General features: G+C 47.5%; 206 protein-coding genes, 6 tRNA genes and 4 pseudogenes (1 of these 216 cut by a window edge). 101 read left to right on the forward strand and 115 right to left on the reverse strand.

The features are described 5' to 3' along the window. Window positions 1-256 precede the first annotated feature (256 nt). The 7 genes from IXB50_RS01800 to IXB50_RS01830 all read right to left on the reverse strand — a co-directional run bounded on the left by IXB50_RS01800 (window position 257) and on the right by IXB50_RS01830 (window position 5,852). The gene (locus tag IXB50_RS01800) at window positions 257-520 is read right to left on the reverse strand and encodes a Uma2 family endonuclease (protein ID WP_326520702.1); all 264 of its coding nucleotides are present in this window, start codon (window positions 518-520) and stop codon (window positions 257-259) included. A gap of 471 nt (window positions 521-991) precedes the next feature. Then, on the reverse strand, window positions 992-2,053 hold the full coding sequence (locus IXB50_RS01805) for an IS110 family RNA-guided transposase (protein WP_215607228.1): 1,062 nt from the start codon (window positions 2,051-2,053) through the stop codon (window positions 992-994). 108 nt (window positions 2,054-2,161) lie between these two features. Further along, window positions 2,162-2,398 carry a hypothetical protein gene (locus tag IXB50_RS01810; protein ID WP_215607229.1) on the reverse strand — a complete coding sequence of 79 codons (237 nt, stop codon included), beginning with the start codon at window positions 2,396-2,398 and terminating at the stop codon, window positions 2,162-2,164. Continuing rightward, window positions 2,385-2,633 carry a hypothetical protein gene (locus IXB50_RS01815; protein WP_215607230.1) on the reverse strand — a complete coding sequence of 83 codons (249 nt, stop codon included), beginning with the start codon at window positions 2,631-2,633 and terminating at the stop codon, window positions 2,385-2,387. Before IXB50_RS01815 ends, IXB50_RS01810 begins: the two co-directional genes overlap by 14 nt. 51 nt (window positions 2,634-2,684) lie before the next feature. Next, window positions 2,685-4,148 (reverse strand): RecQ family ATP-dependent DNA helicase, encoded by a 1,464-nt coding sequence (locus IXB50_RS01820; protein ID WP_215607231.1) that lies wholly within the window; start codon window positions 4,146-4,148, stop codon window positions 2,685-2,687. 51 nt (window positions 4,149-4,199) lie between these two features. Beyond that, window positions 4,200-5,147: a serine hydrolase gene (locus tag IXB50_RS01825; protein WP_215607232.1), complete on the reverse strand. Its 948-nt coding sequence runs from the start codon at window positions 5,145-5,147 to the stop codon at window positions 4,200-4,202. A 159-nt stretch (window positions 5,148-5,306) separates the two neighbouring features. Continuing rightward, window positions 5,307-5,852 carry a gamma carbonic anhydrase family protein gene (locus IXB50_RS01830; protein ID WP_215607233.1) on the reverse strand — a complete coding sequence of 182 codons (546 nt, stop codon included), beginning with the start codon at window positions 5,850-5,852 and terminating at the stop codon, window positions 5,307-5,309. Window positions 5,853-6,220: 368 nt separating this feature from the next. Here IXB50_RS01830 and IXB50_RS01835 point away from each other — a divergent pair, with 368 nt between their 5' ends. Genes IXB50_RS01835 through IXB50_RS01845 form a run of 3 tightly spaced genes read left to right on the forward strand, consistent with a single transcriptional unit; the run spans window position 6,221 to window position 8,514 of the window. Then, a complete protein-coding gene (locus tag IXB50_RS01835) occupies window positions 6,221-6,730 on the forward strand; it encodes a TIGR02652 family protein (protein WP_215607234.1) in 510 nt (169 codons plus the stop codon). A 26-nt stretch (window positions 6,731-6,756) separates the two neighbouring features. Further along, a complete protein-coding gene (locus IXB50_RS01840) occupies window positions 6,757-7,170 on the forward strand; it encodes a VOC family protein (RefSeq protein ID WP_215607235.1) in 414 nt (137 codons plus the stop codon). A 3-nt stretch (window positions 7,171-7,173) separates the two neighbouring features. Further along, window positions 7,174-8,514: a hypothetical protein gene (locus tag IXB50_RS01845; protein ID WP_407658780.1), complete on the forward strand. Its 1,341-nt coding sequence runs from the start codon at window positions 7,174-7,176 to the stop codon at window positions 8,512-8,514. A gap of 18 nt (window positions 8,515-8,532) precedes the next feature. Here the strand turns inward: IXB50_RS01845 and IXB50_RS01850 are convergent, their stop codons facing one another. From IXB50_RS01850 to IXB50_RS01895, 10 genes are all read right to left on the reverse strand, one after another. Continuing rightward, window positions 8,533-9,885: a serine/threonine protein kinase gene (locus IXB50_RS01850; protein WP_215607237.1), complete on the reverse strand. Its 1,353-nt coding sequence runs from the start codon at window positions 9,883-9,885 to the stop codon at window positions 8,533-8,535. A 6-nt stretch (window positions 9,886-9,891) separates the two neighbouring features. Next, window positions 9,892-10,965 (reverse strand): GTPase ObgE, encoded by a 1,074-nt coding sequence (gene obgE, locus IXB50_RS01855; RefSeq protein WP_215607238.1) that lies wholly within the window; start codon window positions 10,963-10,965, stop codon window positions 9,892-9,894. A 44-nt stretch (window positions 10,966-11,009) separates the two neighbouring features. Further along, window positions 11,010-11,486 carry a DUF4168 domain-containing protein gene (locus IXB50_RS01860; protein ID WP_215607239.1) on the reverse strand — a complete coding sequence of 159 codons (477 nt, stop codon included), beginning with the start codon at window positions 11,484-11,486 and terminating at the stop codon, window positions 11,010-11,012. A gap of 63 nt (window positions 11,487-11,549) precedes the next feature. Further along, complete coding sequence (gene holA / locus IXB50_RS01865; protein WP_215607240.1) at window positions 11,550-12,536, reverse strand: DNA polymerase III subunit delta; 987 nt, start codon at window positions 12,534-12,536, stop codon at window positions 11,550-11,552. A 79-nt stretch (window positions 12,537-12,615) separates the two neighbouring features. Beyond that, complete coding sequence (ftsY, locus tag IXB50_RS01870; RefSeq protein WP_215607241.1) at window positions 12,616-14,205, reverse strand: signal recognition particle-docking protein FtsY; 1,590 nt, start codon at window positions 14,203-14,205, stop codon at window positions 12,616-12,618. A gap of 197 nt (window positions 14,206-14,402) precedes the next feature. Then, window positions 14,403-15,116 (reverse strand): transcription antitermination factor NusB, encoded by a 714-nt coding sequence (gene nusB, locus IXB50_RS01875; protein WP_215607242.1) that lies wholly within the window; start codon window positions 15,114-15,116, stop codon window positions 14,403-14,405. Between the two features lie 80 nt (window positions 15,117-15,196). Continuing rightward, entirely contained in the window at window positions 15,197-16,000 is an 804-nt protein-coding gene (locus IXB50_RS01880; protein WP_215607243.1) for a DUF502 domain-containing protein, read from the reverse strand. Between the two features lie 206 nt (window positions 16,001-16,206). Further along, window positions 16,207-17,604, reverse strand: coding sequence for a magnesium transporter (gene mgtE / locus IXB50_RS01885; protein WP_215607244.1), 1,398 nt, complete (start codon window positions 17,602-17,604; stop codon window positions 16,207-16,209). A 145-nt stretch (window positions 17,605-17,749) separates the two neighbouring features. Continuing rightward, complete coding sequence (locus IXB50_RS01890; RefSeq protein WP_215607245.1) at window positions 17,750-19,846, reverse strand: M3 family metallopeptidase; 2,097 nt, start codon at window positions 19,844-19,846, stop codon at window positions 17,750-17,752. A 144-nt stretch (window positions 19,847-19,990) separates the two neighbouring features. Next, window positions 19,991-20,485: a hypothetical protein gene (locus tag IXB50_RS01895; protein WP_215607246.1), complete on the reverse strand. Its 495-nt coding sequence runs from the start codon at window positions 20,483-20,485 to the stop codon at window positions 19,991-19,993. 323 nt (window positions 20,486-20,808) lie between these two features. Between IXB50_RS01895 and IXB50_RS01900 the strand changes: the two genes are divergently transcribed. Beyond that, window positions 20,809-21,072, forward strand: a complete 264-nt coding sequence (locus IXB50_RS01900) for a hypothetical protein (protein WP_215607247.1) — start codon at window positions 20,809-20,811, stop codon at window positions 21,070-21,072. Window positions 21,073-21,080: 8 nt separating this feature from the next. Here IXB50_RS01900 and dacB read toward each other — a convergent pair whose 3' ends face one another. From dacB to IXB50_RS01915, 3 genes are all read right to left on the reverse strand, one after another. Then, entirely contained in the window at window positions 21,081-22,604 is a 1,524-nt protein-coding gene (dacB, locus tag IXB50_RS01905) for a D-alanyl-D-alanine carboxypeptidase/D-alanyl-D-alanine endopeptidase (protein ID WP_215607248.1), read from the reverse strand. 521 nt (window positions 22,605-23,125) lie between these two features. Next, window positions 23,126-24,325, reverse strand: coding sequence for an A/G-specific adenine glycosylase (gene mutY, locus IXB50_RS01910; protein WP_326520703.1), 1,200 nt, complete (start codon window positions 24,323-24,325; stop codon window positions 23,126-23,128). Between the two features lie 81 nt (window positions 24,326-24,406). After that, window positions 24,407-24,760 carry a DUF760 domain-containing protein gene (locus tag IXB50_RS01915; protein ID WP_215607249.1) on the reverse strand — a complete coding sequence of 118 codons (354 nt, stop codon included), beginning with the start codon at window positions 24,758-24,760 and terminating at the stop codon, window positions 24,407-24,409. A gap of 889 nt (window positions 24,761-25,649) precedes the next feature. Between IXB50_RS01915 and typA the strand changes: the two genes are divergently transcribed. Continuing rightward, a complete protein-coding gene (gene typA, locus IXB50_RS01920) occupies window positions 25,650-27,446 on the forward strand; it encodes a translational GTPase TypA (RefSeq protein ID WP_215607250.1) in 1,797 nt (598 codons plus the stop codon). Between the two features lie 548 nt (window positions 27,447-27,994). Further along, window positions 27,995-28,897 carry an alpha/beta fold hydrolase gene (locus tag IXB50_RS01925; protein ID WP_215607251.1) on the forward strand — a complete coding sequence of 301 codons (903 nt, stop codon included), beginning with the start codon at window positions 27,995-27,997 and terminating at the stop codon, window positions 28,895-28,897. Between the two features lie 937 nt (window positions 28,898-29,834). On the opposite strand, the gene IXB50_RS01930 is transcribed toward IXB50_RS01925, so the two are convergent. Together IXB50_RS01930 and IXB50_RS01935 are read right to left on the reverse strand one after the other, a co-directional pair. Then, complete coding sequence (locus IXB50_RS01930; protein WP_215607252.1) at window positions 29,835-30,314, reverse strand: hypothetical protein; 480 nt, start codon at window positions 30,312-30,314, stop codon at window positions 29,835-29,837. A gap of 11 nt (window positions 30,315-30,325) precedes the next feature. Next, window positions 30,326-30,730, reverse strand: a complete 405-nt coding sequence (locus tag IXB50_RS01935) for an NIL domain-containing protein (RefSeq protein WP_215607253.1) — start codon at window positions 30,728-30,730, stop codon at window positions 30,326-30,328. 53 nt (window positions 30,731-30,783) lie between these two features. On the opposite strand from IXB50_RS01935, the gene IXB50_RS01940 reads away from it, so the two are divergent. Beyond that, window positions 30,784-31,356, forward strand: a complete 573-nt coding sequence (locus IXB50_RS01940) for a thioredoxin family protein (RefSeq protein WP_215607254.1) — start codon at window positions 30,784-30,786, stop codon at window positions 31,354-31,356. An 87-nt stretch (window positions 31,357-31,443) separates the two neighbouring features. Here IXB50_RS01940 and thyD read toward each other — a convergent pair whose 3' ends face one another. Continuing rightward, complete coding sequence (gene thyD, locus IXB50_RS01945) at window positions 31,444-32,367, reverse strand: thylakoid membrane protein ThyD (RefSeq protein ID WP_215607421.1); 924 nt, start codon at window positions 32,365-32,367, stop codon at window positions 31,444-31,446. A gap of 67 nt (window positions 32,368-32,434) precedes the next feature. Beyond that, on the reverse strand, window positions 32,435-33,175 hold the full coding sequence (locus IXB50_RS01950) for an HAD family hydrolase (protein WP_215607255.1): 741 nt from the start codon (window positions 33,173-33,175) through the stop codon (window positions 32,435-32,437). 196 nt (window positions 33,176-33,371) lie between these two features. Here IXB50_RS01950 and IXB50_RS01955 point away from each other — a divergent pair, with 196 nt between their 5' ends. Both IXB50_RS01955 and IXB50_RS01960 read left to right on the forward strand, forming a co-directional pair. Beyond that, a complete protein-coding gene (locus IXB50_RS01955; RefSeq protein ID WP_215607256.1) occupies window positions 33,372-33,812 on the forward strand; it encodes a hypothetical protein in 441 nt (146 codons plus the stop codon). Window positions 33,813-33,831: 19 nt separating this feature from the next. Beyond that, entirely contained in the window at window positions 33,832-35,361 is a 1,530-nt protein-coding gene (locus IXB50_RS01960) for a phytoene desaturase family protein (protein WP_215607257.1), read from the forward strand. A 26-nt stretch (window positions 35,362-35,387) separates the two neighbouring features. Here IXB50_RS01960 and IXB50_RS01965 read toward each other — a convergent pair whose 3' ends face one another. Next, the gene (locus IXB50_RS01965; protein ID WP_215607258.1) at window positions 35,388-37,274 is read right to left on the reverse strand and encodes an alpha/beta hydrolase; all 1,887 of its coding nucleotides are present in this window, start codon (window positions 37,272-37,274) and stop codon (window positions 35,388-35,390) included. A gap of 236 nt (window positions 37,275-37,510) precedes the next feature. On the opposite strand from IXB50_RS01965, the gene IXB50_RS01970 reads away from it, so the two are divergent. Further along, window positions 37,511-38,023, forward strand: a complete 513-nt coding sequence (locus IXB50_RS01970) for an SLOG cluster 4 domain-containing protein (RefSeq protein ID WP_215607259.1) — start codon at window positions 37,511-37,513, stop codon at window positions 38,021-38,023. Window positions 38,024-38,030: 7 nt separating this feature from the next. Here the strand turns inward: IXB50_RS01970 and IXB50_RS01975 are convergent, their stop codons facing one another. After that, window positions 38,031-39,086, reverse strand: coding sequence for a hemolysin family protein (locus IXB50_RS01975; RefSeq protein ID WP_215607260.1), 1,056 nt, complete (start codon window positions 39,084-39,086; stop codon window positions 38,031-38,033). 431 nt (window positions 39,087-39,517) lie between these two features. Between IXB50_RS01975 and IXB50_RS01980 the strand changes: the two genes are divergently transcribed. The 5 genes from IXB50_RS01980 to IXB50_RS02000 all read left to right on the forward strand — a co-directional run bounded on the left by IXB50_RS01980 (window position 39,518) and on the right by IXB50_RS02000 (window position 47,773). After that, window positions 39,518-41,416: an ABC transporter ATP-binding protein gene (locus IXB50_RS01980; protein ID WP_215607261.1), complete on the forward strand. Its 1,899-nt coding sequence runs from the start codon at window positions 39,518-39,520 to the stop codon at window positions 41,414-41,416. 784 nt (window positions 41,417-42,200) lie between these two features. Beyond that, window positions 42,201-43,904, forward strand: coding sequence for a DUF4114 domain-containing protein (locus IXB50_RS01985; protein WP_215607262.1), 1,704 nt, complete (start codon window positions 42,201-42,203; stop codon window positions 43,902-43,904). 249 nt (window positions 43,905-44,153) lie between these two features. Then, window positions 44,154-45,629 carry a P-loop ATPase, Sll1717 family gene (locus IXB50_RS01990; RefSeq protein ID WP_215607263.1) on the forward strand — a complete coding sequence of 492 codons (1,476 nt, stop codon included), beginning with the start codon at window positions 44,154-44,156 and terminating at the stop codon, window positions 45,627-45,629. 66 nt (window positions 45,630-45,695) lie between these two features. After that, window positions 45,696-46,445 carry a pentapeptide repeat-containing protein gene (locus tag IXB50_RS01995; RefSeq protein WP_215607264.1) on the forward strand — a complete coding sequence of 250 codons (750 nt, stop codon included), beginning with the start codon at window positions 45,696-45,698 and terminating at the stop codon, window positions 46,443-46,445. A gap of 389 nt (window positions 46,446-46,834) precedes the next feature. Then, window positions 46,835-47,773 carry a pentapeptide repeat-containing protein gene (locus IXB50_RS02000; protein ID WP_215607265.1) on the forward strand — a complete coding sequence of 313 codons (939 nt, stop codon included), beginning with the start codon at window positions 46,835-46,837 and terminating at the stop codon, window positions 47,771-47,773. On the opposite strand, the gene IXB50_RS02005 is transcribed toward IXB50_RS02000, so the two are convergent. The 5 genes from IXB50_RS02005 to glmM all read right to left on the reverse strand — a co-directional run bounded on the left by IXB50_RS02005 (window position 47,770) and on the right by glmM (window position 52,655). After that, window positions 47,770-48,486: a class I SAM-dependent methyltransferase gene (locus IXB50_RS02005; protein WP_215607266.1), complete on the reverse strand. Its 717-nt coding sequence runs from the start codon at window positions 48,484-48,486 to the stop codon at window positions 47,770-47,772. The genes IXB50_RS02000 and IXB50_RS02005 overlap by 4 nt on opposite strands. Continuing rightward, window positions 48,483-50,531, reverse strand: a complete 2,049-nt coding sequence (locus IXB50_RS02010; protein ID WP_215607267.1) for a ribonuclease catalytic domain-containing protein — start codon at window positions 50,529-50,531, stop codon at window positions 48,483-48,485. The genes IXB50_RS02005 and IXB50_RS02010 overlap by 4 nt, the downstream gene beginning before the upstream one ends. Before the next feature lie 59 nt (window positions 50,532-50,590). After that, window positions 50,591-50,806, reverse strand: a complete 216-nt coding sequence (gene rpsR, locus IXB50_RS02015; RefSeq protein ID WP_006516707.1) for a 30S ribosomal protein S18 — start codon at window positions 50,804-50,806, stop codon at window positions 50,591-50,593. 9 nt (window positions 50,807-50,815) lie between these two features. Further along, window positions 50,816-51,004, reverse strand: a complete 189-nt coding sequence (gene rpmG / locus IXB50_RS02020; RefSeq protein ID WP_006516708.1) for a 50S ribosomal protein L33 — start codon at window positions 51,002-51,004, stop codon at window positions 50,816-50,818. Between the two features lie 223 nt (window positions 51,005-51,227). Further along, entirely contained in the window at window positions 51,228-52,655 is a 1,428-nt protein-coding gene (gene glmM, locus IXB50_RS02025; protein WP_215607268.1) for a phosphoglucosamine mutase, read from the reverse strand. 84 nt (window positions 52,656-52,739) lie between these two features. Between glmM and IXB50_RS02030 the strand changes: the two genes are divergently transcribed. From IXB50_RS02030 to IXB50_RS02050, 5 genes are all read left to right on the forward strand, one after another. Beyond that, window positions 52,740-53,192, forward strand: a complete 453-nt coding sequence (locus tag IXB50_RS02030) for a DUF309 domain-containing protein (protein WP_215607269.1) — start codon at window positions 52,740-52,742, stop codon at window positions 53,190-53,192. 522 nt (window positions 53,193-53,714) lie between these two features. Further along, window positions 53,715-54,158, forward strand: a complete 444-nt coding sequence (locus IXB50_RS02035; RefSeq protein WP_246564038.1) for an LptA/OstA family protein — start codon at window positions 53,715-53,717, stop codon at window positions 54,156-54,158. Then, the gene (gene lptB / locus IXB50_RS02040) at window positions 54,159-54,938 is read left to right on the forward strand and encodes an LPS export ABC transporter ATP-binding protein (protein ID WP_215607271.1); all 780 of its coding nucleotides are present in this window, start codon (window positions 54,159-54,161) and stop codon (window positions 54,936-54,938) included. A 135-nt stretch (window positions 54,939-55,073) separates the two neighbouring features. Further along, entirely contained in the window at window positions 55,074-56,180 is a 1,107-nt protein-coding gene (locus IXB50_RS02045) for an LptF/LptG family permease (RefSeq protein ID WP_215607422.1), read from the forward strand. Window positions 56,181-56,481: 301 nt separating this feature from the next. Next, window positions 56,482-58,698, forward strand: coding sequence for an APC family permease (locus IXB50_RS02050; RefSeq protein ID WP_215607272.1), 2,217 nt, complete (start codon window positions 56,482-56,484; stop codon window positions 58,696-58,698). A 76-nt stretch (window positions 58,699-58,774) separates the two neighbouring features. On the opposite strand, the gene IXB50_RS02055 is transcribed toward IXB50_RS02050, so the two are convergent. Together IXB50_RS02055 and rpe are read right to left on the reverse strand one after the other, a co-directional pair. After that, window positions 58,775-58,957 carry a hypothetical protein gene (locus tag IXB50_RS02055; RefSeq protein WP_215607273.1) on the reverse strand — a complete coding sequence of 61 codons (183 nt, stop codon included), beginning with the start codon at window positions 58,955-58,957 and terminating at the stop codon, window positions 58,775-58,777. 651 nt (window positions 58,958-59,608) lie between these two features. Then, entirely contained in the window at window positions 59,609-60,310 is a 702-nt protein-coding gene (rpe, locus tag IXB50_RS02060) for a ribulose-phosphate 3-epimerase (protein ID WP_215607274.1), read from the reverse strand. A gap of 126 nt (window positions 60,311-60,436) precedes the next feature. Here rpe and IXB50_RS02065 point away from each other — a divergent pair, with 126 nt between their 5' ends. Together IXB50_RS02065 and IXB50_RS02070 are read left to right on the forward strand one after the other, a co-directional pair. Beyond that, on the forward strand, window positions 60,437-62,143 hold the full coding sequence (locus IXB50_RS02065; protein ID WP_215607275.1) for a S8 family serine peptidase: 1,707 nt from the start codon (window positions 60,437-60,439) through the stop codon (window positions 62,141-62,143). Beyond that, window positions 62,124-62,399 (forward strand): cupin domain-containing protein, encoded by a 276-nt coding sequence (locus IXB50_RS02070; RefSeq protein ID WP_215607276.1) that lies wholly within the window; start codon window positions 62,124-62,126, stop codon window positions 62,397-62,399. Before IXB50_RS02065 ends, IXB50_RS02070 begins: the two co-directional genes overlap by 20 nt. Window positions 62,400-62,508: 109 nt before the next feature. Here the strand turns inward: IXB50_RS02070 and IXB50_RS02075 are convergent, their stop codons facing one another. The 3 genes from IXB50_RS02075 to IXB50_RS02085 form a co-directional block, all read right to left on the reverse strand. Next, complete coding sequence (locus tag IXB50_RS02075; protein WP_215607277.1) at window positions 62,509-62,676, reverse strand: NblA/ycf18 family protein; 168 nt, start codon at window positions 62,674-62,676, stop codon at window positions 62,509-62,511. 578 nt (window positions 62,677-63,254) lie between these two features. After that, window positions 63,255-63,326, reverse strand: a tRNA-Thr gene (locus IXB50_RS02080). An 83-nt stretch (window positions 63,327-63,409) separates the two neighbouring features. Further along, window positions 63,410-63,718 carry a HigA family addiction module antitoxin gene (locus IXB50_RS02085; RefSeq protein WP_215607278.1) on the reverse strand — a complete coding sequence of 103 codons (309 nt, stop codon included), beginning with the start codon at window positions 63,716-63,718 and terminating at the stop codon, window positions 63,410-63,412. Window positions 63,719-64,028: 310 nt separating this feature from the next. On the opposite strand from IXB50_RS02085, the gene IXB50_RS02090 reads away from it, so the two are divergent. Continuing rightward, entirely contained in the window at window positions 64,029-64,346 is a 318-nt protein-coding gene (locus IXB50_RS02090) for an HNH endonuclease (RefSeq protein WP_215607279.1), read from the forward strand. A 1-nt stretch (window position 64,347) separates the two neighbouring features. Next, window positions 64,348-64,728, forward strand: coding sequence for a hypothetical protein (locus tag IXB50_RS02095; protein ID WP_215607280.1), 381 nt, complete (start codon window positions 64,348-64,350; stop codon window positions 64,726-64,728). On the opposite strand, the gene IXB50_RS02100 is transcribed toward IXB50_RS02095, so the two are convergent. The 5 genes from IXB50_RS02100 to IXB50_RS02120 form a co-directional block, all read right to left on the reverse strand. Next, window positions 64,710-64,979 carry a hypothetical protein gene (locus tag IXB50_RS02100; RefSeq protein WP_215607281.1) on the reverse strand — a complete coding sequence of 90 codons (270 nt, stop codon included), beginning with the start codon at window positions 64,977-64,979 and terminating at the stop codon, window positions 64,710-64,712. The genes IXB50_RS02095 and IXB50_RS02100 overlap by 19 nt on opposite strands. 23 nt (window positions 64,980-65,002) lie before the next feature. Then, window positions 65,003-65,074: transfer RNA gene (locus tag IXB50_RS02105), tRNA-Thr, on the reverse strand. 19 nt (window positions 65,075-65,093) lie between these two features. Continuing rightward, window positions 65,094-65,175, reverse strand: a tRNA-Tyr gene (locus tag IXB50_RS02110). Window positions 65,176-65,209: 34 nt separating this feature from the next. Then, window positions 65,210-65,282: transfer RNA gene (locus tag IXB50_RS02115), tRNA-Phe, on the reverse strand. Window positions 65,283-65,447: 165 nt separating this feature from the next. Continuing rightward, window positions 65,448-65,894: a PPC domain-containing protein gene (locus IXB50_RS02120; RefSeq protein WP_215607282.1), complete on the reverse strand. Its 447-nt coding sequence runs from the start codon at window positions 65,892-65,894 to the stop codon at window positions 65,448-65,450. 207 nt (window positions 65,895-66,101) lie between these two features. Here IXB50_RS02120 and IXB50_RS02125 point away from each other — a divergent pair, with 207 nt between their 5' ends. The 9 genes from IXB50_RS02125 (at window position 66,102) to IXB50_RS02165 (ending at window position 74,412) form a co-directional block, all read left to right on the forward strand. After that, window positions 66,102-66,593, forward strand: a complete 492-nt coding sequence (locus tag IXB50_RS02125) for a DUF4112 domain-containing protein (protein ID WP_215607283.1) — start codon at window positions 66,102-66,104, stop codon at window positions 66,591-66,593. 186 nt (window positions 66,594-66,779) lie between these two features. Further along, window positions 66,780-67,829, forward strand: a complete 1,050-nt coding sequence (locus IXB50_RS02130; RefSeq protein ID WP_215607284.1) for a hypothetical protein — start codon at window positions 66,780-66,782, stop codon at window positions 67,827-67,829. A gap of 306 nt (window positions 67,830-68,135) precedes the next feature. After that, on the forward strand, window positions 68,136-68,831 hold the full coding sequence (locus IXB50_RS02135; RefSeq protein ID WP_215607285.1) for an aldehyde oxygenase (deformylating): 696 nt from the start codon (window positions 68,136-68,138) through the stop codon (window positions 68,829-68,831). 144 nt (window positions 68,832-68,975) lie between these two features. Further along, a complete protein-coding gene (locus tag IXB50_RS02140) occupies window positions 68,976-69,998 on the forward strand; it encodes a long-chain acyl-[acyl-carrier-protein] reductase (RefSeq protein ID WP_215607286.1) in 1,023 nt (340 codons plus the stop codon). A gap of 104 nt (window positions 69,999-70,102) precedes the next feature. Further along, window positions 70,103-71,083 (forward strand): acetyl-CoA carboxylase carboxyltransferase subunit alpha, encoded by a 981-nt coding sequence (locus tag IXB50_RS02145; RefSeq protein WP_215607287.1) that lies wholly within the window; start codon window positions 70,103-70,105, stop codon window positions 71,081-71,083. 291 nt (window positions 71,084-71,374) lie between these two features. Then, entirely contained in the window at window positions 71,375-72,103 is a 729-nt protein-coding gene (locus IXB50_RS02150; protein WP_215607288.1) for an SDR family oxidoreductase, read from the forward strand. A 107-nt stretch (window positions 72,104-72,210) separates the two neighbouring features. Beyond that, window positions 72,211-72,924 (forward strand): GTP cyclohydrolase I FolE, encoded by a 714-nt coding sequence (folE, locus tag IXB50_RS02155; protein WP_215607289.1) that lies wholly within the window; start codon window positions 72,211-72,213, stop codon window positions 72,922-72,924. Between the two features lie 279 nt (window positions 72,925-73,203). Beyond that, window positions 73,204-73,674 carry a YbjN domain-containing protein gene (locus IXB50_RS02160; RefSeq protein WP_215607290.1) on the forward strand — a complete coding sequence of 157 codons (471 nt, stop codon included), beginning with the start codon at window positions 73,204-73,206 and terminating at the stop codon, window positions 73,672-73,674. A gap of 57 nt (window positions 73,675-73,731) precedes the next feature. Further along, a complete protein-coding gene (locus tag IXB50_RS02165) occupies window positions 73,732-74,412 on the forward strand; it encodes a lipoyl protein ligase domain-containing protein (RefSeq protein WP_246564039.1) in 681 nt (226 codons plus the stop codon). Window positions 74,413-74,443: 31 nt separating this feature from the next. Here IXB50_RS02165 and IXB50_RS02170 read toward each other — a convergent pair whose 3' ends face one another. After that, complete coding sequence (locus IXB50_RS02170; protein ID WP_215607292.1) at window positions 74,444-75,577, reverse strand: CHASE2 domain-containing protein; 1,134 nt, start codon at window positions 75,575-75,577, stop codon at window positions 74,444-74,446. A 296-nt stretch (window positions 75,578-75,873) separates the two neighbouring features. Next, window positions 75,874-77,070: a site-2 protease family protein gene (locus IXB50_RS02175; protein ID WP_215607293.1), complete on the reverse strand. Its 1,197-nt coding sequence runs from the start codon at window positions 77,068-77,070 to the stop codon at window positions 75,874-75,876. A 231-nt stretch (window positions 77,071-77,301) separates the two neighbouring features. On the opposite strand from IXB50_RS02175, the gene IXB50_RS02180 reads away from it, so the two are divergent. Both IXB50_RS02180 and IXB50_RS02185 read left to right on the forward strand, forming a co-directional pair. Continuing rightward, window positions 77,302-77,949 carry a phosphoribosylanthranilate isomerase gene (locus IXB50_RS02180; RefSeq protein WP_215607294.1) on the forward strand — a complete coding sequence of 216 codons (648 nt, stop codon included), beginning with the start codon at window positions 77,302-77,304 and terminating at the stop codon, window positions 77,947-77,949. Between the two features lie 201 nt (window positions 77,950-78,150). Further along, complete coding sequence (locus tag IXB50_RS02185) at window positions 78,151-78,315, forward strand: hypothetical protein (RefSeq protein WP_215607295.1); 165 nt, start codon at window positions 78,151-78,153, stop codon at window positions 78,313-78,315. A gap of 145 nt (window positions 78,316-78,460) precedes the next feature. Here the strand turns inward: IXB50_RS02185 and IXB50_RS02190 are convergent, their stop codons facing one another. The 7 genes from IXB50_RS02190 to psbN all read right to left on the reverse strand — a co-directional run bounded on the left by IXB50_RS02190 (window position 78,461) and on the right by psbN (window position 87,704). After that, on the reverse strand, window positions 78,461-80,074 hold the full coding sequence (locus tag IXB50_RS02190; protein ID WP_215607296.1) for a choice-of-anchor Y domain-containing protein: 1,614 nt from the start codon (window positions 80,072-80,074) through the stop codon (window positions 78,461-78,463). A gap of 265 nt (window positions 80,075-80,339) precedes the next feature. Continuing rightward, window positions 80,340-81,611 (reverse strand): RNA polymerase sigma factor SigC, encoded by a 1,272-nt coding sequence (gene sigC / locus IXB50_RS02195; protein ID WP_407658782.1) that lies wholly within the window; start codon window positions 81,609-81,611, stop codon window positions 80,340-80,342. 543 nt (window positions 81,612-82,154) lie between these two features. Next, window positions 82,155-85,394: a DEAD/DEAH box helicase gene (locus tag IXB50_RS02200; RefSeq protein WP_215607298.1), complete on the reverse strand. Its 3,240-nt coding sequence runs from the start codon at window positions 85,392-85,394 to the stop codon at window positions 82,155-82,157. A gap of 76 nt (window positions 85,395-85,470) precedes the next feature. Further along, entirely contained in the window at window positions 85,471-86,424 is a 954-nt protein-coding gene (locus IXB50_RS02205) for a PhoH family protein (RefSeq protein ID WP_215607299.1), read from the reverse strand. A gap of 114 nt (window positions 86,425-86,538) precedes the next feature. Beyond that, window positions 86,539-86,916, reverse strand: coding sequence for a KH domain-containing protein (locus IXB50_RS02210; protein ID WP_326520705.1), 378 nt, complete (start codon window positions 86,914-86,916; stop codon window positions 86,539-86,541). Window positions 86,917-87,050: 134 nt separating this feature from the next. Then, on the reverse strand, window positions 87,051-87,299 hold the full coding sequence (rpsP, locus tag IXB50_RS02215; protein WP_215607300.1) for a 30S ribosomal protein S16: 249 nt from the start codon (window positions 87,297-87,299) through the stop codon (window positions 87,051-87,053). A gap of 273 nt (window positions 87,300-87,572) precedes the next feature. Then, window positions 87,573-87,704: a photosystem II reaction center protein PsbN gene (gene psbN, locus IXB50_RS02220; protein ID WP_006516770.1), complete on the reverse strand. Its 132-nt coding sequence runs from the start codon at window positions 87,702-87,704 to the stop codon at window positions 87,573-87,575. A gap of 76 nt (window positions 87,705-87,780) precedes the next feature. Between psbN and psbH the strand changes: the two genes are divergently transcribed. From psbH to IXB50_RS02250, 6 genes are all read left to right on the forward strand, one after another. Beyond that, window positions 87,781-87,984 carry a photosystem II reaction center phosphoprotein PsbH gene (gene psbH / locus IXB50_RS02225; protein WP_215607301.1) on the forward strand — a complete coding sequence of 68 codons (204 nt, stop codon included), beginning with the start codon at window positions 87,781-87,783 and terminating at the stop codon, window positions 87,982-87,984. Window positions 87,985-88,170: 186 nt separating this feature from the next. Further along, window positions 88,171-88,485: a TatA/E family twin arginine-targeting protein translocase gene (locus IXB50_RS02230; protein ID WP_215607302.1), complete on the forward strand. Its 315-nt coding sequence runs from the start codon at window positions 88,171-88,173 to the stop codon at window positions 88,483-88,485. A 36-nt stretch (window positions 88,486-88,521) separates the two neighbouring features. Then, window positions 88,522-89,145, forward strand: coding sequence for an aminoacyl-tRNA hydrolase (gene pth, locus IXB50_RS02235; protein WP_407658783.1), 624 nt, complete (start codon window positions 88,522-88,524; stop codon window positions 89,143-89,145). Window positions 89,146-89,305: 160 nt separating this feature from the next. Then, window positions 89,306-89,962 carry a ParA family protein gene (locus IXB50_RS02240; protein ID WP_215607304.1) on the forward strand — a complete coding sequence of 219 codons (657 nt, stop codon included), beginning with the start codon at window positions 89,306-89,308 and terminating at the stop codon, window positions 89,960-89,962. Further along, window positions 89,959-90,600 (forward strand): hypothetical protein, encoded by a 642-nt coding sequence (locus IXB50_RS02245; protein ID WP_215607305.1) that lies wholly within the window; start codon window positions 89,959-89,961, stop codon window positions 90,598-90,600. Before IXB50_RS02240 ends, IXB50_RS02245 begins: the two co-directional genes overlap by 4 nt. A 275-nt stretch (window positions 90,601-90,875) precedes the next feature. Continuing rightward, window positions 90,876-91,988: an S-(hydroxymethyl)glutathione dehydrogenase/class III alcohol dehydrogenase gene (locus IXB50_RS02250; protein WP_215607306.1), complete on the forward strand. Its 1,113-nt coding sequence runs from the start codon at window positions 90,876-90,878 to the stop codon at window positions 91,986-91,988. An 82-nt stretch (window positions 91,989-92,070) separates the two neighbouring features. Here IXB50_RS02250 and ypfJ read toward each other — a convergent pair whose 3' ends face one another. The 3 genes from ypfJ to IXB50_RS02265 form a co-directional block, all read right to left on the reverse strand. Continuing rightward, a complete protein-coding gene (gene ypfJ / locus IXB50_RS02255; protein WP_215607307.1) occupies window positions 92,071-92,922 on the reverse strand; it encodes a KPN_02809 family neutral zinc metallopeptidase in 852 nt (283 codons plus the stop codon). A 133-nt stretch (window positions 92,923-93,055) separates the two neighbouring features. After that, window positions 93,056-93,817 carry a lipase family protein gene (locus tag IXB50_RS02260; protein ID WP_215607308.1) on the reverse strand — a complete coding sequence of 254 codons (762 nt, stop codon included), beginning with the start codon at window positions 93,815-93,817 and terminating at the stop codon, window positions 93,056-93,058. 234 nt (window positions 93,818-94,051) lie between these two features. Then, window positions 94,052-97,603: a DNA polymerase III subunit alpha gene (locus tag IXB50_RS02265; RefSeq protein WP_215607309.1), complete on the reverse strand. Its 3,552-nt coding sequence runs from the start codon at window positions 97,601-97,603 to the stop codon at window positions 94,052-94,054. 355 nt (window positions 97,604-97,958) lie between these two features. On the opposite strand from IXB50_RS02265, the gene IXB50_RS02270 reads away from it, so the two are divergent. Beyond that, the gene (locus IXB50_RS02270) at window positions 97,959-98,138 is read left to right on the forward strand and encodes a hypothetical protein (RefSeq protein WP_215607310.1); all 180 of its coding nucleotides are present in this window, start codon (window positions 97,959-97,961) and stop codon (window positions 98,136-98,138) included. On the opposite strand, the gene IXB50_RS02275 is transcribed toward IXB50_RS02270, so the two are convergent. The 5 genes and pseudogenes from IXB50_RS02275 to IXB50_RS02285 form a co-directional block, all read right to left on the reverse strand. Next, the gene (locus IXB50_RS02275; RefSeq protein ID WP_215607311.1) at window positions 98,128-98,301 is read right to left on the reverse strand and encodes a hypothetical protein; all 174 of its coding nucleotides are present in this window, start codon (window positions 98,299-98,301) and stop codon (window positions 98,128-98,130) included. The genes IXB50_RS02270 and IXB50_RS02275 overlap by 11 nt on opposite strands. Window positions 98,302-98,488: 187 nt before the next feature. Next, window positions 98,489-98,572: pseudogene (locus IXB50_RS22710) on the reverse strand (VapC toxin family PIN domain ribonuclease); the annotation flags it as partial. A gap of 80 nt (window positions 98,573-98,652) precedes the next feature. Further along, window positions 98,653-98,889 (reverse strand): annotated as a pseudogene (locus tag IXB50_RS22715) (DUF2283 domain-containing protein). Window positions 98,890-98,912: 23 nt separating this feature from the next. Next, window positions 98,913-101,585: an MGH1-like glycoside hydrolase domain-containing protein gene (locus IXB50_RS02280; protein WP_215607312.1), complete on the reverse strand. Its 2,673-nt coding sequence runs from the start codon at window positions 101,583-101,585 to the stop codon at window positions 98,913-98,915. Between the two features lie 7 nt (window positions 101,586-101,592). After that, window positions 101,593-101,943, reverse strand: coding sequence for a VOC family protein (locus tag IXB50_RS02285; protein WP_215607313.1), 351 nt, complete (start codon window positions 101,941-101,943; stop codon window positions 101,593-101,595). A 281-nt stretch (window positions 101,944-102,224) separates the two neighbouring features. Here IXB50_RS02285 and IXB50_RS02290 point away from each other — a divergent pair, with 281 nt between their 5' ends. Then, window positions 102,225-102,377, forward strand: a complete 153-nt coding sequence (locus IXB50_RS02290) for a hypothetical protein (RefSeq protein ID WP_215607314.1) — start codon at window positions 102,225-102,227, stop codon at window positions 102,375-102,377. A 53-nt stretch (window positions 102,378-102,430) separates the two neighbouring features. On the opposite strand, the pseudogene IXB50_RS21950 reads toward IXB50_RS02290, so the two are convergent. The 3 genes and pseudogenes from IXB50_RS21950 to aat form a co-directional block, all read right to left on the reverse strand. Continuing rightward, a pseudogene (locus tag IXB50_RS21950) lies at window positions 102,431-102,652 on the reverse strand (TSUP family transporter); the annotation flags it as partial. A 49-nt stretch (window positions 102,653-102,701) separates the two neighbouring features. Further along, a complete protein-coding gene (locus IXB50_RS21955) occupies window positions 102,702-102,893 on the reverse strand; it encodes a hypothetical protein (RefSeq protein WP_246564042.1) in 192 nt (63 codons plus the stop codon). 5 nt (window positions 102,894-102,898) lie between these two features. Then, window positions 102,899-103,546, reverse strand: coding sequence for a leucyl/phenylalanyl-tRNA--protein transferase (aat, locus tag IXB50_RS02300; protein WP_215607315.1), 648 nt, complete (start codon window positions 103,544-103,546; stop codon window positions 102,899-102,901). 124 nt (window positions 103,547-103,670) lie between these two features. Between aat and IXB50_RS02305 the strand changes: the two genes are divergently transcribed. From IXB50_RS02305 to IXB50_RS02325, 5 genes are all read left to right on the forward strand, one after another. After that, the gene (locus tag IXB50_RS02305; RefSeq protein WP_215607316.1) at window positions 103,671-104,000 is read left to right on the forward strand and encodes a hypothetical protein; all 330 of its coding nucleotides are present in this window, start codon (window positions 103,671-103,673) and stop codon (window positions 103,998-104,000) included. Then, the gene (locus tag IXB50_RS02310; protein WP_215607317.1) at window positions 104,001-104,882 is read left to right on the forward strand and encodes an EamA family transporter; all 882 of its coding nucleotides are present in this window, start codon (window positions 104,001-104,003) and stop codon (window positions 104,880-104,882) included. It begins immediately after the preceding gene. Window positions 104,883-104,952: 70 nt separating this feature from the next. Then, on the forward strand, window positions 104,953-105,069 hold the full coding sequence (locus IXB50_RS02315; RefSeq protein WP_215607318.1) for a photosystem II reaction center protein I: 117 nt from the start codon (window positions 104,953-104,955) through the stop codon (window positions 105,067-105,069). A gap of 267 nt (window positions 105,070-105,336) precedes the next feature. Beyond that, a complete protein-coding gene (locus IXB50_RS02320) occupies window positions 105,337-107,874 on the forward strand; it encodes a DUF3769 domain-containing protein (RefSeq protein WP_215607319.1) in 2,538 nt (845 codons plus the stop codon). A 281-nt stretch (window positions 107,875-108,155) separates the two neighbouring features. Beyond that, a complete protein-coding gene (locus tag IXB50_RS02325; protein ID WP_215607320.1) occupies window positions 108,156-108,869 on the forward strand; it encodes a hypothetical protein in 714 nt (237 codons plus the stop codon). Window positions 108,870-108,871: 2 nt separating this feature from the next. On the opposite strand, the gene IXB50_RS02330 is transcribed toward IXB50_RS02325, so the two are convergent. Next, window positions 108,872-109,375, reverse strand: coding sequence for a phycobiliprotein lyase (locus tag IXB50_RS02330; protein ID WP_215607321.1), 504 nt, complete (start codon window positions 109,373-109,375; stop codon window positions 108,872-108,874). A gap of 210 nt (window positions 109,376-109,585) precedes the next feature. Between IXB50_RS02330 and hemE the strand changes: the two genes are divergently transcribed. The 7 genes from hemE (at window position 109,586) to IXB50_RS02365 (ending at window position 117,910) form a co-directional block, all read left to right on the forward strand. Beyond that, window positions 109,586-110,650, forward strand: a complete 1,065-nt coding sequence (gene hemE, locus IXB50_RS02335) for a uroporphyrinogen decarboxylase (protein WP_215607322.1) — start codon at window positions 109,586-109,588, stop codon at window positions 110,648-110,650. Window positions 110,651-110,865: 215 nt separating this feature from the next. After that, window positions 110,866-111,867 carry an NAD-dependent epimerase/dehydratase family protein gene (locus tag IXB50_RS02340; RefSeq protein WP_326520706.1) on the forward strand — a complete coding sequence of 334 codons (1,002 nt, stop codon included), beginning with the start codon at window positions 110,866-110,868 and terminating at the stop codon, window positions 111,865-111,867. Window positions 111,868-112,024: 157 nt separating this feature from the next. Beyond that, window positions 112,025-112,495 (forward strand): ribosome maturation factor RimP, encoded by a 471-nt coding sequence (gene rimP / locus IXB50_RS02345; protein WP_215607323.1) that lies wholly within the window; start codon window positions 112,025-112,027, stop codon window positions 112,493-112,495. A 139-nt stretch (window positions 112,496-112,634) separates the two neighbouring features. Then, complete coding sequence (gene nusA, locus IXB50_RS02350; protein WP_215607324.1) at window positions 112,635-113,984, forward strand: transcription termination factor NusA; 1,350 nt, start codon at window positions 112,635-112,637, stop codon at window positions 113,982-113,984. Between the two features lie 9 nt (window positions 113,985-113,993). Beyond that, window positions 113,994-114,239, forward strand: coding sequence for a YlxR family protein (locus IXB50_RS02355; RefSeq protein WP_215607325.1), 246 nt, complete (start codon window positions 113,994-113,996; stop codon window positions 114,237-114,239). A gap of 288 nt (window positions 114,240-114,527) precedes the next feature. After that, window positions 114,528-117,470 carry a translation initiation factor IF-2 gene (gene infB / locus IXB50_RS02360; protein ID WP_215607326.1) on the forward strand — a complete coding sequence of 981 codons (2,943 nt, stop codon included), beginning with the start codon at window positions 114,528-114,530 and terminating at the stop codon, window positions 117,468-117,470. Window positions 117,471-117,715: 245 nt separating this feature from the next. Then, on the forward strand, window positions 117,716-117,910 hold the full coding sequence (locus IXB50_RS02365; protein WP_215607327.1) for a hypothetical protein: 195 nt from the start codon (window positions 117,716-117,718) through the stop codon (window positions 117,908-117,910). A gap of 241 nt (window positions 117,911-118,151) precedes the next feature. Here the strand turns inward: IXB50_RS02365 and psbA are convergent, their stop codons facing one another. Beyond that, the gene (gene psbA / locus IXB50_RS02370) at window positions 118,152-119,234 is read right to left on the reverse strand and encodes a photosystem II q(b) protein (RefSeq protein ID WP_215607328.1); all 1,083 of its coding nucleotides are present in this window, start codon (window positions 119,232-119,234) and stop codon (window positions 118,152-118,154) included. A gap of 320 nt (window positions 119,235-119,554) precedes the next feature. Between psbA and cofG the strand changes: the two genes are divergently transcribed. Next, window positions 119,555-120,514, forward strand: a complete 960-nt coding sequence (gene cofG, locus IXB50_RS02375) for a 7,8-didemethyl-8-hydroxy-5-deazariboflavin synthase subunit CofG (protein ID WP_215607329.1) — start codon at window positions 119,555-119,557, stop codon at window positions 120,512-120,514. Window positions 120,515-120,561: 47 nt separating this feature from the next. Here cofG and IXB50_RS02380 read toward each other — a convergent pair whose 3' ends face one another. After that, on the reverse strand, window positions 120,562-121,782 hold the full coding sequence (locus IXB50_RS02380; protein WP_215607330.1) for a type IV pilus twitching motility protein PilT: 1,221 nt from the start codon (window positions 121,780-121,782) through the stop codon (window positions 120,562-120,564). A 305-nt stretch (window positions 121,783-122,087) separates the two neighbouring features. Between IXB50_RS02380 and rpsB the strand changes: the two genes are divergently transcribed. From rpsB to recG, 4 genes are all read left to right on the forward strand, one after another. Then, window positions 122,088-123,041: a 30S ribosomal protein S2 gene (rpsB, locus tag IXB50_RS02385; protein ID WP_215607331.1), complete on the forward strand. Its 954-nt coding sequence runs from the start codon at window positions 122,088-122,090 to the stop codon at window positions 123,039-123,041. 135 nt (window positions 123,042-123,176) lie between these two features. Next, the gene (gene tsf, locus IXB50_RS02390; RefSeq protein WP_215607332.1) at window positions 123,177-123,941 is read left to right on the forward strand and encodes a translation elongation factor Ts; all 765 of its coding nucleotides are present in this window, start codon (window positions 123,177-123,179) and stop codon (window positions 123,939-123,941) included. A 315-nt stretch (window positions 123,942-124,256) separates the two neighbouring features. Then, the gene (locus IXB50_RS02395) at window positions 124,257-125,456 is read left to right on the forward strand and encodes a hypothetical protein (protein WP_215607333.1); all 1,200 of its coding nucleotides are present in this window, start codon (window positions 124,257-124,259) and stop codon (window positions 125,454-125,456) included. Then, window positions 125,456-127,936 (forward strand): ATP-dependent DNA helicase RecG, encoded by a 2,481-nt coding sequence (gene recG, locus IXB50_RS02400; protein WP_215607334.1) that lies wholly within the window; start codon window positions 125,456-125,458, stop codon window positions 127,934-127,936. The genes IXB50_RS02395 and recG overlap by 1 nt, the downstream gene beginning before the upstream one ends. A gap of 44 nt (window positions 127,937-127,980) precedes the next feature. Here the strand turns inward: recG and IXB50_RS21960 are convergent, their stop codons facing one another. Continuing rightward, complete coding sequence (locus tag IXB50_RS21960) at window positions 127,981-128,334, reverse strand: hypothetical protein (RefSeq protein ID WP_246564044.1); 354 nt, start codon at window positions 128,332-128,334, stop codon at window positions 127,981-127,983. Between the two features lie 548 nt (window positions 128,335-128,882). Next, the gene (locus tag IXB50_RS02410; protein WP_215607426.1) at window positions 128,883-129,776 is read right to left on the reverse strand and encodes an ABC transporter ATP-binding protein; all 894 of its coding nucleotides are present in this window, start codon (window positions 129,774-129,776) and stop codon (window positions 128,883-128,885) included. A 126-nt stretch (window positions 129,777-129,902) separates the two neighbouring features. Here IXB50_RS02410 and IXB50_RS02415 point away from each other — a divergent pair. The 4 genes from IXB50_RS02415 to kaiC all read left to right on the forward strand — a co-directional run bounded on the left by IXB50_RS02415 (window position 129,903) and on the right by kaiC (window position 133,392). Beyond that, a tRNA-Arg gene (locus IXB50_RS02415) sits at window positions 129,903-129,975 on the forward strand. Window positions 129,976-130,294: 319 nt separating this feature from the next. Next, on the forward strand, window positions 130,295-131,146 hold the full coding sequence (locus IXB50_RS02420) for a circadian clock protein KaiA (protein WP_215607335.1): 852 nt from the start codon (window positions 130,295-130,297) through the stop codon (window positions 131,144-131,146). A 77-nt stretch (window positions 131,147-131,223) separates the two neighbouring features. After that, window positions 131,224-131,526 (forward strand): circadian clock protein KaiB, encoded by a 303-nt coding sequence (gene kaiB, locus IXB50_RS02425; RefSeq protein WP_006516811.1) that lies wholly within the window; start codon window positions 131,224-131,226, stop codon window positions 131,524-131,526. A 309-nt stretch (window positions 131,527-131,835) separates the two neighbouring features. Beyond that, the gene (gene kaiC / locus IXB50_RS02430; RefSeq protein WP_215607336.1) at window positions 131,836-133,392 is read left to right on the forward strand and encodes a circadian clock protein KaiC; all 1,557 of its coding nucleotides are present in this window, start codon (window positions 131,836-131,838) and stop codon (window positions 133,390-133,392) included. Between the two features lie 17 nt (window positions 133,393-133,409). Here kaiC and IXB50_RS02435 read toward each other — a convergent pair whose 3' ends face one another. Beyond that, a complete protein-coding gene (locus IXB50_RS02435; RefSeq protein WP_215607337.1) occupies window positions 133,410-134,165 on the reverse strand; it encodes a hypothetical protein in 756 nt (251 codons plus the stop codon). A 266-nt stretch (window positions 134,166-134,431) separates the two neighbouring features. Between IXB50_RS02435 and IXB50_RS02440 the strand changes: the two genes are divergently transcribed. Together IXB50_RS02440 and IXB50_RS02445 are read left to right on the forward strand one after the other, a co-directional pair. Beyond that, complete coding sequence (locus IXB50_RS02440; RefSeq protein ID WP_215607338.1) at window positions 134,432-134,746, forward strand: c-type cytochrome; 315 nt, start codon at window positions 134,432-134,434, stop codon at window positions 134,744-134,746. Between the two features lie 66 nt (window positions 134,747-134,812). Beyond that, window positions 134,813-135,736: an NAD(+) kinase gene (locus tag IXB50_RS02445; protein ID WP_215607339.1), complete on the forward strand. Its 924-nt coding sequence runs from the start codon at window positions 134,813-134,815 to the stop codon at window positions 135,734-135,736. A 55-nt stretch (window positions 135,737-135,791) separates the two neighbouring features. Here IXB50_RS02445 and IXB50_RS02450 read toward each other — a convergent pair whose 3' ends face one another. The 10 genes from IXB50_RS02450 to IXB50_RS02495 all read right to left on the reverse strand — a co-directional run bounded on the left by IXB50_RS02450 (window position 135,792) and on the right by IXB50_RS02495 (window position 142,830). Then, complete coding sequence (locus IXB50_RS02450) at window positions 135,792-136,277, reverse strand: SH3 domain-containing protein (RefSeq protein ID WP_215607340.1); 486 nt, start codon at window positions 136,275-136,277, stop codon at window positions 135,792-135,794. 105 nt (window positions 136,278-136,382) lie between these two features. After that, window positions 136,383-136,727, reverse strand: a complete 345-nt coding sequence (locus IXB50_RS02455; protein WP_215607341.1) for a hypothetical protein — start codon at window positions 136,725-136,727, stop codon at window positions 136,383-136,385. A gap of 113 nt (window positions 136,728-136,840) precedes the next feature. Beyond that, complete coding sequence (locus tag IXB50_RS02460; RefSeq protein ID WP_215607342.1) at window positions 136,841-138,355, reverse strand: AAA family ATPase; 1,515 nt, start codon at window positions 138,353-138,355, stop codon at window positions 136,841-136,843. 17 nt (window positions 138,356-138,372) lie between these two features. Next, complete coding sequence (locus IXB50_RS02465; protein ID WP_215607427.1) at window positions 138,373-138,885, reverse strand: YceD family protein; 513 nt, start codon at window positions 138,883-138,885, stop codon at window positions 138,373-138,375. A 106-nt stretch (window positions 138,886-138,991) separates the two neighbouring features. After that, window positions 138,992-139,513 carry a Jag family protein gene (locus tag IXB50_RS02470; protein WP_215607343.1) on the reverse strand — a complete coding sequence of 174 codons (522 nt, stop codon included), beginning with the start codon at window positions 139,511-139,513 and terminating at the stop codon, window positions 138,992-138,994. 54 nt (window positions 139,514-139,567) lie between these two features. Then, the gene (gene yidC, locus IXB50_RS02475; protein WP_215607344.1) at window positions 139,568-140,869 is read right to left on the reverse strand and encodes a membrane protein insertase YidC; all 1,302 of its coding nucleotides are present in this window, start codon (window positions 140,867-140,869) and stop codon (window positions 139,568-139,570) included. A 317-nt stretch (window positions 140,870-141,186) separates the two neighbouring features. Continuing rightward, window positions 141,187-141,576, reverse strand: a complete 390-nt coding sequence (locus IXB50_RS02480; protein WP_215607345.1) for a PH domain-containing protein — start codon at window positions 141,574-141,576, stop codon at window positions 141,187-141,189. Then, the gene (gene rnpA, locus IXB50_RS02485) at window positions 141,566-141,946 is read right to left on the reverse strand and encodes a ribonuclease P protein component (protein ID WP_215607346.1); all 381 of its coding nucleotides are present in this window, start codon (window positions 141,944-141,946) and stop codon (window positions 141,566-141,568) included. The genes IXB50_RS02480 and rnpA overlap by 11 nt, the downstream gene beginning before the upstream one ends. Before the next feature lie 28 nt (window positions 141,947-141,974). Then, window positions 141,975-142,112 (reverse strand): 50S ribosomal protein L34, encoded by a 138-nt coding sequence (gene rpmH / locus IXB50_RS02490; protein WP_215607347.1) that lies wholly within the window; start codon window positions 142,110-142,112, stop codon window positions 141,975-141,977. 112 nt (window positions 142,113-142,224) lie between these two features. Then, window positions 142,225-142,830: a DUF2808 domain-containing protein gene (locus tag IXB50_RS02495; RefSeq protein ID WP_215607348.1), complete on the reverse strand. Its 606-nt coding sequence runs from the start codon at window positions 142,828-142,830 to the stop codon at window positions 142,225-142,227. A gap of 849 nt (window positions 142,831-143,679) precedes the next feature. Here IXB50_RS02495 and pntA point away from each other — a divergent pair. The 3 genes from pntA (at window position 143,680) to IXB50_RS02510 (ending at window position 147,734) form a co-directional block, all read left to right on the forward strand. After that, window positions 143,680-145,299 carry a Re/Si-specific NAD(P)(+) transhydrogenase subunit alpha gene (pntA, locus tag IXB50_RS02500; RefSeq protein WP_215607349.1) on the forward strand — a complete coding sequence of 540 codons (1,620 nt, stop codon included), beginning with the start codon at window positions 143,680-143,682 and terminating at the stop codon, window positions 145,297-145,299. Window positions 145,300-145,471: 172 nt separating this feature from the next. After that, window positions 145,472-146,902 carry a Re/Si-specific NAD(P)(+) transhydrogenase subunit beta gene (gene pntB / locus IXB50_RS02505; RefSeq protein WP_215607350.1) on the forward strand — a complete coding sequence of 477 codons (1,431 nt, stop codon included), beginning with the start codon at window positions 145,472-145,474 and terminating at the stop codon, window positions 146,900-146,902. 265 nt (window positions 146,903-147,167) lie between these two features. Next, entirely contained in the window at window positions 147,168-147,734 is a 567-nt protein-coding gene (locus IXB50_RS02510) for a Uma2 family endonuclease (protein WP_215607351.1), read from the forward strand. 41 nt (window positions 147,735-147,775) lie between these two features. On the opposite strand, the gene IXB50_RS02515 is transcribed toward IXB50_RS02510, so the two are convergent. From IXB50_RS02515 to IXB50_RS02535, 5 genes are all read right to left on the reverse strand, one after another. Continuing rightward, a complete protein-coding gene (locus IXB50_RS02515) occupies window positions 147,776-148,447 on the reverse strand; it encodes a YdcF family protein (protein ID WP_326520708.1) in 672 nt (223 codons plus the stop codon). A 339-nt stretch (window positions 148,448-148,786) separates the two neighbouring features. After that, entirely contained in the window at window positions 148,787-149,659 is an 873-nt protein-coding gene (locus IXB50_RS02520; RefSeq protein ID WP_215607353.1) for a vitamin K epoxide reductase family protein, read from the reverse strand. A gap of 85 nt (window positions 149,660-149,744) precedes the next feature. Beyond that, window positions 149,745-150,614, reverse strand: a complete 870-nt coding sequence (locus IXB50_RS02525) for an anti-sigma factor (RefSeq protein WP_215607354.1) — start codon at window positions 150,612-150,614, stop codon at window positions 149,745-149,747. Beyond that, a complete protein-coding gene (locus IXB50_RS02530; RefSeq protein ID WP_326520709.1) occupies window positions 150,611-151,201 on the reverse strand; it encodes a sigma-70 family RNA polymerase sigma factor in 591 nt (196 codons plus the stop codon). Before IXB50_RS02530 ends, IXB50_RS02525 begins: the two co-directional genes overlap by 4 nt. A gap of 236 nt (window positions 151,202-151,437) precedes the next feature. Further along, window positions 151,438-152,295 (reverse strand): spondin domain-containing protein, encoded by an 858-nt coding sequence (locus tag IXB50_RS02535; protein WP_215607355.1) that lies wholly within the window; start codon window positions 152,293-152,295, stop codon window positions 151,438-151,440. 374 nt (window positions 152,296-152,669) lie between these two features. On the opposite strand from IXB50_RS02535, the gene fghA reads away from it, so the two are divergent. Next, window positions 152,670-153,533: an S-formylglutathione hydrolase gene (gene fghA / locus IXB50_RS02540; RefSeq protein ID WP_215607356.1), complete on the forward strand. Its 864-nt coding sequence runs from the start codon at window positions 152,670-152,672 to the stop codon at window positions 153,531-153,533. On the opposite strand, the gene IXB50_RS02545 is transcribed toward fghA, so the two are convergent. Beyond that, entirely contained in the window at window positions 153,534-155,024 is a 1,491-nt protein-coding gene (locus IXB50_RS02545; protein ID WP_215607357.1) for a CPBP family intramembrane glutamic endopeptidase, read from the reverse strand. It lies immediately after the preceding gene. A 169-nt stretch (window positions 155,025-155,193) separates the two neighbouring features. Here IXB50_RS02545 and IXB50_RS02550 point away from each other — a divergent pair, with 169 nt between their 5' ends. Continuing rightward, a complete protein-coding gene (locus tag IXB50_RS02550) occupies window positions 155,194-156,303 on the forward strand; it encodes a TRAP transporter substrate-binding protein (RefSeq protein WP_215607358.1) in 1,110 nt (369 codons plus the stop codon). Between the two features lie 20 nt (window positions 156,304-156,323). Here IXB50_RS02550 and IXB50_RS02555 read toward each other — a convergent pair whose 3' ends face one another. The 7 genes from IXB50_RS02555 to IXB50_RS02585 all read right to left on the reverse strand — a co-directional run bounded on the left by IXB50_RS02555 (window position 156,324) and on the right by IXB50_RS02585 (window position 162,010). After that, window positions 156,324-157,112: a DUF4382 domain-containing protein gene (locus tag IXB50_RS02555; protein WP_215607359.1), complete on the reverse strand. Its 789-nt coding sequence runs from the start codon at window positions 157,110-157,112 to the stop codon at window positions 156,324-156,326. Between the two features lie 285 nt (window positions 157,113-157,397). Next, on the reverse strand, window positions 157,398-157,601 hold the full coding sequence (locus IXB50_RS02560) for a hypothetical protein (protein ID WP_215607360.1): 204 nt from the start codon (window positions 157,599-157,601) through the stop codon (window positions 157,398-157,400). Then, window positions 157,585-157,872, reverse strand: a complete 288-nt coding sequence (locus tag IXB50_RS02565; RefSeq protein WP_215607361.1) for a type II toxin-antitoxin system Phd/YefM family antitoxin — start codon at window positions 157,870-157,872, stop codon at window positions 157,585-157,587. Before IXB50_RS02565 ends, IXB50_RS02560 begins: the two co-directional genes overlap by 17 nt. A gap of 106 nt (window positions 157,873-157,978) precedes the next feature. Then, a complete protein-coding gene (locus IXB50_RS02570) occupies window positions 157,979-159,148 on the reverse strand; it encodes an MFS transporter (protein ID WP_215607362.1) in 1,170 nt (389 codons plus the stop codon). Window positions 159,149-159,274: 126 nt separating this feature from the next. Continuing rightward, window positions 159,275-160,606, reverse strand: coding sequence for a TRAP transporter large permease (locus tag IXB50_RS02575; RefSeq protein ID WP_215607363.1), 1,332 nt, complete (start codon window positions 160,604-160,606; stop codon window positions 159,275-159,277). Beyond that, window positions 160,596-161,183 carry a TRAP transporter small permease subunit gene (locus IXB50_RS02580; RefSeq protein WP_246564046.1) on the reverse strand — a complete coding sequence of 196 codons (588 nt, stop codon included), beginning with the start codon at window positions 161,181-161,183 and terminating at the stop codon, window positions 160,596-160,598. The genes IXB50_RS02575 and IXB50_RS02580 overlap by 11 nt, the downstream gene beginning before the upstream one ends. Window positions 161,184-161,515: 332 nt before the next feature. Continuing rightward, a complete protein-coding gene (locus IXB50_RS02585) occupies window positions 161,516-162,010 on the reverse strand; it encodes a DUF427 domain-containing protein (protein WP_215607364.1) in 495 nt (164 codons plus the stop codon). A 700-nt stretch (window positions 162,011-162,710) separates the two neighbouring features. On the opposite strand from IXB50_RS02585, the gene ovoA reads away from it, so the two are divergent. The 4 genes from ovoA to hisC all read left to right on the forward strand — a co-directional run bounded on the left by ovoA (window position 162,711) and on the right by hisC (window position 167,224). Next, window positions 162,711-164,033 (forward strand): 5-histidylcysteine sulfoxide synthase, encoded by a 1,323-nt coding sequence (gene ovoA, locus IXB50_RS02590; protein WP_215607429.1) that lies wholly within the window; start codon window positions 162,711-162,713, stop codon window positions 164,031-164,033. Between the two features lie 71 nt (window positions 164,034-164,104). Continuing rightward, complete coding sequence (egtD, locus tag IXB50_RS02595; RefSeq protein WP_215607365.1) at window positions 164,105-165,085, forward strand: L-histidine N(alpha)-methyltransferase; 981 nt, start codon at window positions 164,105-164,107, stop codon at window positions 165,083-165,085. Window positions 165,086-165,181: 96 nt separating this feature from the next. After that, window positions 165,182-166,132 carry a class I SAM-dependent methyltransferase gene (locus IXB50_RS02600; protein WP_215607366.1) on the forward strand — a complete coding sequence of 317 codons (951 nt, stop codon included), beginning with the start codon at window positions 165,182-165,184 and terminating at the stop codon, window positions 166,130-166,132. 18 nt (window positions 166,133-166,150) lie between these two features. Further along, window positions 166,151-167,224 (forward strand): histidinol-phosphate transaminase, encoded by a 1,074-nt coding sequence (gene hisC, locus IXB50_RS02605; RefSeq protein WP_215607367.1) that lies wholly within the window; start codon window positions 166,151-166,153, stop codon window positions 167,222-167,224. Between the two features lie 153 nt (window positions 167,225-167,377). Here hisC and egtC read toward each other — a convergent pair whose 3' ends face one another. Together egtC and IXB50_RS02615 are read right to left on the reverse strand one after the other, a co-directional pair. Further along, on the reverse strand, window positions 167,378-168,172 hold the full coding sequence (egtC, locus tag IXB50_RS02610; protein WP_215607368.1) for an ergothioneine biosynthesis protein EgtC: 795 nt from the start codon (window positions 168,170-168,172) through the stop codon (window positions 167,378-167,380). A 135-nt stretch (window positions 168,173-168,307) separates the two neighbouring features. Further along, window positions 168,308-168,688, reverse strand: coding sequence for a DUF423 domain-containing protein (locus IXB50_RS02615; protein WP_215607369.1), 381 nt, complete (start codon window positions 168,686-168,688; stop codon window positions 168,308-168,310). A gap of 307 nt (window positions 168,689-168,995) precedes the next feature. On the opposite strand from IXB50_RS02615, the gene IXB50_RS02620 reads away from it, so the two are divergent. The 3 genes from IXB50_RS02620 (at window position 168,996) to IXB50_RS02630 (ending at window position 176,395) form a co-directional block, all read left to right on the forward strand. Next, window positions 168,996-173,603 carry a CHAT domain-containing protein gene (locus tag IXB50_RS02620; protein WP_215607370.1) on the forward strand — a complete coding sequence of 1,536 codons (4,608 nt, stop codon included), beginning with the start codon at window positions 168,996-168,998 and terminating at the stop codon, window positions 173,601-173,603. Between the two features lie 234 nt (window positions 173,604-173,837). Next, a complete protein-coding gene (locus IXB50_RS02625; protein ID WP_215607371.1) occupies window positions 173,838-174,557 on the forward strand; it encodes a DUF928 domain-containing protein in 720 nt (239 codons plus the stop codon). Window positions 174,558-174,625: 68 nt separating this feature from the next. Beyond that, window positions 174,626-176,395, forward strand: coding sequence for a CHASE2 domain-containing protein (locus IXB50_RS02630; protein WP_215607372.1), 1,770 nt, complete (start codon window positions 174,626-174,628; stop codon window positions 176,393-176,395). Between the two features lie 20 nt (window positions 176,396-176,415). Here IXB50_RS02630 and bchM read toward each other — a convergent pair whose 3' ends face one another. Both bchM and nagA read right to left on the reverse strand, forming a co-directional pair. Beyond that, on the reverse strand, window positions 176,416-177,111 hold the full coding sequence (gene bchM, locus IXB50_RS02635) for a magnesium protoporphyrin IX methyltransferase (protein WP_215607373.1): 696 nt from the start codon (window positions 177,109-177,111) through the stop codon (window positions 176,416-176,418). 73 nt (window positions 177,112-177,184) lie between these two features. Next, window positions 177,185-178,339, reverse strand: coding sequence for an N-acetylglucosamine-6-phosphate deacetylase (gene nagA, locus IXB50_RS02640; protein ID WP_215607374.1), 1,155 nt, complete (start codon window positions 178,337-178,339; stop codon window positions 177,185-177,187). A 105-nt stretch (window positions 178,340-178,444) separates the two neighbouring features. Here nagA and purE point away from each other — a divergent pair, with 105 nt between their 5' ends. The 3 genes from purE (at window position 178,445) to IXB50_RS02655 (ending at window position 183,264) form a co-directional block, all read left to right on the forward strand. Next, a complete protein-coding gene (gene purE / locus IXB50_RS02645) occupies window positions 178,445-178,996 on the forward strand; it encodes a 5-(carboxyamino)imidazole ribonucleotide mutase (RefSeq protein WP_215607375.1) in 552 nt (183 codons plus the stop codon). Window positions 178,997-179,411: 415 nt separating this feature from the next. Further along, window positions 179,412-180,872: an ammonium transporter gene (locus tag IXB50_RS02650; RefSeq protein ID WP_215607376.1), complete on the forward strand. Its 1,461-nt coding sequence runs from the start codon at window positions 179,412-179,414 to the stop codon at window positions 180,870-180,872. Between the two features lie 373 nt (window positions 180,873-181,245). Then, window positions 181,246-183,264, forward strand: coding sequence for a DICT sensory domain-containing protein (locus tag IXB50_RS02655; protein ID WP_215607377.1), 2,019 nt, complete (start codon window positions 181,246-181,248; stop codon window positions 183,262-183,264). Between the two features lie 32 nt (window positions 183,265-183,296). Here the strand turns inward: IXB50_RS02655 and IXB50_RS02660 are convergent, their stop codons facing one another. Beyond that, the gene (locus IXB50_RS02660; RefSeq protein ID WP_215607378.1) at window positions 183,297-184,535 is read right to left on the reverse strand and encodes an AMIN domain-containing protein; all 1,239 of its coding nucleotides are present in this window, start codon (window positions 184,533-184,535) and stop codon (window positions 183,297-183,299) included. Window positions 184,536-184,736: 201 nt separating this feature from the next. Here IXB50_RS02660 and IXB50_RS02665 point away from each other — a divergent pair, with 201 nt between their 5' ends. Then, window positions 184,737-185,321: a thioredoxin family protein gene (locus tag IXB50_RS02665; protein WP_215607379.1), complete on the forward strand. Its 585-nt coding sequence runs from the start codon at window positions 184,737-184,739 to the stop codon at window positions 185,319-185,321. A gap of 5 nt (window positions 185,322-185,326) precedes the next feature. Here IXB50_RS02665 and IXB50_RS02670 read toward each other — a convergent pair whose 3' ends face one another. Then, window positions 185,327-186,205 carry a DnaJ C-terminal domain-containing protein gene (locus IXB50_RS02670; protein ID WP_215607380.1) on the reverse strand — a complete coding sequence of 293 codons (879 nt, stop codon included), beginning with the start codon at window positions 186,203-186,205 and terminating at the stop codon, window positions 185,327-185,329. Window positions 186,206-186,222: 17 nt separating this feature from the next. Further along, the gene (gene dnaK, locus IXB50_RS02675; RefSeq protein ID WP_215607381.1) at window positions 186,223-189,240 is read right to left on the reverse strand and encodes a molecular chaperone DnaK; all 3,018 of its coding nucleotides are present in this window, start codon (window positions 189,238-189,240) and stop codon (window positions 186,223-186,225) included. 213 nt (window positions 189,241-189,453) lie between these two features. Here dnaK and IXB50_RS02680 point away from each other — a divergent pair. Beyond that, window positions 189,454-189,536: transfer RNA gene (locus IXB50_RS02680), tRNA-Leu, on the forward strand. A gap of 150 nt (window positions 189,537-189,686) precedes the next feature. After that, entirely contained in the window at window positions 189,687-190,607 is a 921-nt protein-coding gene (locus IXB50_RS02685) for a DUF4349 domain-containing protein (protein WP_215607382.1), read from the forward strand. Between the two features lie 81 nt (window positions 190,608-190,688). Here IXB50_RS02685 and IXB50_RS02690 read toward each other — a convergent pair whose 3' ends face one another. Continuing rightward, the gene (locus IXB50_RS02690; protein ID WP_215607383.1) at window positions 190,689-191,681 is read right to left on the reverse strand and encodes an NAD-dependent epimerase; all 993 of its coding nucleotides are present in this window, start codon (window positions 191,679-191,681) and stop codon (window positions 190,689-190,691) included. A gap of 479 nt (window positions 191,682-192,160) precedes the next feature. On the opposite strand from IXB50_RS02690, the gene IXB50_RS02695 reads away from it, so the two are divergent. Beyond that, window positions 192,161-194,317, forward strand: coding sequence for a polyribonucleotide nucleotidyltransferase (locus IXB50_RS02695; protein ID WP_215607384.1), 2,157 nt, complete (start codon window positions 192,161-192,163; stop codon window positions 194,315-194,317). A 189-nt stretch (window positions 194,318-194,506) separates the two neighbouring features. Beyond that, complete coding sequence (tpiA, locus tag IXB50_RS02700) at window positions 194,507-195,232, forward strand: triose-phosphate isomerase (protein WP_215607385.1); 726 nt, start codon at window positions 194,507-194,509, stop codon at window positions 195,230-195,232. An 18-nt stretch (window positions 195,233-195,250) separates the two neighbouring features. Here tpiA and IXB50_RS02705 read toward each other — a convergent pair whose 3' ends face one another. The 4 genes from IXB50_RS02705 to IXB50_RS02720 all read right to left on the reverse strand — a co-directional run bounded on the left by IXB50_RS02705 (window position 195,251) and on the right by IXB50_RS02720 (window position 201,262). Continuing rightward, window positions 195,251-196,600, reverse strand: coding sequence for a GGDEF domain-containing protein (locus IXB50_RS02705; RefSeq protein ID WP_215607386.1), 1,350 nt, complete (start codon window positions 196,598-196,600; stop codon window positions 195,251-195,253). 727 nt (window positions 196,601-197,327) lie between these two features. After that, window positions 197,328-198,110 (reverse strand): tetratricopeptide repeat protein, encoded by a 783-nt coding sequence (locus tag IXB50_RS02710; RefSeq protein WP_215607387.1) that lies wholly within the window; start codon window positions 198,108-198,110, stop codon window positions 197,328-197,330. 82 nt (window positions 198,111-198,192) lie between these two features. After that, window positions 198,193-199,176, reverse strand: a complete 984-nt coding sequence (gene tilS, locus IXB50_RS02715; protein WP_215607430.1) for a tRNA lysidine(34) synthetase TilS — start codon at window positions 199,174-199,176, stop codon at window positions 198,193-198,195. A 25-nt stretch (window positions 199,177-199,201) separates the two neighbouring features. Further along, complete coding sequence (locus IXB50_RS02720; protein WP_215607388.1) at window positions 199,202-201,262, reverse strand: substrate-binding domain-containing protein; 2,061 nt, start codon at window positions 201,260-201,262, stop codon at window positions 199,202-199,204. 572 nt (window positions 201,263-201,834) lie between these two features. Here IXB50_RS02720 and minC point away from each other — a divergent pair. The 3 genes and pseudogenes from minC to minE form a co-directional block, all read left to right on the forward strand. Continuing rightward, window positions 201,835-202,863 carry a septum site-determining protein MinC gene (gene minC, locus IXB50_RS02725; RefSeq protein WP_246564049.1) on the forward strand — a complete coding sequence of 343 codons (1,029 nt, stop codon included), beginning with the start codon at window positions 201,835-201,837 and terminating at the stop codon, window positions 202,861-202,863. 147 nt (window positions 202,864-203,010) lie between these two features. Further along, the gene (gene minD, locus IXB50_RS02730; protein WP_215607432.1) at window positions 203,011-203,805 is read left to right on the forward strand and encodes a septum site-determining protein MinD; all 795 of its coding nucleotides are present in this window, start codon (window positions 203,011-203,013) and stop codon (window positions 203,803-203,805) included. 104 nt (window positions 203,806-203,909) lie between these two features. After that, window positions 203,910-204,167 (forward strand): annotated as a pseudogene (minE, locus tag IXB50_RS02735) (cell division topological specificity factor MinE); the annotation flags it as partial. A 133-nt stretch (window positions 204,168-204,300) separates the two neighbouring features. On the opposite strand, the gene IXB50_RS02740 reads toward minE, so the two are convergent. The 3 genes from IXB50_RS02740 to IXB50_RS02750 form a co-directional block, all read right to left on the reverse strand. Further along, a complete protein-coding gene (locus IXB50_RS02740; protein WP_215607390.1) occupies window positions 204,301-204,759 on the reverse strand; it encodes a TrmH family RNA methyltransferase in 459 nt (152 codons plus the stop codon). 42 nt (window positions 204,760-204,801) lie between these two features. Further along, a complete protein-coding gene (locus tag IXB50_RS02745) occupies window positions 204,802-205,338 on the reverse strand; it encodes a thylakoid membrane photosystem I accumulation factor (RefSeq protein WP_246564050.1) in 537 nt (178 codons plus the stop codon). A 141-nt stretch (window positions 205,339-205,479) separates the two neighbouring features. Next, window positions 205,480-206,085, reverse strand: coding sequence for a hypothetical protein (locus IXB50_RS02750; protein WP_215607392.1), 606 nt, complete (start codon window positions 206,083-206,085; stop codon window positions 205,480-205,482). A 337-nt stretch (window positions 206,086-206,422) separates the two neighbouring features. On the opposite strand from IXB50_RS02750, the gene ychF reads away from it, so the two are divergent. The 5 genes from ychF to IXB50_RS02775 all read left to right on the forward strand — a co-directional run bounded on the left by ychF (window position 206,423) and on the right by IXB50_RS02775 (window position 212,060). Beyond that, window positions 206,423-207,514: a redox-regulated ATPase YchF gene (gene ychF / locus IXB50_RS02755; RefSeq protein ID WP_215607393.1), complete on the forward strand. Its 1,092-nt coding sequence runs from the start codon at window positions 206,423-206,425 to the stop codon at window positions 207,512-207,514. A gap of 5 nt (window positions 207,515-207,519) precedes the next feature. Beyond that, window positions 207,520-207,990, forward strand: coding sequence for a VOC family protein (locus IXB50_RS02760; RefSeq protein WP_215607394.1), 471 nt, complete (start codon window positions 207,520-207,522; stop codon window positions 207,988-207,990). 122 nt (window positions 207,991-208,112) lie between these two features. Then, on the forward strand, window positions 208,113-208,958 hold the full coding sequence (locus IXB50_RS02765; RefSeq protein ID WP_326520711.1) for a GDSL-type esterase/lipase family protein: 846 nt from the start codon (window positions 208,113-208,115) through the stop codon (window positions 208,956-208,958). 86 nt (window positions 208,959-209,044) lie between these two features. Further along, window positions 209,045-210,289 carry a 4-hydroxy-3-methylbut-2-enyl diphosphate reductase gene (locus tag IXB50_RS02770; RefSeq protein WP_215607395.1) on the forward strand — a complete coding sequence of 415 codons (1,245 nt, stop codon included), beginning with the start codon at window positions 209,045-209,047 and terminating at the stop codon, window positions 210,287-210,289. A gap of 409 nt (window positions 210,290-210,698) precedes the next feature. After that, window positions 210,699-212,060 (forward strand): hypothetical protein, encoded by a 1,362-nt coding sequence (locus tag IXB50_RS02775; RefSeq protein WP_215607396.1) that lies wholly within the window; start codon window positions 210,699-210,701, stop codon window positions 212,058-212,060. A gap of 8 nt (window positions 212,061-212,068) precedes the next feature. On the opposite strand, the gene IXB50_RS02780 is transcribed toward IXB50_RS02775, so the two are convergent. Next, on the reverse strand, window positions 212,069-212,869 hold the full coding sequence (locus IXB50_RS02780; protein WP_215607397.1) for an ABC transporter permease: 801 nt from the start codon (window positions 212,867-212,869) through the stop codon (window positions 212,069-212,071). Window positions 212,870-213,205: 336 nt separating this feature from the next. On the opposite strand from IXB50_RS02780, the gene psaD reads away from it, so the two are divergent. Together psaD and trpE are read left to right on the forward strand one after the other, a co-directional pair. Then, window positions 213,206-213,634: a photosystem I reaction center subunit II PsaD gene (gene psaD / locus IXB50_RS02785; RefSeq protein WP_215607398.1), complete on the forward strand. Its 429-nt coding sequence runs from the start codon at window positions 213,206-213,208 to the stop codon at window positions 213,632-213,634. Window positions 213,635-213,878: 244 nt separating this feature from the next. After that, on the forward strand, window positions 213,879-215,411 hold the full coding sequence (gene trpE, locus IXB50_RS02790; protein WP_215607399.1) for an anthranilate synthase component I: 1,533 nt from the start codon (window positions 213,879-213,881) through the stop codon (window positions 215,409-215,411). A gap of 137 nt (window positions 215,412-215,548) precedes the next feature. On the opposite strand, the gene IXB50_RS02795 is transcribed toward trpE, so the two are convergent. Then, a complete protein-coding gene (locus IXB50_RS02795) occupies window positions 215,549-216,229 on the reverse strand; it encodes a glycerophosphoryl diester phosphodiesterase membrane domain-containing protein (RefSeq protein ID WP_215607400.1) in 681 nt (226 codons plus the stop codon). 201 nt (window positions 216,230-216,430) lie between these two features. After that, window positions 216,431-217,510 (reverse strand): mannose-1-phosphate guanylyltransferase, encoded by a 1,080-nt coding sequence (locus tag IXB50_RS02800; protein WP_215607401.1) that lies wholly within the window; start codon window positions 217,508-217,510, stop codon window positions 216,431-216,433. Window positions 217,511-217,901: 391 nt separating this feature from the next. Here IXB50_RS02800 and IXB50_RS02805 point away from each other — a divergent pair, with 391 nt between their 5' ends. Continuing rightward, entirely contained in the window at window positions 217,902-219,203 is a 1,302-nt protein-coding gene (locus tag IXB50_RS02805) for an LCP family protein (RefSeq protein WP_246564051.1), read from the forward strand. 193 nt (window positions 219,204-219,396) lie between these two features. Here IXB50_RS02805 and IXB50_RS02810 read toward each other — a convergent pair whose 3' ends face one another. From IXB50_RS02810 to glnA, 3 genes are all read right to left on the reverse strand, one after another. Next, complete coding sequence (locus tag IXB50_RS02810; RefSeq protein ID WP_215607403.1) at window positions 219,397-220,095, reverse strand: GDSL-type esterase/lipase family protein; 699 nt, start codon at window positions 220,093-220,095, stop codon at window positions 219,397-219,399. 223 nt (window positions 220,096-220,318) lie between these two features. Then, window positions 220,319-220,519 (reverse strand): hypothetical protein, encoded by a 201-nt coding sequence (locus IXB50_RS02815; RefSeq protein ID WP_215607404.1) that lies wholly within the window; start codon window positions 220,517-220,519, stop codon window positions 220,319-220,321. A 231-nt stretch (window positions 220,520-220,750) separates the two neighbouring features. After that, window positions 220,751-222,172: a type I glutamate--ammonia ligase gene (gene glnA / locus IXB50_RS02820; protein ID WP_215607405.1), complete on the reverse strand. Its 1,422-nt coding sequence runs from the start codon at window positions 222,170-222,172 to the stop codon at window positions 220,751-220,753. 841 nt (window positions 222,173-223,013) lie between these two features. Between glnA and apcB the strand changes: the two genes are divergently transcribed. Next, on the forward strand, window positions 223,014-223,523 hold the full coding sequence (gene apcB / locus IXB50_RS02825; RefSeq protein ID WP_215607406.1) for an allophycocyanin subunit beta: 510 nt from the start codon (window positions 223,014-223,016) through the stop codon (window positions 223,521-223,523). 67 nt (window positions 223,524-223,590) lie between these two features. Beyond that, entirely contained in the window at window positions 223,591-224,841 is a 1,251-nt protein-coding gene (locus IXB50_RS02830) for an FGGY-family carbohydrate kinase (protein WP_215607407.1), read from the forward strand. Between the two features lie 96 nt (window positions 224,842-224,937). Here IXB50_RS02830 and petG read toward each other — a convergent pair whose 3' ends face one another. Further along, window positions 224,938-225,051 carry a cytochrome b6-f complex subunit V gene (gene petG / locus IXB50_RS02835; protein ID WP_215607408.1) on the reverse strand — a complete coding sequence of 38 codons (114 nt, stop codon included), beginning with the start codon at window positions 225,049-225,051 and terminating at the stop codon, window positions 224,938-224,940. Window positions 225,052-225,353: 302 nt separating this feature from the next. On the opposite strand from petG, the gene IXB50_RS02840 reads away from it, so the two are divergent. Then, window positions 225,354-225,764, forward strand: coding sequence for a cytochrome c (locus tag IXB50_RS02840; RefSeq protein ID WP_326520712.1), 411 nt, complete (start codon window positions 225,354-225,356; stop codon window positions 225,762-225,764). 97 nt (window positions 225,765-225,861) lie between these two features. Here IXB50_RS02840 and IXB50_RS02845 read toward each other — a convergent pair whose 3' ends face one another. Next, window positions 225,862-226,917: a D-alanine--D-alanine ligase family protein gene (locus IXB50_RS02845; protein ID WP_215607409.1), complete on the reverse strand. Its 1,056-nt coding sequence runs from the start codon at window positions 226,915-226,917 to the stop codon at window positions 225,862-225,864. Window positions 226,918-227,527: 610 nt separating this feature from the next. On the opposite strand from IXB50_RS02845, the gene IXB50_RS02850 reads away from it, so the two are divergent. Continuing rightward, on the forward strand, window positions 227,528-227,872 hold the full coding sequence (locus IXB50_RS02850; RefSeq protein ID WP_326520713.1) for a hypothetical protein: 345 nt from the start codon (window positions 227,528-227,530) through the stop codon (window positions 227,870-227,872). Between the two features lie 24 nt (window positions 227,873-227,896). Here IXB50_RS02850 and IXB50_RS02855 read toward each other — a convergent pair whose 3' ends face one another. Then, complete coding sequence (locus IXB50_RS02855) at window positions 227,897-229,825, reverse strand: TolC family protein (protein ID WP_215607410.1); 1,929 nt, start codon at window positions 229,823-229,825, stop codon at window positions 227,897-227,899. A 149-nt stretch (window positions 229,826-229,974) separates the two neighbouring features. Beyond that, window positions 229,975-230,686 carry the 3' portion of a TIGR03279 family radical SAM protein gene (locus IXB50_RS02860; protein WP_215607411.1) on the reverse strand. It continues 692 nt past the right edge of the window, so only the last 712 of its 1,404 coding nucleotides appear in the window; its start codon lies off the right edge, out of view; its stop codon occupies window positions 229,975-229,977.

Below are 230,686 nucleotides of genomic sequence, written 5' to 3' on the forward strand. Positions count from 1 at the left end.
ACCGAGTATTAAAAACAAGGCCCCACGACTGGAACCTCAGCGTGCCCAGTCATAGGGAAATGATTCGGTTATCGTAGTTTCTCTTAACAAAGTTGGCTGATATATGGATAGACAGGGTGATGATCCTGGGTAGAAGTTGAATGCTGTTTTACGATTGAAAACAGATGGAGTTCCTATGAAGTAGGTGGTCATAATTATTTGTAGGATGTGTTAGCGGTAGCGTAACGCATCAATTCCTTGCCATATGGTGCTCACATTAGTTCTCAGAGCTTGCTAAAGTGAAATCGACTTCATCATAGAGATCAGCAAAAGAGATTTCAAAAGGGGCATTTTCCAACAACAACTGCTGATCGCTAGTGTCATATTCCCGAAAAGACCAGAGCTTCTCAGCTGTTTTCACATAGTGTTCGACCTGTTGTTTGTATTGGTTGATTAGTACATATTCTTGAAATGTGGCGATTGTTCGATAGGCATTGAATTTATCGCCATGGTCATAGTCTTGGATAGACCTGGATAACACTTCATCAGGATGCCAAATTATCGACGGCCTTATAATACTGGAGGAACTTACTTTATCACTCAGGGATAAAAACTCTGGTTAACGGCTGTAGATGGTGCGTTGCAACGCAGTCATGGAAAAAGTCAAGTAAAGGCGAAACAAACTTTTGTGAGTCCTACGAGACATCACAATTTACGATATGCTAACGCATAATCAGTGTTCTCAAACATAGACTCTTCATTCACGTATTAATGGGGTACCCGTGCAACAACCAGTCATTCGTAGTCATTGTCGTAACAATGCCACCTATTCCTTATTCGCTGTCATGAGGAGCTGCGCCGCCGACACCCTAACGTTGTCGTCATTAAAACGCGAACCTGCGTAAACTACGCGGTCACAGCCGAGAAAATAGTCGTCTAGTTCACCCGCAACGCTGATGATGAGTCAAAGAGAGTAGTCCTCCTCAGAGAACACTTCACTCTACCAACGTTCTCAGGCCACTGCCTCAACCTCCTCAATCTGGTATAAAACTTGATCGCGAAATGCGGCTCGTATGCGTCCAATTAATTTGCGAACCACTGCCACAATCACTCGTTTACTCCCTCGACGTCCCTTGAGCTGTTCGTAGTAGGCGCTTAACGAGCCATCCTCACGAATCGCTCGCCACGCTACCTCTATCAAAATACTACGCACTTGTCGATTGCCCTGTTTGGTGATACTCCCTCGTCGCGTATTCTCTCCACTGGAATACTCTGCAGGTGTCAGTCCAATGTAACTGAACAACTGACGCTCGTTGGCAAATTGAGATAAATCTCCTAATTCATTGGCCAGGATTCGAGCACTAATAAACCCAACTCCCGGTACTGAACGATATGTCTCCTCATAGGGGTCACTTGCCGCTTGTTCCTTTAATTGAGCTTCTAACTGCTTAATCTCCTCATCCAATGTCTTCCAGACCTGATGATGACTCATTACGGTACAACAAAACGCCTCACTATGACTCTCCTCCAACAAGTCTTTCACCAACTTATGGCTCATCCGACGACGGTCGTCCGCACTAATCAGACCAAACTGATGCGCTTTCATTCGAATACAGTTTTGGGTTTGGGTGCGCTGATAGACCAGTTGACTTCGCGTGCGACTGAGCAATCGAGCCGATTCTTGGGACTCCGTCGGAATTCGTATCCCTCTCAATCGACCTGCTTCTAGTTGTTCTGCTATCTTACGAGCATCTCGTTTATCTGTTTTTACCCGATTGTTGGCGGCTACTTCTATCGCAGCAGCGTGAACAACAATATTGGTTATTCCCTGGCTCATTAACTCTCGATGTAATCCAAATCCTGAAAATCCTGCTTCATAGGCACTATAAATCTCTGCTCCTGGAAAAAACTTATGAAGTTGTTGCCCCAATTTCTTAGGCTCGGCTACTGTGGTCCATCGCTTCTCCTCCCTTTGATTAACTCGAGTCACAACGGCATAGGTCCGTTTATGAACATCTATACCGACATAAACTGATTGACCGGTATATGATTGGAGTTGTGTGGTGGGGTTCATGCAAGTCGTCCTCGCTTGATGATTTTTGTGTAATTCAAGCTTACGGGTTGTTTAGCTCACCGCACTTCCTTTTTCATCATAGGGACACCCTACGGTTGAGGGAGCTGCTTATGATTGTTCAACATGATAGGCCGTAATGGCAATTGTTTCATCAGGGCTATAAATTGATTCAACACGCCGATACTTATCATGTCGCCACCATATTTTGATGCGTTTACCCTTAGCAGGTGCGCTGCCTAAGCGCTGATAACCAGCATCAGTGAGAAGTTTCTCAAATTGTTCGACTGGCAGTGTCTTTTTAGTGATTTGATCAATACCATCCAACTTATGTTTATCGAGGGTCATAGCTGTCCTGATAGGTGCTATAGATTCGATAACCTGGAAGGATTAGGGCTATACCAATACTGCTGTGAATTGTGCCTGAATAATTTTCTTCCGGTTGACTTCCGCCAATCCGCAGTTTGATAGGACCTACCCAGACATACAGTCCAGGGATTAAAGCATCTAGACTGTAAGCAATAGCTTTCAGCGCATTGGTTTGTGAATTAGGTACTTGTTGCTCGTCTTGAAGAGAGGTCATTTCAAGGTCCTACCAGTTATCACTTAAGTGTAGACGATTAGGCTATATCAACTATTCTCGATCCTTAAAAATTGAGGAGCACCGACAATTATCGCAGTGACCGCATTGCATGCCTTTTGCTTCTACTTCACAGCCAAACTGGACTAAAAGCTTTTGCCAACGGCACTTTCGACTAAAGAGATACTGCTTTATTTCTTTTACATTATCGAAAGTCTCACCAGACTTCTCTGCCTGCCCCACCTGTAACTGATAGTGAAACGGATCCTGCCAAATCAGTCGGCCCTGACTGTGCAATAACGCTAACGCCGTAGCCGCTTTCCCATCTCGCTTCAACACCTCATCAATATTGCCAGCCGCAGGCTGCGACTTCACCAACCGCTTCGCCTCCCGCTGCAGCTTCCGCTCACTCTCCGCAAAAAACTTCCAACGCTGCTTATCATCCGAATCTAGCCACCCCGTCGGCTCACTCACCAGCGTCAGTGCATCTGCCGGTTTTCCATCCCGTCCCCCACGCCCAATCTCCTGCACATATTCACTCAACGTACTCGGCGCGTGATAATGGCATACCCATCTCACCGTCGGATGATTGATCCCCATCCCAAACGCACTTGTACACACCACAAATTGACAACGCCCCTCTAACCACTCAGTCTCAATCCGCCGCCGTTCTGTACTTGCTAGCCCAGCATGATATGCCGCCACTGAAAATCCCTTAGGTTTTAACCAGTGCGTCAAGTCCTCTGCCGTCCGTCGTGTACGCACATAAATCAATCCCGCCTGCCCAGGATGTGACTTCACAAAGTTCAGCATCGCTCTTCTCCGACCACGCGGTGTCCATACCACGTTTACAGCTAGATGTAGATTATCCCGATAGGGACTTAGCTTCACCTCTTGAGGTTGTTGTAACCGCAACACATCGCAGATAGTTTTCTGAGCCACCGGATTAGCCGTCGCCGTAAACGCAGCAATCGGTAGTTGAGTGCCCGTAGGTTTGTGCTCTAGCAACGTTGGCCTCACAGCCCCCAAGCGTCGATAGGTAGGCCGAAACGTATCTCCCCACTGGACAAGACAATGAGCTTCATCCAAAATCAGACCGTTGATCATTACTTGAGGCTGACAAAGAGTGTCCCAAACTTTTCTACTCAGAAGAGTCTCCGGCGAGAGATATAAAAGCCTTAACTTGTTGTGCTGAATCTGTTGCAGAATCTTCTTTTTCTCATAAGAGGCCAGCGCACTGTGAATTCTCTCTGCTGCCAACTGTCGCTGCTTTAGTTCTTGTACCTGATCTTCCATGAGTGCCACTAGCGGAGAGATCACTAGCGTGAGTCCTTTTTGCAACAGAGCTGGTAACTGGAAACAGATGGATTTCCCCCCACCAGTCGGCATCACGATCAGAGCATCTTGTTTTGACAGCAATGTCCGAATCACATCGTCCTGCGGTGGGCGAAAGCTGTCGTAACCCCAGATTTGTTTAAAGCGAGCCTCTACCTGCTGCCATGGCATTGTGGAAATCATTATGCACCCTAAGATTTGCACCTAGGATTCCCTCTGCCAAAGGCCAGTACGTTAAGTCCCTATCTCATGCATTGCTGCCAAAATCTGTGCTGATACAAATGGCAGAATATCTTCGTTATTACTATGGTCAGGGCCCTCAGTAAACACAATCAGTAAATAAGGATGTGCCCCATCCGCCTCAATGTAAGCTGCATCATGGCGTACCTTGCTAGTCAGACCGGCCTTTGACCATACCTGGGTCTCCATCGGCACACCAGCTCCCAAAAAGCCCGTCACTTGATTTTCTGGATCAGCCGCTAATACTTTAGGCTCCAGGTCTCTGGTCATAAACCGCATCATAGTTTGGGAGCGAGCCGCATTTACAGCCACACCACCGACAATGCTATGGAGCAAACGGGCTGAAGCCTCAGTGGTTAGCATATTGCGGTTTTCATAGCCCTCTCCGAGATAGGCGCGCTCGCGACCATAGGGGCCATCGCACCAGGTTTTTTGGTTGGCATTTACAGTGGCCAGTTCCGGCCACTGCAGGCTTTGTAGATAGCGATTGACTATATTCCGCTGCTGCTTCCAGGTTTCAAAGGGGCCAGCGGGCAACTCAGGACCGCTAGTCGTCCCCGTGAGCACATCCATGACATAGCCAGTGGCATCATTGCTAGAGTCGACAATCATGTCTCGGATAGCCCGCTCTAGTTCTGGACTGGTCTGGGTCATACCCCGCTCTATCCATTCATAGATGGCGACCAGGTAAAAGAGCTTGATCACACTGGCTGGATAGATGCGTTCTACACCGCGATAGCTGGCTCCTTTTGGCTGCTGTTTCCAGAAATCATCGGTACTCAAAGCTCCCCCTGTATTAACGATGTAGGGCTGTTCATACGCTAGCCAGGTAACGGCAATCTGGTTTTGCGCCAGGGTGGGAAAGCGAGCCCAGGTGAGGTCAAGGACCTGGGTGAGCTTTTTCTGGAGGGCATCGTCGGTTTGGAAAAATTTAGCGGTCATAGGTGGGAGAAATATAGTGAGCGCACCCTGAACGAAGTCGCAGGGGACGCTGGTTAGGTCTTAGCTATTTCCGTTGGAAACGCTTTGCGTTAGGCTTGCCCATGCCCGGAGAGCTATACGACTTCGCTCAGCTACCGGGCAGTGTTGGAGTTGCGTTAGTTACTCAAATCCTAAGCTAGTGCCTTTGCCTGCATGGGTTAGAGCTAGCTGTTCATACTTTTTTGCATGTTCGAGCAGGTCGTCAATTTCTTCGGTGGAGAGGGGGCGAAAAATCTTGCCAGGGACACCGACGACTAGAGAGCCGGGGGGGACGTCTTTGTTGACGACGGCTCCCGCTCCGACCATACTGCCTGCTCCGACACGGACGCCATTGAGAATAATGGCACCGATGCCAATGAGACAACCGCGCTCAATGTGGGCGCTGTGGATGACGGCGCGGTGACCAATCGTGACGTAGTCTTCAAGCACCGTAGGCACATTAGGGTCACCATGGAGGATGGCACCATCTTGCACATTGCTATGGGCACCGATACGAATCACTTCTACATCACCACGGGCGACGGCACCGTACCAAATACTAGCTCCTTCATCGACTTGCACATTACCGATGACCGTCGCATTGGGGGCGATAAAGGCCGCTTGGGCAAGGTTTGGTGCAGGCCAAAAGCCTCCCGGTACAGTCAAAACAGGGGTAAGGTCTGACACAGTGTTACCTAAAAATCATTAAAGTACTGTAATTACTGGCTGGAGTGTTGGCATAGCTACATCTGTTTGATGCTGGCTAATAGGTAGCAAAATGGGCGTGAATATCCCTAAATCAGTAAATATCTTGACATTTTAGTGAGATTACTAGGGTTGACATCGGCAGGGGTAGAACTCTCTGGAATAATATACGTAGAGGTAAAAGTGCCCTAATTTTACCTCCCGTTATAATAAGGCGAGCGCAAGCCTAATTGGCCTCGTTGGCGCGGTGCTGTATTATGCTCCCGCAGCGATGGTTTTTCATGGGCTCAACATAGGGGTGGTTGAGACAGGCCGATGCAGTTTGAGCGTCAACGTTTTAATAAACCCGCATGATAAATTCTGCTTCTCAGTATCCGTTTTATGGGCCAGAGATAAAATGCCCCCACTGTCGGCAGACGATTCCGGCACTTACACTCACTGATAGCTATCTCTGTACACGTCATGGTGCGTTTGAGGTGAGTCTCGACACCCAGGATCTGGTGCATGTGCAGTCGGGGCGTCACTGGCGTCAGTGGGAGGGGGAATGGTACCGTCAGCACACCCATCCTGACGGCATTCGATTTGAGATCCATGAAGCGCTTGATCGTCTCTATACCGAGGGGTATCGGGCCACACGGGTAATTATTGCAGAGCGATATCGGCCCCTGGTGAAATCATATCTGGAGTATAGTGCGCCCTGGCGTGGTCAGGTGGATACAGGCACACCTAGACTTTACGGGTTACCGGTTGCATTTAGCCCTTCTTCCAAAGAGGTACCCCAGTGGGAAGTGATCAATTTTGATTTAGAAAAAGAGCCCGGTGTGCCTAATAACTATCGGTATTTGAAGTTCTTTGAGTAGATCGCAGGTTTAGCGATAGGACAACTATGCACCATGCGTCGATTCGAACGGCGGATATTCATCGGGCGATGGCTTTTTATGAGCTGTTAGGGTTTGAGGTGGTAGAGCGGTTTACGGCTGGGATTACTCTAGCTTGCTGGATGGAAGGGCTAGATGGCCGGATTGAGTTAATGCAGGTACCGGAGCCACAGCCCGCAGCGGATGCCTTTAGTGATGAACATTACACTGGGTACTATCATCTGTCGTTTGACCTGACGCAGATGGCTGACAGTTTACCAGTCTGGCTTGAGCAACTCCGGCAGAATGCGGTTTCGCAAAATATCGCTCTCAACATACTATTGGAACCTCGGCAACAGATGATTGGGTCTAGTGTGTATGAGGTGGCTTTTATTGCTGATGCTGATGGGTTACCGCTTGAGTTTCTGCGTCGCTTAAAATAATTAATGGGTTCTGGGATTCCGTTTGCAAATAATTGGGCGTATCTGGAGACAGAACTGAGCTGGCTGGAAAGGCTGTTGCTGGTGTCTGTATCTCAGCAACGCAAAAACCTAAAGTCGGTCACTCGGGTGGCCAAAACTTCGGCTGATCAGGCGACGAGTGATTGGTGGCAGGGCCTAATAGCGATTAAAAATCGTGCCTATGATGATGTTGCACCGAAGAAAACAAGCGAGGGGCCATCCCTGGGCTATCAAAAAACGTTAGATAAGCGAATCTTGTTAAGCCGAGCCAGTAAGGTTTCGCTGGGGCTACCTACGATGCAGATGGTCTTGGGTCTCAGCTTATTTGAAAAGAAACTGGTGCTGATGACCCTGGCTCCTGAGGTGCAGATGCGCTATGGCAAGCTATACCACTATTTACAGACGGGGACACACTGTGCAACAGGGTCTCTACCAACCTTAGATCTGGCGCTTCGGGTGCTGTGTCGCAATGAGGCTGAACGGCGACAGGCCCGCGTACGGTTGTCTGGACCAAAGTCATTATTAAAAAGGCAGATTTTACATCGTGCCGATAGTGCACCGACGTTATTGGGTAGTCAGTTGCAGCTGGCATCTGAATGGGTTGAGTACTTGCTAGCAGAAAATCCAGATCCTGTTTGGCCTATGCAGTTTTTGATGGCTGATCGGTTTTCGCATCGCTGCCGACAGCGAATGATGTGGTCACAATTGATATTGGCTAATGAACTCAAGCAGCAATTGCAAGGGGTGACGGCTCAGGCTCAGTCGCGATTGCTGTTGGTGGGGGAAAAAGGAGTCGGTAAAGAGCGGGTTGCGATCGCACTGTCCACCCATCTCCAACACCCCCTACACATTCTCGATCTAGATCAGGTATCACCCCAAGCCTGGTCCAACTGCCTGAGCGAACTTACCAAGGCTAACTATGCAATGGTTCTAGTCAAATCCGCCCACCACTGGCTAGGCCGAAATTCAACCGTAGAGCGAGCCCCTCTCCAGCACTGGCTAACCACTTCATCAGCCCATATCCTGTTCTCAGTGCGCCATCGTCACCTGGTACGCCACCATTGGCGACAGCAAGTAACAGTCTTGGATATACCCATGCCGGATGCGGACTTACGTTTGCAGCTTTGGCAACAATCCTTTCCCGAGAGCGTCAAGGGCATGGGGAAAGTGCGTTGGACAGCATTAGCTGAGAGCCTACCACTCTCCTATAATCAGATCCTCGAGATTGGCCAGATGACAAAAACTCTCGCCGGTGATGAGGCTATCACGATTGATCATCTGCAACAGGTTTTGACTCAGCAGGGGCAGGATTGGAAACTACGTTAGTAGATAAATTTTAGATAGTCAGGTTTGTTTCTGGGCTTGGAGAAAGCTATCTAGCTTTTCCTGAACCCATTCTTTTTCTGATAGTGATAGCGATATGCCAAACTGGTGGCTATATACACCTTCCCTCAGGGCAATGGTTTTCACTGGGAAATCGTTTCTCAAAAAGATGGTTTCTAAAACAACTCTTTCTAGATCATCAACGCTACCTTGCTGCACATTTTGCCAAAATAGCAGTCGTCGTTTGAGGGTAAAACAATTTTGTTCAATCTCCAAACTAATCTGTTCAAAAACTGTCCAGAGGGTTCTCCATGCAATACCAATACCAACAGCCCAGAATGGGATAAAAAAGACAACAGCGGCTGCCAACGGGAAAAAAGGCAAAACCGATAGACCAATAAACCAAGCGATACTATTCCATGCGATCGCTAAGGTGAGATGTCCCCTATTCGCAGCCTTTTGTAACCCTGTGGCCGGGATTTTGAGCAATAGGTGACGACGACTGTAGTGAAGTTGAATCTGGCTACCTGCAGGTTGTTGGGTGATCGCATGCACCGCTGTTCGCTGCGGCTGAGTCAATGCCAATAGCGCTGTACTAGCAGAATCAAATCGTTCTTCGACCAGAGGATCGACTAACCCTTCCAGCCATAGGGAGAATTCTTCGGTAACAGTGACGGCTGCACGAAAATCTAGCCGGAGTCGTTTTTGTGGCAAATCGGCTGGGTTTTGGTGAGTGAGTAGATTTAGCAAGGTGGCACCAAGGCCATAGAGGTCTGTGGTTGGATAGGCTTTGCCGCGAAACTGTTCGGGAGCCATATAGCCAAACGTACCAACGACGGTACTACCAAAGGCGATGGTATGGCGGTACACGGTCTGGACTGCACCAAAGTCTACTAGAAAAATCCGACTATCAGGTCCACGGATAATATTTTGGGGTTTGATATCCCGATGGATAATAGGTGGATTCAGGCGATGGAGATACTCCAGTATCTGCAAAATTTCCATGGCGATCCGCCGAGTTTCTGTTTCGGAAAACCGTTCGCCTGTAGCGACTAAGTCTGCCAAAGAATATCCTTGAGCTAGTTCTTGGACAATGTAAAAGTAGCGATTATTGTGGGTATCGACTTGAAAGTAATCAATATATTTGGGAATTGCTGGATGGTCTAAACTGGCTAATACCTGGGCCTCTCGTTCAAACAGGTCTAGCTTTTTCCAATCGCTCAAACCCTGTAGGGATAGCTCCTTGATTGCTACGTGGTGACCAGTAATCTGATCTTCTGCCTCATAGGTAATACTGCTACCACCCTGCCCAAGAACGGCAACAATTTGGTACCGATGGTTGATGACAGAATTTATCAGCTGAGCGTCGTGCATGCCCCTCTAAGTCCATTGGGTGGGAGCCATTTCTGGGGGCACCAGTTTTGGAAAGGGCTTGGGCTCAACAATGGTATCCTCGGGGGCAGTTTCTTCAAGCAGGTCCCAGATTACATGGAGCAGTTCGTCCAACCCCTGACGACTGACAGCAGAAATACCAAAGATGCGATCGCATCCACTACGTGCCATTAGTTCCTCTATGACAACCTCCAGTTCATCCTCAGGAACAGCGTCCACCTTATTCAGTGCTAATAATTGAGGTCGATCTGCCAAACCATGCCCATAGGCAATCAGCTCCTGCTGAATCGTATGGTAATGCTCAATGGGATCGAGAGTGGTAATGTCAATGACGTGCAGCAGCACCCGTGTTCGCTCAATGTGGCGTAAGAAATCATGTCCTAAACCTGCTCCGGCATGAGCCCCTTCGATCAGTCCTGGAATGTCAGCAAAGACTGCGCCATCCCCCGTAGGCTTTCTCACGACGCCAAGGTTTGGCACTAGTGTCGTGAATGGATAGTCTGCAACCTTAGGTTTAGCAGCAGATAGGGCAGAAATCAGGGTGGATTTACCCGCATTGGGTAGGCCAATAATGCCCACCTCTGCCAACAGCTTCAGCTCTAGACGAATCCGACCCTCTTCACCTTCTTCACCCGGCAAGCTAGTTTCCGGTGCCCGGTTGCGATTACTCAAAAAAGCAGCATTGCCCAAACCACCTTTCCCCCCTGCCGCCACGCACAGGGTTTGATCCTCGGTCACCAAATCCCCCAGTAACTCACCGGTTTCAGCATCATAGATCATGGTGCCACAGGGAACTTCTACCACCAAATCCTTCCCCGTTGCCCCAGTCATATTCTTTGGCCCCCCTCGCTCACCATGTTCGGCTTGAAAACGGTGGGCATAGCGAAAGTCCAACAGGGTTTGTAAATTGGTTACCGCTTTGAGAATGACGGACCCACCGTTCCCCCCCCTGCCTCCAGAGGGTCCCCCTGCAGGTACATACTTCTCTCGACGAAAGGCAACTAGACCATCTCCACCATTCCCCCCGTAGACGTCAACTTCTGCTTGGTCAATGAATTGCATAGGAGGGATGGGTAATTGATGGAATGGTTGGAGGAGGGATAAACCTAACGTATCCTGGCTATCTCCAATTGTATCTGGTTCACCAACTCTGCATTTTCTCGATGGTTAACAGTGATGGAGTTAAACAACTGGACCGTGAGGCCAGCATCTTGCACAATCTTTTGTGCATCATTGCAATAATCAATCAGCTCTCGACGGACTTGAGATCGTATCGTACGAGGTAATGTTTTTAAAGCGTCAGCACTGAGACATCGTAAGTCATAGCGGGTAACATCCTCGTTGGCGATGGTCATCAGATCACTGATCTCACCATAGGCGGCTCTGCGAATATCCTCCATCGCCACAATCGCAGCGGCGTAATTGCTAATTTCTTGGGCCGTAAAGGTTTGGGCATATCCGCTGTGCCAAAGTGTGGAGAGGGACCACCAGGCAAGGGTGCTACCGACAAGACCAAGACTGGCTCTAACGACCCAGCGACTGGGATGAGGGATTGCATTACTAGAGCGACGGGGGAGCATCATGGCAATACCTAGCAAGAACTGACCAATTCTAATGAGAAAATAGCGATATTGCATGCTAGAGCCTTAGACAGGCTTAAAGCAATGGGCCAACTCAATGACTTTGGTGTGTAATGTCACTGTCTCTGGCGCACCTCGTTTAAGGGAATAGTCCAGGGATAGCAATAACTGCAGGGCGTTTTGCAATTGAGGCAATGAAACGTTACGTATTTCCTTTTGCAAGAAATAAATACGTTTGGGATTACCGACATCGGCGGCTTGGGCAATGATGCGAGTGTCGCGTTCACCAGACTCGGTCATGAGTTTGACCCATAGCCAGGTACGAAATTGCCCCACTAGTGTAGCGACTATGCGGAGGGCTGGTTCATTGCGCTCCAGCAGGTCTGTCATCAGTGTTAGAGCGCGGTCGGTGTTGCCCTGACGTAGGGCAGCGGCTAGCTGGAGGCTGCTCTGGGTGCTGGTGGCGACCAGATCGGTGATGGCGTTAGGGGGCAGGGCTTGGTTCGGTTTTGTCCAGTAAGTTTTAAGTTTTTCGAGTTCGTTGTAGAGGCGTCGAGTGTCGGCCCCGATGACTTCGCCCAGAAGAGCCGCCGCCTGGGGGGTGAGCTGGAGACCGACATCTTTGGCGACTTGGTAGACCTGGTGCTCAATCTGGTCGGTCTTCCAGGGGGGGATAGTGTCAAATTCACGAATGTCAGCATGTTTTTTGAGGACCTTGGTGGACTTGAGGCGGCCATCAGGCTTATTGCTGCTGGTCAGAAGCAGGATCGAACTATCGGGAATATTGGGCAGGGTGCGTTCTAGCTCGGTTAGTAAATCGGCAGAGCAACGTTGGCAGAGGGGGGTATCCACTAGCCACACTACCCGTTTACCCATGCCAAAGGGTGGGGTCATGGCTTGGTTTAAGCCCTGGATGATGGCGTCTGATTGTTCGGGGGGAATTTTTTCGTAGTTGAAGCTGGCCCAATCAGGGTTGAGGTTGCGATCGCACAGCGCCCGCACCGCCTTTTTCATCCGAAACTCATCAGCACCCCAAAAAAAATAAACCGGCATTTACCTTCAAATGATCAATTCCCGCAGGTTGGGTTGAGCCTTACGCAACCCAACCCGCAACTTCATTCTTCAACCCAACCTAACCGCTTAATAATGCTTCAACAAACTCGTAGCTGGAAAATGGCCGTAGATCTTCAATCCCTTCCCCGGCACCAATAAACCGAATCGGTAGTCCCAGCTGCTGTACTACCGCAAGAGCCACCCCTCCCTTAGCTGTGCCATCTAGTTTCGTCAGCACCACCCCGCTGAGATTTGCCGCTTGGGAAAATACCTGGGCCTGACGGACACCATTCTGCCCCAGCGTCGAATCCAAGACCAATAAGGCCTCAACGTTAGCACCCGGTGCTTTCTTATCGATGATGCGCCGTACTTTTGATAGCTCATCCATCAAGTTTTTCTTATTTTGCAGACGGCCTGCAGTGTCCACAAGCAAGAGTTCTGTATTCCGAGCCTGGGCCGCTGCAATGGCATCAAATACAACCGAAGCAGGGTCTGTATTTTGGCCAGGGTTGGAAATGACTTCCACACCACTGCGAGCACCCCAAACTTTGACCTGTTCTACAGCAGCAGCTCGGAAAGTATCAGCAGCAGCAATCAAACAGGTATAGCCAGACTTTTTAGCAATATGGGTAAGTTTACCAATGGTAGTGGTTTTACCAGCGCCATTGACGCCCACCATGAGCCAAATATTAAGCCTTTCGCTTTCAGGCACAAAGAGTAGGTTATGGTCCCCATCAAGGGGGCTATCCAGCATCTGTCGCAAGATAGTCTTCAAATAGCGAATTGCGGCCTCCGGTGGCAAGGTGGCCTCTCGCATTTTTGCCTGTAAGGCTTCGATAATCTTGTCAGTGGCTTCTACACCTACATCTGCCTGTAGTAATAACGCCTCAATTTCATAGATAGCATCTTCGTTCAGTGGGCCTTGCCCGACAACGGCTTTGAGTTGATTAACCAGGCTTCGCCGAGTTTTACCTAGCCCCTGACGTAGTTGATTGAGCCAGGTAATTTCTTCGAGAGAAATATCATCGGGGCGTCGCCCTTGAGATGCTAAGACTTCCGCTGACCATATAAACGCCTCGTCCAAGTCAATATCTGGCATCACCAGTTCTGGTTCTGCCTCCTGCTCCATTTCAGGTTCCGGCTCAGGTTCTACAATGGCGGTTTCTTTGAGCTTAGCTAAGCGTGCCTCCCGTTCTGCTTCGGCTGCTTTTGCCCAAAATGGAGCGGCCACAGAGTCCTTCGATGTGTCTAGAGACGACTCATCGATTGAGGTCTGGGCAGCTTCAGTGATGGCACTATCGGCTGTAGGGCCTACGGTTTCTTCTGTTGCTATAACTTCAGGCGTTGTCGATTCTGCAATCTCAGCAACTGCTATTACCTCGTGCGCTGCAGCTTCTTCAGTAGGGCCGGATGATTCGGGTTCGGGTTCGGGTTCAGGTTCAGGTTCGGGTTCGGGTTCTGCAGTGGAAGTTTCCGTTTCTGTTTGCTGCTCTTGAATGTTTTGATAGGCAGCCTTAGCCCAGGCTAAATAATCTTCGGCACTAGCAGGAGCATCCGATTCTTCTGTGCTCCCGTCTTCCGAAGTAGACTCTGAAGATGTTTCATCTGCTTTGGTAGACTCATCATCAGAATCATCATAGCCACGGCGAAACCAGTTAAATGAAGACATAGCAGCGAAGCGAAGGAGATCGAGAAGAATGATCACTGCCCAACACAAAGGAAAAATGAGGGCAAGTGTGTCACAGATTAAATTTTAAGGCGTTGCTGAGTCTCATTAGAGCTACATTGGCAAAGTCTGGACTGATTGCAGTGCAGCAATGCATACTCATCCATCAGCAATGGGAATTTTACTGCTGAGAACAACCTTTAGAGGGTGTCATCAGGCAATGTATTTTTAGGGGTATTGTCCGTAGCTGGCTGAGCGATCTTGAGAGGAGTAGAGCGAGCATTCAGTTTCTTTTGGTCTAGTTGATCGGTGACACGACGCATAACGCCATTGATAAATCGATAGCCATCTTCATCACTGTATCGTTTGGCTATTTCTATAGCTTCGTCGATAGCAATGCGTTTATCGATAGCCAGGTACAAAATTTCGGTGACAGCAACCCTCAAAATATCGCGATCGACGCGGGCAAGACGTTTTAGATTCCACCCCACCATGGCACTGTCCAGTTGCTCATCGATGGCATCACGATGGTCAATCAGCTGGGTAATGATCCTTTGAGCATAGTCCTGCACGTCCTTTCGGCCTGCTAGCTGTACAAATTCCGGCAGTTCCGTTGCGGCTCCCAGACGATTAATTGCAGTTTGGACCTGCGCGATCGCTTCTTTGACAGTAGCTTGAGCGTCGCTAAGATTGCCAGAGCGAGTTTCGCTGTCGAGCAAATAACGATTACCACGCACAAGTTCTGCTGATGCCGCTTCTAAGGTTTCTTTGACCTCGGTGGTTAGAGTACGGATAGCCTCAGTCAGTAGTGTTTCAACAGATGGAACTGAGTTTTTTTTCTGGCGCTTGGGGTCGTCGGTCAGTTGGCTCATACCCAGGAGCGCCAATTCACGAGCAATGCGACGGGACTGCATAGTGATGGGAGTGGTGATCTAGCTCAGATATCTTATCAGCCAGTGTGAGGGCACTGCTTGAGGTTTGTCATGATTCAGACCTATCCTGGCTGATCAATATTGACGAGTTCAACCCTAGTTTCAGGAGACTCGGCCCTAGTTTCAGAAGACTCAGCATTGGGTGATGACGACGGCTGAGCAGTAGATAAGTCTGAGGATACTGCCTGAGTTTCCCCAGGTGGCAGTTGTGGCGGTTCTGAATCCTCTTTGGCCACCAAGGCTTCAGCCAAATTTGGACCCACAATCCCACCTGATAAAAGTACTTTGAATGCTTCTTCGATGGAGATAGTCAGATTGACAACGTCAGTCTCCGGTACGACTGCATACCAACCGCTGGTGGGATTAGGTGTGGTGGGGACAAACACACTCAACATCGATGAGTCAGGATTCATCGATGTGACTGAGCTAGTGACAAAAGCAATGGCCCAGATACCGCGACGGGGATATTCCACCAAAACAACGCGGCTAAACTGACTTTTGGTGTCTTGAAAGACAGTCTCCAGGAGTTGCTTGAGTGTCTTGTAGACGGATCCAGCCAGCGGAATAGATTGTAAAAGGCGCTCCCCAAAGTCCAATAGCCAGCGTCCAGCAATATTCCTAGCCATGAGGCCGATTAGCAAAATAGCTAAAAGGGGCACTGAAAAACCGACACCCAAATTAAAAAGCGCGACCAGGGCAGGATGCAAATCGACAAAAGGATTTAATTGCTTAGGAAAACTGGTCAGAGCACGAATAACCCAGCTGGCAACGGTAATGGTTAGCCAAATAGTTGTGGCGAGCGGAATAACCACCAGAAGACCTGCAATTAGGTCATTCTTTAAACCTTGCTGGAAGTTTTTAAGCACGGGCTGACGTCTCGATTACGGTCGTAGCAGTGGATGTCTGAATTAAATAGGCATTTGGATAGTGCTTGATTCAGAAAACTATTGTGCAGTGCTGTGTCACACATCACTATTTATATCCTAAATTATTTAGGACACATGACCGGGATCGGTCTAAGGGCGGTTTGGTTCGGTTGGCGTAGTTCTTGCTGGATATTGGGGGCTAAGCCTTAAATGTGAAGAACCTTACGGGCTAAGTTTAGGTAAATCAGCACTCCGAAAACATCCACAACAGTGGTGATAAAGGGGGCCGACATTAGAGCCGGATCAAATCCTAGCCCCTGGAAAAGAAGTGGCAACGCTGCTCCAGCACTAGAGGCCAAGATGGAAATGGCCACCAGGCTACAACCAACAGAAATTGCCACCCCAGGACTGATCTCAGGGGCTAGATAAGCCACACCAGTCACCACCATACCTAGCATTAAGCCCAAAAATGCCCCGGCAATTGCCTCTCGTCGAATCACCTGGAAGGCCTCTCGCAACTTGAGTTCGTCCGTATTTAATCCCCGAATAACGACTGTCGAGGATTGTGCACCCACATTCCCCCCGGTGCCAATCAGCAATGGGATAAAAGAGGCGAGCACAGCCACTTGCTGGATTAGGCTTTCTTGGCTTTTGATAACGGCGGCGGTAAAGGTATTGGCAACCAGTAGTACGGAAAGCCACACCACCCGCTTACGCGCCACGGTTAGCAAATTGGTCTGGAAGTAGTCATCGCCACCGGATTGAACACCTCCCAGGGCATAGATATCTTTGGTGGTTTCTTCTTCGAGAATATCGAGAACATCGTCTACAGTGATAATACCGACCAGCCGTTCCTCAGTATCAACTACAGGAACAGCTAAAAAGTCGTAACGCTGGATCAAACGGGCAACTTCCTCCTGATCAAGCCCCGTTTGTACGGAAACCACATCACGAGTCATCAGTTCTCCAATGGTCTGATCTGGCTGCCCGATCACCAAGATGCGTAGAGATAGGATGCCTGTAAGACGACGGGCGCTATCGGTGACGTAGAGGTAGTAAACAGTTTCACTAACGCTGGCCAATTTACGAATATGTTTGAGAGCCCGCTCCACCGTCCAATCCTCTTTGAGGGCGATGTACTCAGGGGTCATGGCTCGGCCAGCCGTGCCCGCTTCATACCCCAGCAGCAGGGCTGTGGCCTCGCGTTCTTGAGCGCTGAGCTGTTGCAGCAATTGGCGTACTACCTTGGCGGGAAGTTCATCAAAAAGACGAGCGCGGTCGTCGGGCGACATTTTATCGACAATGTCAATCACGTCTTGACGCTTAAAGTCTTCAACCAGGGATTGTTGAATGCTCGTGTCAAGATTTTCGTAAACCTCGATGGCTTCACTTTTAGATAAGAGCCGAAAGGCAATCGCCTGCATTGCCTCAGGCAGCCCCTCAATTGCTTCTGCAATGTCGGCAGGTTGGACCGGTACAAGCAGTACTTTGGCCCCCTGGTAATTATCTTGCTCTAGTAGTGCTTGAAGTTGAGATCGCACAAGTTCGCGCAGTTCCCTGCGCGAGAATGATGCAGCGCTAGTAGCCTGTTCAATGTCCGTCAAGGAATGTGTGCCCGATCCAGTTGCCTATAGTCTAGTGGTGGAATGGCTCCCAAATGAAAAAAATCCTGCAAATTTCGTGACAAGATCTTTTCCAGGGCTGAGTGAACCTATTACATACAGCCCTGGAAAAGAGCATCAGAGCTAATTACGCTACCGTCAACCCACGATGCCGTAACAAAGCATCGGTAGTGGGTTGACGACCTCGGAAGGATTGAAATACCTCCATAGGATGACGGCTACCCCCAAGGGCAAGTACGGTGTCACGGAAGCGCTGACCAGTTGCTTGGACAGCGGCTTCATTATCGATGCCAGCTTCTTCAAAGGCGGCAAAGGCATCGGCGCTGAGTACCTCGGCCCAGAAGTAGCTGTAATAGCCTGCCGCGTAGCCACCGGCAAAAATATGACCAAAGCTACAGAGAAACGCATCCTCTGCTAATGGGGGTAGAAGAGTGGTCTTTTGAGCCAGCCGATCCCTCACATCCCAAATGCTTTCAGAACCATCAGGCTGATATCGGGCGTGCAATTCAATATCGAGCCAGCCAAAATTGACCTGACGCAAAATCGCATTGCCTGTCATAAAGTTGCGAGCGGCCAGGAGCTTTTGATAGTCATCTTCAGGCAACGGAGCACCGGTTTCGTAGTGTCTTGCCATTTTAAATAAGGTGCTGCGGTCGTAGCACCAGTTCTCCATAAATTGACTGGGCAGCTCAACGGCATCCCACTCCACGTTGTTAATCCCTGCTGCCCCTGGATAGTCCACCCGAGTTAGCATGTGCTGTAATCCATGGCCAAACTCATGGAAGAGGGTTTCCACTTCTCGAAAGGTCATCAGGCTGGGCTGATCATCAATGGGAGGTGACTGATTGCAGACTAGATAGGCAACCGGCAATCGTGCGGGCTGATTGGGATCTGTGTGGGAGCGAACAATGCATTCATCCATCCAAGCCCCGCCTCGCTTTTCGGCAGGACGACTGAAGGGATCCAAATAGAAGTAAGCCACGGGGTTACCGCTGGCATCTGCGATCGCAAAGTAACGCACGTCCTGATGCCAGACAGGTGCCTGGCCATCAGCGGCAGTAATGGTGACCCCAAACAGACGACTAGCCAGCTCAAATAAACCGTTGAGAACTTGAGGCAATGGGAAATAGGGTCTAAGTTCTTCATCATTAAGGTCAAACTCTATTTCCCGCATCCGCTCTGCCCAGAAAGGAATGTCCCACTGCTTAAGATCATTCGCCTCAGCAGCATTTTGACGTTGGGCAAAGGCTTTCAGGTCATCGAGTTCTTTCACCGCTGCATCATAGCTGGCAATGCGCAGCTCTTCCATCAGGGTTTCGACCGCAGCCACAGAAGGTGCCATCTTGCGAGCAATACTGAGGTCAGCATAGGTATCAAAACCTAGCAGCTGAGCCTGCTGCTTTCTTAGGGTTAGGGTTTTATCGATCAGAGGTGAGTTGTTAAGATCACCAGACGCAGCCCGACTAACGTAGGCGCGGTAAAGCTTTTCCCGGAGGTCACGACGACGGCTATGCTTGAGAAAGGGGCCGTAGCTGGGGATATCCAGGGTGATGCGCCATGGGCCTGATTCTGCCGTTGCGTTGTCTTCATCAGCATCACGGGCCGCTTGGGCAGCAAGACTGAGCAGACTGGGGGGTAAGCCCACAATATCGTCCTGGGAGGTTAGGGTCAGGCTAAAGGCTTTTGTGGCATCCAGGACATGGTTGGAAAACTGTGTAGATAGCTCTGCTAGCTGTTGCTGAATCTGATTAAATTTTTCTTTAACATCACCTTCTAGCCCAACACCGGATAGCTCAGCATCACGGATAGCTGCATCTACGATGCGTCGCTGGGCCGGGCTCAGGATTGTGTCCTTTGACAATTCTTTAAAACCTTGATAGAAAGCTTTGCTCTGGCTGAGACGATTGGCAAATTGGACCAAGGAAGGTTGTACTGCTTCGTAGGCCGTACGCAGCTCCGAACTATTTTTAACGCCCATGAGGTGACCCAAGACTCCCCAGGTCCAACCTAGCCGTTCGCTAATTTTAGTCAGGGGAGCTGCCAGACCATTCCAGGTAGGAGTCATGCTTTTTTCCAAGGCTTCTAAAGCCGTGGTCAGGTCGGAAAGTAACTGAGTAACTGCTGGCTCAACCTGATCAGGTTGAAACTGATCAAAAGGCGGTAGGCCATGGCCTAGCAAGAAGGGATTGGTCGCGGCGGGAGCACTGGTAGTTGCCGTAGTCATAGAGGTCTTGTGGGTTAAGAAATGAATGTGACAGAATTTTTAGGAAAACCACTTTCCCGGAATCATTCCGACTTAGCTCATTATAGCTTCGCGTCCAAAGTTCACCACATGAGTTATTGCCAAAGGCCTTTGCTATGAACTGATTTATCCAGCTTCAAGCACTTCTGGTTCCAGGGCCTGTAATACTCGAGCGGCTTGAGTAATGACGCTTTCACCACCGTTGACGACGACGAGATACTCACCCGCTTCGATGCGATCTCGATACGGTGTCTCATTATTGTTAAATAGCAGCGGCGGACCGCCACCAATAAAGAAACTACCCATCAAGCCAGAGCCTGCTCCCAAAAGACCCCCTAGCAGCTGATTGCCCACTCTCCCCGTCCATTCAAAGGTATTGAGACCGGTGATAGTGTCAAACACAAAACCACCACCAAATCCAAAGGGTACTAGCCATAGGGCCATGCGCTTGACTTGAGTCCAAGCAGCTTCTTTGGGGTTTTGTAGGCCAAATTCGTCAGTCGTCTTGTACCCCTGGCCCAGAATGGCGACATCGTCCATGGAAAAGTTGCTGGACTCTAGCCTGGCATAGGCTTCTTCGGCGTTGGTGCGATCGCAAAAAACAGCAACAAGGTATCTCATAGGGACATTTATGGTAAGTAGGCTCCAAATCAGGGCAAATCCCGATAGGTTCTATTATTCCTTGTTAATTGCATTTCAGAACGTCTCGCTTGAGAACAGCATTTGATAAACCAGACCCTACCAAGTGTTACGTCACCACCAATATAGTGTCGTGATTACAATTCTCTTGTTAGAGAGCGATTTCATGGTTAATACAAAATTCAAAAGCATGGCTAGAATGTGTTTAAGCATTTTGCTTGTTAACCATGAAATTCTTTGTCAAGTATTTAATTTGGTTCTGCCTCGCCACAGCATTGTTCCTAAGCTTATGCTGGAAGCCAGTGATGGCATCGTCGTCTTTGGTTGATCCTCGGATTAATCGCTTAGAGTCGCAGGTGCGATCGCTCCAATCTCAGGTCACCCGACTCCAGTCTCAGTTACCCCGAGCTAGCAACAGTAGAACGGCTCCGCAGAGTACATCCCCTCGCCCTGAAGAGCCATCCTTTGATCAGCAGTTCGATACCTTGGCAATTTTGATTATTGAACTACAAGAACGAGTCTCAGTCTTGGAAGCAAGAATCGATGCAACAACATCGGCCTCTGACTAATCAATCATTCAACAATCGTTCAGTTGAGCAAGATTTACAACAATTTCATCGATAATTTTTCGCATGTCAGTTGCTGAGAGAGCAGCATTATTCAAGAAAATGCTAAATACCAAGGGTGGATGATTGGAGGGCTGCAGATATCCAGCTAAAGATTCGTTGTTGCTAACATAGCCAGTTTTGGCCTGCAGCTTTACTTGAATTGGGGCGTTACGATAACGATAATTTAAACCACCATCTTCTCCTGCTGTTGTCAGAGAACGACGATAGAGATTGCCGTGGCTATTGTAAGCCATGCTCTGTAGGGTATCGACTAGAGTGCGAGGGGTAACAAGATTATGACGCGACAGCCCTGACCCATCTACCATTTGATAGCTATTAGCAGCTATCCCAACATCACTCAAAGTCTCTTGAACAACTTCTGTCCCTGCCTGGATTGCATCATTTGGATTGCCAGTAGAGCGGCCAAGGGATTTAAGTAAAGCTTCTGCATAAAGATTGTTGCTGTCTTGATTAATTATAGGTAACCATTCAGATAGAGCGGGTGAGGTAATCGTGGCAATTTCTGTTAATTGTAAACTGGGCCAGCTTGGGGTTAGCCCATCTGCAACAACAGTAATGCCAGCCTGACTCAAACGGGTCTCAAACTGTTCTATAAAGTGAATGCCAGGTTGTGTAATTGCCAGGGCAAATGGATCTGGCCCAGCATCTATAGGTAAATTACCAAATACATGCAGAATGGGTTGACTCCAGTCACGGCCAACATCAGCTGTGATTGGTTCTCCGGTCGTTACAGTCAAGGATGTGTTGTTTACTTGCCATCGGGCAGCTTGAGTGGGCTCTGGCCACTCCACCCGTAGCGGCTGGCCAAGCTCAGTAGGATATAGAGTCACCCCGATGGCGTTTTCATTCAGAATGAGACCATTGGCTGAGGCTCCATAGCCTGCCAATACATCTTCCCATTCCCAATTAGGATGAACTGCCCGACCCGAGAAATAGCCATCATAGCCCCACAGATAATCGATATGTTGAAGACCCTGCTGAACAATTTGTTGCACCAGGTTATCCAAGTCGGTATCTGTAAAGGTAGGATCGCCGCGTCCCATGATATATAGGTGAGTTTTATTATCTTGTTGGGTGGCGTATACGGACGTTTTAATCTGAAAATCTGGTCCCAGGTGTTGTAATGCAGCTGCTGTTGTCAAAAGCTTGAGCGTGGATGCAGGTACAAACCATTTGTCGGTGTTGCGTTCTACGATGACATGGCGCTCTGCAGCAGTTGAGCCTTGCTGTTCTACAAGGATGCCGATGTGGGCTTGAGTAAGATCGGGACGATTTGAGATCGCATCAATCTGCTCCACTAGATCCGCTCGACAGTATTCTTGGGCAACAGCAGGCTGGGATGAAGATACCCATAAACTGGCACCGCAGACAATTCCTAACAATCCCTTCAGGGGCGTACGGAGGACCCTCTCCAGGATCTGAAATGTCCTATCCACAGGATGTTCAGCATGTTGGACAAGTTTGAATACCATGGCAGCTCTACGTAAATAATGCAACACGCTTTTAGAGCGTAGCTGGAAAATTTACTAACCCCCGGATGACATCGAATATTGTTTGAAGTCTTAGTGAAGTCAAGTCCCAACTCCGGATATTACCTAATAAATCACGCATGTTGGATTGGTAGATGCACCCTGATTCCGAGCCCTGGAGATGCATCTTTGGGGCTCTTTCTTCTCCCTCGGGGATCAGCATCGAGATTTTAGGTTTTTTTAGAAAGAAAGCAGGGTGGTCACGGTCAACCATCTGTAGTCAAGACTTGACATAGAGAATTTCGAATTTTTAATGAGAACATTTGTAGGTTGAGCATTGCCCAACTTTTGAATGATTTTAGGGTGGGATTGAGACCATCGCCGAGATTTTATCCCCTCTTGAGAGGGACAACGGGGTGGGTTCCCCTAAGGTGCCTTATTTACCCTTTCCTTAATGGCGTCAATACTCTGACCATTAGCTTTGGGAAAGGGCCCTTTCCTTAATGGCGTCAATACTCTGACCATTAGCTTTGGGAAAGGGCCCTTTCCTTAATGGCGTCAATAATCTGACCATTCGCCTTGGGAAAAGGATAGCTATCAATTTCATCCAGGGTTACCCACTTCACCTCATCGCATTCAATCGTCTGGGGTTCACCACTAATGTGGGTGCAATTAAACACATTCAGTGTCACCTTAAAGTGGCTATAGGCATGATTGACAGTAATTAGGCGATCATTTACGACAATCTCGATGCCGAGTTCCTCTTTGATTTCTCGTTTCACACAGTCTTCAACAGTTTCATCGGGCTCGATTTTGCCCCCTGGGAATTCCCACAGACCACCGAGTAGGCCTTCTTGCTTACGACGGTCGATGAGAATCCGACCGCTATTGTCATAGATGACGGCGACACCAATTTGCTTGTGAGGCACCGGAGCTTTGGCTTCAGACATGGGTAACTCAGACTGTAGATTTTGACGGTAGGCGGTGCAGTAGTCCTGCCATGGACAGAGGAGGCACGATGGACGATGACGGGTGCACAAAGTGGCCCCCAAATCCATGATTGCCTGGTTAAAGTCACGGGGCTGTTGCGGGTCCAAAATTTGTTCGGACAACTGCCATAACTCGTTCATGGCTTTGGCCGGTGGCTTGGGTAGGGCCACCAGACGGGCTAACACCCGTTTTACATTACCATCGAGAATTGCTAGAGGGAGATTGTAGGCGGCACTGAGAATGCCTCCGGCAGTAGTACGACCAATGCCTGGGAGTGCGATCGCATCCTCAAACCCTGTAGGAAACACGCCATCATGCTGCTCCACAATCAGCTGGGCAGTCTTATGCAAGTTTCGTGCCCTCGCATAGTAGCCCAGTCCCTCCCAAGCCTTGAGCACGCTTTGCTGTTCTGCCTTGGCCAATTGCTCCACAGTGGGAAATATTTCTAACCACCGCTGATAGTAAGGCAGCACCGTCTTTACCTGGGTCTGCTGCAACATAATTTCCGAAATCCAAATGGCATAGGGATCTCGACTACGCCGCCATGGCAAATCCCGCCCCTGCTCGCCATACCAGGCTAATAAAGCCTGACGTAATACTGGAGCCACATCATCTAAGCTGACAGCCTCACCAAAGACTAAAGCAGATGCCTGGGATACAGACATCTGCCTAGGGCCATATGTGCCGTCGGCGCTATCACGCGCCCGATATCGTTTTTTCTTTACCTCGCCCACAGCAGCTCGTTACTATCACCGCTTTGATCCTGCCATGGGTAGGTGCTTATAGCATGCTCTATCTGGCAGGGAAATTACCCACTACTCCTGAACATCAGCTCCAAAGCTGCCCAAGAGAGAGGCTTCCATTGCCAGGCGCTGCTCAGCTCCCTTCAAGAAATAACCTCCCATCATGGCCGAAGCCAGCAAGCGGCCTAAATTTTCACGACTGGTGGTCACAGAAACATCAAAACCATCCGTTGGCAGACCGCCCAACATACCGATGATATTATGCTCCATTGCCTGCATCACATCCCCTGACACAGGGCGCGATAGCTGAGCAATCGTCTCTGGTTCCATTGACTGAACATACTGCATTAGAGAATTACCCTGTACAGCAGCTCCACCCATAAACCCAGAGTCTGAATTTGTACTGTTGTTCGATTGATTAGTCATCATTACCTCACTCGAAACGTGGCTGGTAGCGGCTGTCGGGTCGTTTGCCGCTGTAATGCTAATTTAACAAACCTGCCTGAGTTCTCGTAGTGGGCAGAACCGAACTGAGAGGTAGGGAATCCTCGCTGTTGAAGGAGAGATATTCGACCATAACGATCAAGTCTATATTAACGCGACAGGACGTCTCACCCCTGGCACCCTATCTCTCACCGGTATCAGTTTTATTGAAGACAGTCTTACCGAACTCCCCGACAATCTCGTCAATCCAGAAACCCTAGCCTCCAGCAGCTGTATTGTCCGCAAAACGACAACAACAGTAGCTTCACCATCGCCGACAGCGACGGTCTGTCGTTCGACGGTCTACAGGTCAACTAAAGCCTCAGCAACGTGTAGTCCATTACCGATAACGACCATGGCCATAGCTCCCAGTTATCGAACCCCACAGCATTGATCAACTGATTGATGGTCGTTTAGTCATGAGCTGAAAATATAACGGACCAGACTGAAACATATGCTCTTTCCTGGCTGCAAGTCGATGCCCACATCACAGACAAAGCCTTATATTTTGTTACCAGAGAATTGAATGGTGGGGCTAGCAGCAACCATATTAAATGCCTTCATCAGGGCACAATAGCTTGACTTTAGAAGTATGGATGATGCCATGGATGAAGCTCTGGTTAACGGTCTAGCTATATTATTCTGAAGCTAGCATGGGTATATTCCCTGAATTGACAGATGTCGTTGTGAAGCAATTGCTGACCCCCAGCCGAATATATATCAGCTGATCAGTTACCAAGCTTTGCCTGAGATCTTAGGTATCTAAGCTACAATTGTTAAGGTTTTTTACGAAACATTTCTTACTGCTGCTAGTTCTGGAAGTTCCAATCCAATGAGCCTTCCCATCCGTAACGTTGCCATCATCGCTCACGTCGACCATGGCAAAACAACTCTGGTCGATTCTCTGCTTCAACAATCCGGTATTTTCCGGGAAGGCGAAGACGTTCCCACCTGTGTCATGGACTCCAATGATTTGGAGCGTGAACGCGGTATCACCATTCTTTCCAAGAACACAGCAGTTCACTACAAAGACACGCTGATCAATATTATTGACACGCCTGGCCACGCCGATTTTGGTGGCGAGGTGGAACGCGTCTTGGGTATGGTAGACGGCTGCATCCTGATTGTGGATGCGAACGAAGGGCCGATGCCCCAGACTCGCTTTGTATTAAAGAAAGCTCTAGAAAAAGGTCTACGCCCCATCGTGGTCGTAAATAAGATTGACCGGCCTCGGGCAGAGCCTATGGGGGCGGTGGATAAGGTGCTGGATTTGTTTATTGAGCTGGGCGCTGATGATGACCAGTGCGACTTCCCTTATCTATTTGCCTCGGGCCTGGCTGGCTATGCCAAGAATGAGTTAGAAGACGAAGATAAGGATATGCAGCCTCTGTTTGAGGGAATTTTGCACCATGTGCCACCGCCCGTTGGTGATTCTGAGAAGCCCTTGCAGCTACAGGTGACCACCCTGGCTTACTCCGAGTATTTGGGTCGGATCGTCATCGGTAAGGTCCATAACGGTACTATCCGTGCTGGTGAACAGATTGCTCTGGTCAAAGAAGACGGCAAAATCGTCAAATCTAAAATTTCGAAGCTGATGGGTTTTGAAGGCCTACAGCGCACCGATATTGACGAAGCAACGGCTGGCAACATTGTTGCAGTAGCTGGTTTTGCTGATGCCAACATTGGTGAAACCCTGACATCTCCTGAGAATCCTCAAGCATTGCCGCTCATTAAGGTAGATGAGCCAACACTGCAGATGACCTTTGCCGTCAATGATTCTCCCTTTGCCGGTAAAGAAGGTAAGTTCGTTACCTCTCGTCAGATTCGAGATCGCCTCATGCGCGAATTAGAAACTAACGTAGCTCTACGTGTTGAGGAAACTGATTCTCCCGACCGCTTTGGTGTCTCGGGTCGTGGTGAGCTTCACCTGGGTATTTTGATTGAAACCATGCGTCGTGAGGGGTATGAGTTTCAGGTCTCTCAGCCTCAGGTAATTTTTCGGGAAGTGAACGGGCAGCCCTGTGAGCCCTATGAGCAGTTAGTAATGGACGTGCCCGAAGATGCCGTAGGTGGCTGTATGGAACGTCTGGGTCAGCGTCGCGGTGAAATGCAGGACATGATGATGGACGGCAATGGTCGTGCCCAGCTTGAGTTTGTGGTTCCTGCCCGTGGTCTGATTGGCTTTCGAGGTGAGTTTATGCGTCAAACTCGCGGTGAAGGCATCATGAACCACAGTTTCTTAGACTATCGCCCTATGTCTGGAGATGTGGGTGCTCGTCGTAACGGTGTGCTGATCGCCTTTGAAGAAGGCGTCTCTACCTTCTATGCCATGAAGAATGCTGAGGATCGAGGCATCTTCTTTATTGAGCCTGGTACCAAGGTGTATAAGGGCATGATCGTTGGGGAGAATAATCGCCCCCAGGATCTGGAGCTGAATATCTGTAAGGCAAAGCAACTCACTAACCACCGGGCAGCTAGTGGTGATGAGCTAGTGCAGTTGCAAACACCCCAAGAAATGGGGTTAGAACGAGCGCTGGAGTATATTGCATCGGATGAGATGGTTGAGGTAACTCCAGAGTCCATTCGTCTGCGCAAGATGCCCAAGAAGAAGCTGGCCAAAAAGCGTTAATGGATTAGGTGGGAAGCAATAGGGTTCCTGGTTTTGGGGGTAGATGGGTAGATGGGTGCTTGGGAAAGGCGCATTCACTCATCTACCCAAATCATGCAACCAGAGGACTGTGACTGTTGCAAGGCTCCTTAATTGAACACTGTCTTTTTAAGAGTCCTGATGGTGAAAGCCATTGGGGCTTTGTTGTGTCACACAACTTAGGATTTTTGCGCTTTCACCCATCGCCGTATGGCTTGGCGAATTGCCCGACGTCCCTGGTTACGATGATCTTCAATAATTTGAGGTAGCTGTTTGATGGGCAATATGATAAGTCAGCTGATGAGGCTCTATCGACTATAGAGATGATTACTGCTTGTCAGGACAGGGACAACAGGCCACCGAGATTGATGCCGAGCGATCACAACAGACTTTGGCCGAGCAACCAATAAAGTATTGATGTAGGGTGCTGTTAGCGAAGCGTAACGCACCAAATCAAAGTGCTATGGCTTTGCTCAATAATCCAGTTAGGAATAATATTCTTATTTATCAAGTACTCAGCCTTACTCCCTATGTCCCAATCTATATCCATCCAAACTCGCTTCTGGACATGGCAAGGCTTTCCCATCCGCTACCAAACTTCAGGTACCCAAGGCCCGCCCCTCCTCCTCATCCACGGCTTTGGTGCCCACAGCGATCACTGGCGCAAAAATCTCACTGACCTCGGCCATACCCACCGCGTCTATGCCATTGACCTCATCGGCTATGGCCAATCCGCCAAACCAGCTCCCGGTACCCCCTTCCACTACACCTTCGAAACCTGGGGTCAGCAAGTTATCGATTTCTGCCAAGACATCATCGGCGAACCCACCTTTCTCGTAGGCAACTCCATCGGCTGCATCGTTGCCATGCAAGCTGCGACGATGGCACCGAACCAAGTCCACGGACTGGTTGTCCTTGACTGCTCCCTACGCCTACTCCACGATCGCAAACGAGCCACTCTCCCCTGGTACCGTAGCGCTCCCACGCCACTGATCCAGGCTATCCTCAACTACAAGCCCATCGGCAATTTCTTTTTCTCGCAATTAGCCAAACCCAAAACCCTCAAAAATATCCTACGCCAAGCCTACGGTCGCAAGGAAGCAGTGACCGATGAACTCATCGAACTCCTCTTAGCCCCTGCTCGTGACCCAGCAGCCGTAGATGTATTCGTCGCCTTTATCAGCTATTCCCAAGGACCGCTCCCCGAAGATTTGCTTCCCCAACTCACCTGTCCAGTGCTAATGCTGTGGGGAAATGCAGACCCGTGGGAGCCAATTGAACTAGGTCGGGAACTCAGTGAATATAAAGTCGTCGAACAATTCATACCACTCGAAGGAGTGGGCCATTGCCCCCAGGATGAAGCACCCGAACTGGTGAATCCATTAATCACCGAATGGGTGCAAAGGAAGGCGGCAACCAGCTTAGTCCAATAAGACGTGGCTGAGCCGCTTCCCCTTGTACAAATGATAGGCGTTATACGCCTCTCCGCTTTCACCTTCCAGCGCCAACAGGGCGTTACTGCTCCAAACTATGGTCTCATCTGTAAGGTTGTGACTGAGTGCACTACTTGAGGATCAGCCTATGCTTGAAAGCAGCAACGGCCAAAAAAAGTACCCTGGAAACACAGATGTGAATCACAGGGTAGGGGCAACAGTTAAACGCTTGTGCTATCAACAGAATCGCTTAAATCAACAGTTAAACGCCTGACTCTGTGTCGATTTCTAGACCGTCCGTAACTCAATCACAATATAGTCTTTAATGAATTCATTAATCAGCGATGCACTACACATCGCTGCTGCTCTCTGCAGGTTCTAACAATCACTGATATTGCGAAACTAATACCACGTCCAAGTTGAAACCTGTAGTTTCTCCCACGGTAAAACTCCAGTTCTGGACATGGACAAGGTTTATATGCGCCAAGCCTTAATTTAAATAAAAAAGTACCCCGCGAACACTCAATGGCTCACGAGGTAGGGGCAACAGTTAAACGCTTGTGCTGTCATTAGAATCGCGTAAATAAACGACGAAATCCTCAGTTTTGTGCCGCTTCCTGGAGTGTCCATAACTCCGTCTAAGGCTGCATTAAGTCAATATGGGTTGAATAGTTTAGTGTCGTACTCATCTTATGACATGAAGATAACGACCATCATTGACGCGTCGTGAGTGAATCACAACAGACTCTTTAAAACAAGCCCAATCATTGGATAAGTGAAATCGCATTGCTGAGCAGCTGATTCAAACGTTACCTTTAAATAAAAAAGTACCCCGCGAACACTCAATGGCTCACGAGGTAGGGGCAACAGTTAAACGCTTGTGCTGTCATTAGAATCGCTCAAAAAAAGCTCTAAGCGATTTGGCTTATGCCGATTTCTAGAGTGTCCATAATCCAATCACTGCCTGAGTTTCAGCAAAGTGAGTCATCATCAGCCCTGTGGCGAGCAACTCTGTGGTGAGACGGCTCAGACCTAAGCCCATGAGCGATAAGCAAAGGATTGTGACAAATGCCAAACTGTTCCCAGTATCACGGATCAATAAGTCCACCCGCAGCAGCAATGCCGCAGCTAGCATTACTAAAAAGTAAATAAAAATCTGAATCCAGGACACGACTACAACAGCCAAGGATGCGACCACTAGTGCCATCACCGTATAGCCAACATCAGACTGAAATCCTAGCAAGAAAAAGTCGCGTAGGGGTTTCCACATAATGGTCAGCAGAGCTGCCTCAAACACGGCATATACCAACGCAAACCCCCAAATCAGGTCTGAACTATGGCGAGAATGCAAGAAGGCTCCAAACCCCATATAGGCAAGCAATAAAAGCAGTGATGATAACCAGGGCAAGTTTTTCATCATTGTTGCCCTCAAAGGTTGGTAGAAATCGCCTGGACCGGGCAGGTAGGAATACACTGCTCACAGACAATACACTGAACTCGATTAAAGACTAGCTTGAAGCTGTCTGGGTCAAGGCGTAATGCACCGGTCGGACACACACCGGTACATAGACCGCAGTGCACACAAAGGTCTTCATCGATTAGGATCTCACGACTAGATAAGGAAACATCGATCCCTTGGTTGCGCATCCAGTCAATCGCCTCATCTAGCTGATCGATATCGCCTGATAGCTCGATGACCCCTTTGCCTACTTGATTCGGTGCTACCTGTGCCCGAATAATATTTGCTGCCACATTAAAATCCTTGGCTAACCGGTAGGTAATGGGCATATTCACTGTCTGTTTTGGAAATGTTAGGGTAACGCGCTTTTTCATTCCGTTAGACTGAAGAAGATGCTGTAATGACGCCGTGAGCGCTTTTTTATTCTATGTCGGTTAACTCCTCCGAATCTGAAGGACTGGCTCAACGATTACGAAATTTTGTAGTGGTAACTGTTGCCGTCGTCCTGAGTGTGGCTGTTGTTTTGGGTCTACAAACCCGCACACCATCTGCCTCTTTATCGGACATGGCAGAAGCATCTGTGCCATTAAATCAGGCAATTACTAACGGTAAACCAACACTGGTTGAGTTTTATGCCAACTGGTGTACGAGCTGTCAGGCTATGGCCGGTGACTTGCAACAGCTTAAGCATGAGTATCAGCAAGATGTAAACTTCGTCATGCTGAATGTGGATAATAGCAAATGGCTGCCAGAGATGCTCCACTACCGCGTTGATGGTATTCCTCACTTTGCCTTTCTTGATCAATCAGGCAATGATGCTGGGGCAGCCATGGGAGAAATTCCTCGGGCTGTTCTAGCAGACAACCTGACGGCCCTTGTAGCTGGAGAAAAACTTCCGTACGCTCAGGCTGAAGGCCAAACATCAGACGTTGAAACAGCACTTGAAGCATCAGGAGCGCCAGACGATCCTCGTAGCCATGGAGCTCAGGTAGTGCAATAAGAAGCGACCTCAGCTGCTGAAACAGGAGTAGCGCTATCTATCTCCAGCTCGCCACCACTAGCGGTGCTTTGAAGTTAGTGGTGGCAACTATTCAACTACAATTTCCCGCAGCGCTGGTTCTACTTTGGGATAGGCATAGGAAAATCCAGTGGATTGGGTGCGCTCTGGTAATACTTTCTGACCTTCGAGCACAACCACAGCACCATCGCCCAGGAGGGTCTCAATGACAAAATCAGGGACGGGCAGCCATGAGGGACGATTCATAACTTTACCCAGGGTGTCGCAGAGCTCAGCCATACGCACAGGGTGCGGTGCGGTGCCATTGTAAACACCAGACATATTCTCATCGGTCAGACCTTGCAAAAATAGACTGACCAGGTCATCGCGGTGGACCCAGGAAAACCATTGCTGCCCACTACCAATGGGTCCACCGGCATAGAGACGAAAGGGAGTGAGCATTTTTGCGATCGCACCTCCCATGCCCAAAACAATGCCAATCCGGATCGTCACCAAGCGGATCCCATAGGATGTCACCTTATCCGCCGCCTTTTCCCATGAATGGCACACCTGGGCAAGAAAATCCTGCTGCAGCGGTTCGCTGGTCTCATAAAATTCAGCCGTTTCGCTAGTGCCATAAAATCCAATGGCAGACGCACTCACCAATACCTTGGGTTTTTCTGCGGCTTTACCGATGGCTTCCACTAGCTTTTCAGTACCGATCACGCGACTGTTCATGATTTCTTGCTTACGCTCAGGGGTCCAACGCTCTGAAATCGGCTCACCAGCCAGATTGATCACCCCATCACAGCCCGAAATTTCTGATTGCCAATCACCAGACTGTTGGGGTGTATAGCCGACAATCTCCACCTGTTTAAACGCAGATTCTGGAAAAACTTTTCTAGCCCGCTCAGGGTTACGGGCAAATACTTTGATCCGATGGCCTGCATCATGAAGTCGCTGAACTAAACGTGATCCAACAAATCCGGTTGCTCCAGTTACTGCCACTTTTATCATCAACTACTCCCCTGGATCGGCTACACGGCTGGCTTTTCTATCATGGCGTAAATCACTGTCATCACTAGGATTCTGCCCCTCCTGTAATGGTAGCGGTATTCGAACCCGGTTCAAACCTTGGAGCAATCCAATCAAAATCAATTTCGTTTAAGTAGTCCACCGCCCAAGTTCCACAGCGCTGAATCATATGATATGGATAGATTTGAGCCACACCCACAACAGGAATGCCAGCGGCTTTAGCAGCTTTGATCCCGGCAAAGCATGATTCAATCGCCAGACAGTTTTGCGGGGTGAGCCCTAGGGCTGGATCACGTAGGTTAAGCTGATCAATGGCCGCCAAATAGCTAGCGGGAGCAGGTTTACTCGCTGAGACTGACATATCGCTCGCTGATACCACCAGAGAAAACTGATCGGTCAGCTTAGCCATGGTCAACACCTGTTCCACATCAGCTCGCTGAGCACCCGTCACAATGGCTGTGGTGTATTGTTTAGCACGAATTCGATAGAGCAGATCATTCAGACCTGGATAGAGGGCAAGCTTAGCTTGCGATCTCAACCATGCACTGTACCCCTCGGCCTTCTTACGTAACATCCTATCTAAATACTCATCGCGCACAAAGCGACCTCGTGCCTGCAAAATTGCCGTCAGCCGAGCGCGATCGCTACGCCCCAAATACATCTCCCTATATTCATCTGGGTCAAACCGCAAATTTTCAGCCAACAAAAGCTGAGCAATGAGCTGCGGATGAATCGCATCGTCATTGATCACGACACCGTGAAAACCAAAGAAGACTGCTTTGAGCATTGTGCCAAATTACGAGATTAGAGATCTTGACCAGCCACCTTCGAAAGGGATAGTCGGCACTCTAACTAAGCCAAGCAAACATTCGTGAAATGTACGTAGATAAGACACCAAGTGTGCCAATAACGCCTTAGTATTAAATATTACCCTCTTGAGAATAAGCGACCAAACTCCTAGTTAGTCCATTAGGTTCGTAACTATGCATCTGCTTTCCAAAAAAAGCCTCCTCAGTGAAACATCCATTCCCGTTATCCTACAGTGGTGGCAGCGACGTAAACGTCGCGCCAATTCGGGAGATGTACTTAGCAACCCTGTAGTCAAAGATGTTGATTCCAATTACTTAGATAAGTATCAGCGGCTGATGGACATCTATGCCGTCGTCAAATCCGGTGGTGCTGCAGCTCAAATCCAAGCGGCCAAAGATCACTGTGGGCGAGAGCGTGAGGCCATCACCCAGCGACTCAACCAAATCAGCAACCAGCCCGAAGCCACAGATGAATATCTGCGTCTCCTACATGAAGCTCAGGAGATTGAGCAATCTACCCACTGGCGTATTAATCAGCTCAAAGATATTCATCCCGAAGAAGAAATCGCCGTGCGTGATTATCTGCCAGAAATCGAGCAGGTTTTGATTCGCTAGGGAGAGTTGTGAATTTTTAATGGAATCATATGACGTCGTAGTCATTGGCAGCGGTATAGGTGGTCTCGTGGCCGCTGGTTTACTCGCCCGCTACGGTCGGCGCGTCTTGGTGTGTGAAAGTCATACACTGCCTGGTGGTGCAGCCCATTCCTTTAAGCGGCAAGGGTTTACCTTTGACTCAGGGCCATCTTTTTATTGTGGGTTGGCAGATCCCAATTCCTGTAATCCCCTGCGAGAGGTCATTAATGTCTTAGGAGAATCGATCCAGGCAGTAACCTATGACCCGCTGGGGCACTACCACTTTCCTGACAAAACACTGGCCATTTATGGCAGTGCCGAACGCTACCAGGCATCTCTAGCTCAAGTCAGTCCTCAAGCAGCGATAGAGCTGAAGAGGCTCACAAAAAAAATGCTGGCCATCTATCGTCCTCTGGGGTCCATTCCGACCCTAGCCCTCAGAGCGGATGGCTGGCTATTTCCTTTATTACTAAAACGCTTCCCAAAAGCTATGGTGCAGCTACTCCCACAGCTACCGGGGTTAGGGCGATCCATGGGAGACTTTGTTGATGAAACGGTGCAAGATCCATGGCTACGACGGCTCATTGATTTAGAGTGTTTTTTGCTCTCCGGCATGAAAGCCCATGAAACTGTGGCTCCTGAAATGGCCTTTATGTTTGGTGAGCGGGCCGAATCAGTGATCGATTATCCCATCGGCGGTAGTGGGGCCATCGTAGACGCCCTAATACGTGGCCTCAAACGCTGGGGAGGAAAACTCCGCCTAGGCACCCATGTGGACAAAATCTGGGTTGAGCATAACCAGGTTCAAGGGGTCATGCTCAAAAACGGTACACAGATTCGAGCCGACAAGGTTATTTCCAATGCCACCCTGTGGGATACCTATAATCATCTGCTCGACGAAGCCGATTTGCCTGCACAATATCGACAAAAGGCTCTAGAAACGACTGCCGTTGATAGTTTTATGCACCTACATTTGGGTATCCGAGCTGAAGGTCTGGAGAATTTAACAATTCACCACGTGGTAGTTCATGACACAGCTCAAGACATTACCAAACCTGGCAATACCTGTATGATTTCCATTCCGTCAGTGCTAGATCCGTCCCTTGCACCTGACGGACATCACGTAGTGCATGCCTACACATTAGAACCCTATGATGGCTGGCAGAGAGATACAGACTATGAAACCCAAAAAGAAGCTAAGTCTGAGCCGCTGCTCCATGCATTGCAAAAAGTAATACCAGATATTTGCGATCGCATCACCCTCAAACTGATCGGCACCCCCCTCACCCACCAACGATTCCTCCGTCGTTACCAAGGTACCTACGGACCCGCCATCCCCGCTGGAAAAGGCTTATTCCCAGGCTGCCAAACTCCGATCAGAGGTCTCTATCGCGTCGGAGACAGCACCCTACCTGGTATCGGTGTCCCAGCTGTTGCCGCCTCTGGCATCCTCTGCGCCAATAGCCTCGTCAGCCCAAGAGAATCGGCAGCGTTGTTAGATTTAACCCCCAAAAAATCCCCAAAGATGTAGGAGCGTTACATGTAATGCCCTACATTCTAAATCCAAGGTAATCCCATCGGCCAATAGAGCACCGTAATCGACACCTGTTCTTGGCGTAAAAACGCCATCATCCGACGATGGGCATTGCCAATGGACTGGCGAACGTCAAAAGTACTCAAATGTGCCCAAGAACGAAACGTTTCTCCTTCAGCACGGGCATGTTCAGGGGAGACAGTTCTCAACCAGCTCTGAACGCTATCGGGCAATGTTTGAGTCATCCGTAGAGGCAGAGTTGCTGTCGAAAATTCTTGGGCATAGGCTGGTCGCAAAAAGACACGATAGGTCTCTGCTTGCTCAGTTTGCTGCTGCACCACACTGAGGGATAGGGCCTTCAGATATTGACGCAGCCTCACCGTTTGCTCCCCCGAGAGTTCCGGCATAAACGGAATTTGCGTGAGCGATTCATTCACATTGGCAGGATCACCCACACTGAGGTGAGTCCCCCCAATCACAGCGATTAAATGATGATCCGGTCCACTGAGTTGATTAAACGGTCCTAGTTGCTGAGCCAATGTTGGCGTCACACCATCTTTAGTCCCAGTCAAAATAATGCTGGGCACCGTTATCTCCTTCAAACCTTTGCGGCCAAATAATCGACCTACTAAAGGATTCATCGCAATCACCTGGACAATGCGATCATCACTCAGATCAGCCGTTACTACTGGCAGATCTACAGCAGCACATTGCAGCCAATCTGCTGGGGAGAGCCCTACAGGCGTCAGACTGTCACAAAAAGGAGGCAATGCCGACAAATCGAGCTGTGCACCTGCCAACGCAAACCCAGTATATCCGCCTAAAGAATGACCAATTAACACCACACGTTCAGGGTCAAATTTGCCCGCTAGCATGGGTGAAACTTGCTCCATCCACTCCAAACGGTCAAGTACATAGGACACATCGCGAGGACGGTCTAGAAACTCACTCGCTGGCAAAATACGGCTAGGCTTCTCAACCGCCGCTGGATCCAAAGGAATATTATTTAACGCCTCAACGTTACTGCCCACATGCTCCACGGCAACCACCGTAAATCCATAGGATGCCAAGTGCTCACCGACATAGGTCAAAAAACGCCGATCGGCCGCAAATCCATGGGAAAGAACCACCAAGGGAGCCTCTTCTGCTGTCTCCCCATCTGGTACATACACATCTAGTGGAATTACCCGATCGCGCTCACGATCCACAAATTTAAACGAGCGCTGAATCACACTCATCGACCCAACAGCCGTAGGATCCACATCATCAGGCAGCTCTATTTCATCGCTAACCAACAGTTCTTGTTCTAGTACCGTGCTCAAAGCATCCCCTTCTAACCGGGATAAATTGAGCTGCGACACCAGCGCTAGTGCCGCTGTCAAATCAACATCCAAAGTTTCCTGGGGAACAGCACGTAACACCCCCAGCATGTTTAACCCATTGGCTTGTTTAGCAGCCAAACCAATCGCTGAGCGGATCTGCTCCACTGAAAGACCAGGAGCAACACGGGCTAAAGAATCCAGCAATAGCTCCCCATTAGGCGATGCCAAAATATCGGCTACCATCCGATCAGCCATGGCCGGATCAAGGGCAACCCGGTTATTGAGCATTGTCTGAATCTCAGGAGTCAATAGTGCCTGATAAAGACTGAGACGAGCAGGAACTTGACCTGTTTGAGCAAATTCTTCAAGATCGCTGACATAGATGGTCTGTTTGATCGGCCCTATTTGAATATTGATTCGCTCTGCAGCCTGCACTGGCAAGCTGAATGCCATCCCCAAAGCCATAGCACCAGCCCATAAGACTGACCGCCATCGACGACTCAAGTGCCTCAATTTCAAACCGTTTGTATTCGGCAACGAGGCGGCAAGTTGAGGCGATTGAGTCACCACACAAGCAGAATGGATCATGGTTGAACAGACGTAGATAAACGGACGATTTGAAAGTAAGCTTCTCACCAAGGAAACAAAACCCTCAAGCCAGCTGAAAAATCGTCAGATCATACCTAACATAGCAATCAAAATTCGATAGTACCGGTTGCTAATGTAGCGAACTGACAGGACTTGATGCAAAACTCACAACTCTAACTCATTAACGTTAATTCATTACAGATGGTCATAATGCCGGACACATTACTGCTAATTTTATGCCCCCTCAAATAATTATTGGCATCATGGGGCCAGGCAATCAGGTCCCTAACTCTGAGTTACAGCTTGCCCACAAATTAGGCAAAGCTATTGCCCAGCAAGGGTGGGTTTTGCTGACAGGTGGTCGCCCAGCAGGCATCATGGAAGCCGCCAGCGCTGGCGCAGCCTCTGTCGGTGGCATCGTATTGGGAATTTTACCGGATGAGCAGGGTAACCAAGTGGCCAGTGGGGTCACTCTGCCTATCGTCACGGGTATGGGGAGTGCCCGCAATACAATTAATATACTCTCCAGTCATGGCATCATTGCCTGCGGCCTGGGTCTCGGTACCGTTTCTGAAATTTCCCTCGCCCTCAAGGCTCAAAAATCCGTTGTGCTGATGCCCAACAACCCACTGGCTAAGGATTTTTTTAATGCGTTAGCCCCAGGGCAGTTTCACATGACAAACGATGTAAATTCTTGTATCGAACATCTCAAATCAGGATTGAGTCAAAAATTCAGCACTCCAACCTAAATCTCTATTAGTGTCGCTTCAAATCCGTCTGAAACCCCTGCCGTTGCAAGAGTCGCCGCCGCCGCTGTCGAGCCAAGGCTTGCAAGTCTACATTGCGATCAGTTTCATCTACAATTTCACCAATCAGCACCTCTAACACGTCCTCCAATGTCACTACACCGGAGACACCACCATACTCATCTACCACAACCATGAGATGCTCACGGGCAGTTTGAAAGGTTTTTAATAGCTTGTCAGAACGTTCCGTCGCTGGAATATACCGTGCTTGACGCATACAGCTAGTGACCGGATCCTGACCACGCCCCTGAACTAAGGCTGCCAATAACTCAGCCTTAAGCGCCACCCCCAGCACCTCGTCCAACTCTTCACCTGTAACAATGATGCGGCTATGTTGTGACTGCATGATTTCTTGCTGGGCAGATTCCAAGGATTGGCCCCCTTGGATATATGTGATCGCCACCCGTGGCGTCATGATGTCTTCGGCCGCAATATCATTCATCCGAAAAACCTTTTGGATCAGCTCAGCCTCGTCATCCTCGATCAGACCTTCCTGATACCCCAACATAGCCAGCAGCTTGATTTCGGCTTCGTTGGTAACAGGACGCTGATTGCCTTGAACCAGCGGTGCGGTCAGGCGTTCTAAGACCAAAATAATGGGCGTCATCAGCCAGGTCAGGCTACGGACTGGAATAGCCACCAATAGACCAAACTGCTCCGCGTAGCGCTCACCAACCGTTTTGGGAACGATTTCAGCAAACAGAATAATCAAAAATGTGAGCAGACCTGAAAAAACCCCTAGCATCACATTGCCAAAGAGCCCCGCAGCTATGCGGCTCACCACGAAACTCCCGACAATGTTAAACACATTGTTGAGGATGACAATGCTGGCAATGGGGCGGTTGACTTTTTCCCGTATAGCCAATAAAGCAACAGTGGCTGGATTACGGTTTTGGGCAAGCTGTCGAGCTTTGAGTAGGGGGAGAGACAGCAATGCCACTTCAGTACCAGAACAGATAGCGGAACCGATAATAACGATCAAAACTGCGATCGCAAGTTGGGCCATGATGGGAGTAGAGACAACATATTTAACAATCAGCGGCGAAGGATTGCTATGATTCTGGCTAGTTAAACCTTGTTCACATCCAGAACAGCCGTTTTCAGTAGAGGAAACAATAGGTTGTAACTTGGACGTGGTCTAAGCGTACACAATCACCGTACACAATTCGGACCCATAGGATATGAGTGGTTTTGCTACAGTAGCGGCTATTTCAACATACCGATCCTTTGCACACTTGCATTTTTTGCACACTTGTAATACCGCAGATTTGCCGAAGTCTCAATGGCTATCCCTCAGTCCAATATAGTTGTCTTACTTCGAATAGATACATAGACAACGAAAGGTTTTCTGACATAGCTGATAATAAGGACTTACCAATATTCTAGTTGTCAGCCTCCCACTCGTTCTGCCTCTCCCATTAGTAACACCCACACTCCATGAGCGAAACCATCCTGGACGTCCGCAATCTAAAAGTCGAGTTTGATACCGCTAACGGTGTGATCAAGGCGGTCGATGGCATTTCCTTTCAAGTAGAACGGGGGCGTACCGTCGGGATTGTAGGCGAATCAGGATCGGGGAAATCGGTCACATCCCTTGCGGTCATGGGTCTAGTTCCTAACCCACCGGGTCGGATTACCCATGGCGATATCCTGTTTTCAGAAAAAGCAGAGATTCCCCCCGTCAATTTGTGCCAAGTATCTCAACAGCAACTGCAAACCTACCGGGGGGGTCAAATTTCCATGATTTTTCAGGAACCCATGAGTTCCTTGAACCCAGTTTATACCTGCGGCTTCCAGCTCATAGAAGCTATCCAACAGCATCAAACCCTGAGTAAGGCTGAGGCCGAAAAAAAAGCCATCGCTAGTTTACAAGAGGTGAAATTGCTGCCGAGCGATGAAGAATTAGCAACTCAGATAGCGACTGAGCAGAACTTAAGCGATCGCAACACGATTGCCCGAGCCGTCCAGCAACGCAAAAAAGCTATTCTCAAGCGCTATCCTCATCAGTTGTCCGGTGGACAGTTGCAACGAGTCATGATCGCCATGGCCATCGCCTGTAATCCCGCCCTACTCATTGCTGATGAACCCACTACCGCCTTAGATGTGACTGTCCAGGCGCTGATTCTAGACCTGCTTAGAGACCTCCGGGACCGTCGTTCCATGTCGATGATCTTTATCACCCACGACCTGGGCACCATCGCGGAAATCGCTGATGATGTCGCTGTTATGTATCGTGGCAAGATCGTTGAATATGGTCCCGTGGATCAGATTTTTGCCCGTCCAGAGCATCCCTACACCAAGGGGTTACTGGCCTGCCGCCCCCGCCCCGAGCAGCGCCTGCGAAAATTACCCACTGTTGCTGACTACATGCAAGTCCAAGAGGAACCAAACGGCGAGGTCAAAATTTTTGCCCGACATTTTGATACCGATGAGGCCGTCACTCTAACAGAAGAGGTCAGCGCAGCTGAAACGGCTAGTCGTCTGGAACAGATTAGTCATGAAACTCCTCTGGTTACGGTACAAAATCTGAAAGTGGGCTATCCCATTAAAGGTGTATTTGGCCAGACTACCCGGACATTTATGGCTGTGGATGATGTGTCCTTTGATGTGTACAAGGGAGAGACCTTTGGCCTTGTGGGTGAGTCGGGCTGTGGCAAAACCACCTTGGGTCGAGCATTGCTACGTCTAGTTGAACCGCTAGCAGGCAATATTTTTTTCGAAGGACGCAACATTCGACAACTGCCTAAGGGAGAAATGCGTAAGCTCCGGCGAGAGATGCAGGTCATTTTCCAGGATCCCTTTAGCTCTCTGGATCCACGGATGAGCATTGGTAAAGCCATCGCTGAACCGTTAAAAATTCACCATGTCATCCGCAGTCGTCGTAATTTGAAAGAACGGGTAGCTTACTTACTAGATCGTGTCGACATCGACCCTGGCTGTGTTAATCGGTTTCCCCATGAATTTTCCGGGGGACAGCGGCAGCGTATTTGTATCGCCCGAGCCCTGGCCCTCAATCCCAAGTTTATTATTTGCGATGAGTCGGTTTCTGCCCTGGATGTATCGGTCCAGGCTCAGGTTCTTAACCTGCTAAAAGAGCTGCAGGCAGAGTTTAACCTCACCTATGTGTTTATCTCCCATGATCTGGGTGTGGTGAAATTTATGAGCGATCGCATCATGGTGATGAATCAGGGCCGCCTTGAGGAACTCGGTCCTGCCGATGAGATTTATAACAACCCACAGCAGGCCTACACGAAGCAGTTAATTTCAGCCATTCCTGCCGGGACCCTAGAACGAATTAAGGAATTACAGGTAGAGAGGGGTGTGATCGCCTCATAATAAATAGCAACAGCTATGTATGGCAATGTGAAAAATGTATTTTTCTCAGATCTTGCACCAAGGTCGGTTGTGAAGCTCAAACCCACCTTGGGTTCAAAACCCAACGCTAATTGAAGGCTGTCCACTAAAGGAACAAGATTAGACTGGGCAGCCCTACATTCTAAACATAGAGCTTTTAGGGATTCTTTAACCGCTTGAGCGGTTTTGATCCAGTTAGCCTTGCGACTTTGAGTCCAAGGCGGGTTCACGCTTCATCGCCAGGTGCACGCTATCAGTTTTTCACCTTGCCATACAAAAAGGAGCAAAATCCTTTAAATAAAAATCGATCTAAGTTGAAAGCTCACTGCAAAGCTATCAACCTTACCAGGATCTACTCATACGCAATCCTGACTGATAGCGTCCGGTATCGTAGGGCATCCACAAGGGAATGCCCCTACAAGATTGTCTATTTTTAATCGGGCTTAATGAATTCGGATTCGGTATCACTTCCATTTAAAGCATCATAATACTCATTTCATTATTAGATAAAGCCTCCGTAATTCTAGGCAATTTCATAGGGAGGCATTGTTATGCCTCTGAATAGGTTATTGCAGCGTCAATATAAAACACTCTGCGTTATTTAGGTCTGAGCTACAAACAACAGGTTGAGTTTTAAATCAACAATATGGAGCTTTTTACATACTCCAGTTAGTAGCAAGAGAGTATTTACTCAGCCTAGGGTTACCAAATATAGGTAGCTGCAGCACTGCCCACTTACATCATTTATTTCATCATAAGAATCGCTATGCGTCCTAATCTACTAAGAATTGTCGCCCGCCAAACCCAATCAGTTACCGATGGTAGTGATCGTCGCTTAGTCTTTCGAGTTATCTTTGACGAAGAAATTCAAAAGATTGACAAGGATGATTTTGTTGTCACTGGTAGTAGCACAGCGGAAATCACTAGCGTTGCTCCCGCTGCAAATGGCAATCCTCTCGCCTTTGACATTACAGTTGACAATGGTGATTTAGACACATTTTCTGGTGAAGTTGGAGTTGATTTAGCCGAAAATCCAACAATCACTAGCCTAGCCAACGATCGCCCTCTCGCAATTCCCCCTAAGGATCTTAGACGTGATACGTTTACTCTAGGCGACACGACCTCTCCTGAGACTCCTGTTCCTACAGGTAATTCGCCCACAATAGACAGAATTATCACCCGAGAAGACTTATCAGAGCTTGAGGGTAGCGATCCTCGATTAGTCTTTCGTGCTATTTTTAATGAAGATGTTAAAGACCTTGATACGGGCGACTTCATTGTTACCGGTGGTGCTACAGCTGTCATCACTGATGTTTTCTCAATCAGTGATGACAATAGTACAATCTTTCAGATTATCGTTAAAAATGGTGATTTAGGAACATTTTCGGGTGACGTTGGCCTTACTTTGGCTGAGAATGTCACTATTAATAGTGTAGATGACAATACCCCCTTGGCTGCATTAGGAGATAATATTCCACTCGGGACATTCACATTAGAGAATGGCTCTACTGGTGGGGATGATTCCGGAAACAATTCTGGAAATGATTCCGGAAACGATTCTGGAAGTGGTAACCCTGGGCTACCAACCTCTGGAGGATCTGAGAGTTTACTATCTGCGATCACAGAGACAAATGTTGTAGACATTACTCAACTTGGAGCTTCAGAGGCTCTTAGTTTGACAGTTGAAATTTCTCAAATCCTTACTGTTGGATCGCTTAAAGTCTTTAGTACCGATGCAAATGGCGGTAATCGCACCCAAATCGGTGCTTTCTCAGTAATCGAAAATAGTGATAACGTACTACCTGACTTCACTCCCAAATTTAATCTTCTGCGTAGCTCTCTTTCGAGCGTGACTCATCTCCAATTTGAGCTTGAGGAGAACGGTGTTGTTAGTATCGGATCTCCCAAAGCCGTTGGTGATGGGACTCTTTCCTTAATATTTGATAATGGCACTCAACTAAATGCAGCTCTAGAAGATACAGCCCCAGCTCCTGGGCTACTGCAAAATGATGCGGCGACTATCGACCTTACTAACCTAACGGGTCAAATCACTATCAGTGGATCGATTCATCGCGAGGCCTCCTTCAATAACGTCGTAGATTTATATGAAACAGATGCTGATGGGGCTGTTTTCGACGCCATGGGCAATAAGTTTATGCCAGGAGAAGAGGGCTATCAGGAGGCTGCGATCGCAAATCGTCTGAATATTAACCTTACTGGTACCAATGGTCAGGTGAACAGCTTTCGTGCCACTCTAACCGGTGATACGCATCTTGGCATTTTTGTTGCCGTTGATGGCGTGGATCCTACGTTAGCAAATGATGATCAAATCTTTTTCAGTCACAGCGGTGCCAATGGTAACGTAGACCATTTCAGAAGTCTGGGTGACAACACCTTTGGTATTGAAGACCAAGTGAATCTTGGCGACAGTGACTTCGATGATGTTATTGTTTCTTTCAACATTCTCTAATGGTATCCACTGGCTATCACCATCGACTTGCTTGATGAAGGAGAGGCTATGGTGACAGAGGCCCATTGAACAACCAAGCCCTAAACAGGTTGCTGTCCGACTAGACTCACGACATTAGAAAAAAGACCGCTGAAAAGTATAAACTTTTCAGCGGTCTTTTTTGACTGCTAACAAATACCTCTCGTGGGTACTATGGCCCATATCCAAGAAACGCTAAACTAATCTGTAGCAATTCCGTCCCTATGTCCCATGAGGCTAGACATCAGAGAACTTAACCTTGGGTCAGACTCTGCTGAGCGTGATATTAATCTTGGACTAGCAGAATATTTTTATCCCAATGTCACCTATCAAAAGTTTTTGAGTGGGCGTAAGACGATTTTAGTAGGGAACCGTGGTACCGGGAAAAGTGCAATTTTCAAATACATTGCCGCCACTGAGACCCGTAAGGGAAATCTAATTTTAGAGCTTTCTCCCGAAGAATATTCCTACGAACTCCTCTCAGATCACCTGAGTAGTGAAGAAGATGGGTTTTGGCGTAAGCAAAGTGCCTACTCAGTCGCCTGGCAATATCTGCTCTATACATTGATATTCAAAAATATTGCTCAGACTAAACGAGGATTGCTCCTGGGAGCCACCAAAAATATCTATAACTATGTCGCTAGCAAAAATTTATTGCAGCAAACTAGCTCCATCATTACCCTAGTCGACTATCTCAAGCGTATCGAACAAGTCAAAACCAGTGCTCTCGCAGGTGGCCTCCGCAGCCAAGGGTTGCAAGCACTCTACAGTCTGGAAGAAATTCAAACCCTATTGCCTAGCCTGAAGACCGTACTTAAGAACACTAAAGTTAAGATCCTGATCGATGAACTGGATAAGGGTTGGGACAATTCGGAAGATGCCAAATTTTTTATTGCCGGACTATTTCAGGCCACTCAAAAACTAAATTTGATCAGTCCCAATTTACGTGTGTATATTTCTATTCGGCAAGAGCTATTTGATAATATTCCTCAGATTTATGAAGATGCCCAAAAAATTCGAGAAGATGTTGAAGTCATTCGCTGGGGCAGAAATGAACTACTCGAACTGATTGGTCGCCGTATTGTTCATTCCTTTCCCCAAGCTACTCGGCTCGATGCCCATAAGCTTTGGAAGTCAATCTTTGTCGCTCAGATGACGTCTACCGGAGTCGAGACCATCGACTATATTATTGACCGCACTCAGCTACGTCCCCGTGAGCTGCTGCAGTTTTGCAAACTCTGTGCAGAGCGAATTGAATATTCCTTGGCAGGACGCCGAATTGATGAAGCCGCGATCTCAGCTGCCGAAGAATCCTACTCTGAACAAAAAACTCGTGATCTCGCATCAGAATATCGATTTCAATATCCCTATCTCCTAGACGTTTTTGAAATCTTTCGAGGCAAACGTAGTCACTATGACAAAGAAGACCTGGACTATTTACTGCTAGCCATCGTCTGTGGAGAATATGATGTCGAGCGTGCAGGCTCCTGGATTCTTAATATGGATTATCTCGAACTTAAACAAATCCTCTGGAAAATAGGCTTCCTCAAAGCTTGGGTACCTCGTCATACCAACCGACGCACTACTTTAGCTGGGGCTTATTTGGGTCACTACGAAGTACCTACCATTAATCTCGAAAATATTGAACGATTTCGCATTCACCCCGCCTGTACCAGCTTTCTCCATCTCAAAGCGCCGTCATCCTAGGATTGCATCGGGCCTATTTGGGCTGCACGCAGTAATATCGCTTTGCCAAAGCTATACAATCACCCTATGAAATGGAGAGCAACCCGCCCCGACCAACCACTCGAACGCTGGATGCAATCAGTGCCTACATGGCTAGTGGCGACTTTAGCCGTGATCGCTCTGTTGGCACTTAAGATTCTGGCTGCCGTTCCCGAAATCCAAGATCAAATAGCCCCTCAAATCCAAACCCACCATTGGGAAACGATCAGCACCTTACTCAGTGATGTGGAATCAATTGCCGCTGTTATCGCTGTTATTTTGTACATCAAAGGTGCACCTGAGCGACGAGCACAACGCAATTATGAGGCGTGGCGAGTAGTTGATATGGCTGCCGCTGCTCATATGTCTGTCAGCTATGCCCGATATCAAGCCCTAGAAGATCTGCATCAAGATGGCCTATCACTTCAAGGCCTAGAAGCCTCTCATGCCAATCTGCCTGAGATCGAACTGCCAAAAGCAGATCTGAAGCATTGCAACCTCAGTATGGCTAACCTCAGCCAAGCAAATCTCAGCGGCGCTAATCTCCAAGGAGCAGACTTACGAGAAGCCAATTTACAACACGCCAACCTAAGAGGAGCCAACCTACAAGGCAGTAATTTACAGGGAGCCAATTTACGCAATGCTGAACTTTGGGAAGTGCAATGGTGGGGTGCAGACCTCAGCGATGCAGAATTATGGTGGGCAGAAGTTCATATTGAAGATCTAGAAGGAGCATGTCTATGTCGAACTATCATGCCCGATGGTCAGCAACTTGATCGTGATTGCACTAATCATTAGCCCCATGAGTAATCACCCTGAGTATGCCGTATAGCTAATAAGCTATCGAGAATGAATATCGGTGGACTATAGCCTCTTCCTATTACATAAAGTCATAAAATCAGGCTCATCCCCTCAGCCATCACCACTTTCCACAAAATCGCTATAGCCCATCATTTCCAGAGAAAACCTGTGGAAAACTACCGTGGAAATGTGGAAAACCAATGAACTCATCCCCTAGAATCGAGTGTGGGATTCAAACACAATGTAAAAATTTCGAATAAAGATGGGGTTGCCCTGGGTGACATCTCCTCACAAAATATGGTCAAAATTACTTAGATACGCAAATATCTATATCCACAAAAAAAGGTGGCCTACAGGCCACATCCCTAACTGCTCTCAAGGGAACTATGGCTGATGGATGGGGAGCTCCCCCCGTTGCACCTCCAACAGAATTAATTTTACCCAGACAATATCCGCCAGCCAATCAATTGAATAGGGCTGGCGCAAAGCTTCGAGGTGCCGACCTCAGCCATGAAAATCTAAATCGGGTAGATTTGACTCGATCAGATTTAAGTGGCGCAAAGCTGGAACACACTCAACTAGTCGACGCTCAAATGGCCGACATCAATCTGAGCGGAGCGACCTTGGCCTATGCCAATTTAACTGCCGCCAGTTTGAGGCGCGCCAATTTACTGGGTGCCGTTTTGATGGGCACCACTCTCAATCAGGCAACACTGTCCCAAGCAAACCTAGCAGGGGCCAATCTCACTGAAGCAGAACTCTATGATGTCAATTTCACCGAAGCTGACTTAAACCATACAATGTTGCGTCGGGCATGTCTGATCGGAGCCAATCTCAGTGGCGCAAGAATGTATCGGGTGAATGCGAACGGAGCTGAGTTTTATGGTGTTAACGCTTGTCATACCCAGTTGATCGAGGCCCAGCTCCAAGGTTGTGATCTCCGTCGTGCAACGCTGCATCAGAGTAATCTAACCAAGGCTAATCTTAATCACGCCAATCTCAATTACGCCAATCTCATCGAATCTGAGGCGAAAGGAGTTGTTCTACAGTACGCCAATTTGACTTGGGCTCATCTGCATCAAACTAATCTAATCTCAGCCGATCTAAAACAGGTTGCCATGCTTCATGCAACACTCACGGCTACTAACTTATCCGGTGCTAATCTACAAAGCGCTCAATTAGATCATGCAACTATACAGAATAGCTATCTACAAGGCATCATCTGGCACCAGACCTCGGTCAAAGGGACTCACTTTGAGCATCCGATTGGGTTATCGCCGTCAGAAAAAACTTGGTTGAGATCGCAAGGCGCAACCATTAGTTAATGGCTACATTGCATCCCCCGCCAAATTCGATAAACCGTCCCTCTGACCGTTGGCTGATCTAATCGGACTACACTCCTCACCATCGCCTCAAACTCAAAACCTTGGCTAACCAGCTCAGCTTGAAAGTCTTCCCTATGAGGTCGATCTGGATCAGCTAGCCAACATTCTCCTCCAGGACTTAACACCACTGTCATTAGATCAATTAGCGGTCGAATATTACGCATTTCATAAATCACATCAGCCGCTAATATCAACGACACCTGCAACCCATCCGGCGGACAGCGCCAATCCAAAGGCAAGGTAAGAAACCGATCAAACCCATTCCGCCGAGCATTCAATGCAGCAAACTCCAAAGCAGCAACATCATAATCACTAAAGACGACATCCATGCCTAATGCCAGTGCGACTAAGCCTGATAACCCCAAACCACAGCCCACTTCTAATACCTGCATATTGCCAGGCCAAGAATGTTGGGCAATCTCCTGGCCCAGCATCAAAGCTGATGGCCAAAGTTGTGCCCAATAGGGCATATATTCATCTTGGTCAAATGCAGCATAGGTAGCAGGATGATCCAATAAAGTATCAATACTAGTCGGTAGCAACAAGCGAAACTGCCGAGAAACGTCCCCCTTAAACGGAATCACCACCAACTCTTCAACCGTATCGGTTAAAGCATCATCAGGTGTTGTATGCAAAAAAGGCTGTACCGTCATGCCACTGCTTCACTGGAAACCACCTCATCCGGCACCAACTCTAGTCGAATAAAATCCTGTCGCGGGTTTGAATGCACCACACGCACATCAAAGCGTTCACCGAGAACAGGCGGTGTCTCAAACCGCATGGCCAGCTCCAACCCCAAATCCTCAATGATCACTAAACCAAGGTTTTCATGTTCTCGCAACCATCGGAGTAGCATAACGGGCCAAGTATGCTCGCTCTCTCGACGTAAAAACTCCAACGCCCAATAACGTTTAGTTTGTCGTTCTACAGTTACAGCCTCATAGGCCGCCGTGGAGACCCCTTGGGTCAGTTCGGTCATCTCCTCAGGAGAAAAGGGTAATGTGTCCCCTCTTAAATGAGCCTTTAGCTGAAAATGAGCCAACAAGTCCGTGTAGCGACGGATCGGTGAAGTCACCTGACTATAATAGTCCAACCCTAATGTGGCATGACGAGCAGGACTAATCCCCATCTCGCTACGGGGCATGCAGCGACGAATCGCAGAATCCCTTACCCACCCTGAAGGTAATTGCAATAACTCATTATCGGAGGGAAGCTCAGGTTCAGGCTGACTACGAAACGGGATAGCCAGATCATGAGCCTCACCATAACGAGCCGCCACTTCTCCCGTCAAAATCATCATTTCTGCAACCGTTTGACGTGACTGAGAGTTTTCTAAAACGTCAATCGTAATTTCTTCATCAACGACCTTAATGGATGACTCCGGCATATTAATAGAAATTGCCCCTTGAGACTTTCTCCACTTCCGACGTTGTTTAGCCGAATCAGCAATAGCATTGAGCTCTGGTTCGGCCTTTAGACCCAGCTCCAACATCTCATCCACATCTTCATAGGTAAGACGATAAGTGGGCTTAATCAAGCTAGCTTTAATGTCATATTCCTCAACTGCCCCCTCCTCGCTGAGGACAATGCCAAAGCTGAGGGCACAGCAAACCTCTCCCTGACGCAAACTCATAGGACCGGTTGCCAATGCCTCAGGAAACATAGGAATCATCCCAGTTGGCAAATATACCGTTGTGCAGCGACGACGCGCTTCTAAGTCAAGTTCATCCCCTGGCAATAGCCAACGGGTTGGATCCGCAATATGCACCCAAATACGAGGACGGCCATCACTCCGGAGTTCGAGACTGAGACCATCATCAATCTCGCGCGTACTCTCATCATCGATTGTATATACCTTGAGATGAGTCAGGTCTAACCGTTCAGCATCGACATCAGGCGGCGGATTATCAATACGCTGCTGCACCATGACACTAATCTCATCAGGAATGTGGGTAGGAATTTGACTACGCCGTAGCGCCAGGTTTTCATGCAGACTCCACAGGCCTAGATCCACAAGCAGCTGAAACGCCTCTTCAGCGCCTGCCCCGTAGTCTAAAGCCTTTAGAATTTCTTGAGCTGCTACTTTTTGAGAGCAATCCTCTCCAAGGGTAGCGTAGCGCTCCAATAGTTCCAGACGTGGCCGATCGGCTTTTTCCCACTCTACGGACGCTGGAGCTTCAAGAGATGCCGATTGGTGAGCCTTTAAAGCTTGCTGCGATCGCAATAAAAACCCTTCCCACTCCAGCTTACGAGCCGCTTCACGAGCCTGCTGATGGCGAACCTCATCTACCTGCTTGACCGAACGAGGTTCATAGCGCTCACCCTTACGCTTGAAAAAAATCTTGTCACTGCTCAGTAAACAGTGGGATGCATAACATAGGGGTGGTGACTGCTCTGAAAACAGTAATAACGCCAAAGAAGCTGGATCGGTAAACTCCCCAGCCTCTTGTAAAAATTCCCACGCAACCTCCAGGTTATCTGGGTCAATATTTGGCTCAGCCTCAGCCAAGAAGATAGCTATGTCAGACGACTCATAGCTGCCCTGCTCGACTACATAGGTAATCTGACGAGGATGCAAAACATGAGACTGACCATTACCATCAATCACCACCCAGTTTTTCTTTCCCTCTGGGCGAGCGGCTACCCCCAATCTAGGGGTACCCTGCACCTTAAACTCGATCAGCGTTCCCTTTTCCACCCACCTAGATCCTTGTCCTTGTGGTTTATCGTTGGCTAGCCAAAGTTCCCGACCACCAACTAGCCTTCACGGTTAACATAAGGAAGCAGTGCAAGTATACGCGCACGCTTGATAGCAACAGTCAAATCTCGCTGCTGCTTAGCTGTCAGTCCAGTAATACGTCGGGGTAAGATTTTGCCTCGTTCAGTAATGAACTTGCGCAGCAAATCGACATCTTTATAATCAATCTTTTCCTCGGGCTTAATGGGTGATACCCGACGGCGAAAATAGGCCATGGTGATAGGTTACTTAATCTCTTTATGAACAGTGTGGGTATTGCAATGGGTGCAGAACTTCTTCAGCTCTAATCGACCGGTCGTGTTCCGACGATTTTTTTGAGTGGTGTAGCGAGAAACCCCCTTAGAACGCTTGTTGGGATTGCTACGGCACTCCGTACATTCCAAGGTAATGATAATGCGAACGCCTTTAGCCATGATTGATGGTGCTAGCTAGCAAATTGACACAGGGGATCTATGATGTCACACCAACATAGGCAGACGCAAGCCAGAAAACTAGGTTGTGAAACCATAGACTGCTGTTAAGTCGGCAAAACCCAACACACAAAGGCACAACAGAGCCTTTAAAGCATATTGGATTTTGCCTTGTTTGGATTAGATTGTCTCAAAAGTAGGTAGAACCCGCATCGATCAACATCTACTAACTCGCCAGATGCGTTGACACCACATCGGCCAATGCATTAGTCCAGTGGTCTACAAGGTCCGCGTTGGCCGCTTCGACCATAACGCGAATCACAGGCTCAGTTCCTGAGGCTCGCACCAGTACTCGCCCCTGATCGCCCATAGCCGACTCAGCCTTGACAATAGCATTCTGCACAGGTTCACAGTCTGTCCATTGACGACGCCTTTCACGACTCTCAACCCGTACATTTTCCAAGCGTTGAGGATAGGGTGTAAAACTCTGCTCAATCAGGTCAGGTAGACAACACTCAGCCCGCTTCAACCAATCAGCCAAATGTAGTGCGGTCAGAATTCCATCACCAGTCAGGCTGTAATGATGACAGAGAATATGCCCCGACTGCTCACCACCGAGCATCGCCCCACGAGCTACCATCTCAGCGTGAACATGCTGATCGCCTACCTGAGTACGTACCAATTTGCCACCCAAACGTTCCCAGGCACGCTCAAACCCCAGATTGGCCATCACGGTAGAAATAATCGTGTCGTCAGGCAACTGTCCCTGCTTCCGTAGCGTTTGCCCCCAAAAATACAGAATATAGTCGCCATTGACCACACAGCCTTGACTATCGACAGCCATAACCCGATCGGCATCCCCATCAAAGGCGAACCCAATATCAGCATTATGCTCATTGACAGCAGCTTGGAGAGAGGCTAAATGGGTCGACCCACAATTAACATTGATACGATTACCATCAGCACGACCATGAATTACAATCACTTCTGCGCCAGTCGCCTCAAAAATACGCTGAGCAACACGAGTGGCCGCACCCCAAGCCAAATCCAAGACAATACGCATCCCACTCAAATAGTTCTGCGTAGGGAAAGGCTGATGTAAACAGTCAACATAGCGATCAACCAATTCAGGACGCTGGTGAGTTATCCCCCATTGGTTACCAGGATTAAAAGCACCTGAGCAAGATCCCTGACGCAGTGCCTGTTCAATACTGGCCTGAATGGACTTTTCTAACTTAGTGCCATCGGCACCAAAAAACTTAATGCCATTATCTGCAGGTGGATTATGGCTAGCCGAAATCATAATGCCACCAGCCGTTTCGGCATCAGCTGCCATAAAGGCTACCGCTGCCGTCGGGCATAATCCCATATCCCAAACTTCTACTCCAGCCGACGTCAAGCCTGAAGCTAAAGCAGCAGCAATCATGGGACTAGAGTTACGTGAGTCTTGCCCCAGCACGATTGCCCCTAGCTGCTGCTGACGCATAATCTGTCCTGCCCAAAAGCCCACCTGAAGCGCCAGAGGAGCTGAGAGCAGCTCTCCAGCCCGACTACGAATCCCATCTGTTCCAAATAGAGGGGTAGGAGGTAAATCCAAAGGTTGCCAGCCTATACCAAAGTCAGCCTGTTGAGGCCTAGCGGGAGACATTACCATACTTGACACTCCAAACGACACACACTCAAAGTGGAGGATAGCATTTGTAAGTTTCCGTAGATTAAAGATTGCTATAAGCTACCCATGAATCATGCTGATAATTCCTTAAACGCTGGCAATCAGCCTGCCGAATTTTGGTTAGGCATTAAGCAATTCAACCAAGGAGACTACTACTCCTGCCACGATACGCTTGAAGCTATTTGGCTGGATGCCCAAATCCTCAATAAGGGTTTTTATCAGGGCATTCTCCAAATTGCTGTCGGGCTATACCATCTCACTAATCTCAACTGGCAAGGAGCTGCAATTTTGCTGGGGGAGGGGATTAATCGCCTAGATGCCTATGAGGATATCTATGGGGGGATTGACGTTGCTGACTTAATACAGCAAGCCATCGACTGGCTTACTGCTCTACAAGAAACAGGGCCTAACAACGTTCAACAGCTTGCCTCGGCTTTATTAGCTAAGCCATTAGAAGTAGATGATCACACAGTTGCCAGTAAATATCATTTAGTGAAACCTAAAATTCAAGGAATATAACCATCCGTGATCCTCTCACTCCCGATACCAGTAGAGCATCCAGCGAAGAGTGCCTCCATCTCCAAGCAACAAATAGCCGCCCTCATGGTATTCCCTTCCTATCCATCATCAGCTGCCATGCCTCTGCAAAAACGCTCATAAGGCTCTAGTATCAAGCTGATAGACACTCATGAATTGGACGCTATCAATTGTCCTTCATGCAATATTCATATTTCTGATGTACTAAATAGCTAGTACAAGTATGCAAAACACAAAGAAACTTAAGTTATTCACACCATGAAATACACTTAAGTTAGGTGCATTTAACCAAATTAGTCATCAATAATAACAAGTTAGTAGTAGAAGATAGGTGATCAAGACAGTCCCAGAACTGGGCTAAGACCAACTAATTAATAAAGCGATCAGCGGTTAGATTAAGTAATGGGCAATAGAAACAGGTAAGGCATGGTTGTAGAGCGAGGACAGGTCTTGCGGTACCCTTTCCAAAAACATATACAGCATTTCGGTGCTGGAGTGTTGGGTATGCTGATATTAATCGGCGGTTTGAGTTGGCCTTCTCAGGCTCAGTCCGGAGGCTCTATTAAGCTCCGCGCCGATGTGCAAGAAGCTGATGCCAATACAGGCATTATTACCGCACGCGGTAATGTGAAGATTGACTATCCAGAAGAAGCAATTTATGCAACATCGGCCCAGGCACAGTATTACAGCCGTGAACGACGCATCATCCTCACCGGTAATGTGTTTGTCCAGCAAGAAGCGAATACTCTACAGGCTGAAGTTGTTACTTATTTAATTGATGAGGGGCGTTTTGTAGCAACCCCAAATGACAATGAACAGGTTGAATCTATTTATGTGCTTCCAGAACCAGTAGAAGAACCTACAGCAGCACCACAGCCTGAGCCAGTGACCACGCTCCCAGCCTTGCCTGAGGAACTACCTAATTTTGCTATCCCAACTGACGAATAGATGCTGTCTCCCGCTATTGGCCACACTCCCAATACCTTGATCACTAAGGGGACGGTGCTTGCCCTGGAAAATGTACACAAGGCTTATGGCAAACGAACGATTGTTCGTGGTGTCAGCCTATCGGTAGCCCAGGGAGAAATTGTCGGATTGCTCGGGCCAAATGGAGCCGGGAAGACGACGACCTTTTACATGGCAACTGGGTTAGAGTATCCCGATCAGGGAGCCGTTCGCTTAGACGATCGAGAAATCACCTCCCTATCGATTCATGAACGTGCCCGTTTAGGGATTGGTTATCTGGCTCAAGAAGCAAGTATTTTCCGTAATTTGACAGTCAAAGACAATATTCGTCTAGTCATGGAACAAACGCGGGTGCCACGCCGAGAGCGTAATGCTCGGCTAACGCAGTTAATGCGGGACTTCAGATTGGAAAAAGTCGGAAATACTTTAGGTATTCAGGTGTCTGGAGGAGAACGTCGTCGTACGGAATTAGCTCGTGCCCTTGCTTCCGGTGAACAGGGACCCACATTCTTATTTCTCGATGAGCCTTTTGCAGGTGTAGATCCGATTGCTGTATCAGAAATCCAGCAGATTGTGTCTAAGCTGCGCGATCGCAAGATGGGTATCCTCATCACTGACCATAATGTCCGCGAAACCCTGCGCATTATTGATCGAGCCTACATCATGAGCGATGGTCGTATATTGGCTTACGGTAGTGCTGAGGATCTCGCCAACAATCCCTTGGTACGCGAGCATTACCTAGGTGACGACTTTAAATTGTGATTTACAGGTGTGCAAACATCCAACCTTCTTTCACGTCTCCTCACCCTCCCCCATCAGTAATCATCGGTTATGGCCATCACCTCCCAGCCCAATGCATCCAGCCCCGGCCTGCCTTGGTGGCCATCACTATCGATCATGGATCGATATATTGCCAAGGAGCTATCACTGCCCTTCCTCTTTGGTGTGGGTGCTTTTTCCTCCATCTTGGTCTCTGTCGGTGCCCTATTCGATTTAATTCGAAAAATCACAGAATCCGGTCTGGAAGTAGGACTGGCGATGCAGATCTTTGTACTCAAAATGCCTGAGTTCGTAGTGCTAGCCTTTCCGATGTCAACACTGCTAGCAACAATGATGACCTACAGTCGTTTTTCTAGCGATAGTGAACTGACAGCATTGCGGGGTTGTGGTGTGAGCGTACGCCGCATTATTGCACCGGCCCTTGTCCTTAGCCTACTCATCACCGGTCTCACTTTTGTCTTTAATGAGGTGATTACCCCCGCTGCCAATTATCGGGCAAAAATCATGCTGGAGCAGGCGTTCAACTCCGAAAAGCCTCCCTTTCGGGAGCGCAACATCATGTACAAGGAGTATCAACAGGCTGAGGATGGCAGCGGCAAGGAACTGGGACGATTATTCTATGCCCGGCGATTCAACGGCGAGGAAATGCAGGGGTTAACGATTCTAGACTTTTCTCAAGCAGGGTTAGAACAAGTAGTCAGTGCAGAAACTGCTACATGGAATTTTCTAGATAATGTATGGACTTTCTTTAATGGCACGATCTATGCCATCTCTCCAGATGGCTCCTTTGGCCACATCGTAAAATTTGATCGTCAGGAGCTTGACTTACCTCGAACGCCCTTAGACCTGGCTGCACGCAGCAAGGATGATGATGAAATGAATATTGTCGAAACTCGGCAACATCTCAACCAAATCGTCCGCAAGTCTGGTGATGAGCGTGGCATTCGGGTTTGGGAGCTAAGGTTATATCAACGCTATGCTCTACCGTTTGTCTGCATTGTATTTGGACTAGTGGGTTCAGCCGTTGGCATTCGGCCCCAACGCACTGGTAAAGCTACCAGTTTTGGCATCAGCGTTGTCATTATTTTTGGCTATTATCTTGTCGGATTTATTGCCGATGCTTTTGGCAAAGTAGGAACGCTCAGTCCCATCGCCGCCGCTTGGCTACCTCCAATTCTGGGACTTGCTGTAGGCAGTTTGCTACTGATTCAAGCGTCTAAATAAGTCATGCATATCATTGCATTCGTAATATGCTACAGCCAAACCTCTAAAAGATAAGGGCATTTACGCATCTTGTGACGTCGAAAAAAAGCATGGGTAGCGCTCCTTTACTTAAAGAGATGAGCATCTATACTGCGGACAGAAGCTGTATGTCTTAATTTCCTTGAATATAAGTTTCGATTCAGACATTGAACTAATAAGGAAGAGTGAAGAGCATATTTGATACGGATTAGATAACCTCTGATTTCGGTGGCATACCTGCACCATTGCCAGCTAAATTAAGGTGATCTAATGCTTTCTACCCATGACGTCGCGTTCCTCTGAATCGTCCTCCAAAGTAATTGAAACTAGCCCTACAGGACTAGGCACCTTTGGTGGTGTCTTTACTCCATCGATCCTCACCATTTTGGGGGTGATCATGTATCTCCGTTTTGGCTGGGTTGTCGGCCAAATGGGGTTAGTCAAAACCTTATTAATTGTCACTATTTCAACAGCAATTACATTTATTACGGGGTTATCTATTAGCGCGATCGCAACCGACCAAGTTGTCCGAGCCGGTGGCGCATACTACATGATTAGCCGCTCTCTCGGTCTCGAAACCGGTGGTGCTGTTGGTATTCCCTTATATTTTGCTCAAGCATTTTCAGTCGCTCTCTACACCATTGGTTTTGCAGAAAGCGTAGCTAATGCTTTTCCCAATCTCCCCATCACGGTAACCGTGATGGCCCTGGGAACCACCATCACCATCACAGCCCTGGCTCTCAAATCAGCCGATATCGCCATCAAGGCCCAGTATGTGATCATGGCAGCGATCATTTTATCGCTGCTTAGTCTCGCCTTTGGCAGCCATGCCCCACCCACCGAACTACCATTGCCCGAAGACGCTGGCAAAGTAAGCTTTTGGGCTGTACTAGCTGTTTTTTTCCCAGCCGTCACAGGTATTATGTCCGGCGTAAATATGTCCGGAGACCTGAAGGATCCCAAAAAGGCTATCCCCATGGGCACTTTGGCAGCAGTCGGTGTCGGCTACGCCATTTACATGATCATTCCAATATTGCTAATCAATCGTGCTGATAACGCCAGCCTGCTTGCCGATCCACTGATTATGCGCAAGATGGCATTTTGGGGAGGCGCTATTTTGTTGGGAGTATGGGGTGCCACTCTATCCAGTGCCCTAGGAAGTATCTTGGGAGCCCCTCGTGTTTTACAGGCTTTGGCACGAGACAATATTCTGCCAAAACGCTTACGTTGGTTGGGCAATGGACATGGTCCGGCTGATGAACCGAGACTAGGGACTTTATTTACCTTAGGTGTGGTCTTAGCAGTGGTATGTATAGGTGATTTAGATGCGATCGCCCCCGTCCTCACCATGTTTTTTCTCACGACATACATGGTGCTGAACGTCGCCGCAGGCATTGAGGGATTCCTCCAGAGCCCTTCCTTTCGACCCACATTTCGTATCCCCTGGTATATTTCCCTGCTAGGAGCATTGGGCTGTATTGCCATTATGTTCCTCATCAACCCAGCCGCAACGGTCGCTGCTGCTCTGATCGTTTTGATTATTTACCTTTGGCTAGAGCGACGCGAGATCCGCACCACTTGGGGAGATGTTCGCCAAGGAATCTGGCTATCTCTGGTCCGAGCTGGACTTAACAACATTGCCGATAGTGCCGATCCTAAAAACTGGAGGCCCCATCTGCTCGTTCTCTCTGGAGCGCCCACCAAACGCTGGCATCTAATTGAGCTAGCTACAGACTTTACTCACAATCGCGGCTTAATCACAGTAGCCAGCATCCTACCGACCGGTGCCCGCAATCTAAAACAACAAGAACAGATGCGCAGCACCATTCGTGACTATCTAGAAAAGCGAGGCATTCAAGCATTCGTCAAACTGATTGAGGCAAACGACACCTCCACGGGAGCCCGACAACTCATTGATACCTATGGCATTGGACCACTCAGGCCCAACACAGTCCTGCTAGGAGACACTGAAACTGACGATCATGAAGCCCGAGAAAGATACTGCCAAATCATTAGCAAATGCCACCAGGCAAAACGTAACATCATTATTCTGAGAAATCCGCCCAACCAAATGCCCCAATTCCCACAACGCATTGATGTCTGGTGGGGTGGCCTACAATCTAACGGAGGGCTGATGCTAATTTTGGCCTATCTGTTACGCACAGGCATGCGATGGCGTTCAACCGATATTTATATCAAGCTGGTTGTCTCTAATCAAGCCGCCGCTCAAGCTGCTCAAACAAACCTCAATAAACTGCTTGAGACCTTAAGCATCGGCGCACAGTCTAACATCATCGTCGCCGAAGACCGTCCATTCGACACTATTCTGAGAAAATCATCTGCCACAGCAGACCTAATTCTGATGGGACTAGCAACCCCCGACGAGGGTTTTGCCGACTACTACACATCTTTACAACAAAAGACTATCGGCCTACCACCAACAATCTTTGTACTCGCTGCCGAAGATTTGGCTTTTTCGGAACTCCTACAAAAGGACTAACCTTTCATGCACCTCAGAGACCTACACAAACCTGCAACGATAACGTCTGCCTTAAATCAATCAATCAGTTGGAAATTTACTCAACCACCCGCAGGCGACCCTGGTTGAGTGCATCATAAATTTGATTAATCAACATTTTGTCATTGGCACTGATGTTGTTGCCAGAGAACATCGCCATCAAAACACTTTGATCGGCGCGTGTAATACGGCGAGTTGCAAATATTTTAGCAACCATTTCTTCCACCGATTGAATAGCCATAGAGATTCACCAAAAACCCAGAGAGACAGAATCGCACTCCAGCGACCAAGAACAGGTATAAAATAAAACACGCAACCCAGTTGTTTTACACAAACCAATCTATAGTGTGCGCTACAGACTCACATCCGTGATATGCCGTATTTCAATTATCTAGGCATGAAGGCCCACTCATGAGTAATTATGCTCCCGTCACACAAATTCTTTAAACTGAGTACAATGTCATAAAGTAGCACCAGTAAATATGCTGATAGTCACAATTGACTAGGGATATGTCCTCCCTTTATATAGGTCTATGTAGAGGTCCTATCAGGCAAATTCAACGACTACTCCCCAGTCCCCCACAGCCATGGGTAGCTAAAGGAATTTTGTATTTTTTATTGATTTTTCATCGAAAATTCTCCGTAATTTCACTTAGGCTTTTTGTAATGAAAACGAATGGTGAATTTACAGGGGCTTTACACCACATATACAGACTTATAATCAGTTTTCATGACAAAAAAATTACGCTTTGCAACCTGCTTAAACAAGCTGAGTAGGCTACAAAGCGTATTGAAAATCATCCTGTTTAGTCATACAAGGACTAAACTACCTAGAGCTAAACTGGTTTGAGCAGCACTTTAACTCTCAGTTTCCGATTGCAGCTAGTTGCACCTAGACAGCAGCCAGCTCAGGGGCTGGACGCTTACTGTTACGAATATTGCTAATCGCTTCAGCATAATCAGGTGCTTTAAACACAGCAGAACCAGCAACAATTGCATTTGCACCGGCTTCTAGCACTTCCCAAGTATTATGAGCCTTCAAGCCACCATCAACCTCAATCCATGGATCGAGGCCACGCTCATTACACATTTGACGTAGCTTACGAATTTTGGGTAAAACTTCAGGAATAAATTTCTGGCCTCCAAAACCAGGATTGACGCTCATGATCAATACCAGATCACATAACTCTAGGACATAGTCAATCAGTTCTAACGGTGTGGAGGGATTTAGAACTACTCCAGCCTGCTTACCCATATCGCGAATTCGGCTCAAGGTGCTATGCAAATGGGGGGATGCGTTATGCTCAGCATGAACAGAAATAATATCAGCCCCCGCTTGAGCAAATCCTTCGATATACTTTTCTGGTTCGACAATCATCAAGTGAACATCAAGAGGTTTTTGAGTCACTGGTCGAATGGCTTCCACAATTAATGGACCAATGGTGATGTTAGGCACAAAACGGCCATCCATCACATCGACATGAATCCAGTCTGCACCAGCAGCATCAACTGCACGGATTTCATCGCCTAAACGACTAAAATCAGCCGATAAGATAGATGGAGAAACAACAACAGATTTTTTTGATTGCGTCATGGGGAACCCGCCTCGTGTGATCACCGTTAATGGTCACTATCGTAACAAAAACTTAGTATCAAAATCGTTACAAACTGCTCTAGCTGATGTTATTCATCATCGCCAACGCATTTCACGGGAGTTTTCATGGGAATTTTCCAGCAAATATTGGACCGATCTAGCTCTAGTTATCGACATCAGGCAAAGCACCTATGGCCTCCTCTAGCTCTCTTAATCGGTCTTGGCGCTGGAATTCCAGCCCTAGCCCTGTCTGTATCCGTGGGAGAAGATGGGATTGATGCTCGTCGTTTACATCAACCTCCTTACAATCTCACAGGAAAAAAAATTGCAATTGGTCAAGTTGAAGGAGGACGCCCTGGGCTCTTCGGACTAGATAAAATCTCGATTTCCAATAATCCAGTAACCGTGACGCAAGTTCTTCAGATTGACGGGCCTGCGATCGCTGATGAATTCGTCGATGATCATGCCAATCATGTGGCTAGCGTTATGGTTAGTCAGGAAAAGCGGTTAATTGGTGTCGCTCCTGATGCTCGATTATTTTCAGCTGCCATTGGGCCATTAACTGGCGAACTCAGTGGCCAACCTCAAGAATGCTTAACAAGCCAACATATTGCCCTTCGCAACAGTGGTGATGTTCGGGCTATTAATTTCAGCTTTGGCGAACCTCTAGTCAGCGATCCTCGACCTGATGCCAGCCTCGATGGCAATGCGCTCCTAACACAGTGTGTCGATTGGTCCAGCCGTGTTCATAAAGCGCTATACGTTATTGCAGGCAACCAGGGGGGAGGTGGTATCCCTATTCCTACGGATAACTTCAATGGAATTAATGTCGCCTACTCTACTCAGGTAGATGGTCGATTTGTCAAAGTTGACTATGCCAATTCCAGTAGTGAGCCTGCCTTCAGACCTCGCGGCGCTGACAGTCCGGAATCGAATGTCGGCCCTCGGCGTTCGATTAACTTGGTTGCCCCTGGAGACGACATCAGAATGTTGGATCCTAATGGACAAGAGGTGCTAAGTAGTGGGTCAAGTTTTGCTGCGCCTCATGTCGCGGCAACCGTAGCTCTCCTGCAGGAATGGGGAGATCGCCAAATCAGAACAGCCGGTTGGCAACTCGATGCCCGTGAACCCATGGTGATGAAAGCAGTACTCCTCAATGCTGCTGATAAGTTGAGAGATGAGGGGAACGGCCAACTGCTTGGCATGGGTCGCACACTCTTGGACGAATCAAACCTTACCTGGGTTGATTCGGATGCCTATACCGACCCCAAAATACCGCTTCATAGAGAGTTAGGCACCGGCCATCTGAATGCCTTTAGGGCCTATGAACAGTTCAATGGGGGTCAATGGGGGCCTGGAAACGTCACTGTTAGAGGATGGGATTACAATTCCTTACCCTTAAATACTGCAGAAACATCAGATCAACATCTGGCCCACACGGACTACGCCATTGAGACACCGCTGAAGGCAGGAAGTTACTTAGCTGCCACTCTCACCTGGGAGCGTCAAGTGTCCTTAGAAGACAGTGATGATAACGGGCTGTATGACATTGGTGAAAGCTTCGACGTTGGAGGCCTCAATAACTTAAATCTTTATCTGATGCCTATCGATGAGGAGGATACTTCCAAAAGTATCTGGTCTTCGGTCAGTGATGTGGATAGCCTTGAGCACATCTTTTATCAAATTCCTAAGTCTGGCCGCTATAAACTGAGAGTCGTCTATGAGCAGCAGGTAACTCGTGAAACACTTCAACCTTATGCACTAGCATGGTGGGGGGTGGCTGAGGCTGTAGCACCTATCAGCAGGGCACAACATGAGCATCATTCAAATTAACCATAACCCCAGTCACTCTGAACTGGAAACCATGGGCGTCTTTTCCTGGCCTATCTGGCAAAAAGAAGCATCAGAGTTTCCCTGGCATTATGACGAAACAGAGACCTGTTATCTTTTGGCAGGTGATGTAACCGTCACGCCAGACAATGGAGCCCCTGTCACCATAGGCAAAGGAGACTTAGTGGTCTTTCCTGCAGGCATGAGCTGTACCTGGCGGATAGACACAGCTGTTAGCAAGCATTATTCATTTGGCTAACAATATCTCCCCTCAGACGGCCTAGACTGAACAAACTATTTACCTATAAAAATGCCCCCTCGAAGTCGTCCATCGAGGGGGCATTTTTACAATTTTCATCATTGCAACCTTAGGCATTTTTAAGCAAATGCTTCACCAAATTATCCTTAACCATCATTTGGCGCATTACTTCAACCACATAGTTTTGCGCATCCTCATGAGAAAGATTACGCACTTGATCCTTCAAGACCTGCAGCTGAAATTGCTGTTCTAATGTCAATTGACCTGGCATATCCATGGGTCACTCCTCCAGAAATCAGTATCGCTAACAGAGGCATCTGCCCGCTGTCTTATCAGAAATTCTAACCACACTGCAACTAAGCGTCAACCTGTCAAGCGATAAATAATGAAAGAAACATTTATTTACGAAACTAGCCGTCATTTGGTAGTGAAATAGGCAGAACTACCTCTTCCAAGTCCCTGATGTTGGGTAAAACTACGCGCCTCTCATCAAACTTTTCCAATGCTCTCTCATAAAAGTTTGCACTTCAGGCAGCGATATAAGGCCTGGTTATTAGTCCAGTTATTTTTAATTAATTATCTACGATTTTTTCTAAAGCCCCAATGCGCTTTACTGGCCACCATCACAGGAACCGCACCACAAGGATGCATCAACTAGTTTGCAGATGCTGAGAACAGAAGTAGTTGATGGGAACACTACACATACATGCATTGCAGCTGGAGTTACATAACTGGCGAGCCTTATCTCTGAACTAAGGTCACCTTTGAACTCCAAAAACACGCGCCTTCTCACAAGCCTTGGTGTATTGCCAAGGCTTTTTTATGTGCCCATAGGATTGAACACCGAGCTTAAAAAGCCTTCAACGAGAATTGAACTCGTGACCTCTCCCTTACCAAGGGAGTGCTCTACCGCTGAGCTATGAAGGCAAGTAAAGAAAAAATGTGATGGACCGTGTTGGACTCGACAGCTGTTCTCCGCTGTTGAGCTAATTGATTGGAAATTGGATACCTCAACTGATCCCAACAAGGTGAGACGAAAATACCATCTGCTTCAGTCTCGATTTATCCACTTGATGCTCAGCCAACCATAGAGAATATTGAGACTGCATACTGAGCCAAAAGTAAGAACTGCCACCGAGGACAACGGATAAACGTATAGCCATATCGGGAAAAACTGAAGCATCGCCCACTAGAAGCCGGGATACTGTAGCTTGATCCACATCTAGACTCTCAGCCAACTCAGAAGCTTTGACCTTAAAAGGCTCCATATATACATTGAGGATGAATTCACCTGGATATATGGGTCGCGAATGTTCCATAAATGAATCGCATAGAACGAGCTACATCTGTAGAAAAGGAAGCATCAAAAACTGAGATATTAAAGTTGGCGGTGTTCCTCCTGTCAGAAAACACCGCCAACTAACTTTCTTGAACTTATCTGTTGCGCAGTTCAATCATTCACAGTCTCTAAGAAGCAATAACACATCAAAGTTAAATAAAAAGCGAAGAAACCGAAACACTAAGTTGAGATCGCCACTCAAATTTAGATCGAGCTACCCGCTTTCCTTGCAATAGTTCAGATGAAACTATTGCTTCAAGAGCTATGGGACAAGGAATACGACGGCGGCGATGCTCGCTGAGTATGGACGAATCCGCCGCCAGCCTAAAGAAGAGTTAGCTGATTTTGTGGTGCGAATCGAAGGACAGAATAATCAATTTTTGGACTGGGTTAACCAGACAGCCATATCCAATATAGACGAGCATCCTCAACGGTTTACGCTTACCGTGGCTCACCTGGATCATAGGCCAGAAAATTGCAAGCGTTCCAACCTAAAAGCGTTGTGCGCACCATGCCATTGTCGTTACGACCTGCAGCCATCCTCGATGTTTATAAAGCAGCAGCTAAAACTGGAAAGGCAAGGGCAGTTAAGGTTGGAGGTGGCTTGATATGGTGGCTTCCAACTTCAAGAAACAATTCGCTCCATTAATTGAGAGCGGACAAAAACAGCAGACCATTAGAGCACCTCGAAAAAATCGACATGCGATCGCAGGTGAAACTATTCAGATTTATACCGGCATGCGTACGAAGGCATGCACAAAGTTGATAGCCCCAGATCCGTTATGTGTCGCGAGTTTAAAGATAAAAATTGACGGGTCCGAAGTGTCGATTGAAGGTGTGTTTCTCAATGAGTTAGAGCGTCAGCGACTTGCGATCGCAGATGGTTTCGATTCCTACGATAAGCTAGCCAGCTTCTTTGAACCTCGCATGCCTTTCGAAGGTGTGTTAATTGCTTGGGGAGAATGGGGACCTTATTGGACAGCGTTCTGATCGTCTGGCTGATCAGCTGGGGTAAACAGCATTGCAAATTTCACTGTGCCTTTAGTCCACTGACCGCCAGGTGTTAAAGCTTGGCAAGGTACGCCAGAAGTCCATCGCTTAACTTGTTTAGGGTCACTTTTGACGGATTCAATTATCTGGGCTGCCTGATAACCCATCAGGACTTCACCCACACCAGGTACATCGCTGGAGTTGATCACCCTAACGACACTGAAGTCTCCAACAATATCTGGTTCACTCATAGGGCTGAAAGGCATATACACTAAGCCTTCAACGAGAATTGAACTCGTGACCTCTCCCTTACCAAGGGAGTGCTCTACCGCTGAGCTATGAAGGCAAGTAAATAAAAAATGTGATGGGCCGTGTTGGATTCGAACCAACGTAGGCGTAGCCAGCGGATTTACAGTCCGCCCCCATTAACCACTCGGGCAACGACCCAATACCACATTTTACCGATAACTACAATCGGTAATGCCAGGAGGCGGACTTGAACCGCCGACACGAGGATTTTCAGTCCACTGCTCTACCAACTGAGCTATCCCGGCAACAAGCGGCATAACTGCCTCGCTTGCGCGCTTAAATAAGTTAACAAAAGAGGGAGCCCTTAGCAAGCTCAAACTTTGGATCTTTGGATCTACCTTGGTCACCCCCCTAGAGAAACTTCGACTAGCCTCAGTCACACAGAACAGCTGCCCAAGGCCATCAGGCATTTATTCAATCTCTCTGAGCCGAGCGAGTTTCAGATAAAAGGCTCCTGTACCCTGCCCTGCATAGGCTCTCACTCGAACAGTGTATTGACCAGATTTAGAAATGCGAGCAAACAGTAATGAATTTGTGGATCCATCTGGGCCATCATCGTTTTCACTGACAGTCGTACCATCGTCTCCCAGCAAACTCACTAGCGCATCGAACTCTTCTGAAATTAAATCAATGGTGATTTGGTCACCTTCAAACAGCTCGACACTGTAATCTCTAGCAAACCCACCTACACCTGTAGGAATATCATTTTCAGATAGCGTATCGTTAATTTCACGCCCGCCTGATAGCTCAATGGGATTATAAATCTGAGCCCAGGCACTAGCACTTAAGCCGCCAAGCGTTAGCAAAATTGTGGGTAAAAACAGGACACGGCGTAAAATCTTCCTAGATAGCTTCATGATTGGAAAAATGGGTCGTTATAGTTGGTGACATTATGCCCCAAGTCAGGATTTCAGTGTGTGGCTAGGCTAGGTTGTAACGTTCGATAGCTAGCTTCATTGCCAAAGCTAACGCTCCATCACTTTTCTAGACAAAATCTCAGGTTTACATGTATTGTGCCGAGACGCATAGCATCTGCACAATTTGCTAGTAGGTAAGTGTTCTCTATGCCTATTTCTAATTCCACTCCAACGGTATCGAACGATAATGCTCATCCAGCTTTACAACGGCTGCGTCGCCTTAGCCATATCTTGGATAATGCGATCGCAATCCCTGGTCTAGGCTATCGAGTCGGTCTGGATCCATTGATCGGCCTAGTGCCTGGCGGCGGTGACCTGATGACAGGTCTGATTTCCATCTATGTCGTCGCTGAAGCCGCTCGGATGGGAGTACCCGCTGCCACGCTAGGTCGGATGGGTCTCAACATCTTGACTGAGGTGCTGATGGGCACAGTGCCCATGATTGGCGACTTCTTTGATGTGGTCTGGAAAGCTAATGCTCGCAACGTCGACTTACTAGAGCGCCATATTCGTAAACCTATTCCCAGTAGCCGCGCCGATAAGCTATTTGCCATTATTTTAATCGCAGCTCTATTGGTCATTGTTCTAGGAGCAGCCACCCTAACTCTATTGTTTGTGCGCTGGGTCCTACAGCTGTAACATAAGAAGCTTAAATCATGTCTAAAGTGAACTCTTAGGTTTTCCCCTACGAAAAAACTACCGCTCTAGATTTGACAAGTGTTTACCTAAACCACGTCCAAGTTGAAACCTGTAGCTTCTTCTACGGAAAAACTCCAGTTCTGGACGTGGACAAGGTTTAGTAGGTCTGCAGAATAGAGGAATTACATGGTTGGAGCAGCCGATTTTGTGGCCGACATCACCCAGGGCGGCACAGAGCAAGATGTCACGCTCGACTTTAAAGTTCCTGATCCAAGCGATCCAAGCATTTCTGAACACGACTTTAACCAACAAATTGATATAGCTTGGCAAGTATGCGATCGCTTTGATTTGCAGACCGATATTTGGCGTGGTCGTATTCTGAGGGCAGTGCGCGATCGCGAAAAGCAAGGGGGCGATAGTCGTGGTACTGGCTTTCTCAACTGGCTCAAAGATCGTGAAATCAGCAAAAGCCAAGCCTATGCCCTCATTGAACTAGGTAATAGCGCTGATGAACTGCTCAAGGAAGGATTACTCAACGAGCAAGCCGTCAATCAATTTAGTAAACGGGCCTTTGTTGAAACCGCCCAGGCTGCACCAGAAGTACAGCAGATGGTCACCGAAGCCGCTCGACGAGGCGAACAAATTACCCGTAAAGAGGTGAAGCAGCTAGCCGACGAATGGACCGCTATGACCTCTGACCTCATTCCAGAAACGGTACGAGAAAAAGCAGCAAATAATACAATTCCTACGCGCTACCTAACACCGCTAGTCAAGGAAATGGAAAAACTGCCTCCTAGCCATCAGGACACCCTGCGAACAGAAGCTGCCCGCAATCCAGATGTGGATACCCTCAAGCAAATCACATCCGAAGCTCGTTATCTATCCAAATACATCGCCGCTGCCAGCCAGGTACAAACGATTGATCCAGATATCGTCAATCTAGAACAGGCCCTTGAAGAAGCCCTCCGGGTAGGCTGCTTAAACTCCACAGCAGACTTAGTTAATCAAGCCACCCAATTAGAGCAAGCAACTGCCAAACTCTACACAGCCTGGCGCAGGCTGAATAAACTCGCAGAACGAGTTTACGTGGATAGTGGCGAAAGTACCCCTCAACTCAGAGCACTCCTGAGTGCCCTAGGTCCACTTACCAATGAAATCATCGAAATCCAGCTTGGTAATGCCAATAGCCCTGCCACCAAAACCGTTCGACTACAAGTTCTTGGAGAGATTGAATAATCACCATCCACACAGCACAGCACTAACAAAACCATCAAAACCTGAACCAATCGTCGGCAAGACAACCGAGGCAGCAAATCAATATCAATCTAATAGATAAAAATTCTAAATAGATCAGGCTAAAACACTTACACATTAATAGCATGAGCATGTTTTACTTGTACCTATAACCATGCTCCCCCTACTAATAGGGTGTAAAGTGTGAAATCAGATGTCAATATTTAAGTTAACCACAGCAGTTGTGCTAGGCCATGGCTTAAGATATCGGCAGCTGAGTGGTTATTGTAATGCAGGAATTGGACAGATATGCCGCAGCTTGAGGCCAGCCCAGCGCTCGACTTCCAAAGTGAAGCGTACAAGGATGCATACAGTCGCATCAACGCAATTGTAATTGAAGGGGAATTGGAGGCTAACGATAACTACAAAAAGTTGGCTGAGCACCTCAGCGATCACAAGGATGAGCTGATTAAGCTCGCTCGCATGGAAAACCGTCATATGAAGGGATTCCAGGCATGTGGCAGAAACTTAAGTGTGACTCCTGACATGGAATTTGCCAAGGAGTTCTTTGCTAAGTTGCATGACAATTTTAAGGAAGCCTGGGATGAGGGTAAGGTAGTGACCTGCCTATTAATTCAGTCTTTGATTATTGAAACCTTCGCAATTTCTGCGTACAACATCTATATCCCAGTTGCAGACGACTTTGCACGGAAAATTACCGAGGGTGTTGTCAAAGACGAATACATGCACCTGAACTTTGGTGAAGAGTGGCTGAAAGCTAACTTTGACACCGCCAAAGCTGAATTAGAAGCAGCTAACCGTCAAAATTTGCCCTTAGTCTGGCAAATGCTCAACCAGGTTGCTGAAGATGCAGCTGTCCTAGGCATGGAAAAAGATGCTCTAGTCGAAGACTTCATGATTACTTATGGTGAAGCTCTAGGTAATATCGGATTTACCAGTAGAGAAGTCATGCGTCTTTCGGCCCAAGGTTTAGCCATGGCATAGGTTTTAATCATATTGAAAGGAGGCTGATCGTCCGATCAGCCTCCTTTTTTATGCAGAACTAACGAACCGATATGAACCGCATGGTTGTAACATTTTGTTGTAGTCTGATTTTCTAAGATTACTTTTTTTATAGAAACGTCCCAAATGTTTGGCTTAATAGGACACCTTACCAATTTAGAACATGCCCAAGCGGTCGCCCGTGATTTGGGATATCCAGAATATGGCAGCCAGGGCTTGGATTTTTGGTGTAGCGCCCCTCCATTTGTCGTGGAAGACATCAAGGTGACCAGCGCTACTGGCCAAGTCATTGAAGGACGTTACGTAGAATCGTGCTTCCTTCCAGAAATGCTGGCAACCCGACGCATCAAAGCAGCCACGCGCAAGATTCTAAATGCCATGGCCCATGCTCAAAAAATGGGTATAAATATTACAGCCCTAGGTGGGTTCTCCTCGATTATTTTTGAGAACTTTAAGCTTGAGCAAATCCGACGTATTCGAAACTTAGAGCTTGACTTTCATCGATTTACAACGGGCAATACTCATACGGCCTACATAATTTGTCAGCAAGTCGAGCAAGCCGCCCCTAAGTACGGTATTGACCTTTCTAAAGCAACAGTAGCTGTTTGTGGAGCTACAGGTGATATCGGAAGTGCCGTCTGTCGTTGGCTGAGCCACAATACCGGTGTTAAGGATTTGCTACTGATTGCCCGTAACCGAGAGCGTCTAGACAATCTTCAATCAGAGATTGGCATGGGTAAAATCATGGGGTTAGAAGAAGCTCTACCCATGGCTGATGTCGTTGTCTGGGTCGCTAGCATGCCTAAAGGTATTGAGGTTGATCCTAGTAGCCTCAAGAAGCCTTGCTTAATGGTTGATGGCGGCTACCCCAAAAATATTGGCAGCCAGTTTAGCAATCCTAATGTTCACGTACTCAAGGGCGGTATTGTTGAACACAGTCTCGATATTGATTGGCGGATTATGCACATCGTGGCTATGGACGTACCTGCCCGACAGCTATTTGCTTGCTTTGCAGAATCAATGCTGTTGGAATTTGAAAAATGGCATACTAATTTCTCTTGGGGAAGAAATCAAATCACCCTTGAGAAAATGGAACAAATTGGTATGGCCTCTGTTAAACATGGCTTCCGTCCTTTATTAACAACTTAATTTTTCTACCTCATTGCAAGCATCCCTATCTGCTAATCCATCAGTATATTTTGCGGGACAGTTTGCGATAGGGTGGAATCACTGCTGGAGTACCTAGACCTGTTATGGCAACAACGGAAAAAAGGCCCATTTTGCTTGACTTTGAAAAGCCATTGGCTGAATTAGAGTCGCGCATTTTGCAGATACGGGCATTGGCCGAAGATAACGATGTTGACGTCTCAGCACAAATTCAGCAATTAGAGTCACGCGCCCAGCAGCTGCGACAAGAGATTTTCACAAGTCTGACTCCAGCTCAGCGGATACAAGTGGCGCGCCATCCCCGTAGACCGAGTACGTTGGATTACATCCAAGCCATTTCAGAGGAATGGATAGAGCTTCATGGTGATCGGCGCTCGGGGAAAGATGACCTAGCCTTGGTCGGTGGTATTGCCCGCTTTCATGGTCACTCTGTCGTGATGCTAGGTCATCAAAAGGGTCGGGATACAAAGGATAACGTTGCCCGTAATTTTGGGATGGCATCTCCCGGAGGGTACCGTAAGGCAATGCGTCTGATGGACCATGCCAACCGATTTAAAATGCCAATTTTTACATTTATCGATACCCCCGGTGCATGGGCTGGCTTAGAAGCGGAAGAAATGGGACAAGGTGAAGCAATTGCTTATAACCTTCGAGAAATGTTCCGCCTAGATAGCCCAATTATTTGTACCGTAATTGGAGAAGGGGGATCTGGCGGCGCACTAGGTATCGGTGTCGGTGATAGACTTTTGATGTTTGAACACTCCGTCTATACCGTAGCTAGCCCTGAAGCTTGTGCAGCTATTTTGTGGAAGGATGCATCGCGTTCTTCACAGGCAGCTGAAGCACTCAAAATTACAGCATGGGATTTAAAAAACTTAGGTATTTTGGATCAGCTACTGGCTGAACCAACTGGCGGAGCTCATGCGAATCCGCTCAAGGCTGCTGAAAGTCTAGAGGCCGCACTATTAGAAACTCTAGAAACATTGCTAGTCATATCACCAGAACAACGAAGGCAAGAACGCTATCGTAAGTTTCGCCAAATTGGTGTATTTACCGAAGCTACCTAAAAAAGAATCTTTTTGACTAAATCTCTACTTGGTCATGTCTCTGAGTGCTACAAACAGTAGTAACAGTTTCAAAAAACAATTTATACTGACCATTTTTTATTCACTCGGCTCTTATGAAAGATTTATGAGACGCTCATAGATTGTTGTTCTAAGGATGTAGTAGCCATCAATCATTGATTTGAGCCCACATCGAAAACTCTCTCATTAAAAACACGACACAATTCTTGTAACATTTGTTAATATTAAATATACGTTTACTGCTTTTACTGCTCTCCATAAACGCTTCTATTGATGAATACTGCTCCTAATCGTCGTGCATTGATTACAGGTGCTAGCACTGGTATTGGTCGTGCTACCGCATTGGCTTTTGCCAAAGCTGGATTTGATGTGGCGTTGGTAAGTCGTTCAGCAGACAAACTGCAGGCTCTTGCAACTGAAATTGGTGAAATCGCATCGGTACAGGCCCATAGCTTTCCGATAGATCTAGGCGTTATTGATCAGGTTCAACCGAACATCACCAGTCTATTGAAGGAATTTGGCTCCGCCGATGTACTAGTTAATAATGCTGGCATGGGATACACAGGTGAACTCAATCAAATGCCATTAGCCGATTGGTGTCAGGTTATCGATCTTAATGTCACCAGTGTCTTTCAATGTATTCAGGCAGTCCTTCCAGGCATGCGTAATAACCGTGGCGGCATGATTATCAACGTGGCATCGATAGCGGCCCGTCAGGCCTTTCCTCAATGGGGTGCCTATGGCGTTAGTAAAGCCGCTGTTGTAGCTTTATCAAAAGCCATTTCTGTAGAAGAAAGGGACCATGGTATTCGGGTAGTGACCATTTTGCCTGGAGCAGTGAATACCCCCCTGTGGGATACCGACACGGTTCAAGCAGACTTTGACCGCTCAGGTATGCTTACTCCTGATTTAGTAGCCAATGCCATTCTACAAACTGCACTTCTACCTCCTGGAGCGGTGGTAGAAGAACTAACCATTATACCCAGCGGAGGAGCCCTGTGATTCCCTAAAGCCCTTCTCATCTAGCTAGCCAAAGCACTTTAGGCTACTTACACCTGCTTAGGCCAAGCAATTTTTGACAGTTATTTGTAAACTCATTCCCCCACACCATGGCTATTTCCACTAACGGCTCCAGCAACAGTGCTCAAACTAACGGTCTGCTCAACAGCAAGTCATTAGAAGCTGTCATACGCCCTGATCGTTCCAAAAAGAAAGGACATGAAGCCCTTCTCCATGAGCCCGCTGCTGATAATGAGAAACTGAAGCAAGCCGTACACACAATGCTGTCAGAGCTTGGTGAAGACCCTGAACGAGAAGGGTTACTTAAAACTCCTAAACGGGTGGCCGAAGCCATGCGTTTTCTCACTCAAGGCTATACTCAATCCTTAGAAACCATTGTCAATAATGCCATCTTTGATGAAGGGCACAACGAGATGGTTTTAGTACGCGATATTAGCTTCTTTAGCCTTTGTGAGCATCATATGCTGCCATTTATGGGTCGGGCTCATGTTGCCTATATACCTAACCAAAAAGTGGTTGGCCTAAGTAAATTAGCTCGTATTGTCGAAATGTATGCTCGCAGACTCCAGGTCCAAGAGCGACTAACACGCCAGGTTGCGGAAGCAATTAGCGAGGTATTAGAGCCACAAGGTGTCGCTATTGTGATGGAAGCAAGCCATATGTGTATGGCAATGCGTGGTGTCCAGAAACCCGGTTCTTGGACCGTCACGAGTGCCATGCTCGGCGTCTTCCAAGATGATCAAAAAACTCGTGAAGAGTTCCTAAGTCTCATCCGTCATCAACCTGCATTCTCTAACTACTAAAGGACCTCAAAACGTTTAATTTACCTTCATACTTAAGACATGCCCTAGATAGAGGCGTTGCATCCAACATCTCTATCTAGGGCATTTATGTCATTATTGGATAAATCTGAAAAAATGACTTGCTAAGACTTTCTCTAAGAAAAGCAACGATATAGTGAGGTGGACATTGGCAGTAGGAATCGACTTCTACCAACGATGTTCTATCGAGCTAATGTTGCCTGAAAAGCAACTGGTCTATGCATCTTCTCTATTGCGATTTATTAGGAGTAAGCGGAACCAATGAGTCCCCTGAATGTTGAAACTGCTGGTGAAATCATTAGCGCTGGTACTGAAACCTTCGAAGCTAGCCATATAGATGTTATTGAAACCGTCATTGCCAGCCTGGATCAGGGAGGCAATGCGATGGTTAGCCGCGATGATGATGGCTATCTTTGGAAATTCATCTACGGTAGCGTAACCGTCTATGTCCAACTTACAGGCATTGGCGAAGAAGACACCTTAACCGTATGGTCTCCATTGTTGAAATTGCCGGTAGCCAATCAAACTGACTTAATGCAAGAACTACTCGCGCTGAACTGTGGAGAAACGTTCGAAGCCTGTTTTGGTATCTCAAATCAGGAGGTTCTGGTGCTAGCCAGTCGTATTTTGGCTGATATCAATCCTGGCGAAATTTCTCGATTGATGACTATCGTTGCTACTATTGCTGACGAAAAAGACGACACTCTCAAGAAAAAATATCCCGCTGCTTAAGTCATGGTGACGACATGGCGATTCATTTCGCCCATAGAAGCCCCAGGACAGACTCAAATGGCTATTGACGAATGGCTGTTAGAACAACATCGTTTGGGGCAAGGTCTCCCATGTCTCAGGTTCTATCAATGGGACCCCATTGCCATTTCATTGGGATATCATCAGCGTCATTATCCAGAACATTGGCAAAACCTGGCATGGCATGGGCAAATCATTGACTTAGTTAGACGACCAAGTGGTGGACGGGCCGTTCTACATCAGGGTGATTTGACATACAGTCTGGTCACCTCAGGCTATCGTGGTCGACGACGAGATGTTTATGCCTATCTCTGCAAATTTTTGATTCAGGGCTGGGATAACTTGGGAATAAGGTTGTGTTTAGGTTCAGATAAACATGGCTATCAGAGTTCTGCCAACTGTTTCGGCTCGTCCACGGCAGCTGATCTGGTCATGAATGATGGATATAAGGTCATCGGTAGTGCTCAGCTCTATCGTGATAGCTGTATTTTGCAGCATGGTTCGATGCGCCTATCTCCAAATCCTGATCTAGTTGAAACTATTTTTGGGACTCCAATTAGCCCACCTCACCCCCTGGTCACTATGCATCCAGCCGATATCATTGCAGCACTTACAGCTGCAGCTCAACATATCTTTGACATAAGTTGGATACATCAACCGCTATCCCATTACGAACAGCAACAGGCGATCGCTAGAGCTAAAACTCTACAAGAATTATGATCCTAAACCTGCCAGCATTCTGAACTACTGGCTAATAGCGGTTGGTTTTTAGGGATGGATGTAGTCTCAAGGAAACAGGGCGTATTTCATCGACCCATTGCAGTAACTGCAGCCTAGTCTTCAATCGTTCAGTGAACCTCGCCAACATACTGGTTAAAGCTATGCTCAGCGTAGGCATTACTGTAGGTAGCCAGTAACTGTAACTAAACGCCACCAGTACCAAACTCCCCCAAACAAATACTATCGTCAGACTGACTAACAGCTGAATTCTCAAACGACGATAGCAAAATCCATATCCCACTAACGAACTCAGCAATGCAAACAAAATCCATACGGGCAAAACAATTGGCTGCAAATGATTTTGGGATAGTAAATTGTTAGCGGCAACAACATGCTGGTAGACCCCTGCAGCTGGTGGATTTTGGTTATATGGAGTCGCCACAACATCTAGACCAACACCTGTAAAACCAATAAAAACAATTTTGTCAGTAAAGATAGTCCCTGGGACCTTGCCAGTCAACACATCAACAAATGAATAACGAGGGGCATGGTGAGCAAACCCAGGCCAGTTTAACCATAAAGGCTGATCAATATCACGCACAGATAACGAGGCATAAACAGATTGTTGTTGGCTATATCGCTGTACAGCCAACATACTCAATGCTAAGGTGCCATTAATCTTGGGTTGATAGGCACGAGTAATCTCATCAACATCACCATGGTTATGAATATGGCCTGTTGCGATCGCACCCTCCACAACCATAGCATTGGGGCCAATAACACCTCGCTGTTCATCCCAAGCTGTCGCCAAAACAACCTCACCGTGTCGATCCATCGCTTTGGCCAAGGCTGCATCATCCTCACTGGATTCAGCAAATAAAATATCAAAGGCAATCACACTAGCCGGCGTCAGCTGCTCTAACAAATCAGTGTAGTAATGACGAGGCCAAGGGAATTGACCAATTGCCGCTAAGCTAGCTTCGTCAATTTCAATCACGGCAACCCGCTCATCCCATGGTTGTTCACCGCGAACAGAAAATAAGGTGCGGTAAACCGTTTGTTCCAAGGACTGTACTATACCCAACCGAGCAGCTAGCAGCGTTACCCCTGCTGCCATGAGTCCGGGAAGCAATCGCCACCCGGATTTATATAGCCAATGTTTCATAAAAAGCTTTCTGAGACCATGGCGCTGTGACGCCACAACGCGCCGCCCTGTCATGTCAACTATGACAATACGTTAGCTGCCACCGTAGTAGGCAACCAATGGACAAATCACTGAAGTTCCCTGAGACACCCCATAGATCGCCTTAGTGCCTTATATCCGTACATTGACAGTCCTTGATAAGCAGTAGGCTTTGCCAGAGAAATGGTACAAATTGCGTAAAACAGTTCTATTTAGACGCAATATGAGGAACTTCATATCAAAAATAACGAAGACAGATATTGGTCCACACCAGTAAACTACTCAGCATTTCTGGCAATGGCAGCTAACTGTAATCCTGAAGGATAAGCACCATCTTCTTTAATACGGTCAATAATCGCTTCTGAAATTGGAAAATTGAGCCGTTTTGCTAATGCTCGTACCACATCTCCTCGGTCAATCGTACCAGCAACAGCATCGGCAGGCGAAAGCACTGTAATCCGACGAAGTTCGTTCTCCTCAAGATCCGTAATCACCTTGGATAAGGGTGTCTCCTCTCGGACATGAGGCACTTCCAATAACGGATGGGCTACCTCTTGCAGAGTCATGGTTTCCCACTGACTACGCTCAATTGAACGTAAATCATCTAAGGAAACCATACCGCGATAGCGACCGTTAGAGGCTGCAAAATAGACGACTGTTTTACCTTCATGTAGGAGCTGATTGTCAGCAAAAGCCCGCAAGGTCATGGTGGCATCGACGACCTTAAACTCACGTACACTGGCATCCCTGGCCTTAAGACTAGCGATCGCATCCTGTAAATCACTAACCCTGTTATAAGCCCCTGCATTGCGAACAGCAAACCATCCGAGTAGTGCTAACCACAACAACTCAAATCTTTGTGTGGTCAGGTATGCATAAATACCAATCGTAATCGCCATCCACCCTAATAATTGCCCCACTCGGGCCGCCCAGCGCACACCTTGAGCTCGACTACCCGTCATTTTCCAGACAGCGGCCTTGAGCACTTGTCCACCGTCTAAGGGTAATCCCGGAATCAAGTTAAAGAGGGTCAGGACCAGATTAATGCGAGCAATCGTAACTACAACTAGGGCGGCAACCGTCTGAGTAGGCAGTACTAGGGATATCAAGGTCAGCAGCAAAAATAAGAAAAAACTAACTAGGGGTCCTGCGATCGCAACCTGAAACGCTTGGCCTGGAGTTTTTGACTCCTTATCAATAGAGGCAATCCCACCAAACAAAAATAAGGTAATCGAGTTAACCTGAATCCCTTGCCGCCTTGCCACTAAGCTATGCCCCAACTCATGCAGCAGCACAGAACCAAACAAGAGTAATGCCATCACTAAGCCCACCACCGCTGCCACCGGAAAGGGGAATCCATCGCCCAGAAGATCGCTGCCATAGGCAAATGTCATCAAGAGGACAATAAAGAACCAAGAATTATCAACGAATAGAGGGATGCCGAAAATCGCGCCAACGCGCCAACCGGATTGCATAGTGATATACCTTTGATATGCCTAGGAAGACTAGGAACAGGATGATTAAAATGGTCCTACTAAAACCACGCTTACATCTAGAACTGTAAGTTTTCGTCAGGAAAAATCCAGACGCATAATGCAATTTAAACTACAAACCAAATCAATTTTAAGAACTGCCTTCATTCTAATGACGGGTTTTCCCAATGGCGTTACTAGATTTCCGAATCTTTTTGAATTGAATCATTATCCATGCGCGTAAAAATCTGTGGTCTAACTCAAATGGACCAAGCAATAGCGATCTCAACCATGGGAGCATCAGTTTTAGGCTTTATTTGCGTCAAGCAATCTCCACGCTACATTGCTCCTGAAACAATCAGCACAATTACTGAGGCACTACCCCCCATTGATTGTTTTGGAGTTTTTGCCAATGCTGCCCTAGCGAAAATTCAGCACACTGTAGTCACCGGAAAGCTTAGCGGCGTACAGCTTCACGGGCAAGAATCACCCACTTTTTGTCAGGAAATCCGCACAGCTCTACCCAATGTGGAGCTGATTAAAGCGATGCGTATTCGACAGCTCCAAGACCTAAGCCAGGTTCAAGACTATGCGCCTTACGTTGATACCTTCTTACTTGATGCCTATCACCCTAAGCAGTTAGGTGGCACTGGACATACTCTGGACTGGAAAGCTTTACAAACATTCAGACCTGAAAAACCATGGTTCTTAGCTGGCGGTCTACGTCCCGACAATATCAAACAAGCCCTCTCCTTACTATCTCCCGATGGTATTGATCTCTCCAGCGGTGTAGAAAATACTCCTGGGGATAAGAATTTAGACAAAGTGGCTCAGCTTCTAAGAAACGTAAAAATAGCAACTGCGTCCAAGAGCGCAAAATAATATAAATAAATGGTTATAGCCTACCTAGTTAGCCGATTCCACGACTCAAATCGCATTCCAGGCTAGACACAAAGATGTATGTAACAAAATATCTCTGACCCTAAACCTTGATTACAGAATGTCCTATTTGCTTCATATAGCATCATTACTGGTGATAGCTTGAGCTTAATTGTCCATGCTTGTTTTCCTTAGTTGCGCCCTATGTACAATACCCAGAAAGATTGGTTAGGTGCATTTTTGATTGCTGCACTTGGTGCAGCAATCATTACTTCATTTGCTGTTAGCCAAGGTCAAAACCCCGTTATCGGCCTGGGTATTACGGCCTTTGCGTCTGTTGCCGCTGTGATACTTGATCACTTCTGCTAGCTAAAGGGAAGACATGATTTCCTTGTTCCAGCGATTACTCCTGTCCAGCCAGCAAGTTTATACTGCTGGCTTTTTTAATCCATCCACGCGTTCACTAGGCACCGATTAGGACAACATCGCCTTTTATCGGCATTGCATCGACCCATTAAACAGTCCTCCCTTCAAAATACCCAACCTCAATGTAATGGCGAGTTGCGGCCTCTAGGTTATTACCAAAAACAGCCTGAAGGTCACTATACTTGCTGAGATAAGCAGCCTCATCAAACAAATCGGCAGAACGCCCCTCACCTACGCCCATAGTGATATAGTGCTCGGCTCCCAAATCCAGGTTGTAGCCCAACGTTGTAATCAAATCACTATAAGAAGCAATATAATCATCTGCCTGAAAAGTAACTGTTCGACCTTCGTTATAGCCGTCTTGCAGATAATGATTACGACCAGCTGCGAAGTCATCACCAAAAGCGGCAATTAGATCGTTATAAGACGCAATATAAGCTCTCGCATCAAAACCTAACAAGGGGTCACGACCTTCACTAAAACCACTTTCAATGTAGTGACGGGTAGCCGCTTTCAGATCACTCCCAAAGGCATTTTGCAAATCCTGGTATGCCGCTAAATACAGCTCAGGGATAAATAAATTAGCAGATCGGCCTTCTCTAAAGCCTTGACTAATAAAGTGATTCGTCGCTGCTTCTGGGTTATATCCCAAGTTGATAATCAAATCACTATAAGAAGCAATATAGATATCTTCTTCAAATAGATCAATTTGTCGTCCTTCTTGAAACCCTGATGTTAAATAATGAGATTTCCCTGCCTCCAGATTGTTGCCTAAAGCAGTAATTAAGTCCCCATAAGATGCAATGTAATCGTTGTAAAGATCTGGAGTCAGAGAAGTTTGTAAAGATAATACTTGCACTTCTCCAAGAGTGAATTGGGCGTGGCCTTGATCAGTATTGTCACCAAGAAAAAGAAAGTTGGGAGTTTGGTAGGGGTTAGCAGAGGCAGGAAGAGCAGGGCTACTCGTGGTCGGATCAAAATTGTAGTCCCGTGTATTTCCCGAAAGAATCTCCACACCATTGGCAGCCAAGGAATAAGTATTGCCAGAGATACTCAACCAATAGGTTTTTCGAATACTGAAGTCAAGTGAAGTTGCACTAGAGGTTTCGGCTTCTGTGAAATTAGCGGATTGCGCAAACGCACGGTCTGCACCGTCTGTCTTGAAGCCAATTTCAACTTCTTTGGAGACGTCATCACTGACCAAAACCACGCTAAAACCGGCGCGATTAGATTCACTTACTTCATTCAAAATTGCAAGGTCAAAGGCAATGGTAAACCCATCTCCCGAATCCAACGTGGGAAAGTTGTTATTGACAGTCTGAAAATTCAGCGATCCTTCAATATCGTTAAAGTCAATATTGTCAAAATCAACAGTGTAATTAGTAAAACCTGCATAACCCGTATTAGCAGTAGCGCTCAGGGTTCTTCCGGTAGGGATTAGGGTACTGCCACCACTGGCGAAGTAAATAACTGGGTTATATCCTGGAATACCGTTAAAAACAGTGCCATCAGAGTTGAAGGTCGTTCCGTTACTATCGGATATAGCTGCATCCAAAAGATTAGGAATTGGCGTGAAAACATCAGTTGCAGCCAAGGAAGGTGGTGATGGATAAGCCGGGAATACGGGTAATTGACCGTAAGCAAAATAACCCAACGCCAAAATATCTGGATCTATAGTTGGAGCGTATAAAGTTGTCACCATAAGTGGGTTACTCCTAATTAATAGTGAGAAATCAAAAAAATATAGCTACAGTAGCATCGATCCTTTGTAGATTCAGTCGCCACCCACAGAGTCTATGTTCCGAATAGTCGCAACAAAGCTGAATCTTTAGTTTGTTGGAGACGTCATCTTCAAGATTGGCGAGAGCGATATAGAAGTGTGATCAAAAAAGTCGGTGATGTTTAACATCACCGACTCCAAAGTTTGAAAAAATCAATTGTGTTGTTGAGATCTTGGTAACTAGACGTTAGTTCAGCGCCTCTAAATAATCACGAATGCGATTACGACGCTTAGGTTGACGCAGCTTTTGCAAAGCCTTGGACTCAATTTGGCGAACTCGTTCACGCGATAGCTCAAGGGTACGACCAATTTCAGCTAAGGAGTAGGGGACACCATCGCCTAAACCAAAGCGTAGGCGAATGACTTCTTGCTCACGGGTCGTCAGGTCAGCTAGCAGTTGGTGCAAATCACGACGCAGAGCATCGCGTACAGCCAATTCCTCAGGAGATAGAGCATCGGTCTCTAAAAGATCACCGAGTTCTGTATCACGCTCTTTACCGACCTTTGTTTCTAGAGAAATTGACCGGGGTACCTTAAGCAATACTTCACGCACCTGGGGAGCGGTCATTTTTAACTCACGGGCAATATCCTCTACAGTGGCTGTACGCCCCTTAGTCTGGGAAATTTTGCGCTGAGCCTTTTTAATTTTATTGAGCTTTTCAGTAATGTGGACGGGTAGACGAATCGTGCGGCTCTGGGTTGCGATCGCACGGGTAATGCCCTGACGAATCCACCAATAAGCATAGGTGCTAAAGCGATAACCCTTGGTCGGGTCAAACTTCTCAACCGCGCGCTCTAGCCCTAAAGTCCCTTCTTGAATAAGGTCCAGTAGTTCTAGACCACGGTTTTGATACTTCTTAGCTACCGACACCACTAAGCGCAGGTTAGCCTTGATCATATGCTCTTTTGCCCGCACGCCTTCGGTACAGGCTTTATCCAACTCCTGGGTGGAGAGTCCTACCAACTCAGCCCACTGACGCTTGCCCGCTTGCAGCGTCGGCTTAAGATCGACGGCTTGAATATCACACTTTTCCGCTAAGCGTTCAAGGGAGGGGCGATGCCCCAACTGAGCCGCCATGCGATCGCGAGTCTCCAAAAGCAACACATAGGTCGCAAGAATCCCTTCTTGCTCCTCAGCTGCCTGTTTGCGCTGATCTAAAAGACGCATATAGCTCTGAACTAGCTGAGCCTCCGCGACCTCTTCATCTCTTTCTAGGAGACGAACACGACCAATTTCTTGTAGATAAAGACGAACCAAATCGGTTGTACGACGCCCAGCGGCAACCGCCAATTTATCAACGTCTAAGGTTTCTACAGTGCCATCATCATCTTTTGATAGCAGCATTTTAATATCAGTATCACTAGGCTCTTCCTTTACAGAATCAGCTGTAGCGATTGCAACAGAGCTGGGGGCTGCCAAATCAGCATCTGCAGTGGGTTGATAAGACGTTGCATCCATAACCATGGGCGGTGTAACTTTAATAACAGTCAAGGCCGTCTAGCCCTCGTAGATGTAGTGTGCCCGTGCTAAGAGAACGGGGAACAATCTGCAAGATTAGGGGTTTGCTTCCAATTACAAGCCTTTTGAGCTAGACTGACGCACCCATACTTAGCGTAGAGTGGCATTGTCAAAGACCAAGTGACTCACATCAGAGTGATATAAGGATCTACATCACTAAACAAACCCATTCCGAGTGGACGCATCATATTAAACTGCGCCGAGGGCCATATCTAACTAAATATCAACCACTATCGATCACCCTAATCAGGATTAGTCCAGGTTTTTCAGTGGCACAGCTTTTCAGGAAATGTCCTGATGCATTCATACCTTAGAACATACGCTTCGCTCTGCCTTACAGTGTTTCCAGAAAGCCCTGGAAGTCTAGGTCTCAGGGAAAACCCTCTACAAATTTCATGGGAGCTTCATCACGTATAGCGCATTTGTTACGTTTGCTTTACGTACGGCCAGTTAGACTAGCTGCCCCTCGACCAACAAAAATGATTAGCTTTCATCAATAACAGCTTTACGATCAAGCAATAAGAGTTCACGCAGCTGATCTGTATCTAGCTCCGTCAACCATTGCTCACCGGCTCCGACCACTTGCTCTGCCAACGCCTTTTTGTTCTCAATCATGTCGTTGATGCGTTCCTCCAAGGTACCGCTACAGACAAACTTGTGTACTTGCACATTACGGGTTTGGCCAATACGAAACGCCCGGTCTGTAGCCTGATTTTCTACCGCAGGGTTCCACCAACGATCAAAGTGAAAGACATGGTTTGCACGGGTTAGGTTCAGACCTACACCTCCAGCCTTAAGGGAAAGGATAAATAATTTGGGTCCGTTAGGATCTTGCTGGAATCGATCCACCATCGCTTCACGAGCAGGCTGAGAAGTACTGCCATATAAAAACAGAGCGTCTTCTCCTAAATGCTCTTTTAAATGCTCCTGCAGCAATTTACCCCACTCAGCAAACTGGGTAAAAATCAGAGCTCGATCACCTTCTGAAATAACTTCTTCAAGCATTTCATTGAGACGCTGGAGCTTTGCAGAACGACGCTGTTTGCCTAAAGACTCCTGCTTGAGATACTGGGCCGGATGATTGCAAATTTGCTTGAGTTTAACTAATAAGCCAAGAATCATCCCACGTCGTTTGACACCATCAGCCTCATCAATATCTGCCAAAGCTCCATCCACTGCCTTTTGATAAAGGCGTGCCTGTTCTGCAGACAAACCACAAAAAACCGTCATTTCCTGCTTATCAGGCAGATCTTGAATAATGCTGCGATCAGTCTTGAGCCGCCTTAAAATAAAAGGCTGCACCAGCCCCCGCAGAGTGCGCAATGAATCAGTATCTCCATAACGTTCAATGGGTGTAGCAAATCGTCGCTGAAAGAAATTTTTAGGTCCCAAATAGTTTGGATTCAAGAAATCCATAATGGACCACAATTCGGCTAATCGGTTCTCCACAGGAGTACCGGTCAAAGCAATTCGAAAATCACTTTCTAGCTCCCGCACAGCCTTGGATTGTTTAGCATCAGAGTTCTTAATATTCTGAGCCTCGTCCAACACCAATCCTTGCCATTTGATACGCTTCAGTTCTTTAAGATCTCGATATACCAGGGTGTAACTAGTAATCACAAGGTTTGTTTTTTGGGCCTGCTTAACAAAGGCAGATCCTTTAGGTCGCTTATCACCGTGATAAATCAGAGTCGTTAACTCTGGGCCAAATTTATTCACTTCCCGCTGCCAGTTACTCAATACCGATGTTGGACAGGCAAGCAAAATTGGTTTCGCTAAAATATCCTCTTGCTTGAGATTGAGCAAAAATGCAATGAGCTGGATAGTTTTACCTAAACCCATGTCATCGGCCAGACAAGCCCCTAATCCCCACTGCTCTAAAAATGACAGCCATGAAACTCCTCTAGCTTGATATGGCCGAAGCTTACCCTTAAATCCATCGGGTTCCTCTATCTCTTCAAGACTCTGATTACCTGTGGTTAGTGTAGTAATCAATTCCTCTAACTTTCCTGAGGCTTGGAATGCAACGACAGGCAACTTATCAATCAGCTGGCCATCTCCACTACTAATGCGTAGGACTTCTTCGACCGATAGCTTATTTTTAGTTTGACGGCTATTAAAGAATGACTGGGCCGCTTTTACATCCTGTGGCCGCAGCTCTATCCATTGACCATTAACTTCTACCAGAGGTGTCTGCTGAGCAATCAACTGCTCAAATTCGCTTTGACTAACATTCTGCCCACCAATGGATAGCTCCCACTCGAAGTTGAGCAGGCTTTGTAAGCCCAGACGCTGCTGCTTGCGTGGGGGAGCCATCGCCTTAACATTTAAACCTAAACGACTGGCACTACCTTTTGTCGGATCGACCAGATTTTCAGGCAAGGTAACGCCAAAACCGTTATCCTGCAGGCGGCTTGCAGTCGCCTTAATAAATTCGAAGGCTTGAATCGGATCCAGAGTACAGACACTGGGACTAGGGCGATCTAGGGTGTGCTTAATCGGCTCACAAAGACGAGCAGCCCGTCCTAACCCTGCTAATAATTTTTCTTGGGGAGCCTCAATGGTACGCCCGCGATAGTCAAGTTGATCAACAGGGTGCTGCCAAATCGTCTGAGCAGCAAGGCAGAAACTCGGATCGTCCGAAGCTTCTAAGCCATAGTGCAATAACCAATTTAAATCACCGCTAGGTGGAGGCGTTAGGCGAAAACCCACATATAAAGCGTCAAGTACATCAACAGTTAGATTTTGTAATGGTGCGGTCCAAGTATTGAGTGCCTCATTCAAACGAACTAATCCAACTGGGGTGGATTCAAAACGCTTTTTCTTATCCTTGGTCAGGGCTGCTATCCACTCCCGGAGGGGCAAATCTTTACTGAGAGGTGCCGTAGCTGGCAATGGCTGAGCCTGAGCCATATCACGCACTTTGGCTGACACAACGGCCGCCAAAAAGTCTTGGAGCAAAGGGGATGAGGCAGTAGGAAATTCAATCGCTACTGGCATATCTGGCTGCTCTGCAGCTTTAGATTTAGATTTAGCTGCTTTAGATTTAGTAGTCTTGGATTTAGTGGCTTTAGATTTGGCAGTTTTAGTAGCGACAACAGACTTATGTGTCTGTGGACTGGAGGTCTGATAGAGACGGCAAACCAGGGGCATACGGTCAGAAAATTGACGTAATCGGGCTTGATCTGTAGCACTGTTCAGTAACAATTTCCAGGCTGCGATCGCACCACTCCCATCAGCACTCACCGTTGGCACAAACTTGCCTCGCGCCATCAAATCCAAACTCCAGCGAGCCATGTGAGACCAATATCGCAAATCACCACCCACCCAACTAGTGTCTGCCCCCAAAGGCAACCCTGTCAGAAGTTGCAGTGCCGACGCTGTCGGTAACATCACCCCAGATACATGCCATGGATAAAGCAAAGCATCAGTTCCCTGAAGCTGGCCAGACAGATGTGGATAAAAAACCCGCTCATCCTCTAAGACAGTCGGCAATGCCAGAATATGACCATACCAACGAGACTGGAATCTCTCCGCCAAAAGACTCAAATCCCATTGATCCCCCGAGGTAACCAGTGATTGAAACTCATCAGCACTTAAACAATAAGGATGAGAAGCCACACCAGAGTCATCGATCCCTCCCTCCTCAAGCCGACGCCATGTTTCAGCCCAAACAAAAAAGCGCTGTTTTGCCGGGAGCCAACTTCCATGGAGAATCGCCATAATCAATGCTGCCTTCAGTACCGTCCAAAATCCAGATCACCAGGATTCAGAGAACATAGATCTGGAAAAACTCCATCTACATCTCATATTTTTCATAGGCCGCAACAATTCGCTGCACCAAGGGATGGCGCACAACATCGGCCTTCGTCAACTCTGAGAACGCAATACCATCAACCCCCTTGAGCACCTTCACAGCCATGGACAAGCCAGAATGCTGCCCAGTGAGCAAATCCGTTTGCGTAATATCACCAGTCACAACCATTCGCGACTTATGCCCCAATCTTGTCAACACCATCTTCATTTGTGCAGGCGTCGTATTTTGAGCTTCATCCAAAATCACAAATGCATTACTTAGCGTACGACCACGCATATATGCGAGCGGAGCAACTTCAATAATGCCGCGCTCCATCAGACCGGGGATCCGTTCTGGGTCGATTAATTCATGTAATGCATCATACAAAGGACGTAAATAGGGATCGACTTTTTGTTGCAAGTCACCTGGCAAAAATCCTAAACGTTCGCCCGCTTCAACAGCAGGTCGAGTTAGTATCAACCGCTCATACTGCTGCTCAAGAATTGCTTGAACAGCTACCATCGCCGCCAAAAACGTCTTACCCGTACCCGCAGGCCCAGTACAAAAAATCAGATCCCGAGTCCGCAACGCACTAACATACTTACGCTGACGAAAGGTCTTGGCGCGAATAGTCTCCCCTCGACGCGTACGTGCAATCACATCCCCATGGAGCTGCCCCAAATCATCTTCTCGGTGGGTATCCAAGGCATGAATAGCAGTCATCACATCAGCCACAGAGACAGACTGCCCCTGAGACCAAATAGACTTAAGCGAAGTCACCAGATGAGTAGAACGCTCTACCTGATGCGGCGTACCAGATATCAAAAGCTCAGTACCACGCATAACCAGCTTGGCACCAGTCTGCTGGGATAGCCGTTTGATAGCATCTTCCTGATAACCGGCCATCGCCATCGCCTGCTCAGCCGAACCAAATTCAAATTTGAAGGCACCTTCCATACAACAGACTAACCCTGCCATCACAGATATCTAGCACCCAACAGCCTAGTATCTGGACTTATGCACCTATTTATAGAACGTTGTCAAGCCACTAAATTCGACGAACTATGAATTTTAATTTGAATGATTGCGCCTCGGTGGCCTTCCAGGCCCAGGTCGGCCACCGCTACGCCTGGGTCGGCCAGGGCCTCCACGACCACCACGGGACCGCGAACGATCCGAGCCATCACCTGAGTCTTGAGAGGATTCACCATAGACATCGAGATGCACCGCACAGCCATGCAGCGCTCCCGTTGCTTTCAATACCTTACGAATGGCTTGAATATTCCGACCACCACGCCCAAAAACTCGCCCCTTATCCTCACCATCAAAGGCAACTCGAATCCATAATCGCTGACCATTCGAGAGCGGTTCAAAATCCAAACGCAACGCCTCAGGAGACTCCAAAAACGGAGTTAGCAAAAATCGAACCAGAGCTTCAAAATCAGGCACATTCGTCACCTTTAAAATCCAGCAGCAATCAATAATAGGAGAGATGCTACTTGAAAGAACTTAAATTAAGCAGACAAGCTGCCTAATCAAAGCCTCCCAGCGCAACAGACGAGATCAAAACTACGTCCCTTAAACTAAGCCTTCAGCTGTTCATAAACATTAGCCTTTTGAAGGATATGCTGCACGGTTTTCGTAGGTTGCGCGCCTTCCTTGAGACGTTTCACAATAGCGGGCACATCTAAACGAGTCTCATCAGTCCGGGGGTTATAAAAACCTAACTCCTCTAGTGGGCGACCATCACGGCGATCTCGGCTATTCATAGCCACAATCCGATAGCTCACCTCACGCTTTTTGCCGTAACGTTTCAGTCGCAGTTTGATCATAATTTTTGTTGAAATGGTCTATCCAATGCTTTTCTACTGACATCACACCTAATATCATCCAGGACCCCAGCTAAAACTTTTCTAAGCATCGCCGACACCTGTGAAATAGGCAATCCATATCTAGAGCAACTAATTCTATCACTCCTTAGAAGTATTAGCACTGGAGCATTGAATCAATGCTCCAGTGCTAATAAACCGCAGTGAATGGCTACAAGGACTAGCGTCAAAAGTTGTCGTTGTGGCGACCTCAAATATTAAGTCGTTGCAACGCCATTAATCTTCATGATCATCAAATGGATCAGCAAGCTGCTTGGAAGGTGGACCAAATGCTGTGTAAATAGCGAGACCGGTAAACGCTATGACAATAGCGCCGACTGAAATAATAAGAACTGTTGCAGAATCCATAGGATCTTTTCAGGCTTAGAGGATGTAAAATCTATGATATTACAGATTATAAAGTGACCTTAAGGTACATACGCCCATGGCACAGCAAACTCGGTTGGGAAACCTGCTTAAACCTCTGAACTCTGAATACGGTAAAGTTACCCCTGGCTGGGGTACTACTCCACTAATGGGAGTATTCATGGCACTTTTCCTTGTTTTTCTACTGATCATTCTCCAGCTTTACAACAGCTCTATTCAAATCCAGGGAGTTGATGTTAATTGGCGCGGCCTGAGTTTCTAGGCAATTACTTATCAACATAATGAGTTGCTATCCAGTGAAGATAGCTAGCTCAACCCGTTGTGAACTTGACAACTAACTGGAGGGGATGGACACCTAGTTCATCCCCTTTGCTAGTTATTTAACTATGGCCTAGTATGCAAGTTCTTTAAGATATCGATAGCTAACATCCATGGGAGATTTACCGGTATGAATATTTTTGGCATTGGTCTGCCAGAGATGGCCCTGATTATGATGGTGGCTTTACTGGTATTTGGCCCCAAGAAGTTACCTGAAATTGGTCGTAGCCTTGGCAAAGCCATCAAGGGCTTTCAAGATGCCTCCAAGGAATTCGAAGACGAATTTAAGAAGGAAGCTGCCCGAATCGAAAAAACAGTGACAGAACCGATAAAAGCAACGTTAGAAACACCAGAACCTAAGGCTCTCAAGCCGGATGCTGAGGTTACTGATAAGAGCCAAACAGAAACTGAAACAGCTAGTGCGACTACAGAAGAAACATCGTAGTAACGTAACTAGCAAACTTGAAGCAGTAGACTTGTGATTACAGACGCTGACTCTCCACAAACGCCAAAACTACTGGTTGGACTGGGTAATCCTGGACAAAAGTATGATCGAACGCGTCACAATATTGGCTTTGAAGTGATCGATGCTCTTGCCAAAGCTTGGTCCATTCCAATGTCTAACAACAAACGATTCCAAGGCATTACTGGGGAAAGTCGTACAGCAGCCGGTAATCGTTTAATCTTGCTCAAGCCTACGACCTACATGAATCGTTCTGGGCAATCAATACGCGCCATTGTTGATTGGTATAAATTATCGCCAAGTGATGTACTCGTCATTTATGACGATATGGACCTGCCCATTGGCAAATTGCGCCTGCGGCTATCAGGTTCAGCTGGTGGACATAATGGAATGAAATCGATCATTTCTCACTTGGGGACTCAGATTTTCCCTCGTTTGAGATTGGGGATTAGTCGGTCAGACAATCCAGAAACTCAATCGAATCGAACCGTTGTAAACCATGTCCTTGGCAAATTTGCGCCAGATGAACGTAAAGTCATTGATGCTGCTATCCAGCTTGCAGAAGAAGCTGTGGAGTTTAGCCTGAGCAAAGGCATAGAGAGGGCCATGAGTCTTTACAATGGGCGAGAAGCTGCAGCATAGATTTTTCACTACAAAGTTCATCTGTAGCTAACAATAATTTTCAAACTATCCACATCCAGTCATCCATCTAGTTTGACCTATGCCTAACCAAGTGATGTATCTAGATGTAGGTTTCTTCAAACATAAGATTACAAGTACTATTGTATTGCTGTGATGAGTCGTGGCTAAGGTAAAAGAAAAACAGGTCGCCCCGAAGGTATTAGTTATTCTTAACGGTAAGGGTGGAGTAGGAAAAACAACCACTGCCGTTAATTTGGCTGCAATTTTTGCAGAAGATCGGCGAGTTTTACTACTAGATAGCGATATCCAGAGGTCTGCCACCTGGTGGCTGGAACGAATACATCAAGCCTTTGACTTTTCCCATGAGACAGATATCACAATGTTGAAGCGGCTCAAAGCCCTTGAAGATTACGAGCTTATTGTGGTTGATACCCCCCCAGCGCTACACTCTAAGTCCTTAGGGGCTGTGTTAACAGTGGCAGACTATTTGCTACTACCTACCCCCCCAGCTCCGATGGATGTCACGGCTTTAATCACCACCGTCAAAACCATCGTTCAACCCTCTGGGGTTTTTCATCGGGTATTGCTGACAAAGGTTGATTCCCGTAGTTTAAAAGAAGCGCAAGAAGCTCAAACCATGCTGGAGAAGTTGGATATTTCGGCTTTTCAAACGTACATACGAAACTACAAGGCCCACGAAAGAGCTGCCATGGAAGGTTGCGCTATCAGTCAATGGAAGGGGCCCAACGCTCAAGAAGCGCAGGCCGACTATTACAGAGTTGCCGCTGAAGTCCTAAGGGACTGGAAAAGACTATGACTAAAAAACGCATCGCCGACCTACTCAAAGAAGAAGTCGAGAAAACCAACGAAACCGAGCAAACTCCAGCAAAAATCGCATCACAGACTCAGTCAGACTCTGAGTCGCCTAGCGCCACTGAGCAGAAATCCACTGAAACAGCCCGAACAAAAAAGCGCACTAGTAAAACCGTTGCTACTACTGCTACAGCTAAAAAAGCGGCGGTAAATAGCAGTACTAAAGCCCTCGAGAAAAAGTTGGCAGAATTAGAAACCGCTCTCAAAAAAGCTCAAACACAAATTACTGGACTGCAGGAAGATATAGAAACTCATCAAACCAGAATCTTTGAACTTAAAGATGAGTTATCCGCATCGCAAAAAGCTACCGCCGATAAGGTAGAAGAGTTAACTAAAGCTACAGCAGAACTAGAAACTGCCAAAGACACCATCCGTAAAATCACAGCAGCCCAAGCGGAAGCAGCAGAAAAGACAGAAGAGCCCAAGCAGCAAGTAATCCATGGTGCAGATCTAGCAACAAATCGTAATACGCTCAGTCTACGTAACCGCCCCAGAAGCTATAAAACCATTCCTGAATATGCCATTCAACGCGGTGAGCACAATAGCATGCTGTCTGACGATGATATTGGTTGGGTTGATTAGGAACACCAATACTATTGATGTCTCTTACAGTTTTATGCGGCCAAACCTAAAAAGTATATTTGTCTGTACTGGGTTGAGCTAAACCACGTCCAACTTGAAACCTGTAGTTTCTCCCACGGTAAAACGACCGTCCTGGACGTGGACAAGGTTTAATACATAGGCCCTGCTATCCATCAACTCATATATTCTCATGGCGTTTCTTTACAGTTGAATAACGAGTTGACTTCCAGTCATCTATATCCATTAATCTGACAGAAATTTTGAGAGGTATAGTGATGGACGTGAGAGCCGCTGTTGCACATCAGGCTGGGCAACCTCTAACGATAGAAAAGCTCACCCTAGATGGACCAAGGACAGGTGAGGTATTAGTCGAGATAAAAGCGACAGGCATATGTCATACAGACGCTTATACTCTCTCGGGGAAAGATCCAGAAGGCTTATTTCCAGCGGTTTTGGGGCATGAAGGGGCCGGAGTCGTTGTGGAAGTGGGAGCCGATGTCAAAAGCCTGCGGCCAGGTGATCATGTCATCCCTCTATATGTGCCTGAATGTCGTGCTTGTGAGTATTGTTTAAGCGGCAAAACAAATCTATGTCAGTCTATTCGTAGCACCCAGGGACGTGGGCTGATGCCGGATGGGACTAGTCGTTTTCGGTTAAATAACAAACCTATCTATCACTACATGGGTACGTCGACGTTCGCTAACTATACTGTCGTGCCTGAAATATCCCTAGCCAAGATTCGTGAAGACGCTCCCTTCGATAAGGTGTGCTATGTCGGCTGTGGCGTGACCACCGGCATCGGAGCAGTCATTAATACGGCGAAGGTAGAACCAGGTGCCAACGTCATTGTGTTTGGTCTAGGAGGCATTGGCCTGAATGTCATTCAGGGTTGCCGCTTAGTAGGAGCAGACATGATTGTGGGCGTCGATATTAATCCTGGGAAAAAAGCCCTAGCAGAAAAATTTGGGATGACTCACTTTGTGAATCCTCAGGAAATTGGAGAAGAGCTCGTTCCTTATCTTGTGGAGTTAACTAAGGGAGGCGCTGACTATAGCTTTGAATGTATTGGCAATGTACAGGTAATGCGTCAAGCATTAGAATGCTGCCACAAGGGCTGGGGTGAAAGCATTATTATTGGCGTAGCCGCATCAGGACAAGAAATTTCTACTCGTCCCTTTCAATTAGTTACAGGAAGAGTTTGGAAAGGCACTGCATTTGGTGGAGCGAAAGGGCGTACTGATGTTCCCAAAATTGTAGATTGGTATATGGATGGGAAAATCAATATTGATGACTTGATAACCCATACATTTTCCCTGGAAGACATCAACGAAGCCTTTGACGTTATGCACGCAGGTAAGTCGATTCGTAGCGTAGTCACGTTTGATTAGCGTAGCTGTATACATCCCTTTAATAAATAAAGGGTGAGCCCAATAAGATTGGCATGACCCAGAATATATACTTAGCCAGCGTCTAGATTTGATTAGTGGCAAACGTATTGCACTGTTCAATGTCACCAGTGGCTAACCCTTGCTTAAACCAACGCATACGTTGGGCAGAGCTACCATGGGTAAAGGATTCAGGCACCACAAAACCACGGGATTGTTCCTGAAGGCGGTCATCACCAATTTGACTAGCCGCATTCAGAGCTTCTTCAATATCACCACGCTCTAGGATATCGCGAGCTTTATCAGCACGGTTTGCCCACACGCCAGCAAAACAATCTGCCTGCAGTTCTAAACGTACCGAAAGCTGGTTAGCTTCGGCCTTGCTGGCACGGCTTTGCAGCTGTCGTACCTCATTGGATATACCCAAGATATTCTGCACATGGTGACCGACTTCATGAGCCACAACATATGCTTGGGCAAAATCGCCCGGTGCCTGATGGCGACTCTTTAGATCACGATAAAAACTCAGGTCTATGTAGACTTTTTGATCAGCTGGACAGTAAAAAGGCCCCATGGCAGATTGAGCTGCACCACAAGCAGACTGCACTGCACCAGAAAACAACACTAAAGTAGGCTCCTGGTATTGCTGGCCAATTTCTTCTCGAAAAATCTGATGCCACGTATCCTCGGTATCAGCCAATACAACAGACGTAAAATCAGCGAGCTGATCCTCAGCAGGAGATGTTTGACCTTGTTGGGTAGGAGCCTGAGATGTTGGAGCAACTACCTGGTCTAAAATAGGTCCCGGATCTCCAGTGATCAGAGTGACAACCACTGCCAGAACTAAAGCACCTAAACCACCACCACCGACAACAAGGGAACTGTTGCCACCACGGCGGTCATCAATATTACTACTACGCCGCCCCGTTTTCTTCATAGCTGCCCCTTACTGATGTCGTCTCAGGTTAAATTGTAATAGCCGGATGATGAATACTCCGTACTTACCCGGAATATACCATTGCCGCCTATGGCAGTAATGCAAACAAAGGAATCTCTTAGCATTCGGTAGCTTATTTTTGCTCGGAAGCGCGCTTCGTCAGGGCGGAAATATAGCGATCGATCCGATGATCTTGCAAGCTACCTGAAATAATCCGCCAGCTAGCCATAGACCCAAGCCTAATGCGCGTGTTGACATGTCGATACCTTTGCCAACGACGGGGCAAGCCGCTGACGACATCATTGCCATTGACAAACCGCCAGGAATTAAGGACACGGCGATTATAGGACTCTGCAAACGCCTTGTTACCCACACGCGGAGCCCCAAAGGTATAGACCTCAACTGAGATTTTTGGGGAAAAATTGTACTGCAAATCTACGGCACACAGTTTTGCCAAAGCTCCCCCCAAACTATGGCCCGTCATTACCCAGCGAGTCATTACGCTTTTCTGAACAACGGCATGGATTTCAGAACGAGCCGCAAGATAAGCCTTGGTAAAACCTGAGTGTATCTTGACACCAGATCTCGAAGCTTCATAAACATCTGGATAGTCTAGCTGCCTATCATCCAGAACCGCATCTGTTACGGCAGACCAGCGCGAAAAATCTAAATTAGTCAGCCAGTCTCGATCAGCATCACTGCCTCGAAAAACCACGTATCCACATTGAGTATCAGGATCTTCTAATAAAGCGACCTGTGTATCAGTGCGCTGGATATCAAACAGTTTTGGCGTAAGGCTAGGACGCATACTGAAGCGAAGCTCATCCGTGAAGGCTCTGTAGACCTCGTTAGATAGATGGGCACAACGTAAAGCAATCTCGTAGTCTAGTTCCATCAATTAAGTGCTTACCCCTATATCAGACCCTATGGGATAAGTGTGTCGTAGAGATCGGCTATCTCTACTAGTAAGTGATAAAAATTAAGCCTTAGCAGCAATATCCCAAACCACTGACTTCAAAGTTAGCCACTCTGTATTCGCTAACTGCAACAGTGCGGATACATACCCCAGATTGTCTATTGCACCCTATAGTGCTCATCAATATGCTGACTTAGAGGGTGATTAGCTTGTTTAAGCACTTACCAAGGGAGAAGTCTTTGCTTTAAAGTCAGCGGCTTTGAGGGCTGAAACAGCTTCATCAGGATCTTTTACACGAAACTGGGCCCCAAGGCGCACCACCTGCCGATGGCCCTGATGAGTAATCATAGCGACTACAGGAATTTTGGCCTCACGTTTGTCTTCCCCCTGTTGATTTTGAATCACATTACGTAGACGATTTTGCTGAACAATATCTCCGGCAATGGATGGAGGTAGCTCAACAGTAACCAAACGCACATCTTCAATCGGCTCAGCATCATCGACAATCAGCTGCACCTGGTCATCTCGACGATCGACCTTACCCCAAATCATCAGTCGGGCATCAGCTTTGATATGCATCCCAATACGGGCATAGGCACGTGGAAAAACAACTGCCTCGGCTTGGCCGCTGAGGTCCTCAATCTGAAGAATTGCCATACTGTCACCTTTTTTGGTGGTGATAGGTTTCATGGCGCTGATCATGACAATAGCGCTAAGGGTAAGTTTCTCAGGCTGTTCGGCTAACTCCGCCAGGCTGATAGGAGCCAAGATCCGAGCTGGACGTTGAACTGACTTGAGGGGATGGTCGGAGATATAGAAGCCTAGCAGTTCTTTCTCTAGGCGCAGTCGTTCTTGGGGATCGTACTCCTCCATAGACGGAGCCTTGGGAGCTGCTTCGTACGCACCAGCATTATTCTTGCCACCACTTTCACTCGGCGTCGCTGTATCACTACCGGCCAGCATCATGTCAAAGATATTACCTTGACCGATTTCACGATCTTTTGCTCGCGACTGAGCCCAGTCAACGACAAATTCGAGGTCGGCATTGAGCTGACGACGGTTGTTGTTGAGGCTGTCTAGGGCCCCGGAATGCACCAGAGCTTCTAAGGCACGGCGGTTGACGGCGCGAAGATCGATGCGATCGCACAACTCCGGCAACGACGTAAACGGTCCATCCTCCTCCCGGTTCTGAATCAGCGTCTCAATCGCCCCCAGACCCACATTCCGCACCGCTGATAGCCCAAACAAAATGCAATCATTCTCCGGCGTAAAGTCCACACCCGAACGGTTCACATCCGGCGGCAGCACCTCAATCCCCATACTGACGCAGTTAGCAATATGCATCTGCACCTTATCCTGGTCACCACTGATAGCTGTCAGTAATGCCGCCATATACTCAACGGGGTAATTAGCCTTCAGGTATGCCGTCTGATAGGTGACATAGCCATAGGCCATGGAATGGCTTTTATTAAAGCAATATTGCGCAAAGTTCACCATCTGGTCCCAGAGGGCTTCGACGGTCTTTTGGGGTACACCATTGTTCATCGAGCCCTCGATGAATTTGCCCCGGTGCATGTCCATGGCAGACTGCTTTTTCTTACCCATAGCCCGACGTAGGAGGTCTGCTTCTCCCAGAGAGTAACCTGCCATATCCTGAGCAATTTTCATGATCTGCTCCTGGAAGATCATGATGCCGTAGGTCTCTTCTAAAATCGGCTGAATCAGTTCGTGAGGGTAGTCGATCTGCTCCCGACCATGCTTACGGTTAATAAACTTAGGAATCAACCCTGCATCCAGTGGACCGGGGCGGTACAGAGCTAGAACTGACGAAATATCATCCAAGCCATCGGGCTTGAGATCCTTCACAATCTGGCGCATACCAGAAGATTCAAGCTGGAATACTCCCCCTAATTCACCACGACTCAGTAGCTGATAAGTTTCTGGATCGTTATAGGCAACCTTATCCATATCAATGGTTTCACCACGGGTCTGCTCCACATAATCCACCGCTTTTTGAATCATGGTGAGGTTGCGCAGTCCCAAAAAGTCCATCTTCAGAAGACCGACAGCTTCTACATCTTCCATGTAGTACTGGGTGATCACCGCGCCGTCATTATTACGCTGCAGCGGCACCAGTTCATCCAACGGCTTCGCTGAAATCACCACACCCGCCGCATGCATGCCAAAGGTTTTGTTCGTACCCTCAATGGTGATGGCCATATCTAGCCATCGCTGGAAAGTAACCGCTGTACCTGGCACCAGGTCACCACTGGCATACTTTTCCTGAAACGCTTTCTCAGGGGTATTTTCAGGGTCGATCATCACCTTGAGCTTGGTGGGCTTACCCCGAGCCACTGGGATCATCTTCGCCATTTTGTCGGACTCGCCGTAGGGAATATCCAATACGCGGGCCACATCCTTAAGTACCGCCTTAGAGGTCATGCGGTTAAAGGTGATGATCTGAGCAACGTGGTCCTTACCATATTTCTCGGTGACGTACTCGATCACCTTCTCCCGTTTCTCGATGCAAAAGTCGGTATCCACATCAGGCATGGACTTACGCTCAGGGTTTAAGAAGCGCTCGAACAGAAGGCCATGGTGTACCGGATCAATATTGGTAATGCCCATGCAGTAGGCTACCAGGGAACCAGCGGCTGAACCACGACCTGGTCCTACGGGGATCTTGGTATCACGGGCGAACTTGATATAGTCCCAAACCACTAAAAAGTATGTAGCGAAACCCATCTGGTGCATCATCTGGATTTCGTATTCCAGCCGTGCTTTGTACTCCGATGGTGCGTCGTCGTAAAAGGGGATGTTTAACCGTTCGAGTAAGCCATCGCGGGACACTTTGGCCATGTAGGTTTCGCCGGTATGGCCTGCGGGCACAGGGAAATTAGGAATCTGGGGATTACCAAGAATGTCGTACTCTTCAATTTTTTCCGCCACTTCTAAAGTGGTGACAACAGCTTCGTCGATCACGTCCTGGGGTAGGTGGTCGCGGAAAAGGCGACGCATTTCGTCAGCGGATTTGAGGTATTCGGTACCGCTATAGCGCAGACGTTTATCTTCAGTGACAAGCTTGCCGGTCTGTATGCAGAGCAGAGCATCATGGGCTTCCACATCCACACAGGAAATGAAGTGAGAGTCGTTAGTGGCAATAATTTTGATATCTAGCTCGCGGGCAATGCGGACGATTTCCACATTCACGATACGGTCTTCGGGCGAGCCGTGGTCTTGGATTTCTAAGTAGTAGTCTTCGCCAAAAAGGTCTTTGTACCACTTGGCTACGCGGTAGGCGACATCGAGGCGATTTTGCATGATGGCCTGGGGCACTTCTCCACCGAGGCAGGCGCTGGTAACGATCAAGCCCTCGTGGTATTGCTCCAGCAGGTCTTTATTGATGCAGGGCCGAGAAAAGATGCCGCGACCTTGGACACCATCCAGGTGGGACTTGGTGGTGAGTTTCACCAGGTTTTTGTAGCCTTGGGTATTTTTGGCGAGGATGACCTGGTGATAGCGGGGGCGTTTTTCTTGCTTGGTGATGTCCCCATTGATCAGATACATCTCGTTGCCAATAATGGGCTTGATGCCGACCTTGTTGCAGGTTTTGATCAGTTCGATGGCCCCGTACATGACACCGTGATCGGTGAGGGCAATGGCGGGCATACCCATCTCGACCGCTTTTTCGGCCAACGGTGTCAGCTGACTGGCTCCGTCGAGCAAGCTGTAATCGCTGTGGATATGCAGACCAACAAAGGACATAGAAATCGCCCGTCTTTAGTACAAGTATACTCTATAGTTTTTGTGGTTTGAAGCGTTAGCCTAGCCACTAGCTGTAGAGTCTGCACTCAGGTTAGCCGATTTATAGCGCTACATCTAGTTAATTTAACGAATGGTTTTTTAATGAATCGATCTGTGACTTAGCACTCAGTTCCATGCAGCAGTTAGTTCAAGTGCTGAGCTTTTTAATCAGATATTGCCAGCTCAAATGAATTCAAAATTACAGATTTTCTGACGCCTCAATCATATAAAAGCAATGAGAAGACAAAAGGGTAAAGTACCTAATGCTGGAGCTGAGCAGCTCAAAGATTAAAGACTAATACAAGGACCCAAAACGATGAACTACATAATCACCGAAAGCCAAAAGGATAAAATTATCGATGCCCTAAGGTTTGCCGCTGATACAGGCAATGCAAGGGCAGCCCATGAGTGGAAAAAATTGGCCGACTACTTAGAGGTTTTAGACCCAGGAAAACCTATCGCTAACAACTCAGGAAAATCCTCAGCTACCCGCTGACCCACTTCGGTAGTCCGACGATGTCTTCGACCAGGATTGCCCAGGAACTGCTCAGACTGTCTATTGCTTGGTTGGTCTGGGCTGTAATAGCGTCTGCTCTGGCCAGCAGTTTTTTCGTTTCGACAGCCTGTTGATGATCTGCCTCAGCTTTAGATTTAGCCATTTGAGAGTCTTTAGCCAGTGATTGTCTTATTTTAGTCTTAGGAATCAATGAGCTGAGGCGATCTCAACCACGCAGGGGCATCCCCTTATGGGCGGCGGCTGAGCTTTGTCGAAATCTGCCGTGGATAACTGATGCGATTGGTCCAACCGTTGGTGAAATGATTGATGGTTGGCGATCTAGTTAAGGTTCAAGTGAAAGGATTTAGCAGTTGCACGCCTGTCTTTTCAAAGTCTGCTGGATTACGGGTGACTACGGTTAAGCCATGCTCCAGAAGCCGCTACGGCAATCATGACATATAGATTTGAAATTACATCTCTGGGTACTTTCAATGCCTTCGTTTTTCTATTTCAACTAGCTGGCCAAACGTAAATCCATCTCGATGGGCAACTCTAGCTGCTCGTTAGACATCAACCGTTTCGAGAAAAATAGAATCTCTAAGTTTTCAACGATGCCAGAGTCGGGATTTAGGCGAGCAATGACCTCATTACCTATTTCCTCAGATTCCTGCTCTGCATAGGGAGCACATTAATCGATATATAGGATGTCGCCCTCACGATCATAACGGAAGACTAAGCGTCGGTCGGCCATATTATGTCTTCTCCTTGAATCACTCATATACCATATTCACTTTGTTGCTGAATCAACTTAGCCACTAGGCCAGTCCACCCCGTCTGATGACTGGCTCCGATACCGGCACCATTGTCACCATGGAAATATTCATGGAAAAGAATATAGTCTTGCCAGTGGGGATCCTGCTGAAACGGAAATGACCCACCTCCATATACCGGACGATTTCCTTGTTCATCTGGCAGAAAAATGCGGGTCAGCCGTTGAGAAATTTCCGTTGCTACTTCCCACAGATTCATCCAGTGCCCTGACCCGGTGGGGCACTCAATCTTAAAGTCCTCGCCTAGATAATGGTGAAACTTTTGCAACGACTCAATCAGCAGATAGTTCACCGGAAACCAGATCGGTCCACGCCAGTTCGAATTGCCGCCAAATAAGCCACTGCTAGATTCTGCCGGTTCATAGTTCACGCGAAACTCTTCGCCATTAGACTTAAAAACATAGGGATTCTCAGCGTGATATCGCGATAGAGCCCGAATACCGTAGGGACTGAGAAATTCCTTTTCATCTAGCAGCTTGGTGAGGATACAGCGCAGTTTGTCGGTCGGTTCCACCTCTCCCAAAGTTGCATAACAAAGGGCCAACATGCGGCGAGCACCGACACCACGAGTTTCCATGCAAGCCACATTCTTTTTCAGATCGGCGCGGTTTTCGATAAACCACTCCAACCGTTCCTTAAACCCAGGCACCTGCTCCAGCAACTCCGGTTCCAGGGTGGTCACCGCAAACAGCGGAATCAGGCCCACCATGGAGCGCACCTTCAGCCGCTGACGAGCGCCATTGGGAAACTGCAGGACATCGTAGAAAAAGCCATCTTCGGCATCCCACAGCTGCGATCGCTCCTGGCCAATGTTGTTCATCGCATCGGCAATGTAGAGAAAATGCTCAAAAAACTTGGTGGCCATGTCCTCATAAACTGGGTTTTCCTTGGCCAGCTCCAGGGCAATGGTGAGCATATTCAAACAGTACATGGCCATCCAGCTCGTGCCGTCGGACTGTTCTAGATGGCCTCCGGTAGGTAAAGCAGAACTGCGATCAAAGACACCAATATTATCAAGACCGAGAAAGCCGCCTTCAAAAACATTGCTGCCTTCGGCGTCTTTGCGATTGACCCACCAGGTGAAGTTAAGCAGGAGCTTTTGGAAAACTCGCTCCAGGAAGGTGCGATCGCACTTCCCACTCACCTTCTGCTCAATCTTATAAACCCGCCAGGTTGCCCAGGCATGTACAGGCGGATTCACATCCCCAAACGCCCACTCATAAGCAGGAATCTGACCATTGGGATGCATGTACCACTCCCGCGTCATGATATCCAACTGATACTTAGCGAACTCCGGATCCACCATGGCAATGGGAATACAGTGAAATGCCAAGTCCCAGGCCGCAAACCAGGGATACTCCCACTTATCCGGCATGGAGATAATATCCTCCGCATCCAGATGGGTCCATTGATGATTACGCCGACGGCTTTCCGGTGGTGTGGGCGTCGTTGGATCGCCCTTGAGCCAGCGATTTACATCGAAACCAAAATATTGTTTGCTCCATAGCAGGCCAGCAAAGGCCTGACGTTGCACCGCACGTTGCTCAGCCTCCATGGGAAACGGTGAAACATCCTGATAAAAAACATCCGCATCCTGTTGGCGAGCGGTCAGGGCGGTTGAGAAAGACTCTCCAAACGGATCTGCCAGTTGGGACTGATCGCTCAGTCTTAGCCAAATCACCTGGCTCTCTCCAGGCCCCACCGACAAAGTATAGTGCGCCGCCGCCTTAGTCCCTGTCAGTCCAGGATTAACAGCATCTACCTCACCCTGAATCACATAGCGGTGGAAGGCATCCTTGACATAGGGCGTTACATTGGCAGCACCAAAGACAGCCTGGTAGTTAGTCTCATTCTCAGTGAATAGAATCGGAGCAGATTGTGCTGAACTTTTACTCTGACAGTAGAGCCAGCGATTACCCACATTGGGATGGGAAGCTTCTAGAGTACTAAAGCCTGGTTGAGTATCTGCTAGTTTGAGAATCGGTTTTTCTGCATTTTCTTCCCAACTCCACGTGTTACGAAACCAGAGGGTGGGTAACACAGTCAGCGTTTTTAATTCTGGCCCTCGGTTCACAACGGTAACCTGGATCAGGATATCCTCGGGGTCAGCCTTGGCATATTCAATGAAAACGTCGAAATAGCGATTTTCATCAAAGACGCCAGTGTCCAGGAGTTCGTATTCTAGGGAAGTGCGATCGCGCCGCTGATTTTCCTCCACTAAATCACCATAGGGATAGGCTGCCTGGGGATATTTATAGAGCGCCTTCATATAAGAATGGGTGGGCGTACTATCCAGGTAAAAATAGTATTCCTTCACATCCTCACCATGGTTTCCCTGGCTCCCCGTTAAACCAAACAGCCGCTCCTTGAGAACCGGATCTTCGCCGTTCCAGAGCGCTAGGGAAAAACATAGACGTTGCTGAGTATCAGAAATTCCCAACAGACCATCCTCGCCCCAGCGATAGGCCCGCTTATGGGACTGATCATGAGAGAAATAATCCCAGGCCTCGCCGGTGGCGCTGTAATCTTCGCGAACAGTGCCCCACTGGCGTTCGCTGAGATAAGGTCCCCAGGATTTCCAAACGTTATTTTGTAGGCGTTCGTATTCTGCGGTCATGGTGATTTTAGAGGCAATGGGCAGGAGCAATGGGCAAACGTCGTGTAGGGGCGTTGCATGAACCGCCCCTACACGACGAAATCAAGGGCACACCAGCCTGTTGTAGCCGTTCAGCGGCAGCAGTTGCATCAGCAACTACCATGGTGATATCCCAATGCCAGAGGTCATTGTTAAAACTCTCTCCTAGCAGCTCTAACGCCAGTGAATCTTGGTAAAAGACCAGACTAGCTTCAGTCTTTGAAACATCTATAGCAATATCATCAATCCCCACAAACAACTCCCCCGTTGAGCAGCTCCGCCATCTTTTCGCCAGCTCGATCGCTTGTACAGGCAGCAGTCTTATTTTTTCGTTACACAAAAGCTGACCTGAGGCCAGACCGTCTTATTAACAAGGGCAATGGCAAATTGAGAGGAGCTGATAGTGGCCAGATGCAATCCAAAAAACGTTGCACTTTTTAGGCTGCATCCGAAATCCTCAAACAGAAAATGTATCCTTCCATACATTAAACATCAGAAAAAGTTGCTGCTGAACATCTGGATACCGTTCCCTTGTATTGAAGCGTGTTATTCCGATCAGCCAGAGTAAGGTGTCCTGAGAATCAGCAATCCTAAATCATAAAAACTAAGGAGTGCACCCTTATGATTACTTATACAAATCCAGCTACTATTTATCGCGCCATTCCTGCAAAGGACTCCCGACCGGATAAGCGATCTCAACTAGTTGCAACCTGGCAAACATTGAACGGCAAACTCGTCTGTCAATGGGTCGTGCGCTCATCCCTAGAACAATAATCGTAGAGGCATCCCGTAGTGGATGCCTGATAAATTTTCCCCATAACGCCCCCCTATCTCAATAACAACAGACCGGTAACAGACGCTGACGTCAGAAAAATAAAGCGCAGAAACTTATTGCCCTTTTTAATGCCCAAACTGGCTCCACAGTAACTGCCCAGCAGGGCCCCAGCAACCAGACCAGGGGCTAAGACCCAAATGGTATGACCCAGAAATACATGGGATGCGGCCCCAATCATATTCCAAAAAATCCCGTTGGCCGATAGAGTCATGGCCGTGGCATGGAGCTGGTCGTACCAGCTTTGCTATAGCGATAGCCACTACCTAAACCAATAAAGCCGACGGCCAACTTGTGGCATGCCAAAGCGTTAACAAACGGCAACCCAGCAATAAGAGGATGGGAAGCAAGATTAACCCCGCACCGCCACCGGCCAAACTAGAGAAAAAGCACGCAGCAAACGACGCCAGAAAGCTAGCGGTCATAAAACCAGGGCTAATATCAGGAATTATCTCCATTTGCCCTATTCCTCGCTGCCTGCACTCCACTGTCGAGGGTAATCAATGTTTTTACTCCGAGGAATAGCAGAAGTGGGCAAAAATTGGCACTGGCGATGAATCGCTTGATAGAGAATATTTTCGTAAACTTCGGCCTCGACGACGTATGCACCAAAGCGCTCCAGGTGAGGGTTCATCATTTGGGCATCGAAGAGGAGAAAGTTTTGCGATCGCAACCACTCCACCAATTTCACCATCGCCACCTTAGAACCATCAGGAATAGTAAAAAACATCGACTCACCAATAAAAGCTCCACCGAGTACAATCCCTAAAACTCCCCCTGCTAGCTGATCACCTTGCCATGTCTCAAAACTATGGGCATGACCTGCCCGATGAAGCATGCGATAAATCGCCTTGAGTTCATCAGAAATCCAGGTCGTCTCACGATTAGCGCATCCTTCAATCACGCCATCAAAATCTCGATTAAACGCAACCTCAAACCGATTTTGATTAATGACTCGACGGAGGGACTTTGGGTAATGAAACCGCTCATCCAATGGAATCAATGCTCGTTTGCGACTGGAATACCAATTCAGCGTTTGGTAGTCGCTATCTGCCATCAAAAAATAGCCTCGGGCGTAGCATTGCAAAATGTGGGGAATCGAGTAAGCCATAGCAGCTGTGACAGAGGGACTCGCCCGTTACATTCTTCAAACGCTTCTCCTACCGTAGCCTAAAAGAACTTACCCTAAAAGAACCTAAAACGAAAAAAGCATCGCTTACGCTACAGCATTCGTCATGACTGAACCGATTCAATCCGTCACGTTACCGCCATCCACAAACCCAAAACAGGAAGGCGAATGGCTCCAAGCATCGCTACAAAAATGGTTAGATACCGAATTTTTGCCAGAAGCTGTCAACCAAGACATCGCTCAACGCGCATCCCAAGTCTTTGTACGCCAACGCATGGAAGGGGAAAACGAACTCATCCCTTTAGTGATGGCAATTTTGACAGAGATGCAGGCGTTTGACTTCTCCAAAAGCTTTTACAGTGAATTTTCCGTCGCCAACGCCGTCGGCGATCTGCTATTAGACAGCCTTGGCATCGATCGCTGCTGTGGTGCCTAAATGATCTGGCTCCTATTTTCTAGTGGCACTGCCCTATGCGAAGCGCTCAAAGACGCCACCAGCAAACAAGCACTCAAATCTCTCGATGAATATTCAGTTCTATTAGGTTTTAGCCTGATAGGAGCCCTATTGATGGGCAGCTTGATGCTGGCGACTGAAGGGATACCTAGCTTAGGCCCCGGCTATGGAAAAGCTATCCTGATAGGCGGCAGTCTCAATATTTTGGCCTTTACCTTATATTTTCGGGCGATTAAGACTGCCGATTTATCCCTAACAGTCCCATTGATCACCCTCACACCATTGTTTCTACTAATCACATCGCCCATCATCGTGGAGGAATGGCCCACGGGCCTAGATGCTATCGGGGTTGTCCTCCTAATTGTAGGCTCCTACGTCCTTAACTTAAAACCAGGCAAAGGCGTTACCCTGGAACCGTTACAGGCCATCGTGACCAATCCCGGTAGTCGGACCATGGTAGGTGTAGCCTTTATTTGGAGCATCACCTCCAATTTGGATAAGGTCGGCACCCTAAACTCATCATCCTTGTTTTGGGGCACGTCATTATTTGCCACAGTGGCCATTGGCATGATGCCGTTTGTAGCAAAGCGTATGTGGCAAAAGGGGATTCCAGCCGTGCTCTATCCCTTCAAAGGCCAGGCCAAATTTGTGGGATTAGCCGGAATATTCCTAGCCATAGGCGTATCGCTACAGTTTGCTGCGTTGACCATGGCCCCAGTCGCCCAAGTAATCGCAGTTAAACGAATGAGCGCCCTCATTTCTGTAGGGCTCGGTTATGTCTTGTTTGAGGAAACAGGCCTCCGCGAACGTTTTCTCGGAGCCGCCATTATGGTCAGTGGAGTCGCCATTATGGCCATAGATTAGGAATATGAATTCAATGTTGCGATAGAATAGTTTTTATATAAATTTACGTGTCTATCCTTGGAGACTCGCGATGCTGACTCTAAAGATCGTTGTATACCTTACCGTTTTCTTCTTTGTAGGTCTGTTCATCTTTGGCTTTCTCAATGGTGACCCTGCTCGAAACCCTGGCCGCCAAGATATGGAATAATTCCTGCTAAGCGCTAGTTCCAAAAGAGTTCCAATGAATTTTGATCAGGCTCCTTGGCTAACTTAGCTAAGGAGCTTTTAATACAAGTCGGTTTCTCGCAAGGAACCTCAGCAAATGTCCTGATCATTAAGACAGTGACATGTCACATTGGTATGCCTCGCTCCAATGTATCCAAGGGTATTCATACCCATCACCATGTGCCTAAACCATATTCACGCTTGTGTTCATGAGGGTTAGCATCCGTCAGCTAACCATTGGCCGTTTTTAATGAGTTCTATGGCCCCCATCGATTTACCTCCTGAACCACCCTTAAATCAGCAAATAGTATTCTCCAGAAGCGCAGCAGATCTGCAAATCGTTGATCAAGGGAATCAATCCCTACTGACAGGTCATCACCCTAGCCCTCATCAAGCAATTAATCTCGCCTCAGGACCATCGTTCTCTCCAATCAGTTTGATCCCATCTAGGCAACTTTCGGTCCTCACCTCTGACGATTTCTCGATGCCGAATCTTGCTGAGTTGGCCCAATTACCTCCTCTGCCAGACCAAGCGACTCCAACTGCAACTCCACCAGCAATCATTGATGAGAACACCCTGGACACCATCAACGACGAAGTGGATGAGGTATTGGATTCAGATACGACGGTCCCTGAACACCTGGTTCCCGAACACGTTATCCCTGAAAGTATTGACACAGAAGATATAGAGCCCTCATTAGATCTAGACAACGTAGATTCAACAGCAATAGATGCCGAGAAAATTGAGTCCCAGGCAGGGGATTTAGACGTTATCAACGATGTCATCAATCCAGTTCGGTCAGAACCAGGCACCCTTGATCCACTCCCTGCTGAGAGTCATCTAGAAGAGACTGTGGACTCTGGGACTCCAGAGAGTATAGAGGAAACTCTTGAAACGGCACCAGTTAGTCCTCCTGCTGCAGAAGATACCGCAACACCTTTAGATCCTGCCAAACTAGAAATCACGGCCGATACTCAAACCTTCAACTCTAATAGGCAGGTCGTTACGGCTCGGGGCAATGTAGTGTTTAAGCTCAACAATGCTTTTTTGCTAGCTGATGAACTGTGGGTCAATTTAGTAAATCGCTACGTCTTAGCGGAAGGCAACGTTATTTTGACCCGAGGAGAACAAGAAGTTCGTGGAGAGAGAGCCGAATATAGTCTTTTGCAAGAAGAAGGCACCCTTTTTGAAACTCGCGGAGAGCTGTTTTTACCCGGACTCGCCAATGACTTTTCATCACCGTTAGAAGGCTCACTCACCAGTCGATCAGTCTTTGATCCGCTCAATCCAGACCAATCAATTAATAATGTCACCTCTGCAGGGGGCTTACAAATTAACTCCAGTATTAGCGGTGCTACGCCTGGCTCATTACCAGAGACGCGAGGTGGCGTCAGACGACTAAGATTTGAAGCGGCTCGAGTCAACTTCGATTCAGAAAGCTGGGTCGCTGAAGAGGTCAGACTTACCAATGATCCTTTTTCGCCACCGGAGCTAGAGTTTCGGACGGATCGGATGACATTAGTGACATTATCACCAACGGCTGATCTACTCACGACAGAAGATCCCAAACTGGTCTTTGACCAAGCTTTCTCACTGCCAATCTTGAAATCACGCTACGTACTTAATCGTGGAGCGGTTGACCCAAACCAGGTCAACCCTTTTTTGGTCAGCATCAGTAGCGATTCTCGTGATCGAGGTGGCGTTTTTCTAGAAAGCGAGTTTCCTCTTGTTAGGAACGAGTCTGTCAACTTCAGTATCACACCTCAGTACTTTGTAGAACGTGCGTTGGAACAGGGCGCACTTGCCTCAGAAGTATTTGGTCTTGAAGCGGACTTTAAAAGCCTCATCAGCCCACGCTCCGAAATCTCAGCCAGTGCCACACTCACAAGCTTCAACTTTAACGAGCTGGAAGATAATCTCCGTGGCAACATTCGCAATCGTTACCGCCTTGGCAATCATCTGCTAGTCAGTGAGTATACCTATCGCGATCGCCTTTTTAATGGCAGTCTGGGTTTTCAAGATGTCCGTTCTAGCCTCGGATCAGTATTACTATCACCCGTCATAAATTTGGATGGTCGTGGTCTAAATCTGACTTACCAAGTCGGTGGCCAATTGGTGACGGCTAAAACCGATCGTACTGATTTATTGAATGGACCGTTAGGGGGGGACGACCTCACCACACTCGGCCGTTTTCAGGGCAGTGCTCGTTTAAGCAAAGGCTTTAATCTCTGGCTTGGCAAACCTCTACCTGCTACCCAGACCGAAGGACTGCGTTACACCCCTGTGCCAATCGTTCCTTTTTTGAACTTGACGGTTGGACTATTTGGAGTGGGCTCCTATTACACCAATGGAGACTTCCAAGAAGTTATTGCTGGAGACATCCGTTTCGACGGTCAAATAGGTCATCTCTCAAAAAATTTCTTTGACTACACTCGGTTTAACCTGGGGTATTACCAGGAATTAATATCTGGGAATAATTCCCCCTTTTTATTTGATCGCAACGTAGACGATAGCATTTTGACCTTTGGAGTTTTACAGCAAATTGTTGGCCCTATTTTGCTAGGATTCCAAACCTCTATCAACATTGAGACTGGCGAAGATATTAATACCGAAATTATTGGTGAGTATAGTCGCCGTACCTATGGATTAGTAGTTCGCTATAGCCCCACCCAGGAAACAGGCTCCATTGGATTTAGACTCAGTGACTTTAACTGGCTTGGCAGCGGCAGCCCCTTTGATAACCGTAATACTCGGCAGGTAGAAGGCGGCGTACTAGAACAACGTTAAGCCTCTCCTTAAATAAGCGGAGCCAAGACAAATATCTGCTTGAAACTGGGCATACTAGTAACCCTTGTGATCACACAAACATCTATGGATATGGATATCTATGTGCTCAAGGGCCTGAGCCCTCCACAAACTTTAAGGTCGGTATCAAGACGTAAAGACAAACGCTAAAGTTAAGAAGTATTTTTACTCAATAAAACTGTAACTATTATTTCCTAAATGTATTAGGAAAGTATGACTTTAACAGTGAATCAATTAATAGATTGCTCTATGGGTGAGCCCTTATGATGCCACTAAATATAGAACGAGAAGCACAACAAGCTATTACGCTCATTAAGTCTTTTAGCCTGGAACTGCACACATATGGCCCTGAAAGTCAGGTCCTATATTGGCTCAACCAGTATCGAGCGCCCTGGATTCGGGATGCCATCATTGAGGCTGTCTACCAGGGAAGATATAAGATTATCTCCGTTCAGCACATCCTCTCTATCTGGGAACGACGGGGGCAACCTGTCCGCCACTTTACATCTGGGTTTGAGCAAATTATTGCTTCACACCTTGGCGCACCCATACATTTGCCACCTAATATTGCATCACAGCCCAAAGACACTGCTGCGAGTTTCAGCCTCCAAAAAACTGCCTCTCAGTTCATCCCGATGACAGGAGGTTTGTCTGACAGCAATGTCAAAATTGACAAATGGGAAGAAACATCGAGCTTCAGTCGAACGGATTATTCTGGTCTAGCCATAGAAGCATTTCCTGTAAAAGATGTTGATACTCTAGTCGAGGTTTATCAAGCCGATATGCCCGATAGCGATGCGACATACGAGACAGCACTTATGTCGCAAGCACCAACTTTCAACAGTCTCAGTTTTTCACTTGCCCAAACATCTACTACGCCGGACAGCTACACTCCAGCACAATCCAAAGTGTATGCATCTCCAGCTACCTCTGCTCCTATTCAACCGTTTCGGCCTAAGCCTCGCAACAAAGGTTAAGCCTAAGCTTTAACATCTCCTAAACGAATTTCTGAGCAAAAAGACGCCATAATTTGGCCAGTCCCATCACTGAGAACATTCGTTCGCATCCGTAGGTTGTCAGTAATAAACCACCATCGTTCTTCGGCAGAAATACCATTGGCCTCTGTCTTGATGGTGAGTACACCATTTTCTAACTGATACTGGCTTGTTTGGGGGGTGGACTGGCCAGGGACCTGACGCACAAGCTGACCAGTAGATGTATCGGTTGCGATCGCAACTACTGTCATCGACTGCGATCGAGTTGCACCACCGATAATGCTGCTTTTTTGGACAACTCGGAGTCCCGCAAACACATCGGCAGCAGAGCAATGTCCATCCTCACAGAGCTTCAACACACCTGCCTCAGCCGCATCCAGGTAGGTAATTTCTAAATCAGATTTACCAGCCTTCGATTCGCCTGCCTTTAAGTAGTGTGTGGTGCGCTGCGAAAACCAGCGCCCCCCTTGCTTTTTAAAAAAGTTCACATTCTGCATGAATTAGATCTGGATAAAGCGACACAAGCAGCCACAATTCGTTATCTGACTTTAAGTTTACGCCGCGACGGTCGTGCAAAAAAACCTTAGCTCATAGGCCAAAACCCACGCAAGCCAGCCATCCCAAGTCATTGGAGGGAATTCGCAATGATAAGCTAACAGATGCCAATAAAAACCTTTTTAGTCTGTGGTGAGATTTCAATGACCCAACCCGATCAAACGCCCTACCTATTGAGAGCCGCCAAGGGCGAAATCTTGGATCGACCACCGGTTTGGATGATGCGTCAGGCTGGTCGGTACATGAAGATCTATCGCGACCTGCGAGAGAAGTATCCGTCTTTCCGAGAGCGCTCTGAGAATCCAGACCTCGCCATTGAGATTTCACTACAGCCGTGGCGTGCGTTTCGTCCCGATGGCGTCATTATGTTTTCCGACATTTTGACTCCACTGCCAGGCATGGGTATTCCCTTTGACATTGTGGAAAGCAAGGGACCCATCATTGAACCTGCAATTCGCACTCAAGCTCAAATCGATGCCCTACGTCCTCTCAACCCGGAGGAAGATTTACCCTTCATCCGTCAAATCTTGACCACCCTGCGTCAGGAAGTAGGCAATGCATCTACCGTGCTGGGTTTTGTTGGCTCTCCTTGGACCCTAGCAGCCTATGCCGTGGAGGGTAAAAGCTCCAAAAACTATTCGGTCATCAAGGGAATGGCTTTCTCTGAGCCCAAAATGCTACACCAGCTGCTCAGTCACCTAGCAGACGGCATCGCCGCCTATGTGCGCTACCAGATTGATTGCGGCGCTCAAATAGTTCAACTGTTTGACTCTTGGGCCGGTCAGCTTAGCCCTGAAGACTATCGCACATTTGCTCTGCCCTATCAGCAACAGGTGGTCCGCCAGGTGAAAGAAACTCACCCCGACACCCCTTTGATTCTCTACATCAGCGGCAGTGCTGGCGTGCTAGAAATCATGGGCGAGTCTGGGGTGGATATCATCAGTGTTGACTGGACAGTTGATATGGCTGATGCCCGCCGTCGTCTGGGACCCAATATGAAGGTCCAGGGTAATGTTGATCCTGGTGTCCTATTTGGCTCGAAGGACTTTATTCGCGATCGCATCCTCGATACTGTCCGCAAAGCTGGTCGTGGTGGTCATATCCTCAATCTGGGCCATGGCATTCTTCCCGGCACTCCTGAAGAGAATGCAGCCCACTTCTTTGAGACTGCAAAGCAGCTTGAAGAGCTCTTGGCAGTGCCTGCCTAAACAACTTAGAGCCCTACAGTCTAGAACTGAAATAGTAAAGATTGTAGGGTTCCATGCCGTAATCCAAGAAGCGTCACATCAGCTGTCATAACTGTCCGCAAAGTAATAGTATGGATACTTGCGACACATCCAAATTGCAACCGTGAGTATTCTTCGATAGAAAATCATGGTTCGGGATGTGAACAAGGTTTAGATATTGCCCCCGATTAAACCCCGTGAGTGAACAGGCACAGACTATTAAATCGTCAACGCCGCAAAGAATTTTTATTACCGGTGCCAGCGGCTGTATCGGCCACTATGTTCTTGAGAGTCTGATTGACCATACTGACCACGAACTATTTCTGCTGCTGCGCAATCCCAATAAGCTCCAACTAGACATTGCCCACCAGTCTAGAGTGCACATACTGCAGAGTGATATTCGCCAAGTTGATCAGTTCACAGACCTGCTAGGCACGATGGATAGCGCCATCCTCATCGCCACATCATGGGGAGGAGCACCCGCAATCTACGACATTAATGTCACGGCTAACCTCAAGATTATGAATCTGCTTGATCCAGATCGGATCAGGCAAGTGCTCTACTTTTCAACCGCTAGCATCTTAGACCGTCAGAATCAGCCGCTAGATGTCGCTGGGCAGGTGACTTTTGACTATATTCGTAGCAAATATCAATGTCATCAGAAACTCAGGGATCTAGCAATTTTCCCAAAAATCACCACCCTATTTCCTACCCTGGTCTTTGGGGGAGATACTAACAAACCCTATTCCCACATCTCCAGCGGTTTATCAGAAGTCACTAAGTGGATTGATCTAATTCGCTTCTTTAGCGCCGAGGGTACACTCCACTTTATTCATGCACAAGACGTTGCCACAGTCGTCACCCATCTCATCGAGCATACGCCCCGAGCATATGATTCTAGAGAACTCGTATTAGGCAACCCAGCTCTGACCGTGGACGAAGCAGTCACAGCCGTCAGCCATTATCTAGGGCGTTCTATTTATTTCCGTATCCCCTTATCTCAAAGGCTTATAGACTTTTTCATCAAGCTCTTTAAAGTCCGGATGGAAGACTGGGATAGGTTTTGTTTAACGTATCGTCATTTTACTTATCAAAATCCCCTGACACCTAACAGCTTCGGCATAGACACTTACTGCTCCAATGTTGCCGAGCTTTTTCAAGCCACAGGAATTGAATCAAAGCAGAGAAAAACACGCTAGACTGTGTAACGCAGTAAAAGCCCATAGTTCTTAAGCTAGCTGGGCATGTCTTTTATCGAGACAGTTACTGGCCCAGTTCAAGAATGATTATGTGAGAAGTGGGACGTCAAGGCCCACTTTTTATTTTGGTTAATTTGGTTAATTAGTATGTGTTTCCATGGCCCATCCTGTCATCCCACAGGTGCTTGAAATAGCCACCCCCATTGCCACTGACTTGGGGTTAGAAGTGGTGGGCGCGGTTTTTCAAACCAATCAGAGTCCACCCGTTTTACGCATTGACGTTCGCAACCTCGGTCAAACCGACACTAGTCTAGACGACTGTGAACGCATGAGCATCGTTCTAGGCGAAGAACTCGAAACGTCTAATACCCTGCCTGATGCCTACGTCCTCGAAGTTTCCAGTCCTGGAATTTCGAACCAGCTGACAACCGCTCGGGATTTTATCGTCTTCAAGGGATTTGCCATCGAAGTCATTCTCCACACTCCTCACAAGGGCAAAAAAGTGTGGATCGGCACCTTGCTAGAACGGACAGACAAGAAACTAGCGATTAGCCAAAAAGGCCGTCGTGTTGCATTACCTATTGAATTAATCGAGTCGGTACAACTAAGTAATCAAGTTGAAGTATAGGACCATGATCACCACACCCGACATCACTGATTAGCCACAATTTACAGAAAAGTCACCCCGTTACGATATCTGAACCTACACCATTTCTTACTTTTATTCGCACCGCACCACCCCCGTTTGTTGAAAGAGGAGAGAGCCTATGTCCATGGTAAGTCTGCCCAGCCTACAAGATATGATCGAAGGCATTAGCCGAGAGCGAAACTTACCCCGTTCTGCGGTAGAGCAGGCCCTACGAGAGGCTTTGCTCAAAGGATATGAGCGTTATCGTCGTACCCGCCGCATGGATAGTGCTCAATTTGACGAAGACTACTTTGAAAATTTCGCTGTAGAACTAGATCCAGAAGAAGAAGGCTTTAGAGTCCTGTCTAGCAAAATGATTGTCGAGGCGGTTGAAAACCCTGACCATCAAATTTCCTTAGCTGAAGTAGTTGAAGTCGCTCCCGAGGCTCAGATAGGCGATGAGGTTGTCTTGGATGTCACACCAGAGCAAAAAGACTTTGGCCGTATGGCTGCCATTCAAACGAAACAGGTGCTGGCCCAAAAGTTACGAGATCAGCAACGACGATTGATTCAGGAAGAATTTCAGGATTTAGAAGGCACGATCCTGCAAGCACGCGTACTGAGGTTTGAACGGCAGTCCGTCATCATGGCTGTAAGTAGCGGTGTTGGTCAACCCGATGTTGAAGCCGAGTTACTCAAGCGGGATCAGCTCCCCAATGATAACTATCGAGCCAACGCCACATTCCGTGTAGCTCTCAAAAAAGTCTCTGAGGGCTCCCATAGAGGTCCACAATTACTGGTTTCTCGTGCAGATGCCAGTCTTGTTGTTGAGCTATTCTCCAATGAAGTCCCCGAAATTGAGGACGAAGTAGTCCGGATTGTAGCTGTTGCACGGGAAGCCAATCCCCCCTCTCGTTCTGTCGGTCCTAGAACCAAAATTGCCGTCGACACCCTAGAGCGGGATGTTGATCCCGTGGGTGCATGTATTGGAGCCAGAGGATCTCGCATACAAGTAGTTGTCAACGAACTACGGGGTGAAAAAATTGATGTCATTCGCTGGTCTCCGGATCCAGCTACCTATATTGCCAATGCCCTCAGCCCTGCAAGAGTGGATGAAGTGAGACTGATGAATCCAGAAGATCGTCAAGCTCATGTTCTTGTTCCTGAGGATCAGCTCAGCTTAGCCATTGGTAAAGAAGGACAAAATGTGCGCTTAGCAGCACGCCTAACCGGCTGGAAAATCGATATCAAAGACTCCGCCAAGTATGACTACGAAGCGGAAGACGAAAAAATACACGCTCAACTAGAAGCCAAACGTCAGCAAGAAGAGGAAGCTGCCGCTGCCTTAGCAGCTCAAATGGAAGCCATTAAAGCTGCCAATCTAGCAGCGGCAGCAGCTCAAAAAGCGGCCGATGAAGCAGCGGCCGATGCCGAAGAGCCAATAGAGGAGGCTATCGTCGAGGAAGCCCCCGCCCAAGAGGAGGAATAGAACGACATTGTGCAGCAAAACTATCGACGCTGTGTGAGCTGCCGCCAAGTCACTCACCGCAAAAATCTACTCAGGGTTGTCCGCACTTACCCGACAGGCGTGGTGCAATTGAACAAGGGCATGGGGCGTTCTGCCTACCTATGCCCCCAGGTTGATTGCTTAAATTCAGCCCATAAAAAAAATCGACTAGGCCGTACTCTGAAAACCTCTATCCCAGAAGATATCTATCGTCAACTGCATCAAAATATGAAGTAGTTGATAGATGCCCTCAGACAGACCAAGGCGTTTTTTAGGGCTGATGCTAAGGTAAGATTTAAGACCTGTGCTAATTTTCAGCCGGGAACTACCTAGCCTGCCAGAATGTTATTGAGTGAGATGGGTAAAACATCCACTTTTATCGATGTACATCATGGCCACATTGGTACCAAGAATCGATAGAATTAGATATTGCCCATATGCCCAAGGGTGAATTGTAATGTCGTTTCGATAAGGGCAGTAAGTCTATGTGACACCTTCTTTCCATAAATTGCGAGGAATATTTGGATGAACAATGGCAAAGTCAGGATATATGAGTTATCTCGGGAGTTAGATTTAGACAATAAAGATATTCTGGCCATCTGTGAACGTTTAAACATTGCGGTCAAGAGTCATAGCAGTACTATCACTGAATCAGATGCGGAGCGGATCCGTGCGACTGCGGCAGGACAACCAAAGCGTTCCCTGCAAAAGCCGACTCCAAAGCCAAAACAAAAACCGACTCTTGCCAAGCCAAAGGCACCAAATCGCCCGGTACGGAAGCAGCAAATTTTAGAAATTCGCCGCCATCAGCCATCTCCCCCTCGACCACCTGAATCAAGGGACTCTTCTGCATCGCCTTCTGCACCTAGGCCTGCTACGGATGATGGTGCTTCTGGAGATAATTTAAGGCAGCCACCGAGCCGCCCTGGACGTCCTAAACCAGCTATACGGGCTCCTCAAAAGCCTGTGCCCCGTTCCGCAGAGGCCAGTCCAGCTAGTTCATCTCCGTCATCGCCTTCAGGCTCACCAACATCCTCTGCACCGCAAATTATTCAGCCTAAGCTAGTATCACCGCCATCTCGTTCCCAGACTCCTAAACCGCGTTCTGCGAAACGGATTAGCGGCCCAGATGATCGGATATCTACTGAGGCAGGTACTGGTGAACCTAAAGCAAAACCTACTTTGCTCAAGGAGAAACCAAGCTTAAAGCCCAAGCCGGTGATCGAAGTTCGCCGTCCCAAACCTGCTGGTACCACTGCCAATGATTCAGATGTCGATGAGTCTGGCAGTGATGAGGTCAATGAAGGACCTGTTCTAGTAGGTGCTCCTCGACGTCCTGATGTACGTCGTCCTTCGGCTCCTACACGACCTCCTAAACGCGGTAAGCCTCGGGGGGAAAGTGAAGAAGAAGAAATGCGGCAGAAGGCGAGCAAAAATGCTACGAAAAAGCGTCGTGCTCAACGGTTGGATGAAGATGAGGATATCGATGAACTAGAGAGTGGTTTATCGAAGGATTCGATGTCTACACCTATCAACATTTCGTTGATGCGGCCACCTAAACCCAAATCTCGTCAGACTCAGGCAAAACCAGCTACTGTTAAGAGCCGCAGCATGCCTAGTCGGGGTGGTTCATCTCGCAACAATCGTCGCGATCGCAAGGTCGAAGTCGTCGAAGAAAAGCCAGAGCTAATCGTTCTCACGAATGGTTTAACCGTCCATGAATTAGCTCAAGAAATCAAACAACCTGATACCGAAGTCATTAAGTTCTTATTCTTTAAGGGCATTGCTACCAACATCAACCAAACCTTAGATATTCCCACCGCAAAAATGGTGGCAGAAGCGTTTGAAGTCGAAGTAGAAACTGCCGAAGCTGAATCTGAGGCGAAGAAAACTACTGAGATGCTCGACGATGCTGACCTCGAGAATCTCAAACAGCGTCCCCCTGTGGTAACGATCATGGGTCACGTTGACCATGGTAAAACCTCATTACTGGACGCTATCCGTAAAGCGAAAGTCGCCAGTGGTGAAGCAGGTGGCATTACTCAGCACATCGGTGCTTATCACGTTGATGTAGAACATGATGGCAACAAACGGCAAGTCGTGTTCTTAGATACACCTGGTCACGAAGCATTCACAGCGATGAGGGCTCGTGGTACACGGGTAACTGATATTGCGGTTCTGGTAGTAGCTGCAGATGACGGCGTACGACCTCAGACTATTGAGGCCATCAGCCATGCCAAAGCGGCTCAAGTGCCCATCGTCACTGCCATCAACAAAATTGATAAAGAAACGGCTAGTGCTGACCGCGTCAAGCAAGAGCTGATGGAACATGGCCTTGTACCTGAAGAATGGGGTGGGGACAGCATTATGGTTCCCGTCAGCGCAATCACGGGTGAAAACCTAGATCTCTTGCTCGAAATGCTGCTACTCCAAGCTGAAGTCGAAGATCTTAATGCTAACCCTGACAGACTAGCTAAAGGTACTGTCATTGAAGCCAACTTAGATAAAGCTCGTGGTCCAGTTGCTACACTGCTCATCCAAAACGGCACCCTCAGAATCGGGGACTCCATGGTAGTCGGTTCTGTCTTTGGTAAAGTACGTGCCATGATTGATGACCGACTCAATCGGGTAGAGGCAGCATCACCATCCTTTGCTGTAGAGGTCTTAGGCCTGAATGATGTTCCCCAAGCAGGAGATGAATTTGAGATCTTTGCGTCTGAAAAAGAGGCACGCTCTGTCGCTGACGATCGGGCCACAGACCAGCGTCAGTCCAGAATCCAACAATCCTTGGCATCTCGACGCGTTACTCTCAATACCCTTTCAGCCCAGGCCCAGGAAGGTGAGCTCAAGGAACTCAACATCCTTTTAAAAGCAGATGTACAAGGTTCCATAGAAGCTATTTTAGCCTCCTTGCAACAGCTACCTCAGGATGAAGTTCAAATCCGAGTTCTGATGGCAGCACCAGGAGAAATCAGTGAAACTGATGTGGACTTAGCTGCAGCTAGTGGAGCCGTCATCATTGGTTTCAACACGACGCTAGCTCCGGGAGCACAGCAGGCATCTGACCGTCTAGGTGTTGATATTCAAGATTACGACATCATCTACAAGCTGCTAGAAGATATCGAAGGAGCGATGGAAGGTCTACTTGAACCTGAATTGGTAGAAGAAGACCTAGGTGAAGTAGAAGTTCGTGCTGTCTTCCCTGTTCGAAAAGGAGCTGTGGCCGGTTGTTATGTGTTATCTGGCAAGGTTACCCGTAACTGTAAAATCCGAGTCATGCGTGGTGGTTCACAAGTTTATGAAGGAAACCTCGATTCATTGAAGCGTATGCGCGATGATGTAAAAGAGGTTGCCTCTGGCTTTGAGTGTGGTATTGGTGTTGACAAATTCAGCAACTGGCAAGAAGGCGATCGCATTAATGCCTTCAAGATGGTAACGAAACGACGCACCTTAGCAGGCCGCTCATAGCCGGGATCAGCACCTAGCCAGATACCTAAAAGCTAATAAGCTTGTCAAGCTGAGCGGAAGTGCTGTTTTAGTTTTTTTAGCCAGCAGAAGCGTTATTCCTAACATTTCTGCTGGCTAAAGTGTATTGAATAGATACAACTCGATACAAACCGTGACTATAAGCACAGCACCTCCATAGTTGCTGCGTTATCGTAAAGAAAGAAAATGCTGAAATACTTGTTCGTTCAGCTTACGCAGTGAAACCTATGGCTACTAAATCCTCCACTCTATTCAGCTCTGAAAACGCGAACGTATGGCTAAGCCTACAGCGTGCTATTTGCAATAGCGCCGGGTTTCAACGATGGAAATCGGAACTACCCAGCGATACCTTGGATACAACTCCACTGGAGCAGTTGGTAAGACGATACCTACGTGAGACCCTGGAAACTCTTGCATACTAGTTAGAGCACGACTAAGTCGGTCCTCATATCGTACTAGAGCATTTCGTTACTACGATCGGAATCCTGCTTTAACGGTCAATTAAATACTAAATACTTGTAGTTAGCCATAAAGGGAGGTTGTAAGACCTCCTTTTTTAACCTTCTGATTATAGGTAAATAATACATGAACTTTAAAATGACAAAGGCACCTATTCTGAGATAGGTGCCTTTGAGACTAAGCTAGGTTATAAAACCAAAGCAACTAAGCGTTGATCTGAGGAGCAACCATTGCAACAGGAGCAGCTTCACCAGCAGCCAAGTCTAGAGGGAAGTTGTGAGCATTACGCTCGTGCATAACTTCCATACCCAGGTTGGCGCGGTTGATCACGTCAGCCCAAGTGCTGACAACACGACCCTGAGAGTCGATGATGGACTGGTTGAAGTTGAATCCGTTCAGGTTGAACGCCATTGTCGAAATACCGAGTGCAGTAAACCAGATACCGATGACGGGCCATGCACCCAAGAAGAAGTGCAAAGAACGGCTGTTGTTGAAGGATGCGTACTGGAAGATCAAACGACCAAAGTACCCGTGAGCAGCAACAATATTGTAAGTCTCTTCTTCCTGACCAAACTTGTAACCATAGTTCTGAGATTCAACTTCAGTGGTTTCACGAACCAAAGAGGAAGTCACCAGAGAACCGTGCATAGCGGAGAACAAGGAACCACCGAATACACCCGCCACACCAAGCATGTGGAAGGGGTGCATCAGGATGTTGTGCTCAGCCTGGAAGACAAGCATGAAGTTGAAGGTACCGGAAATACCCAGGGGCATACCATCAGAGAATGAACCCTGACCGATGGGGTAGATCAAGAATACTGCGCTGGCCGCTGCTACAGGAGCAGAGTAAGCAACACAGATCCAAGGACGCATTCCCAAGCGGTAGGAAAGTTCCCACTCACGACCCATGTAGCAGAAAACGCCAATGAGGAAGTGGAAAATGACTAGCTGGTAAGGGCCACCGTTGTACAACCACTCATCCAAGGAAGCAGCTTCCCAGATGGGGTAGAAGTGTAGACCGATAGCGTTGGAAGAAGGAATTACAGCACCAGAGATGATGTTGTTGCCAAGAATCAAAGAACCAGCAACGGGCTCACGAATACCGTCGATGTCAACGGGAGGAGCGGCGATGAAGGCGATTACGAAGCAAGCTGTGGCAGCCAATAGCGTGGGGATCATTAGAACGCCAAACCAGCCTACATAGAGGCGGTTCTCGGTGCTAGTAACCCACTCACAAAACTGATCCCACAGGTTAGCGCTTTGGCGCTGCTGTAGAGTAGTTGTCATGATTTTATGAATCCTATGAATATTGTCGAGGTACGACAGTAAGCGATTGCTTACTTAGTTACCATACTAGAAGAAATAATTACTTTTGTAAACCTTAAAGCCTCCAGAGGATTTTATTTTTTGAGTAACCCTTAAGTAACCGAATACCTCACTCAGAGCCAGAAATCCTTACACAGATAAGCTTTCTGGCTTTCTGGCTTTGACAAGATGCAGGGTCATTGATGACCCTGCATCTTGATCAAAGCCAGAAATAACGCTCGTAAAAAACACTGAGTTTACACTCACTTTTTTGTAACGTTTAGCAAAGAGAGCGAAAAGTTTTGAGCGTCAAAATAACCTATAGTCCTTCCTACACAATAGTTCCAACCTATGAGTGCTTTAACCAATGCAGCTACTGTAATTTTCGAGTCCAGCCTGGCACTGATAATTGGCTTAGCTTGGACCAAGCAAAAACCATACTTCATCAGCTAGATTCAATTGAAATATTAATTCTGAGTGGGGAAGTTCATCCTCAGAGTCAGCGTCGAAGCGCTTGGTTGCAACGTATTTATGCACTCTGTCACCTGGCTCTTCAAAAAGGGTTTTTACCCCACACTAATGCTGGACCTTTAAGTTTTGAAGAGATGGAAACCCTCAAGCAGGTCAATGTATCAATGGGTCTTATGCTTGAGCAGCTAAGCCCTCGCCTGTTGAAGAATATTCATCGTAATTCACCTAGTAAGCATCCAGCAGTCAGGCTACAACAACTGCATTGGGCAGGAAAGCTAAAAATCCCCTTTACAACTGGCCTACTACTGGGCATCGGAGAAACAGAAACTGATTGGGAAGAGACATTAACTGCGATCTCAACTATCCATAAGCAATACGGCCATATCCAAGAAGTCATCCTTCAACCACATCAGCCAGGCAAACGACAACAATCGCCAGGCTCTCCTTGTGATGACCAGATGTTACTCCAAGCGGTAAAAATAGCCCGAAACCTATTGCCTCAAGACATCGCCATCCAGATTCCACCTAACTTAGTTAAAACAACTGATATGATCCTCGCCTGCTTAGACGCTGGCGCCATGGACTTAGGAGGCATCGGGCCAATAGACGAAGTCAATCCTAATTACCTCCATCACAGCCTGAAAACATTAACAACTCTATTGGAGACATATGGCTACAGACTCCAGCCTCGACTACCTATCTACCCCCAATACGACAATTGGCTGCCGCATCCCCTCAAAAAAAGAGTCCAGTCATGGCGAACACGACTGAACCTGGAGATTACTTCATAGGTAGAGACAGCAGGCAGCAGAAAGTCCTTTCCCTGCCTGCTAATTAGCTAAATCCGTCCACGTAGCATCTGTGCCATTTCATTTTGACGAGGAGACATCTCTAGAGCTGTTTCCTCAGTAATACGTCCCGACTCATACAGAGAATAGAGAGACTGATTCATCGTCGACATACCGTCAAAAGTACATTTCGGCAACAGCGCCTCAACTTCATCCAGCTGACCTCGCTGAATGTAATCCTTAATAGCATCCGTATTGATCAGGATTTCATGGAAGGCCGCTCGCTTACCATCGGTAGTCCGGCAAAGCCCCTGTGCCACCACCGCAACCAGCGACTCAGCAATCGAAATCCGAACAGCGCTCTGCTGTTCTGGCTCATACATACCCAAAACACGTTCTACCGTTTTGACAGCACTGTTCGTATGTAGAGTACCAAACACTAAATGTCCTGTTTGAGCAGCCTTTAAAGCAATATCGACTGTTTCACGATCTCGAATCTCACCGATTAAAATCACATCAGGATCTTCTCTGAGAGATGCTTTCAGGGCATTCTTAAACTCCATCGTATGAATGCCAACTTCTCGCTGCTTGATCAGAGACATCCGACTACCATGCACAAATTCCACCGGATCTTCAATCGTAATGATGTTCTTTGGCATATCTGTATTGATGTAGTCAATCATCGCTGCTAACGACGTTGACTTACCAGACCCCGTAGGACCAGTTACCAGCACCAGCCCTTTGTGATAATGACAAATATCCTTGAGAACCACTGGCAAATTAAGCTGATCAATGGTCAAAATCTTGACCGGAATGAGACGCATCACTAAAGATGGCCCTCTCAGAGTATTGAAGATATTAATCCTGACTCGGGTAAAGTCAAAGTGCGCTGCTCCATCAAAATCCATCCTCTGTTTAAAGTCCTGGATCTGATCGGGCTTAAGCACCTCAGACAACCAGCCATAAAAAGTCGCTTCATCGGTCGAGGGATAATCCGTAGTTTCAATCTCGCCTCGATTCCGAAAACGCGGCACCTCACCAACACCTAGGTGAACATCCGAGAAGCCTTTGTCAAAGGCTTCTCGGACGATACGCTCTAGCGTTAGACCACCACCAACGCGAACACCACCAGCAGACTTTGGCATCGGTGGAGGAGCAGCCGTACGAGAACCAGCAGCTCTCCCCATGCCAGGAGGTGGCGGCGGCGCAACTCGCTTGGGCGGCGGCGGTGGAGCAGACGGCATTGAAGCGGGGCGTTGTGGATCAGACATAAAGCACCAAAGCCTTCAGTTAACGACGGACAACATCAAGAAAATACGCCTATGCTCCTGACATAGGGCAGACAAACCTACTAATCACTCACAGCCTACCCAAAAAATCAATAGCAGTTAGCAGATACCGAGGCCCAGAATCACCCAAGAAACTGAGACACATCCTGTGCTACCCTAGTTTAGCTCTTAATATTTCACACACCTAGGGATTTCGGGTGTTTCAGCAATACTCAGACAGGTTATGCTGCTGTATTTTTACTGAAATGCACACTGGGTGGAGGTTTAACCCGGAAGGAGAAAATTAAATGCCTGTTGTAACGCTGGCTCAATTGCTTGAGTCGGGGGTTCACTTTGGTCACCAGACCCGTCGTTGGAACCCCAAAATGGATCAATATATTTTCACCGCTCGTAATGGTGTTCATATTATTGACCTCGTTCAGACTGCTCAGCTACTCGACAATGCCTATGCCTTTGTTCGGCGCTCTGCTGAAAAGGGACAAAAGTTTTTATTTGTAGGTACTAAACGTCAGGCAGCTGGCATCGTTGCTGAAGAAGCTAGCCGGTGCGGGTCTTACTATATCAACCAGCGCTGGCTGGGAGGTATGCTGACTAACTGGACCACAATTAAGACTCGTGTAGAGCGTCTCAAAGAATTGGAGCGCATGCAGGAAACTGGAGCTCTAGCCCTCAGACCAAAGAAAGAGGCTGCCGTTCTAAGACGTGAACTGGAAAAGCTCCAGAAGTATTTGGGTGGGATCAAACTGATGCGTCGGTTGCCTGATGTCGTCATCATGGTTGACATTAAGCGTGAGTATAATGCGGTCCAAGAATGTCAGAAACTTGGTATTCCCATTGTTTCTTTACTAGATACCAACTGCGATCCCGATGTAGTGGATATCCCCATTCCTGGTAATGATGATGCTATTCGTTCAATCAAGTTGATTCTCGGTAGCTTAGCCAACGCGATCTATGAAGGCTCTCATGGTCAAGCACCTCAGAGTGATGGCGATGGAGACGATATTTATGCCGACTATCCCAGTGCCGAAGCAGATTATGATTATGCTGAGGAAGCTGTTCCTGCTGCAGACGAAGTGCCTGCGGCTACAGACGAGGTGCCTGCGGCTACAGACGAGGTGCCTGCGGCTACAGACGAGGTGCCTGCGGCTACAGACGAGGTGCCTGCGGCTGCGGACGAGGTGCCTGCTGCGGACGAGGTGCCTGCTGCGGTAGAAGCTAGTCCTGTGGCTGAAAGCGAATAAAGCGCTGTAAGCCTTTTTGATTTCGTATTGACAGCTGAGCCCTTGCTTTGGGTGTCAGCTGTCGGTGCTTGTAACAGTGTGAATACTGGCAAGAGCTTTGTTGTCGCAAGTAAAACATTAGTATAGGAGGAGATAATGGCAGGCATTTCTGCAAAACAAGTAAAAGAACTGCGCGACACGACTGGCGCAGGCATGATGGATTGTAAAAAGGCCCTCCAGGAATCAGATGGAGATCTGCAGAAGGCTGTCGAGTGGCTACGTCAAAAAGGCATCACCTCAGCCGCGAAGAAAGAAGGCCGTGTAGCTGCAGAGGGACTAGTCGAAAGCTATATCCACACAGGTGGTCGTGTTGGTGTACTAGTCGAGATCAATTGTGAAACTGACTTCGTTGCCCGTCGCGCCGAATTCAAAACATTAGCTCGCGATATTGCCATGCAAATCGCAGCTTGCCCTAACGTTGAAGTCATTAAAACTAGTGAAATTCCTCAAGATTCAATTGAACGTGAGCGGGAAATTGAAATGGGCCGTGAGGATCTTGCCAAAAAGCCTGAAAATATTCGAGCCAAAATCGTCGATGGGCGTATCGCAAAGCGTCTTAAGGAATTATCTCTGCTAGACCAGCCCTTTATTAAGGATCAGAACATCACTATTGAAGAACTGATCCAACAGTCGGTTGCCACTCTGGGGGAAAAAATTCAAGTTCGACGTTTTTCACGATTTACCCTAGGTGAGGGTATTGAGAAGAAAGAGGAGAACTTTGCAGAAGAAGTAGCCGCTCAAACTGGCCAAACGCAAAAAGAAGAGAAGCCCGTAGCTGCAGAAGAGCCTCAGAAAGAAATTCCAAAGGCAAAGGCAGCACCTAAAGCTGAGAAAAAGAAAGGCAAAAAGAAAAAGAAGTAGTCCAATCCCAGGACGGTTCTCGTTTTTTTCATTAGCGAGGCAAGACTCTAGGAGTTTCTGCCTCGTTTTTTACATTCACAACTAAACCTTGTCCACGTCCAGAACGGTCGTTTTACCGTGGGAGAAACTACAGGTTTCAACTTGGACGTGGTTTAAGATAGATAATCTATCCACGCTCTGAAGATGCCGCGATTCTAAATTAGATTAATGCCTTGACGTCTTAGGGCACATTTACCATAAGTCCTATACTAGGACTGTCAAAGCTCCTGCTAGCATTGACATTCACATTATTTCTCTATCTAATCATGTGCGCTAATGGTTAACGCAAGTGGTCATATTGAACAGCAGCTTTCTAAGCTTCAAATACAAACTGCTGATATTGCCACTGAGCTTGAAACCTTAGTTGACAAATATCTGCAAGTTTTAAGTCAGGCGAGCAAACGTCAATTAGTACTTGCGGCTTATCACGTTTGCACCCAAGTCTATCCTGATAAATTTTTAGAGCTCAGTTTGTCTCAACGCGATCGGCTACAACAAGAGCTACGGGAGTTGGGTAATCGCATCCAATCACAGCTCAGGGATAAATGGGACACAGCTAAACGTTTGAGCTTACGACCAGCGGAAGAGGATGGCCTAGCAGTTATTCGACAATTATTTCTAGAAGCAGCCTCAGCTAGAGATGAGACTGATATGGAGAACTCTGCGGATCAGCAAGATGCTTTAGATGAGCAGCCCACACAACCAGCGCCCGAAGAACCCAAAGCAAATGTAGATGAGACGATACCTAATAAACGATCTCAGGAAAAACTATTAGCTGAAATTCAGACGCTTATAGGTAGTGAGCGCTTGGAAGAGGATATGTCAGACCCCGAAAACGAGACCACGGGTCCCATGCAGCCTGCTCAGATCATGCGACGACAAATTTTAATCGAAAAGGCTATCCGAGATGTCCTAAAGACAGTGTCAGAAAAAGCGAATGATATTTTGCAAAAGGCTAGTGTCATGCCGGAGCTACCGAAAGCGTTATTAGCTGCGGCCTCTGATGCAGAACGCCTCGGACACATACCGATGAAAACACCCAATTTGGTCAGACTGTCAATCAAGGTAATGCATGAACCGAGTAAAGATAGTTTTGCCAAGCATGATGATGAAGAATCTGACTCAGAAGACGAGACTCAGTCAGATCAATGGCCTGATGAAGCAGAAATTTCAGCCGCTATCATTGCGAGAGAGGATGATAGCGCCGAGCATGATGATACTAACTCTGACAATCGTCCAGAGTCCATATCAATGCCACGATTTCTGCAACTAGACTCTCTGCCTGACTTTGTCATGATCCATTTACGACTATCAGAAATTGAGTTTGCCGAAACTAATGTGGCAATTTGGCGTAGCCGTATCCGTAAGAAAATGGGCCATCTCAAACAAGTAGGCCATGCCTATAAAGATGCTGAACGTCAGCTTGCGATCGCACAAGCCGAAGATGCCTGGAGAGCCAGCTGGACCAACGACTAATGGCCGATCTACCCGACTGGCTCCGCCTACAAAAGGCCCTGAGTGTCGAAGCCGAAACAGGGTTTAATGATCTACAGGGTCATCAAAAGCGATTTAGCGAATTTTTGCGAGACAGTTTGCGAGTGTCTCCTGCCAATTTGCCAGTCATCGACCAAGAGCGTTGGATCACACTTTCACAAGACTTCGACAAGTACAGCGCCCTCAGTTTTGCCCAGCGCCAGCACCTGATAGCAGACACACGCCGATTTCTGCAGCAGAGTCGTCAGCTACTGGAGAAACCCAGGCCCAACGTTGCTAAGGAGCCCAATGCTACAAAATTTAATCAGCGGCCTAAAACAAAGTCCCTAACCGCTCAAGTCAATAACCTATACCAATCGGGACATCCCCTTGATCAGCCTCTCACTTATCTCAAAGGCATGGGGCCTAAAAATAGTGAACGTCTGGCCAAATTAGGCTTATACACCGTACGGGATGTGCTGTATTACTACCCTCGCGACCATCTGGACTATGCTCGTCAGGTTAAAATTCGAGATCTCAAACCCGGTGATACCGTTACTATCGTTGGCACCGTAAAACGTTGTAACTGCTTCAACAGCCCCCGCAATGCCAAACTGACCATCTTCGAACTCAGTCTCTATGACGGTACTGGCACCCTAAAAATTAGCCGATTCTTTGCTGGCGCGCGCTTTCGTAATCGAGGGTGGCAAGAACGCCAAAAAAGGCTCTATCCAGCCGGTGCCACTTTGGCCGCATCGGGACTGGTGAAAAAAGGCAAATACGGCATTACTCTGGACGATCCAGACCTGGAAGTGCTGGGGGATGCCCAAGAGCCGATTGACTCGACTACTGTCGGTCGCGTGGTGCCAGTATATCCTCTCACTGAGGGAGTTCCGGCCCCCTTAGTGCGCAAAGCAGTGGTCGCCGCATTACCCGCTGCCGTCGAAATTCGCGATCCGTTTACTACAGCACTGCGCGAGGAATATGGCCTCATTCAGCTGCCTGTGGCAATCGCCCATATCCACTTCCCTCCAGACAGCGACACATTAACCCTCGCTCGGCGACGTCTCGTGTTCGATGAGTTTTTCTATCTACAGCTGGGTCTGTTGTCTCGTCGCCAACAGCAACAGTCACAAACTCAAATTCACATGGCTCCCACTGGAAAGCTGATCGATCAGTTCTATGAAGTACTGCCGTTTAAGCTGACAAAAGCGCAGTCACGGGTGGTGCAAGAGATTTTAGTGGATTTACAACAGTCCACCCCCATGAATCGACTGGTGCAGGGGGATGTCGGCTCAGGTAAAACCGTCGTCGCCGTTGTCGCTATCTTGGCAGCGATTCAAGCTGGATATCAGGCAGCTCTGATGGCTCCCACCGAAGTTCTGGCAGAGCAGCATTACCGGAAATTAGTCGAATGGTTTAACCTGCTTCACTTACCTGTAGAGCTATTAACAGGCTCGACTAAAACGGCAAAACGACGAGAAATTCATTCTCAGCTAGAAACTGGAGAATTACCCATTCTGGTAGGCACCCATGCCCTGATCGAGGACCCAGTAAAATTTACGCGATTGGGGCTGGTTACCATTGATGAGCAACATCGATTTGGCGTAGCCCAGCGGGCAAAACTCCAAAATAAGGGAGAAAGCCCTCACGTACTCACCCTCACAGCCACCCCCATACCTCGCACATTGGCGCTAACACTGCATGGGGATCTTGATGTTAGTCAGATCGATGAGCTACCACCGGGACGTAAGCCCATTCAAACAACGCTCTTGGGTGGCCGGGATCGCAATCATGCCTACGATCTGATCCGTCGAGAAATCGCTCAGGGTCATCAAATCTATATCGTGCTACCCCTAGTGGACGAATCTGAAAAACTGGACCTCCGTTCGGCTATTGAAGAACATCAGCGACTCAGCGACGTTGTCTTCCCGGAGTTTCAGGTAGGGCTCCTACATGGACGCATGAGCTCCAGCGATAAAGATGCAGCAATCACCACCTTCCGCAACCGTGGTACTCAAATTTTGGTATCGACCACAGTGGTAGAAGTAGGTGTGGACATCCCTAATGCCAGCGTCATGTTGATCGAACATGCAGAACGCTTCGGTCTATCGCAACTCCACCAGCTTAGAGGGCGAGTGGGGCGGGGAGCAGACCAATCCTATTGCCTCTTGATGAGTAGCAGCAAAAGTGAAACCGCATTACAGCGATTGCGAGTCCTGGAACAGTCCCAAGACGGATTCTTTATTGCCGAAATGGACTTACGCTTTCGAGGTCCTGGCCAAGTACTCGGAACTCGCCAGTCAGGTCTACCTGACTTTGCCCTGGCCAGCCTTGTCAACGATCAAGCAGTGCTAGAGCTAGCGCGTACAGCAGCTGAAAAGCTAATCCAGCAAGACTCCAGCCTTGACCAGTGGCCTCTAATTCAAAAGGAACTGAACCGGCGATATCAAAAACTCATGGGCGGCGCAATTTTCACTTAGATAGTAGTGTCATCCCTGGAATACTAGGCAGCGTACTCTCAGCCTCATCGACGCTTACCAGTCAACCAGGTTAATAAACCGGCTGATCCCACCATGCCAGCCGCTAACCCCAGTCCCAGCCAAAGACCAAATGGCAGGGCTATAGAACGAAACGTCAAAAACTGTAAGGAGACAGGGGCGGCATTCTGGACTGAGAGTATTGAGATCACAACCACTAAAAACGCCGGAATAACCACAAGCAAAAATTTAGTCATACCTTGTCCAAACACTCTCCCCGCCAACACAGACTCATTAATTCGGCCAATGTTATCAGCCGGATTGGTCCCACCGAATAACATTGGCTCCATTGACACCATGATATCCATCCAAATCATCTGTCCACCAGATGACATATGCATGCTTTAAAGCAATCAAGCCCCCACCTAAAAGGTAGAGGCTTAATTACTGTTAGATTTTCAGTATAGAAAGAGTCCGTATAGGACGACTAGCCAACACCTGAAACAGGATAATCAGCCAATAAGTAGGGTTCTGTATAAGTTGTTCGTATAAACTATACCTAAATTAACTTACGTTTTGATCAACGTCCATAAACGCCACGTAAGCATATTTAAAGAAATATTAAACCACTCCTCAGTCCTATAGTCGCAGCAAAGCCAAAAACTATGAGGGCTCTAGCACTAGTGCTAGAGCCCTCATAGTTTAAAGAGTTCAGTATAGAGGAAACTGCTAAAAAGTCAGTCTTATTAGGGTTTAGGTTTAAGCTGCAAAAGCAGTAGTCATAAGCGTTCTTTCGAACTAAATACAGACTACCCCAAGCATTTGGAGGATGCACATAAACCCCCAATGAACTTCAGTAAACCTGTCTTGAAGAAAATCTTAAGACGCTAGACTGGCAAGGATTTGAAAATTTTGTACAAAGACGCAATCTAGCTGAACTATCTGTCCGTTAAAATGAACTAGTCATCTCTAGGTATATATGTTCTAGAGTGACTGGGCTACGAGCAATCGAATCAATAGGACAGCCTTCAAACTTGGCCAATAGCTCTCTGAGTTCTAAGCGTTCAGGCAACCAAAACGCCAATTGCCCATCGTAGCGACGCTGCGTCAATCCGTAAGTCTTCGCTTTAGCCATAGCAGCGGCTTCATCTGTAGTCTGGATAGTAACTACCTCTTGGGCAGGGATATAGGCACGGAGTTCAGACAAACTACCTTGAGCTAATAAATGTCCTTGTTTTAAAAAGCCGATGCGATCGCACAATCGTTCAGCCTCATCCAGTAAGTGGGTGGTCAACAAGACTGTGACGCCCTGATGCTTCAGCTGGCGAATCAGCTCCCAAACATCATAGCGAGCCTCAATATCCAGACCTGTGGTGGGCTCATCTAAGACCACCAGCTTAGGCTGATGCACAATGGCCACTGCCAGACTCAACCGTCGCTGCATCCCGCCACTCAAAGCACCAACAATGCTATCAACTCGATCCTCAAGGTTGACGGCTTTGAGACAGGTGAAGATGCGTTGCGATCTCAAAGATGACGGTAGACCGTAAATTTTGCCAAAAAAAGCCAGGTTTTCTCCACAAGTCAAGCTCTGATACAGCAGATTCTGTTGGGGCATAATCCCCAAATAGGATTTGGTTCTATCCGAAGCAGCCTCACCTGCAATCAAAACACGCCCGATATCAGGTCGTATTAAACCACTCAATAAATTAATCGTCGTCGTTTTTCCGGCTCCATTTGGTCCTAGCAATCCATATACCTCACCCGGTACCAACCTCAAGGTCACATCCGTGAGTACCCGACGCGGGCCAAAGGTCTTCGATAAATTTTGAATGTCAAGCACCCAGACCGCACTCGATACCACTCCATGAGCGTATTGCATGAGAACCTTTAACGTAAAGTCAAAGACAGATCCGGATACAAGTGCTAATATTAAGAACGGTTCCTGACTAAATTAGTTCAGATGCCAGGGCATGTGGCTCAGTGGATAGAGCATCAGATTCCGGTTCTGAGGGTCGGGGGTTCGAATCCCTCCATGCTCGTTTTAAGTTCTCAAAAATTAAGAACTAAATACTTTACGCGCTTCTGCAAAAGCTTTAAGTATAGATAACTTAAGGGCCTCAGAAGCACGATACAGATAAAAAATACTTAAGTCTCAAAAAGCAGGCCCTATTACCTATATTCTTACTTAGTGAGCCAGGGTATACATGCGTATCTTGTATATTTAATCAAGTACTCATGCCCCATGCTCATGTAAACACCACTCCGAATAAAAGCTCGATATTACCGATATCGATAAGCAAACTATCTTGAAATAGTTCAATAAATATAATTAACATTGCGTCATAAATCATTTAAGTTTTGGCTGCACGCTTTCTGGTTGGAATTTATACGGCTCAGGCTTCTACGGCTGAGTCTCTCAAGAAAACGCTGGCTCACAGTCCGTTTGCCATTAGTTGGAGCAAAACACAAGCAGAGTTTGTGCAATGGACTATCAGTAATCGTCATCGGATTGATTGCTTAGTAGTCCAACGCTCCCACAAAGAATTGGACCCCTTACAGGAGCTGTTGGAGCGTGATATTTTGCTACCTATTTTAGTGATCTCAAATCAGAACACTATAGATCCCCAGCCGAATTATCACAATGCCGTCATCTGCATGACTACCAGCGAAATAGATAGAATTGAAGGCCAGGTCCATGAAGCTATCAATCAATTTTTGCAGCTGCCAGCTAGTCAAAATCCCCCCATTGATCCAGAAAATGCTTCACCGGATACTCGAGATAATCGAACCTTTCTCTTAAGCCTGCAGCAACAGCGCTTAACTGAAAAGCTACAAGAACGCTTAGGTTATTTGGGCGTGTACTACAAGCGTAATTCTCAAAACTTCATGCGCAATATGACATTGGAGGAGCGTCATGAATTTTTAGATCAACTGCGTCAAGACTATCGTCAAATTATTTTGAGCTATTTTTCATCGGATGATAAAACCCTAAATCAGCGTATTGACGACTACGTTAATCTGGCCTTCTTTGCTGATGTCTCTATTTCTAAAGTTGTCGAGATTCATATGGAGCTGATGGACCATTTCTCCAAACAGCTCAACATGGAAGGTCGTAGTGAAGAAATTTTGCTGGACTATCGCCTAACTTTGATTGATGTATTAGCCCATTTATGCGAAATGTATCGTCGCTCCATCCCCCGTGAAGTTTAGCCGTAGCTTACCGCATTTCCCCAATACACTAGTAGACTCTTGCGCGCCACATCCGCCACACCTTCGGGAGCCTTCCAATGGCCTATAAAAAAACCTACATTTTGAAGCTTTACGTCGCCGGAAATACCCCCAACTCTACCCGAGCACTGAAGATGCTCAATACGATTTTGGAAGAAGAATTTCAGGGCGTCTATGCATTAAAAGTAATTGACGTATTGCAAAATCCACAGCTAGCCGAAGAAGACAAAATTTTAGCAACTCCTACATTGGCCAAAATTTTACCCCCGCCAGTTCGTAAGATCATTGGTGACTTATCAGATCGTGAGCGTGTCTTGATTGGGCTAGACTTACTTTATGATGAGCTGAGGGAGGATGATTAATCCTCTTAAGACCGTCCACGCAGCAGTCGTAGCGTGTTATCTATTTGTTTGATACTGTCGCTCTTAGAGCATCGTCAAAACTGCGAAATGGTATCCCGTAAGAAGGATTGAGCCTTGTGCTTGACAGTCTCTGCCAGATTTGATCGTATGGCCTTGAACTATAGACTGCTAATAGCTTTTATCGGTATTTTCAGTCCGCTTTAAGTAGAATCGGCTGTAATGCTTGCCCTCGATAGCTTAACCTGTTGAAATATTAAGTAATGCTCTTTTCTCTGGCTGTATTTTTTTAACAGGTCAATTTACTAAACCATGACTCAGTCTTCTCAAGGTGAGCCCCCCTCGAATACTCCCTTAGCGGGTGTCAAAAAGATCCGCACCATGATGGAAGGGTTTGATGACATTAGTCATGGTGGTCTGCCTGCTGGTCGCTCTACGCTTGTTAGCGGAACTTCAGGAACGGGTAAAACCTTAATCGCTGTCCAGTTTCTATATAACGGCATCACAGATTTTGATGAGCCTGGTGTATTTGTCACATTTGAGGAGTCTCCCGCTGATATTATCCAAAATGCTTGTAGTTTTGGCTGGGATCTACAGCAACTGATCGACGATGGCAAGCTTTTTATATTAGACGCCTCTCCAGATCCTGAAGGCCAAGAAATCGTTGGAAACTTTGACCTTTCGGCCCTAATTGAACGGATCCAATACGCTATTCGTAAATACAAAGCACGGAGAGTTTCAATCGACTCGGTAACTGCTGTCTTTCAGCAATACGATGCTGCTGGGGTAGTACGGCGCGAAATTTTCCGCCTGGTGGCTCGCCTCAAGCAAATGGGAGTGACCACACTCATGTCAACCGAGCGAGTAGAAGAGTACGGCCCAGTTGCACGCTTCGGGGTGGAAGAATTTGTTTCAGATAATGTTGTGATCGTCCGTAACGTCCTAGAAGGAGAACGTCGTCGTCGCACGATTGAAATTTTGAAGTTGCGGGGTACCACTCATATGAAGGGGGAGTATCCATTTACTATTACCCATAATGGTATCAACATTTTCCCGTTGGGCGCGATGCGACTCACACAGAGGTCTTCAAATGTACGAGTATCGTCTGGAGTAAAGACGCTGGATGAGATGTGTGGTGGCGGCTTCTTCAAGGATTCGATCATCTTGGCTACAGGAGCAACGGGCACAGGAAAGACCTTGTTCGTTAGTAAGTTTATTGAAAATGGCTGCAAAGCTAATGAGCGAGCCATATTATTTGCCTATGAGGAATCGCGGGCACAGCTATCTCGAAATGCCTATTCTTGGGGAATTGATTTTGAGGAGCTGGAACGAGCTGGACTGCTCAAAATTATTTGTGCCTATCCAGAATCTGCTGGACTAGAAGATCATCTACAAATTATTAAATCGGAGATCGCCCACTTTAAGCCCTCGCGCATCGCCATCGACTCCCTATCAGCCCTTGATCGTGGTGTAAGTAATAACTCGTTCCGACAGTTTGTGATTGGTGTGACCGGCTATGCCAAGCAGGAAGAAATCACAGGGTTTTTCACTAACACTACAGAGCAGTTTATGGGCTCCCACTCGATTACGGATTCCCATATTTCTACCATCACAGACACGATTTTAATGCTGCAGTATGTAGAAATTCGGGGTGAGATGTCACGGGCCTTGAACGTTTTTAAGATGCGAGGTTCCATGCACGATAAGGCCATTCGAGAGTACACAATCAGTGCCAATGGACCTGAAATCAAGCATTCTTTCCGAAATTTAGAGCAAATTTTCAGTGGATCACCCAGGCGTGTTTCCGTCGATGAGAAAAGTGAGCTGTCGCGCATCATGAAAGGAGTACAGCCAGGCGACTCAGACTAGGGTCGGTATGTCACCCCCTAAGAGCGCGCTCCTGTAATGACTAGCTGTTCGTTAAAGATCTCAATGGTTTCTAAGATCACCCCTTGTTGATTGAGAAGCGTATTTAGCCGTCGCTCAACTTCATTGGTCGAAAAACCCATTTGGTCCTCAATATCAGCCAGAGGGAATGTAAATTGGCCTAACTTGAGACTCATGTCTTCCTCTAGATTGAGTTTGCCGTCTTGTACCTGGGGTCGAGCGACAATCCCGATGTAGATATCACGATTTGCTAACATCGGTGCCGCACTAGCGAGCTGATCAAGACCGGTTTGCACCTCAGCCGGTAAACCATCACGCGGTAGTTCCGATAAGTTTAAGACAGCTCCTGTTTCTATCAGATCGCTTTTGAGTGTTGTTTGAAAAGACTTCGCATTGACCAATATCTGAGCAGCCTGAGGTTGACTAAAAATAGCTTCATTAATCAGTTGATTTAGTTGAGGTTCATCCAAGGCGACACTAATCTGGCCCTTGTCATGGATAAGGTCTGACCACTGTGGATCGGACTGCTCGCTAGATTTCATCCGAGTATTAGCCATTTGGTGAGGTTTGGCCGCCTTTGGTAGAGACGTCTCAGCAGCTATATCAATCGGCAAGGGAGAGGATGACGCAACGGTATCCTCGGTTAAAGCAATACGATTTGTCCCATTGATCACGCTATGCCAACCGTAGGCAAAGCTACCGCCAGCCACCGCTGAAACCACCACCAGACTGATCAATAATGCTGCTTGCTTCATGGTGTGGTGTACCTACAGAACCCTACCCTCAAAATCTTCAACAGTTTAGCGCTTTCATCTGACAAGGCAACCTATCTTAAGTTCTGTTCCGCTACTGTTCCTAAAGCTGGAAACCATTACCATAGGAAGCAAATTGCCCACCTCTTAGCCTCAATCCTTGAACTTGAATGTCAACATTTGCTTCTAGATTTGCCCTAGGTCTTGGTTTATTGTTTGCAAGGGTTAGAAGGAGCCTCTCATACATTAATCTGCTGAAACGTCTTTTAATGTGCTGTTTGGTCATCAGTCTCTGGCTCAATCACTCCCCTATAGCCTGGGCAGAACCTGCCTCCGAACTTTTTGAGGCGCACTGCGCTGGATGCCATCCCAATGGAGCCAATATTATCCGTCGAGGGAAAAATCTCAAGCAGAAAGCATTAAATCGCCATGGTTATACATCGGCGGATAAGATCGAATCTATCATCGCCCATGGAAAAGGGCTGATGAGCGCCTATGGTGAACAGCTCAGTGACGATCAGATCCATGCCCTAGCCAACTACGTCCTAGAACAAGCTGCCATCAACTGGAAACCCTCAACGTAATCTACTGAGCGACTAGTCACTAAAATCACACAGCGCTTCAATCCCTACCCTGTCCCTACCCTTACCGTGCAGCTCAATCAAGTCATCATTGTCCACAAAGCAGGCAATTCTTACAGTAAAAGCTGGGCCGAAAAATGCGCCAAGCAATTAGAAAAATGTGGTACTCAGGTTTTGCTCGGGCCAAGTGGCCCCAAAGATAATCCCTATCCAGTTTTCTTAGCGTCGGCGCAACAGCCCATCGACCTGGCAATCGTACTGGGGGGTGATGGTACAGCACTGGCTGCAGCACGCCATTTGGCCCCCGAAAAAATTCCCATTTTGGCCGTCAATATCGGTGGCCACCTGGGTTTTTTGACCGAATCCTCAGACGAAATTGAAGACTTTGCAGGGATCGTTGATCGCCTCTTAGAAGACCGCTATGCCGTGCAACAACGGATGATGCTGCAAGCCTCTATCCATGAGGGTAGTCGTAGTAACCGGGAGCCCTTGAGTGAGGAGGTGTATTGGGCGCTGAATGAAATGTGTGTAAAACCCGCCTCCCCGGACCGCATGATCACCTCGATTTTAGAAATGGAAATTGATGGTGAAGTCGTTGATCAATACCAGGGTGATGGACTACTCATCAGCACTCCCACGGGTACTACCGGCTATACAGTCGCATCCAATGGTCCGATTGTGCACGCCAGCCTGGATGCTATCGTGGTCACCCCCATCTGCCCTCTGAGTTTATCGAGTCGTCCCGTCGTAATTCCCGCAGGGAGTGTAGTTAGCGTCTGGCCCCTGGCTGATCCTGGGATGACCACAAAGCTATGGATGGATGGTGTGTTAGCCACCTCTATTTGGCCTGGACAGCGGGTGGATATATTCATGGCAGAACATATGGCCAAGTTTGTCCTGCTACGCCAAAATCAATCTTATTATCAAACCCTACGCAATAAGCTCCTATGGGCTGGAGCCAGGATTAACTACACTAATCATCATCGTAATTAACATTTCCAGCTTCTCCTTGCCTAGAAGCTAAGAATCGAGCAGTAGACCAATCCCCCTAAAGTCGCTGGGTATTGCCTTTACCTTTAATCCAGCCTTCAACGCCATCAAAGCGAATTTTGAACCAGCGCTCACCAGATTCTTCTAACACATCTACGGTCTCATCGTAGTCAATGCCACCAATCGTGCCATACTCATTACCCGGTCCAGAGCGGATGAGTAGACCGGAGCCATAGGTTATTTTTACCTGATACAACCCCTGAGGGTCAGGTGTCTCGCTAGCGATGTTTGCCTCGGTCTCAGCTGCCGGTTGCTCGGCCTTGGGCTGAGGTGCTGTGTCTGCCTTAGGGGCATCAGCGGCAGGTTTTGGTTTTGCATCGTTTTCATAAACGGGCCGCTCAGGCAGACTGGACAGTTGGGTCAAGAAGTAGCGCGCTGTTGCAGCCCCTGCTAAGGAGATCACGAGCAGTGCGATCGCAACTCCACAAACAAACTTTATCAGTCCAACTAAAAAGTCCTGGGGGTTAAATCGCTGAGAGGCCATAGCTTCTAAAGGGAATCAAGGATATTTACGCAAGTGTCCTACGGTTATACCTTATTTCTAGCAGGAAATTATTCTGAATCCAGACCCCTGATCCACAGACTAATCTCACAACCCGCTGTTGCCGAAGCCTTTCATCACAGCATCAAAGAACTGCTCTCCCAGTTTCGCAGTGAAGATTCCACAGGTTAAAACAATTAACAAGCCTAAACCTAGCTGCAAGTATGTCAGCTGCCCCAAAGAATGAATGTCCGAATAGAGCAGGGGCAATAAGACAAAAAAGCTACCTAAAACCGCACCCCCTAAAAACTTGGTGTACACAGAATTAACCCAGTTTTTATCAGCGCCTAAAAACCTTAAGTAAAACAGATGTAGAGACTCAAACAGGTTTTGATTAGTATCTGAAGATGCCATGGGATCACTCACAAATTCGACGATTAAATCGCTCACCATGGGTGATCTACAGATAGCGTGAGCTCATTCCAGATATAAGCCTTGTCCAGGGCCAGGACGGTCGTTTTACTGTGGGAGAAACTACAGGTTTCAACTTGGACATGGTTTAGGAACTAATCTCCTAGCTCCTTCATGCGATCGCTAAGCATAGACTGCCGCGATGCTAACCGAGCCTTCCCCGATGCTGCCCAAGCTTGAAGCGCATCCACCTGATCTTTAGCCGTACGAGCCAGGGGCACCAGCTGACTAGCCGCCTCTAAAACATCATCCACTGTGAAATCACGATTTTGACTAAAGCCAATGTGCATCGCTTCGATAATGGCCTGCTCGATTTCAGCCCCTGAGAAATCTGGCGTCTCATAGGCCAAACGACTAGTGTCATAGCTTTTTACATTATGAGGACGCAAGCGACCCAAATGCACCTGGAAAATAGCATCTCGCTCGGCTTGGCTGGGTAGACCTACAAAGAAAATTTCATCAAATCGACCCCGACGCAGTAATTCGGGGGGAAGGGAGCCAATATTATTAGCCGTCGCCACCACAAACACAGGTGATGTCTTCTCTGAGAGCCAGGTAATAAACGTCCCAAAAACGCGACTTGTGGTGCCAGAGTCTCCACGCCCTTCAAATCCAGCAAACGCTTTGTCAATCTCATCGATCCATAGCACACAGGGCGCTAATGCCTCCGCCAGCTGAATCATCTGTCGTGTACGCGACTCAGACTCCCCCACTAAACCAGCAAACAGACGTCCCACATCCAAACGCAGCAGCGGTAGATACCAATTGTGGGCAATCGCCTTAGCTGTTAAAGACTTGCCTGTCCCCTGAATACCTACCAGCATCAGGCCTCGAGGATGGGGTAAACCATACTGCCGCGCTCGCTCAGAAAATGAACCACCACGCTTAATCAACCAATCTTTGAGATTATCCAGTCCACCGATATCAGAAATTTTCTCTGTAGCTGGATAGAAATCAAGAATTTGCGTCTGGCGAATAGTCTGCCGCTTTTCTTCAAGGATCAGATCGATATCATCAGGGCTAAACACCCCATTAGCCGCAATTCCTCGCGCTAATACTCGCCGAATCCGCTCCATGGAAAGTCCCTGACAAGAACGAACCAATGCATCCAACGCCTTAGGCGCTGGCAAATTACCCATGGCTCCTAGCAAGGTTTCTATTTCGCGTCGGATTTCGTCAACTGTAGGCAGGGGAAATTCTAGAACCGTCAGTAGCTCACTAAGTTCATCCGGAATAGTCAACTGAGCTGACAAAATAATAATGTTTTTCGGTTGAGATTTGAGCAATCGAGCTAAATTTCGCAGTTTTCGAGAAACTGCAATATCATCCAAAAAACGATGAAAATCTCGCAGAATTAAAACAGCAGGCGCAGTAGAAGATAACTTCTCAACAAACTCTAAAGCTTGTAAGGGATTACGTCGCCCCACTCCTACATCACTTGGATTACCTTGATAGCCATCGACAAAGTCCCAAACATAAATGGCTCGATTACCTGTTTTAGAAGCGACTGCTGCAATTGCCTCTTCGGCCCGCTCTTCTTCACGAGTGGGAATATAAACCAACGGGTAGCGGGCCCGAATAAGTAGTCCTAACTCCTCTTGAAATGCCATAGGAAAACAGTGGACCCTTAATCAGAAAGCTGTTGTTTGAGGGCAGATAGAGCAGCCCAGCGTTGATCAGTAGATGCTGACGTATTATTATCCGCATCACTGGCCAGTGGGTTAACGATACCTTCACAGGCAGCATCACACAGCTGCCGCTGAGGTATCGCCAAACATAGCTGCTCATATAGCCACTTAGCAGGCTCAAAATGACCTTGAGGTGGCAAGGTTTCGAATAGCTCATCCAAACCCACTTCAACTTCTTCAGCATAGTCCTGAGGTTGGGGCTCCTGCAGCCAAATAAACTCTGACGTATCAACTTGGATACGGAAATTATAGTTTTGCAAACAACGATGACAGGTCAGAGTAGTAATGGTCTCTGCTTGAGCTGAAACCTCCAAAAAATTACCACGATGCTGAATCTGAATCAGCCCCTTAACAGGCGTTAGGGTTTCTAGATCCTTCAGATAATCATTAACCTCAATTTTCCGAGTCTGCCCCGGATCTTTCACCAAATGAGGAATATATATTCGCTGCATGGGCCGCTGCATAATCGATTCGAAGGGCCAAAGAATGAATTTAACCAGTAATATGGGTGCCTGGAAACAACAGATGAGCGCTAAAACTCACTATAAGCAGCAAGCTTTACTCATCCTCAGCGTCAGCAAAGCTACCCCCAGCCAAGGATTTAACGACCAAACGCCGATCAGGCTCCCGACCACGACTAAAGGTTTCTAATCCACCATAGGCCTTCAAAAACGTATGGACCTGACGCCGTTCCGCAGAGGATAAATCAGCTACTTCATGCTCTCCACCACTAGCTAGCGCTGATTCTGCGGCTTGCTCAGCAATGGCCTTCAGTTCATCTCGACGCTGTTGTCTATAACCCTGCAGTTCAATAGTGTAAGACTGCTGCTGGTCAGGATCTTGACCAATATTTAGAACCGTATTGGCCAAGTACTGAATCGCATCCAGTACCCGGCCTCGGTCACCCAACAAACCATCAATCTGAGACTGTGTCAGAGAAGAATCTTCAATAGTTAGCCAAAAACTACTATCACCTAGATCATCGTCTATATGTTGACCGGTAACGTTCGCCTGAACCCCTTGATGATCTAGCAATTGTGACAACCATTGGATGCCACTTTGATCTTGCTGCTCGCCCATACGTACTCACACCTATTTCAGCGCCTTAAATGCTACCCATAAGTCTACCTTTACCTATCGGTTAGACACCTTCTTTTTGGAGCTACCGCCAGATTTCTTATTACCCTTAGAGCGAGTAGAGCTGGACTTACCGCTAGCTTTATTAGATTTAGCTCGCCCTTTGGATGCAGTCTTAGATGACTGATTACTACCCTTCTTCGACTGTGTTCCTTCTTTAGGAGCAGCCTTTCTAGAACCTGGTTCAAAGGCTAGTGCGCCTCGATCAGCACTGACAGCCTTGGCTTCTTGATCATCTACTAAAGCCTGAATATTTTCAGGTAAGGGCTCTTTAGAAAGAATAAATGACTGCGCTGTCTGAAAAACATTAGCCAAAACCATGTACAACAGTACACCCGCAGGCAAGGGGAAGAACAAAAACATGCCAGAGAACAGCACAGGTGTCAGCTTTGTAATAGTTTCTTGCTGAGGATTATCGCTAGAAGACTGACCGGATAAAAGCTGGTTGACATAAAGGCTGATACCAAAGAATAGCACCATGCCCAGGATGTCCCAATGGATTTCTCCATCATCACCCATGGCACCAATACGGCCCAATTCTTTGATAAAGAGAAATCCTTTATTAGCGGCTAATCCCTTAACTTTGGCTTGAACGGTAACATCACCAGGGGCTAATGCCGTGATCTGGCCATTTTCATCAACTTTGACAAACTCTTGACCTTTAGTAACCTCCCACTGAGGCACAAAAACAGCTGGATCATTGGCAAACTCTTTAGCTAACTGCTGAACAGATTTACCATCAGGAGTTTGTAGGCGTATGGCTGTAGTGTCACCAACACCGATACGATTACCACCCGGCAAAACTGCAGCGACAGGAAAATGCTCACCATCGGCAATATATAGACTAGATGGCTTGGCCGAAAATGCTTGAGGCTGAACTTGCTCGATTGCTTCTTGGGGAAGGATTTGGAGATTCACTGGGTACGTAATATCAGCAAAAGGCGATCCCCGTAGGGTGGCAAACAATGCAAATAGAATAGGCATCTGCAAAACTACCGGAAAGCAGCCTGCTAAAGGATTACCAAACTCTTTGTATACGCCGCCCATCTCTTGCTGGAGCTTGGCCGGATCATCCTTGTGACGCTCTTGAATTTCCTTGACCTTCTTCTGCATGAGGGGCTGGGTGATCTTCATGCGACGCATATTGCGAATCGACCCTGCATTAAGCGGATAGAGCGCAAAGCGAATCAGGAGGGTCAAAGCCACAATGGCCAGACCATAGCTAGGCACAATCCCATAGAAAAAATCTAGGATTGGCAGCATTATGTTGTTCGTCAGAAATCCAATACCGAAATCCATGCGCGATTACCGAGCAAATTACATACCGAACTCTAATGTATCTGAATATTGCAAGCCTTAGGGTGATTCAAAGCAAAAAGGACCAGTTATTCACCCAGGTAAAGGAAGATGGGTGACGGTGTTCCACCTATTACATTGACGGTTATTACCACTTGGGCGAGCAGGACATGCAAAAGCCATGCAGCTTGCCCATTGACTCACTTCAAGCATCACAAGATCCATCTTCCTATAAGCGGTTTTGAATCAGTCATAGTACAAACTAGGACCCAACAGGTGACAAATTCTGTTACCACCATGACCTAAATGGCTCATCTACCCTAAATTTTCACTCGACTTGCAGCTTGAGCTTTAGGTGAGATATGTTCAGTGATTTTGTTATAGAGTTCACGAAAATTTGGTACAGCCCGCAACTCTAGTCGACTCCCATCCTTTAGGTGCACGGCCATATCACCCCACAGACCTAAACCACGAGGTACAACAGCCACACGTGTAACCTCAGAGTAAATCAAGTCAGTACGATTACGCCCCATCCAACCACCGGTCACAGAAATACGACGACTCGTGATGCGATAGCGAACCCAAAGAGCACGAATGATAGCCCCAATAGTAATGGGAATGAAGACAATCGTAATGGCCAGAACACAATTAAAAATCAAATCACCGATGTGAGGACCGCCTTCGTAATAAACTTCCTCCTTAATTGCCATGCAGCACCTCCAGCTCTAATAATAGACTTTCTAATTCTCGCAAAAATTCGTAATATTCGCAGGCAGTAGCCGAAGTTCGCACATTGATCACCACCCACCAAGTGCCAACAGTCCTGGGCAAGAGAATTCTCAAAGCGGCGTGGATCTGACGCTTGATGCGATTGCGCACCACTGCGCGTTTATGAACTTTACGACTAATAGAGACACCAAAATAAACACCCGATGATGACTTATCTAATGAGCCATCATCGGGTGCTGGATTTTTCAGGGCTTTAACGGCAAGGTAGCGACTGCTTACTCGTCGCCCTTGCTTATAAACCTTTGAAAATGAACGCGGAGACCGCAGTCGATGTTGCCTGGGTAAAGCCACGGATGCGATCGCAACTCAACTCACTAGCCTAAACAGCTAGGCGAGCACGTCCTTTCTTACGACGGGACTGAATGACACGACGGCCATTAACGGTACGCATCCGCACTCGAAAGCCAGAAACACGCTTACGCTTACGAGATGTACCGCCTAGGGTGCGCTTGGTCATGGCGATTGCTCCTAAATCTGCTGAAACAAAATACTATCTTGCGCCCATGAGCGCGGTTTCTGATAGTAACATGTTCCAGCAAACCGTGGGTAGGCTGTTTTAGTTTTACTGACTAGTCACGATCTTCGTAAGCCACCAGCATTTCCCAAGTACCGACATAGGTAGCCAGTTCCTCACCTCGGGGAAATACCTGCAAGTTGGTACGCAGCATCAGCGCACGAGTGGGATTCTTGATTTTATTAAATTCAATCGTGATGGACGTATCCGCTGGAATATCTTCAGCCAGGAAAATCTCGATTTTATCTAGCTCGTCTGATAGATCATTGGCTCCACTAAAGACAACATCATCCCAGCGCACCTCATCAACTGCGATATTCTCACCCTCGCTATCAATGCGACCGTAGCGGACAGTGATCTCATCAAGATCGATGCGACCTCTATAACGCGTAAAGGATTCAGGCAAAGTAACCACAAGCGCGGATGTTGCAGTCTGAAGCTGTTCACCACGCACCTCTAACTGCCACCTAGTACGCTTATTACGCGGCTCATTATTGAGCAATCTGTAGGTCAAGCGATATTCAGAATCTGAACCGCCAAAGAGAGTCAGACCGTCTGACTCATAGCTTTGAGCCAGAGTCGGCACATTTATCCCAGCAACTGTAGCGGATGAAAGTAGCAGACCAGCTAACCCCCATCGGACAATGTTCTTAAGCATCATTGCTCACTCCTCAAGCTCACATTACAAATCAGAACTCACTTAGAACTATCACAGGGTCACAGGCCATCACCTTATAAAAGGGACGGTTTGAATAATTGACCCAGCTGTAAAGTTCACATCATAGGATCACGCGGATAAAAGTCTGTCGCAGCAACTATCACCAAGGGGAATAAGAACTGGAAGAGCATCTTTGCGGACACTTGCGATCGCACATTTACAGAGCGAAATTTTTCTTAAGATTAGCATACTCAATAAAACCCAAAGTCGTGTGCGCTTATCCATCGTCATAAGTATGTCTTAGGTAACGAACCCATACTTATAACTATCTTGTAGAGTGAGCAGAGACATAGTTTTCGCCCTAAAAAAAGAGACTCTTCAGCATAAATCCAGCAAACTTTTAGTCATCCTAGATTTGTGTCAAAAAAGATAAACCTTCTTAAAGAAGCTCACACTTTTCGATAGTTAACTTGCCAGAATTAAAGCAATGTTATTGCTGAGTTTGTAATCCCCATATCAGCTTTGATTAGTGTTACCGCTTGTACATATAAACCTGCCCCCCAGACGTTTCAGCCACCGATAGCGTCTTGCAGTAAGAACGGAGTGGCATCGTAAAGCTCTTTACCTAAATCAGTTACAAGCCACTTGAAAGATCTTGTTGCAGAGGTTTGGACTAGATCAGGTCACGTATTGAAACAAAGGTTTATACGTCAGAGTAATCACCCACCTTTTAGTTAAGTAAAGACACTAAATCTAAAGTTATTCCTATTGGATTGAGATCAATTGCGATCCCAATTCCATAGTGTTTTTACAACAGTCGTTAGCCCAAGCTAGTTAATCAAAGGATTCACTATGACCATTGCACTCGATCACGGTGCTGTCGACCAACAGGCGTCGCAACCCGAACGCTCAAAGCGCATCGGCATCCCAAAAGAAGTTACTTCAGGGGAATGCCGTGTTGCAGCCACACCTAAAACTGCCAAAAAGCTCCAGTCCCTTGGTTTCGATGTGCTGATAGAAACAGGTGCTGGCGAGCAGGCTGAGTTTTCAGACCAGGCTTATCGTGATGCAGGCTGCCAAGTCATCGCTAATGCTGTCGAACTCTGGGAACAGACCGATATCATCTTAAAAGTAGAACCACCAGCCCATCATCCCGAACTCAACTGTGATGAAGCTGAATTAGTGCATAGTGGTCAGACTCTGATCAGTTTTTTGTGGCCTGCCCAGAATACTGACTTAGTCAAACAGCTAGCAGCCAAGCAAGTGACTGCTCTAGCTATAGATTCAGTACCTCGCATCAGCCGCGCCCAGAAAATGGATGCCCTCAGCTCCATGGCGAATGTGGCCGGATACCGGGCCGTCATTGAAGCCGCTAATAACTTTGGCCGCTTTTTCACCGGACAAATTACTGCCGCAGGTAAAGTACCTCCCGCTAAGGTGCTGGTTATCGGTGCAGGTGTCGCTGGTCTAGCCGCCGTCGGTGCCGCCAAAAGCCTCGGTGCAATTGTGCGCGCCTTTGACACTCGCCCTGTGGTGAAAGAACAGGTAGAGAGCATGGGTGCCCAGTTCCTAGAACTGGAATTTGCAGAAGACGGCACTGGATCTGGCGGCTATGCCAAGGTGATGAGTAAAGAGTTCATCGAAGCAGAAATGGCACTGTTCGCCGAGCAGGCTAAAGAAGTAGACATCATCATCACTACCGCTCTGATTCCCGGCAAAAAAGCACCGCTACTGGTGACCAAAGACACCGTAGAGCTAATGAAGCCTGGTTCGGTCGTCGTCGATATGGCAGCAGCCCAAGGTGGCAACTGTGAAGTCAGCCGCGCGGGAGAAGTCTATCGCCACCATGGTGTGACGATTGTGGGACTGACCGACTTGGCTAGCCGCATGGCAGGACAGTCCAGTCAGCTCTATGGCATGAACCTGTACCATCTGCTCAACGACATGGGTGGTTCTGAAGGGTATACCGTGGACTTCGACGATGAAGTGGTGCGGGGTGCTTTAGTTAGCCATGAGGGTCAGGTCACATGGCCTGCACCTAACCCCGAGAAACCAGCACCTCCCAAAGCGGAGAAAATCACAGAAGCAACCGATACAGCCGATGCTGCTGTTGACACACCTAAATTATCATTGCCTTGGAAATGGATCGGTGTTGCCTTTGCCGCCATGGGCCTGATTGGCATTGGCGTGGGTGCCCCACCTTCATTCCTCTCTCACTTCACTGTATTTATCCTGGCCTGCTTTGTTGGTTGGCAGGTAATTTGGAATGTGTCCCCATCGCTACACACTCCATTGATGAGTGTAACCAATGCCATTAGCGGCATTATTATCATTGGCGGCATGCTGCAGATTTCGGGTCAGGCAATGTCACCTACGGTCATTTTGGGTGCTATTGCCATCTTTATCGGCACCATCAACATCGCGGGTGGATTCTTAGTGACCCAGCGGATGTTGAAGATGTTTCGGAAGTAAGAGGGTGAATGGTGAGTGGTAAATCGTGAATGGTGGAACTGTTGGCTGATGCTTGAAGGCTATGTAACTGGCCCTTAGCGAATCCTGCTCCACTACTCACTACTCACTACTCACTACTCACTACTCACCACCCAACCAAAATCTCTAACCCCCTCTACAAAATCTCTCTCCCATGTCTAACAATCTTGTTGCGGTGGCCTATTTGGTCGCCATTGTTCTCTTTATTCTGAGCTTGGGTGGCTTGTCCAACCAAGAATCCGCCAAGCGAGGTAATGTCTACGGCATTATCGGCATGATTATTGCCCTGGTTGCCACAGCCCTAAGTTCTCAGTTAACAGCCTATGGCCTTTTGGTAGTGGCAATCGTGCCTGCCGTTGCGATTGGTGGCTTAGTCGCTTCTCGTGTGGAAATGACTGAAATGCCTGAGCTGGTGGCAATTCTCCACAGCTTTGTCGGTCTGGCGGCAGTCCTGGTTGGTTTGGCTAGTTATTTGGGACCCGATCCGACACTAGTTGGAGCTGAGGAAACCATCCACAAGCTAGAAATTTACATCGGCATCTTTATTGGAGCACTGACCTTTACTGGCTCGGTGGTTGCGTTTGGTAAACTGCGGGCGCTGATTAGTAGTAAGCCGCTGATGTTGCCTGCGCGGCATTTGCTCAATATTGGGTTGCTGGTAGGCACTGTCATCCTTGGCGTTGCATTTATGGGCGCTGAAGGAACTGAGGGATTTAACTATGTATTAGGCATGGTGGCCCTTTCCTCTGTCCTTGGGATCCATCTTGTCGCTGCCATCGGTGGTGCCGACATGCCTGTGGTTATCTCCATGCTCAACAGCTACTCCGGTTGGGCTGCTGCTGCCGCCGGTTTCATGCTTTCCAATGACCTGCTGATTGTGACTGGTGCATTGGTTGGTAGTAGCGGTGCCATCCTGAGTTTCATCATGTGCAAGGCGATGAACCGCTCCTTCTTTAGTGTTATCTTGGGCGGCTTTGGTCAGGGATCTGGCAAAGGTGGCAGCAGCAAGAGTGTGGAAGGTACCGTTAGTGAACTCGATGTGAATGGCACGATTGAACTGCTGGCTGATGCTCAGAGTGTGATTATCACCCCTGGTTATGGCATGGCCGTGGCTCAGGCACAGCATGCGGTTTCTGAAATTACTCAGCTATTGACTAAGCGTGGTGTCAATGTGCGCTTTGGCATTCACCCAGTGGCTGGTCGTTTACCTGGTCACATGAATGTACTACTGGCTGAGGCGAATGTGCCCTACGACATTGTGTTGGAGATGGATGAAATCAATGATGATTTCCCTGAAACTGATGTGGTGTTAGTCATTGGTGCAAATGACACGGTGAACCCCAGCGCGATGGAGGATCCTGAGAGTCCGATTGCTGGGATGCCAGTATTGGAAGTATGGAAGGCTCGCAATGTTGTGGTGATGAAGCGGGGTATGTCGGCTGGCTATGCTGGTGTGGCAAATCCATTGTTCTTTAAGGACAATACCCAAATGTTGTTTGGTGATGCGAAAGCAAATACCAATGCGATTTTGGGACGTTTGCAGGAGTCTGAAACCTCAGCACAGCCTAAGTTAGCGACAGCGTAGGATATCGAACTCACCTCACCTCTAAGTCATCTTTAAGGCGAAGAAATAGGAGTCCCTAACTGTGGGCTCCTATTTCTTCTTTAGAGGTACACCAAATAATCCGCTCTGCAGGTTACCGGCCCTCATATCACAGGGCAATCACAAGGAATTCTGCTTACAGAGCGTTCTACATAAAGTATAGGTTACTGAATAATGAGCTATTGGTGAATACTGGGTCACAAAATTACAACTACAATAAGAGCCAGGAAAGCATCCGGCTCAAATTATGACAGTTGCTCAGCAGCGGCTCACCCTAACCGATTACCTCGCCTACGAGGCTCCCACCGAAAAACGCTATGAGCTGGTTAACGGAGAGTTAATCGAAATGCCTGCTGAAAGCGATATCAATCAGCGTATTGCTATGTTCCTGCTGATTTATTTTTCGCAGCATGGAATCCCTCACTATTGTCTCAGAATCGGACTAGAAATTGCCGTCAGCGGGACCTTAGCCACAGTCCGCTTACCAGATTTAGCCATCCTATCTGAAGAGGCTGCTTTAGCTTTAGAAGGAGCAAGCCGTTCGATCATTACCTACGACATGCCACCACCTCAGCTAGTCGTAGAAGTTGTTAGCCCCGGTCAAGCCAACCGCGACTACCGCCACAAACGCTCTGAATACGCAGCCCGAGGCATCCAAGAATATTGGATCGTAGACCCCAGTGAACAGCAAGTGCTCATTTTAGTGTGGACCGATGGCCTATACGAAGAAGGCACCTTCCGTCAGGATCAGCGCTTACAGTCTTCGTTATTTCCCAAACTAGAGTTAACAGCTAAACAAGTGCTCGCTGGCTAAATCGTTGCTATAGATATTGCTAATTTTTCTCTGTCCTGTATTTACTCGGACGACCATCGATCTTTGGGAATATGTGCCTTTTCCATATCAAGACACTGCCACTTTACGACTCTTTTCTCAGCGGCCCTACCGGCCCGTTCAAGTTTCTCAGGCTGAGGTGGAAAAATTTGACGGGTGCCAATGTAGTACATGATTGCCATAAACTCGCGCTTAATATGCACACGCCACTGGGCAAAATTTAACCGGATCGGATGAGAAACCACCTCAAACCCAAGATTGCGATAAAGTAATGTCGTCCGCCCAACGTGCAAACTATCGGTAACCAGCAGAATTCGAGGTTTTTCTGAAGAAGACCGATCAAACGGCATATATCGACTGGTATAGAATGCATTTTCCCAGGTTGTCACCGAACAAGCTTCACCACTCACGTTTGCATCTGGCACCCCCAATTCCCTAGCCAGGTTAAACAAAACAGGCGCGTCTGCGGCACCACTCATAAAAATATGGGGAGCCCGACCTTCCTGCCAAAGTTTTACGGCTACCTGTGTCCGGCGCTCACGATAGTCATGGCCACGCCCGACAACAACAATGGCATCTACAGGCTTACCATTATCTGGACGGGCCACCAACAGCCGCAATCCTCGATTCACCCACCAGGGTGATAGTCCCAAAATCAGTAAAATGCCTATTCCCCATCTAATGGCAGAACGCACTGATGGATAAAAAATATGCTGACAGTCTTTACATTGATAGGGTTGGACAAATCTAACCGGGGTGCCATGCTTTTGCACCGAGCAATGTTTGCACTTAGGGCAACGCATAGATGTGATAAAAACGACCTAATAAAGGTGCTTCCTTACTAGCTTGAGAGATCACCTTGGAATAGATACATGCTGGCCACGAAAAATCAGGTTAGGAATACTCAGATCACAGTCGCAATAATTCTGAAGTAGGGGAAGCGACCGCGCGGTCGCTTCCCCTATCATCTAAAACTTGCCCGTATTGTGGATAGCATTAACATAACCTAACGCCACAGTCGTTCTAGGCCAGGACTAATGTCCTGACGTCTGATTAACAAACTCCTGAGGTCCGGTATAGCCTGAAACTGCTGCCAAGGTCTGTAATGACTGCACCCCAGCCAAGACTTCACCATTCACTTCCCAAGTAGGATAGCTCTGTACTCCAGCTGTCCGACAAGCATTAGGCTGAGGATTCACACCTTCCTCATCACACTCCACATAGGTCAAATGCTCAAACGCTTGCTTACCAAAGAGAGTTTGCTGTGCATGACAGTGGGGACACCACCAAGCCCCATACTTCTTAGCCCCAATCGCAGTCAAATGCTTCGCTAAAGAGATTTCTGAAGCACCAGAGTTAGTCTCAACGATAGGAGGAGGATTGCCTGCAGTAAAGCTGTCAGGATTTTGCGCGTAGGCATACAGTCCTGTCGTCGCAATAGTTGCCACCAGAGCCACGGAAATACCCGGCAACAACAACTGCCCAAAACTCTCCCAACGATTACCCATTAGGGACAAGACCCACAGACCTAAGGCAAGAACGGCTGATAACAAACAGGGCACACAAGGTTCTTGCAACACCCCAAACATAATGTAGAGCAAATAACCACTAAAGATTGTCATAGCAGTACTGCCAATAAACAATCCTAGCCATGTAGGTCCTTCCAGAGATTTATTTTTGGTCACAACAGGACCAATGGCAAATACACCCATCAGGAGATATGAAATCGCACCCAACAAAGGTAGCGACAGCCCGCCTAATTGAACATAAGCACTGCCTGCCAAGGCACTGCTCCCTTTGGCCATACAGCCAATGGCCAACAGCAATCCTGCCGCAGACACTCCCGCCATCAGATAGCGAGAATTACGATGAAGCCAAGTAGTCGGTTGTTTACGTTTGCGTGCCATTCTTCTAAATATGTAGATCTAAAATTTATTGCTATTTGTCGATCGACGCGTGTAGGGGCGTTCCATGGAACGCCCCTACACGCGTTTAAATGCCCTCAATCGCATAGGCTAAACTCTGCAATTCTGCTGTGGGCAAATCTGCTACCAGGGCATAGAGATAAGTCTCATTACGCCAAAGCACAATGCCCCTACCATCCGGTTGCTGTAACGTCAACTGAGCTGATTGAAATTCAGGAAACCCTTCATCGGTGACATCTAACTGGTAAGCAGACACCGTTTTATCAGTTGGTAGCTGGTAGGTGAGCCGCAACCCCTTGTTATTGCCAAGCTGACAATTACTTCCCCCCAGCAATATCCCCTGCTGAGCAGGCAATAATGGCAGTGCTGCCACCGTTGTCTGAAACCCCTGTACCCGTGCAGGAATTTCATCCGGTTGCTGCACCACAAAATCAACAGGCCCCTTGGGATTTGTCAAAGACCTTTGATGATCTTGGAGCAGCTGACTCAGCCCCGACCAGGTTTGAGCAATGCCAACTGGGTCGGGAGAACTGGCCAGCTCCGATTGAGGATATTGAGTCTGAAGGCTACGGACCTGATTACTGAGATAGAGCGTGGCGAGGCCACAAACCATGGCCAGCCCAGCTGCTGCGGTAGTCATCGCCCAAGGAATACGTGGTTGGATGCGTCTAGTTTTTAAGGGCATTGGTCGGGGTGGCGCGAGTTCGGCTTGGGCTTCAGAGAGAATTTGCGATCGCAGCCCCCCCTCAGGCTCGACCTCCTCTAACCCATAGGGCATCATCGCCAACGTATCCTGGAGTGCGACCACCTCCGCTTGCAGGGCAGGCAATTCAGCCAATAACGAGCAAAACTCTTCAGCCTCTGCCGAATCTAAATCCCCTAGCACATATCCAGCCGCCAACTCTTGCATCTCTTGATGAGAAAGGGGCTTAGTCATGATAAATCCTCCCTCAAAACATCCAACTGTTTACGGAGCTGCAATAGCCCACGCCGTGCCCAGCTCTTCACTGTGCCCAGGGGCACCCCTAACCGTTCCGCAATATCCCGCTGAGACTGCCCCTCGTAATAACTGAGCTCCAACACCTCTCGCTGCTGCGCCTTGAGCGTCGTTAACGCTTGACGCACGATAGCCCGTTGTTCTTGCTGGGTAATGTGCTTCATGGGTGTAGCCGAGTCAACACCAGACTGATTGTGACGCCATTGGTTCAAATACTTATGCTGAGTCGATTGTGCCCTCAGCCGATCAATCACCCGCGAACGAGTCAATGTGGTCAAATAGCTAGCCAGGGAACCACGGCAGGGATCGTAAGAACGAGTCCGCATCAAACTCAGAAACACCTCTTGGGTCAAATCCTCCGCCTCTGTCACCCGATGAAACCCTTTCATAGCAATCCCATACACCAAGGTTCCATAGCGATCGTAGAGAATGCCTAAAGCAGACAAGTCTCCCTCCCACAGACGAGCTACCACAGCCCCATCAGCTTCACGCTCCATCACAGCTGTTCCATCTACTGCCTGAGTCACAACTCTACTAATCAGGTTTCCATAGGTATACGTCCACCAATCCAAATCGGATGCACACCCACGAAAAAAGGGAGAACCTCCGTTCTCCCCATGTCAGTCACAGCCCTCTGAATAAGGCCCGTGGTAGGTATACGGCTGTGCTCATCAATCGGATGCACAGCCAAAAGAAAAGGGAGAACTGACATTCTCCCCATTTGGCTCAATTATGTTCTTGTTCAGCTGAGAATGAGAAGTTGTTAGGCCGTTTGCTTACGCTTGCGACTGGCGACAACAAAACTACCCACTGCCATCAGTCCCAAGATCGTCCCAGGCTCAGGTACATCTACTTCCTCTACAAGCTCGACCCGGAAGCGAGCCACCTGGTAGCCAGGAGCTGTGAAGTCAGCACCTGTAAAATTTAGAGGTAGGCCATTGAGAGCACTAGAATCTGTTGTACCCAGGATGTTGCCAACATTCAGGCCTTCGTGAAGAACCACAGTCCCATTTTCATCGACACCCGTATTGGGAGCAGCTTGACCGAGAAAAGCTGTATTCGCTGGCAACTCATCATTCACCTCAGTACCACCATCCAGCACCTCGTTACCAAGGACGAGGAAATCAGCTCCCAAAAAGTTACCGGCATCATCGAAGATTTCGTGTGCTAGGGGATTGCCGTTAGCAATGAAGGCATCATTACTAGGGATAATCATGGAAGCGTAGCTAAAGTACTGATTCGAGGAATCAACATCCAATTCAAAACTAACGCTTTCACCAGGTTCTAAAGGTGGAGGACCATCACTCACCAGGGTCGTATCAACCCCAGTGGGAGCTAAATTAGCAAAAGACGCCGTCAACGGAGCCGTATCACCATCCTCTACGAGCGCTTCCATACCGGGAAAACCGTCTAAGGACACATCACGATCATAAAGATCGAACGTACCATCATGGAAACCAACCCAAACAGGGGTTAAAAAACCACCATTTGTAGGCGCAAGGTTATCAACTGTAACCCGCAGCGTAGCAGCAGAGGCCGCTGTTGCCATTGTCGTCACAGTTCCCAAAGCCATTGCAGCAGCTAACGCTACGCGATGGGAACGAAGAGCAAACTTATTCATAACTAGAGTGATAAAACTTCAGTGGAAATATCAAGTGCCTTCCGCACAGATACAGTTCACCCCTAATAACTGGAGAAATCTGGCATGGGAAGGTCATCCCCTTCATAAGGATTGTTGTTGAAGGGCGTAATTTTACGCTGAGGTGGCTTTGAAAAACTACTGAGAACTATGTAACGGAAATAAGGAATGCCTGAGAAAAGGCTGAGGATGGTAACGAATTGGGGGCAAAATCACGGAGACGGCGATGAGTGATTAGCCGCGCATCATAAGTCATGGTAGGGTTTTGACACAATTCATGAATAGGGTGCTGAGCTCTCAGAATTGGATTTAGCAGCAAGTATTAAACGATTGGCAGGAAAATACTGGAGTTAATCATGGCCAACGAACCAAGTACAACACTGACCGACTTAAGTCAGCATGGTTGCTTTGGTGGTAGCGTCGGCATTTATAGCCATCCATCTGAACAATGCCAATGCACGATGAAGTTTGCGGTATTTGTACCACCACAAGCTCAAATCAAACCGGTGCCGGTGCTCTACTACTTATCGGGGTTGACCTGCACTGAGGAAAATTTCATTACCAAAGCTGGAGCCCAACGCTATGCAGCCCAGCATGGCCTCATGCTAGTAGCTCCAGACACCAGTCCCCGTGGTGAAGATGTCCCTGATGAAGAAGGCTGGGACTTTGGTAGCGGTGCGGGTTTCTATGTCGATGCGACCGAAAATCCCTGGACTCAAAACTATCGGATGTACAGCTATGTGACCGAGGAACTGCCTACTCTCATCCATCAGAACTTTGCAGCAGATCCGGCACGGCAGGGGATATTTGGTCATTCCATGGGGGGCCATGGTGCCCTAGTCTGTGGTCTACGTAATCCTGAGAAATACCAGTCAATCTCTGCATTTGCACCAATTGCAGCTCCTAGCCGATGTGTCTGGGGTCAAAAAGCACTGGGCAAGTATCTAGGTCCCGATGAATCTACCTGGGCCGCTTATGATGCCAGTGAGCTTGTCCGGCAAAAGGCACAGACAAACCGCCACATTCTGATTGATCAGGGGCTAGCTGATCCGTTTCTAGAACAGCAGCAGCTGAAGCCTGAGGTCTTCAAAACCACTTGCGAGGAAGTAGGCCAACCCCTAACCCTGAGAATGCAATCAGGTTACGACCATGGTTATTACTTTATCGCCACCTTTATGGAGGATCATGTCAGACACCATGCTGAGGTGTTGTGTGGGTAGTTAACTCCCCAAAAGAAATAGCCCTAACAAGGTGGCACTGTTCCAAAGACTGTGGATCAGCATTGATGAAAGTAGATTTCGCGATCGCGTATACACCCAAGCCAGAATCGCCCCCAATAATGTCAGCGGGATCACCTCCGAAAGACTCAGGTGAGCCGATGCAAAGATAAAGCTACTTAGCAAAATCGCTCCCCAGACCGGCATATAGCGAGTTAGAGAAGGCAGTAAAAACCCACGGAAAAGCACTTCTTCAAACAAGGGTGCTGCGACAGCGGCTGTGAGGAAAAACAACAGTAGAGCAATGGCATCACTCTCTTGCAACACCGTTTGTAAGAGAGGATTATTACCCCCCTGCCCCTGCCAGATTTTTTGGTTAAGAGCAGAAATCGCGATCATCAGCGGTAGGGCTACCACATAACCCCCCACGCCCCACAAAGGCCAACGGTCAACCAGCTTGAACTTAAACCAGTCCTTGGGTAACGGGCGATAGGTCCAAATCGACCCAGCTAATACTGCAATGCCACTCACTGACATCAACAGATAAAAAACCATAGAATATAGGGCTCGCCCACGACTGCCAGTTGACGCAAAGTTGAGCCCTGACATCTGCAATACAAACGGAATCAGCAACTGACCCACAAAGAAAAAGCCAACGATGAGCACCTGCCAGATAATTTCACCATCCCAGGGCACCTCCCAGGGTAAAGCGGCTTTGCCCAGGAGCGACTCACCACGTTTTGTAAACCACTGCACACCGAGGAAAATCAGCACACCAATACCCAACAGGCAGCCCAGCACAGGCATTGCACCCACAGCAGCCAACTTCACCAGCTTAGATTGAGCCGCTGTTTGCTCTTGCTCACCCAGCTGCGCCAGATCCACTGACCGATCATCCAGGGTATAAAGCCGTTCTAAAACACGATATTGAAACCAGCCACTCAGTTGACTAGTAATCGTACTTTCGGCTGTGGGCGTGATGTTTGGCGGCGTTGCCCATAATCCCAATAAAACATTGGCCACATCTGCCGTTGGACCATCGCCATCCATCAACGCTTGCCAACGCTGGCGAGCGCTATCAATATTATTTTGCTGCGTGGCAAGAATGCCTAGCTTAATATCAATATCACCGATTAGTTTCTGCTGCTGGGTAATGGCCGTTTTAAATTTCTCAAACCGGGGATCCTGGTCATCCGCTTGAGCTGCCAGTTGCTTTTGCGATCGCGTCACCCCAGCTGCGGCTTCTTTGCGCACCGACTCATACTGCTTGGACACCGACTCCAGAGGTTTCGCCCCCAGCAGCGTACTGCCAAACTGCTTAAACTCATCGCCGTCCAACTCATCCCATTCAGACGCCTGCAAGAGCAAATCACTTTGATACAGCTGCAGCTGCCCCGTCACCTGAGGCTGGGAAAAGCTTTCGTACAAGGATGAAGCCACCACCAGCGCCACCAGGCCCGTCAAAATCGATAAAACAACCCGCTTTAGCGTCATTTAGAAAATCACAGACAATTTAGGCATTATCGCATTAGCACTCCTTTATTAACGACTGTTGCCAATGTGATTAATCCTCTGGGCAGAGTGATTTAATAGTTTCTGGGTTGCGTCGTGTCAGCGTATACACGTCCTTTTTTCTACACACTTAATCAGGCTTGAGTTCGCTATGAAACGTAGACAGTTAATTGGTTATGGCTTAACTGGTGCCGCTAGCACTGCGGCGCTAACTGCCTGTGCCCAATCAACTACCCCCACCGCTGCAGGTGATGGGGAAGCGCTGCCTACGGTACGTTGGAAAATGGCCACTAGCTGGCCTAAGTCTTTGGATACGTTATTTGGTGCAGCTGAGATTGTGTGCGATCGCATCGCTGCCATGACCGATGGCCGATTTACTATTGAACCCTACGCTGGTGGCGAAATCGTGCCTGGATTGCAGGTACTCGATGCTGTCCAGGATGGCACGGTAGAATGTGGTCACAGTGCCGCTTACTACTATGTAGGCAAGAGTCCGGCCCTAGCTTTTGGTACGGCAGTCCCCTTTGGTCTCAATGCTCAGCAGCAAAATGCCTGGCTTTACCACGGTGGCGGGTTGGAAGCCATGCAAAAGCTCTACGCCAAGTTTAATATCATCAACTTTCCAGCCGGTAATACCGGTGTGCAAATGGGGGGCTGGTTCAACAAAGAAATCAATACTGCTGGTGACCTACAAGGTCTAAAGATGCGAATTCCTGGGCTAGGCGGCAAGGTAATGGCCAAGCTCGGTGTCAACGTTCAGAACCTGCCAGGTAGCGAAATTTTTCTTGCTTTGGAGCGTGGTGCGATTGATGCAGCTGAGTGGGTTGGTCCTTACGACGATGAAAAACTCGGTCTGCAAAAAGCAGCTCAGTTTTACTACTATCCCGGCTGGTGGGAGCCCGGTCCTGCCTTTGACATGATGATCAACATGGATGCCTGGACCTCCTTGCCCCCGATATATCAAGAAGTCGTTAAAACGGCCTGTGTGGAGTCCAATATCAGCACTTTAGGCAAGTATGACGCGGTTAACGGAGCCGCTCTACAAAGTCTCCTCGGTGCTGGTGTACAGCTTAAGCCCTTTAGCGATGAGATCCTGGCAGCCGCTGAAAAAGCTGCCTTTGAAATCTATGAAGAAAGCGCTAACGAAGATGCCGACTTTAAGGAAATCTACGACGGATGGAAATCTTTCCGTGACTCGGTCTATGGTTGGAACCGCCTTAATGAATTAGGCTTTGCCAGCTTTGCTAACAAGGAAGCCTAAAAGACCACATCAAATGCCGTTTAAATTTCCTCTGCGCGGCAATGTCCCTCACCAACATGACCCAAGCCTTTATAAATATCGGCAAGCTGAAGTTTCTCTACCTTAGTGAGCTTGATCTCCAGGTCTTCAGGAGTCAAATTAACAACACCATCTTGGGCTAAAGCCGCAAACGGATCAAAACCTAATGCTCCCCGATTTAATACCTCTTCTTCAGATATATCGATATCGCCAAAGAGGTGATCGAAGTGAAAGGTAGCTTCCACATTGGCTGTTCCTTCAGGGGAGAGAATTCCTTTGCGCTCGTCGCCAACAAAATCGCCGCAGAAAAACTCCAACGACGGATTCAGAGCAATTTCAAACGGAATCGTTTCACCATCACGGGTGGCGGTTCCTATGACCACTAATGCTGGTCCGGCCTCTGAAATCAGCTTCCAGGATAGGGCATTGTAGCGGCCTGCTGTGGTCTCCACTTGTTCTACTAAAATAGGTGCAGCAGTTGCATCCCCCTCGGCTAGATCCACATTGGCTGCTTCTGTGAGTAGCACATTGGTCTTAGCAGCAATTTCCACATCCGTATCCGGATTGAAGGGGGGAGCAGCCTGGTAGGCAACAACATCTTGAATATCGGCATAGACATGGTCAAACTCAATTTGCCAACCATCTTTACTGGTAAATCCTTGGCGGATAAAGTCTTCGCCGTTAGCCCGCAGCTCTAGCGTACCAACTTGAGTAGCAGCCGACTGAGTGCAAGCAGCACTACTCATCAAGAGTGGGATAACAGCTACATTTAACAACCACTTCCTATCCATATTTCCTCCTAAAGCGGTCTTCCAATTGAAACGTCGACTTCACCGGACCTTATGAAGATCCCATAGGAGGGTAAGCTTCCTTGGGTCAGAGTCTCGGCTCTACCCTAGCTCAATGACACTCTGTCATGGCTACATATTGAAAGATCACATAAAGGATTCTTAGTTTTTGCCTCAGTCAGTTGGTTAGGTGATCAGATCGTGTAACGGCTATGTTATGGCAACCAGGCTAAAGGCAATACCGATTATGATCGCAACCAACACAGTTTCGTCATTCCGTCTGGAGGATCAATTTTCTAAGCTTTCTTCATCTCCAAATTGGCTCTCAACAGCTACAGCGCAACGATTTGGCAATTTTTCAAGAGTCAGCATGATTTCATAGCATCCCCTAACCCAGCGATGAGCATCATCCAAAGAAAAATCACGCATCCAAAGAAAAATCTGCTCAATATCCTTAATGGCTGTGGGTGAAATCTCAACCCGGTACGTCATATTTCTCCCGCAGTTGATCAAATGCGTCCCCTAGAGGCTGACCTTTGCCCTGCTCAAATTCCTCCATACTTTTACGAATCCCCGCTAGAGACTCTAAAAGCTCCATCCGGTCTAAAAGCTTCTGATAGCTCTCAGCATCCTGTACAACAACAGCAGCTTTCCCATTTACCGTAAGGACTATCGGCGCTCGTGTCTGCTTCAGGCGTTCTAAAAAAGTTTTAGCTCCCCGTTGAAATTCTGAAAGTGGATGAATATTACAAAGATTTAGCATGTTAAAAACAGAAAATACACTGTTAATTACATGATAATCATCATGCCTAGATCTGGGCTGATTACGACGATAATCAACACAGAGCATTCCCAAAAACTTTCTGTAACTAGGGCCGTTTTGCCACAACGCAGCCTGCAGCTGTGGCAAAACTGATAGCAGCGACCAAGAGTGAGACGGTCAACCCCAAGTTAGCGCCAATGCTACCCAACACGCTCATGGCAGCAGCGCCACCGCTGAAGTAAAGGCCAGTGCCTAAACCCGCTTTTGTGGGCGGCACCATGGATAAGGCATAGGGTAAAGTGCCATTGGCAACCAGGCTAAAGGCAATGCCGATTGCGATCGCAACCAACACAGCCACCCCAGCCGATCCCATGACAGCCGTCGCACCCACTGCCACAACCATCCCGACAAAACCGATTAACATCGCCCGCCGATTCCCCAGCCTGGTCGCCAGCTGACCACAGGGCAATGCACTCACCGCCACCGTCACAAACAGCGCCACCATAATCAACTTAGGCTGAGCAAACCCCGTCCCAGCGACCGCCTTAGGAAAGTTTTGCAACAACAGTCTCAACCCCAACGCCACACTGGCACCAGTCGCAAATATCCAGGGTAGATTAGCCCACTGCATCTGGGCATTGGCCCCTGTTGATGATGGGGAACTCGATACAGCCGTACCAGGATTCACCAATCGCAACGCTAAGGCCGCCAACAACAGCACCACCGTCCCAATCGAAAAGGCTGCCAAGGGGCCTAAACTCAAAATAAAATCACTCGCCAAGGGGGCCATGGCTCCCGTCACCCCACCCACCATGGTCAATACGCTAGCCGCCTGGGGTAAATCCGCCTCAAAAGCATAGCGCCCCAGCAGCGACAGGGCCGGACTCCGAAAAACCGTCATCGCCAAGGCCCAAGCCACCAAGGCAAATGGCAGTAACGCTTTAAGTGATACACCACCGACGACAACAACCAAGGGAATGCCCAAAAAGCAAAAGGCTGCCAAAATCATCCCCAGGGCAATTTGAGGAAAACGACTCCCCACCCAGTGTTGCCGCTGGTCCGAAAAGCTCCCCATCAGCGGTTCCATCACCGCACCCATAGCATTTTCAATGATCAGTAGCAGGGCGGCCAAAGCAGCCGAGAACCCAAACGCTACTAGCAAATCCTTTAGATAAAGATTGTAAATCACCCAAGTCAGGGAAATCGCTCCCTGTACCGCAGCTAATCCTAAAACCTGGAGCCAAAGAATTCGTCGCCCTACTAATGCATTACTCATGGGAACTCACTTATCAAAAATGGCTATTAATCACTCATACAAGGGGCATCGTCTCTAACAAGCATAGTCTTAGATGTTCTAAACATTGGCTACCCTAGGGACGTTGCATGCAATGTCCCTACAAAGTTAACCACTCAGGGACGGCAGCCAACTTACCAAACCAGGGAAGGCAATAATCGAGACGAGCACCAGCAACTGCAGCGCAATAAATGGGATTACACCTCGATAAATATTGCCCGTGGACACCTCCTTGGGAGCCACACCCCGCAGATAAAACAGAGCGAAGCCAAAGGGCGGTGTCAAAAATGAGGTTTGCATATTAGCCCCAATAATCACTCCATACCACACCAGGTCCATCCCCAGCTGCTGGGCCACTGGCGCAAAGAGGGGAATCACAATAAAGGCAATTTCAAAGAAGTCAATAAAGAACCCCAGGAAAAAGACCGTCAGCATACTAACCACCAAAAAGCCCACATCGCCCCCTGGTAAATTGGTCAGCAGATCAAAAATAAAGCTATCTCCACGCAAACCACGAAACACCAGACTAAAGGCCGTTGAACCCAATAGGATGAAAATCACCATGGTGGTGGTACGCAGCGTACTATCACACACTTCGCGCAAGCTGCGGATCGTCAGCTGCCGATTAAAAGCAGCCAGCACCATCGCACCCACTGCTCCCAAAGCTCCAGCCTCTGTCGGTGTAGCAATACCAAAGAAAATACTGCCTAACACCAGCAAAATTAAGACCAGCGGCGGCACCATGACTTTTAAGACTTTAAGGGCCAGGGCTTGGCCACGAATTTTTAAGAGTTCTGGCGGTAGCGCAGGCAACAAGTCTGGGCGGACAAAGGCCATGATAGCCACATGCACTACGAAGGCTCCGGCCATCAGTAGCCCAGGGATAAATGATCCCAAAAATAAATCGCCAACGGATACCCCCAGCTGATCCGCTAGGACCACCAGCACAATACTGGGTGGAATAATCTGGCCCAGGGTACCTGACGCTGCAATCACGCCAGTGGCCACATCTTTGTTATAGCCATAACGCAGCATCGTCGGCAGGGAAATCAATCCCATGGTGACCACCGTTGCTGCCACAACTCCGGTTGTCGCTGCCAGTAATGCACCTACGACCACGACAGCAATGGCCAAACCACCCCGCAGGCGACCAAATAGGCTGCCCATGGTTTCCAACAGGTTTTCAGCAATGCCTGACTTCTCTAGCATTGCCCCCATAAAGATAAAATAGGGGATGGCCAGCAGGGTGAAGTTATTCATGATGCCGAATATGCGCTGCGGCATCGCGGTCAGAAAGATGGGATCAAATACCCCTAAGGAAATCCCAATCAGGCCAAATAAGATGGCCACTCCACCCAGAGAAAAGGCCACTGGGTAACCAAGGGAGAGGAGCACCAGGGCTCCGCCGAACATCAGCGGTCCTAACCAATCAATTAGCATCACCAGCCTCTCCATCACGAGTATCGTCCGCTGGCCCATTGACTGGCCCATTGACTGGTAAGTAGCCTGAAAAAATTGCCCAGTTTTTAATCGCTTCTGAAATACCCTGCAATATCAGTAACGCAAAACTCACTAAGATCATGGTCTTAATGGGAAAGCGCAGCAGTCCCCCTGGATCCGGCGAGTTTTCCCATACCGCCCAGGACTTGAGCACTGCCCCCCAGGAAAAGTAAATCACCAGGGCCGAAAACGGGATTAGAAAAATAACCGTACCAATAAAGTCAGCCAGCGCCTTATGACGACGGGACCAGCGATCGTAAAACACATCCACCCGCACATGACCGCCTTTTTGCAGGGTGTAGGCTGCCCCCAACAAAAAGACAATGTCAAACAGATACCACTGAGTTTCGATCAGGGCATTGGAACTGAGGTTTTGACCGACTAGATTACCGAGGTAGCGACCAATGACATTCCAGGTGCCCACACCGATCATGGCCAGGACTAACCAGTAGGCGAATTTGCCAATTTGAGTGGTGAAGGCATCTATCCTGCGGGCGATAGAGAGTAAGGACTGCAAAGTGTTTTGCCTATTTTCTACCGGGGTATTTTATCCCGTTGAGATATGGGTATTGGTTGCGATCGCACAATTTGCAATATAGCGGTTCCGACTTGTTTTGAATACACCTTGATAGTGCTAACCACTGAAACCTCAAAACCGAGTGTATTCAGTGCGAATGAGAACCGCTATATTTGACCCTTGGTTCAAGATCGCCCTTCAGACATTCACCTATAATCAAGTCACTACAACAGATATAGCCAAAATCTGTTGTACCTACAATCGACGTAATGCCTCAAATGGGAAAGATTAATATCTCTCCACTCTTCCATAAGATAAACATCTATAGATTACTACCACCCCCATGTACCAGCCCCTCCCTTAAACGGCCCAACAATATCACTCGTAATCCAGCCAGCATACAAGTCTCCTGCTTGAGGCTCTACTTTTTCATCTCCGACATAACAAACATCCATCGGTCTTGGATAAAATCCAACGAGATCTTGCAGACTCTCAAATGCTGGAGAAATATTAGAGTAATACCAGGCAACATTGTCGACTTTGCGATCACCCACTTGAACCGTATAATAGCTAGCTCTGCCCTTCCACTCGCAAAAAGTACTATGGGCACTTGGCACCAGGTACTCCATCTTGATATCACTTTTGGGAATGTAGTAGCTAGGAGGATGACTAGTTTCTAAAATCCTCTGGGAACGGCATGTATCAACAATCAGCTCATCATTGAAAATAATCCTAATGCGTTTCGTCACATCCTCCACTCGGGGAGGGCGAGGATAATCCCAGACAGACTCTTGACCGGGGCCAGGGGCAATTGGTTCAGGTCTCATGGCAATGGTGACAAATGATTAACAAGTAGCGGACTCTTTTAGATTAAACCGTTGCCGAGGCTACCAGGGGATATTCCAAGCTAGCTAAGCGACTTTCTGTAAACTGCCAGCTCGTCTCAAGGGAGTAAAATGTTGAACTCGTTAGCAGTCACAGACACGATACATCTGTGAGCAAGTCGAAAGATAACGTTGAAAAGTAAATTTCTGGTAAAACCTCGAACTAGAAACTTTGCCGTTGCTGATTTAGGCCATAAATTACGCTGTTTATAACAATATGCATCAGTAATCCTCAAAAAAAATCATTCTTAAGATCAGCATTGATGACCAGTGAATCATTCTTGTAACGCTTTTTTAAGCAGCTAAGAATTTTACCTGGATTTTACTTTTCATGGATAGCCTTCATTCAGCAAGTAAACCATTGGATACAGTCGTAGACCACAGTAACGACTGTATCCAATGAAAGGTTTTACACGCCTAATCAAGGAGGAGGTCAGCCAATTTAGCTGCTTTTTCGCCGTTGACATCAGTGCCACTTAGCGAGAGATTAGCTGTCTTTATTTTATCTTTTGGAACCAACACTTTTAAATAATATAGATTAGCCTACTAGTGAAACCTTGATAGGATTCAGGCTGAATTGCTGATTATTTTAATCGAGTGTGACTAGACTAGTTAACCTATTTTTATGACCACACAGACATTTATGGATTCGCTTAAATCATTGCCGACTCCGCAGTTAGATAGATGCGATCGCAACACTCTACTCGCCTATTTTGACAACTCTTGGGAATTAGAAGAGATTCTGATGAAAAGTTTAGTCAGTGATGATAGCTTTTATCATAATCCTGACCCCCTGAGAAACCCAATTATTTTTTACCTGGGACATTCGCCAGTTTTTTATATTAATAAGCTTATTCAGGTGGGGCTAATTGCTCAACGGATCAACCTCAAATATGAAATTTTGTTTGAAATTGGAGTCGATCCAGACAGCCCGGAGCAATTAGAACAAGCAATCTCATCCATCGACTGGCCCAATGTTGAGAACGTTTGGCAATATCGAGATCATGTTCGGGAAGTCGTGACCAAACTTATTCGTACCTGTAGTCTCGATCTCCCCATTAACCAAACTCACCCTCTGTGGGCACTGCTCATGAGCATGGAACACAATCGGATTCATTTTGAAACCTCTTCCATGCTGTTCAGACAGTTTCCTGCCGATCACCTAAAACGTCCGAAGCCTTGGCAATATGCTGGCTCAAAAAACAAAAAACCAGACAACAAAATGATTACCGTTTCTGGGGGAGTCGCCAGTCTCGGAAAATCCCACAACGATTCAACCTACGGTTGGGATAGTGAATACGGACATCGCACCGTAGAGTTACAGCCTTTTATGGCTAGTCAATACCTGATTACCAACGAAGAATTTCTCCAATTTGTACAGGAAGATGGCTATGAAAATCAAGAATTTTGGGATCACGAATCCTGGCAATGGAAAACAGACTACAAGATTCAACATCCCAAATTTTGGAGGCCCCAAAATGGCACCTATCGATACCGAGCCCTCTTTGATGACATAGAATTTCCCTTAGATTGGCCCGTTGAAGTTAACTATTATGAGGCTATTGCTTACTGTCGTTGGCAAGGGGAGGGCACACGACTTATGACTGAAGCAGAATGGACGATGGTGGCAGCCGACTGTAATAACACGCAAGACTTTAACCTTGGCTTAAAGTTTGGCTCCCCGTCACCAGTGGGAGATCTCGCTCACTCGAAAACCTCCAGTGGACTCTATGATCTACGTGGGAACGTTTGGGAATGGCTGAGCGAAAACTTTAATCCCCTACCTGGATTCAAACCTCATCCTCTTTATAAAGACATTGCAGCGCCTTTCTTTGACGACCAGCACAAGATAATGATGGGAGGATCTTGGGCAAGTAGTGGGTCCATAGCAGCTAAGTCCTATCGCAATTGGTTTCGCCCTAACTTTTATCAACATGCCGGGTTTAGAACTGCCAAAAGTATCTAATTGAATTCACCTCTTCCTTTAGACTACATTTTTGTTTAGTTGCACGGTCTACAGTCGTCAATTCCGAAAATATGAATCAGCCAATTCTCTGCGACCTTCAGCCAACATTAATCGATTTTCGTCATGAAGTTTTAAGTGGATTATCATTATCACAAAAACAGTTTCCTCCACAGTTCTTTTTTCACGACAAGTATGGTTCTGACTTATTTACTCAAATCTGCAAACTAGAAGAATATTACATAACGCGTACTGAAATTGATATTCTACAAAAGAACAGCCAAGAAATTGCTGCAGTGCTGGGAAAAAGTTGCTTGTTAATTGAATATGGTAGTGGCAGTATTGAAAAAGTTCACCCCTTAATCGAAGCTCTCGATTCTCCTGCAGCTTACATTCCCATTGACATTGCTCGAGAGCATTTATTCACTTACGCAGAATTGACAACTTCTAAGTATCCTGAGTTAAATGTTATCGCTGTTGCTGCCGACTATACCCAAAAAGAATTTAGGTTGCCCAACGAAAAACTTTCCAACCTAGCCAATATAGAAAATAAGGTCATTTTGTTTGCAGGTAGCACCCTTGGCAACCTAAACCGTATCGAGGCGATCGCTCTGTTGAGAAAATCAGCTGCACTAATTGAAGGAAAGGGTGCCATGCTAATTGGAATAGATCTTAAAAAAGACCCAACTGTTCTTCATGCGGCCTACAACGATTCCCAGGGGTTAACAGCTCAATTTAATCTCAATATTCTCAGTAACATTAATAGAGAACTTGATGCTGATTTTGATCTGGACAACTTCTATCATTATGCTCCCTACAACCCAGTATTAGGTCGAATTGAGCTGCACTTAATTAGTAAGCTTTCCCAAATTGTTACGGTTTCAGGGCAACAATTTACCTTTAGAGAGGGAGAAAGTATTCATAGTGAAAATTCTCATAAGTATAGTATTGAGGACATTCAAGAACTGTCTGCAGAAGCTGGGTTTATGTTGAAAGAAACCTGGGTAGACGACCACAAGTTGTTTAGTGTGAATTATCTAGAATTGGTTGACTAGTTTCAGAAACAGCACAAAAGTGTGTAAGCGTAAACATAGCTGAGTACGAGGCATTAATTAGTGAATGGCCAGTTATCCAACATATTCAACTCAACCATGGCATCCTCTGCCTTGTCTGCTGCCTATGAGCTAGGTCTAATAGAAGCATTAGAAAAGCAACAGACTGTAGACATTGCAACATTTTGCCAAGATAAGGATTTACACCAACCGTCCCTAGTAGCAATTATCTCTGCTCTTTGCTGCTTCGACATCTGCCACATTGAGAATAATCAATCTACCGTAAAACCGGGAGCATCATTTGCAGAAGCTTACCAATACAAGGGATACTTTCTATGGTTGATTCGGGGCTATGGATATCTCTTGCAAAATTTAGCCTCCATTACACAAAACAAAAATCGGCATGATGATTTTATCAACCGCGATGGCCGATACATCGCCTTATCCGGACGCGACTATGGACAACAGTTTGTTGATAGCTACTTTGAGCAATTGTTGTCAGAAGTTCCTTATCAATTTGTTGCAGACCTTGGCTGCGGGAGTGGAGCTAAATTAATCAATATCGTCACCAATAATCCTACCGTTCGAGGAATTGGTATTGATATTAATCCAGGGGCTGTGACTACAGCACGAATAGCAGTGGATGATTTTCACCTACAGGACAAGGTGAAAATCATAGAAGCTGATATTAGCCAGTTAGACAGGCAATCAAATTTTGAAGAGGTTGATACTGTATTTTCCTTCTTTAACGGGCATGATCTGTGGCCCTATGATAAGTGTTCAAAGTTCCTAACAAATCTCCACACAGCCTTTCCCAACATTAAGCGGTTTCTTCTGTGCGACACCTATCGCTCAGATACGATTCCCTCAGCTAATGTACCTATTTTCACGTTAGGATTTGAATTTACCCATGGCATCATGGGGCAATATATTCCATCACTAACTGAGTGGTTAGATTTATTCGCAGAATCCGGTTGGCAATGTGTAGAACACAGAGAAATCGGGATACCATTCAGTACTATTTTTGATTTACGTCCTAGTCAGGACTAATGCAATTTTGAACAATTAATGGAAAATTTGACTAATCCGCATATTAAGGAATTAATGCCCAGGGTCGCTGCGTCCAGTAGATCCGGCCCTGGTATTTATCTAGATTGCAATGAGCTGCCATATCCTCCCTCTCCTAAGGTTGTTCAGGCAATTGTAGAGGCCATCCCTAGACTTAATCGGTATCCAGACACCTTAGGGGGCTCTCTAAGAAAGGCATTAGCAAATTACGCTGGTGTAGCTGAGCAAAAAGTAATTATCGGGAATGGTTCAGACGACTTAATTGAGCTGATTATCAAAGTTTTTATTGCTCCCGGCGAAGAAGTTGTTATTCTTGACCCAACATTTCCGATTTACGCCTTATCGACACGGGTTATGGATGGTCACCCTGTTATTTTTAGAAGGATGACTGATTTTGGCATAGACTTTCAATACATCATTGAGAATATTACTAGTACAACAAAGGCTATTTTTATCGCCAACCCTAACAATCCTACGGGCAGCTTAGTGGCTCGTCAGGATCTGATGCATCTGATTGAGAATGTAGATTGTTTAGTGGTCATTGATGAGTGTTACTATGAATTCTCTCAAGAAACGATAGCTGATTTAGTTGATGTTTATGAAAATTTGCTAATTCTCCGTAGTTTTTCAAAGAGTTTTGGACTAGCTGGACTGAGATTAGGTTATAGCATTGCCAATAAAAACATAATTGATTATCTCTACCGTGCCACTCAGATTTATCCAATCAATTCATTAGCATTAGTTGCAGGCGCTGCAGCCTTGGGTGACTGGGAGTACATCAGCTCAAAAGTCAGACAAGTTTGCCAGGAAAGAGACCTACTTCGGGAGAAGATGGAACAAATGGGTTTTATTGTCTCTCCTTCTACAGCCAATTTTCTCTTTGTTAACACTAAGCCTTTAGGAATTACCTCCACTAATCTATCTCGGATACTGCGTGAGCAAAATATATGGGTCAGAGATTTTGGAGGAAAATTAGGGTTAGATAATTATTATTTTAGAACAGCCATCGGTACACCTGCTGAAAATCAGAAATTGCAGGCTGCTTTGAATGAATTGCTCAATAATCATGCCTAATAAAATGGTCATAACCGCCCCCTATATAGAGAAAAACAGTCTAATAGACTGACCAAAAGATTGCTGCTGTTGAACATGAGGATGCCTGACTGCAGACGTTCACTGAGAATGCATGCAAAAGTTAGAGCCCGTTATATATTTTCATAAGAAAAATCAGAAAGCACGATTGAAACGATGAATGTGGGGTTGAAGATCGGTAGCAGTAACAGTCAAACTATGGGCCTGGGCAATCGATTCCCAATCACCGTCAAATAAGGGTTCAGACGCTAAAATAACGCCCTCTGACTGACGCAACAGGTAAAACGACGGAGCCTGAGCTTGATTGTCAAAGCGAGCTGCCACCAACTTTTCCCCATCGCTGATCACAATCACACCGGATACTCGAACATCATGTTTATTAGCCAAAGATTGAATCATGTCAAGGGCCTGTTCTAAAGCTCCTAATAGCTCTAACTGAGGATCAAGCTCTAGCAGGTGGGTAATCAGGGCAAAGATATGCTCGGAATCTGTAAGGCCGTAGATATTTTGATAAGCAACATCGCCAATCAGATCACGCATGGGGCGATAAAGCGTCTGTCGAAACTTATCGATCCAACCGTTATGTACAAATAGAAGTTGACCATGGCGAAACGGCTGACAGTTACTAAAATCCAGGGGCAAACCTGGTGTAGCACTGCGAATATTCGCAACCAAAGACCGGGCCTGAATGTAACGACACAGGTGAGGTAGATTGGCGTCATTCCAAATGGGCAACACATTACGATAGACATAGGGCTCGGCTGTCCTGTCATCAGGATGATGCCAACCCATGCCAAATCCATCGGCATTCAGCAAAGCTATCTGTAGTTCTTTGGGCTGATAGCCCTGAGCCACTAAGGAATGCTCTGGTTTCAGAATCAGGTTCTCCAAAGGGAGAGGAGCGCCTAAATAGGCAAGTAAACGACACATAGAGGACACATATTAGTGCGAAAGTTTATCAATATCTGGCATTGCTGATCTTCGCAAGGCTCTAAGCTACAAAGTCTCGACAAATAGCAGGTATGCCAGAACGATGCATGCCACGCAATCAGCAATGAAAATTCCCTAGTTTGTCAGAGAGAGGGCAGCCGTAGCTAATAGTCCCCAGCCAATAATCAGGGCCAATCCTCCCAACGGGGTAATCGCTCCCAAAATTTTAATGCCAGATAAACTCAGGCCATAGAGGCTACCTGAGAAGATCACAATACCGACAATAAATGCCCAACTAGCGGATCCCAGCCAGCTATTATTCGGAAGTTGTAGCCATAGAAGTCCCACCAAGAGCAACGCCAGGGAATGATACATCTGGTAGCGCGTGCCTAGTTCAAACGTGGCTAACGCTTTTTCAGTTAGCTGCTCTTTGAGTGCATGAGCCCCAAAGGCACCGCCTGCAACAGATAGGCCCCCTAAGATAGATGCGATCGCAAGACACAGACGAGCAGTCATAGTGTAACCAAAAGAACGAACTTCTCCAGAGTAAACAATGCTCTGTCATTCTGCCTTAGAGATGACTAATTAAATCACAATCGGTTGTTCTGTCTCAGCAAGACTTCAACCTGCATTAGTCAGTTACACGGAGGGGACATTGCCTAGCTTCAAAGCCTGGTCAAAGAAAAAAGCAACAAAGACATCCCTCGGCTCCTCAGAGATACCGCCTCCTTTTTCCCTGACATCAGCCGTGATCATGACCTTCAACCATACAACTACCGCTGTTTAACTTCTTCATCTTCTCAATTTGGACTGGCATCACTCTATGGAAGTCTTACCCAAAGCAACATTAGCACTTGCATTACTGCCAATTGTGAGTAGTGGCATTGCGATTGCAGACAACGTTCCACTGCTAGCCCAGAGCATTGTGCCCACAGCTCCGACAACCCAGATCACCATTTCAGATCAGGACGTCATTGACATTAGCGGAGGTACTCCAGCAGCAAACAATATCTTCCACAGCTTTGAGCAATTCAATCTAGCCCCAGGCCAAACTGCTAATTTTATTACCCCTCTTAACACCGATGCCGTCATCGGACAGGTGATCGGTGGCAATACCTCCACCATTGACGGCCTCTTGCAACTCACAGGTAGTCACGCTGACCTTTACCTAGTCAATCCCGCCGGACTGATCTTTGGCCCCAACGCCCGCCTGGATCTCCGGGGATCTTTTACAGCCACTACGGCCACTCATATCGGGAATGACACCGAGTGGTTCAACGTCCTCAGCAATCCTGACTACAGCACCTTAGTCACTGCACCTAGTAATTTTGGCTTTAGTCGTTCTAGCAGCGTCATCAACCATGGGCAATTGACTGTGCCAGAAGGAGCAAGTATACGCTTTCTCGCTCCTCAAGTGACTAATACTGGCACTCTCACCGCTCCAGATGGGAAAGTCACACTTTTCACAGCAGAACGCGACCAAACCATACGTATTGGACAGAGCGGCAGCTTACTTAGCCTAGAAATCACCGCCCAGAATGGGACATCAGACTCTCTACCAGCCATGATTACAGGGGGTCATATACACCACAGCAACAGCCTGGTCATCAGTAATGATGGGGAAATGGCCCTAGTGACTAGTGAGATCCCGACAGAGGCTCAACAGTCGTTTAATCTGAGTAATTCTGGCAATATCTCTACCGCAGGCATGACAGGGGGCGAAATTCATCTTTTAGGTGATACGATCCAGATAACCGATAGCACCCTAGATGCTTCCGGTCAGACTCAAGGTGGGTCAATTCGCATTGGCGGAGATTTTCAGGGAAAAGGCTCCTTACCCCGTGCATCCCAAACAATCATTACCGACACTGCTAGGTTGAGCGCTGATACGATTCAGGGGAATGGCGGCGAAGTCATCGTCTGGTCTGATGGCTCTACTCTTTTTAGTGGAAGCATTTCAGCACAATCAGCTACAGGTAACGGAGGTCTGGTCGAAACCTCGGGCCTTCATCACTTGAGCATTGGCAACACAGCAACCGTTAACACCATGGCACCCCATGGAAACAGCGGCCTATGGTTACTAGATCCGACTAATCTAACCCTCGTAGACACCAACCTTGTCACAGAGCCCGTCTTCAAGGATATTAACGAGGCGCTTAACAGTCCCACAGACAATAGCCTACTCAGCATCTCAACGGTTACCACTGCCTTAGACTCAACCAACATCACCTTACAAGCTGCTGACTCTATCACCATTGCCTCCCCTGTTGATGCCAGCAGCAATAACACTGACAACAATTTATTGATCGATACGACCACTCTCAATCTTGATGCACCCATTACCCTGACAGATGAGGGCAAGCTCTCGGGTACAGCAACAACAGTAAATGTAGGAGCAAATGGCAGCATCCAAAATGGCATCGATGCTGTTGCCGAAGGAGGCAACGTCAACCTAGCCGCGACCACCTATCGTGAAGGCAATACGATCACTCTGGATCGTAGCCTTATACTAAGAGGCCAAGGTCAAGACAGCACGCTTATTAGTGGCGATGCCAACAACGATGGCAAGGGCAATCATCAAGTCCTCAGCATTAGCAACAGTGGGGACAATATTAATCTCACGAATCTCACCATTCAAGACGGTCTCAGCTCATCCGATGGTGCTGGACTTAGCAATGATGGCAAAAATACAACCATCAGCGATGTAACGTTTAGCAATAATCAAGTGACTGGTACCTCACAGGACGGTGGCGCTATTCACAACCGAGGTTCGCTCAGTATATCCAATGCAGTGTTTGACAATAATCTTACTGGCTCTGACGGTGGCGCAATTGATATCCAGGAGGGCACAGTGGTGATTACCAACAGTACATTCACCAACAATCAAGCAGGAACCCATGGCGGGGCCATCGACGTTGACCCCAATGGCAAGCTTAAAGTTTCTAATACTAACTTTTCTCTTAATGCTGCCGGAACAGATGGTGGAGCTATCTACAGTGAAGGAGCAATCATCATTGATACGGTCAACTTTACTAACAATAATGCTAGCGAGACTGGCGGGGCAGTTTTTCTCAATGGTGATAGCGAGATTATAGCAAGTTCATTTTTCAACAATATGGCGCAACAGGGTGGCGGGATCACCAATCAAGGAGAGTTGAACTTACTGAAAAGTATCATTACCAGCAATCAGTCTACAGGCATAAGAACAGATGATGGTGGAGGCGGTATTTATAACACATCGGGAGGTAATCTGACGATTGACACCAGTCTGATTAACAACAATATATCAGCAGCAACAGGAGGCGGCATTCTCAATTTTGCTGATAAGAATGAAACAATGGTGACAATTTCAAATAGCTCTATTGTTGGCAATCAGTCTTCCTCATTGGGCGGTGGCATTGCCATTGCTAGTCAACATTCTTTTTCCAATTTGTCGCAGTTAAACGTTATCAACAGCACCATTTCAGGCAATCAAGCACTGACTGGTGGAGGCATTCATACGATTGGCCCTACTAGTCTAACTAATGTCACTATCGCAGAGAACATCGCTATTAGCTCAGGCGGCGGCGTCTCTGATAACACAGCTACAGCCACCGAACCATCTTTGATTAACACGATTGTAGCAGTCAACAGTGCCCCCCTAAACCCTGACGTAGAAGGGAATTTTAGGGATCAAGGCAATAACCTAATTGGCATCAATGAAGGCAGTAATAGCTTCTCAGTCAGTGCACTAGTGGGCACGATCAGTAAACCTATCAATGCAGGCCTGGACTCCCTCAAAAGTGTGGGCAGCGATCTCCCTGCACATCAGCTCCTAAGCAATAGCCTAGCCGCAAATGCTGGCAATAACGCAGTCGCCACTACTAGCGATCAAAATGGGCAGCCCAGAATTATCGGTAACACTATTGATATTGGAGCTGTCGAAAGTAATATTCTTCCTACAGACCCCATCACTCCCGCTCCAACTAGCCCTCTACCTGCACAACAGCCTGTTCTCCCATCATCTTCACAGCAGTCTCAGCCAGGCAATACCCTGCCAAATAGTCTGATAAACCTGACTGATGCAGTGGTTTTAATTCAAGAAGAGAAGACTGTCCAGCAGTTAAGCTTCAATTCAGAGCAAGTCAGTGTCACCATGCCAAATGGCCGTCTACGCTACTTCGATGAAGAGGCATTTCAATATTTAGAAGAAACTTTCAGCAAAGACTTTGAAAAGTACTGGCAGCTGCCACAAACGCAACCAGTCAGCTTAGAAACTGTTCAACAAACATTGCAACAAGCAAGTAATCACCATCAAACTCAGTCAGCTGTGATTTATGCGGTCTATGTGCCTTCCACCGAATCAACTGAGAATGCCTTAGACCAATTTGTACTACCTCGGACTAAAAGTGACCCCAAACCCGAGGATCAACTACTACTAATTTTAGTTCCCCCCACAGGCAAACCCATACAACATCTAATCGATGTTTCACGCACTGAACTAACCCAGCAAGCAAAATTATTCCGGCTAGCGGTCTCGGATCCTGAAGATTCAGAGAGCTACCGTGCCCTAGCACGCCAGATGTATGGTTGGTTGTTGGCACCTCTGCAACCAGATCTAGCTAAGCATCAGATCGACCATGTGATGTACTCACTCGACCAGGGACTACGAGCGATTCCTCTAGCTGCGATGATGCAAGAGAATTCTTTTGTGATCGAACAGTATGGTATATCAATGATTCCTAGCATAGGCCTAACACAGCCACAGTTTGAGCATATGCCCGCTAGACAACGTTCTCTGATCGCAGGGGCTAATTATTTTCAAGCTTTTGAAGAGCTGCCAGCCGTTACAACTGAGTTAGAGATTGTTGCCCAAAATACCCAAGCCACTGATGTACTCATCAATGAAACCTTTACACTGGATAACTTTCTGGCCCTACAAGCATCTCAGCAATATGACCTACTGCACCTAGCAACCCATGCTGAATTTAATGCAGGTAATTTAGAGCAATCGTTTATTCAGTTTTGGGATTCTCCACTAACATTTAACAGAATGCGGGACCTGAGTTGGTCCGAGCTAGAGCTATTGATTTTAAGTGCCTGTGGCACTGCCCTCAGTAGCCCTGAAGCTGAATTAGGATTCACAGGATTAGCCGCAGGAGCAGGGATTGAAACAGCCATGGGTAGCCTGTGGAACGTCTCAGACATAGGTACTCTAGCCTTGATGGCGGAGTTTTATTCCCAGCTCCCCGCAACGCCTTTACGTTTCCATACCTTGCAAAAAGCGCAACTCTCCTTGATTCAAGGTAATACTCACATCAAAAACAATATATTGAACACATCCCAGAGTGCGATAGAGCTACCCACTGACTGGTCCTTACCCTCCACAGCAAAGTTTACCCATCCCTTTTACTGGTCAGGATTCACGATGGTTGGCAACCCTTGGGATTAAGACTCAAGCCTACATGCCGCCAACAATTGATCTGCCCAAGTTGTTTAATATCATGGAGACTTTACGGGGTCTAGATATCTATCTGCTCAGATTTTAAGTATTCTTTACCCACCTTAGAGTAACAAAAGATACCCTGTAGACAGATGACACTACCCAGTATGGACTATCAGCATATGGACGACCGTCAAGTCCTCAAAACAAGCTGAGTTCATATATACGTTCTCTTTCCCTAACATGCAACAATTGATGACCGGCCTCAAGTCAGCCTATCTCCTGTCGTCAGCGATATTGGCAGGCTGTATTACGTTAAGCCTGATTACGCCTGGCTTTGCAGGCGAAAGAATTCGCTGGACTCCTGACGCTGAACGAGGCAGTATCGGCTCTACCCTATCAGGTGGCAGACGGGGTCAAGAAGCAGTGAGTTGCAATGCATCCGAGGACACGGCTCGCTTATCTCTCATCGTGCCAGGAGATCGCTCACGACTCTTGACAACAGTCACTAATCCCACCCTGACATGGCATGTGGCCACTGTTGTCCCTGTCTCTATGACGTTTCATTTTTCAGATCCTACCCTAGCAAATCCGATCTATACTCAAAATCTTGAAATAGCAAAAACTAGCACCATTAGCATAACCTTGCCAAAGGAAACCTTGACCACTGGCAAAAAATATCGCTGGACCGTTTTACTCTCGTGTCCTGATGAACCGCAAACCGAAATTTCTGCACGGAGCTTCGTCGAACGTGTAGACAGGGAATCATTGGATATAAATAATCTATCTAGCCTAGAGCAGGCAAGCGTCTATGCCAATCAAGGCATTTGGTACGACGCTATCGCTGCCCTGCTTGAAGCCAGAAGTCAGGGGGTAACGAATGCTGAAACTATGGTGCAAACTCTTTTGGAACAGGGACAAAGCCAAGCAGAGGTAAACCTATCAACGGTGGTTCATCTGTAAACCTAGTTGGGTAATCACCGTATCACTCCAGCAGTGTAATCACGATCTCATACGGATAGTAGCCCTTTGTGCAAACAGACAACATTGGAGATGTCTGGAGAGAACTCTGGCATACCCTTAGAAACAATAATGGTTTTGTAGTGCTTGCCAGTTTATTGGCAGCCAGCAGTATTTTGGTCTTACGGGCGTTGAGCAGTTTCCAGCTGCTGGAGCTACGCGCGTTTGACAAAATGATCACCCTACGACCTACGGAATCCAGTGAGTCAAGATTAGTCATTGTCGGCATTACAGATGCTGATCTAGATACCTATCTAGGCACTTCATCTGTGAGCGATCAGACCATGGCTAATTTGATTCGCAAAATTCAGAACTACCAACCACGGGTAATTGGACTCGATTTTTATCGGAATTTACCGAACAGTCCTGGTACTAATGATTTGAAAAGGATTTTTGAACACAGCCCTAATCTTATCGGTATTGAAAAAGTTATTGGAGATGAAGCTGGCAACTCTATTCCTGGCAACAACATTTTGAAAACAGCGGATCAACTTGCTGCTAGCGATATTATTGTCGATGCCGATGGTCGAGTGAGACGAGGAATCTTATTTCCTGCTGCAAACACTCCCAGAATTCTTGAAGGGTTTGGTTTACGCCTCGCCTTAGACTATTTAGCTAAAGAAAATCTGGCAATCACCCCTGAACCAGACGCATCGGTATTAACACTAAATCAAATTGAATTTCCTCCCATTGAAAGTCATACAGGAGGGTATGTTGCTACTGATGCACGGGGCTATCAGATATTACTCAACCTACGTCAACAGGAACATACATTTAAAATTGTCTCGTTAAAGCAAGTATTAGACGATCAAATCCCGCCTGAATTGATGCGCGATCGCATCGTCCTCATTGGCAGCATGGCATTAAGTCGTGCCGATATTTTTTACACAGCTAATCGTCACACCAAGGGCGAGCTCCCCATTAAGTTTGGAGTCGAAATCCACGGTGAAATTACCAGCCAGATTATCAGTAGTGTCCTGGATGGACGTCCGCTGATTTACCCATGGCCTGCATGGGCGGAAAGCCTCCTGATCATCAGCTTTGCCATCATTGGCGGATATTTAACCCAACGAGCCACTAAGCTTTGGCAACGACTGACATTCATCCCTGGCACCAGTCTCTTGGTGTTTAGTGGTAGCTATGGAGCACTTAGTTTGATGGGATTATGGCTACCAGTAGTGCCCATGCTCCTGGGACTATGGTTCGCCTCAGGCCTAACCGGAGCACACCGAACGACCCAACTGCAGGTGCTCTCTGGCAAAGATAAACTAACAGGATTAGCAAATCGCCGCACATTTGATGAAAGTCTCCAACAAATGTGGTTTAAAGCATTGCGATCGCAACAGCCCTTGGCTCTCATTATGGGTGATGTCGACCACTTCAAAAAATATAACGATACCTATGGCCATCCTCAAGGAGATGAATGCCTCAGACGTGTCGCTCACGCGATCCGTACAACAGTAAGAGTGAAGGATGCTTTAAGTGCCCGTTATGGCGGTGAAGAATTTGTGGTAATGCTGCCTAATACCTCGGCCACTGAAGGAATTGCGATCGCCAACGCAATTCGCACCAAACTCAACTCCTACAGCTTGCCACACTCCACATCTCAAACAGCAGCCCATGTCACCATGAGTCTCGGAATCACTAGCTTTATCCCAAGACTAGAGATTCCTCCCAGTGCCTTAACCGAGATGGCTGACTTAGGCTTATACACTGCCAAAAAGGCAGGCCGCAATCAAGTCCAAATTCATCAACCCGATACCCTCGACCAACTTGTTTAATGTATGGAAATCAAAACATCCTAGGCTGAGACTTTCACAGCTTCAAGCAAGCGAGAAAAGTAAAACTGTGACGCTGTAAATTCTTTGCGATTCACTTCCCAACCATTGGCTTTCAAAGCCTTACGCACCTCAGCTTCGCTATGTAAATAAGCACGAGTTGCTTTACTAGGACCAGGGAAAAATTCACCAATGCGCTTAAGCAATGTATAGAAAGGATTTTTGGGTGCAAAACTCAAAATCAAGCGTTCTTCAGCCAGTGAACTCAGATGAGCAATCATGTCACCGGCTTTATCCTGGGGATAGTGAATCAGGACATCCAAACAAATCACGGTGTGATAACGACCATCCAACGTTTCTAAATCCTGAGCATCAAATGTGGGAGCAGCCTCAGGTGGTAATAATTCTTTAGCTCGAAAACTGGCCTCTTCAACCATTTTTTCAGAAATATCACTGGCAGATACCTTAGCCCCCATAGTTGCTAGAGGAATACTCAAACTACCTACCCCACAGCCAGCATCACAAACGGTCAAGCCCTCAGCATTATCATCCTGCTTGAACCAATAGAGCACATGATCAACCGTTTGCTGATGCCCTTCACGGATATCTCGCTGCACCTTATTAACTTGACCATCACCATAAATACGACTCCAACGATCGAAACCTTGGGCGTTGAAATAATCACGAACAATGGTCTTATCGTCAGTTGCACTCGCCATAAGATTGGTCAGAAAGAAGTAATAGTGTTGATCTACCGTCAGATCCTATTATGTTTTGGCCCGATCACCCTGATCAATCCTCCAAAATCCTCTCCCAGCTCAAGCTAGTTCCATCGAAATGCCAATGGAGTAAATGGGTCGTCTGTCTCGGTGCCAGTCCTGATAAACCCGCAGCTAATCGAGGCATCTCTGTAGCCGCCATCAGCGCCTCCTCAACACTACATAGCCCCCATTTGACCAAGTTTTTTACCCCATCGAGCAGAGGCCGGGTCGTACCTGACAAGGTCCCATCAGGCAAACGTGCTGTCCCATCAATGACCTCTATTTCACGGCTATCCCAGGGATAGATACCATCAGGCAACCCCAGAGGAGAAAGGGCATCACTCACCAGAAAAAGCCCTCCCTTGGCATCACTAGAACATCCACGCGTGGACCGCAGGAGCAAATCAATCATCGTCGGACATACATGCTGCCCATCGGCTATCAAACCAGCAAATACTCGGGGATGGGTGAGAGCAGCGCCTAACAAACCTGGCTCTCGATGATGTAATCCAGGCATGGCATTAAAGGCATGGGTCACCATGGAAGCGCCCTGGTCAAATGCTTGCTGAGCTTGAGCCGCTGTCGCCAGAGAATGGCCAAGGCTCACAATAATATTGTGTGATCTCAACCATGGAATCACGGCCGTCGCAGCTTCCATTTCTGGAGCCAGAGTGACAATTCTAACCATATGCAAATATGGCTCTAGGAGAGCTTGTACTCGATCGATCGATAGCGGCTGCAAATACTCCTGAGGATGCGCTCCCTGTTTAGCTGGATTGAGAAATGGCCCCTCTAGATGAGCCCCCAAGACCTTGGCATGGTGAGGCTTCTCATTTAACCCTTCAGCCTCATAGGTCTGCATCACAGTCAGACTGCGCTGAATCTTATCTGGATGCGCCGTCACCAGCGTTGGCGTAAACGCATCAATACCTTGCTCCCATAGGAAACTTGCTATTTTTTTTAGCTCTAGGGGATCGCTGAGATCAGGAAATGCTAAACCCAGGGCTCCGTTGATTTGTAGATCCACTCCTCCAAGGGACACCCAATCTCCTTGCAGATCAACTGCTTGAACCGCATTAGCAGCTACTTTATCCATAGGCATAATGGATCGCAGTTGATGGCGCACTACCTCTAAACAGAACAGCCCTGACATATGAGGTAATCGCACATTAAGCAAAATTGACATGGCCCCTTCAAGTTCCAATATTTGTACAAATCATCCCATAGGAACCCGGTAGGCTAACAACATCCCCCTGGTAGTGCCAGGGATGCCGTTTTATTGTTTACATTTATGACCACTCCCCTTGTCGGCATCATCATGGGCAGCGACTCTGACCTGCCCACCATGGAAGCAGCCATTCTGATTTGCGAAGACTTTGGCATTCCCCACGAAGTCGCCATTATCTCTGCACATCGCACCCCCTATCGGATGGCCAACTACGCCCAAACAGCCATCGAACGTGGCTTAAAAGTGATTATTGCTGGAGCAGGTGGAGCCGCGCATCTGCCTGGAATGGTAGCTGCTCTAACACCGTTACCCGTCATTGGTGTTCCGGTCAAAAGTCGTAGTCTACAAGGTGTAGACTCCCTCTATTCCATTGTCCAAATGCCCGGTGGCATTCCCGTCGCCACCGTTGCCATCGGCAATGCTAAAAATGCTGGACTACTGGCCGCTCAAATCTTGGCTACGAGCGATCCCCAACTTCTAGAACAGATACAAAACTATCGCAAGGGCCTTGAAGAAAATGTCCTGGAGAAACAAGAAAGTCTCGACACCTTAGGACCACATGCATACCTCAAAACAATGTTTCCATCCAGAAATGTTGATACAAATCGCTCATAACGACGATTTTCCAGGCCTCAAAATATTAACTTTTGCAAAAAACCAAAAATTAGCAGGTCTCAAACACCTAATATCCCATTCACACGAACTAAGTGTGTTCTCTGATACAGAATGACTTGGCCGAAATTGGTGGAATCTATCTACATAGATATGCACAATGTATCCGTGCAAGTAGGCCGATGGTTTAACCGTGTGTGGTGTGAACCGAGTCAGCTAGCTGGTGAATGCCTTAATGCTTATAAGAGTATTCCCAACAGCTGGTTTTGTTATATCACCTCCTTAATTAAGCCCCATTGCCGGTCATTGAGTATCTTGAACTGTCAAGGTCCCCTCACACAAAGACTTCACTGTCTAGGTAACACCTACGAAAGTGAGTTTGAGTTGATTGGATTGTGTTGTAGGAACGTCTGTTGAGATGTCTAGTCTAAATGTCAGCCGCAAGGCGAAACGACGGAAGTCGTCTGTCTGGGATACCTATGCGCCACCATTTGATCAAATGGCTAAGCGCTTTTTTGGTAGAAGCTTTTCTTGGGCGTGGTTAGCGTGTATACCTCTGGCACTGGTCATTGTTGCCACCTGGAATACAGCAGCCCATGCGCAGGACGATGCCATCACTGCTGAAAACGTTCAATTTGTTTTAGATAACATCTGGGTGCTGATTGCAGCGATCCTGGTGATTTTCATGAACGCTGGTTTCGGGATGTTAGAAACCGGATTCTGCCGCCAGAAGAACGCTGTCAATATCCTTTCCAAGAATTTAATTGTTTTTGCCTTAGCGACCTTGTCCTTCTGGGCAATCGGTTTTGGTCTCATGTTCAATGAGGCTAATCCCGTCTTTGGTATGGGTAATTTCTTCCTGTCAGGTACAACAGCTGAAGATCCCTTTGCAGGCAATTTAACAGCCCCTGTGTTCTTCTTATTCCAGGCGGCTTTTGCAGGTACCGCAGCCACTATCGTGTCTGGTGCGGTTGCAGAACGGATCAAGTTCGTAGACTTCGTTATCTTTAGCATCTTGCTAACAGCGATTTCTTACCCCATTACTGGTCACTGGGTATGGTCTGGGAACGGTTGGTTAGGTGCTCTACCCACAGGTGGTTTCTCCGACTTTGCCGGTTCAACTGTTGTGCACTCCGTTGGTGGATGGGCAGCTCTTACAGGTGCAGCTATCCTTGGCCCCCGTATTGGTAAATACCAAGACGGTCAAATCAATGCCATCCCCGGCCACAACATGAGTATTGCAACTCTTGGTTGTTTGATTCTCTGGATCGGTTGGTTTGGTTTTAACCCTGGTTCTGAACTAGCTGCTGATGCTGCAGTCCCTTACATTGCGGTTACCACTAACCTAGCTGCTGCTGCTGGTGGTGTTGCGGCAACAGTGACTGCATGGCTAATGAGTGGCAAGCCGGATCTTTCTATGATCATCAACGGCATATTGGCTGGACTAGTCGGTATTACTGCTGGCTGTGCTGGTGTCGGCTTCTTTGGCGCAGTAATCATCGGTTTAATTGCTGGTGTATTAGTTGTCTTCTCCGTTGGTTTCTTTGACAGTATCAAGATTGATGATCCTGTAGGTGCCATTTCCGTACACTTGGTTTGCGGTATGTGGGGCACGCTAGCTGTGGGTCTGTTTGATAAGTCTGCTGGCCTCTTCTACGGTGGAGGCCCTCAACAGCTGATTTCTCAGATTATCGGCATCGTTGCAATTGGTTTGTTTACTGTTGTCTTCAGCGCTGTTGTTTGGACTATTCTGAAATCCGCTTTTGGTCTGCGTGTTGCTGCCGAAGAAGAGCTCAAGGGCTTGGATATTGGTGAGCATGGCATGGAAGCTTACAGCGGTTTCCTTAAGGACACTAGCGACATGGGCGGCGTTGCTTAGGAAACTAAGTTACCTGCAATTTTGTCAAAAGGCCTGAGAGCTAAAGACATCATGCTTATAGAGGGGGCAATTTTCCTAGGAAAATTGCCCCCTCTCCTGATTGAGCCATAAGTTCACTGAGTTCAAAACGTGCCTCTGATGGCCCACCGCCCGCTGTACATTAATTCATTTCCCCTAAGCTTAGTTACAATTCCTGCGCAGCCTGCCTAGGCACTGATAAGGTTGGGGCAGTTGAGCACATGGGTTAGCAACAGCTCAATTAGTTAGCACAGAGGAACCCATGGTCAACGCTAGTCACCTAGCCAATTGAGCATGTGAGTCTTCTAATGGGCCCAGGAAACTCGCTGTAGCATCAATCAAAATCGTAAGGTGAATGGGCAATCCGGCTTCAGTTCTAGACGCGTTGCTTGCGGTCTTACCCAAATTAAGACCACAAATGTATTTCAAAACATCGCTGACGGCTCTTTCCCATGCGATGGAAGATCAGGTATTAGCAGGCAATGATCGCCCCTTGATGATTGCTAGCTTTCAGCAGGAACGCTTTTATCGCCAAGAAGCTCATCGCTATCTCCGTCTAGCAGAAATTACGCCACAAATTTATGTCTTAGCCGCAGCTGATACTAAATTTGCAGATGCTGATGGAGCAGCTCACCACGAAACCATTGCTTTTGACAAAGATGATGCTCTGGTCCATGAATGGCATCTGGTGGTCTTAGGTGAACAATATACGGCTTGTTTAATCTGCCGTGAGCATAGTCAAATTTCTCAGAAACCTAAGGTTTTAAGCGGGGCTCCTGATCTTGACCAGAGTCGACGTTTTGAAGGGATTTGGACTCTAAATCGCCATGTGTGCGAGCAGGCGGCTTATATTTTGCTCCAGCGAATGGCAACTTATCGGCCCGATTTAGTCAATAAAATCACCCAAGCCCAGACTCAATTTTTGCCAGCGGATGTCATCCAAAGTGATGCTTATAAAGAGGAAATAGCTGAGTCCTATCCCTTTGCTCAACGGTTGGTGACTTATGTACAAGCGAGCCAATATAAGCTACTGAAGGCTTATAAAACCATGGCGGCTCAGGAAAATCGAGAACGTTTGATTAATTCGATTACGGCAGCGATTCGTCAGTCGTTAAACCCAACTGAGGTGTTTGCGATCGCAACCCACGAACTCGGGCAAGAAATATCCACCTGTCGCTGCATTATTTATCGCAGTAGTCACGCCAATACTATTGATATTCAGCACGAATTTCGACAACCAGACGTGCCCTCTCTCAAAGACAAGGCTTGGCCTTTATTAGAAAATCCTCTATTTCAAACCGTCAATCGTCAACAAGAATCACTCTTATATCTACGCAACACGCCCATTGAGGAACAAGAAAGCCAGATTGAAGATGCCTCCAATATCCAGGCATTATTCGACCAGTGGGAGATTAGTGGTTGTTTGCTCGTACCTCTCATTTACCAAGAACGTCTGCTGGGCATGATCGAGCTCCACCAATGCAAATCCCAGCCCCAGCCTTGGAGTAATCACGATATTAGCCTGGTTGAAGCCGTTGCAGCCCAACTCAGCGTCGCCGTTATTCAAGCCGAGGCTTATGCCAATCTAGAAAAACTGAACCAGCAACTAGAAGCCCTAGAACAAACCCGCAGCAATCTAATTGCCATCACTGGCCACGAGTTACGCACACCGCTTTCAACCATAAAAGTTTGCCTCGAAAGCATGTTTACAGAACCAGACATGCCAGCAGATATGCGCCACGTCATGCTGCAAACTGCCATGGAAGATTCTGAACGGATGCAACGACTAGTCCAAGACTTTCTCACCCTATCGCGTCTAGAAAGTGGTCGTATCGAATGGAATCTAGAATCCCTCTCCTTAAGTGAATGTATTGCCTTAGCTCTGAGCAGTCGTCGGGCAAGTACCAATTGCTCCAACATCACGGTTGACATACCAGATGAATTACCATTGATTCGTGGAGATGGCGAATGGATTGTTGAGGTCTTGACCAAACTTCTAGATAACGCCTGCAAATTTACAGCAGTTGACGGTAATATCTCGATCCAAGCAATCGTTAAAGATAACGCCCTAGTAGAAGTCTCTGTCAACGACAGTGGCCGAGGCATTGAACCTGAACGTTTAGAAACTGTCTTTGAGCGTTTTTATCAGGAAGAAGGAGCACTCCGACGATCGGTTGGAGGTACTGGTCTAGGACTGGCCATTTGCCGTCAAATTGTGGAGGCCCAAGGCGGGAAAATTTGGGCTATGTCCAAAGGCAAAGACCAGGGAACGCAAATTCACTTCACTCTGCCCATATCGACTCAACAACTAACACAGAAACCTAGAAAGAGCAAAGGTCTGAAATCACCACGCTCTAAAAAAATATCTGTCTAATCATTGGCCAAACATCGCATCGACTTTAGTCTTTAGTTATTAATTGGCAACGGTTGTCCAAATGTCAGCGGTTTAGGAACGTCAGTTTGCATAATCGTACGAGTAGCTGCAGGTTGTTGAATCGTCTGCGGAGCTGGCGCAGAACGACTCTCGACACGAGACAGTTGTGGATCGGGAATAGAAGAAGACACCTCAACTGGAGCTAACACTGTCTCTGTAGGCTGGATAGGTGGTTCAGATACAACCGCCACTTCAGCAGTCTCAGAGTTCTCCAAGGGATCTGCATTGACAACATCATCACTCTCTACCGGAAGTGAATCTTCCAGAGTATCCGTAGTCAGGCTATCCCCGCTGACAGTCGCCTCAATCTTTGGCAACGGCGACCGATCTGGGTTGAGTGGCTCAGTTGTATTGACAGTATCAGGCTGCACACTAATGTCCGGCAGACTAGTAGGCTCCTCAAGGTCTGGTACTGTCATCGGTGGTAAATCCGGAACCGCCGCAACATCTAACGTCGGTGATGGAGATACTTCCACAGTGACAGTTGGTGTATCTTCTAGCGGGGGCACACTCACCACGCTCGTCGAAGACGCAGCATCATACGGATCAATCGGCAAAGGAGTTGAAGTAGACCGTTGTGGAGATAGCTCCAGATTAGCCGCTGACACACTAAGACTATTACTGGAATTTAGGTCTGGCGCAGTGGAGTCAGTTATCGAATCAACCGCCACTGTACTCATGCCATCCGCAATCAGGGGTCGGAAACGCCAATGTCGTTGACCATCTGCACTGTCATCAAACTGAATATCAGCCTGATCCGAGGCTAAAACAATGTCAGGAGACAGCTCAATCACAACCCTCACTTGTTCCGGTGTATGCTGCGCCACCCGAATCGATTGCACAGCTCCGCTATATATTTGTTCCGGTTCTATATTCCCAATTTCCGTCTCTGGAATATCCAGCACCAAACGTGGTGGCTCTGATAGTAGGAAAAATTCAGGAAAAACAGTATCCGATAGGGAAAATGTCAGTTCACTATTGGTCACGTCAAAAGACCAATTTTGTAGATCCTCTGCTACAGCTGGTGACATAGTGAGCGCTAGACTAGCAAAACTCCCTCCCAACCAATGATGCAAACGGTGCTTAAACCCCATAGGATTGACCTGCAGAACGCTAATGACTCGATTAAAGGTTAAAGCATACGGCACTTTGTCAAGAATGACCCATATTTTTGATAAAAATTCCCCCCATCCTGGGGATTCATCCGCCATGATAGGGACAGTCAAATAATCAACTCACCCGACTATAAGGAACGAACCTCTATGGAAATGCATGAGCTATTAACACTCGTTTTGCTATTAAGTCCTGGTCTATTACTATCCGCTCTGGTAATGTCCGCTATGGCATTTGGGGGCTAGACACAGCCTGATGCTCTAGATTCAGTTTCATAAGGACACGGTGAGGTATTTGCCATGGTAATGGTTGAGTCCACAATGCTGGCACTTGGAACTAAAGCTCCAGCATTTCAATTAACAGATGTTACCTCTGGTAACACAATTACGCTGGAGACCTTCGCAACCAGCAAGGCATTACTAGTCATGTTTATTTGCGTGCACTGCCCCTTTGTCAAACATGTGGAGCAGGAACTCGCAAAGATAGGTCAAGACTATATCAACCAAGACTTAGGGATAATCGCCATCAGTGCTAACAGTGTTGAAACTCATCCCCAGGATGCTCCTGAACATATGAAAACTCAGGCGGCAACCCAAGGGTTTCAATTCCCATACTGCTACGATCAAAACCAAGCTGTGGCAAAAGCCTACACTGCTGCCTGTACTCCTGATTTTTTCCTATTTGATAGCATGTTCAAACTGGCCTATCGAGGACAACTAGACAACAGTCGACCCAGCAATGGTAAACCCGTGACTGGGAAAGATTTACGGACAGCTATTGATACTGTTTTGGCAGGACAAAGTCTCTCTAGCGAACAGCTACCCAGCATCGGCTGTAATATCAAATGGATACCGGGACAAGCCCCTGCCTACTTTGGAGTGTAGAGACACTACATCAAATTAGCTCTGGGGCTAAAGGATTCTATAGCTCGAAGCTTTTCGTAAAGTTCGGCTTCCTGATCACTCAGTAGCTTGGGAACAACAACCTCTATTTCGACAATTTGGTCGCCTCGTTCCGCTGAATTACGCCCATACCCCTTACCGGCCAAACGTAGCTTGCGCCCAGACTGAATGCCTGCAGGGATAGTCATTTGCACAGGGCCATCAAGGGTGGGCACAGTCACTTGTCCACCCAATACAGCCTCACTAGGAGTAATGGGCAAATGGCACACTACATCCGTTCCCTGCACACTTAAAAAACGATGGGGCTCAACAACAATGTTGAGATATAAATCACCACCATTCATTCCTTGTCCCCGTAAACGAATACGTTGCCCCGTCACCATACCCGGTGGCATATCCACTTCTAGCGCTCGTCCATCTTCAAGCCGCACTCGTTCAGTGCCACCTTGAAATGCCCGTTCCAAGGGGACATGCAAGGATGCTTCTGCATCACGACGTCGCAAATTTTTGGTTGTATGAGATGTCGAAGCTTTAGGACGCGGTTGAGCAGCGGGTGATGAGACTTCTTGGCGGTTGAGCAGCTGATCAACAAAACGATTAAAGTCTTCTAAATCACGATAGTCCGCCTCAGATTTCTGTTGCAGCCAATAGCGACGATAATCATCGTACTGAGTCTTACGAGATGTATCTGAGAGAATTTCATACGCTTCACTTAACGATTTAAATCGCTCCTCAGCTTCTTGATCACCAGGATTGAGATCGGGATGAAACTGTCGGGCAAGGCGTCGATAGGCCTGCTTGATAGATTGAGAATCGGCATCTTGAGCAATACCAAGAATCTCATAATAGTCTCGAAAATTTTGCATAATGGGGACTGACTGTCTTACCAGACTTCGTCCTGGTCTCCCCAGTCATCCTCGTTATAACGTGGCGTGCCGCTAGGTGGCCGAGGAGCAGCAGAATGACTGGAATATCCCTGGGATGAAGCACTGGACGATCCCTTGGGGTTATCTGTAGGTTTATCGGCCCAAGGATCATCATCCACAGGAGCGCTAGAGTTTCCTTGATTAGTCTCTGATGCCGCGTTAGCCGGATAGCGATTGGAGGATTGGGATGCATAGCCAGAACCGGAAGAGGCATAACGATCACCGCCATACTCCCTTTCTAGTGACTCATCAGCATAGGAGGAAACCTGACGATTGTTGTCTTGCCCACCGGAGGGCTGCCCGTCAACGAAACGATTTCTGGGTGATTCCTGACTATATCCCCCTCGCTGGCCATAGGGTTCTTGACTATTGTTACGCCGGTTATAGCTTTGCTGATCATAGCTTTGCTGGTCATATCCCTGCTGGCCGTAATCCTGTGTGCCGTAGTCTTGGGATGAAGGGCGATCAAACGATGGCTTACCTACACCTGCATCGTTTCTACGAGGAGTCTCCCAGTCTTGATTACGAAGTGGAACGCTGTCACGACTTTGATCATTGCCATAATCAGGAGTCTCATAGCTACCCTGGTTGTAGTTTTGGCGTTGGTCAGACCTCAGGTCATAGCGATTTTGGTTATTTGAGCCATATTCAACCCCTTGCTCGTAAGGCTGTTGATCGTAATTTTTCTGGTTGTAAGTATCTTGACCATAGGGCTCCTGTGAACGAGCCGGACCATAGGCATCGCGAGGCTGTTTTGATGGCGCATCATAGATGTCGGAACCATAAGGGTTTTGGTTCACCTGGTTATAGCGATCTTGCCTATATCGGTCTTGGCCATAGGCAGGTTGACCATAACTATTTTGCTGATGATCATAATAGGAATTATTGTCATAACTACGATTGTCAGACCCACTGCGTGGGGAAGCATCATATCCCTGATTGCCAGCACCACCTTGCCGCATTGGTGATCGACTCCAGCGATCGTCCCAATCATCCCAACCATTGCGGTTATCCCGACGATCAGCAGACCAGCTGGGACTCTCCCACTGGCTTTGACCATTCCAGTCGTAGTCACGACGGTAGTAATCATCGTCTTCGTCAAATGCTTTTTTGATGGTGTCGCCAATTTGGCTAAAGATATTGCCGTCTTCGTTATCAGCGTCGTAGAGATAGGCTTCACGATTGAGTTCATACAGTTCATCCTGTAACTCAGACTGAATCATATCGATCATGCGCTCATCTTCTCGTTTGAGAGCATCGCGCAGATCCTGAATTAGATTGTCAATGCGACGCTTGCGATCTCGAGCAAACTGCAAACCAAAGTCAATGGAAACACTGCGCATAGCGCGCTCGGCTTGAAACGTAAGCGTCTCAGCACGATTACGCTTCTCAATGCGCTCCCGCTGCCCCCGATCTACATCAGCAAACTCTTCTGCTTCCCGCAGCATTTGCTGAATATCGTCCTCAGACAGGTTCGAAGCTTCTTGAACGGTAATACTTTGCTCACGACCTGTGGTTTTATCCATGGCCGACACCTGCAAAATACCATTGGCGTCAATGTCAAACGACACCTGCACCTGAGGAATTCCACGGGGGGCAGGCGGGATGCCCATAAGCTTAAAGCGACCTAGGGATTTATTATCCATGCCCATCTCCCGCTCCCCTTGAAGTACATGCACTTCAACAACGGTTTGATTATTTTCAGACGTGGAAAATACATCCGAACGACGCACCGGAATCGTAGTGTTGCGGGGAATCACTTTTTTCATGACACCGCCAATGGTTTCTAGCCCCAAAGACAATGGCGTCACATCCAGCAGCATGATGTCCTTTACCTCTTCGGTGAGGATACCAGCTTGGATCGCAGCTCCCACAGCTACGGCTTCGTCAGGGTTCACATTCTGGCTGGGCTCTTTGCTCAGCATCGACCGCACCAGCTGCTGCACCATGGGCATCCGGCTAGAGCCACCCACCAGTACGACCTCATCGATTTGAGAGGGCGATAAGCGAGCATCATGCATAGCTTGCTGCAACGGCGCACGCAATCGACCAATCAGCTCAGCACAGAGGGTTTCAAAGTGCGATCGCGACAGCTTTTTCTCAATATGCTTTGGCCCATCAGCCGTCGCCGTAATAAACGGTAGGTTGATTTCGGCAGTGGGTAACCCTGACAGCTCCACCTTGGCTTTTTCAGCAGCTTCAGTCAGACGCTGCAAAGCTTGACGGTCACGGCGCAGATCCACACCCTCAATTTCTAAAAATTCATCTGCCAGCCAGTCAACGATTTTACTATCAAAATTGACACCGCCGAGCTGGGTATCACCGCTGGTTGACTTGACCTCAAATACACCATTACGTACATCCAAGATCGAGACATCAAATGTGCCACCACCCAGATCAAATACTAGAATCGTTTGATTAAACTGTTGCTCTAATCCATAGGCTAAAGCAGCAGCTGTAGGCTCATTAATAATTCGCTTAACTTCAAGACCGGCAATACGACCAGCATCACGAGTCGCCTGACGTTGCGCATCATTAAAGTAGGCAGGCACCGTAATCACAGCACCCGTTACTGGCTGCCCCATATAACGGCTGGCCTCTTCTGCCAGCTTACGCAACACCATTGCCGATACTTCCTCGGGCGCAAAGTCCTTATCCAATCGAGGGCAACGGATTTTGACATTACCCGCCTCATCTTTGCGCACGGTGTAGGGAACGCGCTTCGACTCAGAACTCAGTTCCGTATATTTCCGACCCAGATACCGCTTGACGTTGTAGAACGTATTTTGAGGATTTAATACTGTTTGTCGCCGGGCCATTTGGCCCACCAAGCGTTCTCCCTCTTTGCTAAAAGCAACCACAGAAGGAGTCGTACGCATCCCCTCCACATTGGCAATGACCACCGGCTTGCCACCTTCGATGACTGAGACAACTGAATTGGTAGTACCCAGGTCAATACCGACGACCTTTCCCATTCGCTAGGTTTCTCCCACTGCGCCTGTAGTGACGATAACCGTCTTCTACACAATAACCATATATATAGTAGTCGCTTAGTAGTCTAAGCCACTATTGTGCTACTGCTTAACCGCATACACACATGACCATAATGGTCTGGTTAGGACAAAATTGTCTATTCCAGAGAACCGACTATAACTTGTTCGAATTCTCTGATAGTATGGAATTCGCAAGCGGATGTGGCGGAATTGGTAGACGCGCTAGGTTTAGGTTCTAGTGTCTTCGTGACGTGAAGGTTCAAGTCCTTTCATCCGCATTAAAAGCCCGGTTTTTTGAAAAAACCGGGCTTCTTGTTTTGAGAAACCGGGGCTCTAGCGGATGGTTGCAAATTCTGTAACCCAACTCAGCCATCAAAATTCTCCGCTCATACTAGGCACAAGAAACCAATTGAGCAGCAAGAGAAATCATGGCAAAGTCAATGAGATCGGGTCTAGCAATCCTCGTTGCCGTCGCTAGTTTAGCAAGTTGCGCTGCCGCTAACGAGTTCGGTAGCGATGCCAGCTTCAAAGCTGAGGCTCCGATGGAGTCTACGGCAGTGGCCGAATCAGCCAATATTTTGACCGCTCAGGGGGCAGCCCAGGATGCCGTTGAGGCGGAAGCAGATATTAGCAGTCCGGTTGAGCCCCCCAATGACACTGGCGTTACAGCTGGTCAACCTCAACTCATTAAAAGGGCGCAACTCAGCCTAGTCGTTGACTCCATTGATGCAGGTCTCAAGAACGCATCACAAATTATTCGGGCACAACAGGGCGATATTTTAGATCTTCAAGACGATCAGATAGAAGCCATTCATCGCACAGCGTATCTACGAATTCGAGTCCCCCAGGCAAATTTAGACCCTTTATTAGAAGCTCTAGGGGAACTTGGGACCATCCAGCAACAGGGACTCAGTGCAGAGGATGTATCAACCCAAATCGTCGATGCCCAAGCAAGACTCCGTAATCTCCGAAAATCCGAGGAATCTTTACTCAAAATCATGGAGCGTTCTGGTGAAATCTCTCATGTCTTAGAGGTTTCACGGGAGCTAAGTCGTGTACGAGAACAGATCGAACAAATTGATGCCCGTGTGCAAAATTTACAGACACAGGTACGTTACTCCACCGTGGACCTCACATTGGCAGCCGCTGTCGCTTCACAGCCCATTGGCCGCCCTCTAGGGGAAACCATTGGTGCTACTTGGCAAGAGGCTACTCAATCAGTAGGAGACCTAACGGTGGGATTAATGCAGATAGGTCTATGGTTACTGGCCTACAGTCCTTATCTTTTAGTGGTAGCTATTGCTGGTGTCTTGGGCTATCGCACCCTTCGGCGTAGGCCTAGCGCTTAAGTTTTCCTCTCAGAAACCCGGTTTTTATAGAGATCCTGAATTTTGTGCGAAAGCTCATCCTACTAAAAACCGGGTTTCTCCCTAGGAAAGGCCGTAATAGTCCTTGTACCAAGCCACAAATTTTTCGATGCCGACTTCTAGGGGAGTGCTGGGGGCAAAACCTACTTCAGCCGAGAGGTCAGCCACATCAGCGTAGGTTGCCGTCACATCTCCTGGCTGCATGGGCATCATTTCTTTTTCCGCCGTCTTACCAAGGGCCTGTTCAATAATTTCGATAAAGCGCATTAGCTCCACGGGGCTATGATTACCGATGTTATAGAGCTTATAAGGTGCAGTGGTATTAAAGGTCGCATCTTCTATGGGTATGGGTAAATGCCGCATCACCCGAACGACACCTTCAACGACATCATCTATATAAGTAAAATCACGTTGCATTTTTCCGTGGTTATAGACCTGGATAGGTCGGTTATTTGCGATCGCATCCACAAACTTAAAGTAAGCCATATCCGGTCGTCCCCAAGGGCCATAAACCGTAAAAAAGCGTAGTCCCGTCGTTGGCAAATTATACAAATGACTATAAGAATGGGCCATTAGCTCATTTGCTTTTTTAGTCGCAGCATAGAGTGACACCGGATGATCTACGTTATCCGCAGTTGCAAACGGCACCTTGCGATTAGCACCGTAGACTGAGCTGGATGACGCATAAACCAAATGCTCCACACCATGGTGACGGCATCCTTCCAAAATATGGATAAAGCCTGCTAAATTGCTATCTGCGTAAGCATACGGGTTTTTGAGCGAATACCTCACCCCAGCCTGAGCCGCTAGATGAATCACCCGATCAAAGGATTGCTCCTGAAACAAAGCAATCATCTGGTCACGAGCAGCCAAGTCCAAATTCGTAAACGAAAAAGACGGATGAGGCAACAATTGCGCGAGGCGGTCTTGTTTGAGCGACACATCATAGTAATCGTTGAGGTTATCAATGCCGTACACGACATCCCCCTCAGCCAATAGCCGCTGAGCCACAAAGTACCCAATAAAGCCAGCTACACCTGTTACCAAGACATTCATATACAACTAAATCCCGTTGAACGAGCCTACTATAGGGTAGCTTTCCCCTGACAGCTCCTAAACCTGAAGCCAGTACAACCGTCCCATCACCAACTCCAAACAACCCCATGCATTCACGTCTAAAATCCTGAAACCAGACAAAATGTAGGATCATGTTAAAAACTTTTCTAAAGGTTTAGAGTTCGTTTTAAAAAGCGATGCAGCAAAACGAAACTATTTCTAAGTTTTTCTACAAACTTTACCCCGATCAAATAAATGATTTTCGCCGGATATATGGCTCCACATAAAAGCCCATAGAACTCTTTCATAGAAGAGCTAGTAATCTCATAAGGTCTGATAGACAGACATATTCAGCTTCATTTAAAAAGTAACTTCGGAACGCTACTAGCATCTTTTTTGAAGAGGAAACAACTGTTCTACATCAGTGCTAGGATTGCCAGAGAACAAATGTGAAAGAAGTTAGAAGGACGTAAGTGTAAATGCAAGAAATTGACAAGTTAATATCCTTTGATGGACGGGATATTAGACTTAAGATGGGTCTTTTAGCACCCCAGGCAGGCGGATCCGTCTTGATTGAATCTGGCGAAACCGCTGTATTAGTGACAGCTACCCTGTCAGATCCACGAGCTGGCATCGACTTTCTGCCCTTATTGGTGGATTACGAAGAGCGTCTCTACGCAGCTGGTCGTATCCCCGGTGGATTTTTACGTCGCGAAGGACGTCCACCAGAACGAGCTACTCTAGTTAGCCGCCTCATCGACCGACCCATGCGGCCGCTATTCCCTTCATGGATGCGAAATGATATTCAAATCGTCGCAACCACTGTCTCCATGGACCATGATGTCCCCCCCGATGTCCTAGCAGCAACAGGGGCATCCCTTGCAACTCTCCTAGCCAAGATTCCATTTTACGGTCCGATGGCAGCCGTAAGAGTTGGTCTGATCGGTGATGACTTTATTATTAACCCCACCTATAAAGAAATTGAAGACGGAGATTTGGACCTCATCGTCGCAGGGTCTCCCGATGGTGTGATCATGGTTGAAGCTGGGGCCAACCAGCTACCCGAGCAGGATGTGATTGAAGCCATCGACTTTGGTTATGAGGTCGTTCGCGATATCATCCAAGCTCAAAAAGATATCATTGCTGAACTAGGTATTGAACCTGTAAGTCTACCTACTCCAGAAACAGCTCCCACTCTGGCAGACTTTTTAGCTGATAAAGCCACCGATGGGATCAAAGATATCCTCAAGCAGTTCGAGCTAGCCAAGCCTGAACGGGATGAAAAACTGGATGGTCTCAAAGCTGAAATCAGTGAGCAGGTGGCTGAACTAGCTGAAGATGATCCCATCGCCATTGCAGTTGCCGAAAATAGCAAAGCTTTCGGGAATGCATATAAATCCCTGACAAAAAAACTTATGCGCGCTCAAATCCTTGATGAGAGTGTACGCGTAGATGGTCGCAAGCTCGACGAAGTCAGACCGATCACCTGTCGGACTAAGGTCTTGCCAAACCGCGTCCATGGCACCGGCCTTTTCCGTCGGGGACTAACGCAAGTCATGTCTGTCGTCACCCTGGGTACCCCAGGGGATGCCCAGATGACAGATGACCTTCATCCAGATGAGGAAAAACGCTACCTACATCACTACAATTTCCCTCCCTACTCCGTGGGAGAAACTCGGCCCATGCGTTCACCGGGACGACGTGAAGTCGGGCACGGTGCCTTGGCAGAACGTGCCTTAATCCCCGTTCTACCCCCGATGGCTGATTTTCCCTATGTGATCCGCGTAGTGTCTGAAGTCCTATCTTCCAATGGCTCTACCTCCATGGGCTCGGTATGTGGCTCGACCCTATCCCTAATGGATGCAGGCGTCCCCCTATCAAAACCTGTGAGCGGTGCCGCCATGGGATTGATCAAAGAAGGCGATGAAGTCCGTATCTTGACCGATATCCAGGGCATTGAAGATTTCCTTGGAGACATGGACTTCAAGGTTGCTGGTACCGATAGCGGAATTACAGCCTTGCAAATGGATATGAAGATTACAGGGCTGCCGATGGAGACCATTGCCGAAGCCATTAATCAGGCTAAGCCTGCCAGACTACATATCCTCTCCAAGATGTTAGAGGAAATCAATGCCCCTCGTACTGAGCTATCGCCCTATGCGCCTAGGCTCCTGACATTCAAGATAAATCCAGAAATGATCGGGATGGTGATCGGACCTGGCGGGAAACAAATTAAGAGCATCACCGACGAGACCGGTGCAAAGGTTGACATTCAAGACGACGGTACCATCACTGTCTCCTCTGTTGATGGAGCAGCAGCTGAACGGGCCCAAGCACTGATCGAGGCCATTACCTTTAAACCCTCAGCAGGAGATGTGTATGTGGGTAAAGTCACTCGCATCATTCCGATCGGGGCCTTTGTTGAGTATCGCCCTGGCAAAGAAGGGATGATCCACATTTCACAGCTAGCAGATTACCGCGTTAATAAAGTTGAAGACGAGGTAGCGGTTGGAGAAGAAGTGCTGATCAAGATTCGAGAGATTGATGGCCGTGGCCGTGTCAATCTTACTCGCCTCAATATTCATCCAGATGAAGCCTCAAAGGCACGTGAAGCCGCTGGCTTAGCTGCTGAGTAAGCGTTTTCCTACCTATGTTTAAAACAGCCGCAGCCAATGTCAGCAGCGGCTGTTTTAAGTTACAGGGGTTCCCTGGCAACATCCACAGGGGCGGGTCTACTTTGAGTCAATCAATTAACCCGATTTGCACTCGGTTAAGGTTTCTCGGTAGGATGCTTCATGCACTATCGAGAGCGAAATTAAACACCTGTGCGAAGAATTGTTATCGCTGGTAATTGGAAGATGCACAAAACCCAAGCAGACAGCTTGGCGTTTTTGCATGGTTTTTTACCCCAGCTAGAGGCCACACCAGAGCATCGAGAAATTATTCTGTGTTCTCCCTTTACAGCCTTGACCACACTTTCTAAAACACTCCATGGCTCACGGGTGATGGTAGGGGCTCAAAATGTACACTGGGAGTCATCTGGTGCCTACACTGGGGAAATTTCTGGGGAAATGCTCACAGAAATTGGGGTCCGCTATGTGGTGGTCGGTCATAGTGAGCGGCGACAGTACTTTGGAGACACCGATGAAACTGTAAATCTACGGCTAAAAGCAGCGCAAGCAGCAGGCCTCACTCCGATTCTCTGTGTTGGAGAAACTAAACAGCAGCGTGACGCAGGTGAAACAGAAACCCATGTCGTTAGCCAGATTAAAAAAGGATTGGCAGGCATCGATCAAAGCAAATTAATCATTGCCTATGAACCAATCTGGGCGATTGGTACCGGTGATACTTGTGCCTCTGAGGAAGCTAACCGTGTATGTTGGCTCATTCGTTCACAGCTTGCTAATAAAGATGTACCTATTCAGTACGGTGGTTCTGTCAAGCCAGGGAATGTTGATGAAATTATGGCCCAGCCTGAAATTGATGGAGCACTCGTAGGAGGAGCTAGTTTGGACGCGGACAACTTTTCCCGCATTGCTAACTATCAATAAGATAGGCACTGACTAACATTAAGCCAATGGACCTAGCTCAGACTGCGTTAGCTTTGGGCCTCTCTTATCTAGGTGAGCATTGCCATAAACACAGTAATGAGCATGCACATAGATGCGATCGCGCCCTTGCTGTTTGGCATGATAAAGCGCTAAGTCAGCAGCCTGCAGCAGATCCTGGGAGCCTCGTTGACGGCCAGGTACAATCGTGGCGACCCCCATGGTAAGTGTGACAAATGGCCTCACACTAGAGGCGCAGTGAGGAATAGCTACGTTAGCCAGCTGCCTCCGAATTGCCTGCGCAACACTATGGCCACCTTCGGTATCAGTATTAGGCAAAACCACAGCAAATTCTTCGCCTCCATATCGAGCCACTAAATCTGCAGGACGACGAATACAGCTGGTCAATACATCACTTACCTTGGCTAAGCAAATATCCCCTGTAGGGTGACCATAGTAATCGTTATAACGCTTGAAATAGTCGATATCACACAGGAGCAATGTGAGCGGTTGCTGCTCACGGGCTAATCGCTGCCATTCGGCATCAAAATAATGGTCAAACTGACGTCGATTAGCCAGTCCTGTGAGGCTATCGGTTAACGCCCATGCTTGCAGTTCATGTCTATCGCGTTTTAATTGCTCGTACCTCAGACTTTGATCTAACGCGATCGCAACCTCATCCACTAGGATTTGTACCTGCTCCTGCTGGACGGCAGACCAACGCATGGCCTCATCTTTACAACCAATCGCCAATAACCCCCATGGCTTATCAGCTGGGTGTACCTGTAACTGATGAGCATGCAGTAAATGAATAGGCACCAACAGCCAAGAACCGGGATATCGACTCAACCACTTTTGACATATCGGTTGCTGCTGTAATAATTGCTCATTGACAGCCATGGGTAGTGGTATACCTGACTCGGTTGCGGCTGCCTCCAACTCACAATATATGTTGAAGGCGATAGTGTTATCGATAATGATGGGATGACACGCTTGCGCCATCGAGCTTAAACGACCAGAACCATGTTCCAGAATGAAGACCCAATCTGCCTTCACAAAGTCCATGAGTTCTTGAACAGCTACTCGATAGACATTTTGTGCATCCAATATTCGCCGAATACGCTGAATAGTTTCCCGTAAACGAATTTGTTGCTGCAATAGTAACTGCAACTGCTGAGTATGGCTCAAACTATGTTCAGAATTAGGGAAATGAGCCATCCTAGGGGGAAGTGCGAGAATTTGATTAAGTTGCCCAATATGAGCAGCAAATGCTTGTCTAGACCGAGCCCTGCCATGCTCAAATAACACTGTAAATTTCAACAACAGTGCCTGTAGCTGGGTCAAGACCTGGCTAAAAGACATGTGATACATAAAAATTGTCCAGGGACAAAAAAGCGTAAGCAGCAACAACACCCGTCAATTCTTGATAGCTTTTGGATCGACACTCCCAAGAATGTATTAACGGTCAACAGACAACACACTGCAGCGACACAGAACCTATTAAAGCCCCCTATGGCCTATCAATGCCCCCAAGACAGTCCCCAAATAAATATAGAAATATATTCAGGCAAAATACAAACTCAGCACTATCGGCCAGGGCAGAACCATCAACCAAGATTGACACAGCAAAACTAGTTAGCCATTAACAAATCAAGCGTTTGAGATCGTATTTTTTCCACCGTCACAACGAGCACTACAGACCATTCTTGGTCCCAGATGTTTGACAATGCTAACAAGCCAGCAATTAAAAACTATCTACAGGGGAATGTGGTTATTTTTCGTAATCACCATCAATTCAACAATGATGTCCACTCAAAGCACCCTTCAAACATCAATGATTTACAAGTATCAAGTGGAGCCCCATGAAGTTCTATCGTAGAAAGACTGAAATCGAACACAGCCAGGTAACAACCTTGAAATATACCGTGTGCAAACGATTGGTATGACTATTGTTGACCTGAAAATCTTTCAATCAAACAATGCAAGAAATTCATTAAGAATCACTAAGAAACATAAATATATGTATAGAGCCCAAGTCTTTTACAATTTCAGATGAGTATTAATACTTAAAGAATGAAATCTTCTAATTATTCAGAACTCAGAGTTTCAAAAAGTGCTCTAGACCAATGACTAAGGAAGGGGGCCAGCGTCTAACATTCTGTACCCAGTTAAGATCGGTATAGCGTCGATCTAGTCCACGAGCAGCCACCCATTGACTTTCAGCCTCTCCTCGATTGCCCGTTTCCCATAGGACTACTGTTAATGCAGCCCGGACATCTGCATAGTTAGGGTATTTTCGGGCAAGACTTTTCAGAATCTGCAATGATCTAGCATGATTCCCCACCTCAAATAAGGCAATGCCATAGTTGGCATATCCCAAGGAAAAACTAGGTTGGATCGTGATCGACTTTTCATAATCTTTGAGAGCCGCGTTCCAGTCTCCTTGCCCACCTTTGGCACTACCACGATTGTTATACGCTGCAGGATCGTCAGGCGCTAACTGCAGCACTCGGTTATAGTCATCAATCGCGTTTTGCCAGTCGCTTAATGATTCATAGGCCGCACCACGATTGAGATAAGGGTCTGATTGTAAAGGAGCTAAGGCAATCGCTTGGTCATAATCCCTAATCGCATCCTTAATCTTATTTTGGCTAACCCGCACATTTCCTCGATTGCTCCATAGAGCTGGTTCATCAGGCAATGCATCAATCAGTTGTGTCCAAACCCCTTCTGCCTGCTCAAACTTACCTTTACTGGTAAGGGCAAATGCCTGCTTGCGCAGACCGGCAATATCTGCCGAGGTATCGGCCAACGCTGGCGATATCGCCATAGGGACAAGCCATAGCCCTGCCGCCAGCACAACTGCAATTAACCAACGCATAACCGACCCGCAAAAAAGACAAAAATAGGAGCTCTTCTAGCTTAGAGTGGATTGATCATCACTCGGGCCAGATACCTGCGTTTTATATCTGCAATTTGATCCAGTCTTGCTCCACTCGAGCAATCCATCCACCTGGAAAGGGATCGGTCTGTGCTCGATTAGGTGCATCGACCAACGCGACTAGTTTCTCAATATGTTCAAAGTTTGGCTGCTTGGATAAGGCCGTTTGGAGTAAGCGACGGACTACGCGTCTTTGCAGCGCTAAAGGAGCAGTCTTAAATACGGCTCGGTGGATAGACCACCCATCACTCAACGGTTTGACTACCTCATCATAGAGTTGAGCAGTCTGGGCATCTAGATAGGCAACCTCAGCCATAAAAATTTCGGCCGTTTGGGCTAGGGTGTTTTCCACATTGGGGTTAAAGTGCGATCGCAAATAAGGCATCAGCTCCTGACGAATACGATTGCGGCGGTAGTTCAAATCATCATTCGAACTGTCGTGCCAGATCGATAGTCCTAGATCGTGACAAAAATGTCCTGTCTCCTGTCGGGTCAACTCCAGTAGAGGTCGGGTTACCCAGATGTCCCGATGATCTTTACTTAGCTGACGCTGCCAACTCAAAGCCTGAATACCATCGGCTCCACTACCACGCAGAAGGTTATACAGCACTGTCTCAGACCGATCAGTCGCAGTATGTCCAGTCACAACATGTTGATAGCTATGCGTACTAGCTAAGTCTGCAAAAACGCGATAGCGCCAGTCACGAGCCGCTGCTTCAGTAGTTGGTAACTTCTGTGCTTTCTCAACAAAACAAAGCACCTGCCACTGCTGAGCTAACTGGAAAACATGGTTGGCATTCTTAACAGAGTCGGGACGCCAACCATGATCACAATGCACTATGGCCAAGCGCCATCCCCACCTTGCTCGCAGATCGAACAGCAATTTGGCCATACACAAAGAATCCTGCCCCCCTGACACGGCCATCAAAATAGATGTGCCCTTGGGAAGCAGGATTTTTGACTTTAGCAATGTATGAATCCGAGCATGGATAGGGGTCCAAGACATCATGATGGCCTATCCATGCCCTAATCTACTTACCGATATCTTTGAGATCGTCAGCCACATCAGATGCCTTGTCCTTCAGATTGTCAGCCTGGTTACCAGCCTGGCGGACACCATCACGTACATGCTCCCAAAGAGATTGAGAACCTTTAACAGCATCATTGGCAGCATTTTTAGCAGCATTACCACTACCCTCAGCCATGCCGCTGAGTTTGTCAGTCACAACATCCGTATCCCCTTGCATAGTGTTCTCGACATTGCCAAGACCACCCTTGATGCCATCACCAACGCCGCTAATACCACCTTGAACAGCATTACCGGCATTGTCTAGACCAGCTTTCATGCTCTGGACACCTTGCTGTGCAGCACCCTTTATATCATCAAGACCGTCTTTTGCCGAATCACCGACATGACCGAGACCGCTCTGAAGATTACCTAGGCCACTTTTAGCTGCATCACCAGCATTGCCCAGACCGCTCTTAGCCATGTCGCCAGCATTGCCAAGGCCATCCTTAACCGTACCAAGGCCACTCTTAGCTGCATCGCCAGCATTGCCAAGGCCACTCTTAGCTGCATCGCCAGCATTGCCAAGGCCACTCTTAGCCATGTCACCAATACCATCAACACCATCTTTGACAGCACCAAGACCACCTTTAGCAACATTACCAAGACTACCTTTGGCAACATCCCCCTCTTGCTTAGCCGCAGCCCATGCAGCACCGCCAGCAGTAGCGACTCCAGCCGCCGCCCCAGCTCCTGCCTTACTAACACCAGATAAGCCTACATCTGCTCCATCCTCAGTAGTGCTATCAGTTATTGTGTCATTCTTACGACGACGAGAACCCCAAATCACTAATCCTAGACAGGCTGCAGGAATCAGCAGCAACCACCAAAGGTTGCTACGACTAGTAGCTGTGGGGTTACGATCACTCACACCCTGATCAGCACTAGTAGCCACTTGATTTGCCGCCTCACCAGCCGCATCAGTTACCCCCTCTACCACATTACCCGCAGCATCTGTGGCACCCTCTACAGCATTGCCAGCCGCATCTGTGGCACCTTTTACAGCATTACCCGCAGCATCCGTCGCACCCTCTACAGCATTACCAGTCGCATCCGTCGCACCCTCTACCACATTGCCAGCCGCATCTGTGGCACTTTTTACAGCCTTACCCGCAGCATCCGTCGCACCTTGAACAGTGTTACTAGCAGTGCTAACAACATTCGCTAGAGGATTAGCAGACCGCAACACTGCTTGACCAGGCGCACCAGCGGCATACCCCAAAAAAGCTGCCACAGCAGGAGAAGCTTCGCCCTTATAAGCGAAGGAAAAAGGCTGCGAAAAAGGATATCGAGAATCGCTGGGTAGCGTCCTGTGCATAGATAATGTACGCACCCCAGGAATGCCATCCACCTCACTAAATAGAGCGTAACTAATACCGTCAGAACCGAGCTCCTTAATTATGTCAGCCGTACTATCAGCCTTTAGTTGAGTAGCACTATCACCCGTGGTGAACTCAGCAGACTTAAACACGGGATATGCCGACAAAGAAATGCGAGTATCACTGGTATCAGGACGATCAACCAGACGAATCTTACCGCTAGGCCCACCAACTTCAGACCAGTCAGTAATTTCACCACGGAAGATTTTGGCAAACTGCTCACCCGTCAAACTACCGGTAAAGGGGTTATCAGCATCCACAATTACAGCAATCTTGATACGCTTAACGCTTTCAGCCGAAAGACCTTGAGCAACTTCAGTCTCACTTAAGGGCCGACTAATAGCAGCCAAATCGACATCATCCTGCACTAAAGCCTGAATCGCCTGATCGCTCCCAACAGCATCAACACTGACTTCAGCATTACTAAATTTGCCTTCAAAGCCAGTCTTGAGCGCATCACTGATAGCATTCATCGCATCAGAACCACTGCCCACTCGAACACTTGTGCCAGTAGGAACCCCAACTGGTACTTCAAAAGTAGCCGGAGCGGCAATAACTATTGAGGAAGAAAAAGGCTGACCGTGAACAACTATTGACAGCAAAGCAACCGTAGCAGCCAGGGAAAATGCAGAGCGGGGCTTAAGCATGATTGAAAACCTCGTATCAACAAGAGCTGTTTAAACAAAAACCGAAAAGGACGTAAACAAATACCGCAAAACTGTGGAATCAGAAACCACCAGTAATCTTATCGCCGTAGAAAAAAAGGAGCAACGCAAAACGTCCTTAAAAGCGGAAAAATATCCAGAGAGAGTGAGAATTTAGACGATAGCTACCAAATTTTAGTGATCTAAGCTCTATCAGGCCTGGATTAATCCCTAAAACGATATATGTTGATGCAAATATGCATCGCCGACTTCACTCTTACAGTAGAACTGATTCTATTGCTGAGCTGAGAACTTCAGATTTTTTTTGGGTTAAGAGCGTCAAAAATTGTAAAACCTAGGCTAGATTAGTCAGTTAACTATAAGATTTCAAGCTTTGTTAAACGTTCTTGCCAGCCAGCCGGACGTCAAAAAACCTGACGATAGTTAAAAACTTGCACTCATCAGAAAGTGAGTCTGGCTATATAGTGGTTTATGCTCTTCGGTGAATGAACAGACAGTAACGTTTTGTCTGCGGTTAAGAGCATTCCAGTGGCACTCCTACGTTCACTTGCAATATGGATAACGGCGCAGGCGACAAGATAGCGGATAAAAAAGCACCCAAAAGCCAACCTAGCTCAGAGCCGTGCATCGCCAATGCAGCTATGCCAGATACCGAAAACCCAGGGCAACCGACTAAGCCTCCTACCTCGACAACGAATACTACATCTGCCAATAGCCGCTCCCTTTTAGCCGCCCGCTTAAAGGCTTCAAAAAATGTAGAACTCTATGTTTTTGAGGAAGACATGAATGAAGCGCAAGAGTCTTTGCCCTTAGCAGATGTTGCATCCCTCGAACTCGATGTAGACACCCAGGAAAGTATTTCCAAGCAGCAAATTACCTTTAAGAGTGAGCAAGGACGCCTTCTACTCTTGCTGCCTCAAGCATCCGAAAAGAGCTTTACCCCAACGGAGTGGGAAGAACTGTGTCAGCAGCTGACGATACGGCTAAGCTCGGGAGACCGTTTTTTCCAACCCAATACGACCGTGCATTTAATTGCTCGTGATCGGCTGCTGGATAGTCGCCAGCTTCAAAAAATTGACGAACTTCTTCAGACCGCTCAGTTACGGATGAAGCGCATCTACACCCAGCGACGACAAACAGCTGTCGCAGCGACCACATCGGGGTATTCGGTCGAACAACAGGTCAAATTGGAACATCTGAGTGATACCGACGACAAGGGCAAAGCGTTAGAAACTCCCCTCTATTTACAAATGACCCTTCGATCTGGTGTGGAAATTCGCCATCAGGGCTCCATTATCGTTTTAGGTGATGTCAATCCAGGCGGTTCTCTGATAGCAGCAGGCGATATCTTTGTCTGGGGTCGCTTGCGTGGTTTAGCCCATGCTGGTGCTGAGGGAAATGAGGACTGCCGAATCATGGCGTTGCATATGCAACCAACTCAACTACGGATCGCGGATCATGTCGCTAGAGCCCCTGAGAAGCCTCCTGCTATGTATCAACCAGAAGTGGCTTATGTGAATAAAGGCGGTATTCGCATTGCGATCGCATCTGAATTTGCCCAGATTCACCTGAATGGACCTTGAAGTATAAGCTCCAGCCTTTTGTTCGGGCTTTCTTTGTAATTCTCTAGGGAATTCCCCATACAAATTTCCCACAACATGCGATTATTGCCCTACTTGAGACCTCACCACCACGAACACCGTCCTCAATCGCCTATTTAATCCATGGCTATGAACCGCATTATTGTCGTTACCTCCGGTAAGGGAGGCGTTGGGAAAACCACCTGTACTGCCAACCTGGGGATGGCCCTAGCCAAGTCAGGCAAACGCGTCGTAGTAATTGATGCTGACTTTGGGTTACGCAACTTAGACCTCCTGCTAGGGCTAGAGAATCGGATTGTCTACACAGCCCTTGATGTGCTAGCGGGTGAATGTCGCCTTGATCAGGCACTGGTCAAGGACAAGCGCCAGCCAAATTTAGCCCTGCTCCCTGCTGCGCAAAATCGCTCCAAGGAATCAATTACCCCAGAGCAGATGAAAAAGTTGGTCCGAGCCCTGACGAAAGCCTACAACTTTGTATTAATCGATAGCCCCGCTGGGATTGAGATGGGGTTTCGCAATGCGATCGCAGCGGCACGAGAAGCCATCATTGTCACCACACCTGAAATTTCTGCCGTTCGTGATGCTGACCGTGTCATTGGCCTATTAGAAGCCAATGACATCAAAGCCATGCGCTTGATAATCAATCGTCTCAAGCCAGCCATGGTAGAGGCTGAGCAAATGATGTCAGTCAAGGATGTGCAAGATATTCTGGCCGTTCCACTCCTAGGGGTCATTCCTGATGACGAACAGGTGGTGGTCTCCACGAACAATGGCGAACCACTCATCTTAGGCAAAGAACTAACCCAGGCTGGTACCGCCGTCTCCAACATCGCTCGTCGCTTACAAGGTGAAAAGGTGCCGCTAATGGATTTGAGTGTGCCAAAAGATAGCTTTTTAAAAAAACTACGTCAGTTATTTAACTAGGTTTATGCCAGACGGTCGATGGGCGGCGACCGTTATCTCGTTGCTGATTCCTTGCATCAGCAACGCAAACGTTTTTACTACTCCCCGCCTTATCGGAAACGACCATGATTAGCGACTTCCTCGAAAAACTCTTTGGCTCCCGTGAGCCGGTTAGCCGTGACACAGCTAAGCAGCGCCTACGATTTGTTTTGGCCCATGACCGCTCGGATATTTCCCCCCAAAACTTAGAAAAGCTACGCCAAGAAATCTTGGAGGTCGTATCACGCTATGTCGAACTCGACCTTGATGGTCTGGAATTTTCCCTCGAATCTGATCAACGCATGACGGCGTTAATGGCAAATTTACCGATTCGCCGGGTCCGGTCTAATCCGTTAGAGCCTGATACGCCTGTTGAGGAAGCAACGGACTCCAAGCTTGAGCTCGAAGATGATGCCATAGAACTTGATGAGATCGTTGAGGAAGCATCACAAACAGCAGATATACCACTGGATTAGCCTATCGCCATTGGCGATTGTATTCATAGATTGCAATTGCACCCGCCGTTTGCACATTGAGCGACTCCACACGACCATATTGCATAATCGTGATCGCTACGTCACACAGGGCCAAGATTTCTGGAGGAATACCAGTCAATTCTCGCCCCAGCAGCAAAATAGTCTTCGTCGAAAATACATAACTGCTTAGGGGCTGAGTGTTCCCACGCACAGTCAAGGCGACACAGGTATAGTCCCGCTGTTGAGCCAACCACTGGGGCAAATACTCAGGCGTACAATACTCTAACCGTTGCCACTGCTGAGCCGATGCAGTAATCTTCCGAAACTCCCAAGAATCATTGGGTCTAGGCAGAACCAATCGATTGACCCCCAGGACCTCACAGGTACGACAGAGCGCAGCTTGGTTGACAGATTTCTCCACCAAGGACGCACAAACTGTCAGAGGTAGTCTGAGGCTCATGACTCACGGCCTTATACAAGGACTCTGGCACCATAAAACGCTCTAATCTGGAACCAGTTCCACATTCAATTCATTGACTGGACGACGACGCAGTTCCTGGGACTCTTCGCGAGGCAAAAGATCAAAGACCTCTCGGAAGACATCGTCGATCTCCTCGTAGCTGACAGCTCCAGTACGATCGAAACGAACGTTGCCACTCCCATCAAACACTAGCGTTTGCGGTACCGAGCCCTTGAAATAGTAACCGGGTTCGTTAGGGGTAAAGTCATCTTTCAAGGGAACAGCATCAGCCATCACCGGCACAAAATTGGCAGCCCGACCATAGGGAGCCTGAAGCTGAGAGATGACAAACGAGTATTCTTTGCAGTCACTACTATCATCAACATAGAAAAAGAGTAGTGTTGGCTTTTTTTGCTTGAGAGACTGAGCCAGGTTCACCCGTGGCGGCACGATGGCTCCGTTGCCAGCATAAAGGGCAAAGATGTTGCCATCGTATTTATCGTCGTTGAGAGCAGCCCAGGCAGCATTTGGGAAACAGACTGTGGGAATCAAGAAAGTTGCGATCGCAACCCCAACCATCAGCCAACGGCATATCAATCGATTTATTGTTCGATGTCTCTTTAACGGCCCGAACCCAAAACTGCCCATGCTGCCCATTTAATTGTGGCTCACAATAATTACGCCAATACCATTACGCCACAGAACGGCCCTGATCTCCCACTAGGTCCCCCGAAAACTCTGGATGACGGTTTGCAATTCCTCTTTGGCAGCACCGTACTTTTCAACCGTCGTCCAACCCACCACCTGGTAATAGTTCTCATTGCCCTCCACGGTTGTGTGCAGATAAACAATTGGCAAGTTGTCCACACGACCACGAACCTCGTACTGCAAAGCGTTGAGGCCATTGAGAGACGTCATCGTTGTCGGCACTTCAGCCTGCTCCTGAGTCAACCCTCGATCCAAAAAGCTCAAATATTGATCTGAATTGTTCGCCAAGCTGAACGTCCCCACTTCGGACCGTTTGGGATCGGATAAAACCATCACATACATGGTTCTATCCTCGTGCGCAACATACAGATCAGCATCAGGGCGCAGGTTTTGCACATCTACCCAGCCGTTGGGTAGCGTCAGTTCCACATCGCTATTTTCATTGGTCAAGCGAGTTTGGCCATTGTTCAAATTTTGAACAGAAATAGCATTAATCACATCCTTGGTACGTTCACCAAAGCGATCGCAAGCCCCCAGCAATAAACAGGCTGAGACAGCGACTAATAACCATTTTTTCCAAGGACCCATCATTCCCTGACGCTTAAACGTAAAAACCATTGACTTATCCTGGTTTCAAAGCAATTGCTGGCATTCTATAGTGTTAGTCCCATTCTTAGAACAGAGATGTCTTATCAAATCGACTCTCATCCAAATAAGGGGAAGCAAAATCTTCCAAAACAGCATGGGCATTAACCATGGGCCTTATTCTTTAACGAACTGGCCTGACACCAAGTAGCCAAAGGATAAACCACATCTCTATCAACACTGAACTTCATCCAAAAAAATCTACGATTCTAGATTGGAATACTAGTCAATTACTCCTTTTCTCAGACCGCAAGGTTATCGCTTTGACCTATGCTGGACTATGGAAATTTCTTCATAAACATTAGAGGCCATGCTCAGAGCTGGAATCGTTGGGCTCCCCAATGTAGGCAAATCCACACTTTTTAACGCGCTGGTCGAAAATGCTAAAGCCCAAGCAGCAAACTTTCCGTTCTGCACAATTGAACCTAATGTTGGCGTGGTTGCAGTGCCTGACTCCCGCCTGAGCATTCTGGCCGAAATTTCCCAATCCGATGACATCGTGCCTGCCCGAGTTGAATTTGTCGATATCGCTGGCTTGGTGAAAGGCGCTAGCAAAGGAGAAGGTCTGGGCAATCAATTTTTGGCTAACATTCGTGAAGTCGATGCCATTGTTCATGTCGTCCGCTGCTTTGAAAACGACGATATTATCCATGTTGATGGCTCTATCGACCCCCTACGGGACGCCGAAATTATTAATCTAGAACTGGCACTGGCCGATCTAGACCAAATTGAACGCCGCATGGAGCGGGTGCGTAAACAGGCACGGCGAGATCCTGAAGCTCAGGCAGAACTAGCCGTCCTTGAAAAAATTCAGCCCGTGCTGGCAGAAGGTAAATCAGCCCGCATCGTTCAGCTAGAAGATGAAGAAGAACTCCTAATTAAATCCTTGGGTTTTCTCACTCGCAAACCCATCATTTACGCAGCTAACGTCTCTGAAGACGAGTTGGCCGAAGGCAATGCCTGGGTGGAGCAAGTCAAAACCTTAGCAACAGCAGAAGACGCTCAGGTAGTCACGATTTCAGCCCAGGTTGAAGCAGAGCTCCTAGAACTCCCCGCAGATGAGCGTACTGATTTTTTAGAAGCCCTTGGTGTCCAGGAAGGGGGCCTCAAGTCGCTAATTCGTGCCACTTATGACCTGCTGGGTTTACGCACATACTTCACCACGGGTCCCAAGGAAACTCGCGCCTGGACCATCATTGCAGGTATGTCAGCACCTCAAGCGGCAGGCGTCATTCACACAGACTTTGAACGCGGCTTTATCCGAGCAGAAACCATTACCTATGAGGACTTGGTGGAATATGGCTCCCTGAACGCGGCGAAAGAAAAAGGCTTAGTTCGTAGTGAAGGCAAAGACTATACCGTGCAAGAAGGTGATGTGATGCTCTTTAGATTCAACGTCTAGTCAACATGCAGACGAACAATCCAATCCCCTCAAGCCTCCACCTCAAACGGCCCTGCTTATTGGTAGCCGATCTAGAACGCTCATTAACCTTATATCGTGACTGCTTGGGCTTTAAGCTCGACTATGTCGGCAACGCCGATCCTGACTCCTACCTATATCCAGTCTTTCAGCTACCGGCGGCAGCGCAGCTGCGTTTCGCAGCCCTCAGCACCCAAGAGGAACCCCGCGCCCTCGCCCTAACTGAGGTCAAAGGAAGCCCTTTGCCACCTCCACCCAAACCTCATCGCGGCGCAACAGTTATTCGAGTCCCCTCGCTAGCATCTGTCCTACCACAGCTAGCGACATTAGGCCTGTGCCCGATCACAGCCAGCTCATTTTCCACTCCACCTAATCTCACCTTTACAGAACAGGCTGTTTGCGACTTTGATGGTCACCTGATCGTGCTTTACGAAGTGCAACGGTCCTCTACATCCTAAATCTCTTAGTACTGGCCGCGATCCTCCCGGTTCCAACACAAAAATCTACGAGTAGAGACTATCCATCCACGGCAGATCCTATTAGAATCGGTCCAACGCCTTGCACGCTGGCATCAGATGCTGTGATTAATCGGTTTCTCAAATATCCATTCACCATTCCCTCATGGGCAACCCTTTCACTGATGATGAATGGGGTTCTATTCATCGCACTCTTGGTCGTATGGCAAGAAAAATCGGATGGTGGTGATCCAACGGTCCTCCCCCAAGCCAATGCAGCCTATGCCACAAACCCTGAAGCAGCTGATCTCAACCCAAAATTCCCAACAGTGGGAACCCGGCAGCGATTAAATTATCAGCAATGGGTCACCTTACTGGGCCAAGAAATAGCGACCATGGCCGCTAAAAATCCAGATCATTTGACCATTCTGCTAGGAGATTCCCTGAGTTTATGGTTTCCTGCCGAACTCTTGCCAGGTCAACGGGTGTGGATGAATCAAGGCATCTCTGGAGAAAAAACCCATAGCCTTCTGACCAGGCTGCATCTGCTCGATGTGGCCGATGTAGACACGATATTTTTAATGATCGGCATTAATGACTTGATCTGGGGCCAAAGCGATCAACAGGTGTTGGCCAACTATCGTGAAATTATGGATTACCTAGTGACGCAGCATCCCAATACACAAGTGGTGGTCCAGTCAATTTTGCCCCATGGTGCAGAAACATCCAATTGGGAAAGCCGTGAGCTGTTGCTCAATCTACCGAACGAGCGCATCCGGGCGATGAATCAATCCTTACAGGAAATCGCACAAGAGTACGATGCTCATTATCTGGAACTATACCCAATTTTTTCCAATGGTGAAGGAAAGCTGCGTCCAGACTTAACCACCGATGGCCTCCATCTTAATCGGGAGGGTTACCTGGTCTGGCGGGCTGCGATCTCACTCTACAGTCAACTAGAGTTGCCATAGAAAAGAGTAATGGCCGCTGGCCAATCCACTGGCCATCTTCGGTACACTAGGTATATCCTCTGCCTTAGGCCTCTTTAATAAAACCAATGGATACCAGAGCATTTCGCCGTAGCCTCAATCAGTCTGACCACTACTACCGCAATCAGGGCTTTGGCGAAAAAGAACAGGTCGCAGCTCAGATGAGTGATGAATATCAAAGCGACCTGATTCAAACCATTCGTGATCAAGGATCTTCATACACCCAGGGTGATGTAACGATTAAGCTCGCCAAGGACTTTGGTTTTTGCTGGGGTGTGGAACGTGCCATTGCTATGGCCTATGAAGCAAGGCAGCATTTTCCTAACCAGCGGATTTGGATCACCAATGAAATTATTCATAACCCAGGTGTAAACCAGCGGCTCCAGGAAATGAACGTGCAGTTTATCCAGGTTATGAATGGCATCAAGGACTTTTCTGTCGTCGAGCAGGGAGATGTCGTGATTTTGCCTGCCTTTGGTGCCAGTGTTGAAGAGATGAAACTGCTCACTGACAAAGGCTGCACCATTGTTGATACCACCTGTCCTTGGGTATCCAAGGTATGGACCACCGTAGAAAAGCACAAGAAAAAAGACTTTACCTCCATCATCCACGGTAAGTCCAAACATGAAGAGACCGTTGCCACCAAATCCTTTGCAGACAAGTATCTGGTGGTCCTCAATTTAGACGAAGCAAGGTATGTTGCTGACTACATTCTGAACGGTGGCGATTCTCCAGAAGAGAGGCTACGCAAACGCAACGAGTTTCTGACCAAGTTTAGCAACGCATCTTCCGCAGGCTTTGATCCTGATAAAGACCTGGAAGCAGTTGGTATTGCTAATCAAACCACCATGCTCAAAGGTGAAACAGAGCAAATTGGGAAGCTGCTAGAGCGAACCATGCTAAAAAAATATGGCCCCCAAGACGTTAATGAGCATTTTTCCAGCTTTAACACCATCTGCGATGCTACCCAGGAACGGCAAGATGCCATGTTTGAACTAGTCGATATGAACATGGATCTCATGGTCGTCATCGGCGGATTTAACTCCTCCAACACCACCCACCTACAAGAAATCGCCATTGAACGAGGTATCCCGTCCTATCACATCGACGGACCTCAACGTCTAGGACCTAACAATCAGATCGAGCATAAACCGTTACATGCAGATATCACTGTCTCCACCAACTGGCTACCAACCGGCAAAATTGTGATCGGCATCACCTCAGGGGCCTCAACACCTGATAAATCCGTGGCTCAAGTAATTCAGCGCATCTTTCAACTCAAACAAGCATTACTAACACCTGCAGCTGTCTAATAGTGAATAAGACAACCATAGGTAGCAGTATGTGTCCTTAGTGGCGACGGACAAGATTTTTCTCTTAAATAGTAGGATGGAGGAAAAAATTTGACGTTTGCCTGAATCCTAACGATATAGGCAAATGTTTCTGCTTTTTAATATTTGACGTTTTTGAATTCCTCGCTCTTAACAGCCAACAGTCAGCAGATAGATGCTATCTGTAGAGCAATGGGCTAACGGTCCAGATGCTGCCTAACCAGAGACACAGCTTGTGACATTGCGTCGTCAGCATCGGTTGTCTGGTTAATTAATGACTTTGACGCTGCTTCAGTAGAGCTACGGGTGCCATTCAATCCGAAAATCATTGATTCTTTAGTAGGTAGACTTAGCTGACAATATTAAGTTCCTGATTGAGTTCCTGGTGAATATGGCTCGCACAGATATCCAGAACGCCCAGCATATTTTGTACGACTTCTTTCTATACAGTGTTCAAACCGAGCCTGTAGATGTCGTCTTGTCTACATTCCGTCGTTTATTTGTGGATTACACCGAATCATCCACCGAGTCAGAACTTCCAGTTGCTCTTTATTCCATCGTTATTGCCAATAGCGAGCAGCAATTCCTCTTCACACTAAAACGTGTTTGCTACATATTGATCAATAACTGGGGCATTCAACGTCGGCCTGAAGCCATCAAATCCCTTATCAAAATGTTTGATAAGCAGATTTTGATGAGACCAGGGGTTTCAGTTATTCTCAAGCGCTTGCGCGGTTGGATGCAGGACTTTATTAAAAGCTCTGACTTTCAAGACCTAAAGCTATTTGCCGCTCGCTATGAGCAACAAGAGCATTGGAGCAGTCGCTATACGTCCTACCTATTAACGCCTCAATATCTCAATCTAAATAATCCCTTAGAGCAGCGTGAAGCAGCTCGGAGCTTATCATCACAGCTTAAATCTAAATTTCGATTTGATTTGGCTATGTACACGGCCAAATCACAGATGGAAGTTCCTGCAACCACCGTTGATAACCCAACGGTACTAGGAGAAGCCGCAATTAATTTAATCAAAATGCTATTGCTGCAGCCTGGCAGGTTTGGCTACGAAAATCTGGCAAATTTGCTGCGCAAGCAATGCGATCAACTTAACTATTGGGACTTTAAGCGAGCGCTCTTACATTACTTGGTCTATGCCTTACCCAATAGCCCGATCACCCATACTCTCAAAGACAAACTACCTAACTCAGTGCTGAGGCTGTATAACAATCACAACCCCGAGCTGATTACAGAAGCCTTAATTTTGAGAACTTGCAAACGGGTCGTTGATTGCTTTACCTCCGAAGATGGAGAGGAGCCTTCAATCTTGTTCAGTATGTTTCTAGCCCAGGGGAACCCACTTGTACTAGTAATTCTGTTACTCAAAATTGCGCTGTTTTGCCCCCATGTTCAGTCTCATCTAGAGCTACGTATCGCTAGCTTAATTCGCTACTATGAGGCCTATTCAGAGGAGGACTGTCGCTGGGTCATTAACTTCTTCGAAGTGTTTCGTATCACGTTCGCCGTCTATGCCAGCGGCACACTCTATAACCTAGTCCAGGTTTCTACTGAAGCACCAACCGCTTCACCCCTCAGTACTTACCGAATTTTCTCACAACTACGCGACCATCACTTAGAGGAAATGGCGGCTAATTTTCGCAGTCAAGTCCGGCAAGAGAAACCTATACGAGTGGCGCAAGTATCCTCAGAAATTGCAACGATCTCACCTAATATGCCAGAAGCAATCGCGAGTTAGTAGAGGCCCTAATCGTGCTGCCGGGCAAATTGATAAGCTCCGATGATGGAAAGAGCGATCGCAACCACCAAAAGTACCGGAATTGAATACCAGGGAAACTGCCCCAAGGGCTGATAGGCCGCAGCACGCAAACCAACCGTTGTATAGGTCAAAGGCAATAAATAGACAATTCCCTTAAGTAACGCTGGTAATGTAGCAGGGTCAAAAAATGTTGCCCCTAAAAACGACATCGGTACAATCAAAAAATTATTAAACAGTCCTACGCTTTCCAGAGATTTAACGTTTAACCCAACGATTACCCCTAGCCCAGCAAATACAGCACAATTCAGCACTAACAATAGCAAAAAGAGCGGATTGAGAAAGCTCCACACATCACGGGTAAACAGCACCGCCACTAAAATAACTGACCCAGCTGTCAACAACCCCCGCACTATGCCTGCCAGCATCTTGCCTAAGTGCATGGCCAATGGATGAATAGGAAACAGCAGCATCTCCTCAAAATTTTTGGTAAATAACCGCTCTCCACAGATAGAGAATGTCGTACCACCAAAACTAATCACCATGGATGACAGAGCCACCATCCCCGGCAAAATAAACTCCAGATAGCTATCCCCAACGGGTGGCGGCGCAACCCGATCCAAAGAACTTCCCAAACCCAAACCAAAGGCCAGAATATAAATCAATGGCGAAACCAATCCCGACGCTGCCACTTGGGGAATCCGCGCCCGCAAATCTAACCAGTCCCCCCAAAAAATGGTCAAACTGTCTGCCAAGAGTGTCTGCAGCGTACGGACTCTTAAAATTTTCACAGCGGGTTAAAAAACTAAAATATTAAATCTATCTTTATTATCAATGGCAATGACCCTGTTTGCGATGACTGATTGATAGTCCAATACACACTAGGCCCACAGTCGTCCTAACCTGGCTACACTATGGCGTTAGTTTGCCATCAATGTTGGCCCAATTGCCCTCAGACCAATCGCCTGTCATCCCTATGAATAGAGTCCTGACAAGGATTTGGAAAAATTAATGCTTGACTCAAAAATTTGATCTGAAGAACTATTACACTTCCTCACAAACAATGTAAACATCGTCATCCTCAGTGATAGGTTTTTAAACGATAAGGTTGAGAGATAATATTATTCATGTCTGAAGAAATTACTGGCAAAACTCCGATCTTTGGTGGCAGCACTGGTGGTCTGCTATCCGCTGCTGAAAGGGAAGAAAAGTACGTCATCACTTGGAGCAGTTCAAAGGAGCAGGCCTTTGAGATGCCCACGGGTGGTGCAGCTATTATGAATTCCGGCGAGAATATGCTTTACCTTGCTCGTAAAGAGCAGTGCTTAGCTCTCAGCCGCCAGCTCAAGACCAAGTTTAAGCCCAGAATCACTAACTATAAAATCTACCGCGTCCTACCTTCTGGCGAAACTACTTATCTACACCCAGCTGATGGTGTAGTGCCTGAAAAAGTGAACGAAGGTCGTGACTACAACGGTAAGAAGGATCGCAGCATTGGTCAAAATTGTAATCCTGCAACGATTAAGTTCAGTGGCAATAAGCCCTATGACGTTTAGAGTCCTTAACTAACTCACTGTTTAGTGCAGTGCATTAGTTAAAGATAATCACTCATGATTCCGAAGAGGCAGTCCAGAGGCTGCCTCTTTTTTATGACAATCTCTTCGGCATCATTTAGCTTGCCAAGGGTTAAACCCCTAAGGCAGGCTTAGTAAACCTCATCCACACAAAACTGGCTGCTTTCCGTAGAGGAACCCCTAGGTTGTTGCTGGGATGTAGTCTAGCCTACCGTCTAAACGTTTCATGATTTATCCAGACCTAGATACATTTAAGACCCTGGCAAAACAAGGTAACTTTATCCCGATATACCAAGAGTGGGTGGCCGATCTGGATACTCCTGTTTCAGCCTGGTGCAAAGTATGTGCGGGCCAACCTTACAGTTTCTTACTGGAGTCAATCGAGGGGGGTGAAAATCTTGGCCGCTACAGTCTCTTAGGGTGTGATCCTCTATGGACACTTGAAGCGAGAGGTAATACTACTACTCAGCAATTTCGCAATGGTACTAAACAGGTTTTTACAGGCAATCCTTTTGACATCTTGGCCGACTGTCTTGCCCCCTATCAGCCAGTCCAATTAACAGCTTTACCGCCTGGTATTGGTGGTCTATTTGGCTTTTGGGGCTATGAGCTGATTACATGGATTGAGCCGACAGTCACGACCCATGCTGCTAAAGCCAACGATCTGCCTGATGGTTTTTGGATGCAGGTGGACAGCCTGTTGATTTTTGACCAGGTGAAGCGAAAAATTTGGGCTATCAGTTATGCAGATCTCAGAGAGCCTGACGTGAAGCTGGAGGCAGCTTATCAGGCAAGTTGCGATCGCATCACCAACCTCGTCAATAAACTCAACCTACCTCTAGCCAGTCAGACCAACCGTCTCGCCTGGACTCCCCCTGGCAATAATCAAACAGCAGAGCTCACCTACACCAGCAACCGTAGCAAAGACGAATTTTGTCAGAGTGTAGAAACCGCCAAAGCCCACATCAAAGCCGGTGATATCTTTCAAGTCGTCATCTCTCAGCGGCTCACCACGGACTACAGTGGTCATCCCTTTGACTTATATCGCTCCTTACGGCTCGTCAATCCATCTCCGTACATGGCCTACTTCAACTTCCAAGACTGGCAGATCATCGGCTCCAGTCCTGAAGTGATGGTCAAAGCCACCCACGATGGAGACGATGACACCCTGACAGCTGTCCTACGTCCCATTGCTGGCACCCGCCCCCGTGGCAAAACAGCGGCTGAAGATAATTCCTATGCCGCAGACCTACTGGCAGACCCCAAAGAAATTGCTGAGCATGTCATGCTGGTGGACTTAGGTCGTAATGATCTAGGGCGTGTGTGTACCAGCGGTACCGTCAGCGTTGATGAGCTGATGATCATCGAACGCTATTCCCACGTTATGCACATCGTGAGCAATGTGATTGGTCAATTGGCTCCTGGTAAAACTGCATGGGATTTACTCAAAGCTTGCTTCCCAGCAGGAACCGTCAGCGGTGCACCCAAAATCCGGGCTATGCAGATAATTAATGACCTAGAACCCTGCCGCCGTGGACCCTATTCCGGCGTCTACGGCTACTACGATTTCGAGGGCCAGCTCAACAGCGCCATTACAATCCGCACCATGGTGGTAGAAAGTAAAAACGATGGATCTCACCAAATTAGCGTCCAAGCTGGAGCGGGTTTAGTAGCCGATTCAGTCCCCGAAAACGAGTACCAGGAAACTCTCAATAAAGCCCGAGCCATGCTAGAAGCCGTCAGATGCTTAAAGCAGTAGCCAATTGCATTGAAAATTAGCAGCCAGTCAACCTGACTTTCTCAAAATAATGGCCTATAAGCCTTAGAAAGACTTACAGGCCATTATTTTAATGCGACCGATATGGCGCTCAACAGACACTACTGCCAGTCAAACTCTCACGCACTAGCGATATCTGCACCGTCTGCACTCATGGCTGATTCACCTTTGACCACTTTATAGATCATCATAAGTGCCATCACTAGGGGAGGCGTCACCACAATCCCGAGTAAATTAGAAATGACAACACCAAAAGGTAAGACAGCCCCTAGGATGGCACTGGCAATCAGCAAAGGCACCACAAAAGCTAACGAAACAACAAGCATAGTCCAGAAAATTGACCACCAGCGTCCCCTAGTTAACTCCCAGCTTGCTGATAGCGCTTCTGTCGGGGACTTATGCCCTAGAACCACTTCATATTGCGTAGCAAATAGACGCACAGAAAGATACAGCCCTGGTATTACCAAAAGCATTAAAGCTGGGATCAAAATAATCAACAGCAGTAACATTGTCAGAATTAGTGGAACAGCCTTTCTCCAAGCCATAGCGACCGCTTCACCAAGATCAGTTTGCTGTCCAGTCAAACAGCGATTCACCAAAATAATCATGGCTCCACCCAAAATGGGGGCAACCAAAAATAAATAAACAACATTGATCAGTCCGGCCAGCATCGGGTTGGATACTAGCATGGTAATAAGCACCCCAGGCACAGCCAAAAGCGCAACAGGTAGAAAGATGGGACCTATTCGCTGCAGCGTATCCCGTAAGATTTCCCCTGGTTTGAGAGTACTGGTTGTCATAAAACCTCTCGATAGCTACTTAATGAACTCTCCGTCGCCTTTAAAGGTACCGTTTGCAACCGTTGCAGCTCGCTATGCCGTTTGAAAACGCAACAAAGCTCTGGCCAATATAGCCAAAGCTTTGTGGATCGATCTCACAAGTAACCGATGGTGGATTGGGTCTGAATTCGAAATCTTACGTCAGACTGAGTGTTGTCCTGCCTATAGTAAATGGAGGAATTTATCCTCCGTACCAAGGGCCTTAACCGCTTTTTTAATTTCCTGAGTGCGGTCTTTTTTCACAATCAGAGTGGCATTGCCATCACGCACAACGACTACATCTTCTAGACCAATGGTCACCACCACTTCCTCTTCATCAGAAGAATAGACAATGCAGCCATTGGTGTCATGGGCCTGATGCTGACACATATCCACATTGGCAGCGTCCCCCTTCATCAGACGCTCAATGGCATTCCAATCGCCCAAGTCATCCCAACCAAAATTGGCAGGCATGACATAGGCCTTTTGGGTTTTTTCCATCACCGCATAGTCAATGCTTAGTTTTTCTAGCTCAGCATAGGCATCCACCCCTTTGGCAAGCAGTGGCCCCATAAGTTCTGGAGCGTAGGTCTTGAGTTCGTCAATCATCACACCAGCGGGAAAGATAAACATGCCGCTGTTCCAGCTATAGCGACCACTCGCAAGAAATTCTTCAGCGACGCCGCGATCAGGCTTCTCGGTAAAGCGGCTAACACGATAGGCGGCCAGCTCCCCGTACTGGCCAGCATCATCGCCCTGCTCAATGTAACCGTAGCCAGTGGAGGGGAAAGTGGGCTGAATACCTAGGGTAGCAATGGCTGCCTGACTCTGGGCTAGATCAGCCGCCGCCTGAATGGTGGCACGAAACTTGGGTTCGTCAGTGATGTAGTGATCGGCAGGGAAGAAACATGCGATCGCATCATCCCCATGACGCTTAGCAACTTCCAATGTGGCCCAAGCCACAGCCGGTGCCGTATCCCGCCCTTGGGGCTCCACCAATATATTCTCCGCAGGCAGCTCTGGTAATTGCTGTTTAACACCATCCGCCAGATGAGATGCCGTAATCACCCAAATCGCATCCCAGCCCCCAGCCAAAGGCAACAATCGATCCGCCGTAGACTGCATCAAACTACGACCACTGCCATCGAGACACAAAAACTGCTTAGGATTTTTCAGACGACTCACTGGCCAAAAGCGCTCTCCCTTACCCCCAGCCAAGATAATTGGCACTAACTTTAGAGTTTGATCAATAGTTTGTGTCATTGCTTACTTAATAAAGTTAAATTACAGAGTTAAAATGCGTTGACCTTATAGAGTTCTGAATAATATTAGCGATTCAGCAAAACACACAGTACCCAAACAGCTTAATATTAGTTAACTTCTTACCTATGTGTAGAACGTATCAAATCCTCCCCGCGTGATTGCAAAGAGTGACTATCACTGCGCATCCCCCAACTTATAAGAACCCACTGCTTAGTAAGCCCCCTAAAAATGTCAAATCACGTTCTGACTACGAAGTAGTGAAAGCGTATGTTGACTATAGGGATCATCAAAAACTCTTGGCTCGACAGCACTATCCCTGACCGAGCTTTTTAATAAACCATCTATGCTTCCCTCGACCTCATCCCAGTCAGGCTCCATTGCTCCAATAGCTATGCCTAAGCAACGTTCATTCTTTGGCAAACTCATCAGAATATTTGCCTGGACTGGTATTTTTGGAACAACTGCTGTGGTTTCAGCAGCGGCAGGTGCTGCATTTATCCTGACAGTGCCTTTACCAAAAAGCTTGGGTGAGGCAACGGCTAATCCACCCCTGAGCGATCTCTGGAAATCGGGTTTCCGCTACCAGGTTTCTCGTCCCGTAACGCTTTTACTCATGGGATTGGATGAAGCTACTGATATTGAGGGAGCCACACCCAATGACTTAGTGGGTCGTACCGATACGATGCTTCTAACCCGGATCGACCCTGAAAGTGAGTCGATTAATGTCATGTCGATTCCCAGGGATACCCGTGTGGAAATCCCTGGCTACGGCATTGACAAAATCAATCAGGCCAATGTAGAAGGTGGAGCTGAGCTGGCAGCCCAAACCGTTAGCTATAACTTTAATCAGGTTGAAATTGATCGCTATGTGCGAGTTAGCACAGCGGCATTTCGAAAAATTGTTGATTTGATTGGTGGCGTTGAGGTATTTGTCCCCAAAGCCATGCAGTACGAGGACAAAACCCAAGGGCTGGTGATTGACCTAGAACCAGGCTGGCAAACTCTGAGCGGTGATGAAGCTGAACAGTTTGCACGTTTCCGTCAAGATGATCTGGGGGACATTGGCAGAGTACAGCGCCAGCAGGTTTTGCTCAAAGCTTTACGCGATCGCATGCTCAATCCTAAGGTGATCACGCAACTCCCTCAGATTGTCCGCATTCTTCAAGAGCACATTGACACTAACCTATCTACTGAAGAGATCTTGGCCCTAGCGGGCTTTGGGCTTCAGCTCGATAGAGAAGCCCTGAATATGGTGATGCTGCCAGGACGGTTTAGCGCCCCTCAAGAATATAGGGCAAGCTACTGGATTGCTGACACTAATAACACCAACGACGTTATGGAGCAATTTTTCCATACCGAACCTGCCGTCGCCGTGTTAGCCAATAACAGCCCTCGTCGCTCCATTAGCCGCATGCGGATAGCGGTGCAAAACGCTTCTAGGGATCCCTATATGGCCCAAGCTGTCGCTGAACATTTGCGCAACGAAGGCTTTCGCAATGTATATCTCATAGAAGACTGGCCTGATTTCAACCATCAAACATCTGTGATTGCACAGCGCGGAGACATTAACGGTGCTGGCTTTCTAGAAGCTGTTTTAGGGGCGGGCAAGGTAGTTGCTGATTCGACAGGCGACCTGGATTCGGATGTTACCATCCGCGTCGGCGACGACTGGACTGAACAAGTGATCCAATAACCTGCATCGTCTTCTATAGGCACTCATCAATCCTCTACATCAGAGCGCCCACAGTTTTCAATCTTGCGATCTATGCTGAGCTCAATCCTAATCACTGCCCTCCTGAGTGTTGCTTGGGTGCTCTTAGCCGCAACGCCTGCTCACTAAGGAAGGCTCGACAATATTTCAGGACCATCGTTTAGTTAAACGATGGTCAAACCAACGCCCGCATCAAAGGTTCCCACCCTAAAACATCGGACATCAGCGTACGATAGCCTAATACATTGGGATGCAAACCATCGCTACACAGGCGCTCATTGCACCAATTGGAGCCCTGAGCACTCCAACGTTGATATAGATCTAGATAGGGAATATGCCGTACTTCACAGGCATAGCGAGTCATTTGATTGTAATGAGCCTGGTCAGTGTTAGAAAAGTGCAGAATATCCGCATAGGGCATCGTCCCCTCATTTACAGGCACCATACCCACAAAGAAAGTGGGACATAGCTGAATCGCTTGATCAAGTAACCCATTCAACTCTCTGGTAAAGGTCACCTCATCGGTCATGGGGCGTCCCGTAGGTCGGCCCAGCCGGGCGCTGTCATTTAAGCCTACCGATAACACCAGCACATCCGGCACTTGACGACGCAGCTCACCACGCAGCTTAAATTCTCGCTCTAACCTGCCCGCCACGAGCTGGACACCATCACCACGTACTCCCAAGTTATAGATAATGGGTCCTGGCTGAGACGGATCCATCCACTGACGACGCAGCCGTTCAACCCAGCCACCACCTTCAGTATCACCATAGCCGTAGATCAGGCTATCACCTACCATGACAACTTTCTTAGGATGGGTCGCTTGAGAAGAACCGCTGGGAGAAGCGAAAGCACGATTTGCTAGGGCAGCCATAGAAACACTCAAACTTGAATTAATGGAATAACGAGATCAAGAGCACTAGCCCTATCGACTACGTCCATAAGCCTAGACTCCCGCAAGTTAACATTTTGTACCGCTTGTTTTCAAATCTTTACAGCTGCTATGTAAAACAAAACTCCTTTTTATAACAAAGCCCAGGGTGCGATCGCACCCTGGGCTTAAATCATTAACTATTCAAACGTCTCCGATACAGTCACTAACTCATCGCTGCGCTACTGCGACCATAGGCATGCTGCACATCATATCTAGGCTTGCCTTGAATACGGCTACCTGCACCAATGGCATCCATAGGCATGCCAACATCTGACGCAGCACGACTCAACAAAGAACGCTGTCGATTGGTAACGGAATGGCGATTACTAACGATTTGAAGTCTAGTGGATTCTTGAATAGACATACCTATGGACCTCCTAAAGAAGTAAATCAACGGCACCTTTGGAGTGCCAAGTGTGCTTTTCACTTTAATTATAAAGATAAATTCCGTATATTTTGATACTTTTCAGAGATTTAATTTGTAAATTTTTGCAAGTCAAATTTGGCGTAGTTACTGCAATGTATAAACAACAAAAAACGCCAGTCTTTAGACTGGCGTTCCATTAAAAAGGTCGTTCAACCCCAAAATATTCGATTAGCAATCGTAGTAAAGAGCAAGCTCATAGGGATGAGGACGAATATCCATCGGGATCACTTCAGTATCCAACTTGTAGGAAATCCAGTTTTGGATAAAGTCAGCCGTAAAGACGCCACCAACAGTCAAAAACTCATGGTCGTTTTCCAGAGCAGATAAAGCTTCCTTAAGTGAGCCAGGCGTAGAAGCAATCTTAGCTAGTTCTTCAGGACTGAGCTCATAGATATCCTGATCAATGGGCTCGGGGGGCTCAATCTTATTCTTAATACCATCGATACCAGCACACAGCATCGCCGCAAATGCCAGATAAGGATTCGCTGTAGGATCAGGACAACGAAACTCCAGACGCTTCGCCTTAGGATTGTCACCAGACAGAGGAATCCGAACCGCAGCAGAACGGTTACCGTTGGAATATACCAGGTTTACAGGTGCTTCAAAACCAGGTACGAGACGCTTGTAGGAGTTAGTACTGGGGTTAGTAAACGCCAACAGAGCAGGAGCATGCTTAAGGATGCCACCAATGTAGTAGGTAGCCAATTCGCTCAGCCCAGCGTAACGCTGACCTGCCATTAGGGTGTCACCATTTTTCCAGATTGACTGGTGAGTGTGCATACCGGAGCCATTATCCTCAAACAGAGGCTTAGGCATGAAGGTGACGGTCTTGCCGTACTTCTTAGCGACGTTCTTGATGCAGTACTTATAGGTCATTAACCAGTCAGCAGCTTCGATCATTTCGCCAAACTTAAAGCCCAGCTCACACTGACCGCCAGTTGCTACTTCATGGTGATGCTTCTCAATAGGAACACCACAGTCAGCCATGGTCAACAACATCTCAGTCCGCATATCCTGGGATGTATCTGTGGGAGAAACAGGGAAGTAACCACCCTTGTAATTAGGCTTATAGCCCAGGTTGCCACCTTCTTCTTCACGGCCTGTGTTCCAACGTCCTTCAACAGAGTCAACGTGATAGTAGCTGGAATTAGAAGTCGTATCGTAGCGAACGTCGTCAAAGATGAAAAACTCAGCCTCAGGACCAAAGTAAGCCGTATCACCAATACCGCTGGACTTTAAGTAATCTAAAGCCTTTTGAGCGATCACACGGGGACAGCGCTCATACCACTCACCGGTACGAGGCTCTTTAATGGAGCACACCAGACTGAGGGTGGGCTCTTTCATAAAAGGATCGATCCAGGCAGTTGTCGGATCAGGAACCATTGACATGTCTGACTCGTTAATGGCTTTCCAACCACGGATACTAGAGCCATCAAACGCCACACCTTCAGTGAAGCTACTCTCATCAATTTGGCTACGATGCACCGTAAGGTGTTGCCAGATACCTGGCAAATCGATGAATTTTAGATCAATCATCTGAATGTCTTGATCTTTGATCATCTGCAAAACTTCTGCGGCAGTCTGAGCCATGAATCACTCCTTTTTATGCATTCACTAGAGCCGTTGTGGCTTTACAGTACGGACAGGCCAACACGTTTAACGGCCAAAACATTAAACAATGAGTGAGACGAAAAATGTGCCCCCGTTAGGAAGTTTCTATAATTCCTAAGCAAAAAAACGCATAGTCAGTCTATCTCTGCCATAGAAAGCGGCTAAGAAAATCACCCATACTTGATCAGCCCTTCCATACCAACTAAGGATTAAAAGCCAATCACACCCACTCGACATCGCAAATAATGTTTAGACAACATCTGCATCTGCTATGCCAAAGCTTGGATCATCCTAGAAACAGTAATAACGAGCGATTGTATCTCTTGCTACAAATTAAAGTTTTCTATAGCCAACCGGATGCACAATCAGCATCACTCCCGCCATTTTCATAAGGGAGCCATGCCCCAGGTATGCAAGAGCATTAAACGATGATTCATTGCTGCCAATTGTTGCGAAAGATGTCGGATTGTAAAAAATACTCGTTCCAAACCGCCTCTCTAGAGGGTGTTTTGTCTGGTCTTTAATCCACCGTGGTAGACTGAATTTTGGCATTTGAGTGTTGGCAAGCATTGTCGCTGACCGGGTTTCAGGCTTTGAAAGTACAGACAAAGCACTGGCAAAGCACTTATGTGAAATGCCTAGACAAGCATTCGGATAGCTCTTGCGCTTGTTCTCATATTTTGGTCATGCCATTGGTTCATACCAACAGTTGGTCAGTGCTTGACTGATGAATGATATGGGGACTTTCACCCCTAGCTTGGTTACAAGTTCCTACTTGATTTTTTGAGTCGCACATTAATCGCACTGGGAGAAAGATTTCATGCGGGATACGGTGACGGGTTTAATTAGTACCTACGACATCACCGGTCGTTACCTCGATCGCGACGCCATCGATTCTTTGAAGGTTTATTTTGGTAGTGGTAACGATCGAGTAAAGGCCGCTGCTTATATCAGCGCTAATGCCTCTAGTCTGGTTAAAGCTACAGGTGCCGCATTATATGAGCGGGTACCTGAGTTACTTCGTCCAGGAGGTAACTCCTATACCACTCGACGCTATGCAGCATGTCTACGGGATTTGGATTATTATCTGCGTTACAGCAGCTATGCGCTTGTAGCAGGCAACTGTGATGTACTAACAGAGCGGGTACTTAACGGTCTACGTGAAACTTACAACTCATTGGAAGTTCCTGTGGGCCCAACAGTAATTGCAATTCAGATTATGAAGGATGTACTCAAGGAAGAGCTCACTACCCAAGGCATTGATGACACCTCATTTGTGGATGTTCCCTTTGATCATCTGACCCGTGAGTTGGGCGAAGTCAGCGTATAAATCAACCTAGACTGAATAGTTTTGAAATGAGGTACTCAGTTGAGTACCTCATTTTTTATGGCAACTCATGAATTATTTAGGGATCGACTTTGGCACTTCAGGCGCACGGGCTATCGCGATTGATAATACTGCCCAGGTAACTGCAGAAACCCGCTGTCAGTATCCATCACAAGAACCCGATGCAGAAAGTTGGCGTCAAACCCTGTGGACTCTAATTGACCAACTGCCAATCTCTATCAGGCAAAAGATCAAGGCGATTGCCATTGATGGCACATCGGCAACGGTTTTATTGTGCGATCGCAATCACATCCCGCTGACTCATCCGCTCCTCTACAACGATGCTCGCAGTGGCCTGCCCACAATGGTGCCACCGACCAGCCCAGCCCATAGTGCCACCTCTAGCCTGGCAAAAGCTCTATGGTGGTTCAACAATTTACCCAGCCAAACCCTGGCCAAGGCACACTATCTAGTCCATCAAGCCGACTGGCTCAGTAATCTACTCCACGGCAAGCCTGGCATCAGCGACTACAACAATGCTTTGAAGCTCGGGTATGATCCTCAAACCCTGAGCTACCCTGATTGGCTCACAGCCTTGGAAATTCGGCCATGGCTGCCCGAAGTAATCGCCCCTGGAGCTTTGATTTCACCGATTCAACCCGATGTAGCCCAGCGATTTGGAATACCCACACAGTGCATGATCAAAACCGGCACGACTGATAGTATTGCAGCGTTTTTAGCAAGCGGTGCCAGCGGTCAAGGTGATGCCGTTACCTCCCTAGGCTCCACTCTGGTACTCAAACTACTCAGCCCCATAGCCATTAATCATGCCCCTAGCGGCATTTACAGCCACCGCCTGGGAAAGCAATGGCTAGTTGGCGGTGCCTCCAATACAGGTGGAGCCGTGCTGAGCCACTATTTTAGTGATCTTGAGCTCCAGTCTCTCAGCAACTTGATTGACACCACTCAGTCTAGTGGGCTTGATTACTATCCGCTCCTCACTACAGGCGAGCGTTTTCCCATTAATGATCCACAGCTAACCCCAAAACTCACACCACGTCCTGACAACCCAGTCAGGTTTCTCCACGGATTGCTAGAAAATATGTCTGCAATAGAAGCATTGGGATATCAAAAACTCACAGCACTGGGAAGTGGAGAAGTGAAGCGGGTCTACACAGCAGGAGGGGGCGCTCAGAATCAGACTTGGCAGAGTTTGCGATCGCAAGCTCTGGGCATACCATTAGTCCCCTCACGACACACCGAAGCAGCCTATGGTACTGCTTGCTTAGCCGCTGGCTTAGTCCCATTCATCAATCACTAAGCGTCGATACGGTTGTCATCAGACAGCAAGCAAACAATAAAAAACCAGCATTTACAAGGAAATACTGGCCCAATAAAACTTGATATCAATCAAAATCTAGAAATTGAGCTGATCGCCACGGCGATACTGCATATAAGCCGCCACTAACAAACCGGCCAACGTTATCGGAATTAGGCCTAAAACAATCCCTAACAGCAAAGGTTCAATCACGCCGAGTTTTCCTCAATGACTTACAAAACTCATAGAAGCAGTGGTACACATTACTTCTTCTTCCTTTATATTAAGCTATTGCCTTAATTGAGCCTAGTACTCTGCCTAACCGAACTAACGCTTCCGTATGAATAAACAGCACCTCGCTTATCCAGAGCGGTGTTTTGGCCCTGAAATGACCATGACTTAATAAAAGCTATAGATTTCAAACCCATTTTCAAGTCGAAACAGCTTGCACTGGCTCCTGAGAAAACTTTAAACTATGTATCATATGCGTAATAACGAAGTGTTACGTTCTGCCTGTGACCCAAAACACTATCGATAGACAATCTCTTAGTAAGTCAGCCATAGATCGCCAGGATAATCGGCTGATAGTTCAGTTTGCTCTAGCGGCAACTACTGTTCTCTTATGTGTCGTTCTCGTAATCTGGGGTATTCATAGAGTAGAGATATCCGATCCCTATGTTCATGATGTGTTAGACACCGCAGGCAATCTTGACCGAGGGCAGCAGTTATTTTGGCAAAACTGTGCAACGTGTCATGGACTAAAAGGAACTGGCGAGGTTGGTCCTGACCTGCAGCATGTATCTGAGCGAAAATCGCAGGTAGCCCTTATTAAACAAGTCATTAGTGGAAAGACTCCTCCAATGCCACAATTTCAGCCAAATACTCAGGATATGGCTGACCTACTAGTATTTTTAGAAAGTTTGTAAAACGGAAAAAATCCAATTCTTACGTTTAGAGACCGCCGTCTAAGTGGGCTAACTTAGGCAGCGGTCTCCAAGCTTTAAAAGTCTACCCTCCCCACCCCTAGGAAAACTGCGTTGAGCGCTCTAGGCCGAGTTTAATTAACTGATCAACCAACTGATCAAATGCAATACCAGATGCCTCCCACAGCATGGGGTACATGCTAGTAGCCGTAAAACCAGGAAAGGTATTAATTTCATTGATGATGACTTCGCCTGTAGCCTCTAAATAGAAAAAATCTACCCGCGATAATCCAGCTCCATCAATAGCTTTAAACGCTTTCAGAGCCTGTTCCTGAATAGCAGACACAACCTCTGCTGGGAGCGGTGCTGGAATCGCTAAAGCAGCCTGGCCGCTTGTATATTTTGTCTCGTAATCATAGAAGTCGGCATCAAAACTAATTTCACCGATCACAGATGCCTTGGGGTGATCGTTACCCAAAATGGCACATTCTACTTCACGAGCAACCACTCCAGCCTCAACAATAATGCGACGGTCATAGCTCGCCGCGCTGTCAAGAGCCGCTTCTAGCCCTTGACGATCCGTTGCTTTAGCAATGCCCACTGAGGAACCGAGGTTAGCAGGCTTTACAAAACAGGGATATCCCAGGGACTCTTCGATGTCATCACACAGTTTTGGAAACACACAGGGATTTGAATAGACTTGCGATCTCAACACCTCCATGTACTTCACTTGAGGTAAATCTGCCTGAGCAAAAGCAGACTTCATCGCCAGCTTGTCCATCCCCACAGCCGACGCCAACACCCCACAGCCGACATAGGGCATCTGCATCAGCTCAAACACCCCTTGAATCGTGCCATCTTCACCATTAGGGCCATGGAGCACCGGAAACCAAATATCCACATTGGCCTCTGACGGTATTCGAGCTGTGACTAATACAGGCTCATCATCAGTGGCCAACGGCTCTCCTGAAGTCAGAACATCCTGGGCATCCATCACCCAAACCCCATCCTTGCGGATATAAACAGGAACTACCTCATACTTATCAGCATTACTCTTGAGACCTAATCCCCGAGCAATCGCCTGGGCTGATGCAATGGAAACCTCATGCTCTCCAGAGCATCCACCAAACAGTAAGCCTACGCGCATCTTTGCCATTGAGTCGGCCTCTTTATTCATTCATCCACACATAACGCTGTTTCTGATTCGTAGTATCGGGGTATAGCAAATTCCACTTATCAGAACTGCCCAGACAACATCAGAATCAGAAACGCTTCCAAAAAGAATATTAAGGCGTTAGCCTATCACAGACCTGAGCAACTCACTGCAAAATCTTGGCAGATATCGTCACATTAGGCATGCTTTTAGCAATTGGCAAAAAAAACTCCTAGGCTCGCAAGGAGCTTAGGAGTCAGACATCAGGGTGCATCTACCAGCTAACTGTCCACCTCATCTGGCCCTGCGTCCGGACAGAGATAAAATTTAGGATATTTCACCGATACCATCTCGCCTACAAACAACTGACAAAAAAAACTCCTAGGCTCGCGAAGAGCTTAGGAGTCAGACATCAGGGTGCATCTACCAGCTAACTGTCCACCCCATCTGGCCCTGCGTCCGGACAGAACAAAAATCTCAGATAGGATTATGAACTATCCTCACCAATGTCATAGATACGATCAAAGTAAGCATCAAGATTTCAGAGACTCAGTGCCAAAAACAAACGTGACCAGAGATAATGCCATTGACCCTTTGACCTTCCTCAGGATCTGTGAAGTATTTTTTCTTGTCCGACGGCTGGACAACCGGCAGAGTATGGGAGTTTGGCGGCCTCTGGAATGAAATTGCCTGGCAGCGCAAACCAATCATAAAAAAGCTTGGGCTTCATATTGAAGAAGCTGCCGAAAAGCTCTGGCTATATCAGGTCGAAGACGACGTGCTGATGGTAGAGGTGCTGCCCAATGGCACCACAGCTACCCCCATTGGCCAAGTTGTTCTCAAACGCCTGATCACTGCTGAACAAGTGATTGAAAAACTTTGTACTATTTCAAGTTCAATAGCACCTGAAAAAGTGATGTCGACCCAGCTAAATCACCATACCAATGCCAATAGTTAATGCGAACAAATCATCCCATCTTCGCTATAAGGTAGAACGTAAGTTGCTCACTGCCCTTTGCAAAGAGGCAAGAGCCCGGTTGTAGCCCAACGCAGCACTGACCCAGTTGCCTTCAGCATCAGTCAGTTCCGATTGCGCTGACAGCACATCCAACTGGGTTCCTACACCGGCATCCAACCGCAAATTAGCCAACTCTAAAGCAGTTGCTGCCTGAGTAATCGCTGTCCTGGCTGTTCTCACATTTTCTTCATTAGCCCGAAGCGTAAAGTAGGCCTGCTCTACCTCAAAACGGACTTGGTCCAATACTTCTGCAAAGCGTTCTTCCGCAATATCAGCATTCACCTCTTGCTGGCGAGCACGAGCACGAGCGGCCCCACCATCCGCCAGTACCATACTAAACTGAGCACCAAAGTTGTACGTATCTGAGGAATTGTCCAGCAAATCGCTCCAACTATAGTTAGCAAACAAACTCACCTGGGGGCGATTGGCCGCTCGGGCCGCTCGGGCTTGTTGAGTACTAATTTCTCGCTGAGCCAACTGCTGTTCCAGTTCTACACGTCCTTGAAATGCTAGCAAAATACTATCTTCCAAGGTTAATCCCCAACGCTCATACGTCACATCCCAGTCCTCTGGATCTGGTACAGGTGTTGCATTGATATTGATAGTAGATGGCAAATTCAGCAGCCGTGCTAGATTACGACGAGAAATTTTTTGCTGAGCCTGGGATTGAATCAAATCTTGCTGAGCATTAGCCAGCTGTACATCTGCCCGCAACACATCAAATCGAGTGCCCACGCCAGCCTGCCGCCGGAGATCATTATCCCGTTGATTTTGCTGAGCTTCCTCTACAAAAGCTTCATTAATACGAATCTGCTCACCACTTTCCTGAAGGTCATAATAAAGACTAGTTGTCTCCAACCTTAATTCTTCACGACGTCGGTCCACTTCCAACTCATTCAAACGGACCTGCTCTTCAGCCGCTCGCAACGTGGCAACACGCTGACCTGAGGTAAATAAATCATAGCTAACTCCTACTGCAGCATTAAGCGTCGTATCGATACCATCTTCGCCAAACGTGCCAAAGGCTGTGGTGGTACTATCCGATTCTTGCGCAGTCACATCAGCCGAGGTCGTCACCACAGGCGAAAATGCAGCACGAGCTTCCGCTAAAGTAGCCTCTGCCTGTTCTAATTCCAACAAGGCTACTTGCAGATCTTGATTATTAAAGTAGGCAAGCTCGATAGCTTCTTCAATAGAGATTTCCTGCTCGTCACCTGCTTGTAATCGGACCTCTGATTCTACTGTAGGCACACTTAGGGGATTAGGATCAGCCAGCAACTCTGTCGGGGGTAAGTCGGATGTATCTAATAAATCCTCATCAGCAGTCGATGCAGCCTGACCAGTATCGGGAATAATTTCCCCAGTACTAGTCACAGACGGTGACACTGGCTCTACATCCTCTGCAGGCTCATCCTCATTCTCAATAGACTCGTCAGACTCTGCCTCATCAACAGGCACTTCAGGATCATCTACTTCATCCTCAATGGACTCGTCAGACTCTGCCTCATCAACAGGCACTTCAGGATCATCTGCTTCATTGATGGGCTCATCAGCTGGCAAGTCAGGCAGCTGCGAAATTTGATTCAGCTCCGTCGGTAATGCTCCCCTCCCAACTGTCGCTGCCCCCTCTGAAAAGGTCGGCGATGTCACACTCGCAATCACAGCTGGAGTCAATATTTCTGAGTTGGATACAACTGCCGATTGCTTAGCGCTAGTATCTGAACTCGCTGCATCATCAGCTCCTGATACAAATGGGGTGATTGCTGAAGTGAGCGTATGGCTTTCATCCGGAGCATCCATTAATACCTTGGCAAAAGCCGGAACAGGTAGAAAAGAAAGAGCTCCCCCTAGAACAGCTACTTGGATCAAGAACGAATGGTTGATGTATCCCATAGTGTTTGCGTCAATTTATAATCGATAAATTTAGTGAATTCGTACACAAGCTGGTCAAACAGGTACCTGAGAGCGCGATACAGGCCCTAAAGCCATCGGCTACTCATCCATGAAAATATTTTTTCAAGCCAATCACGGCATTATCAGGTTCAGAGCTGAAAGCTTTCAGATTTTTGAGTTGCATCTAATGGATTATTGACCACTTTTGACGTGATACAGGCCGTTAACAAACCTTCAATGTCGTCTACAGGCCATATCTGACATTGGAGCTGAGTCATCAAATCTGACAGCGCCATATCATCAAGGAAGTAGGTATCCTCTGGTGTAGATTGTGGCCCTTGCTTCAACATCAAAGACGGCAACAAAAGTCCATCTCCTAAGTTACATTCTTTGAGCTTTCCTAAAATATCGTAACCTGTTAGTAGCCCAGTAACTGTAATCTCCTGGCCCCAGTAGTCGCTATTCAAAGCGGCCATGGTCACAGTCAACCCCTGCACCTGGTTTAGACGCTCAACAATCCGCTCAAAGGCTTTTTCAACAGCGTTACCCACTACCCAAGTTAATCGTTTCGGACGCTCAATACGATCGGGTAATCTCTGCGCCGCTGTCTCAAATTGTTTGAGAAATAGGCGAATCGACCCTACACCATTACCAATTTGGGGATAGGTTTCATAGTGAGATTCAGGAGGTAAGGGTTGTCTTGCAATCAAAAACCATTCGTCGGCTAACCAAGCAAAGGTAGACGAAAATTTTGATTTGAACTCGGTCTGTAATCGCTGGACCTGAGCAATAACCTCATTAGCTTTAGCTTTATTCACAGGCACTAGTTCATCTTGGTGAGGACGAAATCGCGTCAACCCA

This window comes from Leptothoe spongobia TAU-MAC 1115 (assembly GCF_018739885.1).
GTDB lineage: Bacteria > Cyanobacteriota > Cyanobacteriia > Phormidesmidales > Phormidesmidaceae > Leptothoe > Leptothoe spongobia.

What these genes read in the sequence shown, in the direction of transcription:
- IXB50_RS02855 (WP_215607410.1), bottom strand. Translation starts at nt 229,825, where the DNA reads ATGGGATACATCAACCATTCGTTCTTGATCCAAGTAGCTGTTCTAGGG.
- IXB50_RS02305 (WP_215607316.1), top strand. Translation starts at nt 103,671, where the DNA reads ATGACTGAACCGATTCAATCCGTCACGTTACCGCCATCCACAAACCCA.
- IXB50_RS02275 (WP_215607311.1), bottom strand. Translation starts at nt 98,301, where the DNA reads ATGGCTAAATCTAAAGCTGAGGCAGATCATCAACAGGCTGTCGAAACG.
- rpe (WP_215607274.1), bottom strand. Translation starts at nt 60,310, where the DNA reads ATGACGCAATCAAAAAAATCTGTTGTTGTTTCTCCATCTATCTTATCG.
- IXB50_RS02465 (WP_215607427.1), bottom strand. Translation starts at nt 138,885, where the DNA reads ATGCAGCGAATATATATTCCTCATTTGGTGAAAGATCCGGGGCAGACT.
- IXB50_RS02265 (WP_215607309.1), bottom strand. Translation starts at nt 97,603, where the DNA reads ATGTCCTTTGTTGGTCTGCATATCCACAGCGATTACAGCTTGCTCGAC.
- IXB50_RS02150 (WP_215607288.1), top strand. Translation starts at nt 71,375, where the DNA reads ATGAATACTGCTCCTAATCGTCGTGCATTGATTACAGGTGCTAGCACT.
- IXB50_RS02245 (WP_215607305.1), top strand. Translation starts at nt 89,959, where the DNA reads ATGACTAAAAAACGCATCGCCGACCTACTCAAAGAAGAAGTCGAGAAA.
- IXB50_RS02745 (WP_246564050.1), bottom strand. Translation starts at nt 205,338, where the DNA reads ATGGTTGGGGTTGCGATCGCAACTTTCTTGATTCCCACAGTCTGTTTC.
- IXB50_RS02100 (WP_215607281.1), bottom strand. Translation starts at nt 64,979, where the DNA reads ATGAGTGAACCAGATATTGTTGGAGACTTCAGTGTCGTTAGGGTGATC.
- IXB50_RS02065 (WP_215607275.1), top strand. Translation starts at nt 60,437, where the DNA reads ATGGGAATTTTCCAGCAAATATTGGACCGATCTAGCTCTAGTTATCGA.
- recG (WP_215607334.1), top strand. Translation starts at nt 125,456, where the DNA reads ATGGCCGATCTACCCGACTGGCTCCGCCTACAAAAGGCCCTGAGTGTC.
- IXB50_RS01850 (WP_215607237.1), bottom strand. Translation starts at nt 9,885, where the DNA reads ATGCACGACGCTCAGCTGATAAATTCTGTCATCAACCATCGGTACCAA.
- IXB50_RS02775 (WP_215607396.1), top strand. Translation starts at nt 210,699, where the DNA reads ATGGCTCGCACAGATATCCAGAACGCCCAGCATATTTTGTACGACTTC.
- IXB50_RS01985 (WP_215607262.1), top strand. Translation starts at nt 42,201, where the DNA reads ATGCGTCCTAATCTACTAAGAATTGTCGCCCGCCAAACCCAATCAGTT.
- IXB50_RS02565 (WP_215607361.1), bottom strand. Translation starts at nt 157,872, where the DNA reads ATGCTAAATCTTTGTAATATTCATCCACTTTCAGAATTTCAACGGGGA.
- nusB (WP_215607242.1), bottom strand. Translation starts at nt 15,116, where the DNA reads ATGCAGTCCCGTCGCATTGCTCGTGAATTGGCGCTCCTGGGTATGAGC.
- IXB50_RS01820 (WP_215607231.1), bottom strand. Translation starts at nt 4,148, where the DNA reads ATGATTTCCACAATGCCATGGCAGCAGGTAGAGGCTCGCTTTAAACAA.
- tilS (WP_215607430.1), bottom strand. Translation starts at nt 199,176, where the DNA reads ATGTCTTGGACCCCTATCCATGCTCGGATTCATACATTGCTAAAGTCA.
- IXB50_RS02035 (WP_246564038.1), top strand. Translation starts at nt 53,715, where the DNA reads ATGCTGATATTAATCGGCGGTTTGAGTTGGCCTTCTCAGGCTCAGTCC.
- IXB50_RS01895 (WP_215607246.1), bottom strand. Translation starts at nt 20,485, where the DNA reads ATGAGATACCTTGTTGCTGTTTTTTGCGATCGCACCAACGCCGAAGAA.
- IXB50_RS02175 (WP_215607293.1), bottom strand. Translation starts at nt 77,070, where the DNA reads ATGCAATCCGGTTGGCGCGTTGGCGCGATTTTCGGCATCCCTCTATTC.
- pntB (WP_215607350.1), top strand. Translation starts at nt 145,472, where the DNA reads ATGTCTAACAATCTTGTTGCGGTGGCCTATTTGGTCGCCATTGTTCTC.
- ypfJ (WP_215607307.1), bottom strand. Translation starts at nt 92,922, where the DNA reads ATGAAGAAAACGGGGCGGCGTAGTAGTAATATTGATGACCGCCGTGGT.
- glnA (WP_215607405.1), bottom strand. Translation starts at nt 222,172, where the DNA reads ATGGCTCAGACTGCCGCAGAAGTTTTGCAGATGATCAAAGATCAAGAC.
- IXB50_RS02260 (WP_215607308.1), bottom strand. Translation starts at nt 93,817, where the DNA reads ATGGAACTAGACTACGAGATTGCTTTACGTTGTGCCCATCTATCTAAC.
- IXB50_RS21955 (WP_246564042.1), bottom strand. Translation starts at nt 102,893, where the DNA reads ATGGAGATAATTCCTGATATTAGCCCTGGTTTTATGACCGCTAGCTTT.
- egtD (WP_215607365.1), top strand. Translation starts at nt 164,105, where the DNA reads ATGAATCAGCCAATTCTCTGCGACCTTCAGCCAACATTAATCGATTTT.
- typA (WP_215607250.1), top strand. Translation starts at nt 25,650, where the DNA reads ATGAGCCTTCCCATCCGTAACGTTGCCATCATCGCTCACGTCGACCAT.
- IXB50_RS02130 (WP_215607284.1), top strand. Translation starts at nt 66,780, where the DNA reads ATGGTTGGAGCAGCCGATTTTGTGGCCGACATCACCCAGGGCGGCACA.
- IXB50_RS02095 (WP_215607280.1), top strand. Translation starts at nt 64,348, where the DNA reads ATGGTGGCTTCCAACTTCAAGAAACAATTCGCTCCATTAATTGAGAGC.
- IXB50_RS02455 (WP_215607341.1), bottom strand. Translation starts at nt 136,727, where the DNA reads ATGGTGAGCGATTTAATCGTCGAATTTGTGAGTGATCCCATGGCATCT.
- IXB50_RS02185 (WP_215607295.1), top strand. Translation starts at nt 78,151, where the DNA reads ATGTACAATACCCAGAAAGATTGGTTAGGTGCATTTTTGATTGCTGCA.
- IXB50_RS02440 (WP_215607338.1), top strand. Translation starts at nt 134,432, where the DNA reads ATGTGCTGTTTGGTCATCAGTCTCTGGCTCAATCACTCCCCTATAGCC.
- glmM (WP_215607268.1), bottom strand. Translation starts at nt 52,655, where the DNA reads ATGGTAATGTCTCCCGCTAGGCCTCAACAGGCTGACTTTGGTATAGGC.
- IXB50_RS21960 (WP_246564044.1), bottom strand. Translation starts at nt 128,334, where the DNA reads ATGCATATGTCATCTGGTGGACAGATGATTTGGATGGATATCATGGTG.
- IXB50_RS02770 (WP_215607395.1), top strand. Translation starts at nt 209,045, where the DNA reads ATGGATACCAGAGCATTTCGCCGTAGCCTCAATCAGTCTGACCACTAC.
- IXB50_RS02665 (WP_215607379.1), top strand. Translation starts at nt 184,737, where the DNA reads ATGGTAATGGTTGAGTCCACAATGCTGGCACTTGGAACTAAAGCTCCA.
- psaD (WP_215607398.1), top strand. Translation starts at nt 213,206, where the DNA reads ATGTCTGAAGAAATTACTGGCAAAACTCCGATCTTTGGTGGCAGCACT.
- IXB50_RS02085 (WP_215607278.1), bottom strand. Translation starts at nt 63,718, where the DNA reads ATGGAACATTCGCGACCCATATATCCAGGTGAATTCATCCTCAATGTA.
- IXB50_RS02470 (WP_215607343.1), bottom strand. Translation starts at nt 139,513, where the DNA reads ATGGGCGAGCAGCAAGATCAAAGTGGCATCCAATGGTTGTCACAATTG.
- holA (WP_215607240.1), bottom strand. Translation starts at nt 12,536, where the DNA reads ATGCCGGTTTATTTTTTTTGGGGTGCTGATGAGTTTCGGATGAAAAAG.
- IXB50_RS02575 (WP_215607363.1), bottom strand. Translation starts at nt 160,606, where the DNA reads ATGCTAATTGATTGGTTAGGACCGCTGATGTTCGGCGGAGCCCTGGTG.
- IXB50_RS02655 (WP_215607377.1), top strand. Translation starts at nt 181,246, where the DNA reads ATGGGCAATCCGGCTTCAGTTCTAGACGCGTTGCTTGCGGTCTTACCC.
- IXB50_RS02050 (WP_215607272.1), top strand. Translation starts at nt 56,482, where the DNA reads ATGACGTCGCGTTCCTCTGAATCGTCCTCCAAAGTAATTGAAACTAGC.
- IXB50_RS01960 (WP_215607257.1), top strand. Translation starts at nt 33,832, where the DNA reads ATGGAATCATATGACGTCGTAGTCATTGGCAGCGGTATAGGTGGTCTC.
- IXB50_RS02800 (WP_215607401.1), bottom strand. Translation starts at nt 217,510, where the DNA reads ATGACACAAACTATTGATCAAACTCTAAAGTTAGTGCCAATTATCTTG.
- IXB50_RS01810 (WP_215607229.1), bottom strand. Translation starts at nt 2,398, where the DNA reads ATGACCCTCGATAAACATAAGTTGGATGGTATTGATCAAATCACTAAA.
- IXB50_RS01995 (WP_215607264.1), top strand. Translation starts at nt 45,696, where the DNA reads ATGAAATGGAGAGCAACCCGCCCCGACCAACCACTCGAACGCTGGATG.
- IXB50_RS02180 (WP_215607294.1), top strand. Translation starts at nt 77,302, where the DNA reads ATGCGCGTAAAAATCTGTGGTCTAACTCAAATGGACCAAGCAATAGCG.
- hemE (WP_215607322.1), top strand. Translation starts at nt 109,586, where the DNA reads ATGACCCAACCCGATCAAACGCCCTACCTATTGAGAGCCGCCAAGGGC.
- apcB (WP_215607406.1), top strand. Translation starts at nt 223,014, where the DNA reads ATGCGGGATACGGTGACGGGTTTAATTAGTACCTACGACATCACCGGT.
- rpsB (WP_215607331.1), top strand. Translation starts at nt 122,088, where the DNA reads ATGCCTGTTGTAACGCTGGCTCAATTGCTTGAGTCGGGGGTTCACTTT.
- dacB (WP_215607248.1), bottom strand. Translation starts at nt 22,604, where the DNA reads ATGGTATTCAAACTTGTCCAACATGCTGAACATCCTGTGGATAGGACA.
- IXB50_RS02380 (WP_215607330.1), bottom strand. Translation starts at nt 121,782, where the DNA reads ATGTCTGATCCACAACGCCCCGCTTCAATGCCGTCTGCTCCACCGCCG.
- IXB50_RS02135 (WP_215607285.1), top strand. Translation starts at nt 68,136, where the DNA reads ATGCCGCAGCTTGAGGCCAGCCCAGCGCTCGACTTCCAAAGTGAAGCG.
- IXB50_RS01965 (WP_215607258.1), bottom strand. Translation starts at nt 37,274, where the DNA reads ATGATCCATTCTGCTTGTGTGGTGACTCAATCGCCTCAACTTGCCGCC.
- kaiC (WP_215607336.1), top strand. Translation starts at nt 131,836, where the DNA reads ATGACTCAGTCTTCTCAAGGTGAGCCCCCCTCGAATACTCCCTTAGCG.
- IXB50_RS02615 (WP_215607369.1), bottom strand. Translation starts at nt 168,688, where the DNA reads ATGACTGCTCGTCTGTGTCTTGCGATCGCATCTATCTTAGGGGGCCTA.
- IXB50_RS02205 (WP_215607299.1), bottom strand. Translation starts at nt 86,424, where the DNA reads ATGGAAGGTGCCTTCAAATTTGAATTTGGTTCGGCTGAGCAGGCGATG.
- nusA (WP_215607324.1), top strand. Translation starts at nt 112,635, where the DNA reads ATGTCCATGGTAAGTCTGCCCAGCCTACAAGATATGATCGAAGGCATT.
- IXB50_RS02435 (WP_215607337.1), bottom strand. Translation starts at nt 134,165, where the DNA reads ATGAAGCAAGCAGCATTATTGATCAGTCTGGTGGTGGTTTCAGCGGTG.
- IXB50_RS02525 (WP_215607354.1), bottom strand. Translation starts at nt 150,614, where the DNA reads ATGACTAAGCCCCTTTCTCATCAAGAGATGCAAGAGTTGGCGGCTGGA.
- IXB50_RS02000 (WP_215607265.1), top strand. Translation starts at nt 46,835, where the DNA reads ATGGCTGATGGATGGGGAGCTCCCCCCGTTGCACCTCCAACAGAATTA.
- IXB50_RS01990 (WP_215607263.1), top strand. Translation starts at nt 44,154, where the DNA reads ATGAGGCTAGACATCAGAGAACTTAACCTTGGGTCAGACTCTGCTGAG.
- IXB50_RS02670 (WP_215607380.1), bottom strand. Translation starts at nt 186,205, where the DNA reads ATGCAAAATTTTCGAGACTATTATGAGATTCTTGGTATTGCTCAAGAT.
- lptB (WP_215607271.1), top strand. Translation starts at nt 54,159, where the DNA reads ATGCTGTCTCCCGCTATTGGCCACACTCCCAATACCTTGATCACTAAG.
- IXB50_RS02660 (WP_215607378.1), bottom strand. Translation starts at nt 184,535, where the DNA reads ATGGCGGATGAATCCCCAGGATGGGGGGAATTTTTATCAAAAATATGG.
- IXB50_RS02695 (WP_215607384.1), top strand. Translation starts at nt 192,161, where the DNA reads ATGCAAGAAATTGACAAGTTAATATCCTTTGATGGACGGGATATTAGA.
- IXB50_RS01835 (WP_215607234.1), top strand. Translation starts at nt 6,221, where the DNA reads ATGATAAATTCTGCTTCTCAGTATCCGTTTTATGGGCCAGAGATAAAA.
- IXB50_RS02720 (WP_215607388.1), bottom strand. Translation starts at nt 201,262, where the DNA reads ATGCTTAAGCCCCGCTCTGCATTTTCCCTGGCTGCTACGGTTGCTTTG.
- IXB50_RS02190 (WP_215607296.1), bottom strand. Translation starts at nt 80,074, where the DNA reads ATGGTGACAACTTTATACGCTCCAACTATAGATCCAGATATTTTGGCG.
- IXB50_RS02055 (WP_215607273.1), bottom strand. Translation starts at nt 58,957, where the DNA reads ATGGCTATTCAATCGGTGGAAGAAATGGTTGCTAAAATATTTGCAACT.
- IXB50_RS02365 (WP_215607327.1), top strand. Translation starts at nt 117,716, where the DNA reads ATGGCTACTAAATCCTCCACTCTATTCAGCTCTGAAAACGCGAACGTA.
- fghA (WP_215607356.1), top strand. Translation starts at nt 152,670, where the DNA reads ATGGCCAACGAACCAAGTACAACACTGACCGACTTAAGTCAGCATGGT.
- IXB50_RS02270 (WP_215607310.1), top strand. Translation starts at nt 97,959, where the DNA reads ATGAACTACATAATCACCGAAAGCCAAAAGGATAAAATTATCGATGCC.
- IXB50_RS02535 (WP_215607355.1), bottom strand. Translation starts at nt 152,295, where the DNA reads ATGAATAAGTTTGCTCTTCGTTCCCATCGCGTAGCGTTAGCTGCTGCA.
- IXB50_RS02830 (WP_215607407.1), top strand. Translation starts at nt 223,591, where the DNA reads ATGAATTATTTAGGGATCGACTTTGGCACTTCAGGCGCACGGGCTATC.
- IXB50_RS02325 (WP_215607320.1), top strand. Translation starts at nt 108,156, where the DNA reads ATGATGCCACTAAATATAGAACGAGAAGCACAACAAGCTATTACGCTC.
- IXB50_RS02290 (WP_215607314.1), top strand. Translation starts at nt 102,225, where the DNA reads ATGATTACTTATACAAATCCAGCTACTATTTATCGCGCCATTCCTGCA.
- IXB50_RS02140 (WP_215607286.1), top strand. Translation starts at nt 68,976, where the DNA reads ATGTTTGGCTTAATAGGACACCTTACCAATTTAGAACATGCCCAAGCG.
- minD (WP_215607432.1), top strand. Translation starts at nt 203,011, where the DNA reads ATGAACCGCATTATTGTCGTTACCTCCGGTAAGGGAGGCGTTGGGAAA.
- IXB50_RS01860 (WP_215607239.1), bottom strand. Translation starts at nt 11,486, where the DNA reads ATGATGCTCCCCCGTCGCTCTAGTAATGCAATCCCTCATCCCAGTCGC.
- IXB50_RS02585 (WP_215607364.1), bottom strand. Translation starts at nt 162,010, where the DNA reads ATGAGACCTGAACCAATTGCCCCTGGCCCCGGTCAAGAGTCTGTCTGG.
- IXB50_RS02705 (WP_215607386.1), bottom strand. Translation starts at nt 196,600, where the DNA reads ATGTATCACATGTCTTTTAGCCAGGTCTTGACCCAGCTACAGGCACTG.
- psbH (WP_215607301.1), top strand. Translation starts at nt 87,781, where the DNA reads ATGGCACAGCAAACTCGGTTGGGAAACCTGCTTAAACCTCTGAACTCT.
- rpsP (WP_215607300.1), bottom strand. Translation starts at nt 87,299, where the DNA reads ATGATCAAACTGCGACTGAAACGTTACGGCAAAAAGCGTGAGGTGAGC.
- egtC (WP_215607368.1), bottom strand. Translation starts at nt 168,172, where the DNA reads ATGTGTCGTTTACTTGCCTATTTAGGCGCTCCTCTCCCTTTGGAGAAC.
- IXB50_RS01980 (WP_215607261.1), top strand. Translation starts at nt 39,518, where the DNA reads ATGAGCGAAACCATCCTGGACGTCCGCAATCTAAAAGTCGAGTTTGAT.
- aat (WP_215607315.1), bottom strand. Translation starts at nt 103,546, where the DNA reads ATGGCTTACTCGATTCCCCACATTTTGCAATGCTACGCCCGAGGCTAT.
- psbA (WP_215607328.1), bottom strand. Translation starts at nt 119,234, where the DNA reads ATGACAACTACTCTACAGCAGCGCCAAAGCGCTAACCTGTGGGATCAG.
- IXB50_RS02165 (WP_246564039.1), top strand. Translation starts at nt 73,732, where the DNA reads ATGGCTATTGACGAATGGCTGTTAGAACAACATCGTTTGGGGCAAGGT.
- IXB50_RS02070 (WP_215607276.1), top strand. Translation starts at nt 62,124, where the DNA reads ATGAGCATCATTCAAATTAACCATAACCCCAGTCACTCTGAACTGGAA.
- kaiB (WP_006516811.1), top strand. Translation starts at nt 131,224, where the DNA reads ATGGCCTATAAAAAAACCTACATTTTGAAGCTTTACGTCGCCGGAAAT.
- IXB50_RS02555 (WP_215607359.1), bottom strand. Translation starts at nt 157,112, where the DNA reads ATGGATAGGAAGTGGTTGTTAAATGTAGCTGTTATCCCACTCTTGATG.
- IXB50_RS02320 (WP_215607319.1), top strand. Translation starts at nt 105,337, where the DNA reads ATGAGTTCTATGGCCCCCATCGATTTACCTCCTGAACCACCCTTAAAT.
- minC (WP_246564049.1), top strand. Translation starts at nt 201,835, where the DNA reads ATGGATAACGGCGCAGGCGACAAGATAGCGGATAAAAAAGCACCCAAA.
- rpmH (WP_215607347.1), bottom strand. Translation starts at nt 142,112, where the DNA reads ATGACCAAGCGCACCCTAGGCGGTACATCTCGTAAGCGTAAGCGTGTT.
- rpmG (WP_006516708.1), bottom strand. Translation starts at nt 51,004, where the DNA reads ATGGCTAAAGGCGTTCGCATTATCATTACCTTGGAATGTACGGAGTGC.
- IXB50_RS01950 (WP_215607255.1), bottom strand. Translation starts at nt 33,175, where the DNA reads ATGCTCAAAGCAGTCTTCTTTGGTTTTCACGGTGTCGTGATCAATGAC.
- IXB50_RS01925 (WP_215607251.1), top strand. Translation starts at nt 27,995, where the DNA reads ATGTCCCAATCTATATCCATCCAAACTCGCTTCTGGACATGGCAAGGC.
- purE (WP_215607375.1), top strand. Translation starts at nt 178,445, where the DNA reads ATGACCACTCCCCTTGTCGGCATCATCATGGGCAGCGACTCTGACCTG.
- ovoA (WP_215607429.1), top strand. Translation starts at nt 162,711, where the DNA reads ATGGATTCGCTTAAATCATTGCCGACTCCGCAGTTAGATAGATGCGAT.
- folE (WP_215607289.1), top strand. Translation starts at nt 72,211, where the DNA reads ATGGCTATTTCCACTAACGGCTCCAGCAACAGTGCTCAAACTAACGGT.
- IXB50_RS02845 (WP_215607409.1), bottom strand. Translation starts at nt 226,917, where the DNA reads ATGGCAAAGATGCGCGTAGGCTTACTGTTTGGTGGATGCTCTGGAGAG.
- IXB50_RS02685 (WP_215607382.1), top strand. Translation starts at nt 189,687, where the DNA reads ATGGCAAAGTCAATGAGATCGGGTCTAGCAATCCTCGTTGCCGTCGCT.
- IXB50_RS01935 (WP_215607253.1), bottom strand. Translation starts at nt 30,730, where the DNA reads ATGAAAAAGCGCGTTACCCTAACATTTCCAAAACAGACAGTGAATATG.
- IXB50_RS01840 (WP_215607235.1), top strand. Translation starts at nt 6,757, where the DNA reads ATGCACCATGCGTCGATTCGAACGGCGGATATTCATCGGGCGATGGCT.
- IXB50_RS01805 (WP_215607228.1), bottom strand. Translation starts at nt 2,053, where the DNA reads ATGAACCCCACCACACAACTCCAATCATATACCGGTCAATCAGTTTAT.
- IXB50_RS02560 (WP_215607360.1), bottom strand. Translation starts at nt 157,601, where the DNA reads ATGACGTACCGGGTTGAGATTTCACCCACAGCCATTAAGGATATTGAG.
- IXB50_RS01970 (WP_215607259.1), top strand. Translation starts at nt 37,511, where the DNA reads ATGCCCCCTCAAATAATTATTGGCATCATGGGGCCAGGCAATCAGGTC.
- IXB50_RS02810 (WP_215607403.1), bottom strand. Translation starts at nt 220,095, where the DNA reads ATGGCTGCCCTAGCAAATCGTGCTTTCGCTTCTCCCAGCGGTTCTTCT.
- bchM (WP_215607373.1), bottom strand. Translation starts at nt 177,111, where the DNA reads ATGGCGAGTGCAACTGACGATAAGACCATTGTTCGTGATTATTTCAAC.
- IXB50_RS02690 (WP_215607383.1), bottom strand. Translation starts at nt 191,681, where the DNA reads ATGAATGTCTTGGTAACAGGTGTAGCTGGCTTTATTGGGTACTTTGTG.
- psbN (WP_006516770.1), bottom strand. Translation starts at nt 87,704, where the DNA reads ATGGATTCTGCAACAGTTCTTATTATTTCAGTCGGCGCTATTGTCATA.
- IXB50_RS02460 (WP_215607342.1), bottom strand. Translation starts at nt 138,355, where the DNA reads ATGGCATTTCAAGAGGAGTTAGGACTACTTATTCGGGCCCGCTACCCG.
- nagA (WP_215607374.1), bottom strand. Translation starts at nt 178,339, where the DNA reads ATGTCAATTTTGCTTAATGTGCGATTACCTCATATGTCAGGGCTGTTC.
- IXB50_RS02510 (WP_215607351.1), top strand. Translation starts at nt 147,168, where the DNA reads ATGACAGTTGCTCAGCAGCGGCTCACCCTAACCGATTACCTCGCCTAC.
- IXB50_RS02760 (WP_215607394.1), top strand. Translation starts at nt 207,520, where the DNA reads ATGCAGACGAACAATCCAATCCCCTCAAGCCTCCACCTCAAACGGCCC.
- IXB50_RS02315 (WP_215607318.1), top strand. Translation starts at nt 104,953, where the DNA reads ATGCTGACTCTAAAGATCGTTGTATACCTTACCGTTTTCTTCTTTGTA.
- IXB50_RS02520 (WP_215607353.1), bottom strand. Translation starts at nt 149,659, where the DNA reads ATGGCACGCAAACGTAAACAACCGACTACTTGGCTTCATCGTAATTCT.
- IXB50_RS01930 (WP_215607252.1), bottom strand. Translation starts at nt 30,314, where the DNA reads ATGAAAAACTTGCCCTGGTTATCATCACTGCTTTTATTGCTTGCCTAT.
- IXB50_RS01975 (WP_215607260.1), bottom strand. Translation starts at nt 39,086, where the DNA reads ATGGCCCAACTTGCGATCGCAGTTTTGATCGTTATTATCGGTTCCGCT.
- IXB50_RS02250 (WP_215607306.1), top strand. Translation starts at nt 90,876, where the DNA reads ATGGACGTGAGAGCCGCTGTTGCACATCAGGCTGGGCAACCTCTAACG.
- IXB50_RS02160 (WP_215607290.1), top strand. Translation starts at nt 73,204, where the DNA reads ATGAGTCCCCTGAATGTTGAAACTGCTGGTGAAATCATTAGCGCTGGT.
- IXB50_RS02450 (WP_215607340.1), bottom strand. Translation starts at nt 136,277, where the DNA reads ATGGCCTCTCAGCGATTTAACCCCCAGGACTTTTTAGTTGGACTGATA.
- sigC (WP_407658782.1), bottom strand. Translation starts at nt 81,611, where the DNA reads ATGGATGCAACGTCTTATCAACCCACTGCAGATGCTGATTTGGCAGCC.
- IXB50_RS02495 (WP_215607348.1), bottom strand. Translation starts at nt 142,830, where the DNA reads ATGATGCTTAAGAACATTGTCCGATGGGGGTTAGCTGGTCTGCTACTT.
- IXB50_RS01955 (WP_215607256.1), top strand. Translation starts at nt 33,372, where the DNA reads ATGCATCTGCTTTCCAAAAAAAGCCTCCTCAGTGAAACATCCATTCCC.
- IXB50_RS02090 (WP_215607279.1), top strand. Translation starts at nt 64,029, where the DNA reads ATGCTCGCTGAGTATGGACGAATCCGCCGCCAGCCTAAAGAAGAGTTA.
- IXB50_RS02030 (WP_215607269.1), top strand. Translation starts at nt 52,740, where the DNA reads ATGAATCATGCTGATAATTCCTTAAACGCTGGCAATCAGCCTGCCGAA.
- dnaK (WP_215607381.1), bottom strand. Translation starts at nt 189,240, where the DNA reads ATGGGAAAGGTCGTCGGTATTGACCTGGGTACTACCAATTCAGTTGTC.
- rimP (WP_215607323.1), top strand. Translation starts at nt 112,025, where the DNA reads ATGGCCCATCCTGTCATCCCACAGGTGCTTGAAATAGCCACCCCCATT.
- IXB50_RS02075 (WP_215607277.1), bottom strand. Translation starts at nt 62,676, where the DNA reads ATGGATATGCCAGGTCAATTGACATTAGAACAGCAATTTCAGCTGCAG.
- ychF (WP_215607393.1), top strand. Translation starts at nt 206,423, where the DNA reads ATGCTCAGAGCTGGAATCGTTGGGCTCCCCAATGTAGGCAAATCCACA.
- IXB50_RS02570 (WP_215607362.1), bottom strand. Translation starts at nt 159,148, where the DNA reads ATGAGTAATGCATTAGTAGGGCGACGAATTCTTTGGCTCCAGGTTTTA.
- IXB50_RS02170 (WP_215607292.1), bottom strand. Translation starts at nt 75,577, where the DNA reads ATGAAACATTGGCTATATAAATCCGGGTGGCGATTGCTTCCCGGACTC.
- IXB50_RS02805 (WP_246564051.1), top strand. Translation starts at nt 217,902, where the DNA reads ATGCCTAAGCAACGTTCATTCTTTGGCAAACTCATCAGAATATTTGCC.
- hisC (WP_215607367.1), top strand. Translation starts at nt 166,151, where the DNA reads ATGGAAAATTTGACTAATCCGCATATTAAGGAATTAATGCCCAGGGTC.
- IXB50_RS02545 (WP_215607357.1), bottom strand. Translation starts at nt 155,024, where the DNA reads ATGACGCTAAAGCGGGTTGTTTTATCGATTTTGACGGGCCTGGTGGCG.
- IXB50_RS01890 (WP_215607245.1), bottom strand. Translation starts at nt 19,846, where the DNA reads ATGACTACGGCAACTACCAGTGCTCCCGCCGCGACCAATCCCTTCTTG.
- rpsR (WP_006516707.1), bottom strand. Translation starts at nt 50,806, where the DNA reads ATGGCCTATTTTCGCCGTCGGGTATCACCCATTAAGCCCGAGGAAAAG.
- ftsY (WP_215607241.1), bottom strand. Translation starts at nt 14,205, where the DNA reads ATGTCTTCATTTAACTGGTTTCGCCGTGGCTATGATGATTCTGATGAT.
- IXB50_RS01825 (WP_215607232.1), bottom strand. Translation starts at nt 5,147, where the DNA reads ATGACCGCTAAATTTTTCCAAACCGACGATGCCCTCCAGAAAAAGCTC.
- IXB50_RS02280 (WP_215607312.1), bottom strand. Translation starts at nt 101,585, where the DNA reads ATGACCGCAGAATACGAACGCCTACAAAATAACGTTTGGAAATCCTGG.
- IXB50_RS01815 (WP_215607230.1), bottom strand. Translation starts at nt 2,633, where the DNA reads ATGACCTCTCTTCAAGACGAGCAACAAGTACCTAATTCACAAACCAAT.
- IXB50_RS01845 (WP_407658780.1), top strand. Translation starts at nt 7,174, where the DNA reads ATGGGTTCTGGGATTCCGTTTGCAAATAATTGGGCGTATCTGGAGACA.
- IXB50_RS02230 (WP_215607302.1), top strand. Translation starts at nt 88,171, where the DNA reads ATGAATATTTTTGGCATTGGTCTGCCAGAGATGGCCCTGATTATGATG.
- IXB50_RS02480 (WP_215607345.1), bottom strand. Translation starts at nt 141,576, where the DNA reads ATGGCAATTAAGGAGGAAGTTTATTACGAAGGCGGTCCTCACATCGGT.
- IXB50_RS02815 (WP_215607404.1), bottom strand. Translation starts at nt 220,519, where the DNA reads ATGTCTATTCAAGAATCCACTAGACTTCAAATCGTTAGTAATCGCCAT.
- IXB50_RS02125 (WP_215607283.1), top strand. Translation starts at nt 66,102, where the DNA reads ATGCCTATTTCTAATTCCACTCCAACGGTATCGAACGATAATGCTCAT.
- IXB50_RS02045 (WP_215607422.1), top strand. Translation starts at nt 55,074, where the DNA reads ATGGATCGATATATTGCCAAGGAGCTATCACTGCCCTTCCTCTTTGGT.
- IXB50_RS02550 (WP_215607358.1), top strand. Translation starts at nt 155,194, where the DNA reads ATGAAACGTAGACAGTTAATTGGTTATGGCTTAACTGGTGCCGCTAGC.
- IXB50_RS01940 (WP_215607254.1), top strand. Translation starts at nt 30,784, where the DNA reads ATGTCGGTTAACTCCTCCGAATCTGAAGGACTGGCTCAACGATTACGA.
- IXB50_RS02120 (WP_215607282.1), bottom strand. Translation starts at nt 65,894, where the DNA reads ATGAAGCTATCTAGGAAGATTTTACGCCGTGTCCTGTTTTTACCCACA.
- IXB50_RS02620 (WP_215607370.1), top strand. Translation starts at nt 168,996, where the DNA reads ATGGAAGTCTTACCCAAAGCAACATTAGCACTTGCATTACTGCCAATT.
- IXB50_RS02750 (WP_215607392.1), bottom strand. Translation starts at nt 206,085, where the DNA reads ATGGTTTTTACGTTTAAGCGTCAGGGAATGATGGGTCCTTGGAAAAAA.
- IXB50_RS02625 (WP_215607371.1), top strand. Translation starts at nt 173,838, where the DNA reads ATGCAACAATTGATGACCGGCCTCAAGTCAGCCTATCTCCTGTCGTCA.
- IXB50_RS02395 (WP_215607333.1), top strand. Translation starts at nt 124,257, where the DNA reads ATGGTTAACGCAAGTGGTCATATTGAACAGCAGCTTTCTAAGCTTCAA.
- IXB50_RS01915 (WP_215607249.1), bottom strand. Translation starts at nt 24,760, where the DNA reads ATGACTAATCAATCGAACAACAGTACAAATTCAGACTCTGGGTTTATG.
- obgE (WP_215607238.1), bottom strand. Translation starts at nt 10,965, where the DNA reads ATGCAATTCATTGACCAAGCAGAAGTTGACGTCTACGGGGGGAATGGT.
- infB (WP_215607326.1), top strand. Translation starts at nt 114,528, where the DNA reads ATGAACAATGGCAAAGTCAGGATATATGAGTTATCTCGGGAGTTAGAT.
- IXB50_RS02005 (WP_215607266.1), bottom strand. Translation starts at nt 48,486, where the DNA reads ATGACGGTACAGCCTTTTTTGCATACAACACCTGATGATGCTTTAACC.
- IXB50_RS02650 (WP_215607376.1), top strand. Translation starts at nt 179,412, where the DNA reads ATGTCTAGTCTAAATGTCAGCCGCAAGGCGAAACGACGGAAGTCGTCT.
- IXB50_RS02310 (WP_215607317.1), top strand. Translation starts at nt 104,001, where the DNA reads ATGATCTGGCTCCTATTTTCTAGTGGCACTGCCCTATGCGAAGCGCTC.
- IXB50_RS02200 (WP_215607298.1), bottom strand. Translation starts at nt 85,394, where the DNA reads ATGGCGATTCTCCATGGAAGTTGGCTCCCGGCAAAACAGCGCTTTTTT.
- IXB50_RS02795 (WP_215607400.1), bottom strand. Translation starts at nt 216,229, where the DNA reads ATGACAACCAGTACTCTCAAACCAGGGGAAATCTTACGGGATACGCTG.
- pntA (WP_215607349.1), top strand. Translation starts at nt 143,680, where the DNA reads ATGACCATTGCACTCGATCACGGTGCTGTCGACCAACAGGCGTCGCAA.
- tsf (WP_215607332.1), top strand. Translation starts at nt 123,177, where the DNA reads ATGGCAGGCATTTCTGCAAAACAAGTAAAAGAACTGCGCGACACGACT.
- IXB50_RS02145 (WP_215607287.1), top strand. Translation starts at nt 70,103, where the DNA reads ATGGCAACAACGGAAAAAAGGCCCATTTTGCTTGACTTTGAAAAGCCA.
- yidC (WP_215607344.1), bottom strand. Translation starts at nt 140,869, where the DNA reads ATGGATTTCGGTATTGGATTTCTGACGAACAACATAATGCTGCCAATC.
- trpE (WP_215607399.1), top strand. Translation starts at nt 213,879, where the DNA reads ATGATTTATCCAGACCTAGATACATTTAAGACCCTGGCAAAACAAGGT.
- IXB50_RS01900 (WP_215607247.1), top strand. Translation starts at nt 20,809, where the DNA reads ATGGCATCGTCGTCTTTGGTTGATCCTCGGATTAATCGCTTAGAGTCG.
- IXB50_RS02740 (WP_215607390.1), bottom strand. Translation starts at nt 204,759, where the DNA reads ATGAGCCTCAGACTACCTCTGACAGTTTGTGCGTCCTTGGTGGAGAAA.
- IXB50_RS02600 (WP_215607366.1), top strand. Translation starts at nt 165,182, where the DNA reads ATGGCATCCTCTGCCTTGTCTGCTGCCTATGAGCTAGGTCTAATAGAA.
- IXB50_RS02710 (WP_215607387.1), bottom strand. Translation starts at nt 198,110, where the DNA reads ATGCGTTGGTTAATTGCAGTTGTGCTGGCGGCAGGGCTATGGCTTGTC.